This window comes from Streptomyces sp. MGP-BFMKR1 (assembly GCF_057766585.1).
In genome coordinates this window covers 1,289,068-1,519,753 of record NZ_CM173408.1, presented here as the reverse complement: position 1 = coordinate 1,519,753, position 230,686 = coordinate 1,289,068, and the positions used below count along the sequence as shown (strand labels likewise).

Genomic DNA, 230,686 nt, shown 5'->3' with positions numbered 1-230,686 from the left:
GGAACCTCGCTCGGTGACCCGATCGAGGCGCAGGCGCTGATCGCCACGTACGGCGAGAGCCGCCCGGAGGGGCAGCCCGTGTGGCTGGGCTCCCTCAAGTCGAACATCGGCCACACCCAGGCGGCGGCCGGTGTGGGTGCCGTCATCAAGATGGTGATGGCCATGCGCCACGGCATCCTGCCCAGGACGCTGCACGTGGAGGTGCCGACGCCGCACGTGGACTGGGCGTCGGGCGGTGTGGCGCTGCTCGCCGAGCAGCGCGCCTGGCCGGAGACCGGGCGGCCGTTCCGGGCCGGTATCTCCTCGTTCGGCATGAGCGGCACCAACGCGCACGCCATCATCGAACAGGCCCCGCCGCCGGAGCCGGCCCCCGCCACGGACGCCGACACGGACGCCGACGCCGACACGGACGCGGCTTCCCAGCCCGTGTCCTGGCTGGTGTCCGCCAGGGGCGAGGAGGCGCTGCGGGCGCAGGCCGCGCGGCTGCGCGAGCACGTGGTGCGCCACCCCGACGCGCGGCCGGTCGACGTCGGATGGTCGTCCGCCGTGACACGAGCCGCGCTCGAACACCGTGGCGTGGTGGTGGCGTCCGACCGTGAGGGGCTGCTGCGCGGCCTCGCGGCGCTCGCCGAGGAGACCGACGCGCCGGGCCTGGTGCGGGGCAGGTCCACGGCGCAGCGGGTGGCGTTCCTGTTCACCGGCCAGGGCGCCCAGCGACTGGGCATGGGCCGTGAACTCTACGAGACCTACCCGCTCTTCGCCGACGTGTTCGACGAGGCGTGCGACTACCTGGACGTGCGCCTCGGGGCCTCCGTGCTCGACGTGGTCTTCGGCCCCGATGACGACGCCGCCGCGACCGCTGACGAGCTCAACCAGACGATGTTCACCCAGGCCGGGCTGTTCGCCTTCGAGGTGGCCCTGTTCCGCCTGTTGGAGTCCTGGGGTGTGCGCCCCGACTTCCTGATGGGGCACTCGGTGGGCGAGATCGCCGCGGCCCACGTCGCCGGGGTGCTGTCCCTGGAGGACGCGTGCGCCCTGGTGGCGGCCCGCGGACGGCTGATGCAGGAACTGCCCGAGGGCGGCGCCATGGTGGCCGTCCAGGCATCGGAGCATGAGGTGGCCGAGAGCCTGAAGGGCCGCGAGGACCAGGTGTCGCTGGCGGCGCTCAACGGCCCCACCTCGGTGGTGCTCTCCGGCGACGAGGACGCGGTGCTCGACGTCGCCGGCCACTGGGAGGCCCAGGGCCGCAAGACCAAGCGGCTGCGGGTCAGCCACGCGTTCCACTCCCCCCGGATGGACGCCATGCTGGCGGAGTTCGGCCAGATCGCCGCCTGCCTGCCGTACGCGGCCCCGGCCATCCCGGTCATCTCCAACGTCACCGGCGATGTCGCGGGCGCCGAACTGGCCACCCCGGAGTACTGGGTGCGCCATGTGCGGGAAGCGGTCCGCTTCGACGACGGTATGCGTCGCCTCGCCGACCTGGGCGTGACGACGTGCGTGGAGCTGGGCCCCGACGCCGTGCTGACCGCGATGGGCCAGGACTGCCTGGACGCCGTCGACGCCGACGTGGCCTTCGTGCCCCTCGCCCGCTCCGGGCGGGCCGAGGCCCAGACGCTGGCGGAGGCGGTCGCCACCCTGTACGCCAACGGCGTCGGCGTGGACTGGGACGCGGTGTACTCCGGGCGCGGTGCGCGCCGCGTCGCCCTGCCCACCTACGCCTTCCAGCACAAGCGGTACTGGCTTGAGGCGGGCGGCGCCGTGACCGGCGACGCCCGGAGCGTCGGCCTCGGCAGGGTGGACCACCCGCTGCTCGGCGGCCTCACCGAACTGGCCGAGGGCGACCGTACGGTGCTGACCGGACGCCTGTCGTTGCAGACCCACCCGTGGCTCGCCGACCACGCCGTGGCCGGCGGAGTGCTCTTCCCCGGCACCGGATTCGTGGAGCTCGGCCTGCTCGCGGGCGTCGAGACCGGGGCGGGACGGCTCGGCGAACTCACCCTGGAGACCCCGCTCCTCCTGCCGGAGCAGGGCGGCGTCCGCGTCCAGCTCGTGGTCGGCCCCGCCGACGAGTCCGGCTCACGGCCGCTGGGCGTGTACTCGCGCTCCGACAGCGACGAGCCGGGGGAGGAGTGGGTGCGGCACGCCCAGGGCGTCCTGGAGACGGACAGCGGCGCCGCGGTCACCGACAGCCTGCTCCAGTGGCCCGTACCGGGCGCCGAGCAGGTGCCGATGGAGGGCTTCTACGAGGGCCTGGCCCAGGCCGGCTACGGGTACGGACCGGTCTTCCAGGGCCTGGAGGCGGTCTGGCGGCTGGACGGCGACGTCTACGCCGAGGTGGCGCTGCCGGACTCGGCCGCCCAGGAAGCCGGACGGTTCGGCCTGCACCCCGCCCTGCTCGACGCCGCTCTGCACGCCATGGAGATGGGCGACTTCGGCGGCGAGAGCGGACGCGTGACCCTGCCGTTCTCCTTCACCGGGGTGAGCCTGCACGCGGTGGGCGCCGGACGGGTGCGGGTGCGGCTGCGCCCGCGGGGCAAGGACACGGTCGAGCTGCTGGTGACCGACGCCACGGGCGCGCTCGTCGCCTTCGTGGAGTCGCTGGTGGTGCGGGAGGTGGCGGCGGAGCGGTTCGCGTCCGGGCCGCGCTCCACCGGCGGCGACGGAACGCTCTTCCGGGCCAACTGGGACGTGCTCGCCGCCGCCCGTGGCGGCGACCGGACCGAGGCCGGTGTGTCCACGGCCGTGGTCGGCGCCGACCGGGCGCGGGTGGCCGAACTGCTCGCCGCCTCCGGTGTCGAGCACGCCGAGTACACCGGAGTGGACGCGCTCGTCACCGCCCTCGACGAGGGTACCGAGATGCCCGACGTGGTCTGGGCCTGGTGCGGCGCGGACCCGGACGCCGACGATCTCGCCGACGCCGCCCGGAAGGCCACCCACCGGGCGCTGGCCCTGGTGCAGTCCTGGCTCGCCGATGACCGGTTCGACGGTTCCCGACTGGTCGTGGTGACCCGGGACGCTGTCGCCGCCGGACCCGGCGACGGCGTCGCCGGACTGTCCAACGCCGCCGTGTGGGGACTGGTGCGCTCGGCGGCCACCGAGAACCCGGGCCGGTTCCTGCTGGTGGACCTCGACCGCCACGCCGAGTCGGTCACCGCGACCGCCGGTGTGGTGACCACGGCGCTGGCGGCGGGCGAGCACGAGGTGGCGGTCCGCACCGGCCAGGGGCTGGTCCCCCGGCTCGCCAGGAACGCCTCCGGGCGGGTGCTCGAAGCCCCCGCCGGCACCTCGGCGTGGAAGCTCGGCACCACGGGCGGCGGCACCCTGGACAACCTCGCGCTGCTGCCCGACCCCGCGGCCGAGGCGCCGCTGGCCCCCGGATACGTCCGGATCGCGGTGCGCGCCGCCGGTCTGAACTTCCGTGACGCGCTGATCGCCATCGGCATGTACCCCGAGGACGACGCCACCATGGGCGGCGAGGGCGCCGGTGTGGTCCTGGAGGTCGGCCCGGGCGTGACCGACCTGGCCCCCGGAGACCGGGTCATGGGCATGATCAACGCCTCGTTCGGGCCCGTCGCGATCGCCGACCGGCGGCAGCTCGTCCGCATGCCGCGCGGCTGGACGTTCGCGCAGGGCGCCTCCGTGCCGGTGGTCTTCCTGACCGCCTACATCGGCCTGGTGGAACTCGGCAAGCTGCGGGCGGGCGAGACCATCCTGGTGCACACCGCCACCGGCGGTGTGGGCATGGCGGCCGTGCAGCTCGCACGCCACCTCGGCGCCGAGGTGTACGCCACGGCCAGCCCCGGCAAGTGGGACACCCTGCGGGCGATGGGGTTCGACGAGAAGCACATCTCCTCCTCCCGTGACCTGGACTTCGAGCCGCGCTTCATGGAGGCGACCGGCGGCCGGGGCATGGACATGGTGCTGGACTCGCTCGCCCGCGAGTTCGTCGACGCCTCCCTGCGGCTGATGCCCAGGGGCGGGCGGTTCCTGGAGATGGGCAAGATCGACGTGCGCGACCCCGAGGTCGTCGCCCAGGACCACCCCGGGGTGGAGTACACGGCGTACGACCTGGTCGCGGCCGACTACGACTGGGTCCAGCGGATGCTGGTCGAGTTGGTCGAGCTCTTCGACAGCGGTGCGCTGCACCCCATCCCGGTGACGGCGTGGGACGTGCGGAGGGCCCCGGACGCGGTGCGGTACATCAGCCAGGCCCGGCACATCGGCAAGAACGTGTTCACCATGCCCCGAACCCTCGACCCCGAGGGCACGGCACTGGTGACCGGCGGCACCGGCGGCCTGGGCCGCGAGGTGGCACGCCATCTGGTGGCCGAGCGCGGGGTGCGCAACCTGGTGCTGGTCTCCCGGCGCGGGCCGGACGCGGAGGGCGCCGCCGACCTCGCGGCCGAACTGACCGAGGCGGGCGCGTCGGTGACACTGGCGGCCTGTGACGTGGCCGACCGCGCCTCGCTGGAGCGGGTGCTGTCCGACATACCCGCCGACCACCCGCTGACCGCGGTCGTGCACGCGGCGGGCGTACTCGACGACGGTGTCATCGACACCCTGTCGCCGAAGCGGATCGACGCGGTCTTCGAGCCGAAGGTCGACGCGGCGTGGAACCTGCACGAGCTGACCCGGGAGACGGACCTGGCGGAGTTCGTGATGTTCTCCTCCGTCGCCGGTGTGTTCGGCAGCCCGGGACAGGGCAACTACGCCGCCGCCAACTCGTTCCTGGACGCGCTCGCCGCACACCGGCGCGGCCTCGGCCTCCCGGCGGTCTCACTGGCCTGGGGCCCGTGGGAGCAGGCCGGCGGCATGACCGGCACCCTCAGCCAGGCGGACATGGTGCGCATGGCGCGCGAGGGCATGGCGCCCCTGTCCATGGCGGGCGGTCTGCGGCTGCTGGACGCCGGCGCCAGGAGCGAGGACGCCCTGCTCGTGCCGATGCGACTGGAGACCTCCGCGCTCAGCGGCGGCCAGGCCGACATCCCCACGCTGCTGCGCGGTGTGGTCCGGGCGCGGAGCAAGGCGGCGGCCGGCGGGAAGGCGACCGCCCCCGAATCGGCCAAGGTACGGCTGGCCGGCCTGAGCGGAGCCGAACTGGAGCGGGCGCTGCTCGACCTGGTGCGCGGCAGCGCGGCGATGGTGCTGGGGCACAGCGGCGCCCAGTCCATCGAGCCCGACCGCTCCTTCCAGAACCTCGGCTTCGACTCGCTGGCCGGCGTGGAGTTCCGTAACCGGCTGAACTCGGCCACCGGGCTCCGCCTCCCCTCCACGCTGATCTTCGACAACCCCACGCCCGCGGCGCTCGCCGAGTACCTGCGCGGCCGGGTGGCGACGGACGGCCCGGCCGAGCCGGACGTCGACCCGGAAGAGGCCAGGATCCGTGCCCTTCTGACGTCGATCCCGCTGGAGCGGCTGCGCCGCGCGGGCCTGCTCGACACGCTCACCGAGCTGGCGAGCGGCAAGGACCAGGTCGAGAAGGACACCGAGGAGAAGGAGACGAACTCCATCGACGCGATGGACGACGACGACCTGATCGACATGATGCTCGGCGACCTCGACACCTGACGACCCGCGAGTCCCCCCGGAGACCTCCGGGGGGACTCGCGGTACCGGCCCACGGCTCGCGGAGGTCGCCGTCGTGGGGCCCACCCCAGGACTTTCAAGAAGAAAGGCTCAGTGAAACCCGATGACCGCAAAGGTCTTTGCGACGGAAGCGGTGCATTCGCTTCCCGAGTTCGAGCAGAGGGCCCTGACCATCGCCGAAGCGCTCCGCGAGCGCGGGGTCGGTGACGGCACCCGGGTCATGCTCAAGGCCGGCAACTCCGCCGGCTTCGTCGGGGTCCTCCTCGCTCTGATGCACACCGGCGCGTCGATCGTCATGGTCGACCACCAGGAACGACCGGACGCCACCCAGCGCATCTGCGACCTGGCCGGGGTCAAGGTCTGCGTGGTCGACGACGACACGCCGATGCCCGCGAACAGCCCGGCCCGGGTCACCGTCTACGAACTGCTCGCGGCGTCCATGGAGTACACCCCCGCCGAGCCGCGGCTGTCCCTCGACGCCTGGTGCGAGCTGCCCGACGGCCTGATCATGTGGTCTTCCGGCTCCACCGGGGAGCCCAAGGGCGTCGTCAAGACCGGGGCGAAGTTCCTGAAGAACCTGGAGCGCAACGCCCAGCAGGTGGGCCACCGCCCCGATGACGTCCTGCTGCCGCTGCTGCCCTTCTCCCACCAGTACGGGCTGTCCATGGTGCTCATCGCCTGGCTGGTCAAGTGCTCGCTGGTCATCGCGCCCTACCGGCGGCTGGACCGGGCGATGATCATGGCGGGCACCTGCGGGGCCACGGTGGTCGACGCCACCCCGGCCAGCTACCGCAGCATGCTCAACATGATCGGCCGCAAGCCCGCCCTGGCGGACGAGCTGTCCGGTGTCCGGATGTTCTGCAGCGGGGCGGCCCCGCTGGACCCGGGCCTGGTCGCCGACTACGTCAGCCGGTTCGGACTGCCCCTGCTGGACAGCTACGGCAGCACCGAGGCCGGGAACGTGGCCTTCGCGACCGATGACAACGCGGTCGCCTGCGGGCGGGCCGTCGAGGGCCTGAAGCTGCGGATCGTCGACGACGAGGGCGCCGTCCTGGCCTCCGGCGAGGTCGGGGAGATCCAGGTCCACTCGCCCGACCTGATGGAGGGCTACCTGGCGGAGGACGGCACGGTCACCCCCGTCGACCCCGCCAGGACCGACTGGTACCCCACCGGCGACTTCGGCTATCTGGACGGCGGGGACAACCTCTTCGTCCTCGGCCGGAAGTCCGCGGCGCACCGCAACGGCCACACGCTCTACCCCGACATCATCGAGCACAAGCTGGCCGCGGCCGGCTGCCTGGTCAAGGTCGTCCCGATCCCCGACGAACAGCGCGGCTGCCAGCTCTTCTTCTTCGTGGAGGACGAGCAGCAGCGCGAGCCGCGGCACTGGCGGGAGCCGATCACCTCCGTGCTGCCCGACGTCGAGCACCCCAACCGCATACACGTCCTGGAGCGATTCCCCCTGAACCGCAACGGCAAGCCCGACAAACGACAGCTCGAGCAGCTCGCTCTCGACCTGGCGCCGCGAGCGAAGGCATGACCGAGCAGCGGGCCACCGAGCCGCAGGCCACAGAGGCGCAGACCATAAAGCCGCAGGCCACCGAGCCGCAGGCCACCGAGCCGCAGGCTACCGAGGCGCGGACATCCGATCCGGAGACCAGCCGTACGGCGATGGTCTTCCCCGGGATGGGGCCCTTCCGCTTCACCGACGTGGGCGAGTTCCTGCTGACCAACCCCCACGCCCGGCGCCGGCTCGCCATCGCCGACGAGGTGGTGGGGTACTCCGTGTTCGACCGGTACCGCCAGTCGGACGCCGACGAGGAGGAGCAGTACAGCGCGCACACCCAGATCGCCTTCCTCACGGTCTGTCTCGCCCTCGCCGACTGGGCGGAGGAGACGCTGGGAGAGCGGCCCGAGCTGTGCGCCGGGCCGAGCTTCGGCCAGCGGGCCGCGGTGACCTACGCGGGGTCCCTGCCGTTCGAGGAGACCGTGCGACTCACCGCCGAGCTGGCGCGCTGCGAGGAGGAGTACTTCCGGCAGGAGCACCGTGACGCGGTCACGCACTGCGTGATCCACACCCCCGAGGAGCGGCTCCGGGAGGCGCTGGCCGAACTGGACGCCGAGGGGGAGTGGCACGACGTCTCCGGCTACATCGACCAGGGCTTCTACCTCGTGTCCCTGCGCGAGCCCGTGCTCGACCGGTTCAAGAAGCGCATCGGCGAGCTGGGCGGATACAACATGTACACCATGTGGCCGCCCGTGCACGCCCCGGCGTTCGGCGCGCTGCGCCGCAAGGCGGAGGAGGAGGTCCTGGCCACCTTCGAGGTGGCCGACCCCAAGCTGCCGATCGTCGCCGACCAGAACGGCGAGCTGCTGACCGGCGCGGACGGTGTACGCACCATGCTGCTCGACACCTTCGACCACCCGATCCGCTGGCCGGACATGGTGGAGACGATGCGGGAGCAAGGCATCACCAGGGTCTGCGTCGCGGGCCCGGACAACCTCTTCGGCCGGGTGAACCGCACCGTGGACAACTTCGAGGTCGTGGCCATCGACGCCCGCAAGGCGATGCGCCCGCGGGTCCGGCAGCGGAGCGCCCGCCGGGTGAGGCGGTGATCGTGGGCGCTGCTCCCAGGCAGCGCCCACCATGCCGCTGAGCGTCGCGGACGTCGCCGCTGGACGTCGTCCCGCGGGGTACCCGCCTCCCACCTGGTGCCACTCACGTGTGCGCGTCCAGGACGGGCAGGCGGGCCATGGCGCTGGCCCCGACTGGTCGGTGCCGGACGGCCGTGACCAGCAATTCCCTAGAGTCCTCCGTCCTCGCTGGTCTGTGCCCCGCGTGCCGTGCTGGGCTATGGATCGCACACCCACCACAGGGAGAAGCCATGTGTGATGCGCGAGGTTCGGGTCTGCTACCACGGGGAAGGGCCGGTCGGCCCGACGCGGGCCCCGGCGTGGCGAGGGGATAGGCCCGACATGCTCCTCACCACCCCCTACGAGAACGGCCCGACGAGCCCTCCCATCACCATGCTCGCCCCCGACTTCCCCTTCGCCTACGACGACTGGCTGAGCCACCCGGCGGGCCTGGGCAGCGTCCCGGCCGACGCTGTGGGAACCGAGGTCGCGATCGTCGGCGGCGGGATGGCCGGGCTGGTCGCCGCGTACGAACTGATGCGGATGGGACTGCGTCCGGTCCTCCACGAGGCGGAACGCCTGGGCGGCCGGATGCGCTCCGTCGGCTTCGACGGGTTCCCGGACGAGGTGGCCGAGTTGGGGGCCATGCGGTTCCCGCTCTCGGCCACCGCGCTGTTCCACTACGTCCGCACGCTGGGCCTGCGCACCACGCCGTTCCCCAACCCGCTCAGCCCCTGCACCCCCATGACGGTGCTCGACATCGGCGGCGCCAGCCACTGGGCCCGGACCGAGGCGGATCTGCCGCCCGTCTACCAGGAGGTCGCTGACGCCTGGGACAAGACGTTGCGCGAGCGGGCCGACATCTGGGTCATGCAGGAGGCGATACGCACCCGGGACACGGCCACGATCAAGGCGATGTGGAACCGCCTCGTGCCGCTGCTGGACGACCAGTCCTTCTACGGCTTCCTCAGCTCCACGCCCGCCTTCGCCTCCTTCCGGCTCCGTGAGCTCTTCGGGCAGGTCGGCTTCGGCACCGGCGGCTGGGACACCGACTTCCCCAACTCGATGCTGGAGATCCTCCGCGTCATCTACACCGAGGCCGACGTCGACCAGCAGATCATCGAGGGCGGCTGCGAACAGGTACCGCTGGGCCTGTGGCGGCACGCTCCCGAGGGCCTCGCGCACTGGCCGGCCGGTACGTCGCTCGCAGCGCTCCACGAAGACCGGCCCCGGCCCGCCGTCACCGCGCTGCGCCGCGCGGGGGACCGTATCGAGGTCACCGACGCCGACGGCCGGACGCGCGCCTACCGGGCGGTGGTCTTCACCGGGCAGCACCGGCTGCTGAACAGCCGGGTCGCCTGCGACGACGCGCTGCTGCCCGGGCCGGTCCGGTCGGCGATCGAGCGCACCCACTACATGAGTTCCTCCAAACTGTTCGCGCTCACCGACCGGCCGTTCTGGCTGGACGTCGACGCCGCTACCGGGCGGGACGTGATGGGCATGACGCTCACCGACAGGCTGCCGCGTTCGGTGTACCTCTTCGGCCGGGGCCCCGACCGACCCGGAGTGATGTGTCTCTCCTACACCTGGAACGACGACTCGCAGCGGGTCGCCGCGCTGTCCGCCGAGGAGCGGCTGGAGGTCGTCCTGCGCTCGCTCGGCGAGATCTATCCGGGCGTGGACATCCGGTCGCACATCATCGCGCCGCCGGTGGCCGTCAGTTGGGAGAACGAACCCTGGTTCACCGGAGCCTTCAAGGCCAACCTGCCGGGCCACTACCGCTACCAGCGCCGCCTGTTCACCCACTTCATGCAGGGTGAGCTGCCCGAGCACCAGCGGGGCTTCTTCCTGGCCGGCGACGACGTCTCCTGGACCGGCGGTTTCGCGGAGGGAGCGGTCACCACGGCGTTGAACGCCGTATGGGGTGTCGTACGTCATCTCGGCGGCGGCTGCCATCCGGCCAACCCCGGACCGGGGGACGCGTTCGACGAACTCGCGCCCCTGGAACTGGACGAGCTCTGACCCGGGGCACCACGGAGAACACGAGGAAGCGGTCCCGTGCGCACCGGCACACGGGACCGCTTCCGTGTCGTGAAGGGCGGGCACCGGGCCCGTCAGGCCCGGGTGACCACCGCGACCCGGTCCACGGTCGGTGGCTCCCAGCCGTACGCCACCGACCGCTGACCTCCGCGCACCCGGCGGGCCTACGGCCGTACCGCCGCCGCGTCCGACGGCTGCCCGGCCCGGCCGTCACGGGCGGGCCCGGCCGGTTCGGCGGCGCCGAACAGGGCCTCGTGCAGGGGCGACTGGCGGAACGCCGATCCGCCGTAGAGCGACTCGGCCGTGACCGGGACGCGCCGTCCGTCGGCGTGCTGTACCGTTCCGGCGAACCGGTACTCCGGGTGGACCCCGTCGGCACTCAGCTCGCACGAGACCTCCAGCTCGATCACATCGCCCGGGGCGAGGGAGATCCGCTCGCCGGCCAGCAGCGGTACGTACACCGGCAGCCAGTTGGTCGGGGTCGCCAGCGTGTCGAGGTGCTCGCCACCGCGCCGGCCCTGCAGGTCCAGCCAGAGCAGCAGCCCGTCGACCCCGCCCGGCCGGGTCGCGGTCAGCCGCAGCTCGCCGCTCTGCCGGAAGTCGCCGTCGTTGAACCGCAGATCCTCGACGTCCCCGGTGGTCGAGCGGATCGCGTCGTACCCGATCCCGCCGACGCACATCCGCAGGTCGAAGAAGCTGTCGGCCGCGCGGAAGACCGACTGCACGTACGGCACCACGCTCTCCGACACGCCGGGGCCGTCGGGCATCAGGTCGGCGAGGCAGACCGTCGCGGCCAGCGTACGGACCCGGTGCGGCACCACCTGGGCGCCCGGTGACAGCAGCCGCTCCCGGGCATCCTCGATCACCCGGGCCATGCCCTCGGAGCCGCCGATGCAGCCCACCACCTCGGCGACGCACAGATCCGCCCGCTCCGCGAGCGTCACCTCGGTCGATAACCCCGGCACGACGCTGATCCGGCCCGGCGCCCGGTCCCGGGCCAGTTTCTCCGCGCGGCGGGCGCTGTCCTCCAGGCTCTCGATGGCGACGACGCGGTCGGCACCGGCGTCCGCGGCACACAGCGACCAGAACAGATCGGGCCCGCAACCGATCTCCAGCACCGTGGCGCCAGGCGCCTGCCGGGCGATGGCCTCCCGGAACACCGCGTTCCGGGGTTCGTCGGCGAGCATGGCCTGATAGACGAACGCGTCGTATATCGGGTATTCGCCGATTGACGGAAACAGGTGGGGTCGAGCCGGGTCCAGCTCAGGCCCGGTGACTCTCACCCGCGCCTCGCGATCACCGACCACCAGAGTTGCCCATTCGCTGCCCATTCGAAGCCTTTCCTCGGCCGTATTCCGCCCGGTCGCGTCGCGGGTGGAGGTCATATCCATGATGGGCTTCCGGAAATGACCGGCCAAGGGCGCGGAATGGCTCCTGAGTAAAGCCCTAGACTTCGCGGTTTCGCTGGCGGGCGCGTACGTCGGCGGTATCCGGTCGCTCGCCGAGGCGGGCCAGCCGCTCCACATGTGCGCAGCGCGTCGGAATGCCCCCATTTCAGAACCGAATAAAGGGCGATAATCGGCCAGCCAGGCAACCATTCCACGCCAGAGGTGCCCCTGTCCCAGACAACCCCGGGACTCACGAGTGTCGACGTAACCCTCCCGCTCCACGGGCGGGAACGGTCATCCGCCAGCGTGTCAGCGCTACGCGTACCCGCTCGGGATAACGGCCAGGAGGCCGCGGGTAATCAGTGACGCGTTGCCATATCAGTCGTACGCGCGGGCGGAGTGGCGTCCATGAAAGTCAGCGGGAATACCTCGCCGGAATCCGCGTAACGGTGGAACCGGCCGGCCCAGGACGGCTCCTGAAGGGCGCGGACCTGGGCACGGGGCAGTGCCATGTGTACGTCGCGGGCGCCGTCCTCGGCGGCCGGGGTCGGCGCGATGTGCACGGTCCAGGGAACCACCATGGAGGTGAAGTCGTACCAGAAGGGGGCGCCCTGCCCGAAGTCGATGCCGTAGAAGGGCAGCTTCGACCAGTTGTTGATCGCGATCGTGCTGTCGAACGAGTCCAGGGCCATCGTGGTCATGACGCGCTTGATGCGCCCCGCGTCGCGTTCGGCGCAGAGAAACGCCACTTCCTCGCGGATTCTCCGCTCCGTGTTCTCGGCGTGGGACGCGCGGACCGCCGCGGCGACCTCGCCGAGGGGGCGGGAGCGCAGTTCGGCCGCGGTCATCCCGGGCCGGGTGTTGGTGACGGCGTTGCCCCAGTAGTCGTCCGGTACGGCTCCACCGGCGAACGAACGGAAGTCGGCGATGAGGCCGAGCCTCTCCTCGCTCGCGTCGGGGCGGTCGCGCAGCGCGCCGAGGACTTTCCAGAGGTGGGCGGTCAGCGCGTCGTTGGTCGACACCCACTGCTCCGTGCCCGCGAGGTCGGCCATCGCGGTGGCCTTGATGGTGGCCAGTTCGTCCGCTGTGAAGCGGGTGGTCACCGTCGTCACGCTGCCGAGGCTGCCGCGCAGGATGCGGCCCATGAAGGCGGCCTTCCGGCCTCGCTCCATGACCGTGAGATGGGCACCGCCCGTACGGGTGTCACCCGTGGCCGACGCGCCGAGCGCGTCGATGACTCCACGGTCGTGGCTGGGCCTGGAGTACCCGAGGCCCCGGTGCTCGCGCGCCCAGCACTCCAGGAAGCTCATGAAGCTGGACCCGTCGGCCACCGCGTGGTTCATCGTGAGGCCCAGAATGCTGCCCCCGCCTCTCATATGGGTGAGCTTCACCGTGAAAAGCGGCGTATCGCGGTCAACCACCCAGAACGGCATGGCGTGACTGAGATGGCGCTCCAGCCCCTTTTTCGCCGTATGGCGGGGCCCGTAGTCCGGCATGGGCACGGACGCGTGTGCCTCGACGAAGCGCACACCGGCGTCGTCGCAGAGCACGCTGAGACCGCCGTCGGAATCCCTCTTCATGCGGCCGGCAAGGATCGGGAAGTCGCGCAACGTCCTGCCGAGGGAGGCGCGGAGCGCCTCGCCGTCGAGTGTCTCCCGGTAGAAGAAGACACGGGGCGTATAGATCGTGCCGATGAGCATGTCGTAAATGCTCAGCCGTATGCGGTCACCGCTCGCCTCTCCAGCACGTACGGTGAACGTTCGCTTGGCGCGGCTCTCGGTGGCGGATGCCGTCATATTCACACGCTCTTTCGTCCGGACCGAACACGCTGTCGCGTCGACGCGTTGACCCTAACGCCCGATCGTGAGCGGTCTCCTGGAATGGAACCGGGTTTAGGGAACCCCCCACTTCTGTCGAATTCGAACCTCCCCGGGGGACGTGGGCGTGTTACGGGGCGTCCGGCGGCCCACGCGGCGCAGCCGCGTGCCGATGCTGCGGGGGCGTGGGCCCCGCGCGGGCGAGGTGGGCGGTCAGGGCGAGGGGAGGAGCCGGAGGCTTGGTGGGTGCACATCGCGGCGGAGGAGCGAGTGTGAGCCACGCGGACTGCCAGCCGAGCCAGAAGAGGACAGATCTTGTGCACCGTGTGGTGTTAGAGCTGCTGTTGGGCGGGATCTCGGAAGGTTTCACGGTGACGCACGCCGAACCTCGTACGGGGCACCACACTCGGTGCTGCGACCCGAACCACCCCGAGGGCTGTGACCACCGTGAATCGAGGTGCCGGACTGTCTGGTGGTGCGGGGCGAGCCCGGCGTAGGAGGCGAGGTGGGCGGCGCCGGAGTGAGGCGGGGACGGCCGGGAAGTTTCTGATGGATCTCCGTGGGAAGGAGCGGCCTCCGGCGCGTGCTCTGGGTCCCGCCCCGGCCGGAGGTTGGGGGAGTGCCCGGCGTGGTCCCGCGTACTGGACATACTTGGGTCTGTGCCCGGCGTGGCGAGTGGGGGTGTCCCCTGCTCGAAGAGTCGGGGGAGCGTGCCGGGCGTCGCGACGCCGCGGAGACCCGTCAGCAGCCCTGCCAGGTCCACCCCGGCGATGTGACATCTCGTGACAGATGAGAGGGTCAGGCAGGTGAGTGAGACACCGAAGAGCACCTTGCAATACCGGTTTGACGGGCCAGAAGACGCCCCGGTCCTGATTCTGGGTGCCTCACTGGGTACCACGTGGCACATGTGGGACCGCCAGGTCCCCGAGCTGAGCCGCCGCTGGCGAGTGCTGCGGTACGACCTGCCGGGGCACGGCGGGGCCCCCGCTCACCCGGCTTCGGCCATCAGCGACCTCGCGGACCGGCTCATCGCCACGCTCGACCAGTTGGGCATCGACCAGTTCAGCTACGCGGGCTGTGCCATCGGCGGAGCCATCGGGGCCGACCTGGCGCTCAGACATCCGCACCGCGTCGCCTCGCTCGCGCTGGTCTCCTCGTCGCCGAGGTTCGGCACCGCCGACGCCTGGCGCCAACGCGGCGTCGTCATCCGTACCAACGGGCTCGACCCCATCGCCCGTACGGCGCCCGAGCGCTGGTTCACCGCCGGGTTCGCCACCGCGCAGCCCGCCATCGTCGAGTGGTCCGTGCAGATGGTGCGCACCACCGATCCGGGCTGCTACATCGCCGCCTGCGAGGCGCTCGCCGCGTTCGACATCCGCTCCCAGCTCGGCCACATCGGCGTGCCCACCCTGGTCCTCGTCGGCGCCGACGACCAGGTGGCGCCGCCCGCCGACGCCCGGGTGCTGGTCGCGGGCATCCCCGACGCGCGGCTCGCCCTGGTGCCCGGGACCGCCCACCTGGCCCCCGTCGAGCAGCCGTCCGCCGTCACCGACCTGCTCGTACGGCACTTCGCCAGCTCCAGCCACTCCACCCACACCACGGGCATGACCGCTATCGCCGCGGCGGCGCCCAAGCCGGTGCTCGCGCCCCCGCCCGCGCCCGTCTCCGCCCCCGTGGCGCCGATCGCCGAGATAGCCCCCGCCGGGCAGCCCGCCCAGGTACCCACGGGGGAGCCGGATCACCGGGCACGGGGCACGAAGGTGCGCCGCGAGGTGCTCGGCGACGCCTACGTGGACGCGGCCGAGGCCGTCGCGGACGAGTTCAGCGCGGACTTCCAGGACTTCGTCACCCGCTACGCCTGGGGCGAGGTGTGGGCCCGCCCCGCGCTCGACCGGCACGCCCGCAGCGTCGTCACCCTCACCGCGCTCACCGCGGGCGGCCACCTCGACGACCTCGCCCTGCACACCCGGGCCGCGCTGCGCAACGGCCTGACGCCCGCCGAGATCAGGGAAGTGCTGATGCACACCGCGGTCTACTGCGGGGTGCCCGCGGCGAACGCCGCGTTCGCCGTGGCGCAGCGGGTCATCCAGGAGGAGACCCGACCCGAGGGATAGCGGGAGTAGCGGGGTGGTGGGGTAGCGGCCGGCGGCCGGGCCGGCGCCGTTCCGCCCGCCGGCGGGCCGATGGCATCGGCTGGCGCGGGCGGCGCGGCCGGAGCGCGGGGCGCCGTGCCGTGGACGCGCCGGGCGCGCGCGTAACCTGGCGCGCGAACCACGACGCGCGGCGCTCGGCGACGACACCAGGGCGGCGCGCGGGACGCGGACAGCGGCGGCACGGCGCGACACGCGCGAAGCAGCGCGAGGAGGAGCGGTAGGTCATGCGGCTCACCAAGCAGGGGCACTCCTGCGTCCGGCTGGAGAAGGACGGCCGGACGCTGGTCATCGACCCCGGGGCGTTCAGCGAGCGGGACGCGGCGCTCGGCGCCGAGGCGATCCTGGTCACCCACGAACACCCGGACCACTTCGACGAGGAGCGGCTGCGGGCCGCGCTCGACGCGGACCCCGCCGCCGAGGTGTGGACCCTGCGCAGCGTCGCGGAGCAGCTCTCGACCGCCTTCCCGGGCCGGGTGCACACCGTCGGCGAGGGCGACACCTTCCGCGCGGCCGGCTTCGACGTCGAGGTGCACGGCCAACTGCACGCCGTGATCCACCCGGACATCCCGCGCATCACCAACGTCGGGTACGTCCTGGACGGCGCGGTCTTCCACCCCGGCGACGCGCTGACGGTGCCGGACCGCCCGGTGGAGACCCTGCTGCTGCCCGTGCACGCGCCGTGGAACAAGGTCGGCGAGATCATCGACTACGTGCGCGCCGTGCGCCCGACCCGCGCCATCGACGTGCACGACGCACTCCTCACCGACCTGGCCCGCCCCGTCTACGACCGGATGCTGGGCCCGGACGGGCCGGGCGTCGCCGCCGCCGACCACGGCCGGCTCGCACCGGGGCAGAGCCTGGAGCTGTGAGCCGGGCCCGCGCGGCGCGCACGGCGCGCGGTCACCGGCACCGGACCCCGGCCGCGACCGGCTCGCGGCCGGTTGTCAGACCCGGGCGGTAGGTTTACGTACATGCGCATCGCGACCTGGAACGTCAACTCGATCACCGCCCGCCTCCCGCGGCTGCTGGCCTGGCTGGAGAGCACCGGCACGGATGTGCTGTGCATACAGGAGACCAAGTGCTCCGCCGAGCAGTTCCCCTACAACGAGCTGCGGGAGCTGGGGTACGAGGTGGCGGTCAACGCCACGGGCCGGTGGAACGGGGTGGCGCTGGCCTCCCGCGTCGGCATGAGCGACGTGGTCGTCGGCCTGCCCGGCGGCCCGGACTACGAGGGCGCGCAGGAGCCCCGCGCGGTCTCGGCGACCTGCGGTCCGGTGCGCCTCTGGTCGGTGTACGTGCCCAACGGGCGCGAGATCGACCACGACCACTACGCGTACAAGCTGCGCTGGTTCGAGGCGCTGGGCGCGGCGGTCGCCGAGGACACGGTGGGCCCGCGGCCGTTCGCCGTGCTCGGAGACTTCAACGTGGCCCCCACCGACGAGGACGTCTGGGACACCGCGCCCTTCGAGGGCGCCACGCACGTCACCCCGGCCGAGCGCGCAGCGCTGGCCGCGCTGCGCGAGGCGGGCCTGACCGACGTGGTGCCCCGCCCGCTGAAGTACGACCGCCCGTACACGTACTGGGACTACCGGCAGCTCAGCTTCCCGAAGAACAAGGGCATGCGCATCGACCTCGTCTACGGCAACGCGCCGTTCGCGAAGGCGGTCACCGACGCGTACGTGGACCGGGAGGAGCGCAAGGGCAAGGGCGCGTCCGACCACGCCCCCGTCGTGGTGGACCTGGACGTCTGAGCCTGGGCGGCGGCGTCGGAGACCGGGCGAAGCCGCGCGCCGGGGCGCTGACCGGGGCCCGTCAGGGGGTCAGCAGCCGCAGGTCGACGGAGTCGCCGAGGGCACGCAGGCCCGCGTCGCCCGGGTGCAGGTGGTCGCCGCTGTCGTAGGCGGGCAGCAGACGCTCCGGTTGGTCCGGGTCGCGCAGTACGGCGTCGAAGTCCACCACGGCGTCGAAGGTCCCGCGGTGCTCGCGGATGAAGGCGTTGACGGCGGCGCGCCGCGCGTCCACCTCGGACGTGCAGCCGGGGAACCCCGCGCAGGGGGCGATGGTCGCGGCGAGCACGCGCAGCCCCCGGCCGCGGGCCCGGTCCGCGATCGCGCGCAGCCCGGCGATCACCGCGTCGGCGGAGGTGCCCGAGCGCACGTCGTTGACGCCCTCGAAGACGATCACGGTGCGGACGCCGGTCTGCGCGAGCACGTCGCGCTCCAGGCGGTGCTGGGCGCTGACCCCGCCCACGTCGCCGCTCACGCCGTCGCCGGGATAGCGGTCGGTGACGACGCGGTTCGCCGCGATGCCCTGGTTCAGCACGCCGTAGCGGGGGCCGTGCGGGCGGCTCAGCAGGCGGCGGGCCAGCACGTCGGGCCAGCGCCGGTTGGCGCCCGGCGTTGATCGTTCCCCGTCGGTGATCGAGTCGCCGAGCGCCACCACCACACCCGGCCCGCCGGCGACGTCCACGCCGGTCAGGTAGGGCCAGGTGGTGAGCGTGCCGGTGAACGCGTGGCCGTCCCGGTCACCCGTGTGGTCGCCGCTGCCGGCGGGGCTGAGGTACGAGCGCTGGGCGGCGTGCGCGTGCACCGGCGCGGCGTCGACGGGGCCCGGCAGGTGCAGGCTCACCAGCAGGTCGGCGCCGCGCGGCACGGTCAGCCCCACCGGGTCGCTGACCGCCTGCGCGCCGGCCGGAATCCGCGTCCCGGGCCGGCCGTCGAACGTCAGCGGCACCGGGTCGGCCGCCGCCGCGGCGTCCGCGCCGCGCACCGCGACGCTGGCGTGCGCGATGTCCGCCGGGGCCGCGGCGAACGTGTTCGCCAGCCTGATCCTGGCCCGCGGCCCGCCGACGCTGGCGCGCACGACCAGGCGCAGCGTCTGGTCCCGCCACCCCTCGCCCGTCCCGCCGCCCCCGGCCACCGGCGGCAGGCCGGAGGTGCTCGCGGCCCAGGTGCCGCTCCAGCCGGTGGCCGGCGGGCGCACCGCCAGGGCGAACACGTGCAGGTCGGCGTCCGGCCCCGGATCGGCGGGCAGCGTGAGGGAGGCGACGGTCCCGCCGCGCGCGAGGGGCACGCTCACCGCGTACAACCGGGCCGTCTCGCGCCGTTGCCCGGACGGCGTGTTGTGGTGCGGCAGGGCGACGGCCTTGGTGGCGAGCGGGCCGCCGCGCCAGTCGGGCGCGGTGAGCGTGTACGTGCTCCGCGAGCCGTCCCGGTAGTGGACCGTTCCGGTGCCGCCGGCGCCGGGGCCGACGCGGCCTGGGCTGCTGCCGGTGACCAGGAAGGTGAGGGTGTCGCCGGTGCCGGAGAGCGCGACGTGCTGGCCGTTGGCCCGCACGTTGTCGGGGCGGCCCGGCGCCGAGCGCGGCCACTGCAACCGGGTCGCGTCCAGGGTCAGGGCGCGCCCGGGGGTCCAGCCGGCCGCCGCCAGGTCCCGGGCGGACAGGGAGTTCCCCGCGCCGTCCAGGTCGGCGGCGGCGGGGTCGGCGTCGTCGCTGGTGCCCACGGTGTCGAAGAGCCGCTCCAGGGGGACCGGGCGGCCCGCCCGGCCCGCGGCTCGGGCGCCCTCACCGACGGCGGGAGCGGCGGCGGGCCCCGCGCGGCGAGCCGGCGCGGCGGTGGGGCCCGCCGGGTGGGCCTGGCCGGCGCTCGGGAGGGCGGAGGGGGTGCCGGCGGGGGAGCGGGTGGGCTGCGAGGCGGCCGGCAGCGGGCCGGCCTCGCGGGTCGGGGCGGGCGCGGCGGTCAGGGCCAAGGCCAGCGCGATGCCGCCCGCGAGGGCCGCGGCCGGTGAGGGGCCGCGCCGGCGACCGCCGGCCGGGCCGCGCGCCGGTCCGGGCGGGAGCTGGCCACGACGGGGTCTAATGCCGAACACGCGCGTCCTCTCTCGTCATCGCCGGGCGGCCCGACGGCGGTGGAGCCGCCGGCGGTTGTGCCGACAGCCGCGCTGGCGGGCCGGCCGTACAGCCCCGCCCGCCCCGTGGGACCCGGGAACTCCGGGCGGCCCAGGGGCCGGCGCGTCCCGACGGCCAAGCACCATCCCATGCCGCGCGCCTGTGGTGCGCACCCCCCGGTCGGTGCGACGCTGAACGGTATGAACATCTCCTTCCTGGGCCCCTGGCGCAAGCGGCACGGCGCGACGGGCGAAGCACAGTCGCCGCCCACCGGGTCGGCGCGGGAAGGGCTGGCCGAACTGCTCGCGGAGTGTGAACTGCTGCGGGCCCGCGCCGAGTCGGAGAACGTCGAGCTGGACGACACCCCGGCCTCCCTCGAAGCCCTCGACCAGTTGCAGCCCCGCTGGCGGGACGACCCCGAGGAGTCGCCGTGGCTGGGCAACGACGCGGGCCTGTACCTGGGCACGGTGATCGTACGGACCGTGCCGGGCGCCCAGTGGCGACTGGACGCGGACGGCACCCCGCTGGTGGTGCTCGACAACGGCCGGGAGATCGACGTGGCGGCGGTCGGGCTGGCCTGGGCGGAGGACGGCGCCCCCGAGCTGTCGCAGCTCTACGCCGAGGTGGACGAGGGCTGAGACCCACGGCCGCGTCCGCCGCCCGAACGGACGGGGCGGGCTCGCGGACCAGAGGAGCGGCCGACCCTCCGGGCGGGGCCGCTCCCCGCCCGCGTCGTCGGTGACCGCCGCCCGCCGTAGCCGTCATATGGCATCAATTACCCACACCATGCGTGTCATCCGCCATGTCCCTTATGGGGATGTATAGGTTGCGTTGACTGCGACACGCCTGAAAGTGGGTAGGGCTGCATATGGCCGTCGATCCCCTGATCGAACTGCGCGACGTCAACAAGTACTACGGGAAGCTGCACGTACTGCGGGACATCGACCTCACCGTGGGCCGCGGGGAGGTCGTGGTCGTGATCGGCCCCTCCGGCTCCGGCAAGTCGACGCTGTGCCGGACGATCAACCGCCTGGAGAGCATCGAGTCCGGCACGATCACGCTGAGCGGTACGCCGCTACCGGCCGAGGGCAGGGCGCTCGCCCAGCTCCGCGCCGAGGTCGGCATGGTCTTCCAGTCGTTCAACCTCTTCGCGCACAAGACCGTGCTGGCCAACGTGTCGCTGGCGCAGATCAAGGTCAGGAAGCGGAAGAAGGAGCAGGCCGACCAACGCTCGCGCGAACTCCTTGAGCGGGTGGGCCTCGCGGCGCACGCCGACAAGTACCCGGCCCAGCTCTCCGGCGGCCAGCAGCAGCGCGTTGCCATCGCCAGAGCGCTGGCGATGGACCCCAAGGTGATGCTCTTCGACGAGCCGACCTCCGCCCTCGACCCGGAGATGATCAACGAGGTCCTCGAGGTGATGCGGCAGCTCGCCCGGGAGGGGATGACGATGGTGGTCGTCACCCACGAGATGGGCTTCGCGCGATCGGCCGCGAACCGGGTGGTGTTCATGGCCGACGGCGCGATCGTGGAGGACCGCCCGCCCGAGGAGTTCTTCGGCGCGCCCCGCAGCGAGCGCGCCAAGGACTTCCTCTCCAAGATCCTCAAGCACTGAGCGGGCGGGCACCGACATGCGCGAGCTTCCCCCGGACCAGTCGCCGCCGAACCAGCCCCCGCCCCCGCACGCGACTCCGCACGCGACCCCGCGCCCGGCCCGGCGCCGGCGCGCGCTCGCCGTCGCCGTGCTCGCGGCCCTGGCCCTGGCCGCGGCCGGCTGCGGCAAGGAGGGCAGCCCGCCGGCCAAGGGACCACGCCCCGAGGCGCTGCCGCACTACCGCGTCGTCCAGGGCTTCGACCTCCCGAAGTCCGCGACCTGGCGCAAGGCCAAGCGCCGCGGGCACCTGGTGGTCGGCGCCAAGGAGGACCAGCCGTACGTGGGCGAGAAGGACCCGGCGACCGGCCGCTACAGCGGGTTCGACATCGAGATCGCCAGGATGATGGCCGCCTCGCTCGGCTTCGACCCGCGGCGTATCAGCTTCCGTACCGTCGCCTCCGCCAACCGCGAGACGGCGTTGCAGAACGGCCAGATCGACTACTACGTCGGCACCTACACCATCAACGACCTGCGCAAGCGCCAGGTCGGCTTCGCCGGCCCGTACTACGAGGCCGGACAGTCGCTGCTGGTGCGCGACGAGGAGGACGACATCCACGGGCCGGACGACCTGGCGGGCAGGAAGGTGTGCTCGGCCGCCGGCTCGACGCCGCTCCAGCGCATCGAGGCCGACTACCCCAAGGCCGACCCGGTCTCCTACGACGCGTACTCGATCTGCGTCGACAACCTCCTCACCTACCAGGTGGACGCGGTGACCACCGACGACACGATCCTGATGGGCTACGCCGCCAAGGTGCCCGACGAACTCAAGCTGGCGGGGCGGCCGTTCTCCAAGGAGCCGTACGGCATCGGCGTACCCAGGAGCGACAACGCGCTGCGCCTCGCGCTCGACGACGCCATCGAGGCACACCAGAAGAACGGCGACTGGAAGAAGGCGTACGACGCGACGCTCGGCCTGTCCGGCGTGCCCGCCCCGAAGCCGCCCGCCGTCGACCGCTACGCGGCGGGTTGAGGAAGGCAGCGCCATGGACGTGTTGACCGAGAACTTCTCGCTGTACGGCAAGGGCCTGCTCGGCACGGTCGAGCTGACCGGATACGCCTCGCTGCTCGCCCTGGGCCTCGGCATCGTGATGGCCGCCTTCCGGGTCGCGCCGGTCGGCTCGCTGCGGGTCTTCGGCACCGTGTGGGTGACGGTGCTCCGCAACACCCCGCTCACCCTGCTGTTCTTCGCCGTGCTGCTCGGCCTGCCGCGCTTCGGCCTGGTGCTGCCGTTCACCACCTTCGCCGTGCTCGCGCTCGGCTGCTACACCTCGGCCTTCATCTGCGAGGCGGTGCGCTCGGGCATCAACACCGTGCCGGTCGGCCAGGGCGAGGCGGCGCGCAGCCTGGGCCTGACCTTCGACCAGACGCTGGGCTCGGTGGTGATGCCGCAGGCGTTCCGCTCGGTGATCCCGCCGATCGGCTCCACGTTGATCGCACTCGCCAAGAACTCGGCCATCGCCGGGTCGTTCAGCGTCACCGAACTGCTCGGCACCTACAAGACCCTGAACGAACTCGGCTACAGCATCGTCTGGTCCTTCGTCTGGATCGCCGTCGGCTACCTGATCGTGACCCTGACCATCAGCGCGGTCTTCAACGTGCTGGAAGCGCGCTGGGGAGTGCCGCGATGACCCACACCGCCCTCTACGACATCCCGGGCCCACGGACCCGCCGCCGGCACCGGCTCTACGGGGTGGTCTCCACCCTCGTGATCCTGGCGCTGCTGGCCTGGTTCGGCTACCTCCTCTACGACACCGGCCAGTTCGAGGCCCAGAAGTGGCGCCCGTTCCAGTACGAGGGCATCCAGGAACTGCTGCTGCGCGGGCTCGGCAACACGCTCAAGGCGTTCGCGTACGCCGCCGTCCTCGCGCTCGCGCTCGGCGCGCTGCTCGCCGCCGGGCGGCTGTCCGACCACCGCCCGGTGCGCTGGCTCGCCACGCTCCTGGTGGAGTTCTTCCGGGCCATGCCCGTCCTGGTGATGATCTTCTTCGTCTTCGTGGCGCTCAAGGTGCAGCCGCTGCCCGCGCTGGTCACCGGGCTGACGCTGTACAACGGCTCGGTGCTCGCCGAGGTCTTCCGCACCGGCGTGAACTCGGTGGACCGGGGCCAGCGCGAGGCCGCGTACTCGCTGGGCATGCGCAAGACGCACGTCATGAGCTACGTCCTGGTGCCGCAGGGTGTGCGGGCCATGCTGCCGGCGATCATCAGTCAGCTCGTGGTGGCGCTCAAGGACACCTCGCTCGGCTTCCTCATCACCTACGAGGAGTTCCTGCACGCGGGGAAGCTCATCGCCGGCAACCTCGACTACGACCTGCCGTTCATCCCGGTGGTGTTGATCATCTCGCCGATCTACATCGGCATGTGCATGCTGCTGTCCTGGTTCGCCAACTGGGTGGCCAAGCGGCAGCGCCGCAACCCGAAGGTGGGCGCGGCGGAGGTCGCCGAGGCGCAGCCGGGCACGCTGTTGCCGGGCGTGGGCGGCGGCCCGGCCCCCGGCGACCCTGGCGGCCCCGGTAGCGCTGGCGACGGCTCCCGACCTGGCGGCTCCCGGCCCGGGAGCCCGGGACCCGGCAGCCCCCGGCCCAGCGGCCCCGGGCCCGGAGGGGGCGGCCCGGGGGCCGGTCGGCCCTGAGCGCCGGGGGACAGGGGACACGGGGGGACGGGGGAGCGGGGGAGCCGGGGCAGCCGGCGGCGCCTACTCGGCGCTCTTGGCCGCGCGGTGCCCCTTCGCCTCGCCGGGCGCGACGGCCGCCTTCGTCACGTCGGCCACGAACTCCACCACGTCGGGCCCGTACGCCTGCGAGTTGACCACCCTGAGCAGCACGCAGAACGAGCCGTCCCGCCCGCGCCCGCGCGCGAGCCGGGCGCGGTCGCGCACCAGGTGCCGCACGGCGGCCCGGTGCGTCACCGGGCGCTGGCCCGCCGCGAGGAACACCGGCCGGTCGCCGCCGCCCGCCGTGAGCCGGGCGAGCAGCACGTACTCCACCGCCCCCGGCTCCATCCGGTAGGCCGTGCCGCCGATGACGAACGTCCCCCGGTCCACGCCGTTCTCGTCGCCCACCCGCACCGTGACCCCGGGGAGCAGGTTGGCCAGGTGGGCGGCCAGCCGGCGGTGGGCGATCGGGTCGCCCACGCAGAACTCGGTGCGCGCGCCGAACCCCTGGAGCCCGGTGTCGTGCGGCGCGATCTCCGCGTGCGCCCCGCAGTTCTCCAGCACGGACGACAGGCCGAGCAGCGCGAGCGCGTCGTGCCGGGGGATGCTCCACTGGCTGGCGGCCGTGGTGTCCCGGTGCGTGACGAGCACGCACTCCGACCCCTCGGGCAGTCCGTAGAAGGCGCGCTCGCGGCCGAGTCGACGCCGGCCGGCCGCCGCGTGCGCCAGCCATCCCAGCGTCAGGCCCACGACCAGGGCGGCGCCCGAGGCGATGAGATCGGACTCCGCGCCGCCGGGGCCGAGGGCCAGGCCGACGGACTGCCATGCCAGTGGGGTGTCAGTCATGGCCGCGCATGGTAGCCGCCGTTCGGGTACGTGTTCGAGCCCTGCGGTGGGCGCGGGCGGGACGGAGCGGGGTGGCTTGTGCCGGTGGGCGCCTCATGCCGGGCCGTGGCTGGCGGGCGGTTCGCGTCCGGTGGCGGGGCCGCGCTGACCGTACGTCAGGTGGCCGCCGGTAGGGCGGGGTTCCGTGGGTTCGTGGGTGCTCAAACGTCCCCGTACGGGTGGCGTACGCCGGCGCTCGTGGGGACACGCGTACCCCGCACGTACTGTCGTCCGCTCCCACGCGCGAGTAGGCTCCGGCCGCTGCCGCCCGCTTTCTGCTTGGAGGTCAGGATGGTCCGCCCTGCTGTGTCGCTTCGCTCGACCGCCACCGCGCCGGGACTTCCACCGCCCGCCGCCGGCCGGTCCCGGAGCGGCGGCACCCGCGCCCGCCGCTGGGCGGCGGTGGCCGCGACCGCGGCGCTGCTGACCACGCTCGGCTCCGTGCCGGCCATCGCCGAGGGCCCGGCGACGCCGGACCGGGTGGCGGACGGCGCGCGGCCCGCGAGCCCCGCCCACACCCCGCCGGGCACGCCCGAGAAGACGCCGGTGGCCGTCGGCTACGGCGGCGCGGTCTCCAGCGTCGACCAGGACGCCTCCGCCGCCGGCATCGAGGTGCTGCGGCGCGGCGGCAACGCCGTGGACGCCGCGGTCGCCACCGCGGCGGCGCTGGGCGTCACCGAGCCGTACTCGGCGGGCGTCGGCGGCGGCGGGTACTTCGTGTACTACGACGCCAAGCGCAAGCGGGTCTCCACCATCGACGGCCGCGAGACCGCGCCGCGCAGCGCCGGCAGCGACCTGTTCCTGGAGAACGGCAAGCCGATCCCGTTCGACCAGGCCGTCACCAGCGGGCTCGGCGTCGGCACCCCCGGCACCCCGGCCACCTGGGACTCCGCGCTCGACCGCTGGGGCACCAAGTCCCTCGGCCAGGTGCTGCGCCCCGCGCAGCGGCTGGCCCGCGACGGCTTCACGGTGGACGAGACGTTCCGCTCGCAGACCGCCGACAACCAGGAGCGCTTCGCCGACTTCCCGGCCAGCGCGAAGCTGTTCCTGCCCGGCGGCAAGCTGCCCGTGGTCGGCAGCACGCTGACCAACCCGGACCTGGCCCGCACCTACGACCTGCTGGCCCGGCAGGGCGTCGACGCCCTCTACCGTGGCGAGATCGGCCGCGACATCGTTCGTACGGTGCGCACGCCCCCGGTCGCGAAGGGCGCCGACCGCACGGTGCGGCCCGGCGACCTGACGCGCGCCGACCTGCGCGCGTACACCCCCCGCTCGCAGGCCCCGAGCCGCTCCCACTACAAGGGCCTGGACCTGTACGGCATGGCCCCGTCCTCCTCGGGCGGCACCACGGTCGGCGAGGCGCTGAACATCCTGGAGAGCGCCGAACTCGGCCGGGCGGGCAAGGGCACGCACGCCGACAAGGGCGCGGCCACCGGCGGCGACCACGGGACCGCGCGGAGCGGCGGCGATGCGCGGCTGAGCGAGAAGCGGTTCCTGCACCGCTACATCGAGGCCAGCCGGATCGCCTTCGCCGACCGGGGCCGCTGGGTGGGCGACCCGGCGTTCGAGGACGTGCCGACCCGGCAGTTGCTCGGGCAGCGGTTCGCCGACGCGCGGGCCTGCCTGATCAGCGACGACAAGGCGCTGACCAGCCCGCTTCCGGCCGGCGACCCGCGCCACCCGAAGCGCTGCGACGCGTCCGGCACCGCGAGCCCCACCCCGTACGAGGGCCGGGACACCACGCACCTGACGGTCGCCGACCAGTGGGGCAACGTCGTCGCCTACACCCTGACGATCGAGCAGACCGGCGGCAGCGGCATCACGGTGCCCGGGCGCGGCTTCCTGCTCAACAACGAGCTGACGGACTTCTCCTTCGCGCCCATCACACCGGGCGTGCACGACCCGAACCTGCCCGGGCCCGGCAAGCGGCCCCGCTCGTCGATGTCGCCGACGATCGTGTTCGAGGACGGGCGCCCGGTGGTCGCGCTCGGCTCGCCCGGCGGGGCCACCATCATCACCACGGTGTTGCAGACCCTGCTGAACCACTTCGACCGTGGCCTGCCGCTGGTGGACGCCATCGCCGCGCCGCGCGCCAGCCAGCGCAACTCCGCCACCACGGAGCTGGAACCCGGCCTGTGGAACAGCCCGCTGCGGGCCGAACTCGAAGCGCTCGGGCACCGGTTCACCAAGAACCGGGAGATCGGCGCCGCCACCGGCGTCCAACGCCTGCCCGACGGGCGCTGGTTGGCCGCGGCCGAGACGAACCGGCGCGGCGGCGGCTCGGCCCAGGTGGTCTTCCCGCACGGGACGGCGCCCGCCGGGCGCTGAGCCACCGGCGGCGGCGCCGGCCGACGACCCCCGGCCGGCGCCGCCCGCCCGTGACGCCTGTCCGGACCGGCCCCGCGCGCGTGCTCCGTACGCGCCGGGCGCCGGCCGGCCGCCCCGGCACCGCCCCGCGACCGCCGTACGACGTAGCCGCCCCGTACCGGGGCCGGAAGTCGCCCCGCGCCAGGGGCCACGGCGTGGCGGGCCGTACCGGACGGGGGAGTGGGGGGCACCCCGCCCGGCGCGACCCGGCGCGCGCTCGCTGTCCATGCCACCGTCGCCCCCGCGGCCCCGTGCCGCGGCCCGTGCCCCCACGGCGCGCCGGTGGCACGACGGAGGGGGAGGGATGAGGCGCCCCAACGACCCCGAACCGGCCGCCGCGGCCGATCCGGCGGGGCCCGCCGATCCAGCCGGGCCCGTCGATCCGGCGGGGCTGGCCGAAGTGGCCGCCCTGGCACGGTTCCTGCGCGCGCTGACCCGGGTGCTCGACGCGCACGCCGGCTGGTACGAGGTCTTCGCCGAGCGCGACCCGCAGGGGCTGGCCGACTGTCTCGACGGTCGGGAGATCCCGCCCTGGGATGTGGTCGAGGCGCTCCTGCACGACATGGCCGCACTGCGCGGCCCGGCCACCGCGCACAGCGCCACCGAACGGGCCCGGTGGCTGTACCGGGCCGCCACCGCCGCCTTCGACGCCAGGCCCGGCAGCCGGGCCGTCCTGCGCGAGCGGCTCGCCGCCATGGCGGCCGAGGGCGACCGCGCGCGCCGCCGCCAGCGCCAACTGGTCGCCGCCGCGCACGCCGCGCGCCGCCAGCGAGGTGACGAGGCGGCGGAGCGGTACGCCGCGGACATCGCCTGGGCCTGGGACGACTGGCACCGCGCGAGCGCGCGCTGCGCCGAACTCCGCGCCCGTCTCGCCCCCGCCCCGGACGCGGAAGAGGGTCCGGCCCCGAGCGCGGCGGACCCCGCCCAGAACCGGGGTCAGGCCCCCACCCCGGCCCCGATCCCCGCCCAGAGCCCGGCCCCGGCCTCGACTCCGGCCCCCGAGCCCGCGTTCGGCCCGCCCCCGACTCCGACCCCCGACCTGGCCGAGGCTCCCGCGACTGGCCCGGCCAGCGCGCCGCCACCGGACGCGGGACGCGCGCCCGGGGGCCCGAACGCCCCCGTGGGGGACGCCCCCGGCCTCGCGGACGACGCCCGCGCCACCGACCCCGCCGCCGATCCGTCCGCCGCCGGCCCGTCAGCCGCCCAGTCGTCCGCCGCCGATCCGGCCGTGATCGGCCCGCTCGCCGAGCGGCGCGTGGTGGCCGGGGTCGCGGCGCGCGTGGCGCGGCTTCGGAGGGCCGGCAGCAGCGGCGAGGCGCACGCCGTGCTGTGCGAGAGCGCCGGGTGGCCCGCGTCGCTAATTCCGTTGCTGGCCGGGGCGTTGGCGGCGGAGGGGCTCGACGCCGACGTGGCGACGCTGCTGTGGGAGGTCGCCTCCCTGCCGCCGCCCCGCCTGGCCGCCACCCTCGCCGCGCTCGACGCGGCCGGCCGCGAGCGGGACTGCCGGCTGCTGCTGCGTCAGGGCGCCGCGCGGCCCGTCGCCGAGGTGGCACAGGTGGCCGGCGCGCTCGGCGCGTCCGGGTGCCGGCCACTGGTGGTCGCGCTGCTCGCCGCGCTGGTCCGGACGCGCGGCGGCGCGGAGGCGGCCCGGGTGGTGGCCGACGGGCGCGCCGCGCTGCTGGCCCCGCTGATCGAGGCCGCCGGCACGGTCTCGGCGCGCCACCACCGCGACACGGTGCACGCCCTGCGCATGACGGGCGCGCACGGCCTCCCCGATATCACCTGACAGGCCCCGGAATGTGATCGACTTCGTCGCTCACCGCCGATGGTCTTGCCACCGTCCGTGACGGGCCTTACGGTCGCATCCTCACGTGATCTACGCGTGTGGAGCACTGGTCCCCCTCTGGCTGACGGCCCGACGAAGGAGCAGCTCATGGCCACTGTTGTGCGTGCCGCGCTGGTACAGGCGAGTTGGACGGGCGACACGGAGTCGATGATCGCGGGGCACGAGGAGCACGCCCGCCGGGCCGCCGAGCGGGGCGCCCGGGTGATCGGCTTCCAGGAGGTCTTCAACGCCCCGTACTTCTGCCAGGTGCAGGAGCCCGAGCACTACCGCTGGGCGGAGCCCGTACCGGACGGGCCGACCGTCACCCGAATGCGGGAACTCGCCCGCGAGACCGGCATGGTGATCGTCGCCCCCGTCTTCGAGAGCGAGCAACCCGGTGTGTACTACAACACCGCCGCCGTCATCGACGCCGACGGCAGCTTCCTCGGCAAGTACCGCAAGCACCACATCCCGCAGCTCAGGGGGTTCTGGGAGAAGTTCTACTTCCGGCCGGGCAACCTGGGCTGGCCCGTCTTCGACACCGCCGTCGGCAAGGTCGGCGTCACCATCTGCTACGACCGGCACTTCCCCGAGGGCTGGCGGGAACTCGGGCTCGGCGGCGCGCAACTCGTCTACAACCCCTCCGCCACCGCCCGCGGCCTCTCCGCGCACCTGTGGCGCCTGGAACAGCCCGCCGCGGCCGTCGCCAACGCGTACTTCGTCGCCGCCATCAACCGCGTCGGCATGGAGAGCTACGGCGACAACGACTTCTACGGCACCTCCTACTTCGCGGACCCGCGCGGCCAGTTGGTCGGCGCGCCCGCCAGCGACACGGCCGAGGAACTGCTCGTACGGGACCTGGACTTCGACCTCATCGACGAGGTGCGCCAGCAGTGGGCGTTCTACCGCGACCGCCGCCCGGACGCGTACACCGGGCTGGTGCGGCCGTGACCGCGCGCCCCGAGGACCCACCGCCCCGGCCGCCCGGCGCCCACGCGGACCTGCTGCGGCGGCACCGGTCCGTGCTGCCCGCGTGGCTCGCCCTCAACTACGACCAGCCGATCGAGCTGACGCACGGCCGGGGCCGGCACGTCTGGGACGCCGAGGGGCGGCGCTACCTGGACTTCTTCGGCGGCATCCTCACGACCATGACCGCGCACGCGCTGCCCGAGGTCACCCGGGCCGTCAGCGAGCAGGTCGGACGCATCGCGCACACCTCGACGCTCTACCTGAGCCGGCCCATGGTGGAGCTGGCCGAGCGGATCGCGCAGCTCTCCGGCATCCCCGACGCCCGGGTCTTCTTCACCACCTCGGGCACCGAGGCCAACGACACCGCCCTGCTGCTCGCCACCGCGGCCCGCGGCTCCCAGCAGGTGCTGGCGATGCGCAACAGCTACCACGGCCGGTCGTTCTCCACCGTCGGCGTCACCGGCAACCGCGACTGGTCGCCCACCGGCGCCTCCCCGCTGCACACGCTGTTCGTGCACGGCGGGGTGCGCTCCCGTGGCCCGTTCGCCCACCTCACCGACGAGCGGTTCGTCGAGGCGTGCGTGGCCGACCTCACGGACCTGCTCGGGCAGGCGCACGGCCGGGTCGCGGCGCTGATCGCCGAGCCGATCCAGGGCGTGGGCGGCTTCACCTCGCCGCCGGACGGGCTGTACGCGGCCTTCCGCGAGGTCCTCGACCGGCACGGCATCCTGTGGATCAGCGACGAGGTGCAGACCGGCTGGGGCCGCACCGGGGACCACTTCTGGGGCTGGCAGGCGCACGCCGGCAGCGGCCCGCCCGACCTGCTGACCTTCGCCAAGGGCATCGGCAACGGCATGTCCGTCGGCGGCGTGGTGGGCCGCGCCGAGATCATGAACTGCCTGGACGCGAACTCCATCTCCACCTTCGGCGGCAGCCCGGTCACCATGGCCGCGGCGCTCGCCAACCTCGGCTACCTCATCGACCACGACCTCCAGCGCAACGCCCGCCGGGTCGGTGGGCTGCTCATCGAACGGCTGCGGGCGGCCACGGCCGGGCTCGACCTGGTGCGCGAGGTGCGCGGGCGCGGCCTGATGATCGGCGTCGAACTGGTGCGGCCCGGCAGCCAGGAGCCGCACCCGCGGGCCGCGTCGGCGGTCCTCGAAGCGGCACGCGAGGGCGGGCTGCTGATCGGCAAGGGCGGCGGCCACCACGGCAGCGTGCTGCGCGTCGCCCCGCCGCTGACCCTCACCGTCGCCGAGGCCGACGAGGGCGCGGCCATCCTGGAGGCCGCGCTGCGGGCGACGGCCGCCAACCCGTCCGTCCGGGCCGACGCAGAAGGGAACCACGCCTCATGAGCGAAGCCAGCCGTACCGTCGTCCGCGGCGGGCTCGTCGTCACGGCGGCCGACGAGGTCCACGCCGACGTGCTGATCGAGGACGGCCGGGTGGTGGCCGTGGCCGCGCCGGAGACCGAGTTCGCGGCCGGGTGGAGCGCGGCGCGGCAGATCGACGCGCGCGGCAGGTACGTCATCCCGGGCGGCGTGGACGCCCACACCCACCTGGAGTTCCCGTTCGGCGGCACGTTCTCCAGCGACACCTTCGCCTCGGGCACCACCGCCGCCGCCTGGGGCGGCACCACCACCCTCGTCGACTTCGCCGTACAGTCCCGGGGCTACACGCTGCGCGACGGCCTGGACGCCTGGCACGCCAAGGCGCAGGGCAACTGCGCCATCGACTACGCCTTCCACATGATCGTCTCCGACGTCAACGAGCGCTCCCTGCGCGAGATGGACCTGCTCGTCGCCGAGGGCGTCACCTCGTTCAAGCTGTTCATGGCCTACCCCGGCGTGTTCTACAGCGACGACGGCCAGATACTGCGCGCCATGCAGCACGGCGCCCGCAACGGCGGGCTGGTCATGATGCACGCCGAGAACGGCCCGGCCATCGACGTCCTGGTCGAACAGGCCGTCGCCGAGGGCCGCACCGACCCGCGCCACCACGGCGAGGTCCGCAGGACCCTGCTGGAGGCGGAGGCCACGCACCGGGCCATCGCGCTGGCCCGGGTCGCCGACTGCCCGCTGTACGTGGTGCACGTCTCCGCCGCCGAAGCGCTCGCGGAACTGGCGCGGGCCAGGGACGCGGGGCTGCCAGTCTTCGGCGAGACCTGCCCGCAGTACCTGTTCCTGTCCGTCGACAACCTGGCTGAGCCGGACTTCGAGGGCGCCAAGTACGTGTGCAGCACGCCGCTGCGGCCCCGCGAGCACCAGGCCGCGCTCTGGCGTGGCCTGCGCACCGACGACCTCCAGGTGGTCTCGACCGACCACTGCCCGTTCTGCTTCGCGGGCCAGAAGGAGCTGGGCCGAGGCGACTTCTCGAAGATCCCCAACGGGCTGCCCGGCGTGGAGCACCGGATGGACCTGCTGCACCAGGGCGTGGTCGACGGCCACATCTCGCGGCGCCGCTGGATCGACATCGCCTGCGCGGCCCCGGCCCGGATGTTCGGCCTCTACCCGCGCAAGGGCACCATCGCCCCCGGCTCCGACGCCGACCTGGTCATCTACGACCCGCGGGCCAGCCAGGTGATCTCCGCGCGCACCCACCACATGAGCGTGGACTACTCGGCGTACGAGGGCCGCGAGGTCACCGGCCGGTGCGAGACGGTGCTCTCGCGCGGCGAGGTCGTCATCGACCGGCGCACCTTCACCGGCCGCGCGGGCCACGGCCGGTACGTGCCGCGCGGCACCTGCGCGTACCTGCGCTAGCCCGGCCGCCCCGGCCACCCCGGGCCCCGGTCGCCGGGCCACCCCCCACCCCGTCACGTCAGGAGGGCCACCGTGGACTTCGGCCTCGTCTTGCAGCTCGACCCGCCCGCCGCGCAGACCGTCGGCCTGATGCGGCGCGCCGAACGCAACGGCTTCCGCTACGGCTGGACGTTCGACTCCGCCGTGCTGTGGCAGGAGCCGTTCGTCATCCACAGCCGGGTGCTCGAACACACCGAGCGCCTCATCGTCGGCCCCATGGTCACCAACCCGGGCACCCGCGCCTGGGAGGTGACGGCCTCCACCTTCGCCACGCTCAACGAGATGTACGGCAACCGCACCGTGTGCGGCATCGGCCGCGGCGACTCGGCGCTGCGCGTCGCCGGCCGCCGCCCGTGCAGCCTGGCCACCCTCGGCACCTGCATCGACGCCCTGCGCGACCTCGCCGAGGGGCGGGAGGCGGTGGTGGACGGCGCCACGGTGCGGCTCCCGTGGGCGCGCGGGGGCCGGCTGCCGGTGTGGATGGCGGCGTACGGGCCCAAGGCGCTGGCGCTGGCCGGACAGAAGGCCGACGGGTTCATCCTGCAACTGGCCGACCCGTTGCTGACGGAGTGGATGGTCACGGCGGTGCGCGACGCGGCGGCCGACGCCGGCCGCGACCCGCGCGCGGTGAAGATCTGCGTCGCCGCGCCCGCCTACCTGTGCGACGACACGCCCGAGGCGCTGGCGCACGCCAGGCAGCAGTGCCGGTGGTTCGGCGGCATGGTCGGCAACCACGTCGCCGACCTCGTCAGCCGCTACGGCCAGGACTCCGACCTGGTCCCCGCCGAACTCACCGGCTACATCGAGCGGCGCGCGGGCTACGACTACGCGCACCACGGCCGCGCCGACAACCCCGACACCGAGTTCGTCCCCGACGAGATCGTCGACCGCTTCTGCCTCATCGGCCCGCCGCGCGCCCACATCGCCCGCCTGGCCGCCCTGCGCGACCTGGGCGTCGACCAGTTCGCCGTGTACGCGATGCACGACGCGCGCGAGCACGTCATCGACGGCTACGGCCAGGAGGTCATCCCGGGCTTCGAGGCCCTGTAGCCCGGCAGCGCGGGGCCGGCCGCCCCCACCACCGGGCCGACCCCGGCCCGCTGCTACCCGGCCGGCCCCGTCACCGACCGCCGTCATCCTCGCCCCGTCGCCCCGTCGCCCCGTCGCCCCGTCGCCCCGTCGCCCCGGCACCCGGGCCGTGTTTGGGCCGCGTTGGGCACGTTCCGCCCCGTACCGCCGGGTGGTCGGCCGCCGTTCGAGCGGTGCGCCGCAGCCGTCGTGCGGGAGGCGCTGACCTGGCCCGGGCGCGTGTCTAAGATGCCCGCATGGCTGTCACCGCGCGCTCTGTGCCGCGCCCCTGTCGTTGTTGTCGCTGACGCCTGCCTCGCCCCAGCGCGCCCCGCGCGCCCGCTCCCTCGCCCCTTCCGCGCTCCCGGGCGTCCGCGCCCGCCAGCGCTCTCCTCCCGAGGTGTTCCGCGATGACTTCCGCCCGACGTACCGTCCTCAAGCTGCTCGCCACCGTCCCCGTCGCCGCCCAGGCCGCCCGCGCCGCCGCGCCCGCCGCGGCGGCCGAGGCGCCCGGTGGCATCGTCAAACCGCTGCCGGCCGACGTGTTCACCCGCCACGGCACCAACGCCGAAACCCGCCCGTCGGCCCTGCGCGGCACCGGCTTCCACACGCCGAACGACCGCTTCTTCGTCCGCAACCACACCGCGACCCCCGCCCTCGACGCGGACACCTGGCGGCTGACCGTGTGGGGCAGCGGACTGCGCGGCGGGCCCGCCCGGTTCACCCTGGCCGACCTGCGCGCCCTGCCCGCCGTCAGCCGCGACGTGGCCATCGAGTGCGCCGGCAACGCGCGCGGCTACTTCACCTCCCAGCAGCACGACACCGTCACCGGCACGCCCTGGACGCTCGGCGCCGTCGGCGTGGCCCGCTGGCGCGGGGTGCGCCTGGCCGACGTGCTGCACCGGGCGGGAATCGGCGACCACGCCGTGGCCGTCATGCCGCGTGGGCTCGACGCGGAGTACGTCACGGCCGGCGTGAACCTGGGCCGGGTGCGCCGCCCGCTGCCGGTCGCCAAGGCGCTGGCCGACGTGCTCCTCGCGTACGAGATGAACGGCGCGCCGCTGCCGCCCGACCACGGCTACCCCCTCCGCGTGGTGGTGCCGTCCTGGGTCGGCGTCGCCTCCATCAAGTGGCTCGGCGACATCGAGGTCAGCGCCGAGGACCTGCACTCGCCCTGGGACACCGACTACTACCGGCTGTTCGGGCCCGGCCACCCGCCGCAGGGCAGCGCGCCGCTGACCCGACAGCCCGTCAGATCCACCTTCGAGCTGGACCACGGCGCCACCCTCGTCGCCCGCCACACCCACCGGCTGACCGGCCGCTCCTGGTCCGGGCACGCGCCCGTGGTCGAGGTACGGGTGAGCACCGACGGCGGGGCGCACTGGCGCCGGGCCCAGCTCCAGGACCCGCCGCGCCGGCACGGCTGGGTCCGCTGGTCCGTGCCCTGGCACCCGCACGCCACCGGCCCGACCACGCTGCTGGCCCGGGCCACCGACGCGGCGGGCAACACCCAACCCGACCACACCCCGCCCAACACGCAGGGCTACCTCTTCGACGCGGTGGTCCGCCTCCCGGTCACGGTCGTCTGAGCCGGCCACCCACCCGTCGCTCCGAGGCCGGGGGCGGGCGTACTGCCGCGACCGTGCGCGCGCTGCGTACGCTCGCGCCAGCGCACCCGCCCCCGGCCCGAGGAGTCCGCTCTCGTGTTCACCACCCGGCCCACCCTGCACGGCACCTTCGGCATGGCCTCGTCCACGCACTGGCTCGCCTCCCAGTCGGCGATGGCGGTCCTGGAGGACGGCGGAAATGCCTACGACGCGGCCGTGGCCGCCGCGTTCGTGCTGCACGTGGTCGAGCCGCACCTGAACGGCCCGGCCGGCGAGGTCCCGATCATCATCGCCCCGGCCGGCGGCGCGGTGCGCGTGCTGTGCGGGCAGGGCCCCGCGCCGGCCGGCGCCAGCGCCGCCGCCTACCGCGACCTCGGCCTGAAGCTGGTCCCCGGCACCGGACCGCTGGCCGCCGCCGTCCCCGGCGCCTTCGACGCGTGGCTGCTCCTCCTGCGCGACCACGGCACCAAGCCACTCGCGTCCGTGCTCCGGTACGCCATCGGCTACGCGGAGGCGGGCCACCCGCCCGTGGAGCGGCTGACGGAGACCGTGGAGCGGGTGCGGGCCCTGTTCGAGAGCGAGTGGACCACCTCGGCGGAGGTCTACCTGCCCGGCGGGAAGGCGCCCGCCCCCGGCACCCTGTTCACCAACCGGCCGCTGGCCGCCACCTGGCGGCGCCTGCTGGCCGAGGCGGACGCGGCCGGCGGCGACCGCGAGGCGCGCATCGACGCCGCGCGCCGGGTGTGGCGGACCGGCTTCATAGCCGAGGCACTGGTCGCCTCCGCTGCCCGCCCGGCGCTCGACACCTCGGGCGAGCGGCACGCGGGCCCGCTCAGCGGCGACGACCTGGCCGGCTTCGAGGCCACGTACGAGGAACCGGCCCGCTACGACTGGCAGGGCTGGACCGTGTGCAAGCCGGGCCCCTGGTCGCAGGGCCCGGTCCTGCTCCAACAACTCGCCCTGCTCCCGGACGGCCTGACCGCCGCCGACCACGGCACGGCCGAGTACGTGCACACCCTCGTCGAGGGCGGCAAGCTCGCCTTCGCCGACCGAGAGGCGTGGTACGGCGACGCGCGCGGGCCGGGCACCGTGCCGCTGGCCGCCCTCCTCGACGCGGACTACAACGCCGCGCGCCGCGCGCTGATCGGCCCGGACGCCTCGTACGAGCTGCGCCCGGGGCACCCAGGGGGCCGGGTGCCGCGCCTGGCCGCGCACACCCACGCCGTCGCCCGTGGCGAGCGGGCCGCGACCGGCCCGCTGACCAGCGCGGCGGCCGGCGTCGGCGAGCCGACCGTGACGGCCGACGGCGGTACCCGGGGCGACACCTGCCACCTGGACGTCGTGGACCGCTGGGGCAACATGGTCTCGGCGACGCCCAGCGGCGGCTGGCTCCAGTCCAGCCCCGTCGTCCCCGAACTCGGCTTCCCGCTCGGCACCCGGCTCCAGATGGCCTGGCTCGACCCGGACCTGCCGAACACGCTCACCCCGGGCCGCCGCCCGCGCACCACGCTCTCGCCCTCCCTCGCGCTGCGCGAAGGCGAGCCCGTCCTCGCCTTCGGCACCCCCGGCGGCGACCAGCAGGACCAGTGGCAGACGCACTTCTTCCTCGCGGTGGCGCTGCGCCCGCCCGTGCGCGGCGGGCTCGACCTGCAGGGCGCCATCGACGCACCGGGCTGGCACCAGGAGGGGTTCCCCGAGTCGTTCTACCCGCGCGGCATGCGCCCCGGCGGCGTCACCGTCGAGGAGCGGTTCGACCCGGAGCTGATCACCGAGCTGCGCCGCAGGGGCCACGACGTGACCGTCGGCGGGCCCTGGTCGGAAGGCAGGCTGAGCGCGGTCGCCCGGGACCCGGAGACCGGCGTGCTGTCGGCGGCGGCCAATCCGCGCGGGGCCCAGGGGTACGCGGTCGGCCGCTGAGCCCGGCCGCCGTGTCGGTTTTCCCGGAGTTCACCCTGCGGCCAGCCACGCGATGTCAATCCTGCTGGTGGGGCGTGGTTCGATGGACACATGATCGAAGCAATGGACCCGGGGGAATGGGCACGCCTTGAGGCGGCGGTGGACGAGGCCGTCCGCAAGGCGGCGGCCACGGAGATCATGCCGCGGTTCCGGCAACTGGCCCAGCACGAGATCGTGCAGAAGAACGGCCCACACGACCTCGTCACGGTCGCCGACCGGCTCGCCGAGGAACAGCTCACCGTCGCGCTGACCGCGCTGCTGCCCGGCTCCGTGGTCGTCGGCGAGGAGGCCGTGCACGCCGACGCCGGCGTCCTGGCCGCCCTTGAGGGCGAGGTGCCGGTGTGGATCGTGGACCCGGTGGACGGCACCCGCCAGTTCGTCCACGGCGACCCCGGCTTCGCCACCCTGGTCGCGCTGGCGCACCGCGGCGAACTCCTCGCCTCCTGGACGTACGCGCCCGCCCTCGACCTGATGGCCGTGGCCCGCAGGGGCGGCGGCGCCGAGCTGGGCGGCCGGCCGCTGCGCTGCGGCCCGCGCCCGGCCGGCAAGGTCATCGACGTGGCCATCTCGCACTACGACTTCACCACCGACGTGGAGAAGGCGGCCCTGTCCGGGCTCATGACCGAGGGCGTCGCCCCGCGGCCCTGCGGCTCGGCCGGCCTGGAGTACCTGGACGTGGCCCGCGGCCTGCTGGACGCCGTGGCCTTCTCCTGGGAGAACCCCTGGGACCACGCCGCCGGGCTGCTCCTGGTGGCCGAGGCGGGCGGCGCCTCCGGCACCGTGGCCGGCGAGCCCTTCCGCCTCGCGGGCGGCAACGCGCTGCCCTTCACCGCGGCGCGGGACGCGGAGACCGCGGCGCATATCCTGAGCCTGCTGACCGCGGTCGGCTAGGTCAGCGCACGAATCGCGCACGCCGTAGCCACCACCGCGGGCGACCTCACAGGCGAGGAGGCCGATGTGCCGTCGATGCTCGACGCGGTGGTGGTGGGGGCCGGGCCGAACGGCCTGACCGCCGCCGTTGAGCTGGCCCGTCGTGGCCACGCGGTGGAGGTGTTCGAGGCCCGCGAGGCGCCGGGCGGCGGGGCCCGCACCGAGGAGCTGACCCTGCCCGGCTTCCGGCACGACCCGTGCTCGGCCGCGCACCCCCTCGGCGCCGGCTCGCCCGCCTTCAACGCCATGCCGCTGGAGCGGCACGGCCTGACCTGGCTGCACCCCGAGCTGCCGATGGCCCACCCCTTCCCGGACGGCACCGCCGCGATCCTGGCCCGCTCCGTGGGGGAGACCGCGATGTCGCTGGGCGCCCGGGACGCGGGCGCCTACCGCCGGCTGGTCGCGCCCTTCGTCGGCCGCTGGGAGGCGCTGGCCGCCGACTTCCTGCGCACCCCGTGGCTCGGGCGGCCACGGGACCCGGCCACCTGGGTGCGCTTCGGCTCGCTCGCCCTCCAGCCCGCCGCGCTGCTCGCCCGCCGCTTCCACCAGGACAAGGCCCGCGGCCTGCTCGCCGGGCTCGCCGGGCACGCGGTGGCCCCGCTGCGCGGCGTCGGCACCGGCGGCCTGGCCCTGATGTTCGCGATCGCCGCGCACGCGGTCGGCTGGCCCGTCGCCCGTGGCGGCTCGCAGGCCATCACGGACGCCCTCGTCTCGTACCTGCGCGAACTCGGCGGTGACGTGCACACCCACTACGAGGTCAAGCGCCTGGACGACCTGCCGCCCGCCCGCGCGTACATCTTCGACACCTCGCCCACCGCGCTCGCCCGCATCGCGGGGCTCGGCGACGCCTACCGCGGCTTCCGCTACGGGCCCGCCGCCTTCAAGATCGACTACGCCCTGGACGGTCCGGTGCCCTGGACGGCCGCCGAGGCGCGCCGCGCGGGCACCGTGCACATCGGTCCCACCCTCGGCGAGATCGACGGCGCGCTGCACGCCGCCGTCGCGGGCCGCGACCCCAGCGTGCCCTTCCTCATCACCACCCAGCCCAGCCTCATCGACCCCACCCGCGCGCCCGCCGGCAAGCACACCTTCTGGGCGTACGGGCACGTGCCGAGCGGCTGGCGCGGGGACGCCACCGAGGTCATCGAGCGGCAGTTGGAGCGCTTCGCGCCGGGCTTCCGGGACCGGGTGCTCGCGCGCGCCGTCGCCGGCCCGCCCGAACTGGCCGCCCGCAACGCCAACTACGTCGGCGGCGACATCGCCTGCGGCGCCTTCACGGGCCTCCAGACCGTGCTGCGCCCCAAGCTGGCCCGCGTCCCCTACGCCACCGCGCACCCGGCGATCTTCCTGTGCTCCTCGGCCACCCCGCCCGGCCCCGGCGTGCACGGCATGTCGGGGCACCACGCGGCGCGCGCGGTGTGGAGCGGGCTGCGCCGCTGGTAGGGGGCCCGCGCACGGGCCGCGCCCGCTGTTGTTAGGGTGACCTAACTTCCAGGGAGAGGGCGGGACATGACCACGCAGTCGCCGGAGTCACCGGAGTTCGACCACCTGTTGCACGGCGTCCCCGACGTGCCGTCAGCGGTCGCCGCGTACACGGCCGCCGGCCTTCCCGCCCACGTCAACCCGCCCTACCTGGGCTTCCAGAACGGCGCGTGGCGCCTGGACGTGCGCTACGTCGAGATCCTCACCGTCGTGGACCACGCGGAGTTCGCCGACTCCCCGTACGGCAGGGCGATGGCGCCGATGATGCCGTTCGTGACGGACCAGATCGCGGCCGGCGGCGGTGGGCTCAACTTCGCGGTCAACGTCACCGACGCCACGGCGACCACCGAACGGCTGCGCCGCGCGGGCCACGAGGTCGAGTTGGTGACCTTCGCCAAGGAGGGCTCGCCCGTCTCCTTCCGCGAGGCGTTCCTCGCGGACGCCCCGCGCTGGGCGCCGTTCTTCATCAGCTACGAGCCCGACCGGCAGGTCATCCTCGACACCTACCGGGGCGGGGGAGGCCGGCGCGGCGCGCACGACCTGGCCGGTTTCGTGATCGAGACGCCCGAACCGGCCGTGGCCGCCGGCTGGTTGAGCCGCCTCCTGTGCCTGCCGACCACCGCCGACGGCACCGTCGTACCGCTGCCCGGCGGCCACGTGCACTTCACCGCCGGACCGGCCGACCGGATCACCACCCTGCTGCTGTCCGACGGCACCCCACCCACCACCCGCGTCGCCGGCCTCGACGTGCGCCCGGCCTGACCGGCGCCCCCTGCGCGCCCCGACCTCGCCCCGCCGCCGGCGGTGCTGACGGGCCCGCCCCGGGGCGGGGTGGGCGTCCTTGGACGAGGCGGGGCGGGACGGGGGGCGAAACGACGGGCCGATGGATCAAGATCAGCCAGATGGGCGCGGCTCCAGGGCCATGTCGGATTTCCGCGAGCCCCCAGCCGTGCGCACCCGCGATGCTGAGCGCATGCACTCTGACTTCGACCGGTGCGTGAGAGCCGTCCAGTCCAAGGACGCCCGCTTCGACGGCTGGTTCTTCACCGCCGTCCTCACCACCCGCATCTACTGCCGCCCGAGCTGCCCGGTGGTGCCGCCCAAGGTCGAGAACATGACGTTCTACCCGAGCGCCGCCGCCGCCCAGCAGGCCGGGTTCCGCGCCTGCAAGCGCTGCCGCCCGGACGCCAGCCCCGGCTCCCCGCAGTGGAACGAGCGCGCCGACCTCGTCGCCCGGGCCATGCGGCTGATCGCGGACGGCGTGGTGGACCGCGAGGGCGTCCCCGGCCTCGCCGCCCGGCTCGGCTACAGCACCCGACAGATCGAGCGCCAGCTCCTGGCCGAACTCGGCGCCGGCCCGCTCGCGCTGGCCCGCGCGCAGCGCGCGCAGACCGCCCGGCTGCTGATCGAGACCAGCGAGCTGCCGATGGCCGAGGTCGCCTTCGCCGCCGGCTTCGCCAGCATCCGCACGTTCAACGAGACCGTACGGGAGGTCTTCGCCCTCTCCCCGACGGAACTGCGCGGGCGCACCCGCCGCGGCGACCGGCCCACCGCGCCCGGCGTGCTCAGCCTCCGGCTGCCCTTCCGCGCCCCGCTGTGCCCGGACAACCTGTTCGGCCACCTCGCCGCCACCGCCGTGCCCGGCGTGGAGGAGTGGCGCGACGGCGCGTACCGGCGCACGCTGCGCCTGCCGTACGGGCACGGCATCGTCAGCCTCCGGCCGGCGCCCGACCACATCGGCTGCCAGCTCTCGCTGACCGACCAGCGCGACCTGGCGGGCGCCATCAGCCGCTGCCGCCGCATGCTCGACCTGGACGCCGACCCCGTCGCCACCGACGACCTGCTGCGCACGGACGCGGAGCTGGCACCGCTGGTGGAGAAGGCGCCCGGGCGCCGGGTGCCGCGCACGGTGGACGCCGACGAGTTCGCCGTACGGGCCGTGCTCGGCCAGCAGGTCTCCACGGCAGCCGCCCGCACCCACGCGGGCCGGCTGGTCACCGCGCACGGCGAGCCGGTGGACGACCCGGCCGGCGGCCTCACCCACCTGTTCCCCAGCACCGAGGCGCTGGCCGGCCACGACCCGCAGGCCCTGGCCATGCCGCGCACCCGGCGGGCCACCCTCGGCACCCTGATCGACGCGCTCGCCTCCGGGGACATCACGCTCGGCGTCGGCAGCGACTGGGACCGGGCCCGCGCCCAGTTGGCGGACCTGCCCGGCATCGGCCCGTGGACCGTGGAGGTGATCGCGATGCGCGCCCTCGGCGACCCGGACGCCTTCCTCCCCACCGACCTCGGCATCCGCCGCGCCGCCGAGGGCCTCGGCCTGCCGAGCACCCCCGGGGCGCTGATCCGGCACAGCGCCCGGTGGCGGCCCTGGCGCGCGTACGCCGTGCAGTACCTGTGGGCCACCGAGGACCACCCGATCAACCTGCTGCCCGCCTGACGCGCCCCGCCCGCCCCCGCGCGCGGCCGACGCCCGTGGCGTGCGCCGGTCGCGCCGCCCCCGATACCCTCACTCAGCCCGAGCCCAAGGAGAGCTACCTGCCGTGCCCGTACGCGTCCACACCCTCATCGACAGCCCCTGTGGTCCGCTCACCCTGGTGGCCACCGACGGGGTGCTCTCCGGTCTGTACATGACCGACCACCGGCACCGGCCGCCGCTGGAGACCTTCGGCGAACGGGACGAGGTGCCCTTCGCCGCGGCCATCGACCAACTCGCCGAGTACTTCGACGGCCACCGCACCGACTTCTCCGAGCTGCCGATCCACCTGTCCGGCACGCCGTTCCAGCGCCGGGTCTGGGAGGAGCTGCGCTCCATCCCGCACGGCGTGACCATCTCGTACGGGCAACTCGCCGACGCCATCGGGCAGCCGAGCGCCGCCCGCGCGGTGGGCCTGGCCAACGGCAAGAACCCCATCAGCATCATCGTCCCCTGCCACCGGGTCATCGGCTCCACCGGCAGCCTCACCGGCTACGGCGGCGGGCTCCAGCGCAAGCGCCAACTGCTGGACTTCGAGCGGGGCCGCGTCCAGTGCCTGGACGGCGCGTTCGTGGCCGACGCCACGGAGCAGGCGGCCCAGGAACAGCTCTTCTGAGAGCCCGGCACCACGGCGGGGGCCCGGCTCAGCCGAGCAGCGCGCGGGCCTCGGCGAGCACGTCCACCTGGGCCCGCCAGTCACCGTCGGCGAACCCGACGACGACGTGCCGCGCCCCCGCTCCCCAGTAGGCGTGCAACCGCTCCGCCGCCTCGCGCGCCCCGCCCACGACCGGCGCCGCCGCCAGCGCGTCCACGGCCACCCCGCGCGCCGCCGCCACGCGGGCCGCCAGGGGGCGCCGCGCCCGGGCAGTTCGGGCCCGCCGCCGAGCGCCCCGACGACGCCGACGGCCACCGTGGGGGCGGGCCGGCCGCGCCACACGGCCCGCTCGGCGAGCCGCACCACGCCGGCGGCCACCTCGTCGGGGGAGACCAGCGAGGGGAACCAGCCGTCGGCGGAGCGGACCACGCGCCGGATGGCGGCCGGCGAGGTGCCACCCACCCACACCTGCGGCCCGGGCACGGCGTGACCCAGCTCCCACGCCACCTGGCCCCGGTTCCACGCCGCCTCGCCCACCTCGCCCGTCCCGTCCGGCAGGTGCACCCGCTCGCCGGCGAGCAGCCGAGGCAGCAGCGCCAACGCGGTGTCCAGCCACAAGCCGCGCTCGCCCCCGCGCGCGGGCTCCTCGTACCCGTCGACGCCGAGCACGAGCCGGTCGCCCGCCACGTGCGCCAGGCTGGCGATCTGTCGCGCGGCCCAGGCCAGCGGGCGGTCGGCGGACGCGAGGGCGCCGGAGCAGATCCGCAGCCGCTCGGTCGCCGCGGCCACCGCCGCCAGCGCGACCGCCGCCTCCACCGCCGGCCCGTCCCCGGCGAGCCGGCCGCCGTACGCCACGAGGTCGAGCCCCACGTCCTCGGCGTGCCGAGCGGCGTCGGCGAAGTCGATCTTCTGCTCGCGCTGCGCGGCGAGGGACGGCAGCACCACGCCGACCCGCGGGCGTGCCAGGGGGTTCGTCATGGCCTAACGGTGCAACTTCAAGGCCACTTGAGGTCAATGGCGTGGGGGCGGCCTCGACGAGGGCGCACCGGTCACCGACGCGCCACCGGCCACCGGGCACCGCCTGGCGGCCCGCGCCGTCCCGCCCCCAGCGGGACGCCCCCCATCGGCCGCCCCGACCGGGTCGCGCTAGCCGTGCCGCGTCATCGCCCAGGTCAGCGGCCCGCCGCCGGGCAGTTCGACCTCCGCGCTGACGGCGAAGCCCAGCCGCTGGTAGAAGGCCACGTTCCGGGCCTCGGAGGTCTCCAGGTAGGCCGGCAGCCCCGCGCGCTCGGCCGCCTCGATGCCGGGCGCGAGTACCGCGCGGCCGAGCCCGCGGCCCTGGTGCGCGGGATCGACGCCCACCGAACCCAGGAACCACGCCGGTCCCTGCGGGCGGTGCGGCTCCAACGCCGCCTCGGCCTGCTCGAACGCCTGTGCCCGGTCGCCCGCCAGCTCCGCGAAGCGCGGCGCCAGCTCGGTGAGGACGGCGCCGGCGGCGACGGTCTCCGGCGTGGTCCACACGGCCACCGCCGCCCCCTCGTCGCCGACCCAGACCCGGCCGTGCGCGAGGCCGATCCGGTCGACGAACAACTCCTGGAACTCCGCGATGCGGCGCAGATGGTCGTCGGCGGCCACCGTGTGCCGGGTGAAGGGGTAGTCGGCGAAGGCCCGGGTCAGCGTCGCGGTCGCGCGCGGCACGTCGGCCCGGGTGGCGAGGCGTACGGCGGTCGCGGGGGAGGTCATGGCGGGCGCCCTGCGCTTTCCGCTCCGAGGGAGCACACGCGTCCGCCGGAGCACTCGAAGATCGTTTGACGTATCGGGCGCACTGTACGTCCCCCGCCCGGGCCGGGGCCCGCGAATTACGGGCGCGGGCGCCCTGGGCCGCGGCCCGGCACTCCCGCCCGCGTCCGGCCGGCGCCGGTGCCGCGTCGGCCGGGCGCGGGCGGGTGGCTACGCCTCAGCCGGAGCCTCCAGAGCCCCCCGAGCCACCGGAGCCTCCCGAGCCACCGGAGCCGCTGGAGGAGTCCGAGTCCTCGCGGTCAGCGGCGCGCTCGGCGGCCCGGCGCAGCCGGTGGTGCCGGGTGGGGGTCTGCTCGGTCAGCGCCTCGCCGATCATCGCGCGCATCGCGTCCCGCAGCCCGTGCATGGCGTGGTGCCGCTTCGGCCCGGCCCCCGGGTCCGTCCGCAGCTCGCGCAGCAGCGACCAGCACAGCGCCAGCATCACCAGCACGAACGGCAGCGCCACCAGGATCGTGGCCGTCTTCAACGCGTCCAGGCCGCCGGCGACCAGCAGCACCGCGGCCACCGCCGCCATCAGGATGCCCCAGGCGACGACCAGCCAGGTGCGTGGGTGCAGCGACCCACGGCTGGTCAGCGAGCCCATGACCAGCGAGGCGGAGTCGGCGCTGGTGATGAAGTACGTCATGACCAGGGCCATGGCCAGCCAGGCGGTCGCGGTACCCAGCGGCAGCGCGTCCAACATGCCGAACAGCGAGGCCTCCGCCCCGTCCTTGACCTTCTCGGTGAGGTCGGCGGTGCCGCTGGAGTCCAGCCGGATGGCGCTCCCGCCCATCACACAGAACCAGATCATCGTCGCGCCACTGGGCACCAGCAGCACCCCGATCAGGAACTCCCGGATGGTGCGGCCGTGCGAGATGCGGGCGATGAAGGTGCCCACGAACGGCGCCCAGGACAGCCACCAGGCCCAGTAGAAGATCGTCCAGGTGCCGAGCCAGCTCCGGTCGGTGAAGGCGCCGGTGTGCGAGGCCATCGGCAGCAGGTCGTTGAGGTAGCCACCGATGCTCGCCGGCACGCTGTCCAGTACGTACACCGTCGGGCCGACGAGGAAGACGAACACCATCAGCAGCGCCGCGAGCACGATGTTGAGCGTGCTCAGCCACTTGACGCCCTTGTGCAGGCCGGAGAAGGCGGAGAGCACGAAGGCCGCCGACAGGGCACAGATGATCACGAGCTGCACCGTCTTGGTGTTGTCCACGCCGGCGGTGAGGTCGAGCCCCTCGGCGACCTGCAGGGCGCCGAGGCCCAGGCTGGTCGCGGTGCCGAAGACGGTCGCGAAGACGGCGAGCAGGTCGATCATCCGGCCCGGCCAGCCGTCGGCCCGCCGCTCGCCGATGAGCGGCACGAACACGGAGCTGAGCCGGTTGCCGCGGCCCTTGCGGAAGACGACGTAGGCGAGGGCGAGCCCGGCCATGCCGTAGATCGCCCAGGGCATGAAGGTCCAGTGGAAGAACGAGTACTCCATCGCCGTGCGGGCCGCCTCGCCCGTGCCCGGCTTCACGCCGCTGGACGGCGGCGGGTCGGTGTAGTGCAGCAGGGGCTCGCCGACGCCGTAGAACATCAGGCCGATGCCCATCCCGGCGCTGAACATCATGGCGATCCAGGCCAGGTTGCCGAACTCCGGCTCGTCCTCGTCCCGGCCCAGCTTGATCCGGCCGTACCGACTCACCGCGATGTACAGGCACAGCACCAGGAACACGTCGGCGGCCACCACGAAGAGCCAGCCGAAGTTGGTGAGCACCCAGTTCAGGGCGGAGTCCGAGGTGTCGGCGAAGTTGTCCTTGGCGAGCGCGGCCCAGCCGACGGCGGCCAGCACGGCCACCACCCCGATGGTGACGACCGCCCGGTCGGGCGGCGGGTCGTGCACGTCGGCCGGGGCCTCGTCCGGGTCGGGCGGCAGATCGGTGGACTGGGTAGGCGGGGTACTCATGGCGCACCACTATGGTGCGATAAAGCAGGAGATGCGGCCGTGGCGCGCCGTTTGGCCACGACTACGACCGTGGGCAGCGTCGAGCCCCGCGGATAGGGTCACCGCGGCGCCACTGCCCGTGCGCGAGCACGGCCGGAACCAGGGGGACACACGGTGACGTACGCCGCGACGACCGACACCCGACCGACACCGCACGGCCTCCGACCCCCGGTGCCACCACCGACGGTCCCAGCGGTGCCCACTCCACCACACTCCCCGCCCACGGCGCCCGGCCCGCTACGCGATGGGGTGCGACCGGCGCCGCCCGGCCCCGCCGCACCGGCCCGGAGCCCCCACGCCCGCACCACCGGCCAGCCGGACGCGGGCCAGTCGGGCACGGGCCAGCCGGACACGGGCCAGTCGGACACGGACCAGCCGGACACGGCCGGCGAGCCGGCCCGGCCCGCCGACGGCGACCGGCCCGCCGCCGAGCGCGAGGCCGCGCCCCGCGCGCGACGCGTAAGCGGAGGCGACGAGACAGGTGACGGCGGGGGCGGCAACGGCGACGACGGGGGCGGCGGAGGCGGGCGCGGCGCGGCGCGGGTGCTGATCGCCGCGGACAAGTTCAAGGGTTCGCTGACGGCGGTGCGGGTCGCCGAGCACCTCACGGCCGGGCTGCGCGCGGCGGCGCCTGGCGTGCGCGTCGCGGCGGTGCCGGTCGCCGACGGCGGCGACGGCACGGTGGACGCCGCCGTCGCGGCCGGCTTCGAGCGCCGCACGGCCCGGGTCACCGGGCCGCTGGGCACCCCGGTGGACGCCTCGTACGCGCTGCGCGGCACGAGCGCCGTCGTGGAGATGGCCGAGGCGTCCGGGCTGCGGCACCTGCCCGCGGGCACCTTCGCGCCGCTGACCGCCACCACGTACGGCACGGGGGAGCTGCTGCGCGCCGCGCTGGACGCGGGCGCCCGCGACATCGTCCTCGGCGTCGGCGGCAGCGCCACCACCGACGGTGGCGCCGGCATGCTCACGGCGCTCGGGGCGCGGCTGCGCGACGCGCGGGGCCGCCCGGTCGGCCCCGGCGGCGGGGCGCTGCGCGACCTCGCCGCGGCCGACCTGTCGGGGCTCGACGCCCGCCTGGCGGCAACGGCCGTCACCCTCGCCAGCGACGTCGACAACCCGCTCACCGGCCCGCAGGGCGCCGCCGCGGTCTACGGGCCGCAGAAGGGCGCCAGCGCCGCGGACGTGGCGGCCCTGGAGGCGGCCCTGACGCGCTACGCGCGGGTACTGGAGGACGCGGTGGGCCCGCGCGCCGCCGCGCACGTCCACGCGCCGGGGGCCGGCGCGGCGGGCGGCGTCGGCTACGGGGCGCTGGTCGGGCTCGGCGCGGACTTCCGGCCCGGCATCGAGGTGCTGCTCGACGTGCTTGGCTTCGCCGCGGAGCTGGCCAGCGCCGACCTGGTGATCACCGGCGAGGGCTCGCTCGACGCGCAGACCCTGCGCGGCAAGGCCCCGGCCGGGGTGGCCGCGGCGGCCCGGGAGCGCGGCGTGCCGGTGGTCGCGGTGTGCGGGCGGCTCGCGCTGGACGCCGACGCCCTGCGGGAGGCGGGTCTGAGCCGGGCGTACGCCCTGACCGCGCTCGAACCCGACCCGGCGCGCTGCATGGCCGAGGCCGGCCCGCTCCTGGAGCGCCTCGCCGCCCGCGTCGCGGCTGACTTCCTGACCTGACCCGCCGGCGCCCGCCCGTCCCGGGCCCGGGCACGACGAAGGGCCCGAGCGAGATGCTCGGGCCCTTCGCCACGGAGGACGTGAAGGGGGCGTGGCCGCTACGGCAACTGCGTCGCCCGCGCCTCGCGCCGGTTGTCCCGGAACGTGTTGACCCGGCGGGCCGTCGCGAACAGCGGGATCACCGCGCCCAGCACCACCTGGAGCGCGCAGCCGGTCTGGAGCAGCAGCTCGCCACCGGGGGCCTCGAAGGCCCAGGCGGCCAGCAGGCCCATGCTCAGCACGATCCACCCCAGCATCGCCAGCGCGAGCAACCCGCGCGGCTTGGGGTACTCCACGCGGCTCACCATCAGCCAGGCGACGCCCACGATGGCCAGCAGGGTCGGGAAGAACGGCAGCTCGAGCAGGACCACGGAGATCACGGTCAGCGCCCCGAAGGGGCTTGGCATGCCCTGGAAGACGCCGTCGCGCAGGGTCACACAGGAGAATCTGGCGAGCCTGAGCACGACGGCGAGCAGGACCACGATGGCGGCCACCGCCGATACCCGCTGATAGGCGTCGTCGGCGACCATGCCCCACACCACGACGAAGTACGCCGGGGCGAGGCCGAAGCTGATCAGGTCGGAGAGGTTGTCCAGCTCCGCGCCCATCGCCGAGCTGCGCAGCTTGCGCGCCACGAGCCCGTCGAAGAGGTCGAAGACCGAGGCGAGCAGCATCAGCATCACCGCGGTGGCGGCGCTGTGCCGGGCCATCCCGCCGTCCTCGTTGCCCGTCAGGTGCGGGATGAGGACGCCGGTGGTGGTGAAGTACACGGCCATGAAGCCGCAGGTGGCGTTGCCGAGCGTGAGGGTGTCCGCTATCGACAGCCGCGTTGACAGCGGCATGTCGTCCGTGTCGTCACCGCACTCGTCGGCTTCGGGAACCCAGGCGGACTGGGTCTCCGGATCAACTACGGTCAAGACGAGTCACCCCCGCAGTGGTGGTCTCGCCAACCTCGACCGCGGTCTCGACACCTTCCGGGAGGTAGATGTCGACCCGCGAGCCGAAGCGGATCAGGCCGATCCGCTCGCCCTGCTCGACCTTGGTGCCCTGCGGCACGTACGGCACGATGCGGCGGGCGACGGCGCCGGCGATCTGGACCATCTCGATGTCCCCGAGTTCGGTGTCGAAGTGCCAGACAACGCGCTCGTTGTTCTCGCTCTCCTTGTTGAACGCCGGGACGAACCCGCCGGGGATGTGCTCGACCGAGGTCACCGTGCCCGCCAGCGGGGCGCGGTTCACGTGGACGTTCAGCGGGCTCATGAAGATCGCGACTCGGGTCCGTCCGTCCTTCCACGGCATGATGCTCTGCACCACGCCGTCGGCGGGAGAGATGACCCGGCCCTGCGCGATCTCGCGCTCTGGGTCACGGAAGAACCACAGCATGCCCGCCGCGAGCGCGGTGGCGGGCACGGCGGCGGCAGCCCAGCGTCCCGAGCGACGGGAGCGAGCCAGGCTCACCGCCGCCGTGGCGACGGTCGGAAGGAGCCACGGCGACGCTCCGCGCGCGAGGCGTACGCGTGCGCGAGGTGCGGTGGAAGAGCTGTGGGGCATGGATGACCTTCGTAGCGGAGGGTGCCGCTTAGCGAAAAAGGGGACGGCGGCTTTTCGGGGATGGTATCGGTTGCGAGCGGCAACTGGGCAAGCGCCAGGGCTAGTCGGTGGCTGAAGACCAGTGACGGGCTGTGATGTAGTTCTCGAAAAAACCACCCCGAACCGGACAATTACCCCTGGAAGTGGTACTCCTCCAAGAGGCGTCGCCCGATGATCATTTTCTGGATCTCGGCGGTGCCCTCGCCGATGAGGAGCATGGGCGCCTCCCGGTAGAGGCGCTCGATCTCGTATTCCTTGGAGAAGCCGTAGCCGCCGTGGATGCGGAAGGCGTCCTCCACGACCTCTTTGCAGTACTCGGAGGCCAGGTACTTGGCCATGCCCGCTTCGAGGTCGTTCCGCTGTCCGGAGTCCTTTTTCCGGGCCGCATTGACCATCATCGCATGGGCGGCCTCGACCTTGGTCCCCATTTCCGCCAGTTTGAACTGGATGGCCTGGTGCTGGGCGATCGGCTTGCCGAACGTGTGCCGCTGCTGGGCATAGGAAACGCCCAGCTCAAAGGCGCGCTGCGCGACCCCGCAGCCGCGCGCCGCGACGTTCACGCGGCCAACCTCGACGCCGTCCATCATCTGGTAGAAGCCGCGTCCCGTGGCCCCGCCGAGCACGCGATCGGCCGGGACGCGCAGCCCGTCCATGATCAGCTCGGTGGTGTCGACGCCCTTGTAACCCATCTTGTCGATCTTGCCGGGGATGGTCAGGCCCGGGCGCACCTCGCCGAAGCCCGGCTCCTTCTCGACCAGGAACGTGGTCATCGAGCGGTGCGGCTTGGCGGCGGCCTCCTCCGGGGAGAGCCCCTCGTCGGTCCGGCACAGCACCGCGACCAACGAGGAGGTGCCGCCGTTGGTGAGCCACATCTTCTGTCCGGTGAGCAGGAAGTCGTCGCCGTCGCGCACACCCTTGGATGTGATGGATGACACATCCGAACCGAGCGCGGGTTCCGACATCGAGAACGCGCCACGGATCTCGCCCGCGGCCATCTTCGGCAGAAAGTAGTCCCTCTGCTCCTGGGTGCCGTGCTGCTTGAGCATGTACGCCACGATGAAGTGCGTGTTGATGATCCCCGAGACGCTCATCCAGCCGCGGGCGATCTCCTCCACGCACAGCGCGTAGGTCAACAGCGACTCGCCGAGCCCCCCGTACTCCTCGGGAATCATCAGCCCGAAGACGCCGAGCTCCTTCAACCCCTCGACGATCTGGCTCGGATACTCGTCACGGTGCTCCAACTCGGTGGCGACCGGCAGGATCTCCTTGTCGACGAAGTCCCGCACGGTGGTGAGTATGTCGCGCTGGATCTCGTTGAGGCCCTCGGTCTGGGCGAGACGGCTCATGTCACTGCTCCTGGTCGGCGGGGGTCGGCGCGGGCGCGGCGGGCCGGGTGGGCTCGCGGAGTTCGGGGCGGCCGGGCTGTTCGCCGCCGCGCTCCTTCACGTACGTCGCGTTCGGCACCATCACCTTGCGCCGGAAGACGCAGACGAGCGTGCCGTCCTGCTTGTAGCCCCTGGTCTCCACGTGCACGATGCCGCGGTCGGTCTTGGACCGGGACGGCGTCTTGTCCAGCACCGTCGTCTCGCCGTAGACCGTGTCGCCGTGGAAGGTCGGCGCCACGTGCCGCAGCGACTCGATCTCCAGGTTGGCGATCGCCTTGCCCGAGACGTCGGGGACGGACATGCCGAGGAGCAGCGAGTAGACGTAGTTGCCGACGACGACGTTCCTGCCGAAGTCGGTCGTCCGCTCCGCGTAGTTCGCGTCCAGGTGCAGCGGGTGGTGGTTCATGGTGAGCAGACAGAAGAGGTGGTCGTCGTACTCGGTGACCGTCTTGCCGGGCCAGTGCTTGTACACGTCGCCGACCGTGAACTCCTCGTAGGTGCGGCCGAACTGCATGGTGCTCATCCCTCCGGGGTGGCGCCCCCGGGCCGGCGCGGGCCCGGGGGCGGGGCGTGGTGTGCCGCGGCGCGGACCGGCCCCGCGCGGGGCCGTGCGTCAGGCGGGGCCGGACGTCAGGCGGCGGGCGGCTCGAACTTGCTGGTGCGGGTCATCCCCGCGGCCCGGCCCTTGCCCGCGATCACCAGCGCCATCTTGCGGCTGGCCTCGTCGATCATCTCGTCGCCGAGCATCGCCGACCCCTTCTTGCCCCCCGCCTCCGAGGTGCACCACTCGTACGCGTCGAGGATCAGCTCGGCGTGGTCGTAGTCCTCCTGCGAGGGCGAGAACACCTTGTTGGCGGCCTCGACCTGACCCGGGTGCAGCACCCACTTGCCGTCGAACCCGAGCGCGGCGGCGCGCCCGGCCACCTCGCGGTACCCGTCCACGTTCCTGATCTGGAGGTACGGGCCGTCGATGGCCTGCAGGTCGTTCGCGCGGGCGGCCATCAGGATGCGCATCAGGATGTAGTGGTACGCGTCGGCCGGGTAGCCCGGCGGCTGCTCGCCGACCACCAAGGACTTCATGTTGATGGAGGCCATGAAGTCGGCCGGGCCGAAGATGATGGTCTCGAGGCGCGGCGAGGCGGCGGCGATCTCGTCCACGTTGACCAGGCCCCTGGCGTTCTCGATCTGCGCCTCGATGCCGATCCGGCCCACCTCGAAGCCCATCGTCTTCTCGATCTGGGTGAGCAGCAGGTCCAGGGCGATCACCTGCTGGGCGTCCTGCACCTTGGGCAGCATGACGCAGTCCAGGTTGGGGCCCGCGCCCTCGACGACGGTGATGACGTCCCGGTAGGTCCAGTGCGTGGTCCAGTCGTTGACCCGCACCACCCTCGTCTTGCCGGTCCAGTCGCCGTTGTTCAGCGCGTCCACGATGGTGTGCCGCGCGCCCTCCTTGGCCAGCGGCGCGCACGCGTCCTCCAGGTCCAGGAACACCTGGTCGGCGGCGAGTCCCTGGGCCTTCTCCAGGAACCGCGGGTTGCTGCCGGGGACGGCGAGGCAGGAGCGGCGCGGGCGCAGCCGGTCCACGGACGGCGCGGCGGCGGACGGGTGGGCACTCATGCGGTGGCCTCCAGGGGGTCGAGCTGGTTCGCTGTACGGATCTCATCGACGATACGGCCGATGATCTCGGTGATTCCGAAGTCCTTCGGGGTGAAGACGGCCGCGACGCCGGCGGCGCGCAGCGCGGTGGCGTCCGCGGACGGGATGATCCCGCCGACGATCACCGGAATGGGGGCCTCGGCCGGGCCGTCGGCCCCGGCGGCGCTCGCCGCGCCGGCCTCGCGCAGCCTGGCGAGCACGTCCGGGACCAGTTCGGCGTGCGAGCCGGAGAGGATCGACAGGCCGACGCAGTGCACGTCCTCGGCGACGGCCGCCGCCACGATCTGCTCGGGCGTGAGCCGGATGCCCTGGTAGATCACCTCGAACCCGGCGTCCCTGGCCCGCACCGCGATCTGCTCCGCGCCGTTGCTGTGCCCGTCGAGCCCGGGCTTGCCGACGAGCAGCCGCAGCTTGCCCACGCCGAGGTCGGCCGCCGTCTTGGCGACCTTGTCGCGTACGGCGCCGAGCGCGCTGCCCGGCTCGGCCGCCACCGCCAGCGGGGCGCTGCTGACCCCGGTCGGGGCGCGGTACTCGCCGAACACGTCCCGCAGCGCCCACGCCCACTCGCCGGTGGTCACCCCCGCCCGGACGCACTCCAGCGTCGCCGGCATCAGGTTGACGGTGCCGGCCGCCGCCGCCTTGAGCGCGGACAGCGCCTCCTGGGCGCGCGGCTCGTCGCGCTCGTCGCGCCAGCGGTGCAGCGCGGCGACCACCCTGGCCTCGTTGGCCGGGTCCACCGTCATGATCGCGGTGTCCAGGTCGGCGGTGAGCGGGTTCGGCTCGGTGCTCTCGTAGCAGTTGACGCCGACGATCCGCTCCTCGCCCGCCTCGATCCGGGCCCGCCGCTCCGCGTGCGAGGCCACGAGCTGCGACTTGAGGTAGCCGGACTCGACGGCGGCCATCGCGCCACCCATCTCCTGGATGCGGTCGATCTCGGCCAGCGAGGCGGCGGTCAGCTCCGCCACCTTGGCCTCGATGACGTGCGACCCGTCGAAGATGTCCGGGTACTCCAACAGGTCGCTCTCGTGCGCGAGCACCTGCTGGATGCGCAGCGACCACTGCTGGTCCCAGGGCCTGGGCAGGCCGAGCGCCTCGTTCCAGGCCGGGAGCTGCACCGCGCGGGCGCGGGCGTCCTTGGAGAGGGTGACGGCCAGCATCTCCAGGACGATCCGCTGGACGTTGTTCTCCGGCTGCGCCTCGGTCAGGCCCAGCGAGTTGACCTGTACGCCGTACCGGAAGCGGCGCTGCTTGGGGTCGTCCACGCCGTACCGCTCGCGCGTGATCTGGTCCCAGATGCGGCCGAAGGCGCGCATCTTGCACATCTCCTCGACGAAGCGCACGCCCGCGTTCACGAAGAACGAGATGCGCGCCACCACGTCGCCGAACCGCTCCGCCGGCACCTGCCCGGAGTCGCGTACGGCGTCGAGCACGGCGATGGCCGTACTCATGGCGTACGCGATCTCCTGTACGGGCGTGGCCCCGGCCTCCTGGAGGTGGTAGCTACAGATGTTGATCGGGTTCCACTTGGGGATGTGGTTCACCGAGTAGGTGATCAGGTCGGTGGTCAGGCGCAGGCTCGGGCCCGGCGGGAAGACGTGCGTGCCACGGGAGAGGTACTCCTTGACGATGTCGTTCTGCGTGGTGCCGGAGAGCCTGTCGATGGCCTCCGGGCCGAGCCCCTGCTCCTCGGCCACCACCTGGTACATGGCCAGCAGCCACATCGCGGTGGCGTTGATGGTCATGGAGGTGTTCATCTGCTCCAGCGGGATGTCCTGGAACAGCCGCCGCATGTCCCCCAGATGGGAGACGGGCACCCCGACCCGGCCGACCTCGCCGCGGGCCAGGACGTGGTCGGGGTCGTAACCGGTCTGCGTCGGCAGGTCGAACGCGACCGACAGGCCGGTCTGGCCCTTGGCGAGATTGCGCCGGTACAGGGCGTTGGACGCCTCGGCGGTGGAGTGTCCGGCGTACGTCCGCATCAGCCACGGACGGTCCTTGTGACGCTCAGTCATGTGAGTGGTACCTCAGTGTCCGCTCGCTCCGCTCGCTCCGCTCGCGCGGCACGGCTGTGGGTGGTCGACCGCTCGGCTCAACCCGGCTGTGCCCGGTTCCCGGGTTCCGGCTGGGCTGGTTCGTCCGCTCCGCGCACGCGTCGCGGCTGTGCTTGTCTGTCCGCTCCGCTACGCGTCACGGCTGTGCTGGTCTGTCCGCTCCGCTACGCGTCGCGGCTGTGCCTGTCTGTCCGCTCCGCTACGCGTCGCGGCTGTGCCTGTCTGTCCGCTCCGCTACGCGTCGCGGCTGTGCTTGTCTGTCCGCTCCGCTACGCGTCGCGGAAGCGGTTGATCGCGTCGATGTGCTGGGCGCGCAGTTCCTCGTTGCGGACGCCGAGGCCCTCCTCGGGGGCGAGGGCGAGGACGCCGACCTTGCCCTGGTGGAGATTGCGGTGCACGTCGTAGGCGGCCTGGCCGGTCTCGTCCAGGCGGTAGGTCTTGGACAGCGTGGGGTGGATCTTGCCCTTGGCGATCAGCCGGTTCGCCTCCCACGCCTCGCGGTAGTTGGCGAAGTGCGAGCCGACGATCTTCTTCAGCGACATCCACAGGTACCGGTTGTCGTACTCGTGCGTGTAGCCGGACGTCGAGGCGCAGGTGACGATGGTGCCGCCCTTGCGGGTGACGTAGACGGAGGCGCCGAACGTCTCGCGCCCCGGGTGCTCGAAGACGATGTCCACGTCCTCGCCGTCGGTCAGCTCGCGGATGCGCTTGCCGAACCGCTTCCACTCGCGCGGGTCCTGGGCGTGCTCGTCCTTCCAGAACCGGTAGCCCTCCGCGTTCCGGTCGATGATCGCTTCGGCGCCCATCGCACGGCAGATGTCGGCCTTCTGGTCGTTGGAGACCACGCAGATCGGGTTGGCGCCACCGGCGAGCGCGAACTGCGTGGCGTACGAGCCGAGGCCGCCGCTGGCGCCCCAGATCAGCACGTTGTCGCCCTGCTTCATGCCGGCCCCGTTGCGGGAGACCAACTGCCGGTAGGCGGTGGAGTTCACCAGGCCCGGCGATGCGGCCTCCTCCCAACTGAGGTGGCCCGGCTTCGGCATGAGCTGGTTGGACTTGACCAGGGCGATCTCGGCCAGGCCGCCGAAGTTGGTCTCGAAGCCCCAGATCCGCTGCTCGGGGTCGAGCATCGTGTCATTGTGGCCGTCGGCCGACTCCAGCTCGACCGACAGGCAGTGCGCGACCACCTCGTCGCCCGGCTGCCACGCGTTGACGCCGGGGCCGGTGCGCAGCACGACGCCCGCCAGGTCGGAGCCGATCACGTGGTACGGCAGGTCGTGTCGCTTGGCCAGCGGCGAGAGCTTGCCGTAGCGCTCCAGGAAGCTGAAGGTCGAGACGGGCTCGAAGATCGAGGTCCAGACGGAGTTGTAGTTCACCGAGCTGGCCATCACCGCGACCAGCGCCTCACCCGGGCCGAGTTCGGGCACCGGCACCTCGTCCACGTGCAGGGACTTGCGCGGGTCCTTCTCCCGGGTGGCGAGGCCGTCGAACATCTCGGCCTCGTCCTTGTGCACGGTCACCGCGCGGTACGAGGGGGGCAGCGGCAGGGCCGCGAAGTCCGCGGACGTGCTGTCCGGAGCGAGGATCGCGTCCAGGATTTCGTTCATCGTGGGCCTCCGGCGAAGCGTTTGGGGACGCTTGAGGGAACGCTGGGGTTCAGTGGGGATGCGTGCCGTCGGTTCGGCGGTGCTGACGCGTGGCGGTGCGGGCGTCGCTTCGCTCCGGCCCCGCTTGTGGCGGGGGCCGCGCGGCGATGCGGCGCGAGAGTGCCTGTGACGCAGGCGTCCGGGCGCGCAACGAAGGTGCGGGGACAGCCGACGCGCGACGAATGTCTACGCGCCGGCCGCCCGGACACTCACAACGTATGGCACCGCGTGCCACTCGACAAGACACTGGGTGCCAACAATTTCTCTCACTTGTCATCCACGGTGCACGCATGAGCAACAACGGCCGTCCCGGGTGGGGCGGCCGTCGCGCTGTGCCAGTGGGCGTGCTCGCTGCGTGTCCGTGGCGGAGTCCGTGAGGGGGTCCGCGCTGTGCGGGTGTGTTCAGTCCTGCTGGATGGCCTTCTCGATGGCGTGCAGCACATCGGCCAGCGGCGCGTCCGTGCGCGTCACGGCCACCAGCACCTGACCGTCCGTCGAGGCCAGCGCGGTGGGCCGCTCGGTGCTGGGCCGGTAGGCGCCGAAGCCGGTGCCGAACGTCTTGCGCACGATCGCGAACGCGTGGTCGAGCTGCGCCTCCACGTCGCCCTTGCCCTCGGCGCGCAGCCAGCGCCTGAGCACGTGGTTGTGGGCGGTGACCACCGCGGACGCGGCCACCTCGGCCAGCAACGGATCGTCGTTGCCGTCGCGGTGCGCCGTCTCGTCGAAGTGGCCGAGCAGATAACGGGTGAACAGCCGCTCGTAGCGGGCGACCGAGGCGATCTCCGCCTCCCGCAGCGTCGGCACCTCGCGGGTCAGCCGGTAGCGGGCCACGGACACCTCGGGGTCGGCCGCGTACATCCGCATGACCTCCTTGATGCCCCGGCAGACCGTGTCGAGCGGGTGCTCGTGCGCGGGGGCGGCCTCCAACACGGCCTCGGCGCGCACCAGGGTGTCGTCGTGGTCCGGGAAGATGGCCTCTTCCTTGGAGCGGAAGTGCCGGAAGAAGGTCCTGCGGGCGACGCCCGCCCGGGCGGCGATCTCGTCGACCGTCGTCGCCTCGTAACCCTTGGCCGCGAAGAGGTCCATGGCGGCAGCCGCGAGCTTGCGACGCATGGTGAGTCGCTGGGCGGCGGCGCGCCGGCTGCTGGCGCTCTCGGCGCCCTCGGACGTCTTGCCTGCGGTGGACTGCTGGTGACGGGCGGACTTTACGGGCTGGGCCATGGGGGGAACGTACTGCATTTTTTCCGGGGGCAGGACTGCGCCCCGGGCTCTGGGGCCGCCGCGGGGCGGGTCGCCGGTCGGTTCCAGCAGCCCGCCCCACCCCCGTGCCGGCCCCGGCGGGGGCCGCCGCTCCCGCTCCGGCCGCGGCGGCGGGTGCCGCCCCGGCCCGGCGGGCGGGGCGGCGTCCCCCGTGCTCCCGGTGTTCTCGGTGCCCTCGGCGCCCCCTGGTTCAGGCCCTCGCATGCTCGCGGAAGCCGCGGCCCGTCTTCCGGCCGAGGCAGCCCGCCGCCACCAGGTGTTCGAGCAGCGGGGCGGGCGCGAGGCCGGGGTCGCGGAACTCGCGGTGCAGCACCTTCTCGATGGCCAGCGACACGTCGAGCCCGACGACGTCGAGGAGTTCGAAGGGGCCCATCGGGTAGCCGCCGCCCCACTTCATCGCGGCGTCGATGTCGTCCGGCGTCGCGTAGTGCTCCTGCACCATCTTCACGGCGTTGTTCAGGTACGGGAACAGCAGCGCGTTCACGATGAAGCCGGCCCGGTCCCCGCAGTCCACCGGGTGTTTGCGGATCGCGGCGCACACCGCGCGCACGCTGGCGTGGGTCGCGTCGGAGGTCAGCACGGTGCGCACCACCTCCACCAACTTCATGGCCGGCGCCGGGTTGAAGAAGTGCATCCCGATCACGTCGCCCGGCCGGGAGGTCGCGCGGGCGCAGGAGATGACCGGCAGCGACGAGGTCGTGGTGGCCAGCACCGCGCCCGGCTTGCAGACCTTGTCCAGCGCCTGGAAGAGCCGCTGCTTGACCGCCAGGTCCTCGGCCACCGCCTCCACGGCCAGGTCCACGTCGGCGAACGCGTCCAGCGAGTCGGCCGCGGTGATCCGGGCCAACGCCGCCTCCCGCGCCTCCTCGCTCAACCGCCCCTTGGCCACCGACCGGGCCAGCGACCCGGATATCCGCGCCACCGCCCGCTCTGCCTTGGCCAGGCTCCGGGCGGCGAGCACCACCCGGTACCCGGAGGTGGCGAACACCTCGGCGATGCCGCTGGCCATGGTGCCCGAACCGGCCACGCCCACCGCGTTGACCGGACGCCCGGCGCCCGGCTCGGCGGCGGTGTCCGGGGGGCGAGGTGTCTGGGCGTCCGCCGCCACCACGTCGCTGCCCGGCTCCTGGTACGTGTAGAAGCCGCGGCCCGCCTTGCGCCCGGTCAGCCCGGCCTCGCTGAGCTGGCCCAGGATGGGCGCGGGCGCGTGCAGGCGGTCGCGCGAGGCCGCGTACATCGCCTCGAGGACGGTGCGCGCGGTGTCCACGCCGATCAGGTCGAGCAGCGCCAGCGGGCCCATCGGCAGCCCGCAGCCCAGCCGCATCGCCGCGTCGATGTCCTCGCGGGTCGCGTACTTCGACTCGTACATCGCCGCGGCCTGGTTGAGGTAGCCGAACAGCAGCCCGTCGGCGACGAAACCGGGCCGGTCGCCGACCGAGACGGGCTCCTTGCCGAGTTCGCGGGCCAGTGCGATGACCGAGGCGACGGCCGCCGGCGACGTGAGCACCGAGGAGACCACCTCGACCAGCTTCATGGCCGGCGCGGGGTTGAAGAAGTGCAGGCCGAGGACGCGTTCGGGGCGGGCCGAGTCGGCCGCGAGCCGGGTCACCGACAGCGCGTTGGTGCCGGTCGCCAGGATCGTGTCGGGGCGCACGACGGCGTCCAGCGCGGTGAACACCTCGTGCTTGGTGGCGTAGTCCTCGGGCACGACCTCGATCACCAGGTCCGCGTCGGCCGCGGCGGACAGGTCGGCGAAGACCCGGAACCGGGCGAGCACCTCCCGCCGCTCTTGTTCGGTGATCCGCCCGCGCCGCACGGCCCGCTCGGTGGACGCCGCGAGCGCGGCCACGGCCTGCCGCGCCGCAGCGTCCGCGACGTCGATGCCGATGACCTCGTGGCCCGCGCGGGCCAACACCTCGGCGATGCCGGTGCCCATGGTGCCCAGGCCGACGACGGCGACGGTGCGCAACGGCATGGGATCAGGAGTGGACAAATGGTCCATCACAGACTCCAGGGGGTGTTCCCCGCCTTGTCCCGCGGGGAGAAGTGACGACTGAGGAGTTGGGCGGCCCCTGGTGGGCAACTCTGCCCGTAGGGACTCACCCGGGGGGTGCGCGGCGAAGGCCCTGTCCCGGGGCCGCGCCGAACACCCAAAGCGCCGAACCGACTTCACTCTTCGGCGGCTGCGTCACCAGGCCGCCAGAGCAGGGGTACTGCTCGTGCCGGGGAGCTTAACTCGCCAGTAACCAAGAACACCAGGACCCGTTCTCGCCAGATCCGGGTGGCGCACGTCACAGTGGGCTAGGAGACGGTCACGGACGCGTGACGCGGGGGTGGGTCGGGGTGGCGGAGACGCGCGGCGCCCCGAGGCGGTGGCGCGGTGGTCGTGCCCGTGGCCGTGATCGCGGCCGGTGCCGGCGCGCCGGCGGGCGCGGCGGCTTGGCGCCGGCGTGGTCGGGAGATGGCGGAGGCGGAGACGGCGTGGGCGGTGTGGGGGCGCGGGGCGTCCCGGGCGGTACACGCGTCCGGCGGGTGCGCGAGCGGGCATAAAGCGGGTGACGGGTACGTGCGGGCGAGACGCGGAACGCGGATGCGGATGCGGATACGGAAGACGACGCCGGCCGGGGCGAGGTGGCCGCGGTGGGCACGGACAAGGTCAAGAGCAAGGGCAAGGGGAGGCGGGAGATGGAAGAAGAACTCCGCGAACTGGCGGCCCGAGCGCGGGCGGCACTGACGACAGCGGCCGATCACGCGGCGTACGAGCATCTCCTCGCTCTCGTACGCCAGAACACGCCCGCCGCGCGCGAGGAACTGGCCCGGGTGCTGGTGGCCAACGGCCAGCCGCTGTGCGCCCGGGAGACCGCGGCCTTCGCGCTGGGCTGCGCGGGCGACCGGCGGGCCTTCGAGCCGCTGGTGATGCTCCTCAACTACCGCGACCCGGCGCACTGCGCGACCGCGGCCCGCGCGCTGGCCCGACTCGGCGACCCACGCACCGCCCGCGCGGCGGCGGTGCTGGCCACCAATCCGCTGCGGACGGCCTACGCGCTGCACCCCATCCGGCTCCTGGTGGAACTGCGCGCCCCCGAGTCGGTGCCCGCGCTGGTCACCACGTTGCGGCGGCTGCTGGCCGAGCGCGACCACTACTGGCCGATCGCCCGCGCCTGCGTGGTCGGGCTCGGCGCGCTGGGGGACCGGCGCGCGGCCCCCATCCTGGCGGCGGCGCGCGAGCACGAGCGGTTACGCCCGGAGGCGGAGGCGGCCCTGGCCCAACTGGCCGGCAAGGCGCCGGGAGCGGCCGGCGGGCCGGGACGCGGCGACGGGCGGCGCGACGGGGCGCGCGGCGCCCGCGGCGACGGCCTCAGAGGCGACGGCCCCCGCGGCGGCATCCCGGGACGCCGGGACCCCCGCTCCGCCGCCCGCCCGCCAGGTCAACGCCCGAGGCCGAAGCCCTGAGCCTCGGCGGGCGGACCGCTCGTTCACGGGTGTGGGTGTGGGTGTGGGTGCGGGTGCGAGGTGTGGGCGCGGGTGCGGCGGGTGGGCCGCTCGCCACGGGGTGGGCGTGGGAGTGGGCGGGTGCCTGGGGCGTGTGAGCGGTGGAGGGAACGCTGGCGGGATGGTGCCGCCGGTCGGGGCCGGGGTCGGGGCCCGGGGCGCGGTGTGGTGCGGGCTACGCGACGGAGTGGGTGGCGGTGGGCAGGTCGCGGGCGTAGCGCACCTCGGGCACCTGGGCCCCGGCCACCTCGTAGGACTCCTCGCCGCCGTCGGGGACGAACCCGGCCCGGGCGTAGAAGCGCTCCGCCCGCTGGTTGCCCCGTACGACCCACAGCCGCACCCGGGGGAACTCGCGCTCCGTCAGCCGTCGCAGCGCCTCGGTCAGCAGCGCGTGCCCGATGCCCGCGCCCAGCCGCTCCGGCTTGACGTAGATCGCGTACAACTCGGCGTCCCCGCTCGGCAGGTCCTCGTCCCGGTACGGACCGCAGCAGGCCCACCCCACCACCTCGGTCCCGCCGTCCGCCCCGCCGCCCGGCGCGGGTTCCTCCGCGACCAGGTTGATCACGTCCCCGAGCCCCCGCGCGAAGAACTCCCGCCGCCGCTCGGCGTCTTCGCGCACGCTCATGGCGTCCAGATACGACTGCGGCATGAGCCCCGCGTAGGCGGTTTGCCACCCGCGCACCCGCACGGCGGCCACGGCGTCGATGTCGTCCTCGGTCATCTCACGCACCAGAACATCCATGGTGAGGAGCGTAGTTGGCCCGGGCGGGGGTGATCGACCTGGTTTCCGTCCGGTACGGGGCGCTCTGGCGGGGCGTGCTGCGCGGGCTCAGCGCATCGGCGCGGGCTCCGTGCGCTCCGCGTGTCGCGCGACCGCGTCCTTGCGCCGCATGGCCAGGACCAGGGTGATCACCGTGCCCGCCACCGCCCAGGCGGCCAGCACCAGCAGGGGGCCCGTGATCGCGTTGCCCTGGAAGTAGGCGATCGAGCGGGCCGTCCAGGTGCCCGCGCCCGGGGGGAGGGCGGGGCCGATGGCCTGCCAGAAGTCGGGGAGCAGGGGGTAGGGGTAGGCGCCGCCCGCACTGGGGTTGCCCAGGACGACGATGATCAGGATGGCGAGGCCGATGCCGACGATGCCCGCCAGGCCCTGGCAGGCGAGGGTGGTCGCGCCGACGGCGAAGACCACCAGGGTGCCGAGCCCCCACAGGCCGAGCACGCTGCCGGGCAGTGCGCCGAGCGCCGGGCCCACGATGATGGTGCCGCCCAGGCCGGCCGCGATCGAGTAGAGGGCGAGGGCGCCGAGCCTGATGGCGGCCCGGCTGCCGTTCGCGGGGCGGGCGCCCGCGCTGATGGCGAGCACCGCGGCGCACAGGTAACCGCCCACGCACCAGCCGATGACCAGGTAGAACGAGGACAGGCCACGGCTGTCGTCGGCGGCGGCGGGCACGATGTCCTCGGTGCGTACCGAGCGCTGGTCGGCCTTCTCGGCCCGGGTGACCACCTGCTCGACGGCCTGGGCGAGGGAGGAGCCGGCGCCGCCGGCCACCAGCAGTCGGTCGGTGCTGCCGCGCGGGTCGACGACCAGCGCGGCGTCGACGTCCCGGTGCTTGATCTTGCGCACCGCCTCCGCCTCGCTGCTCACCGCGCGCGGGTCGAGCGGGTCGCCCGGCAGCTTGCCGAGCTTGCTCACCACCTGGTCGCTGGCCTGTTTCGGCGCCACGACGGCAATCGACACATGGTCAGGTTTCGGCCGGTGGAAGGAGCCGACGTACGAGAGGATGAAGGCCAGTTGGAGCAGCAGTACGCCCACGACGAGTAAGGCGGCGCGCGTGGTCACCGCGGCCTTGAGTTCCTCGACGAAGGTGCGGTCAGTGTTCTCGCGCGTCGCCGTCATGGACCGCTCCTCACCCGCTTCACCTGGTCATTCGTCCTCCCCATGGTGACGAGGGCGGCGCCGGCGCGCAGCCTGTGGCGCGCCGATCAGGTGAGGGACCGAGGCGGGGGCGAGGGGGCTGGGCGCGAGGGTGGGGGCGGGAACGGTGTTCGTACGGGTGTTCGATGAGGGGGGTATGGTGGAAGGGAAAGGTGGCGAGAAATAGTCGGTGAGGTGAGTGGTCTCTCGGAGCGAGGCGGCCGGCCGTCCGGCGGCGGCGCGGGCGTGAGGCGCGGGGCGAGCGGGGGAGCCCGGGCGGAGGGGCGGGCCGAGGCCGGCGCCGGCGCGCGGGTCGGGGCGTGGGGCCGGCCGTCGGGGCCGGGGTGAGTGGCCGGGCCGGTGGCGGCGCGGTGGTGGTGAGTGGGGCGCGGCGGTGGGTCGTGGTCAGGTTGGCGAGTGAGGAGGTGCGTGCGGATGCCAGGGTTCACGCATCTGCACGTCGCATCCGGGTTCTCGATGCGGTATGGCGCCTCGCACCCGGAGCGGTTGGCCGAGCGGGCCGCCGAGCGCGGCATGGACGCGGTGGCGCTGACCGATCGGGACAGCCTCGCCGGGGCGGTCCGGTTCGCCAGGGCGGCGTCGGCCGCCGGGGTGCGCCCCCTCTTCGGCGTCGACCTGGCCGTGCGGCCCGCGGCCCCGCGGCCGGGGCGCACCGTCAGGCGGCGAGCCCCGGTACGGGGCGGCGCGTTCGTCGACGAGTCGGCGCCCCGGGTGGTCTTCCTGGCCAGGGACGGGGCGGCCGGGTGGGCCGCGCTGTGCGGCCTGGTCTCCGCCGCGCACGCCGGGGGCGACGCGCGCCCGCTGCTGCACTGGGAGGACCTGGCGGCCGTGGCCGCCGGCATGCCCGCCGCGCTCGCGCCGCTGACCGTGCTGCTCGGCCCCGAGTCCGACGTCGGCCGCGCGCTGTCCGCCGGCCGCCCCGACCGCGCCGCGCGACTCCTGGGCCCCTGGCGCGAACTGTTCGGCGACGCGCTGCGCCTTGAGGCCGTCTGGCACGGCGGGCCCGGCGCGGGGCCGGTGCCCGCGCCCGGCTCGGCCGCCGAGCGCGCCGCGTCCACCGCCTCGGTCGTGGCCGCCGCGCAGTGGGGCCGCGCCGGCTCCAAGCCCTCCGTCGGCGCCGCCGGGCCGGCCACGCTCTCCGCCGCCGGCTCGCCCTCCGGTTCCGGGCCCGGCACGCTGCGGCTCGCCGCCCGTACCGTCGGCTTCGCCGCCGAGCAGGGCGTACGGCCCGTGCTGAGCAACGCCGTGCGGTACGCCGACCCGGGGCAGGGGCCGGTGGCGGACGTGTTGGACGCCGCCCGCAGGCTGGTGCCCGTCCCGCGCGCGCCCGGGGAGCGGGACAGCGGTGAGCGCTGGCTCAAGGGCGCGCACGACATGGCGCGGGTCGCGGAGCGGATCGTGACGGCGGCCGGGTTCCGGCGGGACGCCGCGTACCGGCTGCTCGACCAGACCCAGGCCACGGCCGCCGCCTGCCAGGTGGACCCGGAGGACGACCTGGGGCTCGGCAGCGTCCACTTCCCCGAGCCGCGGCTGGTCGGCGCCGTCGGGCGCACCGCGGAGCGGACGCTGCGCTCGCGCTGCGCCGCCGCCATGGTGCTGCGCGGTTACGACCGCGACCGGACGCGCTGGGAGCGGCTTGAGGCCGAGTTGGACACCATCGAACGGCTCGGCTTCGCCTCGTACTTCCTGACCGTCGCGCAGGTGGTGGACGACGCCCGGGGGCTGGGTGTGCGGGTCGCGGCGCGGGGTTCGGGCGCCGGCTCGTTCGTGGTCCACCTGCTGGGCATCGCGCAGGCCGACCCGGTCGCGCACGGGCTCCTGATGGAGCGCTTCCTGTCCGTGCGACGGGGCGCGCTGCCCGACATCGACATCGACGTGGAGTCGGCCCGCCGGCTCGACGTCTACCGCGCGATCTTCGACCGCTTCGGCGCCGACCGGGTCGCGACGGTCGCCATGCCCGAGACCTACCGGGTGCGCCACGCCGTACGGGACGTGGGCGCGGCGCTCGGCATGGACCCGGGGGAGGTGGACCAGCTCGCCAAGTCCTTCCCGCACATCCGGGCCAAGGACGCCCGCGCGGCCCTGGCCGAACTGCCGGAGTTGCGCGGCGTGGCCGCCCGGATGGGCGACCGGGACCGGCTGTGGGACCTGGTCGAGGCGTTGGACGGGCTGCCGCGCGGGATCGCCATGCACCCGTGCGGGGTGCTGCTCTCGGACGCCACGCTGCGCGCCCGTACCCCCGTGGTGACCAGCGCGGGCACCGGTGTGGGCAGCGGCGGGATGCGGGGGGCGATGGGCGCGTCCCCCGACGAGGGCGACGCCGGCGGCCCCGGAGGGCCGGGCGGGCCCGGGGGTGCGGGCGGAGGGCCGCAGGGCGCGGGCTTCGCCATGTCCCAGTTCGACAAGGACGACGTGGAGGAGCTGGGGCTGCTCAAGCTCGACGTGCTCGGGGTGCGGTTGCAGTCGGCGATGGCACACGCGGCCCGGGAAGTCGTCAAGATCACCGGACGGCCGCTGGACCTGGACGACCCGGCGCAGGTACCGCCGGCCGATCCGGCCACCTACGAGCTGATCAGGTCGACCGAGACGCTGGGCTGCTTCCAGATCGAGTCGCCCGGCCAGCGTGACCTGATCGGACGGCTCCAGCCCGCCACGTTCCACGACCTCGTAGTCGACATATCGCTCTTTCGGCCCGGCCCCGTCGCCGCCGACATGGTGCGCCCCTTCATCGAGGCGCGGCACGGCCGCATCCCGCCCCGCTATCCCCATCCGGACCTGGCGGAGGCGCTGCGCGAGACGTACGGCGTGGTCGTCTTCCACGAGCAGGTGATCGAGATCCTTCGGATCATGACCGGTTGCGACCGCGGGCTGGCCGACGAGGCGCGCCGCGCGCTCTCGGACACCGAGCGGCGCGGCCGGGTGCGCGCGTGGTTCGCGCAGGAGGCCGCGGCGCGCGGCTACGCGGCGCAGGTGGTGGCGCGCACCTGGGAGATCGTGGAGGCGTTCGGCTCGTACGGCTTCTGCAAGGCGCACGCCGTGGCCTTCGCCGTGCCCACGTACCAGTCGGCCTGGCTCAAGGCGCACCACCCGGCGGCCTTCTACGCCGGGCTGCTCACCCACGACCCCGGGATGTACCCCAAGCGGCTGCTGCTCGCGGACGCGCGGCGGCGCGGGGTGCCGATCCTGCCGTTGGACGTGAACCGGTCGGCGGCTGCCCATCGTATCGAACTGGTGTCCGATGGCGGGGGTGGTCGGGGCGGCCGGGACGGTCGGGACGGTCGGGGTGGCACGTGGGGCGTACGGCTCGCGCTCGGTGAGGTGCACGGCATGAGCGAGGCCGAGGCGGCGCGCATCGTGGCGGGCCAGCCCTACACCTCGGTGCGGGACCTGTGGTGGCGCGCCCGACCGGGGCGGCCGGTCGCGGAACGGCTCGCCGAGGTCGGGGCGTTGGACGCGTTCGGCGTCAACCGCCGTGACCTGCTGCTGCACATCGCCGAACTGCACCGGCAGCAACGCGGCCCCCGCGGCGGCGCCCGCACGGGGCGGCAACAGCTCTCCCTGGACGCAGCCGCAGCCGCCGCCGCGACCACGGGAGCCGGGGGCGAGAGGGGCGCGGGCGCCGGCGCCGTGGCGTCGTTCGAGCCCGCCGGGCTGCCCGACCTCGACCCGGCGGAGCGGCTCGGCGCCGAGCTGGGCGTCCTCAACATGGACGTCTCCCGGAACCTCATGGACGACCACCGCGACTTCCTGGAGGAGTTGGGCGTGACGCTCGCGCGGCAACTGGCCTCGGCACGGCACGGCGAGACCGTACTGGTCGCCGGGGCCAAGGCCGCGACCCAGACGCCACCGATCCGCTCCGGGCGCCGCGTCATCTTCACCACCCTCGACGACGGCACGGGGCTGGTCGACTGCGCCTTCTTCGACGATCCGCCGGCGGAGGAGCGCCGCGCCGGCGCCACCCGGGAACGGGGCACCCAGGACACCTGGAGCGGCCGGGGCGAGCGGCCCGGACGCGGCGACCACGGGGCCGCCTCGGGCCACGCGGCGTGCGCGTACACCGTCTTCCACTCCTGGCTGCTGCTGATCAGGGGAGTGGTGCAGCGGCGCGGCCCGCGCAGCCTCAGCGTCGTCGGCGCCGCCGCCTGGGACCTGGCCGAACTGGCCGAGCTGCGCCGCACCGGCGGGCTCGAAGCGGTCGCCGGCCGCCTCGCCGAAGGGGGCGGGCCGGCCCGGGGCGCCGAGGGGGACGGGGCGCGGGGCGCCGACGCGTCCGGTGCGGAGCCCGGCCCGGCGGCGGACGGCTCGCCCGACGCGCCGTCCGGGGACGCCGGGCGCCGCATCCAGTTGCCCAACGGCTACACCATGCACCCCTGGGCCGACCTCCAGCCCGCCGGCGAACGCGCCGCCACGGGGCGCAAGTTGTGGCACTCCAGCCCGGGGAGCGCGGGATGACGCACGAGGGACGAGAAACAGCCGGAGCGGGAGTCGACGCCGCCGCGGCGACCGGCGCGCGGGAGCACCCGCGACCCGTGGAGCCCCCGGCGCCCGGGCCGGTGCTGTGCGTACGGTTCCACGCGCCCGACGGCGGCCCCGTCGGAGAGGACGTCTACGCGGGGCTGCTCGCGCTGCTCGCCGAGCTGACGCCCGTCGTGCAGGCGCTGCCGCCCGACGGGGCGCTGGCGGACGTACGGGGCGCGCTGCGGTACTTCGGCCGGGACGCCGCCGAGTTGGCGGGCATCGTACGGGTGCGGGCGCTGGCCCGGCACGGCGTGGACTGCACCGTCGGCGTGGCCGCGAACCCGCTGCTCGCCCGGATGGCCGCGGCGCAGCCGCCGGCCGGCCGGCGCGCCGACGGGCGCCCGGACCCCGGGTGCGCCGGCGCGGGGTGGGCCGGCCCCGGGTGCGCCGCGCGGGGCGGGGCGGGCGGTGGCCGACGGGGCGGCGCGCGCGGCGGACGGCAGGCGGGGGCCTTGGGCGGCGCGTGCTGCGGGCGCCGGGGCGCGGTGCACACGGTGCCGGACGACCCCCGGGCCGTGGCCGCCTTCCTCGCCCGCAAGCCCGCCACCGCCCTGGACGGGGTCGGCCCGGTGACGGCCCGCACCCTGGACGCGTACGGTCTCGGCGAGGTCGGCCAGATCGCGGCGGCCCCGCCGGGCACCCTGCAACGCATCCTGGGCGCCACGGCGGGGCGGGCGGTCTACGAGCGGGCCCACGGCATCGACCGGGCCCCGGTCACGCCCAACTCCCTGGCCCGCTCCATCGGGGCCGAACACCGCTTTGCCGGCGACGAGTTGGACCCCGTGCGGCGCCGCCGCGCGCTGCTCGCCCTCGCCGACGAACTCGGCTCGCGGCTGCGCGCGGACGGGCAGGTGGCCCGCGCGCTCACGCTCACGGTCCGCTACGCCGACCGCTCCGTCACCACCCGTGGCAGGACCCTGCCCGAGCCAACCGCGCACACCCCGGCGCTGACCTCGCTCGCGTACGCGCTGCACGAGTCGCTGGCGCTGGAGCGGGCCCGGGTGCGGGCGGTGGCGCTGCGCGCCGAGGACCTGACCGCCGCCGAGCGCGCCAGCCGGCAGCTCACGTTCGACCCGGGCGACGACAAGGCCCGGCGGATCGAGGCCGTGACGGACCGGGCCCGCGCCAGGTTCGGGGCCCGCGCGGCCCGGCCGGCGGGGACGGCGGCGGTCGGCTGACCGCCGCCGTCGGGGCGCCCCGCCCGGCGCCGGCGTGCGCGTCCCGGCCGGTCAGCGGTCCGGCCGGTCAGCGGTCGTGCGGCGCGCCGTCGCCCGGGCCCGTCAGCCAGGTGCGGATGCCGGCGAGCGCGGTCGGGCCGTAGTCCTCGTCCACGCCCCGGGCGAGGTCGGCGATCGATATGTCGCGCAGGGCCGCCCGCCAGGCCGCGTCGGCGGTGGCCATGGCGCGGGTGATGGCACACGGCCGGGCGCAGCTCTCCGGGGGCGTCGCCAGCGGGCCGCGCTGGCGGATCTCCGTGCACACGAACGCGGGCCGCGAGCCGTCCACCGCCTCCACCACGTCGAGGACGGAGATCCGCTCGGGGGCCCGGGTGAGCGCGTACCCGCCCGCCTTGCCCTGGACGGAGTTGACCAGGCCCGCGCGGGAGAGCGCCTGCAACTGCTTGGCCAGGTAGCTGCCCGAGACGTCGTGCAGCTCCGCCAGCCGCACCGCGGGCACCGGCTCCGTCGCGGTCGTGAGCACCACACAGCAGTGCAGCGCCCACTCGACCCCGCCCGACAGCTTCACGCCGCACACCTCCTCGGTGCTGGATGGCCCGTTCCCTTGACTCGGACAAAGAATATCCGACTATTATCTCGGACAAGAAGTGTCCGAGTTGGAGGCGCGGCCTCCGACCAACACCGGCGTGCCCTCGGGCACTTGCGTGAAAGGCGAGAGCCATGAAGCTCACCGTCATCGGCGGTACCGGACTGATCGGCTCGCAGGTGGTCCGCAAGCTGGCCGCGGCGGGACACGAGGCCGTGCCCGCCGCGCCGTCCACCGGGGTCGACCTGCTCACCGGCGAGGGGCTCGACCAGGCCCTGACGGGCGCCGAGACCGTGGTCAACGTGGCGAACTCGCCCACGTTCGACGCGGCGTCGCTGGACTTCTTCCGCACCGCCACGGGCAACCTGCTCGCGGCCGGCGAGCGGGCCGGCGTCCGGCACCAGGTGATCCTGTCCATCGTCGGCGTGGACCAGGTGCCCCAACTCGACTACTACCGGGCCAAGACCCTCCAGGAGGAGCTGCTGCGGCAGGGCCCGACGCCCTACTCCATCGTGCGCGCCACCCAGTTCTTCGAGTTCGTCGACGCGGTCCTGTCCTGGACCTCGGACGAGAGCGCTGTCCGCCTGCCCGCCACCCGCGTCCAGCCGATGGCCGCGGCGGACGTCGTGGACGCGGTCGTCGACGTCGCCACCGGCGAGCCGCTGAACGGCGTGCGGGACGTCGCGGGCCCCGAGGTCTTCCCGCTGGACGAACTCGGCAGGATCACCCTGGCGGCCCGGCACGACGGCCGGCCCGTGCGCACCGACGACACCGCCGGCATGTTCGCCGCCGTCACCGGCGACGTGCTCACCGCCGGGCCCGGCGCCCACCTGGCCCGCACGCACTACCGGGACTGGCTGCGCGACACGCGCTGACCAGCCGGGCCAATCGCCCCGGGCCGGGCCGCCTCCGCAGCGGCCCGGCCCCGGGCGCCCCCGCGGGTCACCCCACCGGCTGCCCCAGCAGCTCAAGGAGCGTGTCCACCGACGGCGCGCCCAGCGGCGCGGCCTGCCCGCCGACCACGAACGTCGGCGAGCCCCGCAGGCCGCGCTCCCGCGCCAGGTCGCGGTCGGCCAGCACGCTTCCCGCGTACGCGTCGCTGTCCAGGACCGCCCACATCTCCGCGTGGTCGAGCCCCACCTCGCGGCCCAGCGACACCAGCGCGGCGTGGTCGGCCACGTCCACGTTCTCGGTCAGACAGCCGCGCAGCAACCGCTCGATCATGGCGTCGGCCTGCCCGCGCTCGGCGGCCAGGTGCAGCAGCCGGTGCGCGTCGAAGGAGTTCGCCGGCACCGTACTGGCGGGACGCAGCTCCAGCCCCTCCTGCTGCCCCAGATACGTGATCATCTCGAACTGCCGGAGCGCCGCCCGCCGGCTCTCGTACACGCCGTACTCCACGAGCAGGTCCGCGATGGGCCCGCTCGTGGTCCGCGGGCTGCCGGGATCGAGCTCCAGGCTCCGCCACACGATCTCCACCTCGGCCCGTCCGTCGAACCGGGCCAGTGCCCGCTCCAGTCGCCGCTTGCCGATGTAACCCCAGGGGCAGAGCACGTCCACCCAGACTTCCACCCTCACCGGAAACCCCCTCCGCTCGGCCGACGGCGCCGTTCCACGGGTGCGATCAGCACCATCAGAAAAACGATGCAACTTCAACCGAACCTGAAGTCAAGTTCGCCTTCCGGACTTTCTCCGAACGAGCCCAGGCCCGCACACCCGTCGGACAGGCCGGGGCGGGGCCCGGGCCAGGGCGCTGACCTGGGGCGCGGCAAGCGGCAGCGCGGCGGAACCCGGACGTGGCATGGTGTGCTCATGACCGGAACGCACTCCCGTCCGACCGCGCGCGAACTGATCGAGACCGTCGTCGCCCCCGGGAGCTGGCGCTGCTGGGACGAGCCGGTCACGGTGTCCACCGCCGACCCGGAGTACCGCGCCGACCTGGCGCGCGCCCGCGAGCGCACGGGGCTCGACGAGTCCGTCATCACCGGGAGCGGCCTGCTCGACGGGGCGCGGGTGGCCGTCGTCGCCTGCGAGTTCGGCTTCCTGGCCGGGTCGATCGGGGTCGCGGCGGGGGAGCGGCTGGTACGGGCCGTGCGGCGGGCCACCGCGGAGCGGCTGCCGCTGCTGGCCGCGCCCGCGTCCGGTGGGACCCGGATGCAGGAGGGCACCGTCGCCTTCGTGCAGATGGTGAAGGTCACGGCGGCCATCGCGGCCCACAAGGCGGCCGGCCTGCCCTACCTCGTCCACCTGCGCCACCCCACCACCGGCGGCGTCTTCGCGTCCTGGGGCTCGCTCGGCCACGTCACCACCGCCGAACCGGGCGCGCTCATCGGCTTCCTGGGGCCCCGGGTGCACGAGGCGCTCTACGGCGAGCGGTTCCCCGAGGGCGTACAGGTCGCCGAGCACCTGTACGCCCACGGCCTGGTGGACGCGGTGCTGCCGACGGCCGAACTGCCCGACGCCGCGGCGCGCGCCCTGCGCGTCCTGCACGGCGCCGGCCGGGCCACCGCTCCGACTGCCGGCCGGGCCGGCGACGCCGTGGAAGGGCCGGCCGCCGGACCCGCCGCCGAGGCCCCGGTCGACGCGCCGGCCGACGCGCCGGGGCGCGACGGGACGCCCGGCGACGGTGCGGTGCCCGAGGCCGCCGAGTCGATCCGGCGCTCGCGCCGTCCGGAACGCCCCGGCGTGCGGGCGTTGTTGCGGGTCGCTGCCGATGACGTCACGCCGTTGAGCGGCACCGGCGCCGGGGAGCACGATCCGGGCATGCTCCTCGCGCTGGCCCGGGTGGGCGGCACGCCGTGCGTCGTCCTCGGCCACGACCGGGGCCACCCCGACCCCGACAACGACCCCGACGCCGCCCGCCCCGAGGCCGGCGTCGGGCAGCCGCTCGGCCCGGCCGGGCTGCGTACGGCGCGGCGCGGCATGCGCGTCGCCGCCGAGTTGGGCCTGCCGCTGCTGACCGTCGTGGACACGGCGGGGGCCGCGCTGAGCCAGGCCGCGGAGGAGGGCGGCCTGGCGGGGGAGATCGCCCGGTGCCTGGCCGACCTGGTGACGCTCCCCGCGCCGACGCTGTGCCTGCTGCTCGGCCAGGGCGCCGGCGGCGGCGCGTTGGCCCTGCTGCCCGCCGACCGGGTGCTGGCGGCCCGGCACGCGTGGCTGTCGCCGCTGCCGCCGGAGGGCGCGTCGGCCATCCTGTACCGGACCACGGAGCGGGCCGACGAGGTGGCCGCCCGCCAGGGCGTGCGCTCGGCCGACCTGCTCGCGGCGGGCATCGTGGACCGGATCGTGGAGGAGGCCCCGCGAGCGCGGGAGCGGGAGCGGGAAGAGGCCCAGCAGCGGCCGTCGGACGGCGCCGGCCCGGCGGTGGCGCGGGGGCCCGGCCCGGAGGCGGACGCGGCCGACGCGCCGCACGCGTTCCTGGCCCGCCTCGGCGCGATCCTCGGCGCCGAACTCGCCACCCTCCGCGCCCAGGACCCCGCGGCGCGCCTCGCCGCCCGCCGCGCGGCGGGCCGCGGCTAGCGCACCCGCCCCCCGCGCCGAGACCCGGCCACCGGGCAGCTCCAGCATGTGCCCGGGCCAACCCCACGCCCGGCGGCCCTCGTCGCCCCCTCCGTAGCCCGCGTCCCCGAACTCTCCTGGCCCGCTTGCCGCCTCCCACCGCGCCCGCGGCCCCTCCCGCGCCGCGTGGCCGAACGTCGTCGCCGTGCGTGACCCGTCAGGGGGAACGCTCCCACGGGCGGGGGTGCCACTCGATCGGGGCGACTACCGTCAGTGGTGCCGGCCCGGCCGGGCGCCCCGGCGGGAGCCGGCGCCCCCGGCGGGGACGGGCGCCCGTGCGTGGTGCGGGGCGTGGGGGCGCGGCGAAGGGGGAGCTGGCGATGAGGGGGTCGCGGTGGGGCGAGGGGCGACCGGCGGCGCGGGCGTCGCGCGGGGCGTGCGACGACCGGTGCGCACGCCGCCGGCGGAGGGTGGCCGATGGGGCACCTGACGGCGGAAGGTGCCGAATTGACAGGCTTAGGTAAACCTAACCTACTGTCTGGTCGAGCGAAATGATCTCCTCGCTGTCCCGCCCGAAGGGTTCGCCCCTGCGCTGAAAGGCTCCCCCCGCCCGTGCGGCTCCACCTCCTTGCCGTCAACCCCACCGACTCCGTCACGGAGGGCTTCCTCCCCGCCGCCGCCCGGCTCGGCTGCGCCGTCACCGTCCTCACCGACCAGCCGGCCGCCCACGAGCGCGCCTACGGCCGGTACGCCGCCACGGGCGGCACGCTGCCCGAGCTGACGTACCTCGCCTGCGACGTCACGGACTTCCGCGCGGTCATCGCCGCCATCGCGGCCACCGGCCGGCCCGACGCGGTGTTCAGCAACAGCGACCACCTCCAGGCGCAGACCGCGCTGGCCGCCGACTTCTTCGGGCTGCCGGGCAAGGACTGGCGCGCGGCGCTGCGTACCAAGAACAAGGCCCAACTACGGCGCGCGCTCGCCGAGGCCGGGCAGGACGTCGTCTTCTCCGCCGAACTCCACCCGGAGCCGCCCCCGGCCGACCCCGAACGCCTGGCGCGCGCGGTGCGGCGGGCCGACCCGCCCTACCCCTGCGTGGTCAAGCCGCGCGAGGGCGTCGCGAGCGAGGACGTCGCCCTCGTGGCGGACGAGGCCGAACTCCTGGCCCGCTGTCGCGAGATAGCGGCCCGGCGGCCCGGCGCCGCCCTGGTGGTCGAGGAGTTCCTGGCCGGGCCGCTGCACACGCTGGAGACCCTGGGCGACGGCACCTCCCTGCACCCCGTCGCCGCCTTCGCCACCGAACTGTCCCCGCCGCCGCACTTCGTCGAGGAGCGGCTGCGCCTGCTGCCGGGCCCCGCCCCGCACGCCGACCAGGTGCTGGCCCAACTGCGCGCGCTGGGAGTCGGGTTCGGCGCCTGCCACACCGAGTACGTGGTGCAGGGCGACCGTGCCAGGATCATCGAGGTCAACTACCGGGCCATCGGCGACCGCTGCGACCTGGCCCTGGCCGACGTCCTCGGCATCCCGCTCTTCGCGCACGTCCTGCGCACCCACGCCGGCCAGCCCCTGCCCCCGTCGCTGGTCCCCGACCACGCCGGCCGGATGCGGATGGAGTACGTGATCGCCGACCGCGCCGGCACGCTGACCGCCGCGCCGGGCCCGAGCGAGACCGTCCACGACGGCGTACGCCTCGACTACCGCCCGCTGCGCGAGATCGGCACCCACCGGCCGCTGCACCACACCAACCGCGACTTCCTCGGCGTACTGTGCGCCACCGGCACCGGCCAGCGGGCCGTCGACGAGGCCGTGGCGCGCTTCCTGGCCGCCCACACCTGGGAGATCCGGCCGTGAACCGCGCCGCGCCGCGCGGACCGGGCAGCCCCGGCAGACCGAGCGAGCCGGCGAGCGTGGCGTCCCCGGCGGAGCCGGACGGGGCGCGGAGCCGCCTCCCCGGCCCGGACGGGGCCGGGGAGGCGGCCGGCGGGCCGCACGACGCGCTCGCGGGCGACCTGTTGCTGCGGGTGCTCAGCACGCTGCTCCGGGAGGACGCCTACGGGCTGCGCACCGGCGCCAGCCCGGAGCGCCGCGCCGACGGCGACTGGCTGCGCCTCGCCCTGCCGGACGGCCCGGTGTCGCTGCCCGTCGAGGCCGACGGCTTCCAGTGCGAGGTGCGTGCCAGGCGCCCCGTCCTGGAGGCCGAGCACGGCACGCTGGCCGGGCTGGGACCCGTACTCGGCCGGCTGCGGGCCGCGGTCGAGCCCGTGGACCGGCCCGGGTTCGACGCCTTCGTCGCCGAGTGCGAGCAGGAGGCGGCCACCCTTCGCCTGCACGCCGCGGCCCGCCCCGACGTGCTGCGCCAGTTGGCCGCGCGGTACGGGCCACGGCCGGCCCGGCACTGGCGGGGCCTGGCCGGCTCCCTCGCGTACGACACGCTCGCCGCCCACCGCGACCACCCGGTCTACCCCACCGCGCGCGCCAGGCCCGGCCTGGAGGTGGCCGGGCTGCGCGCGCACGCGCCGGAGTTCCACCCCGCGTTCGCGCTGCGCTGGGTGGTCGTGGCGCGCGCGGCGGTGCGCGCGGGCAGCGGCCCGCTGCCCGCCTGGTGGCCCGCGCCCAGCGCGCTCGGCCACCCCGGAGCCGACGGCGACCACATGGCCCTGCCGGTCCACCCGCTCACCGTGGGCCCGCCGCTCACCGCCGCGCTCCGCGAGGCCGGCCTCGCCGGTCGGGCGCGTCTCGCGCCCCGGGCGTGGCTGACGGTGCGGCCGACGCTGTCCATGCGGACCGTCGCCGTCGTCGACGACCCCACCGTCCACCTCAAGCTGCCGCTGACCACGGCGACCCTCGGGCGCCGCAACCGGCGCACCATCAAGCCCGGCACGCTCACCGACGGGGCCGCGGGCCAGCGGCTGACGGCGACGCTGCTCGCCCGCGAGCCCCGGTTCGCGGACACCGTCCTGCTCGCCGACGAACACACCTACCTGCACGCCGGGCACGAGCTGCTCGCCGCCCTGGTACGCCGCTACCCGGCCGGGCTCGACCGGGCGCAGGTGGTGCCGCTGGCGGCGCTGGCCGCCCGTGGCCCGGACGGCTCGCTCGTCGCCGACGCGCTCGCCGACCGCTTCTACGGGGGCGACCTGCTGGCCTTCGTCGACGCGTACTTCCGGCTGCTCCTCGACTGGCACGTCACGTGCTTCGGCTACGGTGTGGGGCTCGAAGCCCACCAGCAGAACACCTCGCTGGTGCTGGACGAGGCGGCGGGGCGCACCCGGCTGCGGCTGCTCGTCAAGGACCACGACGGGCCCCGGGTGCACCGGGCCCGGCTCGCGGCCCGCCTCGCCACCACCGCCCCCACCCCTTCCGCCACCGACGCCCCCACCACCGGCGCCCCGAGCGGAGCCGTCGCCTCGCAGTCGCTCGGCTTCGACGACCCGCGCATCCTGGTCGACGGAGACGGGCCCGTCGCCGACGTGTTCACCACCATCGCGGTGCACCTGTGCGCCGGGGCCCTCGCCTTCGAGCTGGCCCGCGCCGGCCGCGCCCCGCTGGGCACCCTCATCGACCTGCTGGTCGACCGCCTCACGGAGGCGATCGACCAACTGGGCCCGGCCGCCGCCCCCGCGCCCGCCACCGGCCCGGCCGCGCTCGCGGCGCCCGATGCCGTGCTCCGCGCCCGGGTGCTCAACGCCGACCGGCTGCCGGTCAAGGCGATGGTGACCGCGGGCACGCTGCTCGCCAAGGAGCGTTCGGGGGCCGCCGACGTGAACAAGCACTACGTCAGCGGCCCCAACTACCTGCTGCGTCCCTCACGCTGGAGCCGCTGAATGTCATCCACCCTGCCCCGCCTCGCCGCCCCGGCCCTCGTCTCGGCCGACGAGGTGGTGGCCCACACCCTGCTCAACTGCCTGCTGCGCGAGATGTCGGGCCCGGAGCGCCACACCGCGGTCAGCGAGGGGCACTTACAGCTCCGCATGCCGCGCAGCGGCGTCCTGCTGCGCGTCCGACTGCGCCGCACCTCGCTGATCGGCGCGCACCGCTTCACCGGTCCCGTGGCCGAGCGCCGCGGCGACGCCTGGGCCGAACTGTCCTGGCGCGGCCTCGCCGCCCGCGTGGACCGGGAGCTGCGGCTGCGCACCGGGGTGGCCAACGACGAGTTCATCGAGCAGGTCGGCCTCAGCCACGCCGGCATCACCGCCGCGCTGCGACACACGACCGCCGACCCGGACCGCGCCGCGCTCCCCACCCCACCCACCGGCGCCGACCACCCGAGCACTCCACCCGCCCCGGCCACCGGCACGCCGGGCCGCGTCCCCGCCCAGGACCCACCCGCCTCGGCCGGGCGGCCCACTCCCGGCACGCCGTCCGGGGGCCCGCCCGAGCCCGTACGGCACGAGAGCCCGCCGCGCCCGCCGGCCGGGCCGGGGCGGGCCGCCGGGCCGCTCCCGTACGGGCGGGGCGCGCGCCGCGACCGGAACCTGACCTACCTCGCGTCCGAGCAGTCGCTGCTGTTCGGCCACCGGTTCCACCCCACGCCCAAGGCCCGCTCCGGCAGCGCCGACGGCTGGCGCCGGTACGCGCCCGAGACCGGCGCCCGCTTCCCGCTGCACCACCTCGCCGTGCGCGCCGACCGGGTGCGGCAGGAGGCGGTGTCCGAGGACGCGTTGGCCGCCCTCGACCGACAGCGCCCGGTCCCCGACGGCTACCTGCCCCTGCCGGCGCACCCCTGGCAGTACGCCATGCTGCGCGACCACCCCGCGCTGCGGGCCGCCATCGCCCGCGGCGACGTCCGGGACCTGGGCCCCGGCGGACCGTGGTTCACGCCGACCGCGTCGGTGCGCACCCTCTACGACGGGCGGGTGTTCCTGAAGTTCAGCCTCAACGTGCGGATCACCAACTGCCTGCGGAAGAACGCCGAGTACGAGCTGGCGGGCGCGGTGGCCCTCACCGAGCTGCTGGAGCCGGTCGCCCGCGACCTCAGCGCCCGCTTCCCCGGCTGCGAGCTGCTGCGCGAGCCCGCCTACCGCACGCTCGCGCTGCGCACCGGCGACCCCGGCGCCGACCGCGAACTGGCCGAGGGGTTCGGCGTCATCGTCCGCGAGGGCCTGACCGACCGGCTGGCGCCCGGCGTGACCGGGCTGCTGGCCGCCGCCATCGCCGACGAGTACCCCACCGGAGGCGCCCAGATCGGCCACCTGCTGGCCGCGCACCCCGCGGGCGCCGGGCCGGAGACGGCGCTCGCCTGGTGGGAGGCGTACCTGCGGCTCCTCGTGCCGCCCGTACTCGCGGCGTACTTCGACCACGGGGTGGTACTCGAACCGCACCTACAGAACGTGGTCGTCGGCGTGGACGGTGACAACTGGCCGCGCCAGGTGCTCTTCCGCGACCTGGAGGGCACCAAGCTGCTGGCCGCGCGGCACGCGGGCACCCTAGCGGCGCTGCCGGCCGACGTCGCCGGGCCCATGACCTACGACGCCCCCCGCGGCTGGGACCGGGTGGTCTACTGCCTGCTGGTCAACCACGTCGCGGAGTTGCTCGCCGCGCTCGCCGACCTCCACCCCACACTCGAACCCGCGCTGTGGCGGGCCGTGCGCCAGGTCCTCCTGGAGCGCTCCGCCGCGCACGGTGAGCCGGCGCCCCTGCGCGCCCTGGCCGACGGGGCCCCGCTGCCCGCCAAGGCCAACCTGCTGACGCGGTGGGGCCGCAAGGCCGACCGGGAGGCCGGGTACGTTCGCATCGGTTCACCGCTCGGCTCCGCGCTGTTGTCCGAGGCCGCCCGCGAGGCCGCCGCCACCCTCCCCTGGAGTCCCGCATGACCTACCCGTACCGTCCCCGCTCGACCAGCCCCGACCCCGACCCCAACCCCAGTCCCGACCCCGGTTGCCGCCCCGACGCGCCCACCGCACCGCTCCTCAACCCGGCCGCCGCCGCCCACGAACTGGTCAGCCCGCGCGCGCTGACCCACGTACGCGGCCTGCCGCCGGACGACCTGCCCGCCTACGTGTACGACCTGGACGGACTCGAGGCACACGTCGCGGCCGTCCGCAGCGCGCTGCCGCCCGCCGTGGAGCTGTACTACGCGGCCAAGGCCAACCCCGCCGCCGAGATCCTGCGCGCCATCGCCACCCACGTCACCGGCTACGAGGTGGCCTCCGGCGGGGAGCTGGCCCACGTCGGGTCCGCCGTGCCCGGCGCGCCGCTGGCCTTCGGCGGCCCGGGCAAGACCGAGGCGGAGCTGCGCCGCGCCCTCGACCTCGGGGTGCAGCGCTTCCACGTGGAGAGCGAGCACGAACTGCGGCTGCTGATCGGCCTGGTGGCGGCCCGCCCCGACGCGGACGCGCGCCCGGTCGGCGTCCTGCTGCGGGTCAACCTGCCGGCCGAGCCGGGCGCCGGTCCTCCCGTGGGGGGCCACGGCGGCCCGCGCGAGGCCGACAGCGAACACGTCCCGACCCAGCGGGTGGCCCCCGAGTCCGGCCCGGGCGCCAGCGCCCGGCCGGCGCTGGCCATGGGCGGCCTGCCCAGCCCCTTCGGCCTCGACCCGGACCAGCTCAGGCGGCTGCTGCCGGCCTTCGCCGAGGAGGGTGCGGCCACCCGGGCGGGCCTGCGGCTGCGCGGCATCCACGCCCACCTGGCCAGCGGGCTCGACGCGCGGGCCCAGCTCGCCGTGGCCGACCGGATCGTGCGCTTCGCCCGCACCCTGGCCACCGAGGCCGGCCCCTGGTTCGCCGCGCAGCTCACCGAGGTCAACGTCGGCGGCGGCATGGCCGTCGACTACGGGCGCCCGGGCGAACGCTTCGACTGGGCCGCCTACGGCACCGGGCTCGGCGAACTGGCGGCCCGTTACCCGGAGTTCACCCTGCGCATCGAGCCTGGCCGGGCGCTGGCCGCGTACTGCGGCTGGTACGTGACCGAGGTGCTCGACGTCAAGCACAGCCAGGGGGAGGCGTTCGCGGTGCTCCGCGGCGGCACGCACCACCTGCGCACCCCCGCGACCAAGGGCCACGACCAGCCGTTCGCCGTGCTGCCCGTGGACGAGTGGCCCCGCCCCTGGCCGCGGCCGGCCGCGACGGGCGAGCCGGTCACCCTCACCGGCCAGTTGTGCACCCCCAAGGACGTGCTGGCCACGCGGGTCCCGACGGAGCGACTGCGCGCCGCCGACCGCGTCGTGTTCGCGCTCGCCGGCGCGTACGCGTGGAACATCTCCCACCACGACTTCCTGATGCACCCCCGGCCCGTCTTCCACTACCTGGGCAGCGCCCCGTACTGACCGGCGGCCCGGCCCGCGGCCCGGCCGGGAAAACGGGTGGTCCGCGCGCCCGGCGATGGGGCAGGGTCGAGCGCCGGCCGCCGCACGGCCCGGCCGGGCGCCAGCCTGCCCCGCCGGGGCGCGGGGCGGACATCGGCGTACCCGGGCGCGAGCGCCGGCGCACGGTTCGTACGCGAGAGAGGACGCACATGGCACACACCCTGCTTCCGGGTGGCACGGTGACGGTCAGGCTGGTCAAGGGGGAGCGAACCAAGGTCAGTTACCCGGCCGAGGTGCTGGGCGACGACGGCGAGCACGTCGTCGTGCGTGCGCTGTGGGCCGGCGCGGGCGTTCGGGACTTCGGCTTCGTCCGCTTCGAGCCCGGCGACGTGTTCACCGAGCACTACTGGCGCGACCGCTGGTTCGCCGTCAAGGAGGTCCGCGCCGCGAGTGGCGAGCTCAAGGGCTGGTACTGCGACGTCACGCGGCCGACCCGGGTCGAGGGCGACACGCTCGTGGTCGACGACCTCGACCTGGACCTGTGGCGCTCGGCCGACGGCGGCACGGTGCTCCGCCTGGACGAGGACGAGTTCGCCGAGAGCGGCCTGACCGAACGCGACCCGCACGCGGCGGGCCAAGCCCGGGCCGCCCTGGACGCGTTGGAGGAGCTGGCCCGCGCGGGCGGCTTCGACGCGCTGCTGGCCGCCTAGCGGCCCGCCACGCCCCGGCCGGTCCCGGGGGGCCCTGGCCGGCCGCGGCGGCGTCCAGCGGGCCGTGGCGGCCGGCACGCGGCCCGTGCCACGGCGGCGGGGGAGCCGCCTGGGCCACGGCGGCGGGGGGAGCGGCGCGGCCCGCGTCGCTCCCCCCGCGTGGCTGGGCGGACGCTCAGGCCACCCACCGGTAGCGCCGCTCGGGCCGCCCCGTCCCCCCGTAGCGCAACGTGACGTCGGCCCGCCCCGTCTCCGCGAAGTACTCCAGGTAGCGGCGCGCGCTCACCCGGGACAGCGTCCCGGCCGCCGCGCACTCCGAGGCGGACAGCCCCTGCGGATGCTCGCGCAACACCCGCTCCACCAACTCCGCCGTGTGCTGCGCGAGCCCCTTCGGCAACTCCCGCGAACCCGGCGGCCGGGTGCCGAAGATCTGGTCCACGTCCTCCTGGCTCGCCTCGTCCAGACCCGCCAACCGGCTGCGCAGCGCGCCGATGTGCCGCAACTGCTCCTGCAGGGCGCTCTGGTGGAACGGCTTGATCAGGTAGTAGAGCGCCCCGGAGCGCAGGGCGGTGCGGATGGTGTGCGCGTCCCGCGCCGCCGTGATGAACAACGCGTCCACCTGGTGCCGCGGGTCGCGCGCCCGCAACTCGCGCAGCACGCTGAGCCCGTCCATGTCCGGCAGGTAGACGTCGAGCAGGACGAGGTCGGGCCGCAGTAACTCCGCGGCGCGCAACGCCTCCGCGCCACTGTGGGCCACTCCGGCCACGGTGAACCCCTCCGTGGCCGCGACGCAGCGGCTGTGCAGTCTGGCGACCATGAAATCGTCGTCCACGACCAGGACTCTGGTCATCGACGCCCCCCTTGCTCGTGCGACCCGCCCTGGAGCGGGCGGTGGCTGTGCTCTTCCCCCGCGGCCGACGTGAACTCAACGACCACAACGTCTTTTAATACCGGAAGCGAGACAATGAGGTAACCCACGGGCAGCATGTGGGCCACGTCACGGCCTCCCCGACCGTGCGAGGCGGTCGGTGTTCCCCCCGGCACCGACCGCCTCGTCCCTTCTTCCGGAACCGCTCCACCCTCCCCGTTCTCCCCGCCCGTGCGGCGCTCACCGCGACCGCACCACAGACCACAACCCCCGGCCGAGCCCCGCTCCCCCCTCACGGGGCACGGCAGTTCCGCCCTGGCGCGTTTCGAACCCCCCCCTCCGCGCGCCAGGGCGGATTTTTCATGCGCGGGTGTCCTCAGGGCTCCGGCCGTCGGGCCTTCGGGCCTTCGGGTCTTGGAGGCTCCGGTCCTTCGGGTCTTCGAGTACGGACTCCGGTGTGCGCGGGGCCCGGTGCACGGGGCGCGGGGGCCGGCCTGAGCGCCGAAGTCGGGGCACGCGGGCGCCCGGTCCCGGTGGCCGCCCGGCCGGCCTGGTGGCGCCGATACGCCGAGTTGACCTCACCGCGTACCGATCGGTACAGTCGCCTGCGTACCGATCGGTACGCGTGGTGGGCGCGCTCAACGGGCGCGCCGTCGCCACGCGTCCGCGCGGGGCGCGACAGCGGGCCCGCGCAGCGAGGAAGGGGCGCACGGATGGTCGACGGCAGCGGTACCCGCTCTCCGGCGGGCGAGCGGGTCTGGCGCGCCGCCTGCGAGCTGTTCTCCCGCGAGGGCATCCGCTCGGTCGGCGTGGCCGAGATCGCGGCGACCTCCGGCGTCGGCAAACCGAGCCTGTACCGCAACTTCGGGTCCAAGGACGACCTCGCCGTCGCCTACCTGCGGGCCCAGGCGGTCGCCGGGCTGGCGTCGTTCGAGGCGGCGGAGCGGGCCTGTCCCGACGACGACCTGGCGCAGCTTCGGCACGTCATCGCCCGGGTCGCGGGGGAGATGGGCACGCCCGGCTACCGCGGCTGCGTCGTCGCCAACGCCGCGATCGAGTTCCCCGACCGGGACCACCCGGTACGGCAGGCCGTCGACGAGCTCAAGGCGGAGTACCTGCGCCGGCTGACCGCGCTGGTCGCGCGACTGCCGGTGGGCGACCCGGACGGCCTGGCGTACACGCTCCAAACCCTGATGGAGGGGGCCAGCGCCACCGCCCAGTTCCACTCGGTCGAGCGCTCCCGGGCGACACTGGTCGAGGCCGCGGACCGCGTCATCGCCTCCCACCTGCGGGAGTAGCCGCGGCTCCGCTGTCGCGAGGCCGAACCCCTCACCCTGACCGACCCCGCCCGTCGCCTTGAGCCGCCGGGCGCCTTGAGCCGCCGGGCGCCGCCCCGCGCTGCCACACGCCCGGCGCCCGCTCATCCGCGCCCTCCGTATCCGCGCACCCGGTGTCCAGCGCGCCCACTGCACGGCGTTATATGCGCGTTTATCACCCCACCCACCCAGTCACTCAGCCACCCAGCCGCTCACTCACCGAGTCCGTCACTCACCGAGTCAGTCACTCACCCACTCACCAGGAGTGCCCTCATGACCATGACCGACCTCAGGCCGGAGTACGCCGAGCACCTCATCCGCTCCCGCCGCGCCGTGCGCGCCTACCGGCCCGACCCCGTACCCGACGCGACGTTGCGGAGCGTCTTCGCGCTGGCCGGCGCGGCGCCCTCCAGTTCCAACACCCAGCCCTGGCAGGTCGAGGTCGTCAGCGGGGCGGCGCGGGAGCGGCTCAGCCGCGACCTGCTGGCCGCCGCCGACGCGGGCCGGCTCTCCCTCGACTTCGCGTACGACGACGCCATGTACACCGGCGTCCACCAGGAGCGGCGCAGCCAGGCCGGCGCCGTGATGTACCAGGCCATGGGCGTCGCCCGGGACGATCTGGCCGGGCGGGCGGCGGTGAACCGGGAGAGCCTGCGGTTCTACGGAGCCCCGCACGTCGCCCTGCTCTTCATGCCGCCGGGTGCCGAGGAACGCATGGCCAACGACGTCGGCATGTACGCCCAGACGCTGCTGCTGGCCATGACCGCGTACGGCGTGGCCAGTTGCCCGCAGGGGCTGCTCGGCTTCTACGCGGACACCATCCGCGCCTCGCTGGACATCGACGAGGGCAGGCTGATGTACGGCATCTCCTTCGGTTACGCCGACACCTCGTCCCCGTGGAGCAACATCCCGGTGCCGCGCGCGGAGTTGAGCGAGACCACCCGCTTCCACCACTAGCCCGGCACCGCCACTGCCCCCGCCCCCGGGAGGGCGCACGGGGCGCGTACAGGCGACGGCGCGCGATGCGTCAGGATGAGTTCCATGGCTGGCTCACCGCCGCAACCCCTGACCCTGCCCGAAGAGTTCGTCCTCCTCTCGCACCTGGAATCCGGTCGCGTGCACGATGTGAAGCAGACGGCGACCGCCTGCGCGGCTGCCGAACTCGGCGAACTCGCGCTGCGCCGCAACCTGCTGGTTCGTATCAGGAAGACCCGGAAGCTCGGCATCGAGTTCTACCGAGGCCCGGGCGAGATGGAACTGCTCGACCCCGGGCCCACCGGCCTCGACTGGGCCGACGCCCTCCTGGCCGAGCTCGTACAGGCCACCGCCACCGCGCCCCAGCCCGTCACCGCGCGCCGTTGGCTCCGGCGCCGCGGCAGCGCGGCGCTGTCCCTGCACCGCGCCGCGCTCGCCGAACGCGGCCTGCTGCACCACAGACCCGCCGCGTCGTTCAGGAAGGAGCGGTACCACCCCGAACGCGGCGCACGCGACGCGCTGATCGACGCGGTCCGTGCCGCGTACGACGGAAGCGGCCCCCTCGACCCCCACCTGCTGTTCCTGTGCCAGTTGGTGGGCAGTGCCCAACTCAAGCGGGACTTCGGCCTCACGCGCTGGAGACACCAACAAGTAGACAGCTCCCGCGTCCCGGAGCCGCGACTCCCCGAGGACCTGCGGGACACGTTCAACGCGCTGCGCATGTACGTTCCCCGCCGGGAGGAGTGACGTCACCGTGGCGCACTTGCCCCGTTACGCGATCACCGACCGCACGCTACGGTCGCCTGCGAGGCGACCCCGAGGTGCTGCCTGAGGAGGCTGCGGATGGCCCGAGTGAACCTGCGTGCCGCGTTCATGAGCGGCATGGAGTCCACCGTTGCCGCACAGCAGGTGTTCACCAACAGAACCAACGAGGTCACCGCCTTCGGCCGGTCGGTGGAAGCCCTCCACCGGCGGCTGGACGAGGCGCCGATCTCACCGGTCGTCGACCGCGCCCAGGGGCGTCGCAACGTGCTGACCTTCTACGGGGTCGGGGGCATCGGCAAGACGACGCTCTCCCACGAACTGGAACGACGCTTCCTCGCCGACGCCCAGGCCGAGGGACACGACGACGCCGTGTCCGTACGCGTCGACGTCGCCGAGGAGGGCGCGACCGACATCGAGACACTGCTGCTGCGGCTGCGGGCGGGGCTCGGTCAACTGGGGGACCGCTGGCCCGCCTTCGACCTGGCGCTGGCCTCGTACTGGGCCCGTGCCCACCCCGGCGAGGCGTTACAGGAGTTCCTGGACGCCTCACCGGCGGTGCGCCGCGCCTCGCGCAACGTCGGGCTCAGCGAGCAGATGGCGGCGAGCATCAGTCAGGTCGTCCCCTCCGAGGTCGGCGGCCTGGCGGGGCTCGCCCACCGCGCGGCGCTCGGCACCTACCGGGCCATCCGGGACCGGGTGCGGGAGGGGCGGTTGCTGGCCGACTGCGAGCTGTTCGCGGAGTTGGTCGAAGCGGACGCCGACTACGAGACCCTGTCGTTCTTCCCCTACCTCCTGGCCTGGGATCTGGAGCGACAGCCGAGGCGGGGCCGTCGACCACGGGTGTGCGTCTTCCTCGACACGTTCGAGGTCCTGGGCGGCCGGCCCGACCGCACGGCGGAGCGGTTCGTGCAGCGTTGCGTCTACCTGATGCCCAACGTGCTCTACGTGCTCACCGGCCGGAACCGGATCGACTGGGCCGATGGGCACACGAGCGGCGAACTGGACTTCACCGGCCCCGAGCGCTGGCCGCAGTTGCACTTCAACAACGACTCGGCCGAGCCGCGCCAGCACCTGGTGGGCTACCTCTCCGACTCCGACGCCGACAGCTACCTCCGGGAGGCGCTGACCCGGGGCGGCGAGCCCGCGATGCCGGCCGCGGTGCGCGAACGCATCATCTCCGGCGGCGGGGGACTGCCGCTCTACCTGGACCTGTCCGTGTCGCACTTCGTCGAGTTGCTGGCGCGCGGTGGGCAGCCGTCGGTCCAGGACTTCGGCGGCTCCTTCACGGCCGTCGCCGCCCGCTCGATCAGGGACCTGTCGCCTGAGGAGCGCCACCTGGTGCGTACGGCCGCGCTCATCGACCGCGTGGACGCCGACCTGTTGCGGGCCGGGCAACCCGCGCTCCCCGACGGCTCCGTGGCGCGCTTTCTGCGCCGTCCGTTCCTGACCCACGACGACGCCCACGAACTGCCCTACTCCCTGCACCTGGCCCTGCGCTCCGCCATCAAGGAGGCGGACCGCGGGCTCGCCGACGGGTGGTCACACCGCGACCGGCAGGAGGTGGCCGCCCGCCTGTTGCGTCGGCTCGGCGAGCGCGTGGGGCCGACCGCCAGCCGGGCCGCGACGGCACAGGCGCTGGAGTCCGGGCTGAGGCTGGCGGCCGACTACGGCATCTTCGACGACTGGATGGCGCTCGCCACCCAGCGCCTGGTGGTGGCCGGCCAGTGGATGGAGGTGGGGGCCGGCCTGTCCGACGCCGCCACCGGGGTGCCCGAGTTCACGGCCGTCCGCGCGGCCATCCGCGGCGTCCAACTGCGGCGCACCGGGCGAGCCCAGGCGGCCGTCGACGCGCTGACCGACGCCGCCGCCGCGCTGCCCCCGACCAGCGTGACCGCGCAGCTCGTACGCCTCCACCTCGCGCACGCCCTGCGCAACCACGGCGACTACACCGGCGCGGCGGCGATCTACCGGGACCTGTTGGGCGGCGAGTTCGACGGCGCGGCCAGCTACTGGCTCTGTGACTACGACTACCTGGGCGGGCGGTTCGCCACCGCGCTGGCCACACTGCGGGAGCGGCGCAGCCGGGACGCGGCGGACGAGGGGGAGCGCCTGCGGCTGATCGGGCACGTCTGGCGGGTGAACGCCCGCTTCGCGGAGGCCACGGCGGCCTATCGGGAGGCGATCGAGCTGGCTCGCGGTCACGGCCTGGCGGCTGCCGAGGCCAAGGCGCTGGCCAACCTGGCCCAGACGGCCTGCTGGTCGGGGGAGACGGTCACCGTCGCCGAGGCGGCGGCCCACGCCCGGGCGCTCCTCGACCTCGTGCCCAACCCCGTCGAGCTCGTCAAGATCCGCTCGGCCGAGGCGGTGGTCGCGGCGGTGACCGGGGACCAGGACGCGGCCCGGCAGGCGGTCGAGGACACGCGGCGCCTGGCGGACTCGATCGGCTACCGGGGCGGCCACAACCTCGCGGACGTGGCCGAGATCCTGCTGCGCGTCCGCGCCGGCGACCAGGAGGGCGCCCACCGGCTCCGCTCCGACCTCGACGCGCGCACCCGTACCTCGGGCGGCAACACCTACTGGGTCCCCGTCGTCTCCTCCTGGCTCGCCGGCGCCGAAGCAGTGGCCCACCACCACCCTGACATCGAGTGGGTGGACGGACCCGCCGCGGCCCTCGGACGGTGGGCCGGAGTGGTCGGCTCCCGATGACGACCTTCCGACACGCAGGGCCCCCAACCGATCAGCCGCACCGCGGCGGACCACTCCACGACAGGAGCACCTCCACGTCATGAGCGACACGAGCGACGTCGTACGCGTCGGCCTGGTCGGAGTCGGGATCATCGCGCGGACGCACCGCGACGTCCTCGAAGGCCAGCCCCGCGCCACGTTGGAATTCACCGTCGACCCGCACGTCAGGGAGCCGATCGACTTCCGGGAGACCAAGCCCCCGCACTACGCGACCCTCGCCGAGGCGCTCGCGGCGCACCGGCCCGACCTGATCGTGTTGGCCACGCCCACCAGCACGCACGCCGACCTGGTCACCGAGGCGCTCACCCGGTCCTCGGCCCGGGTACTGGTCGAGAAGCCACTGGTGCACGACCTGGCCTCGCTGGCCCGCCTACGCGCCCTGGCCGAAACTCACGACGTCGCCGCCCGCGTGTTCACCGCCCACCACTTCGCCTTCTCGCCCGAGGTGCGCTGGGCCGCCGACCTGCTCGCCGCGCACCCGGAGTGGGGCCCGATCACGAGCATCACCTCGGCGTTCTACGACCCCTACGTCCTCCGTGGCGAGCAGGCATTCGCCTCGTACGGGTCAAGTTGGACGGACTCGGGGGTGAACCAGCTCAGCATGCTCGCCCGCTTCGTCCACCTCACGGCGCTGACCTCCGCGCGGCAACTGGACGACGGAGCGAGTGCCTGGTGCACCGCCGCGTTCCGCTCGCGCGGCGCGACGGGCAGCGCCCGGCTGCGTACGAGCTGGCGCACCGGCTCCAGCAGCAAGGAGACGGCGTTGACGTTCGGCCACGGCGACGTGGAGCTGTGGATCGACCACACCGCCATGACCGGGTTCGCCGCGCGCGGCGACACGCTCCTCGCCAGCTACGGCAACGACGGTCAGACGCCCCGGAAGATCGCCCACTACCGGCCGCTCTACGCCAGTCTGCTCTCCGCCGACCCCGACCCGGTCCTCGGCTTCGAGACCGCCGTCACGGTCACCGAACTCCATCACGCGACGCCCGCGCCCGACGCCAACCCGAACCCGGGATCGGGGTCGGGATCGGGGCCGGAACCGACCTAGGCCGGGCCGTGGTGGGCTCGTCGGGCTCAGCCCCCGGCGTTCGTGTCACGCCGCCACACCCGCACCGTGTTGTCTCGCCGACTGGCCGGCTGCCCGTCCGGGCCGGTGAGTTGGCGGTCGTACGTCGTCGCCACCCGCACCTCCCACTCCCGCGGCGACAGCGCGAGGTCGGCCAGGACGTCGTCGGGGGTGGGGAAGACGACGTGCGGGTCGGGGGCGGTCTCCCAGGACGGCCAGCCCGCGTGGCCGACGACCAGCAGGGTGCCGCCCGGCGCCACGGCCGCGGCGGCGGTGCGCAGGATCTGGCCGCGGGGCAGCTCGACCGGTGAGTGCAGGAAGTGCGCGGAGACCAGGTCGAAGGTGCCGGTGGGGAAGGAGCGGGCCAGGTCGTGCCGGTGCCACGCGACGCGGTCGTCGACGCCGGCAGCCCTCGCGTGCCGCGCGCCGCGCAGCAGCGCGGTGGGGGAGACGTCGACGGCGGTGACCCGCCACCCGCGCTGGGCCAGCCAGATCGCGTCGGCCCCCTCGCCGCAGCCGAGGTCGAGGGCGCGGCCGGGCGGCAGATCGGTCGCCTCCGTGCGCAGGGCGACGTTGGGTTCGCCGCTGAACAGCCGTTCGCCCGCCCGGTAGCGGGCCTCCCAGAACTCCTCGGCCGCGCCCTCGTCGGACGGGGTGGGCCCGGTGCCACCGGATGATCCGGCGGCCTTCCCGGTGGTCTTCTCGGTCATGGCGTACTGCCCTTCGTCGCAGGGTGGGGCACGGGGCAGGCGCGGGCGTGCGCCGGCCGGGCGGCGCGCCGCGCGGGCCCGGTGCCGCGGTGGTGGGGCCACCCTGCGTCGGACCGCGACAGGTTGACAAAAAGCTTTGCCAAGGCAGCAAATGGAACCATGGGTGACGAGAGTCTGGAGCACGTACTGACCGCCGTGGGGCCGAGGCTGCGCGCGCTGCGCACCGGCCGTGGCCTGACGCTGGCCCAGTTGGGCAAGGAGACCGGAATCTCGCTCAGCACGCTCTCCCGGCTGGAGTCGGGGCAGCGCGAGCCCACGCTCAAGCTGCTGCTCCCGCTGGCCAAGGCGCACGGCGTGCCGCTGGACGAGCTGGTCGGCGCGCCCGCCACCGGCGACCCGCGCATCCACCCGCGCCCCTTCACCCGCCACGGGCAGACCTGGATTCCGCTCACCCGCTTCCTGGGCGGGCTGCACGCGTACAAGCAGATCCTGCCGGTGCGCCCGCCCGACCAGCGCGGCCGGCCCGAGCAGGGCAGCCACGAGGGGTACGAGTGGCTGTACGTCCTCTCCGGCAAGCTGCTGCTCGCGCTCGGCGACCACGACCTGATCATGGGCGCCGGCGAGGCGGCGGAGTTCGACACGCGCACCCCGCACGGCGTCGCCAACGCGGGGGACCACCCGGTGGAGTGGCTGGCGTTGTACGGCGCGCAGGGCGAGCGGATGCACGTACGGGCCCGGCCCGCCAGTTCCTAGGGCGAGCGGCCCGCGACCCCCGGGCGCGCCCGCCGCCGGGGGGCGGGCGACCGGGCGGGGCCGGAACCGGTGGTCAGACCAGCGACCGAAAGACCCGGCGTTCCCCCTGGGCCGGCTCGTAGCCGAAGCGGCGGTTGATGGCCAGCATGGGCTGGTTGTCGGCGTCGTTGCTGGTGAAGGCGGCGGTGAAGCCGGCGGCCCGGGCGCGGTGCAGCGAGGCGGTCTTGACCAGCGTGGCCAGGCCCCGGCCCCGGTAGCCGCGGCGGGTGCCGGTCATGCCCGACTGGTAGCGGTCGCGGCGGTCGGTGTGGGCGACCGTGTACGCCGCTATCGCGCCGTCGACCAGGGCCGCCATGGACAGGTCGCGGTCCAGCGCCGGGTGGTCCCAGTACAGGGCGCGCCACCGGGCCAGGTCCGGGGCGGCCCCGGCGAGGTCACCCGGCTCGTCGGCGGTGGCCTCCACGTCCGCCTCGTGGAACTCGGCGACGCGGTCCGCCAGCTCCGCGACCGTGCGCAGTTCCACGCCGGCCGGCAGGGCCTCGGTGTCCGGCAGGGGCGGCAGTTCGGCCGTGGTGAGGTCGAGCCGCTGGAAGACGGAACCGCGGCTGAGCCGGTAGCCCCGGCGCTCGGCGAACTCCAGGCAGTGCGGCTCGTCCAGTGCCCACACGTAGAGCGACGTCGCGCCCTCGGCCGTCAGGTAGCGCTCGGCTTCGGCCAGCATCGCCGTGCCCACGCCGCGCCCCCGCGCGTCCGGGTGCACCGAGGGGTTGCTGAACGAGCGGCCGGGCTCGTCGGCGTCGGGGGCCAGGCCGGTGTGCGCGGTGGCGACGATCCGGCCATCCCACTCGCCGACCAGCAGCCGGTACCGCTGCGCGGCGGGGGCGTGCGCCACCTGCCACGCCACGGTTTCGGGCGTGTTCACCATGAAGGGGATGGCGGCACGGCGCACTTCGGCCACTGCCACGGCGTCTTCGGGCCGAAAGTCTCGAACGATCACAGTCATGGGGCAGCACGGTACGGGTCCGCGCGGCCCGTCGCCCCCGCATTTTTCCGGGGCCTCGCGGCGGGCGCCGCTTGGTGCCGGTGCGGCGTCCGGGACCGCGGTGGTCCACCTATCTGTGCGTACGGTGACGCCGCGACATCTGTGCGTACGGTGACGCCGCGACATCTGTGCGTACGGTGACGCCGCGACCTCCGCCGCCCGCCGCGCTCGACCACCGGCGGCTCGCCGTCATCGCCCCCCTGGCGGCGCCCAACCCATGACCGTCGCCGCGGACGGCGCGACCCGCCTGGTCCGCACGTACAGCCGAGGCCGTGGCCGACCCCACCGGGGGCCGACCGCGGGCCGGCACCGAACTCGCGCGTGGCCTCGACGCGTGACTGCGGCGTGACGACGTCGCGCTGGAACCGTGACCCCGGCACGGTGGCCCGTGCGCGGGCCGCCAACGGGCCCTGGCGACAATGGGGCGTTGGCCCCCATCCCGTCAGGAGCACACCTCGTGACCTTGTTCATCATCGTCGAGCCCGCCAGCAGCACCGCGCCCTTCGAGCAGGTGCGGGCCCAAGTGGCCGAGCAGGCCAGGAGCGGCGCGCTGCCCGTCGGCTACAAGCTGCCGACGGTCCGCGGCCTCGCGTACGAACTCGGCCTCGCGGCGAACACGGTGGCCAAGGCGTACCGCGCCCTGGAAGCGGACGGCGTGATCGAGACCCGGGGCCGGCACGGCTCGTTCATCGCCGCCGCCGGGGAGGCCGCCGAACGCGAACTGGCCAGCGCCGCCGAGGCGTACGCCCGCCGCGCCCGCCACCTGGGCCTGGACCAGAAGACGGCGCGGGTGGCGGTGACCGACGCGCTGCGCGCCGCCTACTGCGACGACTGAGCGCCACCCGCCGGCCCCGTCCCACCGGACCAGGCCCTCGCCCCTACCAGCCCCTCACAGGTACAGGCCCGCGTCGGAACCGGGCGCGGGGGCCGGCACGGAGGCCGGGGCGGTGCCGCGGCGCAGGGCGAACAACTCGGCCAGCGTCGAACCGTCCCGGCCCACGCCCTCGTCGGTGCCCAGCCAGTTCACCGCCTCCGGGCGGGTCAGCGCCCCCACCTCGATCCGGGCCAGGCAGCGCCCCGGGCGCACCACGGCCGGGTGCAGCCGCTCCAGGTCCTCGTTGGTCGTGACGCCCACCAGCACGTTGCGGCCCTGGCCAAGCAGGCCGTCGGTCAGGTTCAGCAGCCGGGACAGCGCCTGCCCCGCGGTGTGCCGGGCCTCGCCGCGGATCAACTCGTCGCAGTCCTCGAGCAGCAGCAGCCGCCAGCGCCCGCCGGCCGTGCCGTCGTCCTCGCCGATGGCGATGTCCATCAGATAGCCGACGTCGTTGAACAGCCGCTCCGGGTCGAGCACGCAGTCCACCTGACACCAGTCCCGCCAGGCCCGCGCCAGGGTGCGCAGCGCGGAGGTCTTGCCGGTGCCCGGCGGACCGTGCAGCAACAGCAGCCGCCCGGCGATGTCGTCCGGCGTGACCTTCATCAACTGGTCCATGGCCGTGGCCACCGGGGCCGTGTAGTTGGCGCGGATCTCCGGCCAGGTGCCCGCCGAGATCTGCCGCGTGGTGCGGTACGGGCCGCGCCGCGGCGAGACGTACCAGAACCCCATCGTGACGTTCTCCGGCTGCGGCTCCGGCTCGTCCTCGGCGTCCTCGACCGACTGTCGCAGCACCTTCTCGGCCAACTCCTCGGCCACCGCCGTCACGGTCACGTCGGCGCCCCGGTTCCACCGCGAGACCAGCATCGTCCAGCCGTCGCCCTCCGCGAGGGTGGCGCTGCGGTCGTCGTCGCGGGCCGAGCGCAGCACCCGGGCGCCCGGTGGCAGCAGGGTCAGCCCGGACTTGACCCGGTCCACGGAGTGGCTGCGCGCGAAGGGCTGCTCGCCGGTCGCGAACCGGCCCAGGAACAGGGCGTCCACCACGTCCGACGGCGAGTCGCTGTCGTCGACGTTCAACCGGATCGGCAGCGCCAGCTCGGTCGGCGTCATGCCCGACTCGCGCGGGCCGGCCCCCTTCGCGGGCCCACCGGCCGAGCCGGACGGCGCGGCCCCGCCCGCGGCGAGCCGATCGGCCTTCTTCGTCTGCTTCGGTGGCCTGGGCGCACCGTGGGGAGTGTTCGGGCTGGTGGGGCTGGTCGGCAGGGTCTGCCTCCGGGAATCGTGCTGGTGGTCGGCGCACATGCGGCCATGATCCGTCACCCGCGCCCCGCGCGCACGCAATTACGCAACTCCCGCGCCCCGCCCGCCCGCGACCGGCCAGGCCAGGCCGGGCCGAGCACGACGCCGCCGCCCCCGGCTCAGCGGCCGGCGGCGCACGGGTCGTTCCGTACGCGGGTGCGACCGGCTCAGCCGTGGGCCCTGGCCGCGCGGCCTGCCACCACGTGGCGTCGGAGGCGCCGCGCGCAGGCCACCAGGAAGAGGAGGAGGCTCAGCAGGCCGACGACGACCACCCCGCCGCGCGCGGACCACGTCTGGAGCGCGAGCATGACGTGGGCCACCACGAGGTCGAGCGCCACCGCGCCGGCCACGGCCAGCACCGGGCGGCTGAGCGGGTCCACGCCGCGCAGCGCCGCCGCGATGGCGGACGCGGGCGCGACGACGAGGAAGAAGAGCGTGAAGGGCGCGCGCAGCGACGACGCGATGTCCGCGAAGGCGAGCACCACGCCCACGCCACCGATGCCGAGCATCGCCCCGGCGACCAACGGGAGGGACGCCGGCGCCGGCCGCTCCTCCCGCTCGTGCTCGTACTCACGCACGTGCTCGTACTCGGGCACGTTCTCCCGCGCGCCGTCGTGAGTGGCGCACTCCTCCGCGTTCCGCGATGCCCGCCGCGTCGCCCGCCCCGCCGCGTGCCGGGGTTCGGCCGCTGGCGCGTACTCCGCGGAGCCGTGCGCGACGTGCTCCGTCCCGCTGTGCGTGGTGTCTCGTGCCGTCAGTCTCTGCATTGGCGACTTAGCCCCCCGAAGCGCCGGATGCCGGGCCTTAATGTCGCGCAGTGTACGGATGCCCGTCAAGGCGGGTTAAGCGCCCCGAACACACCGTGAACACACGTCCGTTGACCGGTCCCGGCCAGGCCACCCCGCGCCCGCGCACGCGCCCCCGGGCACCCGCCCGTCACCCGAGCGGGCCACCGGCGTCGCGTGCGCCTGGGCCGGCGCGTGCCGGGAACGGGAGGGTCGCGCCGGCGTGCGCGGGGTGGTCCGGGGTCCGGCCGGTGTGGTTACGACACGACCCGCAGCAACTTGTTCGGGGTTCCCGGACCGGGGTTGATCACCACGCCGTTGGTCGCCCCGTCCAGCACCGCCTTGGCGACCTGCGCGGGGCTCGCGGTCGGGTGCAGGGCGCCGTAGAGGGCGGCGGCGCCCGCGACGTGCGGGGTGGCCATCGAGGAGCCGGACAGCGTGCTGGTGGCGTCGTCGCCGGTGTGCCAGGCGCCGGTGATGCCCACGCCCGGCGCGAACAGGTCGACCGCCGAGCCGTGGTTGGAGGACCTGGCGGCGGTGTCCGTCTTGTCGACGGAGCCCACGGTGAGCGCCTCCGTGACGCGGGCCGGGGAGAAGTTCTGCGCGGGCGAGGCGGAGTTGCCGGCCGCCACGGCGTAGCTGACGCCGCTCTTGATCGAGTTGCGTACGGCGGTGTCCAGGGCGGTGTTGGGGCTGCCGCCCAGCGACAGGTTGGCCACCGAGGGGCCGCTGTGGTGCCGGGTCACCCAGTCGATGCCCGCGATCACGCCCGAGATCGAGCCGGAGCCCTGGTCGTTGAGCACCCGGACCGCCACCACCCTGGCCTTCTTGGCCACCCCGTGCGCGGTGCCCGCGACGGTGGAGGCGACGTGGGTGCCGTGCCCGTTGCCGTCCTGGGCGACGTCGTCCCCCTCGACCGCGTCGTAGCCGTTGACCGCCCGGCCGCCGAAGTCGCGGTGGCTGATCCGGACGCCGGTGTCCACGACGTACACGGTGGCCCCGCCGCCCGCGCTGTCCGGATACGTGTACTTCTGGTCCAGCGGGAGCGCGGGCTGGTCGATCCGGTCCAGGCCCCAGGAGGGCGGATTGTGCTGAGTGGCCGTCGCCCGAACGACGGAATCCTGTACGACGGTCGCCACCGCGAGATCGGCCGCCAACCGTCGCGCGGCTGCCGCCGGTAGCCGTACGGCGTACCCGTTCAGGGCCGCCGTGTAGACGTGGCGCACCGTGCCGCCGTAGCGGGCGACCAGCGCCGCGCCGTCGGCGGCCCTGGCGGCGACGCCGGGGCGCAGCGTGACGACGTAACTGCCGGGCAGCGCGTCGGGGCTGTCGGTGCCTTGCACGGTGCCGACGTCGGTGCCCGGCGCGTCTACCTGGGGCGCGGCGTGGGCGGGCAGGGCGACGGCGAGGGTGGCGACGGCGGCCAGGGTCGCGGTGCGGGCCGCTGCCAGGGGTCTGCGAGGTCTGCGGGGCGTGCGGGATTGTGCCATCGCGAGGGTCCTCCTCATCGGTGGCGCGTCGGTGGGGCACGCGCGTTGTGGGAGCGCGCTCACGGGGCGTGCGCGCGTGCCGGGCGGGACTCCACGTCCGGCCAGAGTGAATATCTCCCTCCCCTTCGGTGCCGAACAAGACCTCTGACGACATGACATATTCATGCCATGCGGCCGTAATTCGGCGGCGGAACGGGGTAGAAACCATGCGCAGCACACGTCCCCCCTGCGCGAATCAGGTGGGCCCCCACGGCGTACCGGCTCCCTGGCCGTCCCGCGGGCGCCTGTCTACGCGCGTCCATGGCAGCAACTCTGCCCAAGGAGGCCCCCCATGAGACTCACCCGGCTCGTGTCCGCCGCGTCCGCCGCGGTCCTGACCGCGACCCTCGCCCTCACCGGCGGCCAGCTGGCGCAGGCGGCCGACGCCTCCGTCGGCGCCCAGGCGGCCGGCGGCGACTACGTGGCCCTCGGCGACTCCTACTCCTCCGGTGTCGGCGCCGGCGACTACGACAGCGGCAGTGGCGACTGCAAGCGCAGCAACCGCGCCTACCCCAAGCTGTGGGCCGCCAAGAACGCGCCCGCCAGCTTCCACTTCACCGCCTGTTCCGGGGCCGTCACCGGTGACGTCCTGAACAAGCAGCTCGGCCCGATCAACTCCGGCACCGACCTGGTCAGCATCACCATCGGCGGCAACGACGCCGGCTTCGTCGACGTCATGACCACCTGCGTGCTCCAGTCCGAGAGCACCTGCGTGAACCGGGTCAACACCGCCCGCGCGTACGTCGAGAAGACGCTGCCCGGCAAGCTCGACGCGGTGTACTCGGCGATCAAGAACAAGGCCCCCAGGGCCCGCGTCGTCGTGCTCGGCTACCCGCGCTTCTACAAGCTCAACGGCACCTGCGTCGTCGGCCTCACGGAGAAGGAGCGCTCCACCATCAACGGCGCGGCCGACCTGCTCAACTCGATCACCGCCAAGCGCGCGGCCGACCACGGCTTCGGCTACGGCGACGTCGCGTCCCGCTTCACCGGCCACGAGATCTGCTCGGGCGACGCGTGGCTGCACAGCGTGACCTTCCCGATCGGCGACTCCTACCACCCGAAGGCCGCCGGTCAGTCGGGTGGCTACCTGCCCGCCTTCAGCTCGGCCATCTGACCCACGGCCCGGCCGACCTCGGCCAGGCACACCCTCTCCCCGCCGGCCCGTACCCGGCGGGGAGAGGGCGTCCGACGGGCGGGCGTACGGCGGACCGGTGTGCGGGCGCATCGGTGTCCCAGAGCGCGCCGATCGGCCGTACGAACGCGCCACGCTGGGAAAACGTCTGTCAACCTCCTTGACGCCACCGTGAATCCGAGGTGTGGGATGCATGGGTGACGGCAGGGGGAGGTAGGGTTACTCTGCCCGGGGCGGGTGCCTACGACGGGTGGGGAGTGTCATGGAGCAGATAGCAATGCGAAGCAGGCCACGAGTGCCTGCGATCAACTGTGGGAGCGGCGCGTCCAGTGCGCGTCTCGACCGCCACCTCGCGGTGCTCGGCGGCCCAGCGGTGCCGCAGCGCGAGGCGGAGGGCGCCACGGTGCTGATGCAGGAGTTGACCGCGCGCGACCACGCACGCACGAAGAAGAGCCGGGGTGCCCGGGTGTCGCTGTTCGCGCCGCTGCGGCGACTGCGGCGTTCGCTGTTCGGCAGCAGAGGCTGACCGACCGGACGCTGTGCCGCGTTCGACGCACGAGACTCCTTCACCCCCGCTCGTTCCCGATCGAATCGGTCCGGCCTGGGTACGCGACCAGGCCGGACAGGCGCCCCGCAGCCGCCACGGCGTGAGCGGGCCCCGGCCAGCCCCAGCCGTCGCCCCGCCCGGTGGCTCCGCTCAGGCCACCCGCGCCGCCTCCTTCGTCCGCGCCCGTCGCGCCGGTCGGCCGCCGATCCGTCGGCCCCACGCTGCGCCGGTCGCTGCCGCGCTGTGAGCGCCCTCTGCCAGGTGGCCCCGGTACCTGCCAGGCGGCCTTGTGTTCCCGCTGGCCGGCCTCCGGCGTCCCGGGTGCCGGCGCCGCCGGCGCGACGCGGCCTCACAGCAGCGCGAACTGACCCTCCGGTCCCTCCTCGTGGTGGTCCAGGACCGACGCGGGCCGTCGGGCGGTGTCCGGAACCGGCAGCACGCCCGCGTCGGCCAGCTCGCCCGCCGCGATCAGCGGCCCGTCCGCCAGCTCCTTACGCAGTTGCCCGGCCGGTTCGCGCAGTTCGGCCAGCAAGGTGAGGACCGTGATCAACTCCAGCAGGTCAGACGTCCACTCCTGGGGCCAGTCACGCGGTCCGATGGCGTCCAGGGTGCCGGCCGGGCCGGGCGTGGCGCGCCGCTCGAACCAGCTCTCCAACACCCGCACCCCGCCGCTGTGGTACTCCCACGCGGCATAGGCCACCGGCGAGATCCGGCCGTTCCCCAGGCAGAGCGCGCCCTCCTCGGGGTCGTAGCCCAGCGCGTCCGGGGCGAGCGGGCCCGCGAGCGCGGCCCGCACGTACGGACGCTGACCGCCCGGCAGCCGAGGCCGACCCGCACTCGCGGCGGCTGCTCCCGCGACCCCGGGCGCCGGGCCGCCGCGGGCGCCGCGGGTGTGGAGCCACACCCGGCGTCGGCCGAGCGCGACGCCCGCCTCCCAGAGGTCGGGGGAGGCGGTCAGCGGCACGGTCGTCGCGCCCTCGGGCCCGCGCTGCGCGACGGCGGCGATCCAGGCGAACAGATCCTCGGCCGCGACCTCGCGCCCGAGCCGGCGGGCCAGGTGGGCGAGGAGCCCCGGGGCGACGTTGGGCTCGCGGGCACCGGGGCGGCGGTAGAGCGGGCGGATGCGGCCGGGCCGGCCCGCGGGGGAGTGCCCGTCGGGGAGAAGCGCGGCGAAGGAGAGTTCGGCCTCCGCCGGGGGCGGGCCAGCCGGCGGCGTGCCGGGCCCGGCCGACTGCGGGCTGCCGGCCGGCGCCGTGGGACGCGGCGCGGGGCCCGGTGCGCCGGGTCCGGGTGCGCCGGCCGTCGCCCGGGTGCCGCGCTGGCCGGTGCGGGGCGGTGCCTCGCGGGCCGGTTCGAGCAGGTGGATCTGGTGCTCGTCGGCCACCCGCCACAGCTCGGGCCTGGCCGCGTCGATCAGCCGGTGATCGGGAATCAGCCACTGCTGGTCGTAGGGCCCGTGCGCGATGCGCACCGGCCGCGGGCAGCGGCCCCGCTCGCGGGCGAACCTGGTGGTGGCGCCCGGCTGGCCGGGGAGTTGGGCGACGGCGGTGTGCGGCGTACGGGCCCGGGTGGGGTGGAACAGGGCCGTGCGGTCGGCCTCGTCGTCGGTGCGCAGCAGCCGGTCCCAGCGGGCGGCGAGCGAGGCGGCGTCGGGGGCCAGCACCCAGGACCGCCCGAGTCGCAGCGGCGCCACCGACCACGGCATCACGTCCGCCAGCTCCGGCGCCCCGCCCCCACCGGCGTCCGTTACCGCCACGGCAGCCCTCCCCGACGTCTGTGCCTCCAGCATGGTAGCCATGCCCGGCGCGGGCCCGGGCCGGCGCCGGCGCGCGGCCGGGCCGCCGCGCCGGCCGCTGCGCGCTCGCGCGCGGAGGGCACCGCGCGGGGGCCGGGCGTGGTGTGGGCGTGGAGTGGACGGGGGTCAGTGGGCGTCCAGGGTGACCGTGAAGGAGAAACGGTCACCCCGGTAGCGGATGCGGGCCACGTCCACGATCTCGCCGTCCTCGTCGTAGGTCAGGCCCGTGTAGTGCAGGATCGGGCTCAGCAGCGGCACGTTCAGGAGCCCCGCCGTCTCCGGGTCGGCGAGGCGGGCCTCGACCGTGTCCGTGATGCGGCTGATGCGCACCCCGACCGCGTCCCGCAACACCTTGGTCATCGGCCAGCGGGTCAGGTCGTCGAGGTCGATCTTCTCGGCGATGTCGGGCCGGATCAGGTTGTGGGCCCAGTTGGTGGGCTCGCCGCTCTCCTCCTCGCAGCGCAGCCTCCGGTAGCCCACCGCCTCGGTGCGGCCCGGGAAGTGCTCGGCGAGGTCGGCCGGGATCGGCTCGGTGCCGTGGCCCAGCAGCGTGGTGCGCTCACCTGACTGCTGGGCCACTATCGCGTCCACCGAGCCGAGCAGCCGCACCGGGGCGCCGCGCTGGGCGCTCGGCTCGATGAACGTGCCGCGCCGCCGGTGCCGGCTGATCAGCCCCTCCGCCTCCAACTCCTTGAGCGCCTGCCGCATGGTGAGGACGCTGACCCCGTAGTGCTCGGCCAACCGGTCCTCGGTGGGCAGCCGCAGCGGCTCCTCCGGGCGGCGGCCCAGTATGGAGGCCCGCAACGACTGCGACACCTGGTACCAGAGCGGCAGCTTGCGGTTCAGGGCGAGCGAGTCGGGAGCGAAGGTGGTCACGTTGGCTCCGTACTACGACGACCGGAAATGGCGCTCCAGACCCTGCCACACATCGTCATATCCGCTCTGCAGGTGGTCGGCTTCGATCGCCTGCGGAGTGGTGATGACCGGCCAGCGGGTCTCGAACATGAAGGCGAGGCCGTTGTCGATCTTCTGCGGCAGGAGTTCGGCCGCGCTCGCCCGGTCGAAGGTCGTCCGGTCGGGTCCGTGCGCCGACATCATGTTGTGCAGCGAGCCACCGCCGGGCACGAAGCCGCCCTTGCCCGCCTTCTTCGCGTCGTAGGCGCCCTCGATCAGGCCCATGTACTCGCTCATCACGTTGCGGTGGAAGTACGGCGGCCGGAAGGTGTCCTCGCCCACCAGCCAGCGCGGCGCGAAGACCACGAAGTCCACGCCCGCCAGGCCGGGCGTGTCCGACGGCGAGGTGAGCACCGTGAAGATGGACGGGTCGGGGTGGTCGTAGCTGATCGAGCCGATGACGTTGAAGCGGTGCAGGTCGTAGACGTACGGCACGTGGTTGCCGTGCCAGGCGACGACGTCGAGCGGGGAGTGGTCGTACGTCGCGGCCCACAGGTTGCCGCAGAACTTGTTGACCACCTCGGTCGGCGCCTCGCGCTCCTCGTACGCGGCTACCGGAGCGCGGAAGTCGCGCGGGTTGGCCAGGCCGTTGGCGCCGATCGGGCCGAGGTCGGGCAGGACGAAGGGTTGGCCGTAGTTCTCGCAGACGTAGCCGCGCGCGCTCGCGTCGAGGAGTTCGACGCGGAACCGCACGCCGCGCGGGATGAGCGCCACCTCGCCCGGCTCGGCGCGCAGCAGCCCGAACTCGGTGCGCAGCAGCAGCCCGCCGCTCTCGGGCACGATCAGCAACTCGCCGTCGGAGTCGCTGAAGACCCGGTCGGTCATCGAGGCGTTGGCGGCGTAGAGGTGGATGGCCATGCCGACGCGCTGGGCGGCGTCGCCGTTGCCGCCGAGCGTCCACAGGCCGGCGAGGAAGTCGGTGCCGGCGGCCGGCTCCGGCATCGGGTCCCAGCGCAGCCGGTTGGGGTCGGGCACCTGCTCGGGGCCGGCGAACGGGGCGCCGCGCAGCGCGCCGTTGTCGATCCGGGTGAACGGCGGGTGCGCCGCCGAGGGGCTGATGCGGTAGAGCCAGGAGCGACGGTTGTTGCGCCGGGGCTCGGTGAAGGCGCTGCCGCTGAGCTGCTCCGCGTACAGGCCGAGCGGGGCGCGCTGGGGCGAGTTGCGGCCGTGCGGCAGCGCCCCGGGCACCGCCTCGCTGCTGTGTTCGTTACCGAATCCGGAGCTGTACGTCAGCCCCTCGGCGACCTTCCTCGCTTGCTCGTTGTCCGTGCCGCTCATCGCGTGCTCCCACCATCGAGATCCACCATCGAAGAATTCCTATGCTTGACCATAGGAATGGCGGGGTGCGGCGTCAATGCGCCGGCCCCGCCCGGCACGTCGGTCCCGCGTGCGACTCGATGCCTACCCGCTCCCGCGCCTCCTCGACCAGTGCCCCGCCGGCGCCCCCCGAAAGCCGCGCCCCGCGCCGTGCGCGGGTGAACGGCGGGGGCGGTGGTGCTCGGCGGGACCGGCGCGCCGCCTGGGCCGAGGTGACTCCGTCGCACGCGGCTGACCTGGTGTTTTGCGCGTATTGCTCGCACGTCAAGACCTTGTTAACGCAAAGTTGCCGCGCCTAACGTCGCCTCACCGCCCCTCCGGCGGCGCTGCCCGCCCCTCGGCGGCGTTCGAAGGCGAACGTGAGGTACCCATGCTGACCATCCTCGGATTCGTCATGATCGCTACCTTCCTGGTGCTGATCATGATGAAGAAGATGTCCCCGCTGGCGGCGCTGGTGCTCGTTCCGGCGCTGTTCTGCGTCCTGGTAGGGAAGGGCGCGCACCTGGGCGAGTACGTGCTCGACGGAATAGGCGACCTGGCGCCCACGGCGGCCATGCTCATGTTCGCCATCATCTACTTCGGCGTCATGATCGACGTCGGGCTCTTCGACCCGATCGTCCGGCTCATCCTGCGGTTCTGCAAGGCCGATCCGGTGCGGATCGTGGTCGGCACCGCCGTGCTGGCCGCCGTGGTCTCGCTCGACGGCGACGGCTCCACCACCTTCATGATCACCGTGTCGGCGATGCTGCCGCTCTACCGGCGGCTGAAGATGAGCGTGCTGGTGATGACCTGCGTCGCGGCCACCGCCAACGGCGTGATGAACACCGTGCCCTGGGGCGGCCCCACCGCCCGCGCCGCCACCGCCCTCGAACTGGACGCGGGCGAGATCTTCGTACCGATGATCCCGGCGCTCGCGGTCGGCCTGCTCTTCGTCTTCTTCCTCGCGTACGTGCTCGGCCGGCGCGAGCGCAAGCGGCTCGGCCTGCTCACCCTCGACGAGGGCGACGCACTGGCGCGGGGCGTGGCGGCCCCGGGCGCGCGGGCGGCCGAGCCGGTGCTCGCCGCCGTCGGCGGCGCCGACGCCCCGGCCGTCGCGGTGGCCGGCGCGGGCGGCCCGGGGCGCGTACCGCTGACGAAGGACCGGCTCCCGGCCGGCGGCGGAACCGGGCCGGGCCCGGCCGACCAGCCCGGCACGGGCGAGGCGGACCCCCGACCCGTCGGCGCGGCCACCGCGACCCCCACGGCGACCCCCACGGCGGGCGACGCCGACGCCGCTGCCGCCGACGATCCGCAGACCCTGGACCCGAACCGGCCGACGCTGCGCCCGAAGCTGTACTGGTTCAACGCCGCCCTCACCGCGACCCTGCTCACCCTGCTGATCCTGCAGACCCTGCCGATACCGGTGCTCTTCCTGCTCGGCGCGGCGGTCGCGCTCACCGTCAACTTCCCGCACATGCCCGACCAGAAGGCGCGCATCGCCGCGCACTCGGAGAACGTGCTCAACGTCTCCGGCATGGTCTTCGCCGCGGCCGTGTTCACCGGCGTCCTCACCGGCACCGGCATGGTCGAGCACATGGCCCGCTGGCTGGTCGACGGCGTCCCCGACGGGCTCGGGCCGCACATGGCCGTGGTCACCGGCGTGCTGAGCATCCCGCTCACGTACTTCATGTCCAACGACGGCTTCTACTTCGGCATCGTGCCCATCCTGGCCGAGGCCGGCGCCGCGCACGGGGTCTCGCCCACGGAGATCGCCCGCGCCTCCCTCGTCGGCCAGGCCCTGCACATGTCGAGCCCCCTGGTGCCGGCCGTGTACGTGCTGGTCGGCATGGCCAAGGTGGAGTTCGGCGACCACACCCGCTTCACCGTGAAATGGGCGGCGCTCACCGCCCTGGTGGTGCTCGGGGCCAGCCTGGCGTTCGGCATCATCTAGGGCATGACGGGGACGACGGGGACGACGCCCGGTAGGGGCTGGCTGCTGCGCTTGGTCATCGCCTTCGCGTTCGCGCAGGGGGCGGTGAGCATGGCCAGGCCGGCCGTCTCCTACCGGGCCCTCGCGCTGGGCGCGGACGCCCGCGCGGTGGGGATCATCGCCGGCGTGTACGCGCTGCTCCCGCTGTTCGCCGCCGTCCCGCTGGGCCGCCGCACCGACCACGGCCGCGCCGCCCCGCTGCTGCCCGTCGGCGTCGTGCTCATCGCGGGGGGCTGCGCGCTGAGCGGGCAGGCCGGTTCGCTGTCGGCGATGGCGCTGTGGAGCGGCGTCATGGGCCTGGGACACCTGGCGTTCGTGATCGGGGCGCAGTCCATCGTGGCCCGCCGCAGCGCCGCCGCCGACCAGGACCGCAACTTCGGCCACTTCACCATCGGCGCCTCGCTCGGCCAACTGGTGGGGCCGATCCTCGCCGGGCTGCTGGTCTCGGCGCGGGGCGACCAGTTGGCCCGCACCAGCGCCACGGCGCTGCTCGTCTCGGCGGCGGTGGCGATGTGCGCGTTCGCCGGCCTGTGGCGCGTCGAGAGCGCCGGCGGGAGCGCCGGGGGAGGCCCGGGCGAGCACGCCGGCGCGCGGGGCGCGCGGGGCGCGCGAGGCGCTCGGACGGCGGCGCGCGGGGCGGGCCAACGGCCGGCCGGGCGGCCCGTGTCCGTCTGGGGCATCATGCGCTCGCGCGGCGTGGCCTCCGGCATCTTCATCAGCCTCGCCGTGCTCTCCACGACCGACGTCCTCACCGCCTACCTGCCCGTGCTCGGCGAGCACCGTGGCATCGCCCCGGCCACCGTCGGGCTGCTGCTCAGCCTGCGGGCCGCGGCCACCATCGCCTGCCGACTGGTGATGACGCCGATGATCCGCCTGGTCGGGCGCACCGCGCTGATGGCCGGGAGTTGCCTGCTGGCCGCGGTGTTGTGCGCGAGCGTCGCGCTGCCGCTGCCGGTGTGGGGCCTGGCGACAGCGCTGGCCCTGCTGGGCTTCGCGCTCGGCGTGGGGCAGCCGCTGTCGATGACCACGGTGGTGCAGGCCGCGCCCGACGGCGCGCGCAGCACCGCACTCGCGCTGCGGCTGACCGGCAACCGGTTCGGCCAGGCAGCCGCGCCGGCCGCCGCCGGCGCGCTGGCCGGCCTCGCGGGCACGGCGGCACCGTTCGTGCTGCTCGGCCTGTTGCTCCTCGGCTCGGCGGCGGTCGCCGGGCGCGGTCTGCGCCACGGGGGCGACGGCGCCTCGCGCACGGCGGCCCGGGGCGCCCCGCGTGACGCCCCGTCGGACCACCCGCCGACGCCGGACCATGCCCCCGGGCCAGAGCCACGCGGCGGCGAGGCCACCACCCGCCCGCGGCCCTAACCGCCGCGCCCCGCGGAGCGACCGGCGCGCGCGATCGGGGGCGAACCGGACCGGCGGGCCCACCGCGCTCGCTCCCCGCACCGCCTCGCCCGCTCCCCGCACCGCCGCGCCCGTTCACCTCCCGTACGGCCCACGCGGGACTCGGTGCGTCACCATGCGCGGGCAGGGGCGGCGGCTCGTACGGGAGCGGGGGCGGCCTGAGTCGTACGGGCGCGAGAGCGGCGGACGTACGGGGTGGCCTGAGGCGTACGGACGCGGGGATGGCGGGCGTACGGGGCGGCCACGGCCGTGGCTGGTGTGGCGTACGGGCCGGCCGGGGCCGGTGGCCGGCGGTGGTTGGGCCGGGTGGGGGATAGGGGCGGGCGTTCGGGGGTTGGCCGTTTCCTGGCGGCGTGGACGTGACACGTAATCAGGCAAACGACTGATTCGTATGAAACGTATGACCGGTAGGACGAAACGTCCCGGCGTGAAGGAGACCCACATGGCCGCCCCGGTACCGCTCCGTCGCTCCGGCGCTCGCGCCGCCGCGCTCGTCGTGGCCGCGCTGGCCACCGGCGCCGTCGCCGCGCTGGAGGCGCCCGCCGTCGCGGCGCCCGGCGCGGACGTCCGTATCCACGACGTGGACACGCCCGTGGAGGACCCACGGGACGAGCGCACGGTCTGCGCCTTCTACCTCGTCGCCGTCGACGTGCCCGGCGCGCGGGAGCTGGCCTGGCGCATCGCCCCGCGCCCGAACTCCCGCGAGCTGCCCGGCATCGACGGCACCATCCTCATCGACGCCGGCCGGGGCCACACCGGCCCGTACACCCTCCCCAGCGGCAGCTACGAACTCACCTGGACCGGTGCGGGGGAGGGGCGGAAGGCGACCCGGCGCAAGGCGTTCACGGTCGCGTGTCCGCCGGGCGACCAGGGGCAGCCCCCGACCAACGACCCGCCGCCCGCCGCCGACGACGAGGCGCGGGGCGACGTCCCAGGCGACCGGCAGGAACCGACCGAGGGGCGAGAGCACCCCGCGGCGGCCGACGAGGACTGGCTCACCGACGCGATGCGGAGCGCGGGCGCGTCGGAGTGGAACCGGGGGGACCGGGAGGACCGGGGGAACCGAAGGAACCCGGGAGAGGGGCGCCGTGCCGTGCCGGCCGGCGAGCGGTCCGTCTCGTACCGCGCCGCCGACCGGCCCGACGCCGAAGCGTCGCCCGCTGCCCGAGGCCCGCGCGCCGAGCGGGCGCCCGTGGACCCGGGCGACGTGCCGGCGGCGGACGGGCGGCAGCCGCGTGGCGCCGTGGCCGCGGGTGGCGGCGCCGAGGCGGACGAGGGGACGGCGCCGCCCGGGGCGGGTACGGCCCTGGTCGCCGGCGCGGTCGGGTTGGTCGGACTGGTGGGGGGCCGCCGCGCCCGGCGTCGCTCGCAACGCCCCGCCTAGGACGCCGTGAGGCCAGGCAGTGGCGCGCCGCCGAGCCCCGCGCCCGCGCGCCCGCGCCCCGGCGGCGCCGGCCGCTGCCGCCCGGGGGCGCCGCGCCGGCGCATGAGCCGTGCCCGCCGGCGCCGCCTGGCGGTGACCCTGAGTACGGCCGTGTGTCTGCTGGGCGGCGGCGTGTTCTGGGCGCTGGGCCCCGCGTCGTCGCCGGGGGACCGGTCGCGCCCGCCCGAACCGTCCGCCTGGGCGGCGGGCGCGGCGGCCATGCGGCTCGTCGCCGAGGGCGACGTGACCGCTCCCCGGGCTGGTGGGTCGCGGGCCGCCGCCGGCACCGGTGCGGATGGACGCGCGGACGGCGCCCGGCGCGTGGGTGGTACGGGGCGGCCGGGCGCGGCCGGCGCGGCGCGCGACACCGATGGGCGCGCGGCGGCACCCGGCGCGCCCGGCGCGCGGCCTCCCGCCGGCAGGCGCCCGGGTGGCACGGCCAGCAGGCCGGCGCGGGCGACCCGGCCGCTCGTGCCGCGCGCCCCCATCGGCCGGGCCCGACCCAGCACCGTGGCCATCCCCGCGCTGCGCCTCGACGCGCCGGTCGTCGGCCTCGGCCTGGACCGGCACGGCCGCCTCACGACGCCGGCGGTCAGCGCCCCGCGCGTGGCGGGCTGGTACGAGCGGGGCCCGAGCCCCGGCGAGCGCGGCACCGCGATCATCGTCGGCCACCGCGACACCCGCCGCGGCCCGGCCGTCTTCCTCGAACTGCCCACGCTGCGCCGGGGCGACCTCGTCGAGGTGGCCCGCCACGACGGCAGGACGGCCGTGTTCACGGTGGACGCGGTGCGCACCTACCCGCGGGCCGACTTTCCCGACCGCACGGTCTACGGCGACGCGGGCCGCCCCGAACTGCGGCTGCTGACCTGCGGCGGCCCCTTCGAGCCCGGCCGCGGCTACCGCTCCAACGTCGTCGTCTTCGCCCACCTGTACGACGTGCGGGACGCGGCGCGGGCGCGCTGACCGGCGGACGCGGCAGGGCGCCGCCGGACGCGGCGCACCCCCGCCCGTGCGCCCTCGCCCGCGCGCCCCCAGCGGCGCGCCTCCGGCCGCGCCACTCGCGCGCGGCGTGGCCGTAAACCGCCGCCGCGCGCGGTCGAGCGGCTTGGCGGGGTGGTGTGACGCGCCGGCCGTCGGGCACCGTGGAGCCGAGGGGTAGCGGGTCCCGCCGGCCCACCGCGCGCGGCATGCGGGCATCGACGCCGTGCGCCGGAACGCGGCCAAGGTGGCGCATGCGCAAGCCAGTTGTCGCCGAGGGGAAGTAGGTCAAGCGTGGTGCGTGGTGTGGTCGGGGTGGCGCGGGTGACCCGGGTGGGAACGGCTCGCGTGATCGAGGGCACGCGGCGGCCCCTGGCGTCTGAAAACTACCGTCGCTAGTTTGGTGGGGTACGACGGGCCTAAGCGGTGCGCTGGAGGGCGAACGACGTGAAGTCGCATGACGAGATGTACATCGACGGCGCCTGGCGGCCCGCGGCCGGCACGGACTCGATCGAGGTGGTGAACCCGGCGGACGAGCAGGTCATCGCCACCGTGCCGGCCGGCACGGCGCTGGACGTGGACACCGCCGTACGGGCCGCGCGCGCCGCCCTGCCGGGCTGGGCCGCCGTCCCGCCGGCCGAGCGCGGCACCTACCTGGCGGCCCTGCGCGACGGGCTCGCCGCCCGCCGCGACGAGATCGCCGAGACCGTGGTGGCCGAACTCGGCTCTCCCGTCGGCTTCGCGCAGGCCGTCCACGCCGGCCTGCCGATCGCCGTCGCCGACAGCTACGCCGAGTTGGCGAAGACGTACGCGTTCGAGGAGCGGATCGGCAACTCCACGGTGTTCCACGAGCCGGTGGGCGTCGTGGGCGCGATCACGCCGTGGAACTACCCGCTGCACCAGATCGTCGCCAAGGTCGCCCCCGCGCTCGCCGCCGGCTGCACCGTCGTCGTCAAGCCCGCCGAGAACACCCCGCTGGTGGCCCAGCTCTTCGCCGAGGTGGTGGCCGGGGTGGAGCTGCCCGCCGGCGTGTTCAACCTGGTCACCGGCCTTGGCCCGGTCGCCGGCCAGGCGCTGGCCGAGCACCCGGGCGTGGACCTGGTCTCCTTCACCGGCTCCACCGCCGTCGGCCGGCGCATCGGCGCGAGCGCCGGGGCGGCCGTCAAGCGGGCCGCCCTCGAACTCGGCGGGAAGTCGGCCAACATCGTCCTGCCCGGCGCCGACCTGACCCGGGCGGTGAAGGTCGGCGTGGCCAACGTGATGGCCAACGCGGGCCAGACCTGTAGCGCGTGGACCCGGCTGCTGGTCCACGCCGACCAGTACGAGGAGGCCGTCGAGCTGGCCGCCGCTGCCGCCGCCAAGTACGCGCCGGGCGACCCGCGCGACGGCGAGACCCGGCTCGGGCCCGTGGTCAGCGCCGCGCAGCGGGACCGGGTCCGCGGCTACATCGACCGCGGCATCGCCGAGGGCGCCCGCCTGGTGGCCGGCGGCCCCACGGCCCCGGAGGGCCTGGAACGCGGGTACTACCTGCGCCCCACCGTGTTCGCCGACGTCACGCCGGAGATGACCATCGCCCAGGAGGAGATCTTCGGCCCGGTCCTCTCGATCCTGCGGTACACCGACGTCGACGAGGCCGTGCGGATCGCCAACGACTCGGCGTACGGGCTGGCCGGCGCCGTGTGGGCGGCCGACGAGGCCGAGGCGGTGGCCGTCGCGCGCCGCCTGGAGACCGGCCAGGTGGACATCAACGGAGGCCGCTTCAACCCGCTCGCCCCCTTCGGCGGCTACAAGAACTCCGGCGTCGGGCGCGAACTCGGCGTGCACGGCCTGACCGAGTACCTCCAGACCAAGTCACTCCAGCTCTGACGCCCCGCCTTCCCGCACGCCCCGGCGCCGCGCCCCGACGGCGGCGGCGGGCCCGGCCGGGCTGGGCGGTGGCGTGGCGCGCCGGCCGCCGCCCGCCGAGCGCCGCCACCCGAGCGCGGGGCGCCCCGTACGCCCCGCCACCCGAGCGCGGGGCGCCCCGTACGCCCCGCCGGCCCCCGCTCGCCCGCCCCGCGCCCCGACAGACCCGCCCCACCCGGCGCCCGGCGACCCGGCGCCGCCCCGTCTCGTACGCCCGCTCCGCCCGCCCCGTCCGTCCGCCCGTGCGCGCCGCGTACGCCCGACCGCCCACCCGTACCCCGGGCCGGCCGCCTGCCCGCCGTGAGCGCGCCCGCACCGTAGCGCACCGGACATAACCGAACCGGACCGTCCGGTACGGCCGGGCGCACGCTGTGCTGGGCCGCTCCGTCGCCGTACGATCCGCACCGTCGTGTTGCTCGAACCGGCGTGCGCACCCGCGCACGCCGGAGCACCCCGTCCGTCCGCCCACCCCGTCGGCGCCGGGTCCATCGGCCCGCTGGCGACGGGGGCGGGCCAACGCCCCACCCCCACACCGTGCCTGTGCCCCTAGGAGAAACCGTGGTTCGCGCCGCTGTACTCACCGCAGTCAACGCTCCGCTGGAGATCACCGAGATCGACCTCCCGAAGCCGGGCCCCGGACAGGTCCGGGTCAAGCTCACCGCCGCCGGCGTGTGCCACTCCGACCTGTCGCTGTCCAACGGCACGCTGCGGCAGCAGGCGCCGGCCGTGCTCGGGCACGAGGGGGCCGGGGTCGTCAGCGCCGTGGGCGAGGGCGTCACAACGGTGGACACCGGCGACCGCGTCGTCCTGAACTGGGCACCCTCGTGCGGGAACTGTCACTTCTGCGCGCTGGACGAGCCGTGGCTGTGCGCCCACGCGGGCGCCGCGGCCGACACCCCGTACGCCACCCTCGCGGCCGACTCCACCGCCCTCTACCCGGGCCTTGGCACCGCGGCGTTCGCCGAGGAGACCGTGGTGCCCGCGCACGCGGTGCTGCCGCTGCCGGACGGCGTGCCGCTGGTGGACGCGGCGCTGCTCGGCTGCGCGGTGCTCACCGGGTACGGGGCCGTCTTCCACGCGGCCAAGGTCGTCGAGGGCGAGTCGGTCGTGGTCTTCGGCGTCGGCGGGGTGGGCCTCGCGGTGCTCCAGTGCGCGCGGATCGCCGGCGCGGGACCGCTGATCGCCGTCGACATCTCGCCCGAGAAGGAGGAACTCGCCAGAGCCGCCGGCGCGACGGACTTCCTGATAGCGGGCGACGACACGGGCAAGCGGGTGCGCGCCCTCACCGAGGGGTACGGCGCCGACGTGGCCATCGAGTGCGTGGGCCGCGCGGACACCATCCGCGCCGCCTGGACCAGCACCCGGCGCGGCGGCCGGACCACCGTCGTGGGCATCGGTGGCAAGGACCAGCAGGTGACGTTCTCCGCGCTGGAACTCTTCTACTTCGGCCGCACCCTCTCCGGCTGCGTCTACGGCAACAGCGACCCGGTCCGCGACCTGCCGGCCATCGCGGAGCACGTGCGCGCGGGACGGCTCGACCTGTCGGCCCTGGTCACCGACCGGATCGGGCTCGAAGGCATCCCGGCGGCCTTCGACGCCATGCTCGCGGGCCGCGGCGGCCGGGCGCTCATCGTCTTCTGACGCGCCGTCGGCAACGGGAGCGCCCCGTACGGCGGTTGTCGGCACGGCGGCGGTCGCCCCCGCGCCCCGCATGCTGGTGCTGTCCCCCTTCCCGAGGCGGGGGACAGCACCAGTGAGCGGCCCCGGGCGCGCGTCCTAGCGTGCTGTCATGCATGCGATGACAAGGCCGGCGGTGGCGGGCATAGCGCTCGCCACCTGTCTGGCCACCGTGCCCACGGCCGTCTTACCGGCCGCAGCCCACGGCGGCCCGCCCGCCGCGACGAGCGAACTCGCCCGCTTCTACGACCAGCGCCCGCAGTGGAGGAGTTGCGTGCTCGGGCCCGACGACGAGGACGGGCGGCAACTGGAGAAGGCCGGCGCCCAGTGCGCCGACATCACGGTCCCGCTGGACTACGCGCGCCCCACCGGTCGCACCATCACCGTCGCCCTCTCCCGGATCAGGGCCACCGACACCGCCCACCGCGTCGGCCCGATCGTCTTCAACGACGGCGGCCCCGGCGGCCCCTCGCTCACCAGCCCGCTGGCGGCGCGGACCGCGATGCGCGACAACGCCGCCCGCTACGACCTGATCGGCCTCGACCCCCGGTTCGTCGGCCGCAGCACCCCGCTGGACTGCGGCTGGCCCGTCGGCAGCGCGCTGGTCTCGGCCGGCATGACCCGGGCCACCTTCGACCGGCAGGTCGCCCACCAGAAGGACCTGGCCAGCCGCTGTTCCACCCGACACGGTGCCGTCCTGCCGCACGTCACCACCCGCAACACGGCCCGCGACATGGACGTCGTACGCGGCGTGCTGGGCGAGCGGAAGATCTCCTACCTGGGCTACTCGTACGGCACCTACCTGGGCACCGCCTACACCCAGATGTTCCCGGGCCGCTCCGACCGGGTGGTGCTCGACGGGGCCATCGACCCGCGCGAGTACCGGCCCCGCCTGCTCAAGGGCCGGGAGGAGATCGGGGACCGGGCGCTGCGCGCCTGGGCCGCGTGGACCGCTCGGCACCACGCGACCTACGGCCTCGGCACCAGTGGGCCTCGGGTGCTGCGCACCGTCGAGCGCACCGCGCGGGCCGCGGCGGTGCGCCCGCTGGTGGTCGGCTCGGGCCCGGACGCGTACCGGGTGGACGACGCGACGGTGCCGATGGTCGCCTTCGCCGGCGCCGCCGACGACCGCGACCCGGCCCGGCACGCGCTCGCCGGTCAGCTCTCGGTGCTCGCCCGCGCGGCGCGCGGCGAGCGCGTCGAGCCGACGCCCGAGTTGGCGGAGATGCTGGACTTCGCCCTGACAGGCAAGCTGTCGCGGTACGGCAGCGCGCAGGTCGCCATCCTGTGCGGCGACGGGACGGCGCCGCGCGACCCCGAGGTGTACTGGCGCGACGTCCAGCGCAGCCGGGACCGTTACCCGCTGATGGGTCCGATGGCCAACAACGTCAACCCCTGCGCGTTCTGGCCGGACATGCCGCGCGAGGCCCCGGTCCGGGTGGAGCGCGACACCCCGGCGCTCATCGTGGCCGCCACCGGCGACCCCCGCACCTCCTACCAGGGCAGCAAGGCCCTGCGCGGCATGCTGCCCAGCTCCCGGCTGCTGACCCTGGAGGGCGCCAACCACCACGGGGTGTTCGGCGAGTACGGCAACGCCTGCGTGGACGACCAGGTCAACGCCTACCTGCGGACGGGCAGGCTGCCCGGGTCGGACGTGACCTGCCGGAAGTAGCGCGCGCCGACGGGCGGTAGCGCCCGCGCGCCGGGCGGGTCGGGGCGGAGAGCCCCGACCCGCCCGCTCTGCCCGTGTCGGGTCCCGGTCCCGTGCCCGGCTCAGGTCAGCCGCTGGAACTGAAGCTCGAGCCCGTCCAGCAGGGCCGTCAGGCCCGTCTCGAACGCGCCCTCGTCCACCTGCTGTTGCCGCTCGGCCAGCAGGTGCGCCTGGCCCAGGTGCGGATAGGCCGCCGGGTCGTACGCCCGTGGGTCGTCCACGAAGCCGCGGGCGAAGGAGCCGAGCGCGGACCCGGTGACGAAGTAGCGCATCAGCGCCCCCACCCGCGTCGCGTGGGCGGGCGGCCACCCCGCCCGCACCATCGCGCCGAACACCGCGTCGGCCATCCGCAGTCCCGTCGGCCGCCGCCCGGGCCCCTGGGCCAGCAGCGGCACGATGTGCGGGTGGGCGGTGAGCGCCGCCCGGTACGAGCGGGCCCAGGCGAGCAGCGCCGGGCGCCAGTGGTCCGGGCCGTCGCGCCCCGCGTCGAACATCGACAGGTCGACCTCGGCGACCACGGTGTCCGCGACCGCGTCCAGGATCTCGTCCTTGGTCGGGAAGTGGTTGTACAACGACGGTCCGCTGACCCCGAGTTCGGCGGCGAGCCGGCGGGTCGAGACGGCCTGCAAGCCCTCGGCGTCCACGAGGGCGAGGGCGGCCGTGACGATTCTCTCGCGGCTCAGCAGGGGCTTGCGGGGGCGGGCCATGCGCCACATAGTAGAGCCGCCACACAAAAACTAGCGCTGCTAGCTACGCGCACTCCCTGGGGCGGCGACATGGACCTGGAGCTCACGGACGAGCAGGGCGCGGTGCGCCAACTGGCCAAGGACTTCATCGACCGGGAGGTCGCGCCGCACGCCGCCGCGTGGGACCGCGCCGAGCAGGTCGACCGGGCCATCGTGCCCAAGCTGGGCGCGCTCGGCTTCCTCGGCCTCACCATCCCGGCCCGCTACGGCGGCTCCGACGGCGACCACCTCTCGTACGCGCTGGTCACCGAGGAACTCGGGCGCGGCGACTCGGCGGTGCGCGGCATCCTGTCGGTCTCGCTCGGCCTGTGCGCCAAGTCCATCGCCGCCTGGGGGAGCGAGGCGCAGAAACGGGAGTGGCTGCCGCGGCTGTGCGCGGGCGAGGCCGTGGGCTGCTTCGGGCTCACCGAGCCCGGCACCGGATCGGACGCCGCCTCGCTGACCACCCGCGCGGTGCGCGACGGCGCGTCGTACGTGATCGACGGCACCAAGACGTTCATCACCAACGGCACCTGGGCCGACGTGGTGTTGCTCTTCGCCCGCACCGGGCCCGAGCCCGGCCACCGGGGCATCAGCGCCTTCCTGGTGCCCACCGACACGCCGGGGCTCGGCCGCAGCGAGATCCACGGCAAGCTCGGGCTGCGCGGCCAGGCCACCGCTGAGCTGACCTTCGACGGGGTGCGGGTGCCCGCGTCGGCGCTGGTCGGCGAGGAGGGCCAGGGCTTCAGGGTCGCCATGTCGGCGCTGGCCAAGGGCCGGATGTCGGTCGCGGCCGGCTGTGTGGGCATCGCCCAGGCGTGCCTGGACGCTGCGGTGGCCTACGCGGGCGAGCGCGAGCAGTTCGGCGGTAAGACCATCGCCCACCACCAACTCGTACAGGAACTGCTCGCCGACATCGCCGTCGACGTGGCCGCCGCCCGCCTGCTGACCTGGCAGGTGGCCGACCACATCGAGCGCGGACTGCCGTTCGCGACCCAGTCGTCGGTGGCCAAGCTCTACGCCAGCGAGGCGGCCGTACGGTGCGCCAACAACGCGCTCCAGGTCTTCGGCGGCTACGGCTACGTGGACGCGTACCCGGTGGGCAAGCTGCTGCGGGACGCGCGTGTGATGACCCTGTACGAGGGCACCAGCCAGATCCAGAAGCTCCTGATCGGCCGCGAGCTGACCGGCGTCGCCGCGTTCTGACCGGTTACGTGGGCGTGTTCGGAGCAGCGGCGACCGTACCGGACCGCGACCCGCGACCCGAACGTCGTCGGATCCGGGCCAAGCCGCTGTCGGACCGCTGCCGGATAGCCGTCGCGGCGGTGGCGCCGTGACCCGGCGGCGCGGAACGTGAGCCTAAGCGACCGCTCACCCGCGCGGTAGGGTGAGCCTCCCGTCGCGGAGGGTCCGTGGCGGGCTGGCAGAGCGGGGCCTTGCATGAGCGCGCAGGCGCAGCAGTCCGAGGAAGAGTGGGCCGACATCGCCCCGGACGCCGCCCGGCGGCTGGTCATCGCCGCGGTGCAGGCGTTCGCCGAGCGCGGCTACCACGCCACGACCACCCGCGACATCGCCAGCCGCGCGGGCATGAGCCCGGCCGCGCTCTACATCCACTACAAGACCAAGGAAGAACTGCTCTACCAGATCAGCCTGGTCGGCCACCGGCTCGCGCTCGACATCCTGGAGCGCCCGGCGCTCGCCGACGGCAGCCCGGCCGAGCGGCTGGCCGACGCCGTCCGCTCCTTCGTCCGCTGGCACGCCGAGCACCACACCACGGCGCGCGTGGTGCAATACGAACTGGACGCGCTGAGCCCCGAGCACCGGGCCGAGATCGTGGGCATGCGCCGGGCCACCGACGCGGCGGTGCGCGGCATCATCGAGGACGGCGTGCGCTCCGGCGACTTCGACGTCACCGACGTGCCGGGCACGACCCTGGCCGTCCTGTCCCTCTGCATCGACGTGGCCCGCTGGTTCAGCACGGAGGGCCGCCGCGGTCCGGACGAGGTGGGCGACTCGTACGCGGCCCTGGCCCTGCGCATGGTGGGCGCGTAGCCCACGGGGCGCGGCGGGCAGGTAGCCCAGCCCAGGGGCGACGGGCACGTAACCCGGGGTGCGGCGGAGGCCGCCGTGGCGGCTAGTGGGAGAAGCGGGCGACCGACTCCGCGACGCACACCGGGCGTTCGCCGCCGCCCTCGCGCTCGATCGTGATGACCGTGGTGAGTTGGACGCCGTCCCTGACCTCGGCGACCTCCGTGATCTTCGCCGTCGCGCGCAGTCGCGAGCCGACCGGCACCGGGGCCGGGAAGCGCACCTTGTTCACGCCGTAGTTCACGCCCATCCGGACGCCCTCGACGCGCCAGAGTCGCGGCATGAACGCGGGCACCAGCGACAGCGTCAGGTAGCCGTGCGCGATGGTCGTGCCGAACGGGCCGGTCGCGGCCCGCTCCGGGTCCACGTGAATCCACTGGTGGTCCCCGGTCGCCTCGGCGAACAGGTCGATCCGCCGCTGGTCGACCTCCAGCCAGTCGCTCGGCCCGAACTCGGTGCCGACCGCGGAGCGCAGTTCGTCGAGTGAGGTGAAGATCCGGGGTGGTGCCATGGCGATGCCTCCCGTGGTGCCGTGCCGTGCTGGCGGCGCACGTACCGACACGGGGAGCGCCCGCGCCCGTACTCCGTGGACTAAGCGGTTGCTCAGCATGCTGCGCCCGGGGCGGGACTGTCAACGTGCCCCGGGACGCGCGGGCGTGCGCCACCGGGCGGGAGCCGGCCGGTGCGGGCGCGGCCCGGCAACCGCCCCGGCCCGCCCGGCACACGCCGAGCGGCGCACCGCCAGGCCCCACCCCGAGCGGCGCGCCGCTCGCCACGCGGCGCTCAGCGCGCGCCCGCCATCGCGGGGGCCCTGGGCGCGGCGACCGGGCGCGGCACCACGATGCCGCAGCTCGCGCAGACCGGCCCGGGCTCCCAGGCGCGGCCGGCGAGCCCCTGCCAGATCATGCGGTCCTGCCCGCACACGGGGCAGCCGCTGGCCGCCTCGTCCGGCGCCTCCATGGCCGCGATGACCTGCCGCAGCACCTGCGGCAGCGGCGCGGCGGGGTGCGTCTCGGGGTCGGCGCACCGAACGACCTCGCAGCCGCCCCAGGTGAGTCGGTGCCAGTCGTCGAGGGCGCCCGGTTGGCGTACTCCGTCGTGCTTCTCGCGCCTGCGCCGGGCGGCGAACTCGGCCTCGTAGGCGAGCCACACCTCCCGCGCCTCCTCAAGCTCCGTCAGCGCCGCCACCAGGCGCGCCGGATCGGGATCGCGGTCTCCCGGCCGCATCCCGGTGCGGACGCACAGGTGGTGCCAGGTGGCGCGGTGCCCGTACGGGGCGAAGCGCTCCAGGCATTTACGGAGCGAGGTGCGCCGCAGCGCGACGCTGTTCCGTGGATCGCGAACCTCTCGTGCCAGTGCTCTGAAACCGGCCAAAGCATCCCACCTCCGACATGCGGACCAGACCCGATGCTCAATGGACGTGGCCCGCCGCGATTTGGCTCCATCTTTCTGCTCGGTCTTCCAGCGCGTTCCGCCCGTGGACCCGCCCCGCGCCCGCAGGGGGCCGCGGCGCGAGCGCCGTGGCGCGGCGTCGTCCGCGGCGGGGCGGACGGCACCGCCGCGCCCGTGTGACGCCCGGTCGCCGTGAGCCGTGTCGCTCGCCCGTACGGCTGAGCCCGGGGGCTGATACCCGTACGCGACCGCTATGGCGACCTCGTCGGCGGCTACCCGCGCGCATCCCGGGCAAACCGCACCGGTCCGGCGCGCCACTGGGAACCGGGCGCCGGGGCGAGGCCGCGCGCCCGAGTTGAGGGCGCGACGGGCACCGGCCACGCACGGCGGCGCGGGCGCCACCGCAAGGGTGACGCCCGCGCCGCCGGGTCCCGGCTCCACTCCGCCTGCGCCCCTCACGCTGGTCGACGAGACGGGGCCCGAACTCCGGGTACTCTCCGGCGCGTTCGCCCGGCGCGGGGAGCGGGCGGCGCTGGCCCCGGACCACCCGCTCAACGTGCTGTGGCGCTGCCTCGCCGCCGAGCACGAGCGGCGCGTGAGCGCGGCGCGCTGACCCGCCACGGGCGCGGCTCCCGGCCGGCCTCCGGCCCGGCCAGCCGCCCCGCCGACCGGCGTCCCCCGCACCCTTTCGTACGCCATACCGACCGGTTAGTCTGCGCTGAGCGCGCGGCGTACGCGGCGTACGCGGCGGTCGGCCGGCTGGCGGACAGCGGGCTGTCGGGGCCCGCGCGTACGTCGCCGGCGGCTGGGACCAGGGGAGAGGCACATCGTGGAGACCATGCGGGGCGCGGGAGTGGTCGTGACCGGGGCGGGCGGCGGCATCGGGGCCGCGCTCGCCAGGGGCTTCGCCGCGCGCGGCGCCCGGGTCGTGGTCAACGACATCGACGCCGACAAGGCGCGGGCCGTGGCCGCCGAGATCGACGGCACCGCCGTACCGGGCGACGCGTCGAAGGCGCTGCCCGCCGCGCGGGACGCGCTCGGCGGCGCCGTCGACGTCTTCTGCGCCAACGCCGGCGTCGCCCCGGTCGGCGGCCCCGAGGCGGAGGAGGCGCTGTGGGCGGCGGCCTGGGACGTCAACGTGATGGCCCATGTCCGCGCGGCCCGCGAGCTGGTCCCCGGTTGGCTGGAGCGCGGGCACGGCCGGTTCGTGTCCACCGTCTCCGCCGCCGGCCTGCTCACCATGGTCGGCTCCGCCCCGTACAGCGTCTCCAAGCACGCCGCGTACGCCTTCGCCGAATGGCTCTCCGCCACCTACCGGCACCGGGGCATCCGGGTGCACGCGATCTGCCCGCAGGGCGTCCGCACGGACATGCTGGCCGGCACCGGGCCCACCGGCGAACTGGTGCTCGCGCCCACCGCCATCGAGCCGGAGGCGGTCGCCGACGCCCTCTTCCAGGGCATCGCCGAGGAACGCTTCCTGATCCTGCCGCACCCCGAGGTGGCCGACTACTACGCCGCCCGCGCCACCGCGCCCGACCGCTGGCTGGAGAGCATCAACCACCTCCAGCGGAAGGTCGAACAGCTCCCCGGCGCGGCCGGGCGGTGACCCCCGGCGGGCCCCGCCGCCGGGCACCCGCCGCCAGCGACGCACCCGGGAGCCCGCTACCGAGCCCCGCGCCCGCCAGGCGCGGCCGACCGACCGACCAGGAGTGGCCGATGACCTCCTACCAGGACCAGCCCTGGCTGTCCCAGCTCAACGCGGCCCAGCGCCGCCCGGTCAGCCCGCGGCCCAGCGTGCTGCACGCCTTCCGGGACTCCGCCCGCGCCACGCCCGAACGCACCGCGCTGGCCTACTTCGACGGGCGACTCAGCTACCGGGAGGTGGACCGGCTCTCGGACGCGCTCGCCGCGCACCTGGCCGCCCGCGGCTTCCGGCCGGGCGAGCGGCTGGCCATCGTGTTGCAGAACTCGCCGCACTTCGTGCTGGCCCTGCTCGCCACCTGGAAGGCCGGCGGCATCGCCGTGCCGGTCAACCCGATGTACAAGGCGGCCGAGTGCGCGCACATCCTGGCCGACGCCGAGGTGAGCGCGCTGGTCTGCGCGGACCTGGCGTGGGAGGCGTACCTGCGCGAGACGGCCGCCGGCTCGCCCGTACGCGTCGTGCTGACGGCCCGCGAGTCGCAGTTCCAACGCCGCGACGACGCGCGGGTACTGCCCGCCGACCGGCCTGCCCCGCCCGCGGACGCCACCGACCTGCTGGCCGCGGCCAGCGGCCCGCCCACCGCGCCCACCCCGCCCGCCGCGCCCGAGCCGGCCCCCGGCGACCCGGCGTTGATCTGCTACACCTCCGGCACCAGCGGCGCGCCCAAGGGCGCCACCAACACCCACGGCAACCTGGTCTACAACGCGGAGCGGCAGCGCGTCGGGCACGAGCTGCCGGCCGGCTCCACCTCCTTCGCGCTGGCTCCCTTGTTCCACATCACCGGCCTGGTCTGCGAGCTGTCCGCCTGCCTCGCCGCCGGCGGCACGCTCGCGCTCGCCTACCGGTTCCACCCGGGCGTGGTCCTGGACGCGTTCGCCGAGCACCGCCCCGCCTACACCGTCGGGCCCGCCACCGCGTTCATGGCCCTGCTGGCCCGCCCGGAGGCCACCCGCGAGCACTTCGCCTCCTTCGCGGTCATCTCCTCGGGCGGCGCGCCGCTGCCGCCCGCCCTGGTGACCGCCTTCGAGGAGCGCCTCGGCCCCTACCTGCACAACGGTTACGGCCTCACCGAGTGCAGCGCCCCCTGCGCCAGCGTCCCGCCCGGCCGGCGGGCCCCCGTCGACCCGGCCTCGGGCACCCTGGCCGTCGGCGTCCCGGGGCCCGACACGGTGGTGCGCGTCCTGGACGAGACCGGCGCCGAAGTGCCGTTCGGCGAGCTGGGGGAGATCGCCGTGCGCGGCCCGATGGTCGTGCCCGGCTACTGGCGCCGACCCAGGGAGAGCGAGGCCGCGCTGCCCGGCGGCGAACTGCGCACCGGCGACGTCGGGTTCATGGACCGGCAGGGCTGGCTGTACGTCGTGGACCGCAAGAAGGACATGATCAACGCCTCCGGGTTCAAGGTCTGGCCGCGCGAGGTGGAGGACGTCCTGTACACCCACCCCGCCGTGCGGGAGGCGGCCGTGGTCGGCGTGCCCGACGCCTACCGCGGCGAGTCGGTCAAGGCGTACGTGAGCCTGCGCGCCGGGCACGACACGGCGCCCGGCGACCTCGTGGCCTACTGCGCGCACCGGCTGGCCGCGTACAAATACCCCCGCGTAGTGGAGATACTGCCGGAGCTGCCGAAGACGACGAGTGGGAAGATCCTCCGGCGGGAGCTGCGCGCCGCGGGGTGAGCCGCCGGGCGCGGCTCGGGCAGCGCACGACAGGCGGGCGGGCCGCGGTGGTACGGAACGAGGGGCAGGTGGCGGCGATGACCAGGGCGACGGACGGCGACGCGAGAGCGGTGCCGGTGCCGCGACGGCTGCTGGAGGCCGCCACCAGGCTCTTCGCCGAACGGGGCTACGACCGCACCTCGGTGCAGGAGATCGTGGAGGCCGCGGGCGTCACCAAGGGCGCGCTCTACCACTACTTCGGCTCCAAGGACGACCTGCTGCACGAGGTGTACGGGCGGGTGCTGCGCCTGCAACAGGAGCGGCTCGACGCGCTCGCGGACGCGGACGCGCCCGTGCAGCGGCGCCTGCGGGACGCCGCCGCCGACGTCGTGGTCACCACCATCGAGAACCTCGACGACACGAAGATCTTCTTCCGGTCCATGCACCAGCTCAGCCCCGAGAAGCACAAGCAGGTGCGGGCCGAGCGGCGCCGCTACCACGAGCGGTTCCGGGCGCTGATCGAGGAGGGCCAGCGCTCCGGCGTCTTCAGCGACGCCACCCCCGCCGACCTGGTGGTGGACTACCACTTCGGCTCCGTGCACCACCTGGGCACCTGGTACCGGCCCGACGGCCCGCTCACCCCGCAGCAGGTCGCCGACCACCTGGCCGACCTGCTGCTGCGCGCCCTGCGCCCCTAAGCCAGTCCCACCCCGCGAGCCCGCGCCCCAGGAGCCGGTGCCGGCGGCCCCCCCCCCGGCGGCCCGGGCGTGCGCGGGCCGCCCGGGGAGGGGCGGCTCAGTCCCCGGTCGCGTACCGCTTCAACTCGCGGCGGGCCAGCGAGCGCTGGTGCACCTCGTCGGGGCCGTCGGCCAGTCGCAGGGTGCGCGCGGCGGCCCACAGCTCGGCCAGCGGGAAGTCCTGGCCCACGCCGCCGCCACCGTGCAACTGCACCGCCTGGTCGATGATGTCGGCCACCGTACGCGGCGTGGCGATCTTGATGGCCTGGATCTCGGTGTGCGCGCCCCGGTTGCCGACCGTGTCCATCAGCCAGGCGGTCTTGAGCACCAGCAGCCGCAACTGCTCCACGCTCACCCGCGCGTCGGCGATCCACGCCTGCACCTGGCCCTGCGCGGCCAGCGGCTTGCCGAACGCCGTACGGGACAGGGCGCGGCGGCACATCAGCTCGATGGCGCGCTCGGCCATGCCGATCAGCCGCATGCAGTGGTGGATGCGGCCGGGGCCCAACCGGGCCTGGGCGATGGCGAAGCCGCCGCCCTCCTCACCGATCAGGTGGTCCGCCGGCACCCGCACCCGGTCGAAGACGACCTCGGCGTGGCCGCCGTGGTAGTGGTCGGCGTACCCGTAGACCCGCATGGCCCGGCGGATCTCGACGCCCGGCGTGTCGCGCGGCACCAGCACCATCGACTGCTGGCGCCGGGGGTCGGCCCCGTCCGGGTCGGTCTTGCCCATCACGATGAACACCTGGCAGTCCGGGTGCAGCGCGCCGGAGATGTACCACTTGCGGCCGGTGATGACGTACGTGTCGCCGTCGCGCTCGATCCGGGTCTCGATGTTGGTGGCGTCCGACGAGGCCACGTCCGGTTCGGTCATCGCGAACGCGGACCGGATCTCGCCGGCGAGCAGCGGCCTGAGCCAGCGCTCCCGCTGCTCAGGACTGCCGAACTCGGCGAGCAGCTCCATGTTCCCGGTGTCGGGCGCGGCGCAGTTCAGCGCGGTGGGGGCCAGTTGCGGGCTGCGGCCGGTGATCTCCGCGAGCGGCGCGTACTGCGCGTTGGTCAGCCCCGCCCCGTGCTCCGTGCCGGGCAGGAACAGGTTCCACAGCCCGCGCTCGCGCGCCTCCCGCCGCAACTCGGCCACCACCGGCGGCGGCACCCACGGGTCGGCCTGCGCGGCGCGCTGCTCGCGCGCGGTGGCCTCGGCCGGGTAGACGTGCTCGTCCATGAAGGCCAGCAGCGCGCCGCGCAGCTCCTCGGTGCGGGCGTCGTAGGCGAAGTCCATGGCGCTCTCAGCCCTCCTCAAGGGTGGTCAGGCCGCGGTCGACGAGCAGCGGGACCAGCGCGCCGACCCGGTCGAACCCGGCGCCCACGGTCTGCCCGAGCGTGTAGCGGTAGTGGATGCCCTCCGCGATCACGGCGAGCTTGAAGAACGCGAACGCGACGTACCACGCGACGCGGCCCACGTCGCGGCCCGAGCGCGCCGCGTACCGCTCGATCAGCTCGGCGCCCGACGGGTGCCCGGGGGCGCCGCGCACGGTGCTGAGCGGGGAGTTCGGCACCTCGGGCAGCTCCGTGTACATCGCGAGCAGGCCCAGATCCGTCAGCGGGTCGCCGAGCGTGGACATCTCCCAGTCCAGGACGGCGGCGATGGCGCGGTCCGCGCCGACCAGCACGTTGTCCAGGCGGTAGTCGCCGTGCAGCACGGTCGGCGCCGGCGAGGCGGGCAGCGCCCGGGTCAGTCCGCTCAGCAACTCCTCGACGCCGGCCAGCTCCCGACTGGTGGAGTGCGCCAACTGCTTGCTCCAGCGCCGGAGCTGGCGCTCCAGGTAGCCGTCGGGCCGGCCGAAGTCGGCCAGCCCCACCGCGGCCGGGTCCACCGCGTGCAGCTCCACCAGCGTGTCCACCAGGTCGAACAGCAGCTCCCGGGTGGCCTGCGGGCCCAGCTCGGCGAGCTGTTCGGCGCTGCGGTACGGGACGCCGTCGACGTGCTCCATGACGTAGAACGGTGAGCCGGTCACCGACTCGTCCGCGCACAGCGCCAGCGGCTCGGGCACCGGCACGCGCGTCGGGTGCAGGGCGCTGATGACCCGGTACTCGCGCCCCATGTCGTGCGCGGTGGCCAGCACGTGGCCCAGTGGCGGGCGGCGCAGGACCCACCGGGTGGCCCCGTCGGTGACGGCGTAGGTGAGGTTGGACCGGCCGCCCTCGATGAGACGGGCCCGCAGCGGCCCGTCCACCAGGCCGGGCCGCGCGCGCTCCACGAAGGCCCGCACCCGCGCCAGGTCGAGTCCCGGGGGAGCGGCGGCCCCGGGGTCGTCGGCGGCCGGGGGCCCCGGGGGTGGGCTGCCTGCGCTCATCGGGTCTTCCTCCGGTGGGTCGGGGGCGGGGCCCGCGAAGATCGGCGGACACCGGGATCAGCGGACCCCGCTCATGATGCCGACCAGTCGGTATGGAGTCCAGCGATTCCCGTGATCGGCCCGGCTCAGGCGTGGCAGGCCACCGGGCGACCGCCGTTGAGCACCGCCATGTCGGCGAAGGCCGCCGCCACGTCCAGCGGGGCGCCCGGCGGCAGCCCCTCCAGCTCCGCGTAGGCCCGGTGCAGGTTGGCCACCAGCCGCTCGCTCTCGCGCAACGCGGCGAACTCGCCGAGGTCGGCCGCGCGCGCCACCTCCAGCGGCGTACGGCCCTCCTTGTGCCCACGCTCGGCCAGCTCGGCCACGTACCGCAGGTAGCGCTCCACCGTGTCGTACACCTCGGGCCCGGTGATCGGCCCGTGCCCCGGCACGACCGTCTCCGCGCCCAGCGCCCGCAACCGCTCCACGGCGGCGAGCGAGCCGGCCAGCGAGCCCATCAGCACGAACGGGGTGCCGCCGTGGAAGACCAGGTCACCGGTGTAGACGACGCGCTGCTCCGGCAGCCACACGATGGTGTCGCCCCTGGTGTGCGCGACGCCCGGGTGGTGCAACCGCACCTCGATCTCGCCGACGTACAGGGTCAGCGAGTCGGTGTAGGTGAGCGTGGGCGGGGCGATCTCGATGGTGCCGAAGTCCACCTCGGGCCAGATCGCGTGCAACTGGCGCCCGTTGGCCAGCGTCTCGGCGCGGCACGCGGCGTGTCCCACGGTGGTGGCCTCGGGCAGGAAGACCCAGTTGCCGTAGGTGTGGTCGCCGTGGTGGTGGGTGTTCACCAGCACCCGCGGCAACGGCGCCCCGCTGGCGAGCACCGTCTCGCGCAGCGCCCGCGCCCGCCGCTCCGTCGCCGCCGTGTCCACCATCACCGTGCTGCGCCCGTCGCTGACGTACCCCGCGTTGTTCAGGCACCAGCCGCCGTCCGGCTGGACGTACGCGTGGACGCCCGCGGCCAGTTGGACGGAGTAGGGCTCGGTGGCCGCCGCCCAGCTGGCGGCGCTGCTGTGGGACATCGTGTCCTCCCGGAATCCTGCGAGTTGGCCGGCTCAGCGTCGCAGCCGAGTACCCCGTCCGAAAGGGCACCTCCGCACTCCCGGCCCGCGCCGCGCGAGTGCGCCGGCGCACGCCCGGGCTACCGCAACATGCCGACGCCCAGCACGCTCAGCAGCGCGGCGCACCCGGCCGCGGCCACGGCCGCCCGTGGGGACAGCGCGGGCGGCCGTGGCGCGGCCAGGGCCCGGATGCGGCGCTGCCCCACGGCCAGCAGCGCCAGCCACACCAGCCCGGCCAGCGCCACCGCCAGCACCGCCAGCGGCCGTGGCCCCTCGACCACCGCCTGCCGGCCGGCCAACACGCCCACCACGGCGCCCGTGAGCGTCGTCCGCCGCCACGCCATCCGGGTCCGCTCCGGCTGGAGGCCCGGATCGCGCGCCGGCCGGTCCACTAGCCGACCCCGCCCAGCGCCACGACCAGCACCATCACCACCGACATCAGGCCCACCGCCAGCGCGAGGACGGTCGGGAAGCGCGAGATGGGCAGGTCGTCGCCGCGGCGCATGGCCCGCTCGCAGCGCAGCCAGTGGTTGACCGCGCGCAGCGCGCACAGCGCGCCGCCCACCAGCAGCGCGATCGCCAGCACGGTGCGCAGCGGCCGGTCCTGGTCCGGCAGGAACTGGTCCACCGCGAAGCCCCCGCCGATCAGCGCGAGCGCCGTGCGCAGCCAGGCCAGGAACGTGCGCTCGTTGGCGAGCGAGAACCGGTAGTCGGGCGTCCGGCCCTCGGCCCGCACCTGGGCCGGCGCCCACCACAGCCCGACCTCCGCGCGCGCGGCCCGCCAGCGCCCGCGCCGGCCGGCCGGCGCGTCCTCCCGGTCGCGGCCGGGCCCGCCGGGTGCCTGGCCGGCGGGCGAAGGGGCATCGCGGGAGGTCATGACGGCAGAGCATGAACGTTCATGCCGCCGAGCCTAGCCCCGCCCACTCCGCTCGGCGCCCCGAGGCCACCCGCGCGCACGGCCCGGACCCCGACGCCTCGCCGCCCGATCACCCCCGCGTCACCGGCCCGCCCCCGGCGCGCCCACCGGCGCGTCCCCGGCGCGCCCCAGTCCCCGTCCCGGCGCCACCAGGCCCCGCCCCTGCTCGACCTCGTTCGGCGTCAGGCCCGGGCCCCGTACGCCGTCGGGCCCCCGGCCCCGTCAGCCCGCGTCCGCCGGTCGGGCGGCCCGCCAGGCCAACAGCCGCTCGTACGCCTCCGCGCCGTCCGGCACCCACTCCCACTCGCCCAGCCTGGCCGCCAACTCCTCCTCGGTGAGGAAGGCGTGCCAGGCGACCTCCTCCACCTGCGGGTCGACCGGCAGATCGCAGCGCACCTCGTACACGTGGCACCACCAGGACTTGCCCGGGCGCTCGAAGCAGAAGGCGAACAGCGGCGTCGGCGCGGGCAGCCCGCTGACGCCCAACTCCTCCTCGGCCTCGCGCAGCGCGGCCTCCTCGTACGACTCGCCCGCCCCCACCACGCCGCCCACGAACATGTCGTACAGCCCCGGGAAGACGAGCTTGCGCTCGGTGCGCCGGTGTACGAAGACACGGCCGGCGGCGTCCCTGGCCAGGATGAACACGCAGCGGTGCCGCAGCCCGCGGGCGTAGACCTCGCCGCGTGGCGCCTGGCCCACCACCTGGTCACGCTCGTCCACGACGTCCAGTACCTCATCCGCCGACCGGGGCGTCTCATCAGCCATGCGGCCATCCAACCAGCACCGCCACCACGCGAAGACCCCGTCCGGACGGTTGACGCCATACCAGCGGGTAACGAGGATCGGGCGGGCGACGGGCGCCCGGCCCGGCGCAGGCCACCGGGCCAGGTGCCGCAGGGGCGGGCCCCGACGAGGACGGAAACCATGGCGTACGACGCTGATGTCATCGTGGTCGGAGCGGGACTCGCGGGGCTCGCCGCCACCGCCGAACTGGTCGACGCGGGGCGCACGGTCATCCTGCTCGACCAGGAGCCCGAAGCCTCGCTCGGCGGGCAGGCGCACTGGTCCTTCGGCGGCCTCTTCCTGGTCGACTCGCCCGAGCAGCGTCGGCTGCGCATCCGCGACAGCCACGCGCTGGCCTGGCAGGACTGGCAGGGCACGGCCGGCTTCGACCGCCCCGAGGACCGCTGGCCGCGCCGCTGGGCCAAGGCGTACGTGGACTTCGCGTCCGGTGAGAAGCGGGCCTGGCTGCGCGCGCTGGGCGTGCGGTTCTTCCCCGTCGTCGGCTGGGCCGAGCGCGGCGGCTACGACGCCACCGGACACGGCAACTCGGTACCCCGCTTCCACATCACCTGGGGCACCGGGCCCGGCCTGGTCGCGCCCTTCGAGCGGCGGGTGCGCGCCGGCGTGGAACGCGGCCTGGTCCGCCTCCGGTTCCGGCACCGGGTCACCGGACTCACCAGCACCGGCGGCGACCTGGACACCGTCAGCGGCGAGGTGCTGGCGCCCTCCGGCGCCGCGCGCGGCACGCCCAGCGGTCGCGAGGTCACCGGCGCCTTCGAACTGCGGGCCCAAGCGGTCATCGTCACCTCGGGCGGCATCGGCGGCAACCACGAACTGGTGCGCCGCAACTGGCCCCGCCGCCTCGGCATGCCGCCGGCACACCTGATCTCCGGGGTGCCCGAGTACGTGGACGGGGCCATGCTGGGCGTCGCCGAGCGGGCCGGCGCCCGCCTGATCAACCGCGACCGGATGTGGCACTACACCGAGGGCGTCGCCAACTGGGACCCGATCTGGCCCCGGCACGGCATCCGCATCCTGTCCGGGCCGTCCCCGCTGTGGGTGGACGCGCTCGGCAAGCGGCTGCCGGTGCCGCTCTTCCCGGGCTTCGACACCCTGGGCACGCTCGAACACATCATGCGCACCGGCTACGACTACACCTGGTTTCTGCTCACCCAGAAGATCATCGCGAAGGAGTTCACGCTCTCCGGCTCCGAGCAGAACCCCGACCTGACGGGCAAGAGCGTCCGCGGCGTGCTCGGCCGGGCCGGTGGCGGCGTGCCGGGCCCCGTGCGGGCCTTCATGGACCGTGGCGAGGACTTCGTCGTCGAGCACAACCTGACCGACCTGGTGCGCCGGATGAACGAGCTGACCGAGGCCGACCCGCGGCGCAGGTCCGGCCACATCGACGAGGGCGAACTGCGCCGCGAACTCGCCTCCCGCGACCGCGAGCTGACCAACAGGTTCACCAAGGACCTCCAGGTCACCGCCCTGCACGGGGCCCGCGGCTATCTCGGCGACCGCCTCATCCGCACCGCCGCGCCGCACCCCATGCTCGACCCCAAGGCCGGCCCGCTGATCGCCGTGCGGCTCAACATCCTCACCCGCAAGACCCTGGGCGGCCTGGAGACCGACCTCTCCGCACGGGTGCTCACCGACGACGGCTCACCCCTGCCCGGCCTGTACGCGGCGGGGGAGGCCGCCGGGTTCGGCGGCGGCGGGGTCCACGGCTACCGCGCGCTGGAGGGCACCTTCCTCGGCGGCTGCCTCTTCTCCGGCCGCGCGGCGGGCCGCGCGGCGGCAGCGGCGGTCGACTAGGCCCGCCCCTGGCGCGGCGCGCCCCCTACCCGACCCCTAGTTGTCCGTAACACGCCCCCGTTCGCCGTGACACGCCGCCCACCTCCCGTACCGCCCGCCGCGCCGGCCGACCCCCGGCACCCGCCCACCGCGTACGGTGCGCCGTCCGTAGGGCGAGCCCCGCCACGTGTCGGAGGGCACGCCGCCGAAACGGGCCCCACCTCGTGCGACCGCGCGGCAGGCCGGCCGCAACGCCCCTCGTCGGGCCGCGAGTTGACTGCGCGCTGACACCGCCGGTGCACCGTCGGTGAACAGCGGCGTCGCGACGGGAACCCGGGGCCGGCGCGGGGCGTTCGGCATAAGGGTTCGGGAAGGTTTGGCCCAGCGCCCAGGACACGAGGACGTCACGGAATCCGAGGGGCGTCTTCCGGCCTTGACGCAGAGCAGTGACTACCGGTTTGCTGTCCGTGATCATTCGCCGTCGGCGGCGCTGGCACCCGGGGCCACCGATGGGCCGGGCACCCCCGCGCGAGCTGACGCCGCGGCGGGGCTGGAGGTGACAGCGTTGTGGAGGAACTTCACGGATGACGCCTCCTCGACGCCCCTTCACCCGCCCGTGGCGCAGGGACCGACTGGCCTTCGACCCCGCGCTGGACGACGCCCCACTGGCCGCCGCCCGTAACGCGCTCGCCCAGGGGCGCTGGGGCGCCGCGCGGTCGCTGCTCGCCGAGACCGGCGACGACTGGGACCGCAGGGGACATCGGCTCGTCGTCCTCGCCGAGGTCAGCGCCTGCGCCTCCTGGGCCAGCGACTGGCAGCGCGCCGAGCCCGACAGCGCCTGCGCCGCGGCCCTGCTGGCCTGCGCGACCGCGCTGCGCGCCGTGCGCGGCAAGGCGCGTTACGCGACGGCGCGCGAACAGGCCCTGGCCGCCGCCCGGATGGCCCCGGCCGACCCCTCGCCCTGGCTGGCACAGCTCATCGCGGCCCGCACGCTGGGCAGCGGGGACGACTGCGCGCGCGCCTTCGACCAGGTGCGCGCCCGGCACCGGGACCACCACCACGCCCACCACCTGATGGCCACCTACCTCGCCGAGCGCGGCACCGGCGGCGGCGACCCGCTGCACGAGGTGTACGACTTCGCCGACTGGGCCGCCGAACAGGCGCCGGCCGACTCCCCGCTGGCCGTGCTCCCCGTGGTGGCGCACACCGAGCGGTACCGCGTCCTGGCCGCCGCCGGCCACCTGCCCCGCGACCCGCGCGAGTCCGAGCACTGGTCCACGCGCAAGGCCCGGCAGGTGATGAAGGCCGCCTTCGACTGGTGGCTGGAGTGGGAGGGCGAGGGCCACCCGAGGCAGCAGATCGACCTCAACTACCTGGCGCACGCCAAGTTCCACGAGGGCCGCCTGGCCGAGGCCGCCGCCCTCTTCCACCGCATCGGCCCGCACGCCACCCGCGCCCCCTGGTCGTACGCCGACCGCGACCCCAAGCAGGAGTTCCGCGCCGCGCGCACCGCGGCGCTCGGCTCGCCCTGACGCACTCCCCGCACCTCCCCGCACTCCCGTGGAAAGGACCGCTCCGCCATGAAGACGGGTAGCCCACGCGGGCGAGCGGCCACCGCGGCCGAGGGGCGGGGGCGCGCCCTGCGCGCGGGCCGCATCGGCACCACCGGGCTCCTGCTGTCCGTGGCGGCGGCCAGCGCGCCGATGATGGTCGTCGCCGGCGTCATGCCGACCACCTACGCGGTGCTGGGCATCGTCGGACAGCCGCTGCTCTTCGTGCTCCTGGGCGTCGTGCTGATGTTGTTCAGCTTCGGCTACGCGGAGATGGGCCGGCACGTGCAGAACGCGGGCGCCTTCTACGCCTACATCGCCCGCGGGCTCGGCGGCACCGTCGGCGCCGCCGCGGCCGTGCTCGCCCTGGTCGCGTACAGCACGTTGCAGGTCGGCATCTACGGCCTCTTCGGGTTCGAGGTCGCCGGGCTCGTCGACGAACACCTCGGCCTGCGTGTCGGCTGGTGGGTCCCGGCCCTGGCCGGCGTGGCGCTCGTCGGGACCCTCGGCTGGTTGAAGATCGACCTCAACGTGCGGGTGCTCGGCGTCCTGCTCGTGGTCGAGGTGGTGTTGGTGGCGACGTTCGTCGTGGTCGGCCTCGGCGACCCCGGCGTCGACGGCCTCTCCTCGGCCGCCTTCGACCCCGACACCCTCACCGGCGCCGGGCTCGGCACCGCGCTGTGCTTCTGCGTCGCCTCCTTCACCGGCTTCGAACAGGCCCCGGTGTACGCGGAGGAGACCACGCGGCCCCAGGCCGTCGTCGCCCGGGCGATGTTCCTCGCCGTGGGCTTCGCCGCCCTCCTCTTCGCCCTCAGCTCCTGGGCGCTCGGCGTCGCCGCCGGCCCCTCGCGCGTGGTGGCGCTCGCCGACGCGCAGGGTCCGCACATGCTCTTCGCGCTGACCGAGGATCGTTTGGGTGGCACGTTCACCAACATCATGCACGGCTCCTACGTGACCGGTATGTTTGCCGCGATGCTCAGCTTCCACAACGTCGTGGCCCGCTATGCCTTTGCCATGGGCCGCGAGGGATTGTTGCCTTCCGTATTCGGCCGCACCGGCAAGTTCAGTGGTGCACCCACCTATGGGTCCGCACTTCAAACCTTCTTTTCCGTGGCAGTTGTTGCCAGCTTCACGCTCAGTGACGAAACGGGCTTCGGTGACCCGACCGTACCGGTGCTGCGCCTGTTCACCTGGTGCGGCAACGTCGGCGCGCTCGGCGTCATGGTCCTGATGGCGACCGCGAGCGTGGCCGTCGTCGCCTTCTTCGTACGCCGTGGCGCCGCCCGCCCCCAACTGGCCCGTATTGCCAGCTCAGGGCTTGCCGCCGGAGCGCTGATAGTGATCACCTGCTACGCCGTCAAGGACTTCGACGTGCTCCTCGAAGCCGAGCCGGACTCCGCCCCGCGCTGGGTGCTGCCCGGTGTCGTGGGCGCCACCATAGTGATCGGAATTGGTTACGGATGGTTGCTGCGGATAGCGCGGCCCGCCGTGCACGCCGAAATAGGCAGGGGCAATCACGCGTTCCAATTGGAGAAGGTCGCGACCGCTCCAGGGAAGGCGAATAAGCCCTCCGCCGCCGCGTGAAAACGCCTTAGTCGCTCGACGCGCCACCACCACCGTCCCGCGCACCCGATAACCCATTCCCGGCTGGGCCGTGCGACTTTTCCGCATGCCCGTTTCACGAAACCGCCAACGCGCCGGTGCACCGGCCCGTGGCTCTCACCTGCCGTGCTCCCACGGCACCCCCATGCCGTCATCCGGCGGCACGGACACCCGCGACGTACGCGCGACCCGCGCGCGTGACGAACACGAAGGAGCCCGCATGACCTGCTGCGAATCCTCGGTCTCGGACGCGAAGGCACTGGCGCATCCGCTCGATCCGCTGACCGCGGAGGAGATCGCCACCGCCCGGCGCGTCCTCGCCGAGGCGGGCAAGATCACCGACGACACCCGGTTCCCCCTCGTCCTGCCGCACGAGCCCGACCGGCACACCGTCGCCTCACACCGCCCTGGCGACCCGGTCGTACGCCGGGTACGGGCCACCCTGCTCGACCGGGCCAGCGGCGCCGCCGCCGAGGCCATCGTCGACGTGACCGCCGAGGCGCTGCTCTCCTACCGGTCCCTGGACGCCACGAAGGAGGGGCAACCGCCCATCCTGTTCGGCGAGTTCGACCTCTGCGACGAGATCGTCAAGAACGACCCGGGCTGGCAGCGCGCGATGGCCGACCGCGGCATCACCGACACCAGCCTGGCCGTCGTCGCCCCGCTGGCCGCCGGCGACCTGGTCATCGACGGCGAGCCCGGGCGCCGGCTGCTGCGCTCGCCCACCTACCTGCGCTGCTCCAACTCCGACAACGCGTGGGCGCACCCGGTGGCCGGACTCGTCGCCGACGTGGACGTCATCGAGCGGCGCGTCGTGCGCCTGATCGACACCGGCGCCGTGCCCGTGCCCACCGAATGCGCCCGGTACGAGCCGGAGTTCACCGGCCCGCCGCGCACCGACGTGCGACCGCTGCGCATCACCCAGCCCGACGGCCCCTCCTTCCACCTCACCGGGCACCGGATCGACTGGCTCGGCTGGAACATGCGCATCGACTTCAACGGCCGCGAGGGCCTGGTGCTGCACCAGATCTCCTACCGGGACGGCGACCGCGAACGCCCGGTGCTGCGCCGCGCCTCGCTCGCCGAGATGGCCGTCGCGTACGGCGAGGCCGACGAGGCCCGCAACTGGGTGGCCTTCCTGGACGGGGGCGAGTACACCCTGGGACGCAACGCCAACGCGCTCCAACTCGGCTGCGACTGCCTCGGCGAGATCCACTACCTGGACGCCGTCGTCGCCGACGACTTCGGCAACCCCGAGACGTTGACCAACGCCATCTGCATCCACGAGGAGGACATCGGCCTGCTCTGGAAGCACACCGACATCTTCAACGACATGGCCGCCCACAGCCGCCGCGCGCGACGACTGGTCATCTCCTACATCGCGACCGTCGGCAACTACGACTACGCCTTCTACTGGTACTTCCACCAGGACGGCTCCCTCGCCTTCGAGGTGAAGTCCACCGGCATCGTCCAGACCACCGCCGTGGAACCCGGCACCGGCTCGCCGCACGGCACGGAGATCGCGCCGGGCCTGGTCGCCCCCTACCACCAACACCTGTTCTGCGTGCGGCTCGACGTCGCGGTGGACGGCGACCGCAACTCCGTGCACGAGGTGGACGCGGTCCCGGTGCCGCCCGGCCCGGCCAACCCGAACGGCAACGCGTTCACCATCCGCACCACGCCCCTGACCGACAGCGCCGACGGCGCCCGGCTCGCCGACCCGACGACCTCCCGGCACTGGCGGATCTCCAACCCGTCCGTACGCAACCGCGTGGGCCAGCCCGTGGCGTACGCGCTGATCCCGCAGCCGAGTCCGGTCCTCCTCGCCCAGCCCGACGCGGCGGTCACCCGCCGCGTCGCGTACGCCACCAAGCACCTGTGGGTGACCCGGCACGCCGAGGACCGGCGCTACCCGGCGGGCGACTACCCCAACCAGCACCCGGGCGAGGCGGGTGTGCCGCGCTGGACGCAGGCCGGCGAGTCGCTGGAGGACACCGAGCTGACCGTGTGGCACACCTTCGGGCCCACCCACCTGCCCCGGTCGGAGGAGTGGCCGGTCATGCCCGTCGACCACTGCGGCTTCACCTTCCGCCCCACCGGCTTCTTCGACCGCAACCCGGCCCTGAACCTGCCGGCCGAGCAGAAGATGTAGGCACACCCTCGCTGTACTTGGGAGCGCTCCCATGAGTAACAAGTGTCGCAATAGCTAACAAAGCGCACGGTGCGCACCGCGCGTGACGACGCACGCGCGACGTATCACGACGCACCGCACGCCGTCGCGGCTCCCGGGCCGCGACGGCGTGTGCGTTCCGGCCGCGTGGTCAGGCGTGGGCGGGTGGTCGGGCGTGGGTGGGCGGTCAGGCGTGGGCGGGCGGGAGGCACACGCCGGCTCGGTGGCGCGCGGCCCGCGGCGGTGGGCGCGCGGCCGGGCCGTCAGTCCTCCAGGGCCTCGCGGACCCGGCGCGAGACCGTGAAGGCGTAGAGGTCGAGCACGCCGGGCGGTTCGGCGATGCCCGGGCCGCCCGCGCGCAGCCAACTGGCGATGTCGGCCAGTGCGTCGTCGTCGTTGACCAGGCCGAGCCACACCGGCCGCCCACCCGCCGCCCGGCCCTGTGGCGAGGGCTGCACGACCATCACATTGGCCTGGTCGCACACGTCGAGGCAGTCCGAAGCGCGTACCGCCGCCGAGGTTCCCACCGCCTCGCGCAGCCGGGCGATCTGCCCGGCGTGGTCGACGCCGGGCACCTTGCGCGCGTCGCCGCAGCAGCAGCCACGACAGACGGTCACCTTGCAGGCAGCGGCGGCGGCCCGGGGGGCCCGGGAAGCGGCGCGGCGAGCCTCGGGGGCCCGCCGGTCGGCGTTGGAAATCATCCGACCGATGGTACGCGGCGCCGCTGGCCAGCAGGGTGAGACGCCTGCCACGTCCGGCCACGTCCGGCCGCCTCCCCGCACGGTCGGCCGCGCCCCATCGGCCACGCACGGCCGGGGCGCGGGCGGCCGGAGCCGAGGGGCCGGAGGCGTCGCGCGGTACGGGCGTGCTCCCGCGCCGGGACGCGGCCCCGGGGCGGCCCGCTCGCCCGGTGGGTGGGTCCTGCCGCGTCCGATCAGCCCATTGGCGGGTGCCCGGGGTGCCGACCGCCGCGAAGCCGGGAAAGGTTGATGTTCCGTCATGTCCAGCGGGCCGGCCGTGGAGGGGTGTGCGGCCAGCCCGTGTGCGAACAAGGGAGTCCCAGGTGAGACAGGTAGTCCGGCTTCGGCCGTCGGCATGGCGCGGCGTATCGGTGACCGGCGGGATCGCGGCGCTGGCCCTCGCGCTCGGCGGCTGCCTCCCGCACGACGTGGCCGCCCCGGCGCCGCCCCCCGCGGCCGAGCCGCACCCCGCCGCCGTCGCCGCCCCGCGACCCACCGACCCGCGCCCGACCACCCCCGCCCCGACGCTCGCCGACGACCATGCCGACGCCCGCCCGACCGCCCCAGCCGATCGAACCGATCGGGCCGGGCCAACGCATCGCGCGGAGCGCGCCGAGGACCCGGACCCGGGCTGGGTCCCGAACCCGCACTGGGACCCGGATCCGGACCGGGACCCGGATCCGGACGGCCTCTCGGGCGAGTTGTGGCACGACCCGAGCAGCGCCGCGGCCCGCCAGGTACGGGCCTGGCGCGCCGAGGGCCGGTTGGCCGAGGCGAGGCTGCTCCGGGCCCTCGCGGACCAGCCGACCGCGGAGTGGATCGGCGACCAGCCGCGACAGAAGGCCCACCGCGTCACCGAGTCCGCCCGGGCGAGCGGGCGGACGCCGGTACTCGTCGGCTACCACATTCCGTACCGGGACTGCGGCAACCACTCGGCGGGTGGCGCGCCCGACGGCGCCGCCTACCGGCGGTGGGCGCACGACCTGGCGGCCGGCATCGGCGACCGCGAGGCGCTGGTGATCCTGGAGCCGGACGCGGTGGCCCAGGTGGTCGACGGCTGCGTACCGGCCGAGCTGCGCGGTGAGCGGCTCGACCTGCTCCGGCACGCGGTGGTCACGCTCTCCGGGCTGCCGGGGACGCGGGTCTACCTCGACGCGGGCAACGCGGGCTGGGTACCCGACCCGGCCCGCCTGGTGCCCTCGCTCCAGCGGGCCGGCATCGCGTACGCGGACGGCTTCGCGCTGAACGTGTCCAACTTCCACACCACGCGGGCCAGCGTGGACTACGGCCAACGGCTCTCCCGCCACCTCGACGACGCCCACTTCGTCATCGACACCTCCCGCAACGGCCGCGGCCCCGCGGAAGACGACGGCCTGGGCGACACCTGGTGCAACCCACCCGGCCGAGCCATCGGCCAACCCCCGACCACCCGAACCGGCCACCCCCGCGTGGACGCCTACCTCTGGATCAAGCGCCCCGGCGAGTCCGACGGCACCTGCCGCGGCGGCCCACCGGCGGGGCAGTGGTGGCCCTCCTACGCGCTGGAGCTGGTGCGGAACGCGGGCGGGTAGCGGGTCGGATGGGGGCGCACGCCATGCGGGTCCGGTGCCGGGCGCACCGGACCCGCGTGGCGCGACCGGTGTCCGCGGCCTCCGGCGGCCACCCGGTGCGAAGGCAGGCGGGCCGCCCTCAGCCAACCAAGGCGGCGCCCCGGCCAAGGAGGCCGGGGCGCCGGGTGACGTGCGTGGGGTGGGGGTCAGGGCAGGTGGACCCACTTGGCGACGGAGGGGACGCCTTCGGCGTTGGTGACGAAGAGCATGTACCAGCCGGGTGGGGTCAGGGTGCGGTCGTCGGGGATCGAGAGGGTGACCGCGTCCTTGTGGTGCTTGACGCCGAGTTGGATGGAGCGCTGCTCGACGTCCGTGGTGTGGGTGACGGCGCTGGGGCGCATCAGCTTGGCGTGGGTGACGCGCTCCGGGTGTCGGGTCTGGAAGGTGGCCCGGCCGCCGCGCCGGAGTTCCTTGGGGCCGGCGCCGAGCGCGGGGCGGTCCTTGGCGTACAGGTACGGCGGGCTGTAGATCTCCACCCGGCGTTCGAAGGTGCCCGGCTGGGTGTTGGCCCGGTCGGCGTAGAGCGGGTCGGAGCCGAAGGTGGCGACCCGGCCGTCGGGGAGCAGCAGCGCCGACGAGTGGTAGTTGCGCCCCACGGTCGGGTCGGCGGCCTTCTCGAAGGAGTTGGTGCGCGGCGAGTAGATCTGGGCCTTGTGGACGTCGCTGTCGCCCTTGCCCCGGTAGTCGCTGGAGCCGCCGGTGGTGAACACCGTGTCGTCCGGCAGGATCACGCTCGACAGGTAGCGGGTGCCCTGCGGCAGGTCGGGGCCCTTCACGTAGCGCTGCGGGCTCCGGTTCAGGTCGACGACGGCCGTACGGGGCGTGGACTTGCTCGACTCGCCGACGCCGCCTCCGCCCAGGATCATCACCTTCTGGTCCTGGGCCGGCGGCAGCAGCACCGAGGTGGAGGTCTCGGTCTGGTCGGTGTCGGTGAGCCCGGGCACCCGCTGGAAGGTGTTGTGGCGCAGGTCCCACAGGCCCGGCACGCGGCCCTTCTTCGCCGGCCCGTAGCCCGCGTTGGAACCGGAGTAGAAGAGCTTGCCGCCCTTGGTGAGGAAGAGCGCCGGGTAGGTCGGGAAGTAGCGGCGCGGGGCCTTGGACCACTTCTTGGTCTTCGGGTCGTAGATCTCGTTGATGCCGTTGATGATCTGGCCGACGTCGTCCAGGCCGGAGACGGCCAGTACCCGTCCGTCTCCGAGCGTGACCAGCGTCGGGTACCAGCGGCTCTCGTCCATCGGGTCGACCGGGATGTAGCGCTCGGACTCCGGGTCGAACTCGTAGGCCGCGTTGATGCCCTGGTAGTCCTGCTTGTCGAGGGTCATGGCCTGTGCGAGGCCGTAGACGTCCCGCGCCGCCTGGCCGGTGAGGCCCTGGATGGCGTACTGCGCCGGCTTGCTCCGGAGGCCGGACTTGCCCTTCCTGACCGATTCGACGAAGACCCGGGTCTCGCTGGCGGTGACGGTGACCTCGCCGCCCTTGCGCTTGCCGTTCTTGTCCTTCTTGGGCACCTTCTTGGCGGCGTCCACGCGGAAGTCGCGGGTGGCCCGGTAGCGCTTGCCGTCCGGGGCGCGGAAGACGGTGCCCTTGGCGAAGCGGCGGGCCCGGTCCGGGTCCTCGTTCTTCACCAGCATCGGGCCGGCGGCCCGCTCGACCTCGCCGTCCAGGACCTCGTAGCGCGCCGTGCCGCCGGCCACCAGCATGTTGCCGCCGGGCAGTTGCGAGTGCCCGCCGCAGAACAGGTCCTCGGGCGTGGGGATCAGCTTGAAGGTGTCCTTGGCCGGGTCCCACAGCAGGGTGTCGAACGTCCCGGCGTCGAACCGCTTCTGGTCGTTGCCCGAACCGGCGATCAGGAGCACCTTGCCGGAGCGCAGCAGGGCCGCGTGGATGGCCCGCACCCGGTACTTCTCCGGCACCGAGAGCAGGTCCCAGTGCCCGTACTGGGCCTTGTAGCCGGGTTGGTTGATCTTGTACGCGTGGTAGGTCCGCTCCGCGTAGCTCACGGCGGCGGGGGCGTTGAGGCCGGCCAGTACGACCATGGCCGTGACGCCCATGGCGGTGGTCCGGGCCCGTGGGGTGATCATGTAGCGCACAGCGAGTCCTTGTCTGCCGTCGTGACGTCTGCCGTCGCGGCGTCTTGCGCCGTTGCCGTGGTGGTGGTCTGTGGTGCCTCCGTGGTGGGTGCCGGGGCGGAGGTGGGTGACGGGGGCGTGGGGCTGTCGGCGCGGGCCGCCGGGAGGGTGGCGGTGGCCGGCCGCGCGGCGTGCCGTTCGCGCAGCAGCCCGCCGTACCACAGCGCCGGCGTGGCCAGGCACAGCAGCACCGCGAGGAACGCCCAGATGCACATGGCCATGTGGGTGTGGCCCAGGAAGGGCGCCGCCAGGAGCGAGCCGCCGAAGACGACGGCCCACAGCAGGTGGATGCGGAAGGTGGCCAGCCGGTCGGGGCTGGACGAGTCACCCTTGGGCGTCACCACGAACCGGCTCTTGCGCCGCAGCACCGCGTCGCACAGCGACTTCGCGTAGATCGGCGCGGAGATCGCCGACAGCGCCATGCCGGCAGTGCCGGAGGAGCCGCTCGGCTCGTGCGGGCTGACGTTGTGCTTGCGGTTCCAGATGTACAGGCCGATCTGGAGGGCCGCCGCGTCGCTGTAGAGCATCAGCCAGATCTCGGAGGAGATCTGGATGCCCGACGCGCCGAGCCCCAGGAACAGGGTGCAGGAAAGGGCGGAGAGCATCCAGTTGAGCGCGGACATGGGATAGAAGGTGACCAGCAGCGAGTAGTTGAGCAGCTTGCCCGGGGGCAGCGTGGGAATGCCGCGCCAGTACTGCTTGAGCACCGTTTCGTACGTGCCCCGGCTCCACCGCAGTTGCTGGGTGAAGAAATCGGTCCACGCGGTGGGGCCCTCGCCGACGGCCAACACGTCGGGCGTGTACACCGAACGCCATTTGTTGCCCGTCTCCGGGTTGCGCGTGCGGTGCAGCTCGAATCCGGTCGCCATGTCCTCGGTGATGGAGTCGTACAGCCCGCCGATGCTCTTGAGCGCGCTGATGCGCACGGCGTTGTTGGTGCCGACGAACATCGCCCCGTCATAGGCGTTCCCGGCGCGCTGGATGAGCGCGTGGAAGAGGAACTGCTGGCTTTCCGCCGCCTTGGTGACGGCCGCGTCGTAATTCCCGTAGACCTGCGGGCCGACGACGAACGCGACGTCCGGGTCGCGGAAGTAGCCGAGCATGCGCTCCAGGAAGTTCGGCAGCGGCACGTGGTCGGTGTCCACACAGGCCATGAATTCGTAGGCGTCGCCGTGCGCGTCCAGCCAGGAGTTGTAGTTCCCGTGCTTGGTCTTGGCCCGGAAGGCGCCCGTGGGCTGGTTCCAGCGGGCCACGCCCTTGCGCGAGAAGTGCCGTACGCCGAGTTTCGCGCACAGTTCCTTGATCTCCGCGTCGTCACCCTCGTCGAGCAGCCACACGTCCACGAGGCCGGGGTGCCGCAGCCGGGTCGCCGCCTCAAGGGTGGCCCGCACCATCGCCACCGGTTCCTTGCCGGGGACGAAGCTGGTCAGGAACGCCACCCTGGTGCCGGGCGCGGCGTGCACCGGGATCGGGTCCCGGGCCACGAGGGTGGCATGGGCGTTGGAGACCACCGTGAACAGCCGGAACACCTCGATCAGCCCGATGGCCACGAGCATCACGGTGTCGGCCGCCGTCTCCCAGCCGGAGACGTAGTCGCGGTGCACCCAGTGCTCCGGCCGCAGCAGCCAGACCAGCAGGATCGCCGAGACGGTGGGCGCCGCCGCCAGCAACAGCGCGGCCCGCACCCGGTGCGGCTCCTGGGCCAGCAGGCTGCGGTAGCGCACCCGGTACGGGGCGTCCGCCGGCGGCTCCGTCAGCGGGCCCGCCAACTGGCTGTAGCGGTCGTAGTCGTAGCGTGGCGCGGGGGTCCGCTCGGTGGGTCGCGCGGGGGCCGCGCCCTCCGCGTCGCCTCCCTTGGCCGCCTCGTCTGACTCGTTCGCCTCGTCTGCCTTGCCCGTCTCGTCCGCCTCGCGCGTCCGGCTCGCCTCGCTCGCGTCTGGGGCGTTGCTCGGTTCGCTGGGCTTCTCGGGGTCGCTGGAGGTGGCGGCGTCACTTGAGTCGCTGGCCTCGCTGAGGTTGTCCGAGTGGCCACAGCCGTCGGCGTCGTCGGCGTCGCCCGCGCTGCCTGTGGGTCGCGCGTCGTCCGTATCGCTTGTGCCGCGTGCGTCGTCGGCGTCGTCGGGGTTTCGCGCGTCGACAGTCGAGCCCGCGTCCGCCGTGTCGTTCGCGGTGTCGGCGGTACTGGCGGTATCGGCGGTATCGGCGTTCGGGGCGCCGTCCGTTTCGGGTGTGGCGTCCGGGTCGGATACGTGGCCCGGGTCGGTTGCGTCGTCCGGGTGGGAATTCTCCGCGCACGGGTGGGTTTCCGCGTCGGTGGTTTCCGCGCGGGCGGGTTCCGTGTCGGGGGAGTCCGTTCCCGTGGATTTCGTATCGGCCGCGTTCGCGTCGGTGGCTTCCGGGCGGCCGGTTTCCGGGTCGCTGGTTTCCGGTTCGCTCGTGTCCGCGGTGGCCGAGTCGGCTCGGTGGATGGTCGCGTCGTTCGGCTGGCCGTCGGTCGGGGTGGCTTCCTCGCGCGGGGCCGCGGGGGTGGGAGCACCGTCCTGCGCCGCCGCGGGTGCCGGCGGTCGGTGCCCGGGTTCGCCGCTGCCACCAGCGGCGTTGGAGCCGGCTGGTGGGCCGGTGTCGGCCGGTGGGCTGGCTCCGGTGGGTTCGCTGGCACCGCTGGAGTCGAGGGGTTCGCCGGCGGTGGCGGGCCGGGCGGCCCGGGCTGCCGCCTTGCCGCCTTTCGCGCGCGAGGCGGTGGCGTTCGCCTTTTTGTTGGCGCGGGCGGATTCGCCGGCCTCTCGCTTACGGCCCCCGCGCACCTTCTTCTTGGGTCGGGGCACAGCATCGTTTTTCTTGGCATTTTTCGCTGACGCACTGACACGGCTGTACGCAGCCAACGCGGCCTCCCGCAGAAACGAGCCACGAGCTACCTCGCGGCAGCGATAGCCCATTTGGTCTACTCGTCGTCTCATTCGACAGAAAAGGACCGTAACAACGACGTGGCCGGGATCGGCTTATATCGGATGATCGGCGCGCCGCGCTCTCGGGCGCTAAATGAGTGAGGAACAGAAAGTCACACTGTCGGCCTATCTGCGCGCGTCTCGCGTGAATTGGTTTTGGCTTTCTGCCATGGTGTGGCCCCCTCAGCTCCGTGCATTCCGGAGCCACGCCACCGCTGAGAACCGCTGTTGGGGAGCCGTGCGTGCCGCAAGACAATCACCCGCCACGAGACGACCGTTCGTCGCGCGGGGGCCAGATGCCGAGTAGGGGCTCCGCGCCGGGTCGGCGCGCGGCCCCCGGCGCGGACCGGGTGCCCGGGCACGGCGCCGGCGCTCCGCTGACGGTGCTGCACGTCTCCCAGCCGGTGACCGGCGGGGTGGCCCAGGTGGTCACCGACCTCGTCCGGGGTCAGCGCGCCGACGGGCTGCGCCCGGTGCTCGCCTGTCCGCCGGGCGGCACGCTGGCCGCCGCGGCGGAGGCGGCCGGGGCCGAGGTGCTGTGCTGGCCGGCGCGCCGGGCCCCCGGGCCCGGACTGGCCGCCGAGACCGCGCGCCTGGCCCGACTCGTCCGCGAGGTACGCCCCGACCTGGTGCACACGCACAGCGCCAAGGCCGGCCTGGCGGGGCGGCTCGCGGTGCGCGGCCGGGTGCCGACCCTGCACCAGCCGCACGCCTGGTCCTTCGACGCGGCCGACGGCGCGCTGCGCGCCGCCGCCGTGGGCTGGGAGCGGTACGCCGCGCGGTGGGCCGCCCGGGTGGTGTGCGTGAGCGAGGACGAGCGGCGCCGCGGCCAGGCCGCGGGGATCGCGGCCCGCTGGGAAGTGGTGCCCAACGGCGTGGACACCGACCGCTTTCCGCCGGCCGACGCCGCCGCGCGGCGCGCGGCCCGCGCCGCCCTGCCGGCCCTGCGCGAGGTGCCGGCGGACGCGCCCCTCGTGGTGTGCGTGGGGCGGCTGTGCCGGCAGAAGGGGCAGGACGTGCTGGTGGCTGCCTGGCCCCGGATCGCGGCCCGGGTGCCCGGCGCGCACCTGGTCCTGGTCGGCGACGGCCCGGCCGCCGCCGCCCTGCGCGGCGCGGCGTCGCCCGACGTCCGCTTCGCCGGCGCCACGCGCGACCCCGCGCGCTGGTACGCCGCGGCCGACCTGGTCGTCCTCCCGTCCCGCTGGGAGGGGATGGCCCTGGCGCCGCTGGAGGCGATGGCCTGCGGCCGGCCGGTCGTGCTCACCGACGTGACCGGCGCCCGCGAGAGCCTGCCACCCGGCCACGCCCCGCACTGCCTGGCCCCGCCCGCCAACCCGGGCGCGCTCGCCCGCACCGTCGCCGCCCTGTTGGCCGACCCGGCCCGGCGCGAGCTGCTCGGCGCGCGGGCGCGGCGGCACGCGCGCGAGTGCCACGACGTACGCCGCGCGGTGGCGCACGTGGCGCGGGTGTACGCGGCGGTGCTCGGCCAGCGGCCCGAGCCGGCGGCGCGACGCGGCGACCCACCCGGCGGCGCGGTACGTGACGGGTTGGTCGCTGGCGAGGTGCGGCCCAGCGCGGTCGCGGCCGGCGCGGACCCGGTGCGTACCGTCGCGGCACGCGCGGCGGAGCGTACGGTCGCCGGTCGGACGGCGGCGGGCGGGGCGGGCGTGGTGCCCGGGGGCGCCGGTGGGCCGGGTGTGGGTGGGTCATGACGACGGAGAACGTGGAGCTGTCCGACTCGGCTGGCGCGCTGGACCAGTTGACGGCCGACCGCCAGCCGACGGTGGCCGTGTGCGCGCCGCGGAGCGGCGCGGGTAAGCCGGCCACCCGCCGACGGCGCGGCCTGGCCTGGCGGCACCTGGCGCCGCTGGCCCTGCTCGCCGCCGACGGCGCGGCCACCGTCGCCGCCCTGCTCCTCGCGGACGCGGACCAGGCCGCGCGGGCGGCGGCGCCCGCGCTCGGCGTGCTCGTCGCCCTCAACGCGCACGCCGGCCTCTACCGGCCGGGGCTGTCCACCGCGGCCCTGGACGAACTGCCGTCCCTGCTCTGGCACACCGTCCTCACCTGGTGCGTGGTGACCACCGGGCTCGTCGCCCTCGACCAGCCGGACGCCGCCCGGTGGGGGCCCCTGCTCGCGCTGCTGGCCGTTCACGCGCCGCTGCTGTGCGCGGCGCGGGCCGTGGCCCACCTCGGGCTGCGCCGGCACCGGCGCCGCGCGCCGTGCCCCGCGCTCGTGGTCGGCTCGGGCCCGGTCGGCGAACGCGTGCTGGCCACCCTCGTCGCCGCCCCCGGGTACGGGCTGCGCCCGGTCGGCCTCGTGGCGGCGGGGCCCGCCCCCGCCCCCGGCGGTCCGCTGGCGGCGGGTGCCGCCACCGCCGCGCCCCTCGCCGCGGGCTCGCCGTCCGCGGCCGGCATCGCCACCGGCACCCTGGCCGCGGGCGCCCTGCCGGGGCCGGGCGCCGGGGCGCTCACCGAGCCCGAGCCGCCCACCGCCCCGGGCCCCGGGGCGGCCCGCGCCGCCGGCCCGGCGCCCGAGCCCGTGGTCGGCTCAACGATCGGGATCGCGACGGGCCCGGCGCCGGGGACCGCGCCAGGGAGCGCGACAGACGCCGTGCCGGCGCCCGCGGTGCCGGTGCTGGCCGGGCACGAGGACATCAGCCGGGCCATCGCCCAGCACGGCGTACGCGCCGCCGTCCTCACCCGGACGCCATGGGAGGACCCGCAGGTCGCGGCGTTGCTCGGGCTGTTGCGGGCGCGGCGGTGCACCGTGTGGCTGGTCACCGCCCAGCCCGATCCGGCGCTGGCACCCGCCCGCTCGACGGTCCCCGACCACCTGTGGGGCTTCGCCTGCCGCCGCCTGGCGCCGCCGCCCCGGCACCGGATCGCCGCCCTCGGCAAGCGGGCGCTGGACGTGTGCGCCGCGGCACTGGGACTGGTCGCGGTCGCCCCGCTGCTCGCGGCGTGCGCGCTGGCCGTGCGCTGCTCCGACGGACCCGGGGTGCTCTTCCGGCAGGAGCGCGTCGGGCGCGACGGCCGCCCGTTCGTGGTGCTCAAGTTCCGCACGCTGCGCAGCGACGCGTTCGAGTCGGCCACCCGCTGGAGCGTCGCCGACGACCAGCGGATGAGCGCCGTGGGACGCTGGCTGCGCCGCACCTCGCTCGACGAGCTGCCGCAACTGTGGAACGTACTGCGCGGCGACATGAGCCTGGTCGGCCCCCGCCCCGAACGCCCCTACTTCGTCCGCGAGTTCAGCCAGCGCTACCCCGCCTACCGGGCCCGGCACCGGATGCCCGTGGGCATCACCGGCCTCGCCCAGGTGCACGGGTTGCGCGGGGACACCTCCATCGAGGACCGGGTGCGCTTCGACAACCACTACATCGAGACCTGGTCGCTGTGGCAGGACGTACGCATCCTGCTGCGCACCGCGGGCTCCCTCTTCCGCTGCGGGGGGAGCTGACGATGGGCCAGGGCGCCGGCCCTGCGGTCGATCCCGACTCCGCGCCCCGGAGCGCGGCGCACGGGGCGCGGCACCCCGCGCGCCCCCACCTGCCACCGGTCCCCGCCCACCAGACGCCCGCTCAGGCGCCCGGCCACGCGACGACCGCCCACCAGGCGCTGGCTCACGAGACACCCGTCCACCGAGCGCCCGCCCATCGGGCGCGTGCCGTCCTGCGCGCCGTGCCCTGGCCGGTGCTGCCCGCCGTCGCCACCGTCCTGTTGCTCTGCCTGCCCGACCAGCGCGGCGACGTCGGCGGCGGCCCGCACGTCACCCCCGCCGACCTGGCGTCGGTGGGGCTCGTCGGCTACTGCGCCCTGCGCGTACTGCGGGACCGCGCGCGCCCGCTGACCCGTACCGCCGCCGTGGTGCTCGGCGCGCCCGCGCTCGCCGTGGCCGTCGCGACCGTGGCGGCCGACGACCCGTCATCGGCGCTGACCGGCTTCGCGCGCTGCACGCAGATCTTCGTGCTGGTGCCGATCGCGGTGGTGCTGCTGCTCCGCTCCCGCCGCGACTTCCGCTGGGTGGCCGGGGCGGTGGTGGTGCTGGCGGTGGTGCAGGGCGTCGTGGGCGTACGGCAGTACGTCACCGGAACCGGCGCCTCGTACGCCGGACGCGACGTGCGGGCGGTGGGCACCTTCGGGCCGCTGGACGTGATGGCGATGGCGACCACCGTGGGGTACGGGGCGGTGATCGCCCTGAGCGTCGGCCTCGCCCTGCCGCCGACCCGCACCGGCGCGCGCTGGCCCCGCCGCGCGGCGCTGTGCTGCGCCGCCGCGCTGCTGGTGCCGCTGGCGCTGTCGTTCAGCCGGGGCGCGTGGATCGCCACCGCGTGCGCCGGCACGGTGGTGCTGTTCCTGCACGGGGCGCGCCGCGCGCTGCGCGTCATGGCGGCGCTGGCCGCGGCGGCGGTGCTGGCGGTGTGCGGGCTGGGCGCGGGTTCGGGGCTGATGGCCGAGCGGCTGGACAGCATCACCCGGGTCTCCGCCGCGCCCGACCGCTCGGTCACCGACCGGTACAGCCTGTGGGCCGCCGCCACCGACATCTGGCGCGACCACCCGGTGACCGGCGTCGGCCCCAAGGGCTTCGCCGCCCACCGCGACGGGCACGCCTCGATCGGCCTGTCGGCGGCCAGCGACACGGCGGGCGCCGGCCACGCCTTCCAACGCGAACCGCTGCTCTCGCCGCACAACATGTACCTGCTCGTCCTCAGCGAACAGGGCCTCATCGGCGCCGTCGCCCTGCTCGGCTGCTGGTCGGCCCTGCTGCTGTGCGGCCTGACCCGGCTGTCCACCCTTCGCCGAGCGGGGCACACGCCTCTCCCCGGGCACGCCGCTATGCCTCCGCCGACCGTTGCCCCGGGGTCCGCCGCTTCGGGGTGCGCCGCCCCGGGGTGCGCCGGCGCGCGGCGCGGTGCGACCGGCTGCGGTGCGGCGGCCGTCGGCCTGCTGGTCTGGCAGGCCGTGGACTTCCTGTACGCCGACATCGGCGGCCCCACGACCGTGTTGACCTCGGTGGTACTGGGGCTCGCCGCGTGGTGGGCGCTGTCGCCGGCCGCGCTGCGCGACGCGCCGCCGACGCCCGGCGAACGGGCTTCTACGACGCCCGCGTCCGGCCCGCCCCGGGCCGGGCTCCGTCCTCCCTACGGCCGCACCGCTTTCCACACCGCCAACGCGGCGCACCCGTGCGGGCCCCCGTCGGGTCCGCCCTCGCCGCGCCAGGCGAGCACGCCGCGCGGCTGCCCGAACGCCCACGCCGAGGAGGTGCGCCGATGAGCGACCCGCACCACACGCCGGGCCGGGCCAACCCAGCGCCAGCCCCGCAACGGCCCCCGCACCCGCCGGTCCCCCCGTCCGACCCGACCACCTCACCCCCATCTGCCCCGACCAGCCGGCCGGTTGACCCGCCCGCACGAGATGGCACGCCCGGTACGGCTGACCCGACCGCGCGGGGCACTTCCCCCGACGCTGCCAGCCCGAGCACCCCCACCGGCCCGGCCGGAGCGGCGGGGGCCGCTCCGGCCGGCAAGCCCGCTCCGTCGGCCGGGTTCGCTTCATCTGGCGGGTCCGCTCCATCTGGTGGGCCTGCTCCGTTGGCCGGGCCCGTTCCGGCCGGTGGGCCTGCTCCGTTGGCCGGACCCGCTCCATCTGGCGGGCCTGCTCCGTCGGCTGGGCCCGTTCCGTCCGGTGGGCCTGCTCCGTTGGCCGGACCCGCTCCATCTGGCGGGCCTGCTCCGTCGGCTGGGCCCGTTCCGTCCGGTGGGCCTGCTCCGTCGGCTGGGCCCGCTGCGGCCGGCGGATCCACTCCGTCCGGTGGGCCTGCCCCGTTCGTCGGGCCTACTTTGTCCGGTGGGCCCGCTCCGTCGGTCGGACCCGCTCCATCCGGTGGGCCCGCTCCGTCGGCTGGGCCTGCCCTGTCCGGTGCGCCTGCTCCGTCGGCCGGACCCGCTCCATCTGGCGGGCCAGCTCCGTCGGCCAGACCCGCTCCGTCCGGTGGGCCCGCTCCATCTGGTGAGCCTGCTCCGTCGGCCGGGCCTGCCCCGTCCGGTGCGCCCGTTCCATCCGGCGGGTCCGCTCCGTCGGCCGGGCCCGTTCCATCCGGTGGGCCCGCTCCGTCGGTCGGACCCGCTCCATTCGGTGGGCCCGCTCCATCCAGTGCGCCCGCTCCGTCGGCCGGGTCCGCTCCATCCGGTGGGCCTGCTCCGTCGGTCGGACCCGCTCCATCCGGTGGGCCTGCTCCGTCGGCCGGGCCTGCTCCGTCGGCTGGGCCCGCCCCATTCGTCGGGCCCCCTCCGTCGGTCGGACCTGGCGCGCGGCGGCCCGTTGCCCGGCTGACGTGGCTGGGCCCGCACGGAGCGTCACTCGACCCGGTCGACCCGGGCGGCGACGGCCTGTCGCCCCTGCTCGCCTCCGCCCCCTCCCCGGCGGCCTTCCAGGTGACGTCGCCCTACCCGGTCGTGCCCAGCGCCTCCACTCGGCCGGACACCTCGCGCACCCCCGTGGAACCGGACGCCGCGCCGAGCGCCCGTACCCGGCCCGCGCCACCCACCACCCCGTGCCCGCCCCCGGTAACCGACCCGGCACCCCCTCCGGGGCCCGGCCCGCGCCCGTCGTCCGTCACCCCCGGTAAGCCGCTGCCCCCACCGACGCCTCCTCGCGGCCCCGCCACCCCGTCCGCCGCACGGGCCGCCGCCGCGACACCCGAACCGTCCACCTCGGCCATCTCCTCCATCTCGTCCATCTCGTCCACCTCACTGACCTCACCGACCTTGTCGGCCTCGCGCGCTTCCTCGGCCTCGGCCTCCCCGGTCGCGCCCGCCCCCGCCCCCGCACGGTCGAGCGTCCCCGCGGGCCCGGCCCGGTCGCCCCTCCCACCGGTATCCCGAGCCCCGCACGACCCGGCCGTAGCGCCCGCGGCGGCACCCGCGCGGGAGCAGGCGCCGCGTGGAGCCGAGCGGTTCGTGGCGCGGGCGGCGGCGGTGACGGCGATGCTCACCGCGTGCGGCGCGCTGTTCGGGCTCGTCCGCGACCAGACGATCGCCCGCCTCTTCGGCGCCACCGGCGCCACGGACGCCTTCCTCGTCGCCTGGACGGTGCCCGAGGTCGCCGCGACGCTGCTCATCGAGGACGCCATGGCCCTGGTCCTCATCCCCGCGTTCAGCCTCGCGCTGTCCCGGCGTCAGGCCGCGCCCGCCCCCGCCGTGGAGCCCGATCGGCCACAGGGCGCGGTTGACCCGGTGCGCGCGCTGGTCGCCGCCACGGCCCCGCGCCTGTGCGCCGCGCTGGCCGGCGCCGCCCTGCTGCTCGCGCTGGCCGCGCCGTGGATCGTGGACCTCCTCGCGCCCGGGCTCACGCACCCCGCGCTCGCGGTGGACTGCACCCGCCTCACGGCCCTGACCGTCCTCACCTTCGGCGTCGCGGGCTACCTCAGCGCCGCGCTGCGCGCGCACCGCAGCTTCGTGCCGCCCGCGGCGATCTACGTCGCGTACAACCTGGCCATCATCGGCACCGTGCTGGCCGTCGGCGACCGGTGGGGAGTGCGCGCCGCGGCGCTCGGCGTCGCGGCCGGCAGCGTGCTGATGATCCTCGTCCAACTGCCGGCCTTCTCCCGCACGGTGGCCGTCTGGCCCCGCGTCCGCAACCCCCGCCCCCGCCCCCGTCTCCGCCCCTCCCTTCCCCGCCGCCGCGTGCCGCGGCTGCGCGGCGCGGCCGTGCCCCTCGGGCTCGCCGTGCTGGCGCCCGTCGCGCTGTTCACCCTCACCCGGCAGGCGCAGGTCCTGGTGGAGCGCTTCGTCGCCTCCTCGCTGCCGCCCGGTGCCATCTCGCACCTCAACTACGCGCAAAAGATCGCCCAGGTCCCGATGGTGCTGTCGTTGATGATCTGCACCGTGACCTTCCCGCTCGTGGCCCGCGCGATGGCCGACGGCGAGCGGGAGCGCGCCAGGCGCCGCGTGGAGCGCGACCTGTACCTGGCCGGGCTCGTCGTGCTCGTCGGCGCCGCCTACGTCGTCGGCTACGCCCCCACGCTGGTGGAACTCCTCTTCCAACGCGGCGCGTTCGACGCCGACGACACCTCCGTCACCGCCTCCGTTATGCGCGTGTACGCCATCGGCCTGCTCGGCCACAGCCTCACCGGCGCCCTGGTCAGGCCGTTCTTCTCGGTCGCGCGGCCCACCTGGTACCCGGCGCTGGCGATGCTCGGCGGGCTGCTGCTCACGACGGCGGTCGGCGTGGCCACGGCGCGGCACTGGGGCGTGTACGGCATCGCCCTCGCCAACGCCCTGGGGATCACCACGACCGCCGCGCTGTTGCTGCGTGGCCTGAGCCGGCGCATGATCCCGCTCGACGTGCGCCGGATGGGCGCGGGCCTCGGCCGGCTGGTGGCCGCTGCCGCCGTCGCGAGCGCCGTGGGGGCCGTCGCCGCCCACCTGGCGACCGCGTCGCTGGCCGCCGCCGCGTACGGGCTGTGCCTCGTGCCCACGGTATTCGCCGCGGCGGCGCTCGCGCTGCGCGCGCCCGAGGTGGCCGACCTGCTCGTTTCGGCCGGGGGCACGGCGCGCCGGGCCGCCGCCCGCGCGGCCCGCCGCCTCCCGGGCCGCGCCGGCCGGACGCCCGCCCACTCCGACACCCCGCCCGCCGCCCCGCCCGACAGCCACCCCGGCGTCGGCCCCGACGGCGACCACCTGGACGGCCACCGCGACGACCCGCACCGCCAGGCCGCCCCCCGCGCCGCTGGTGCCGACTCCGGCCGCGACCACCGTCCCCCCGACCGACCCGGTCGCGCGCCGCGCACCCGCCCCGTAGGAGACGACGCAGCACCCCGCCCGCCCCGTCGAACGGATCCCCATGACCACTGACCCGCACCGCGCGCCGGGCGCGCGCCGTCCGCGCCGTGCCCACGCCATCCCGTGGCTGCTCATGTACCACTCGGTGGACCACTCCACCGACGACCCGTACCGGATCACCGTCACGCCCGGCCAACTGCGCCGCCAGCTCAGTTGGTTGTGCTCCCGTGGCCTGCGCGGCGTGGGCGTGGCCGAGTTGTTGCGCGCGTACGCCGCCGGTCGTGGCGCCGGCCTGGTGGGCCTGACCTTCGACGACGGCTACGCCGACTTCGTCGAACACGCCCTGCCCGCGCTGCGCGAACACGGCTGTACCGCCACCGTGTTCGCCCTGCCCGGGCGCGTCGGCGAGGACAACGCCTGGGACCCGCTCGGCCCCCGTAAGCCCCTGCTGACCGAGGCCGGGCTGCGCGCGGTGGCCGACGCCGGCATGGAGATCGGCTCGCACGGCCTGCTGCACCTCCGGCTCGCCGGCGCGGGCACGGCCACGCTGCGCCGCGAGACGGCGCACAGCCGCGCGGAACTCCAGCGCGTCACGGGCCAGCGCGTGGCCGGCTTCTGCTACCCGTACGGGGCGGTCGACCAGCGCGCCATCGACGCGGTGCGCACGGCCGGGTACGAGTACGCGTGCGCCATCGACGCCGGCCCACTGACCGGCCCGTACGCCCTGCCCCGCAGCCACGTCGGGCAGGCCGACAACGCCTGGCGGCTGGCGGCCAAGCGGCTGCTGCTCCCGTTGCGCCGCCGGCACCCCTTCCCCGTGGCGGCAGGTCCCCTCCCCGCGGGGCGGCGCGGCGGCGCCGACACGCTCCCCGGGGCGGCGGTGCGATGAGGACGCTGCACGTCATCACCGGTCTCGGCGCCGGCGGTGCCGAGCAACAGTTGCGGCTGCTGCTGCGCCACCTGCCCGTGCACAGCGACGTGATCGCCCTCACCCACGCGGACGCGGTGGCGCGCGGGCTGCGCGCCGACGGCGTGCGCGTCCTGGACCTCGGCATGCGCGGCAACCGCGACCTGGCCGCACTGCCTCGGCTGACCCGCGCCATCCGCGCGGGCCGCTACGACCTCGTCCACACCCACCTCTACCGCGCCTGCGTCTACGGCCGGATCGCCGCCCGGCTCGCGGGCGTACGGACCGTGCTGGCCACCGAACACTCCCTCGGCCACACCCACATCGAGGGCCGCCCGCTGACCGCCGGCACCCGCGCCCTCTACCTGGCCACCGAGCGCCTGGGCAGCGCCACCGTCGCGGTCTCCGGCACCATCGCGGACCGGCTCCGGGACTGGGGCGTACCCAGCGAGCGGGTACACATCGTCCCCAACGGCATCGACGCGGCACGTTTTCGCCACGACCCCGCCGCCCGGGCCGCGGCGCGCGCCCGGCTCGGCATCCCGCACGACGCCTACGTGGCCGGGGGAGTGGGGCGCCTGGTGCCGGGCAAGCGGTTCGACACGGCGGTACGCGCGGTCGCCGCGCTGCCGGGCGTCCACCTGCTGCTCGTCGGCGACGGCCCGGAACGCGCCGCCCTGGCCCGCCTGGCCCGCGTGACGGGCGCGGCCGACCGGGTCCACCTGGTCGGCGAACGCGACGGCACCGTCGCCCCGTCCGCCCCCGCGCACGGGGCCCCGCACGGGGACGCCCACGGGGCCACGGCGGGTGACCCGGAGGGCGGCCGGGCGGCGGAGATCCCGGCGCTGCTGGCCGCGATGGACGTGTGCGTCTCACCCTCCACGGAGGAGGCGTTCGGCCTCGCGGTCCTTGAGGCGCTGGCCGCCGGGTTGCCCGTCATCCACGTCACCTGCCCGGCCATCGACGAACTCCCGCTCGCCGACGCGCCCGGCGCCCAGCGCGTCGGCCCCAGTACCCCCGAACTCACCGCGGCCCTACGGGCGCACGCCGCCAGGGGAGCGCACCGCCTGCCCGTCCCACCCGCCGTGCGCCGCTACGCCATCGAGCGCACCGCCGACCAACTCCTGTCCCTCTACGCCCGCCTGCACGCCGGCGCGACCGCCCCCCACGCGCCGCCCGCCGCCCCGGCCCACCCTCCGTACCCGACTCCGGCCCCGGCGCGCGGCCCGCGGCAGCAACCGCGGCCCGCACGCGACGCCACCCCGGACGGACCCCCACGCACGACGGACCACCACGACCTCAAGGACGCCACGAGGTGAGCAGCCCCATGCCCAAGACCCCCACCGCCCCGGCCAAGCGGACGGCGGCTCGCGTAGGCACCCCCGGCGGCCCGCCCCGCGACACCGCCACCGAGGACACGCCCCGCGCCCCAGTCGGCCCGACCGACCACCCGCCGGCAGACGACGCGACGGCCCCGCCCCCGGGTCCGGAGGCCGCGCCCACCCCGAGCGCCCCGCCCACGCGCGCCAACGCCTCCGCCCCGTCGCCCGCGAACCCGCTCGCCAAGGAGACCGCCAAGGAAGCCGCCAAGCCGACCGCCAGGCCACGGCCGAAGGCCGCCCCCGCCTTGGCCGCGAACAAGGCCACCCCCGCCGCCCCGCGCTCCAAGCGCAGCACCGGCGCGGCGGCCAAGGGGCGGCAGCCCGCCCACGCGCACGGCGGTTCCGAAACCCGAGGCGACACCGCCCCGCGCCCGGCAGCCCCCAGCACCGACGCCGCGCACACGCACGCTCCCGACGCCCCGGGTACCACCACTCCCGAAGACGCCCCGGACGCCAGCGGCCCCACCGGCGAGGCCCCGGCCGTCGCATCCCCGAAGGCGCCGGCCACCAACGAGGTCACGGACGGCCCGGCCCGGGCGCCGGACGCCGACCGCCAAGCGACGCGGCAGGTCCCGGGCGCGGCTGCCGCCGACGACGCGGCCCCGGCCGCGCCGTCCGCCGGGCCGCCGAGTGCCGATCGCCCACCCGGCGGTCGCCGGCCCGCCGTGGCGCGGTGGCGGGCGGTGCGGTCGCGGCTGCCGGGGTGGTGGCCGGTGGCGCTCGGCGCCGCGTTGGGCCTCGCCGGCGGGGGCACGTACGGAGCGCTCGCCACGCCCGAGTACACCGCCACCAGCTACGTCGTCGCCGTCGCCAAGGACGGCACGGACCCGGCGACCGCGCTGGGCTTCGCCCAGGCGTACGGCCGCATCACCACCGGCGGCGCCGTGTTGGGCGCGGCCCAGCGCACCACCGGGACCCCCGTGGACGACCTCCGGGCCAGCGTGCGCACCGCCACCTCGCCCGACGCCCCGATGATCGAGGTCACGGGGGCCGACGCCCGCGCCGGACGCGCCGCGGCCACCGCCAACGCCGTGGCCCGCGCCCTGGCCGAGCACGCCAACCGGTCCGCGCGCAGCACGGGGGTACGGCTCACCGTCTTCGCCCAGGCCGTGCCGCCCACCGCGCCCACCTCGCCCTCGCTCCCCATCTCCCTCGCCGTCGGCGGATGTGCCGGCGGCCTGCTCGGCGCCCTTGCCCTGCTCGTACGCCCACGCCCCGCCCCCGAGCCCCACCAGGCCAGCACCCCCGACCCGCTCCCCACACCGGGATCGGAGCCGCGATGACCACCCACCACCCGCTCCACCAGCCGCCACCCTCCGCCACCCAGCCACCCGCACCCCCGGCACCGGCCACGGCGGAAACCACCTCACCCGACGCGGCCACCGCACCCCTCACCTCCACAGCTCCCACCACACCCACGCCCCCCGTGTCGCCCGGGCGACTCGTCGTCACCGTCTGCCGCGACGCGGAGCGGTTCGGGGCGTTGGCCGACGCGTGGGACGGCCTGTACCGGCGGTGCGCCGCCGCCACCCCGTTCCAGAGCCACGCCTGGCTCCACTCCTGGTGGCTCTCGTACGGCCGACGCGGCCGGCTGCGCCTGGTGCTGGTCCACCGCGAGCCGCCGGAGCCGTCACAGTCATCGGAGCCGCCGGAGTCGTCCGAGCCGCTCGAGTCGGTCCGCGCGTCCGGCGCACCCGTCACCGCGTCGGCCGGTACGCCCGGTGGTACGTCCGCCGCGCCGGCCCGGGAACTCGTGGCCGCGGCGCCGCTGATGCTCCGCTACCGCCCGCTGCCCACGCTGCTCCCGCTCGGCCTCGACATCTCCGACTTCTGCGACGTCCTCCTCGACGACCGCTGCCCGCAGGCCGCCGACGCGCTCGCCGCCGGGCTGCGCCACCTGGCCCGCGCCGCGCTGGTCGAGCTTCGCGAGGTGCGCCCCGGGGCGGCTGCGGAGCGCGTGGTCGAGCGCTGGCGCGGCCCCGTGCGCCGGCGCGCCGACTCCGTGTGCCTGGAGCTGCCCGGCGTGCCCATGGACGACCTGCTGCGCAGGCTCTCCGGCGCGAGCGCGCGCAACGCGCGCCGCAAGCTGCGCCGGATCGACGAACTCGGCATCACCCACCGCGCCGTGGCCGAACACGAGGTGCCCGGCGCCGTGGCCACCATGCTCGCCCTGCACGGCCAGCAGTGGCGGGGCCGCGGCGTCACCCCCGAGCACCTGCGGCCCCGCTTCGCGGAACACCTGGCCCGCGCCACCCGCCAGTTGGTGCGCACCGGCGACGCCGCCCTGACCGAGTACCGGCTCGGCGACCTGGTGCTGGTCAGCGAGGTCACGCTGTTCTCCCGCCACCTGGCGGGCGGTTACCTCTACGGTGCGCATCCCGAGGCCCGCGCCAAGGTGGACATCGCCACCATGCTGCTGCGCCAGGACGCCGCCCGCGCCACCGCCACCGGCCGCCGCGTGCTGAGCCTGCTGCGCGGCGACGAGCCGTACAAGCGGCACTGGCGGCCGGAGACCGTCGTCAACCAGCGCCTGCTGCTGGCCCGCCGCCACCTCGCCCCGGCGCTGTGGCTGCGCGCCGGCCACCTCGCGGCGCGCGCCGCGCTCGCGGACCTCGCCCGCACTAGGCTGCCGATCCTGCTCGCCTGGCGGACGCGCCTGCGCGGCCGGCGCGCCGGCGGCCCGCCGCGCTGACCCGCGCCCGCCCCGACGGCTCGCCCTACCGCCCGCCCGAGTCCGGGTCCGGGGCCGGGGCTGGGTCGGCCGTGCCCGGGGCCGCCGCCGCGGCGGCCAGCTCCCTCCGGAACGCCTCGGTCGACCTCGGGCTCCGGCCGCACTCCCAGACCCCGTGCGGGCAGTAGTCCGTGATGGTCTGGTAGACGGGCGGATGCGCCGCCATCCACTCCAGCATCCCCCGCACGAACGCCGGGTTGTCACCGTTGCGGAAGAGCCCCCACTCCGGGTACGAGATCGGCTTCCCGTGCGCCGCGGCGAACTCGACCTGATGGCGCAGCCCGTACGGCTGGTTCACGTAGTCCGCGAAGTCCTCGCCCGGGGGCTGGTCGTAGGAGTCCATGCCGAGGATGTCCACCACGTCGTCGCCCGGATAGCAGGCGGTCCACCCGATGGCGTCCTCCCCGCGGCTGGGCGCGAAGTCGAAGCGCAGCCGCTGCCCCGGTACCGCCCGCATCGCGGTGACGACGCGCCGCCAGTACGCCCGCCACGCCGGTGGGTCGGGCGCGCACCGGCCGGTGTACGTCACGCCGTTCATCTCCCAGCCGAGCACGATGACCGTGTCGGGCGCCCCCAGCCGCACCAGGCGCCGCGCCAGCGTGCGGAAGTGCCGGTCGAACGCGCCGTCGGCGCCCCGCCGCAACAGCGCCCGCACCTCGTGGTCGGGCACGCCCGCCTCGTTGCGCTCCAGCATCGGCACGTTGAGTACGAGGAGGCGCGCGGGATCGGCCCGCCGCCACTCGGTCCAGGGGCGCAGGAACTCCGGCCGCCCCTCGATGTTGGACCACAGGTCGCCGGGGAGGTACGTGTGTCCGACGCGCAGTGTCGGCCCGCCCAGCCACTGCTGGAATTCAGTCATCCGCCGTAGCGCCTCGGGCCCGGAGCCGAGGAAGGCGCCCATGGGAGCCGCGGCGCCCGAGGCACCGGGGGGCGCCGTGGTGGCGGCCGGCTTCGAGGGGGTGGCGGGCGCCGGCGCGGGCGGCTCGCTCGCCGCCTGCCGGTGCGCGGCGGTGGCGGGGGAGGGGGGCGAACTCGCCGCGTCGCCCCCGCCGTTGCTCCCCGTGGCCAGGCCGGCGAGCAGTACGGCGGCGCCGACGGCGATGGCCCCGATGGCGCTCGCCGTCCTCCGACGTCGGATGACCATGACGCTCCCTCCGCGCCCCGCGACCCGGGGACGCCCAACCGCCCTGCGATGAGGCTCAGGTATTCCACGCCCACGCGGGCCCCGAAACCTCGCCCGCGCCCCACCACCACGCCGCGCCGGCCCCGCCGGCGCGCACCCGGGTCGCCCGCGCCTGGCACCCGCACGCGGGGCGCCCGCGCCCGGCCTCCGCTCACACCCCGCGCCCGCACGCCACCCGCCGGGCGCGGGCAGCCGTCGCCGTGCGCCGCTCGGCTACGGCCTCCGGGCCGCCGGCGCGCCCCAGGTCGGGAGCCAGACATGGGCGTCGGGCGCATGCGTTCGCCGGGAGTGGAGGTAGCCGCGCAACTCGCCGAGCCCGGGGTGCGGGTTGTCGGCGCGCCAGATCAGGGACAGCGGGTAGAGCGGCGCCGGGTCGCGTATCGGAATCCGCCGCAGGTCGTAGCTGTCCGGCCACAGGTACCGCGAGCCCTCGCCGACCAGGGTCGACAGGTCCGCCGAGTCGGCGATCTCCGCGAGCAGCGTCTCGTTCCCGAAGACCGGCCCCACCACGTCGATCGTGATACCGAAGGCGGCGGACAGCTCGTCGTAGTAGGCGGCCACCTCGCCACGGGCGTCGAGGCCCGGCATCCAGACGCGCCGCCCGACGAGTTGGCCGGGCGTCAGGGCCCGGGCGCCGGCCAGCGGGTGCCGCGGCCCGACGAGCAACTGGTGCGGCTCGTGGATCAGTTGGGCCGCCCTGATGCCCTCTGGCAGGTGCTGCCGGGGCGGGACCGCGTGGAACGTGGCGTCGACCGTTCCCGCTTCGACGGCGGCGATCGCGCCGTCCACGTCGGCGTCCAGGGTCACCACGTCCAGGGCGATCGCCGGCCGCGTGCGGTAGAAGTCCTGGACCAGCCCGGCGGTCACGATCCGCCGGTTGACCACGTCGACCCGCAGCGCCCGCCGGCCCGGCCGCACGGACGCGTCGGCTCGCTCCGCCACCCGGAGCAGTTCCCGGGCGTGCGGCAGGAACGCCTGGCCGTCGACGGTGAGCCGGGCCCCGCGCGCGGTGCGGGTGAACAGGCGCACGCCGAGCCCCTTCTCCAGCGTGGCGACGCGCTTGGATACGGCCTGCTGGGTCACCGACAGCTCGGCGGCGGCTTCCTGGAACTGGCCGGCCGCCGCGACGGCGACGAAGGTACGTACGGCTTCGAGGTCCACGCCGGCCCACCCTAATGAACAACGAACGGTTGTGAGTCGCCCCCAGGGCAGTTGTTTGACCTGCGGTGGAGCGTCTCGCTTAGCTCTCTCGCGGCAACGTCGGTTTGTTGGGTCGAGACCTCAAGGGGCGCGCGGACCATGGTGGGCGCGAGACGGCTGGGCCGACGCTTCGGCTGGCTGTGGGCGGCGTACGCGATGAGCGCCTACGGGTCGGGGCTGGGCTTCGGGGCCCTCCCGCTGATCGCCGTGCTGGTGTTGGAGGCCAGCCCCGCCGAGGTGTCCGCGCTGTCCGCGGTCGGGCCAGCGGTGGGCGCCCTGCTCGCGGTGCCGCTCGCACCGTGGGTGGAGTTCCGGCGCAAGCGCCCCGTCATGATCGCGATGGACCTGGTCCGGTGCGCGGCCTTGGCCACGATCCCGGTCGGCTACGCCGTCGGCTGGCTGAGCCTGGCCCAACTCCTGGTGGTCTCGGCCGTGGTCGCCGCCACCAGGATCGCCTTCAACGCGGCCAGCGGCGCCTACCTCAAGACCCTGCTCCGGCCGGCCGACCTGCTCGTGGCCAACGCCCGGTTCGAGTCCACGAACTGGAGCTCCATCGCGGTCGGGCCACCGCTGGGCGGGGCCGCGATCGGCCTGTTCGGCCCGGTCGCCACCGTGGTCGCCGACGCGGTCAGCTACCTCCTGTCCGCGCTGTGCGTCACCGCGACGGGCGGCCGGGAACAGCCGCCGCGCCCCGCCACCCCGGGCCCACCGCGCGCGGGCACCGTCCTGGACGGCTGGCACCACATCGCGGCCGAGCCCGTCCTGCGGGCGCTCTACCTCAACAACCTCCTCGTCGCCGGCCTCGTCATGGCCACCGAACCGCTGCTGGCCGTGCTCCTCCTGCGCGGCCTCGGGTTCGCCCCCTGGCAGTACGCCCTCGCCTTCGCCGCCCCCTGCCTCGGCGGCCTCGTCGGCTCCCGGCTGGCCCACCGGGTCGTGACCCGCCACGGCCAGCACGCCGTCTTCCGGACCGTCGGCACCCTGCGCGTCGTCTGGCTGATCGGCCTGGCCTTCGTCGGCCCCGGCGTCGCCGGCCTGGTCACCGTGATCGCCATCGAGCTGGCGATCATCGTCAACATGAGCCTGTACACCCCGGTCCTCGCCACCTACCGGCTCGCACACACCCCCGGGCACCTCGTCGCCCGCACCCTGTCGGCCTGGTCCATCGGCCAGCAGGCGGCCATCGCCCTGTGCACCGCCCTCGGCGGCCTGCTCGCGAGCCACACCGACCCGCGCACCGCCCTCACCGTCGCGGGCCTGCTCGCCCTGGCCACCCCCCTCCTGCTGCCCCGCGCCCCCCACCCGCCACGCCCCGAGCCGACACCGACCCGCACCGACGCCTGACCACCGGCCCCCGCACGCCGGCCCCCGCACACCGGCCTGCCCCGGCCCACCGGCCCCCGGCACACCCACGCCCCGCACACCCGTGCCCCGCGCCGGCGGCCCGGGCCCCGGGCCGCCCCCGTACGCCTACCGCTCGCGCAGCGCCAGGTGCCGCAGATAGGCGGCGCGGTCCAGCGGATCGCCGTCCGTACGCGCGCGGCGCGGCACCGCCCCGGACACCGCCCGGTCGCCCGACGGGCGCGACCACCAGACCCCCTCGCCACCCGTCAGCCCCGGCAGCCGCCGCTGGACCGCGTCCACCGCCCGCGCGGGCAACGCCCCGCGCACGCGCCACGCCCCGGCCCCGCCCGTGGTGTCGGGTCCCGACTCCACGACCTCGGCCCCCCGCGCCGCGAGCAGCGCCAACGCCGCCGGCAGGTCCGCCCGCGGAAGCTCCAACTCGAAGGCGTGGTACGGCTCGTAGACCCGGCAGCCCGCCTCGGCGACGGCCCGCATCAGCACCAGCGGCGTCAGCTTGCGGAAGTCGGCGGCCGTGCTCATCACGCTGTTGAAGCCGCACCGGTACAACGTGACCACGCAGTCGGTCACCGGCCACCCGTGCACCCCCTGCTCCAGGGTGTCCCGCACGGCCGACTCCACCGCGCGGTGGAAGGCCAGCGGCAGCGAGCCCAGCTCGACCCCGAGGCGGTAGCTCACGCCCGACCCCGGCTCCCCGGGCTCCACGCGCAGCCCCACGGACGCCCAGAACAGCGTCTCCTCGCGGTCGCCCATCCCCTCGTACGCCTCCGCCCGGCCGACCGGCCGCTCCAGGTAGCGCACCCGGCTCGGCTCGAACTCCGCCTCGACGCCGAAGTCGCGGCTGAGCGTCGCCGCGATGACCTCCTTCTGCACCTCCCCGTAGAGCAGTACCGCCGTGCCCCGACCCGGCACCGTGCGCGCGCCGATCAGCGGGTCCTGGTCGGCGAGCGCCGTCAGCGCGGCGTGCAGCCGAGGACCCTGCCCCGGCTCGCGCGGCACGGCCACCGCCTCCAGGGTCGGCGGCGGAAACCGGAAGGCGGCCACCGGCGGCGTGCCCGCGCCCGTCGCGGCGGGGTGCCCGAGCTGGTCGCCCACCCGCGCCTCGGCCAGCCCCCACACCCGCGCGATGTCACCGCCGTCCATGGCGCACGACCCGTCGCCCCGGCCCCGCCCGGCCACCCCGGGCCGCGTGGGCGCCGCCCTGACGACCTCCAACGCGGTGACGCGGCCCGGCCGTTCCACGGCCCCACCGCCCGGCCCGGCGCGGTGCAGGCTCACCCGCTGACCACGCCGCAGGGACCCGGCGCGCATCCGTACGTAACACACCTTCGCGCCGCCCGCGCCGCGCTCGATGGCGAAGACCGTGCCCCGCACCGCCTCCCCGGCCCGCGGCCCGGGCGCCGTCGGCAACAGCCCCACGATGCCCTCGACCAGCGCGGCCACGCCCTGCCCGGTCAGCGCCGAGCCGAAGTAGAGCGGGTGCGCCAGACCGGCGGCCGTCTGCGCGACCAGCGCCGCGCGCACCTCGTCGGGCGACGGCGGCTCCCCGCCGTCCACGAGCCGCGCCAACAGCCCCTCGTCGTGCTCGGCCAGCACCTCGGCCAGCTCCGCCGCGACGGCGGCCGACTCCAGCGCACGCGGCTCGGCACGGGCCCGCCGGCTCCCCGCGTCCCGCACCTCGCTCAACGCCACGACCCGCGGCGACAGCTTGCGACGGATGTCCGCGAGCAACTGGCCCTCGCGCGCGCCGGTACGGTCGATCTTGTTGACGAACACCAGGGTGGGCAGGCGGAGCGCGCGCAGCGTCCGCATCAGGACGCGGGTCTGCGGCTGCACCCCCTCCACCGCGGAGAGCACGAGCACCGCCCCGTCGAGCACCGCGAGCGCCCGCTCCACCTCGGCGATGAAGTCCGGGTGCCCCGGAGTGTCGATCACGTTCACCTGGTGGTCGCCCACCAGGAAGGGCGCGACGGCCGCCCGTACGGTGATGCCGCGCTGGCGCTCGATGGCGCCGGTGTCGGTCTGGGTGTCCCCGGCGTCCACGCTGCCGAGCCGATCGATGCTGCCGGCGTCGAACAGCAGCCGCTCGGTCAGACTGGTCTTGCCCGCGTCAACGTGGGCCAGGATGCCGATGTTCAGGGTGGTCATGGGTGGCGAAGTCCTCGGAAACACTCGTCAGATAGGGGACCTGGGAGATTCCGAGAACTCGCCGCATCTTCGCTCCTTGGAAGTGCCGCGCCCGCCGGACGGGGACGCCGGCGCATTCTGACACCGCCCCACCCCACCAGGCACCCGATTTACGCCCCGGCTCCACCCCCGGCAACGCGAAAGGGGCCCCGCGCACGGGGCCCCGCTCACTTCCCACTCCTGCTCCGCCTGGCCGCGCCGACCGCCGCTACCGGTTCGACCGGGCCTCCAGCAGCCCGTCCGGGCAGGCCGTCCCACGCGGGAACTTGTAGCGCCCGCCGATGTGGTACGTGCCGGGCGCCGGTGCGTGCAGCACCGTCCACTCGTCCTCCGGCTCACCCTCCGGCGTCTCCTGGACCTCCTTGGTCAGGCAGCCCTCGACGTTCACCGGAGGCGAGCCGTCCGCGCCGGCGCGCGGCGGCTCCACGTTCTTGCCCTCGCCGTCTATCAGGCCGAGCCAGGGCGAGTACGGGACGCGCAGCAGGACCGGGCCCGGCTTGGACACCTCGACGGTCAGCTCCTCGGCCGCCGCCCGCCGCACGGTGGCCGCGCCGTCGGCCAGCGGCGTGGGGTCCTTGACCCGGTACAGCTTCCAGTTCGCGTCGGACCACACCTCGTCCAGGTACGGCTGGCCGGCGGCCACGAGTTCGGCCTCTGCCTCGCCCGCCCCGTCGAGCCGGTCCTTGGTCGGCAGCACGACGAAGTGCACCGCCCACCGCCCGAGCCAGGCGCGGTAGCTGTCCGGGGTGAGCCGCCCCTCCTCGTAGAAGATCGGGTTGCGCCCCTTGTCCGCCTGCCGGTTCCAGCCGCGGGCCAGGTTGTAGTGCGGGGCGATGGTGGAGGACTCGACGTGGCTGCGGGCGGGGATCACCTCGACCCGACCGCGCTCCGCGCCCGCCCGGTCCAACTGGTCGAGCAGCGGCTCCAACTCGCGCGACCAGGACTGCGACGGCGTGGTCTTGATGACGTCGGCGGTCGACTGGGAAGCCTGCCCGATGGTGACCACCGCGATGGCCACCGTCAGCGCCGCCCACTTGCGGCTCAGCGCCCGCGACAGGCTCAGCCGCGGCATCGCGAACGGCGGCACCATCGCGAGCAGCACCACACCGCCGAAGATCATGCCGAACCGGGTGATGTTGGACCCGATCTGCGAGGGGATCGCCCAGACCAACACCACCGCGAGCCCGTACAGCAGCGCGGCCACCCGCACCGTGCGCCACTTCTTCGGCGCGAAGAAGTACGCCGCAGCGGCGCTGAGGAACGGCACGAACGTCGAGGAGAAGTTCATCGGCATCGTCCCCGAGAACGGGAACAACCAGGCCGACAGCGCCACCACCACCGACGGCGTCACGCCGAGCGCGTAGGCGGCCAGCCGCCGCTTGGTCAGCCACAGCGCGGCGGCCACGATGCCCACGTACAGCCCGGCCACCGGGCTGGCCATGGTCGCGAGCGCGGACAGCAGCGCCGCCGCCCCGCCCCGCGTCAGCCGGTGCGACCAGCGCGCGCCGCGCCACCGGCGCGGCCAGGCGAAGACCACCGCGACCGCGGCGAGACCGAACATCAGGCCAAGCCCGAACGTCACCCGCCCCGAGGCCGCGTTGAAGGTCAGCGCCACCGCCCCGTACAGCGCGGGCAGCATCGGCCGCCGCACGGCACGGCTGCGCACCAGCAGCAGCGCGATGAGCCCGGCGGAGAGCGTGCCGGCGATCACCATCGTGGTCCGCACGCCGATCCCCGCCATCAGGTAGGGCGAGATGACGCTGTACGAGACCGGGTGCATGCCGCCGAACCAGGCGAAGTTGTACGCGTACCCCGGGTGCTCCGTCGCGAACGTCGCCCACGCGTCCTGCGCGGCGAGGTCGCCACCGCTGTTGGCGATCAACAGCACCCACAGCAGGTGCAGCACCGCGGCCAGTGCCAGTGAGGCGCCCACCGGGTGCGACATGAGGCGCATCACACCGGCTCCCACCCGCGCGCCCAGCCCGTGGGTACGCGCGGCGGTGTCGCGCTGACTGATCGGCTGATTACCCGTCGTGGTCATATCGGCGGCGGCATCGCCGTCGCTGGCGTCGGCCCGGGCCGGGCCGTCGGTGGTCACTGCGGTTCTCTCCCCAGTCTTCCCCGAGGTCTTCCCTTGTCATCGACCCGGTCCCCCCGGGACCCGCCGCACCGATTCCGGCTTCAAGGCGGCCTTCGACGCTAGCACAGCGCCGCCCGGCGACAACTCGCCGGACGAGCGCCCCGGTTACCCCCGGCAGGCCCACCGGCCCACCGCCGGGCACCGCCCCGCACCGGCCCACCTGGCACGACGGCGACCCCGAAGGACGGTCCCGTCGCCAGGGGCCGACCCCGGGCGTAGGAGATCTCCGCACCGCCGTGGCCGGGGCTCCGGGCGACCAGGCCCGGCCGCCCGCTCCGCCCGGCCGCTGGTCACACGGCGGGGCACACTGGTGCCCGAAAAGCAGAAAAACCCCAGTTCAACTGGGGTTCTCGCGAGTGTCCGAGGGGGGACTTGAACCCCCACGCCCGATAAAGGGCACTAGCACCTCAAGCTAGCGCGTCTGCCATTCCGCCACCCGGACCAGGTGTCTGTCGGCTGGGCGGTGCCCGTTCCGACGTGGAAAACCATAGCAAACATCCAGGCGTGCTCGATCACACGGCCGGTCGCCCCCGGAGGGGTGTGACGAGGACGTGTCAGCGGCATTACCGCCTTGGGCTGGGCGGGCCGGCGCGGGAGTATGGACGGTGGACCACGCCACGGGTGGCTCCCGCCCGGGGGCGGGCAGCGCGCGGCGTCACGAACGACGAGGAGGCAGCGTGAGCGAGTCGAACCCGGCAGGGACCGGTTCCACCACCGTCACCGGTGAGAATGAGGTCGTCGACCTGTGCCGGGACCTGATCCGCATCGATACCAGCAACTACGGCGACCACTCCGGACCCGGTGAGCGCGCCGCCGCCGAGTACGTCGCGGAGAAGCTCGCCGAGGTCGGCCTGGAGCCACAGATCTTCGAGTCGCACCCGGGGCGGGCCTCCACCGTCGCGCGCATCGAGGGCGAGGACCCCTCGCGCCCCGCACTGCTGATCCACGGGCACACCGACGTCGTCCCGGCCAACGCCGCCGACTGGACGCACGACCCCTTCTCCGGGGAGATCGCCGACGGCTGCGTCTGGGGCCGCGGCGCCGTGGACATGAAGGACATGGACGCGATGACCCTCGCGGTCGTGCGCGACCGGCTGCGCACCGGGCGCAAGCCCCCGCGCGACATCGTTCTCGCCTTCCTCGCGGACGAGGAGGCGGGCGGCACGTACGGGGCGCGCTACCTGGTGGACAAGCACCCCGGCCTCTTCGAGGGCGTCAACGAGGCGATCAGCGAGGTCGGCGGCTTCTCGCTGACCGTCAACGAGAACCTGCGGCTCTACCTGGTGGAGACGGCCCAGAAGGGCATGCACTGGATGAAGCTCACCGTGGACGGCACGGCGGGCCACGGGTCGATGATCCACAAGGACAACGCGATCACCGAACTGAGCGAGGCGGTGGCCCGGCTGGGCCGGCACGAGTTCCCGGTACGGGTCACCAAGACCGTCCGCTCCTTCCTGGACGAGCTCTCCGATGCCCTGGGCGTACCGCTCGACCCCGAGGACATGGACGCCACGCTGGAGAAGCTCGGCAGCCTCGCGAAGATCATCGGGGCGACGCTGCGGAACACCGCCAACCCGACCATGCTCGGCTCCGGTTACAAGGTCAACGTGATCCCCGGGCAGGCCACCGCCCACGTGGACGGCCGCTTCCTGCCGGGGTTCGAGGAGGAGTTCCTCGCCGACCTCGACCGCATCCTGGGGCCGCGGGTCAAGCGCGAGGACGTGCACGCGGACAAGGCCCTGGAGACCACCTTCGACGGGGCACTGGTCGAGGCCATGCAGACGGCGCTGCGCGCCGAGGACCCCATCGCGCGGGCCGTGCCCTACTGCCTGTCGGCCGGCACGGACGCCAAGTCCTTCGACGACCTGGGCATCCGTGGCTTCGGCTTCGCGCCGCTCAAGCTCCCGCCGGAGCTGGACTTCGCCGGCATGTTCCACGGCGTGGACGAGCGGGTTCCGGTGGACGGGCTCAAGTTCGGCGTCCGGGTGCTCGACCGGTTCATCGACGCCTGCTGAGCGCGGGTCGCCGCCCACGGCGTGGGCGGCGACCGCTGACGGGACGGCACCGGTGGGTCCGGCATCGGTGCGTTCCGCAAGTGACGCTCGGGGCGTTAACTGAGAAGAGTGAACGCCCTGTTTGACGCGTTGCTCGATTACCTCCTCTTCGTTACAGGGTGTGCGGTCCGCGGCTGGGGCCGCATTGCCAACAAGGAGGAAGAATGATCAAGAAGGTCGTCGCCGCTGCGGCTGCCACTGGTGGCCTGCTGCTCGCTGGCGCGGGCGTTGCCGCCGCCGACTCGGGCGCCCAGGGTGCCGCTGTCGGCTCTCCCGGCGTGGTGTCGGGCAACAACGTCCAGGTGCCTGTCCACGTGCCGGTGAACGTGTGCGGTAACACGGTCTCCGTGATCGGGCTGCTGAACCCCGCCGTGGGCAACACCTGCATCAACAAGTGACGTGATGACTCACTCCCGTAGGGGGTGAGACCCGGGCGGCCCCGGAGTGCGCGCCATGCACTCCGGGGCCGCTGGGCATTGGCGCGGGCGCGGTCACGCACTCGCGTATTCCGGACGGCAAGAATCAGGGGAACCAAACCTATGCGACAGGTCGCGAAGAAGGGCCTGATCACCATGGCCGCAGCCGGCGGCGTGCTCGCCGTGGCAGGCGGCTACGCACACGCGGACTCGGCCGCACACGGCTCCAGTTCGAACTCACCGGGCGTCCTGTCGGGCAACAACGTGCAGGTACCTGTGCACGTCCCGATCAACGCGTGCGGCAACACCGTCGACGTCGTCGGTGCGCTCAACCCGGCCGTCGGCAACAGGTGCGCCAACGTGGACGGCCACGCCGCCAAGAGCAACGCGGGCCGGGCGGGCGACGCCGGCAAGGCCACCGGAGCCCGGCAGCCCAAGCCCGCGGGGAAGGGCGCCTCGGGTGAGCGCCGCGAGATCACCCGCTCCGGCGGGGGAGCCCAGGCGGTCGGCGGGGCGCACGGCTCGCCCGGCATCGGCTCGGGCAACAACGCCCAGGTGCCGGTGCACGTGCCGGCGAACGTGTGCGGCAACACCGTCAACGTCGTCGGACTGTTGAACCCGGCTGTCCGCAACAAGTGCGGCAACGTGACCGGCCCCGCCTCCCACGAGGAGGCGCACCAGCCGCCCACGCGCGAGCGCGAGCGTGAGCGCGAGGAGGTGACGTCGCCGAAGCCGCAGCCGAAGCCCGAGCCGCGGCCCGAGCCCGGGGACAAGCCGGGGCCCACGGAGAAGCCGCGCGCCGAGCAACCGCCGGCACCGCGGGTCGAGACGCCGTCGGGGACCGAGACGCACATGGAGCGTGGCGAGGAACTGCCCGCGTCCCGCTCCGAGCGCTCCGCCGGACCCGTCGAGCGGGTGGTCGCCGAGACCGCCGAGCAACTCGCCGAGACGGGCGCCGGGACCCTGGCCATCGCCCTGCCCGCCAGCGCCGGCCTGCTGCTCGCCGGCACGGTGCTCTACCGCAGGGCCCGCACCACCCGCACCGCCTAGCGGCCGAGGCGCCCGGCGTCCGGTGCTGGTCGACCGAGCACGCCGGCGCCCCGGGCGGGCGTCGCCCGCCGGCAGGCACGGCTCGTGAGCGGCGCGGGCCCCGTCCGTACGGGGCCCGCGCCGCTCTACCAGGTAGCGCGGAGTTGCCGGATGATCCGGCGGCGCAGCCGCACCCTGCGGCTGCCGTCGGGGTTGAGCCGTAGGCGGTCCAACTCCCAGTGTCCGTACTCGGCATGGTCGGTCAGCAAGCGGGTCGCGGCCTTGCGGGAAACCCCCCGAGGCACATACACATCGCAGAATTCGTATTCCGGCATCGCATCTATTGTGCGGGAACTGGCCTGGTACGGATAGCGTCTGCCCTATGTCTGATGCTGCGCAGCCATCCGCTGCCGAGGTACGCGCCGCCGCCGAAGCGGTCAAAGCCGCACTGGACCGGCACCTCGATGCCGTCGAGCGGCGGGTCGGCGGGGACGACCCGGCCGTCTACGCCGCGTTCAACGAACTGGCCGCGGCTGCCGAGACCTATGACGAACTCCTCTACGACGCGTACGACGAAGTCACGCCCTTCGAGATCCCCGGCGACGACTCCCTGCCGGCGTACGACGGGCCGGAGGAACCGAGCGCCCTCAGCGTGCTGATCCGCCGGGACTACGCGGTGGCGGAGCCGCAGCGGCTGCTCTCGCAGGCCCAGCGGATCGCCGACCTGGACCCGGACGGGGCGTCCGGCAACGGCCTGCCCGGCAAGGGCGCGGCGGCGGCCGTCGGCAGCAGCGTGCACGCCGCGCTCGGCGTTCTCTTCGGCGAGTACGAACCCGATGAAATCGCCTCCCGGCACAAGGAGTTCGGCCTTGAGGAGGGCGATTCCACGCTCTGGGTGGCCGCCGCGGACGAGCCCGCCGACCCGGGGGAGTGGCTGGCGGCGCCGTTCGACCACGCGGACCCGCAGCGGATCGTGTGCCGCTTCGACGTGAGCGCGGTCTTCGACGAGGAGCCCGACGACGCCGACGACGACCTGGAGCTCATCGACCCCGAGCCCTGACCCGCCCCGCACGAGCCGGCCCCGCACGAGCCGCCCCGCACGAGCCAGCCCAGCCGCACCGGGCCCCCGGCGAATCGGGGGCCCGGCCGGGCGGCCGGGACGGGCCTTCGCGGCGGCTCGCCGGGGCGGCCCCAGGCGCTGCGCGCCGCCCGGCGGTGCGTCGCGCGGGTCAGGCCGTCGCGTTCTGGGCCCGCAGCAGGGCTCGCAGGCGCGTCGTACGCTCGGCGGCCGGGACCTCGGCCACCGCGTGCGGCAGGGCCGGGCCGGCGCCGTGGACCACGGACAGGTGCCGCTCGCCACGGCTGAACGCCGTGTAGACCCAGGCCCGGGTGAGCAGCGGGCCCGCGTCCCCGGGGAGGACGACGACGGTCGCGGGCCAGCGCCAGCCGGCCGCCTGGTGGGCCGTGACCGCCCAGCCGGGCCGCAGGGTGTCGGCGACCCGGGCCCGCGGCACGAGGACGTCCTCGCCCCCGCAGTCGAGGCGCAGCCCGTCGGGCTCGGCCGCGGTCACCGTGCCCGTCACGGTGCGCCCCGGGGCCGCCGCGTACGCGACCCGGTCGCCCGGGTCGAAGCCGCCGAACCGGCCGGGGCCGGGGTTGAGGCGCTCCTTGAGGGCGGCGTTGAGCGCCCGGGTACCGACCGCGCCGCCGTGCCCGACGGTGATGACCTGGATGTCGGGCACCGGTACGCCGATCGCCCGTGGCACCGAGTCCGCGACCAACTGCACGGTGCGGTGCACGGCGTCGCCCGCGTCCCGCACGGGCACGATCACCACTTCCTTGCCCGGTGCCTCCACCTGCGAGAGCTCGCCGATGCCGATGCCGGAGACCAACTCGCCGATCGGGCCGGGGTCGGGCGTGCGGGAGACCACCTGCGGGCAGGCGCGGGCGGCCACCACGTCGGCGAAGACCCGGCCGGCGCCCGCCGACCACAGGACCCCCGGGTCGCCGCTGAGCACCAGCCGCACGCCGTCCGGCAGCGACTCGACCAGCGCCGCGGCGGCCTCCACGTCGAGCTGGGGGGCGTCGAGGACGGCGAGCAGGTCGAGCCGGAAGGCGCCGTCCGCGTCCCGCCCGGGCCCCTCGGCCCCGGCGAGCAGCCCGGCGACCGTGACCGCCAGCGCGGTGGGCAGGCCGCTGTCCGCCAGCGCCGCGCCGAGCCGCCGGCGGCCGTCGTCCGTGTGCGCGGCGGCGTAGGCGCGCAGGCCGCGCGCGTGCGCGGCGGCGACCAGGGCCACGGCCTCGGCCCGGGCGCTCTCACCCCCGCTGTGCGTCACGAGCCCGTGCCCCGCGGCGGCCCTGACCAACTCGACGGCCGACGGCGAGGGGGCGGCGTCGGCGAGCGCCTCCCAGTCGGGCGCCGGGCCGGCCGCCTCCGCCTCGGGCTCAGCGTCGCTCTCGCGAGCCGCGTCGCTCTCGGGGGCCGCGTCGGTCTCGGGCCGCGCGCCGGGCGTGGAGTCGGCGGCGGCGTCCGGTTCGAAGGTGTTGATCACTCGGGCCAGGCCGTCGGCCAGGCTCTCCTCGGCCAGTGCGTACCGGTCGAGGCCCAGCAGCACCCGGACCGGCTGTTCGGCCTCGTCGTCCTCGGTGGCCGGGGCCGCCCCCGGGGTCTCCAGGGCGTCCTGGAAGACCAGCACCACGCCCTCCGCCACGGCGTCGCGCAGGGCCTCGTCCGGGTCCGGCACGGCGTGCTGGGCGAGCGCGTCGCGCAGCGTGGCCGACTCGCGGGCCGTGTGGCCTTCGAGCGCCGCGCGCTCCAACAGCCAGGTGACCAGCGCCCGGGAGCGGCGCTCGTCACCCGGGCCGCAGTCCGGGCCGAGCAGGGCCCGCGCGAAGCCGTCCGCCTGCTCGGGGCGCACCCCGGGGACGGCGAGCAACTGCCACGGATCGTCCCGCAGGACGGGGCCGGCCCCCTCGCCCAGGGCCCGTACGACCTGTTCGGCGAGGTGCGGTGGCGCGCCGCCGGCGGCCAGCACCTGGCGCATCTCGTCCAGCTCCGCCGGCCCGCCCGCGGCGCCCGTCGACGGCACCCGCGCACCACCGGCCGGTGAGCCGACGCCGGACGGGCCGGCTCCGGATCCGGCAGCGGCCGGCGCCCCCGCCGTGGCGGTCGGGGCCGGCCCGGAAGCAGGCGCTCCGCCCGAGCCGGCGCCACCCGACGGGGCCGTCGGGACGCCGCCGGCCGGACCCGCGGGACCGGCGGCGTGCGGGGTGGCCGCCTGCGGGGCGCCCGACGTCGGCGCGGCGTGGCCGGGGGAGTCCGGCCGCGCGCCGCCGGGTCGGGCCGCCGCCGACCGGCCTCGCGCGCTGGTGAAGAACGAGGCGGCGTCGGCCTCGCCCCGCTCGACGGCGCGCACCGCGGCGGCCAGCGCCTCGGCCGCGGCCGACCGCTTCCCGCCGCCGGCGGACCCACCGGCGGCGGCCTCGCCCTCGCTCGGCGCCGCGACCCGCGCGCCGCCCGTGGCCTCGGCGGCGGGTCCCGCCTCCGGGCCCGCCTCGCTCACTTCGCCCGCCTCGCGCGGTCGCGCGTCGGCCTCGCTCGTCGGCTCCGCCTCATGTGGCGGCTCGTCGGCCTCGCCCGCCGGCTCCGCCTCGGATGGCGGCGCCGGTCGCTGGTCCGCCGTGGTGTCCGGGTCGGCCGTGGCCTCGTCCGCTTCGGGCTCGCCGGGCCGCTCGGCCTGGCCTCGCGGAGCCGTCGCGGGGGCCGGGTCCGCGGGGGCCTCGGGGTGGTCCGGCGAGGGGGCCGGAGCGGTGGCGTCCTCGCGCGGTGCGGGGTCTCCCGCGGTGGGGGAGGCGGCCTCGCCCGCGGGGCGGTCGGAACTCACAGCGTGCTCCAGTCGTGATCGGGATAGCGGTGCACGGGCGCTGAGACGTCGTCCAGCGCCTGGCAAATCTCGTCTGGAAGCGTAAGCGCCTCCACTGACAAAGCCGCCCTGAGCTGCTGCGCGGTGCGCGCGCCGACGATCGGGGCGGCCACTCCCGGGCGGTCCCGCACCCAGGCGAGGGCCACCTGGAGCGCGGTGGCGGCCAGCCCGTCGGCGGCGATCGAGACCGCGTCGACGATCCGGCTGGCCGCGTCGTCCAGGTACGGGGCGACGAACGGCGCCATGTGCTCCGACGCGCCCCGCGAGTCCGCCGGGGTCGCGTGCCGGTACTTGCCCGTCAGCACGCCCCGGCCCAGCGGCGAGGACGGCAGCAGCCCGATGCCGAGGTCCAGGGCGGCGGGCAGCACCTCGCGCTCGATGCCGCGCTGGAGCAGCGAGTACTCCATCTGCGTGCTGGCCAGCCGGGTCCGCGGGCCCGCCGACGCGAGTTGCCAGGTGGCCGCCTTGGCGAGCTGCCAGCCGCAGAAGTTGGACACCCCGGCGTAGCGCGCCCGGCCGCTGCTGACCGCGATGTCCAGGGCCTGCAGGGTCTCCTCAAGGGGGGTCGTCGCGTCGTACGCGTGGATTTGCCACAGGTCCACGTAGTCGGTCCCCAGGCGTTCGAGCGAGGCGTCGAGGGCCGCCAGCAGGTGGCCACGGGAGCCGTCGAAGCGGCGGTCCGGATCGGGCACGCTGCCCGCCTTGGTCGCGATGAGCAGGTCGCGGCGCGGCACCAGGCCGTCGAGCAACTGGCCCAGCAGGTACTCGGCGCTGCCGTCGGCGTACACGTCGGCGGTGTCCACGAGCGTGCCGCCCGCGTCCCAGAACGTCTTGAGCTGGTCCGCCGCGTCGTGCTCGTCGGTGTCCCGGCCCCAGGTGAGCGTGCCGAGCCCGATCCGGGATACGCGCAGGCCCGTACGGCCGAGGTGCCTCTGCTCCATGAGGGCTGACATTACTGGCCTGGCCACGGCCCGTGGTGGCCTGTGGATAAGCCAACACTGCCGCGGTGGACATATGCGCGCTAGAGTCCCCGCCGTAGGGACGTTACTGATGGGTAAGGGGAGTGGCATGCGGCTCGGTATCAACCTCGGCTACTGGGGTGCGGGAATGGACGCGGACAACCTCGCCGTCGCGCAGGAGGCGGATCGGCTCGGGTACTCCGTGTGCTGGGCGGCCGAGGCGTACGGGTCCGACGTGGCCACCGTGCTCTCCTGGGTCGCCGCGCAGACCGAGCGGATCGACGTCGGCTCGGCCATCTTCCAGATCCCGGCGCGCACCCCCGCGATGACCGCCATGACCGCCGCCACCCTGGACTCGCTCTCCGGCGGCCGGTTCCGGCTCGGCCTCGGCGTCTCGGGCCCGCAGGTCTCCGAGGGCTGGTACGGCGTGAGGTTCGACAAGCCGCTGGCCCGCACCCGCGAGTACGTGGAGATCATCCGCAAGGCGATGGAGCGTACGCCGCTGCGCCACGAGGGCCAGCACTGGACGCTGCCGCTGCCGGACGGCCCCGGCAAGGCCCTCAAGCTGACCGTGCACCCGGTGCGCGAGCGCATCCCGCTCTACATCGCCGCCATCGGCCCGAAGAACCTGGAGCAGACCGGCGAGATCGCCGACGGCGCGCTGCTGGTCTTCTTCGCCCCCGAGCACGCCGAGGAGACCACGCTGGGCGCGCTGCGGGCGGGCCGCGCCAAGGTGGGCAAGGACCTGACCGGGTTCGACCTGGTGCCCACCGTTCCGCTGGCCGTCGGCGATGACGTACGGGCGCTGGCCGACCAGTTCCGCCCGTACACCGCGCTGTACGTGGGCGGCATGGGCAGCGCCAAGCAGAACTTCTACAACAAGCTCGCCCAGCGCATGGGGTACGAGCAGGCCGCGGCCGAGATCCAGGAGAAGTACCTCGCCGGCGACAAGAACGGCGCCGCCGCCGCCGTGCCGCACGAGCTGATCGACGCCACCGCGCTGGTCGGACCCGTCGAGCGGATCGCCGACCGGATGCGGGCCTACGCCGAGGCCGGGGTGACCACGCTGTCGCTGGCGCCCGCGGGCTTCACGCTGGAGGAGCGGGTCGCCGGCCTGCGGGCGGGCGTCGAGGCGCTGGAGCGCGCCGGCCTGGCCTGAGCCCCGCGGCGGCGAGGGCCGGAAAACCGGAAAACCGGAGAAGAGGTCGCGGCCGTGGTGGGGGCTCGGGGGTCTTCCCCGCCACGGCCGTCACGGAGGACAACGCCCCACCCGGCGGCGCGGTTACGGGCCCCGAGGGGCCGTCCCGTCACCCGAGTGGCCCAGACGCCCACGGCACCTGTTGCCCCCCATGGCACGCGGCATTCGACTGGTTCTCCACGCATGTGTCGCGTGTCGCTCGACGGAGGTGGCGATCATGCTCTCGGCCCGCGGTGTCTTCCAGGAGATCCTCGACAACGACGACTCCTTCCGGCTCTTCTGCTCCATCGCGGCCAGCGGCGAGTCCCAGGGCGGCTGGGAGAACGCCCGCATCGCCGCGCTCGTGCCCGAGCGGGAGCGCGCGATGACGGCGAAGATCGCCCGGCACGGCGCGGACGAGGACAAGCACGGCCGCATCTTCCGGGCCCTGCTGCGCAAGCGCGGCCTGGAACCGGTGGCCGTGCCGCCCGAGACCGACTACACGATGCTCCTCGAACGCCAGGGCATCGGCCTCGCGCACGACAAGCTGCGCCGCGACGAACCGCTGACCGAGCGCGACATCGTCGCCTACCTCGCCCACAGCCGGGTCACCGAGCAGCGCGCCTCCGAGCAGATGCGGCTGCTGCGCAGGCACTTCGCCGACCACCCCGACGTCGGCCGCGCGGTCAGCATGATCTCCGACGACGAGGACAACCACCTCGCCTACTGCCACGAGGAGTTGCTCCGCCTGGCCGCGGCCGGCTACGGCCGCATGATCCAGGCCCTGCTGCGGAAGAGCGCCCGCGCGGAGATCCGGGTCCACCGCGGGGTGAGCCTCGCGGTGATGGGCCACATGGGACGCCTGCTGGGCTGGCCGAGGGCCAGGAGCGCGCTGCTGGCCGCGGGCGTGCACGGGATGTACGGGTACGAGGCGGCCGGCGGCTGGCGGCGCATGGTCTCCCTGCGGATGCCCGAGCGGCGCGACGCGCTGGGCGGGCCCGCGACGGCGCCCGAGTTCGCCTGACCCGGCGCGCGGACGCCCGCCCGGCCGGGCCGCCGGCCGTCCCGGCGGCGCCCGGCCTCACAACCAGCCGCGCCGCTTGAACAGCCGGTGCAGCACGACCATCGAGACCACCAGCAGCACGAGGACGGTGGGGTAACCCCACGTCTGCCGCAACTCCGGCATGTGGTCGAAGTTCATGCCGTAGACCCCGGCGACCATGGTGGGCACGGCGGCCATCGCGGCCCACGCGGAGATCTTGCGCATGTCGTCGTTCTGCCGCACGCCCATCTGCGCCAGGTGCGCCGCCAGGATGTCGGACAGCAACCGGTCGAGGTTGTCCACGTGGTCGTTGGTGCGCGTCAGGTGGTCGCTGACGTCGCGGAAGAACGGCTGCGAGTGGCGGTGCACGAAGGGGACGGTGGCGCCCGCGAGCCGCGCCATCGGCTCGGTGAGCGGAGCGGTGGCCCGCCGGAACTCCAGCACCTTGCGCTTGAAGGCGTAGATCCGGCCGGCCGAGTCGCCCCTGCCCGCGCCGTCGGGCGTGAAGACCTCGGCCTCCAGCGTGTCCAGGTCGGTGTGGAGCGCGTCGGCGACCTCCAGGTAGTGGTCGACGACCGCGTCCGAGACGGCGTACATCACCGCGGTCGGGCCGTGTTGCAGCACGTCCGGGGTCCGCTCGAGGCGGCTGCGCACGCTGCCCAGCGGGTTGGCCTCGCCGTGCCGCACGGTCACCACGAAGCAGTCGCCGATGAAGATCATCACCTCCCCGGTGATCACCGCCGTGGTCTCCTCGTCGTACTGGATCGGCTTGAGCACCAGGAACAGCGAGTCGTCGTACACCTCCAGCTTGGGTCGCTGGTGGGCGCGCAGCGCGTCCTCCACGGCCAGCGGGTGCAGCCCGAACTCGCTGGTGACCTGGTCGAACTCGGCCGCGGTCGGCTCGTACAGGCCGATCCACAAGAACGCGTTACCTCTCGCCCGCGCCTCCTGGATGGCGTCGGAGAAGTCGGCGGGCCCCGGTGTGCGGCGCCCGTCGCGGTAGATGGCACAGTCCACGATCACCCCGGGAATTCTTCCCGCCCTGCGTCAGATATGCATGGTGAGTGCTCACGAGGCAGGTCGTACGCTTTCAGGCATGCCCACGCTGATCCTGATCCGGCACGGCCGGTCCACCGCCAACACCTCGGGAGTCCTCGCCGGCTGGGCGCCCGGTGTGACGCTCGACGGGCGGGGCCTGGCCCAGGCCGCCGGCCTGCCCGCACGCCTGGCGGAACTGCCGCTGGCCACCGCCGTGTGCAGCCCACTGCCACGCTGCCAGGAGACGCTGGCGCCGCTGGTCGCCGCCCGCCCCGGCCTGCGCATGCACACCGACGAGCGGATCGGCGAGTGCCACTACGGCGACTGGACCGGCCGCAAGCTCGCGGAGCTGGCCGGCGAACCGATGATGGAGGTCGTGCAGCGGCACCCGTCGGCGGCCGAGTTTCCGGGGCCCGACGGCGAGACGATGCGGGGCATGCAGAACCGGGCCGTGGACGCGGTGCGCGACTGGAACGCCCGGGTCGCCGCCGAGCACGGCGAGGACGCCCTCTACGTCATGTGCTCGCACGGCGACATCATCAAGTCGCTCGTCGCCGACGCCCTCGGCATGCACCTCGACCTCTTCCAACGGATCTCCGTCGAGCCCTGCTCCGTGACCGCCATCCGCTACACCCGGCTGCGCCCCTTCCTGCTCCGGCTCGGCGACACCGGCGACCTCGCGGGGATCGCGCCGCGACCGGACGAGGAGCAGGGCGCGAGCGGGGACGCCGCGGTGGGGGGTGGCGCGGGGGCACCGTGATCTCCGCGCGCAGTAGGGTGGTTCCGCGCATGAGACCGTGGTCCTGGCACCCAGGACGGCGGACCCAGCGGCCCACCGCGGCCGGGCCGCACCGGCCGTCGCAGCACCACCGCAAGCCGAACCGTCGAACAAAACTGGAGCAGGACGTTGTCCCGTCAGGTGTTCCTCTATGACCCGCCGGACCGCTTCGTCGCCGGTACGGTCGGGCTGCCTGGCCGCCGTACCTTCTTCCTGCAGGCGACGGCGGCCGGTCGCACCACCAGCGTCGCGCTGGAAAAGGCCCAGGTCGAGGCGTTGGCCGAGCGGATCGACGAGCTGCTCGACGAGGTCGTGCGGCGCACCGGGGGCAATGCGCCGGTGCCGGCCGTCGCGCCCGCCGAGATGACCGACACGGCGCCGCTGGACGCCCCGGTCGAGGAGGAGTTCCGGGTCGGGACCATGGCGCTGGCCTGGGACGGCGAGGAACAGCGCATGGTGGTGGAGGCGCAGGCCCTCGTCGAGCTGGAGGCCGACACCGACGAGGACCTGGCCGAGGCCGAGGAACGGCTGCTGCAGGACGATGTGAACGGGCCGCCGATGCTTCGGGTGCGGCTCACCGGCACCATGGCCCGGGCGTTCGCCAAGCGCGCCCTGGAGGTCGTCAACGCCGGCCGCCCGCCGTGCCCGCTGTGCAGTCTGCCGCTCGACCCGGAGGGACACGTATGCCCGCGCCAGAACGGCTACCGCAGGGGGGCCTGACGCCCCGACCGGCGGCGTCCGCGGACCGCTCGGTGGCGGACGCGCCGTCGCCGCGCGAGGTGCTGGCCGCCGGCGAGCTGACGGTGCGCGGCCAGGTGACCGACGCGTCCAACGCCGTGCTGTGGTGCACGGTCACCCACCGCGGGCACAGCCTGGAGTGCGTCTACAAGCCGGTGGCGGGCGAGCAGCCGCTGTGGGACTTCCCCGACGGCAACCTCGCCCGACGCGAGGTCGCCGCGTACGAGGTCTCCGAGGCCACCGGGTGGGGCCTGATCCCGCCGACGGTGCTGCGCGAGGGCCCGTACGGCGAGGGCATGTGCCAGCTGTGGATCGAGACCGCGGACGGCGACAGCGACACCCCGGGCCCGCAACTGCTCGCGCTCGTCGAGGGCGGCGAGCCGGGGCCCGGCTGGAAGGCGGTCGGCCACGCGGACGTGGGGCAGGGGCGCACCGCGCTGCTCGTGCACGCCGACGACCCGCGGCTGCGGCGGCTCGCGGTGCTCGACGCGGTCATCAACAACGGCGACCGCAAGGGCGGGCACCTGCTGCCCACCGCGGACGGCGCGGTGTACGCCATCGACCACGGGGTCACCTTCCACGCGCAGGACAAGCTCCGCACCCTGCTGTGGGGCTGGGCGGGGGAGCCGCTGCCCGAGGAGGCCCGCCAGGTACTACGGCGACTTTCGGCCGACCTGGCCGAGTCTCGGCCGCTGGCCGCCCGCATGGCGGAGCTGATCACCACGGCCGAGTTGGACGCGCTGCGCGGCCGAATAGCCGATCTGCTGCGGAGCGGCAAACACCCCGAACCCAGCGGCCAGTGGCCCGCGATCCCCTGGCCCCCGGTCTGACGCAGCACGTCACGGGGCGGGTCGGCAAGACCGCCTATCGCGCCAAGACACCCGAACCGGTTCGTAGCCGGATGCCGCGTCCGGTTACGCTCATGTCATGTATGCCTGGCCCGCTTCTGAGGTTCCCGCCCTGCCCGGCAAGGGCCGCGACCTCCGGATTCACGACACCGCGACCGGAGCGTCGATAGCCATCGACCCCGGCCCCGTCGCCCGTATCTACGTCTGCGGCATCACGCCGTACGACGCCACCCACCTGGGACACGCGGCGACCTACAACGCGTTCGACCTCGTTCAGCGCGTGTGGCTCGACACCAAGCGGCAGGTGCACTACGTCCAGAACGTCACCGACATCGACGATCCCCTGTTGGAGCGCGCGGTGGCCAACGGCGACGACTGGACCGCGCTCGCCGAGCGGGAGACGGCCCTCTTCCGCGAGGACATGACCGCCCTGCGGATCCTGCCCCCGCGCCAGTACATCGGCGCGGTCGAGTCCATCCCGCGCATCGTCCCGCTGGTGGAGCGGCTGCGCGAGCTCGGCGCCGCCTACGAGGTGGAGGGCGACATCTACTTCTCCGTCGAGTCCGACCCCGCGTTCGGCGGCGTCTCGGGCCTCGACGCGCACGCCATGCGCCTGCTCTCCGCCGAGCGCGGCGGCGACCCGGACCGCCCCGGCAAGAAGAACCCGCTCGACCCGATGCTGTGGATGGCCGCCCGCCCCGGCGAGCCGAGCTGGGACGGGGCCTCGCTCGGCCCCGGCCGCCCCGGCTGGCACATCGAGTGCGTGGCCATCGCCCTCGAACACCTGGGCATGGGCTTCGACGTGCAGGGCGGCGGGTCCGACCTGGCGTTCCCGCACCACGAGATGGGCGCGTCGCACGCCCAGGTGCTGACCGGCGAGCACCCCTTCGCCAAGGCGTACGTGCACGCCGGCATGGTCGCCCTCAATGGCGCGAAGATGTCCAAGTCCAAGGGCAACCTGGTCTTCGTCTCACAGCTCCGGCGCGACGGCGTGGACCCGGCCGCGATCCGGCTGGCGCTGCTCGCGCACCACTACCGCGCCGACTGGGAGTGGACGGACGGCGTGCTGACCGAGGCGCGGGAGCGGCTGGACCGCTGGCGCGCCGCCGTCTCCCGCCCGGACGGCCCGCCGGCCGACGACCTGGTCGACGAGGTGCGCGCGGCCCTGGCCGACGACCTCGACGCGCCGACCGCCCTCGCGGCGGTGGACCGTTGGGCCGAGCGCCAGGCCACCACGGGCGGCACGGACGAGGGCGCGCCCGGCGTGGTCTCGCGCGCCGTGGACGCGCTCCTGGGCGTGGCGCTGTAGCGGCTGCCGCCACGGCGACGTGCGAGGAGGGTGGGTGGTGGGCCACGGCCCACCACCCACCCTCCTCGCGTCAGCCCCGCGCGCTCGCCCGAGCCGGGGCGCGGCCCGGACTCAGGCGTCGCCGTCGGCCTCGTCGCCCGCGTCCTTGTCGGGCCCGCCGGACCCGCCGGACCCGCCGGCCCCGTCGGTCTCGCGGCCCGCGTCCTGGTCGGGCCCCTGCTCGGGCTTGCCCTCCTCGGCCTCGCCCCGCCTGGCCCGCTCCGCCTCGCCCTCCGCGCGGCCCTCGGCCCGCTCGGCCTTCCCGGCTTCCTCACCCCGGGGCTTCGCCCTGCCCGCCGGTCGGCCGTCGCCGGTGGCGGCGGCCCCGTCCGGCTCGGCCTTCGCCGCGTCGGAGGACTCCTCCCGGGGTTCGTCCCGGGGTTCGTCCCGCGCGGTCGACCTGGTCGGGCGCGCCCGGCCGCTGCCGGGGTCGCGCAGATACGAGTCGCGGCTGTCGGCGACGCCGGAGTCGCTGGCGTGCCCGCCGGGCCCCGGCTGTCCGTCCCGGCGCCGCAGGTAGCGCTCGAACTCGCGCGCGATGGCTTCGCCGGACGCTTCCGGCAGCTCCGCCGTGTCCCGTGCCTCCTCCAGCGACTGCACGTACTCGGCCACCTCGCTGTCCTCGGCGGCGAGCTGGTCGACGCCCAGTTGCCAGGCTCGCGCGTCCTCCGGCAGCTCGCCGAGCGGAATGCGCAGCTCCAGCAGGTCCTCCAGCCGGTTGAGCAGGGCCAGCGTGGCCTTCGGGTTGGGCGGCTGCGAGACGTAGTGCGGCACGGCCGCCCACAGGCTCACGGCCGGGACGCCGGCATGCGTGCACGACTCCTGGAGGATGCCGACGATGCCGGTCGGCCCCTCGTAACGGGACTCCTCCAGGTCGAGGCTGCGGGCCAGATCCGGGTCCGAGGTCACGCCGCTGACCGGCACCGGCCGGGTGTGCGGGGTGTCGCCGAGCAGTGCCCCGAGGACCACGACCATCTCCACGCCCAACTCGTGCGCGAAACCCAGGATCTCGTTGCAGAACGAGCGCCAGCGCATGCTCGGCTCGATGCCCCGCACCAGCACGAGGTCGCGCGGCTTGTCGCCGCCGGTCCGCACCACCGAGAGCCGGGTGGTCGGCCAGGTGACCTTACGCACCCCGCCGTCCAGCCACACGGTCGGCCGGTTGACCTGGAAGTCGTAGTAGTCCTCGGCGTCGAGCGCCGCGAAGACCTCGCCCTTCCACTCCCGGTCCAGGTGCCCGACCGCGGTGGAGGCGGCGTCTCCGGCGTCGTTCCAGCCCTCGAAGGCACAGATCATGACCGGGTCGATCAGCTCGGGAACCCCCTCAAGCTCGATCACCCAGCGCCTCCTTCCGACCGGGGTGGTCGGGTGACCCCGCCGGTTCCAGTTCCGTTGCGTGCGGCCCCAAGCCTACGGCTTCTCCGGCCCTGACCCGCAGCCCCCGGGCGCCCATGGCATTCAGCTCGTGGCGTGGCGCCCGCGCTCCGCTCGGCGCGCGCCCCGCCCACCGCCGGGCACCGGCCCCGGCTTCCGCATCGCCCCCGGCGGGCCCGGGCCACCGAGCCGGCCGCGACGGGGAACTGCCGACGCGTCAGGGCCGGCCCGGCGGCGCGGCCGTGGGCCGGTCGGGCGCGCACCCGGAGGCCGGACGACAGGTGCCCCAGTCGCGTCGGTAGGCGGCCCAGTCGGCCTCGGTGGCCGCGAAGTCGACGTACAGCGCGACCCCGAACCGCTCGCGGTGCCGGTCCGCACGGGTCAGCCCCAGCTGGACGCCGCGCACGGCCGCGGCCACGGTCTCGGCGGCGGCGCGGTGGCCCGGGTCGTTGGTGTGGAAGAAGGGCAGCCCCATCAGCAGGTCGGTCCGCTCCGGTGTCACCTCCAGGGCCAGTTCCGTCTGGTGTGCGACATAGCCCCCGTACAGGCTCTCCAACGGCATCGCCGTGTCGTACGACATGACCGCGATCTGGTCGACGCGCCGGGCCACCTGCCCGAAGTACCGCTGGGACCACCACTTGGGGCGGCCGGTGAGGGCGCCGAGCACGGTGTGCGCGGCGGGCAGCGGGTCGATCTGGTGGGCGGCGACCGAGAGCACGCCGCCGCCCGCGCGCACCGCCGGCCGGGCCCGCTCCAACAGCCGCAGGAAGTCGGCGTTGCCCGAGTGCGTCGGCTCCAGGTCCAGGTGGACGCCGTCGAACCCGGCGGCCAGCACCTGCCGGGCGCTGGCCACCACGCGCGCGCGGGTGGCGGCCCGGTCCAGCCGCATGCCGTCCTCGCCGCCGTAGCTGAGCGCGTCGCCCAACCAGGCGTGCACCCGGACGCCCGGCAGCCGCCGGCGCGCCGCGTCGATGAGCCAACGGGCCCGCGGATAGGCGCTGGTGGGCAGCGTCCCGTCGTGTTCCAGCGGCCCGGCGTGTACGTACAGGTCGCGCAGGCCCGTGCCGTCGAGCCGCCGGCCGAGCGCGGCCAGGTCCGCGTCGTCGCGCCGCCCGTCCACCCAGGCGTGCCCGAGCCAGATCGCGTCCCGCCCCCGGGTCCGGGCGTCGGGCGCCGGGTCGCCCGAGTACGCCAGGCGCAGCGCGAGGCCCGCGGTCAGCGGGGGCAGGAGCAGCGTCAGGGCGAGCGCCACCGCCGTGCGCGCCAGCAGCCGCCGGCTGGGCCGCCAGCGCCGCAGCCGGTGCCAGGCGGTGCGGCAGGCCGTCGCCGCCGCTCGTCGCCGGCCCTCCGCCGGGCGGCGCCACGGCGCGGCCCACCGTTCCCGTAACCGTCCCCACCACGCGCCCCACGCGGTCGAACCTCGCAACGAGCCACCCCCCGTGCCGTCGCGTCATCGTACGACCGGGCGCGTGGCGCCGCGGGCAGCACGGAGGGGAGGGGCCCCGGGCGGAGCCCCTCCCCTCGCACGGCTCAGTACGAGCGCCGGGCGTCAGCGGCGCAGCAGCTCCTCGACCCGGGCCCGCACCTCGTCGGTGTCCAGGCCGCGGATGGTGAGCGTGGTGCGGCGGCGCAGCACGTCGTCCACGGTCTCGGCCCACTCGTGGTCGCGGGCGTAGACGGCCTGGGCCCAGATCTCCGGGCCGTCCGGGTGGATGCGCTCGCCGAGCGCCGGGTCCTCGGCGACCAGGCGGGCGATCTCGAAGGACAGCGAGCCGTAGTGGGTGGCGAGCTGACGGGCCGTGAGCGGGTCCATCCGCACGCCCGGCTCGCGGTCCACCAGGAGGCGGTGCGCGACGGCGTTCGGGTTGGCGATGCCGGGCAGCGGCACCCGGCGGGGCAACCGGGACAGCGGCTCCATGTCGTCGGCGAGCGCGCCGCCCGGCAGCTTGGCCAGCTTGTTGATGACGGTGCGGCCGATGTGCCGGTAGGTGGTCCACTTGCCGCCGGCCACCGAGAGCATGCCGCCGCGGCCCTCGGTGACGACCGTCTCGCGCTTGGCGGACTCGGTGTTCCCCGGCCCGCCGGGCAGCACCCGCAGGCCCGCGTACGCGTAGGTGATCAGGTCACGGGACAGGTGCTCGTCGCGGACCGAGAACGCCGCCTCCTCCAGGATCTGGTCGATGTCGGCGTCGGTGGCCCGCACCTGCCCCGGGTCGCCCTCGTACGCCTCGTCCGTGGTGCCCAGCAGGAGCTGGTCCTCCCACGGCAGGGCGAAGGTGATCCGGTACTTGTCGACCGGCGTGGACATGGCGGCCTTCCACGGGGCCTTGCGCTTGAGCACCACGTGGGCGCCCTTGGAGAGCCGGATGCTGGGCGCCGCGCCGGAGTCCTCCATCCGGCGCAGGTGGTCCACCCAGGGGCCGGTGGCGTTCAGGACTATGCGCGCGTCGACGCCGAACTCGGTGCCGTCCAAGCCGTCGCGCAGCTCGGCGCCGCTGACCCGGCCGTGCGTGAAGCGCAGGCCCGTGACCTCGGCGTGGTTGAGCACGACCGCGCCGGACTCGACCGCGGCGCGCACGGTCATGACCGCGACCCGCGAGTCGTTCATCTGATGGTCGCCGAAGACGGCGACGGCCTTGAGGTTCTCGGTGCGCAGCGCCGGGTTGTCGGCGGCGGCCCGAGCGGGCGAGATGACCCGGCCGACGCCGTCGCCGAACGCGGAAAGGGCCGAGTAGGCGAAGACGCCGGCGCCCAGCTTGGCGGCGCCGTGCGGGCCGCCCTTGTACACCGGCAGGTAGAAGGTGAGCGGGTTGACCAGGTGCGGGGCCACGTCCTTGGCCAGCACCCGCCGCTCGTGGTGGTTCTCCGCGACCAGCTTGACCGCCCCGGTCTGCAGGTAGCGCAGACCGCCGTGGACGAGCTTGGAGGAGGCGGACGAGGTGGCGCCGGCGAAGTCGCCGGCGTCCACCATCGCGACCCGCAGTCCGGATTGCGCGGCGTGCCAGGCCACCGAGGTGCCCAGGATGCCGCCGCCGATCACCAGGAGGTCGTACGTCGCGCTGGACAGTCGGTCCCGGGTTTCGGCGCGGTCCTGTCGGGGACCGGCAGCCGGGCGCGTCCCGGGCTCGGGGACGCTCTGCAGGGTGGTCATGATTACTCCTCGTCCTCGATCCAGCCCATGGTCCGCTCGACGGCCTTGAGCCAGTTCTTGTACTCGCGGTCGCGTACGTCCGCTTCCATCCGGGGGGTCCACTCGGCAGCCCGGCGCCAGTTGGCGCGCAGGGCGTCGGTGTCCGGCCAGAATCCGACGGCCAGACCGGCGGCGTAGGCCGCGCCGAGGGCGGTGGTCTCGGCGACCATGGGGCGCACGACGGGCGCGTCCAGGACGTCCGAGATGGTCTGCATGAGCAGGTTGTTGGAGGTCATTCCGCCGTCGACCTTGAGCGCGGTCAGTTCGACGCCGGAGTCCTTGGTCATCGCGTCCACGATCTCGCGCGTCTGCCAGGCGGTGGCCTCGAGGACGGCGCGCGCGATGTGCGCCTTGGTGACGTACCGGGTCAGCCCGGCGATCACGCCGCGGGCGTCGGCCCGCCAGTAGGGGGCGAACAGGCCGGAGAAGGCGGGCACGACGTAGGCGCCGCCGTTGTCCTCGACGGAGCTGGCGAGCGTCTCGATCTCGGCCGCGCTGTTGATCAGGCCCATCTGGTCGCGCATCCACTGCACGAGCGACCCGGTGACCGCGATCGAGCCCTCCAGGGCGTAGACCGGTGCCTGGTCGCCGATCCGGTAGCCGACGGTGGTCAGCAGGCCGTTGTACGAGTTGACCGGCGCGCTCCCGGTGTTCATCAGCAGGAACGTGCCGGTGCCGTACGTCGACTTGGCCTCGCCCTTGGCGAAGCAGGTCTGGCCGAAGAGGGCGGCCTGCTGGTCGCCGAGCGCGGAGGCCACCGGGACGCCGGCCAGGGCGCCGCCAGCCGCGGTGCCGTAGACCTCGGCCGACGAGCGGATCTCCGGCAGCACGGCGGCCGGGATCTCCATCGAGGCCAGGATGCGCTCGTCCCAGTCCAGCGTGGCGAGGTTCATCAGCATGGTGCGCGATGCGTTGGTGACGTCGGTGACGTGCACGCCGCCGTCGGGGCCGCCGGTGAGGTTCCAGATGACCCAGGAGTCCATGGTGCCGAAGAGGATCTCGCCGGCCTCGGCCCGGGCGCGCAGGCCGTCCACGTTGTCGAGCAGCCAGCGGATCTTGGGGCCGGCGAAGTACGAGGCGAGCGGCAGGCCGGTCTCACGGCGGAAGCGGTCGGGGCCGACGTTGCGGCCCAGCTCCCTGCACAGCGCGTCGGTGCGGGTGTCCTGCCAGACCAGCGCGTTGTGCACCGGCTCGCCGGTGTTCCTGTCCCACAGCAGCGTCGTCTCGCGCTGGTTGGTGATGCCGATGGCCTTCACGTCCGCGCCGGTGATGCCGGCCTTGGCGATCGCGCCGTCGGTGACCTCCTGGACGTTGGCCCAGATCTCGGCGCCGTCGTGCTCGACCCAACCCGGCTTCGGGAAGATCTGCTCGTGCTCCTTCTGGTCGACCGCGACGATGCGGCCGTCCCGGTCGAAGACGATGCAGCGGCTGGAGGTGGTGCCCTGGTCGATGGAGGCGATGAACGGTCCGTGGCCGTGCGAGGCGGCGCCTGGGGTGGAGGCGAAGTCCTGGGTGTCGGTCATGATGTGCGGCTCCTGCGTGATGACGTCGGTCGGGCTTTAGGCGAAGGCGAGTTCGTAGAGTCCGCCCGCGATGGCGCCGCCAGCAAGTGGGCCGACGACGGGAATCCAGGCGTAGCCCCAGTCCGAGCCGCCCTTGTTGGGCAGCGGCAGCAGGGCGTGCACGATGCGCGGGCCGAGGTCGCGCACCGGGTTGATGGCGTAGCCGGTGGGCCCGCCGAGCGAGAGGCCGAGGCCGACCACGACGAGGGCCGTCATCAGCGCCCCGGTACCGGAGACCGCCAGCCCCTCGGTCAGGCCCTGGGTGAGGATGGCGAGCACCAGGACGACGGTGGCGATGATCTCGGTGGCCAGGTTCTGCACCGCGTTGCGGATCTCCGGGCCGGTGGAGAAGATGCCGAGCACCGGGCCCGCCGCGGGGGCGGCCGACTGGTCCACCAGGCCCTCCTGGCCGCCCGTCTCGGCGATGACCTCGGGGTCGGTGAGGTGGGCCTGGAAGTGGCCGTAGTACGAGACCCACACCAGGAGCGCGCCGATCATCGCGCCCAGGAGCTGCGAGGCGAAGTAGAGCGGCACGTCACTCCACTGGGTGCCGCCCTCGCCACCCTTGATGGCCAGACCGACGGTCACCGCCGGGTTCAGGTGGGCGCCGCTGACGCCTCCCGCGATGTACGCACCGGTCAGCACGGCGAAACCCCACCCGAAGGTGATGGCGAGCCAGCCGGCGTTGAGCGCCTTGGACCGCTTGAGTGTGACAGCGGCCACCACGCCACCGCCGAGCAGGATGAGTACGGCCGTGCCGATGGTTTCGCCGATGAAGATGTCGGAGCTGGACACCCGCGACTCCTTTGTCGTTCGTCCAGGGGAGGGCGAACCCCGGGTCCCTTCCGGAGGTTCGCGCGCTCGGTGAGCGCGTTTTACCGGCCCGTGGCGCTGTCCACCATAGCGAATATTGTCGTTAGGTGTTCGACAATGCCGACCGGTGCACGGCAGTTTTCTCGACACCGTCAACACCGTCAAGGTGCTGTGACCGAAAACTCGTCAGTAACTGACCGGGAAGTACGGGGTGCTTACCCGCGGCGCCCACGCCCCACCCCACGACCGCCCGCCCCGCCGGTGAGAAAAGGGCAGGCGGACGTCACGGCGGAGGGGAGGACGAGGAGGTCACGAGGGTGCGGCGTGGGCCCGAGGCGTACGGAAAGCCGGGCCGGCGGCGTCAGAAGCGGCCCGCGCCCAGGTCGCGGGAGACCGCCCGGGCGCAGTCCCGCACGGCGGCGATCAGCTCCGGGCGCAGGCTGCCCTCCGGGCACACCCGCTCCACCGCGCCGGTGACGCCCACCGCGCCCACCGGCATCCGGCGACGGTCGTGGATCGGCGCCGCCACCGACGCCACGCCGTCCCAGGTCTCCTCGACGTCGGCGGCCCAGCCCCGGGCGCGGATCAGGTCGAGGACGCCCTCGAAGTCGGCGGCCCCGGTCACCGTGCGCGGGGTGAAGGCGGTGCGCTCGCCCTCGACCGCCTCGGTGTGGGCCACCGGGTCGTACGCGGAGAGCACCTTGCCGAGGGCCGTGCTGTGCAGCGGCTGCATCGCGCCCACCTCAAGGACCTGGCGGCTGTCGTCGGGCCGGAAGACGTGGTGCACGATGAGCACGCCCTGCTGGTGCAGCACCCCCAGGTAGACGCTCTCGCCGCTGGAGCGCGCGAGGTCGTCCGCCCACACCAGGGCGCGGGCGCGCAGCTCGTGCACGTCCAGGTAGCTGTTGCCGAGCCGGAGCAGCTCCGCGCCCAACTGGTAGCGTCCCGAAGCCGGGTCCTGCTCGACGAAGCCCTCCTGCTGGAGGGTGCGCAGGATGCCGTGCGCGGTGCCCTTGGCGAGGTCGAGCGAGGAGGCGATGTCGGACAGGCCGAGCCTGCGCTCGCCACCTGCCAACAGCCGGAGCATCGCCGCCGCGCGCTCCAGCGACTGGATGGTCCGCGCCATCGCGCAACCTCCTCGGAGACTCGGGGACTAGATGGTTCAACCATCTGTGGTTCGACAATGCTGAACACTATCGGCCCATGCCGACCTTGGGATACCAGATGGCCGGGCGCGCGGGCTCGTGTGACGGCCCGCGACGCCGCCTCGCGCCGTCCCGCACAGCGGGACGTCCGGCGCCACTTCGCCCCCGAGGGCTAGGCTGGCCGGGTGCGCCTTCCACCGGAAGACGCAAAGCCGACAGCCGTCGCACCTCAGGGAGAGCACACCCATGGCCTCGCACAAGCCATCGCCCAATGCCAGCTCCGACCGCGTCCACGCGCTGCGTGAGGCCCTCGCCACCCGGGTGGTGGTCGCGGACGGTGCGATGGGCACGATGCTTCAGGCGCAGGACCCCAGCCTCGACGACTTCGAACAGCTCGAAGGCTGCAACGAGATCCTCAACATCACCCGCCCCGACATCGTGCGCAACGTCCACCAGGAGTACTTCGCCGTCGGCGTGGACTGCGTGGAGACGAACACCTTCGGCGCCAACCTCTCGGCGCTGGGCGAGTACGACATCGCTGACCGGATCTACGAGCTCTCCGAGTCGGGCGCCCGCATCGCCCGCGAGGTCGCCGACGAGTTCGCGGCCGACGGCCGGCCCCGCTGGGTGCTCGGCTCGATGGGCCCCGGCACCAAGCTCCCCACCCTCGGCCACGCCCCGTACGAGGCGCTGCGCGACGCGTACCAGCTGAACGCCGCCGGGCTGATCGCGGGTGGCGCCGACGCCCTGCTGGTCGAGACGACCCAGGACCTGTTGCAGACCAAGGCGTCCGTCATCGGCGTCAAGCGCGCCCTCGCCGAGGCCGGCGTGGACCTGCCGCTGCTCGTCCAGGTCACCGTCGAGACCACCGGCACCATGCTGCTCGGCTCCGAGATCGGCGCCGCGCTGACCGCGCTTGAGCCGCTCGGCATCGACATGATCGGCCTCAACTGCGCCACCGGCCCCGCCGAGATGAGCGAGCACCTGCGCTACCTGGCCCGGCACGCCCGCACCCGGGTGTCCGCCATGCCCAACGCCGGCCTGCCGGTCCTCGGCAAGGACGGCGCGCACTACCCGCTCACGCCCCCGGAGCTGGCCGACGCGCACGAGGTCTTCGTCCGCGAGTACGGGCTCTCCCTGGTCGGCGGCTGCTGCGGCACCACGCCCGAGCACCTGCGGCAGGTCGTGGAGCGGGTGCGGGACATGACGCCCACCGAGCGCTCCCCGCGCCCCGAGCCCGGCGCCGCCTCGCTGTACCAGACCGTCCCCTTCCGCCAGGACACCTCGTACCTGGCGATCGGCGAGCGCACCAACGCCAACGGCTCCAAGAAGTTCCGCGAGGCCATGCTGGACGGGCGCTGGGACGACTGCGTGGAGATGGCCCGCGACCAGATCCGCGAGGGCGCCCACCTGCTCGACCTGTGCGTGGACTACGTCGGCCGGGACGGCGTCGCCGACATGCGCGAGCTGGCCGGCCGCTTCGCCACGGCCTCCACGCTGCCGATCGTCCTGGACTCCACCGAGGTGGACGTCATCCGCGCCGGCCTGGAGAAGCTGGGCGGGCGCGCGGTGATCAACTCGGTCAACTACGAGGACGGCGACGGCCCCGACTCCCGCTTCGCCCGCGTCACCGCCCTGGCCCAGGAGCACGGCGCGGCGCTGATGGCGCTGACCATCGACGAGGAGGGCCAGGCCCGCACCGTCGAGCACAAGGTCGCCGTCGCCGAGCGGCTCATCGAGGACCTCACCACCAACTGGGGCATCCACGAGTCCGACATCCTCATCGACTGCCTGACCTTCACCATCTGCACCGGGCAGGAGGAGTCCCGCAAGGACGGCGTCAACACCATCGAGGCCATCCGCGAGCTCAAGCGCCGCCACCCGGACGTGCAGACCACGCTCGGCCTGTCCAACATCTCCTTCGGCCTCAACCCGGCCGCCCGCATCGTGCTCAACTCGGTCTTCCTCGACGAGTGCGTCAAGGCCGGCCTGGACTCGGCCATCGTGCACGCCTCGAAGATCCTGCCCATCGCCCGGCTGGAGGAAGAGGAAGTCAAGACCGCGCTCGACCTCATCTACGACCGGCGCTCGGAGGGCTACGACCCGCTGCAGAAGTTCCTCGAACTCTTCGAGGGCGCCACCACCAAGTCGCTCAAGGCGGGCCGGGCCGAGGAACTGCTGGCCCTGCCGCTGGACGAGCGGCTCCAGCGGCGCATCATCGACGGCGAGAAGAACGGCCTGGAGGCGGACCTGGCGGAGGCCCTCACCTCCCGCCCGGCCCTGGAGATCGTCAACGACACGCTGCTGGCGGGCATGAAGGTAGTCGGCGAGCTGTTCGGCTCCGGCCAGATGCAGCTCCCCTTCGTCCTCCAGTCCGCCGAGGTCATGAAGGGCGCGGTGGCCTACCTGGAGCCGCACATGGAGAAGTCGGACGCGGAGGGCAAGGGCACCATCGTGCTGGCCACCGTGCGCGGCGACGTCCACGACATCGGCAAGAACCTGGTGGACATCATCCTGTCCAACAACGGCTACAACGTCGTCAACCTGGGCATCAAGCAGCCCGTCTCGGCGATCGTGGAGGCCGCGCAGGAACACCGGGCCGACGTGATCGGCATGTCCGGGCTGCTGGTGAAGTCCACGGTGATCATGAAGGAGAACCTGGAGGAGCTGAACCAGCGCAAGCTGGCCGCGGACTACCCGGTCATCCTCGGCGGCGCTGCGCTCACCCGCGCCTACGTCGAGCAGGACCTGCACGAGATCTACGAGGGCGAGGTCCGCTACGCCAGGGACGCCTTCGAGGGGCTGCGGCTGATGGACGCGCTGATCGCCGTCAAGCGCGGCGTGCCCGGCGCGGCCCTGCCCGAGCTGCGCCAGCGCCGGGTCGCCAAGCGCACCGTCGAGGTCAACGAGCCGGAGCCGGAGTCCGGCCCGGTCCGCTCGGACGTGGCCACCGACAACCCGGTGCCCACCCCGCCGTTCTGGGGCACCCGCGTCGTCAAGGGCATCCAGCTCGTCGACTACGCCTCCTGGCTGGACGAGGGCGCGCTGTTCAAGGGCCAGTGGGGCCTCAAGCAGGCGCGTACCGGCGACGGTCCGACGTACGAGGAGCTGGTGGAGACCGAGGGCCGGCCTCGGCTGCGCGGCTGGCTGGACAAGCTGCTCACCGAGAACCTGCTGGAGGCGGCCGTGGTCTACGGCTACTTCCCGTGCGTCTCCAAGGGCGACGACCTGGTGCTGCTGCACGAGGACGGCACCGAGCGCACCCGGTTCACCTTCCCGCGCCAGCGCCGGGGCCGCCGGCTGTGCCTGTCCGACTTCTTCCGGCCCGAGGAGTCGGGGGAGCGGGACGTGGTCGGCCTCCAGGTCGTCACGGTCGGCTCGAAGATCGGCGCCGCGACGGCCGAGCTGTTCGAGGCCAACTCCTACCGCGACTACCTGGAGCTGCACGGCCTGTCCGTCCAGCTCGCCGAGGCGCTGGCCGAGTACTGGCACGCCCGGGTCCGCGCCGAGCTGGGCTTCGCCGGCGAGGACCCGGACTCGGTCGAGGCGATGTTCGACCTCAAGTACCGTGGCGCCCGCTTCTCCCTCGGCTACGGGGCCTGCCCCGACCTGGAGGACCGGGCCAAGATCGCGGACCTGTTGGAGCCGGAGCGGATCGGCGTGAAGCTCTCCGAGGAGTTCCAGCTCCACCCGGAGCAGTCCACGGACGCGATCGTGATCCACCACCCGGAGGCGAAGTACTTCAACGCCCGTTGACCGCCGTCACCGCACCGCTCACCCCCGCCGCCCCGACCCGCGCCCCGCGCGCGTCGGGGCGGCGGGCGTATGGGCGTGGGGCGGGCGGTGCGCGTACGGGCGGGGGCGGGGGCGGCCGGGCGTACGCGCGGTGGGCGTGGGGCGGTGCGCGTACGGGCGAGCTGGGCCGGCCGCTGACCCCAGGGCCGGGCCCTGGACCGCCGCCGGCCACGCCGGCACGCCCCGGGCCCGGGCCTGCCGAGCGGGCCGGCACGGCGCGGGATATCCCAGGGCGCGGCTGGGGGCCCCGACGTACACTGGTCGGTCCGGTAGCAGCCGGTTGCCTTCCCTTGGGCGGAGGGTGACCGGCTCCTTTGCCCTCGTGGGGCGCCCTCGCCGCGTCGGGGGTGGCCCGCCCGGGCCTTTCGTTACGGAGGTGCATGGATGACCAGCAGCGTCCCCGCTGTCGACGCGCGGCCAGGCGAGGAGCGGGCTCCGGTCCTGGAGGGCGTCCTGCTCGACATGGACGGCACCCTGGTGGACACCGAGGGCCTGTGGTGGACGGCCGAGGCATCGATCTTCGCCGAGCTCGGGCATGTGCTGGACGAGGCGCACCGCGCGGTCGTGGTCGGCGGCCCCATGACCCGCAGCGCCTCCTACCTCATCGAGGTCACCGGCGCCGACATCGGGCTGGACGAGTTGATCACGCGGCTCAACACCCGCTTCGCGGAGCTGATCGGGGGCAGCGTGCCGCTGATGCCCGGCGCCCGGCGGCTGCTCACGGAGCTGACGGCACACGGCGTGCCGACCGCCCTGGTCTCCGCCTCGCACCGGCGCATCATCGACCAGGTCCTGCTGTCGCTGGGCTCCGAGAACTTCCGGCTCACCGTCGCCGGCGACGAGGTCGAGCGCACCAAGCCGCACCCGGACCCCTACCTGCTCGCGGCGGCCGGCCTCGGGGCCGACCCCGCGCGCTGTGTCGTCGTCGAGGACACCGTGACCGGCGTGAGCGCGGCGGAGGCCGCCGGCTGCCCGGTGCTCGCGGTGCCCTCGGTGGTCACCATCGAGCCGGCGCCGGGGCGCACCGTCGTGCCCTCCCTCGAAGGCGTGGACCTCGCTTTTCTCCGCGCATTGGTCAAGCCAATTGATCAGGAGAGGGCGGCCATTCCGTAAGCGGACGGTCGCGGTTCGTATTCCGATTGCCGACTGAGCGTCATATTCGCCTGGCACAGCGCAAAGTGATGCCGGCTCAGAAAAAGATGATCTTCTCGGGTCGCGCAATGCGGCTGGCTCAACTGGCCGCGCAGGCGCCGTACTTCACGCGGCGTCTGCGCACCGTAACGCGACGGGTCGCGGTGGTGCTTACGGAAACCGCCCCCCGCATATGCGCTGAGTACGCACCGCCCGTCGGTGAATCGCTGATCGAATTCCGCTTAGCGCGGCCTTCCGCCCGCCGCGCGGTAAATGGTTATCACGGCAGGGGCGGTTGCGTGATTTATCTCACTGAACGGCCCGTCGACAGGTGGACGTTCCCTGTGCTGGCCGGACGATTCGGCCGCTTTCGGTTGAGGTCTTGTGTCCCGTTTAGCGGTCTCTCGCACGAATCGTTCTGCGTTGCCCATATCCCCTGACGGGGCGGTGCGATAACGCCGAGATATCGCCCCGACTACGCCGCACTCCAGTAATGCTGGTGACGCCTACTAATGTCTTCCGGGAAACATCAGCACGACCCCGCGTAGCCCGCTGTCCAAACAACGGTGGGGCCCGGGTTTCGATGGTAGGGAGACCCCCGAGAATGAACCGTAAGACGATGGTGTTGCCCGCGTTGGTGGGCCTGTTGACGTCTGTTCTCGCGGGCTGCGGGAGTGCGGACGGGGCCGGCTCGGACGGTGACGCGATCGTCGTCGGAAGTACGGATCTGATCGAGGCCACGGACACGGCGCCGGCGCCGCTCGACCCCGCCCAGGTTTACGACGTCGGGTCGTGGGGCGTCATGCACAACGTCTTCCAGACCCTCATGCGCATGCCCAGGTCCGGCAGCACGCCGGTGCCCGACGCCGCCCGCAGCTGCGGCTTCCAGGACAAGCAGAGCGAGCAGTTCCGCTGCACGCTGCGCAAGGGGCTGACCTTCTCCAACGGGCACGAGCTCACCGCGCGGGACGTCGTCTTCTCCTTCGAGCGCACGCTGGCCATCGACTACGCGAACGGCCCCCAGTCGCTGATCAGCAACATCGACAAGGTCGAGGCCGCCGGCGAGTTGGAGGTGGTCTTCCACCTCAAGTCACCCGACGCCACCTTCCCGCACAAGCTCGCCACGCCGGCCACCGCGCTGGTCGACAGCGAGGACTACGCCAAGAACAAGCTCAGGTCCGGCTTCGAGATGAGCGGCTCGGGCCCGTACGAGGTGAGCGTCGAGACCAGCGAGAACCGGCTGACCAAGGCCGTCTTCACCAGGAACCCGAAGTACCAGGGCGCGGTGGAGGTGGGCAACAGCAAGGTCGAGATGCGGTTCTTCCCCGACGCCAAGGCGATGGAGAAGGCGCTCAACGCGGGCGACATCAGCGCGCTCAACCGCACCCTGAGCCCGGAGCAGATCGTGCGCCTGCGGGACAAGCTCAAGGGCGACGTCAAACTCACCGAGTCCTCGGGCCAGGAGATTCGTTACCTCGCCTTCAACACCGACGCCCCCGGGGTCCGCGACAAGGCCGTACGCAAGGCGATGGCCCAGCTCGTCGACCGGCAGGCGCTGGTGCGCGACGTCTACCAGCGCACCACCGTGCCGTTGTACTCCCTGGTGCCGACCGGCACGTCGGCCCACACCAACTCCTTCCACAACACCTACGGCGACCCCAGCGTCAGCAAGGCCCGCAAGATCCTGCGCGACGCCGACGTGAGCACCCCGGTGAAGCTGACCCTCAGCTACTCCTCGGACCACTACGGGCCGGCGTCCACCAAGGAGTTCCAGGCGCTCCGGCAGCAACTGAACGACAGCAAGCTCTTCGAGGTGAAGATCCAGGACGTGCCCTGGACGACGTTCCGCCCGGCCGCGGCCAAGGGCGAGTACGCCGCCTACGGCATGGGGTGGTACCCGGACTTCCCCGACCCGGACAACTACGTCGCACCGTTCTTCGGCCCCGACAACTTCCTGGGCTCTCCCTATCGAAACACCACGATCGAAGATGTCCTGATCCCGCGCACCCGGCAGCAGGAGCAGCGCACCGTAGCCGTCAGGGACTTCCAGCAGGCGCAGGACATCATCGCGGACGAGGTGCCCGTGTTGCCGCTGTGGCAGGGGAAGCAGTACGTCGCCACCCGTGACGGCATCACCGGAGCGGAGTGGGCGGTCGACGACGCGGGCAAGCTCCGGCTGTGGGAGCTGGGCCGCGGAGTCAAGGGCTGATCGGGCCGGTGTCAGCGACGCCACCGGTTCCGAGGAATCATCCGAGGCAACCGTGAGGTAGGCGCGCGTGAGGAAACGGAACCAGTGGCTGGCGGCCCCGCTCGTCGTGGGGCTCGCCGGCTCCCTGCTGGCGGGGTGCGGCTCGGACGGCGGGGCGACCGCGGGCACGGGCGAACGCGTGGTCATGGGCATGTCGGACCGGGTCTTGTCCACCGACCCGGCCGCCGGCTACGACCCCGGCTCCTGGCTGCTGTTCAACAACGTCTTCCAGTCATTGCTGAGCTTCCCCAAGGGGAGCAGCACGCCCCAGCCGGAGGCGGCCGAGTCCTGCGGCTTCCAGGACCGCGCCAGCAAGGTCTTCCGCTGCACCCTGCGCGCCGGCCTGACCTTCACCAACGGCAACGACCTCACCTCGAAGGACGTCAAGCACTCCTTCGAGCGCACGTTGGCCATCGCCCACCAGGACGGCCCCGCCGTCATGTTCTCCTCGATCGACCGGATCGACACGCCGGACGAGCGGACCGTCACCTTCCGCCTGAAGTCCCCGGACGCCACGTTCCCGCAGAAGATCGCCTCCGGCGCCGGCTCCATCGTGGACCACCGCGTCTACCCCAGGGACAGGCTGCGCACCGACTCGCGGGCCGTCGGCTCCGGCGTCTACCGGCTCGACTCCTTCGACAGCGAGGAGGCCCGGTTCTCGGTCAACGACGGCTACCGGGGCCCGGCCGAGCCGCGGAACTCCGGCATGACCATGAAGTTCTACAACGGTGACCAGCCCGCCCTGGCCGCGGCGGTGCGCGGCGGCGACATCGACCTCGCCTACCGCGGCCTGGAGTCCGCCGCCGTCGCCAAGATCGCCACCCAGGCCGGCGGCGCCAGGGGCCTCCAGGTCGTCGAGGGCACCAGCGCCGAGATCCAACACCTGGTCTTCAACCTGCGCGACCGTGTCGCGGGACGGCGCGGCGTGCGCCAGGCGGTGGCCTACCTCATCGACCGCAGCCTGCTGGCCCGCGACGTCTACCAGCGCACCGTGCAACCGCTGTACTCCACCGTCCCGGCCGGCATCACCGCCCACAAGACGCCGTACTTCGACCTGTACGGCGACCGCCCGCAGCGCGCCAAGGCCCGCGCGGCGCTGCGCGCCGACGGCATCACCGACAAGGTCAGACTCACCCTGTGGGGAACCCCGATCCGCTACGGCCCCGGCACCGACGCGGGCCTGCGCCTGATCGCCGAGCAGCTCAACGCCAGCGGCCTGTTCGAGGCCGAGGTGCGCAGCGTCGACTTCGGCACGTACGAGAAGGGCATCAGCCGCGGCGACTACGGCGTCTACGTCAAGGGCTGGGTCCCCGACTACCCGGACCCGGACAACTTCACAGCGCCGTTCTTCGGCCCCGACAACGTGCTCGCCAACCACTACGACGCCGGCAAGATCACCTCACAGTGGCTGCCGAGCACCGCGAGCCAGGTCAACCGCGCCGAGACCGTCGGCGACTTCGCGCGCATCCAGACCCAGGTCGCGAAGGACCTGCCGGTGATACCCCTGTGGCAGGGCAAGCAGTACGCCGTGGCCAGCGACGCCATCACCGGTCTCCAGTGGACCCTGGACGCGTCCACGGTCTTCCGCTTCTGGGAGATCGCCAAGACGGGCTGACCCCCACCGGCCCCGGCCCATCGGCCCCGGCCCACCGGCCGGGGCCCGACGGCGCCGCACCGTTGGCCGCCGTGCCGCCGGTGACCTACTGGGCGCCGGGGCGGACCAGGCCACTCTCGTACGCGTAGACCGCGGCCTGCACCCGGTCCCGCAGGCCCAGCTTGGTGAGCACGTGGCCCACGTGCGTCTTGACCGTCGTCTCGCTGACGAACAGGTCGGCGGCGATCTCCGCGTTCGACAGGCCGCGGGCCACCAGCTTGAGGACCTCGACCTCGCGGTCGGTGAGCGTGTGCAGCGTGTCGGGCACCGACTCCTCGCCCGAGGGCAGGTGGTCGGCGTACTTGTCCAGCAGGCGCCGGGTCACGCTCGGCGCCAACATCGCCTCGCCCGCGGCCACCACCCGGATCGCCTGCACCAGCTCGTTGGCGGGCGCGTCCTTGAGCAGGAAGCCGCTGGCCCCGGCGCGCAGCGCCTCCACCACGTACTCGTCGAGGTCGAACGTGGTCAGGACCAGCACCTTCGCCGGGCCGTCCCGCCCGGGGCCGGTGATCTGCCGGGTCGCCTCCACGCCGTCCATCCGCGGCATGCGGATGTCCATCAGCACCACGTCCGGCTGCAGGGCCCGCACCTGGTCGAGGGCCTGGAGCCCGTCCCCGGCCTCCCCGACGACGGCGAGGTCCTGCTCGGCCTCCAGGATCATGCGGAAGCCGGTACGCAGCAGCGGCTGGTCATCGACGAGCAGAACGCGGATCGCCACGGGGTCTCCTTCGCTAGACCTGCCCCATTCTGCCCTGACCGGGCGGGTCCGACTGCGCGGGGATGACCTTGAGGGGGTAGGGCGGGGGAGTGCCACCGAACTCCGGGCACAGCGCCTGGTGGTCGCACCAGCCGCAGAGCTTGGTCTGCCGCGGCTGCCAGTTCCCCGTCTCGGTCGCCTCCCGGATCGCGGCCCACAGCGCGAGCAGCTTGCGCTCGACCGCCTCCAGCTCGGCCGCGACCGGGTCGTAGGTCAGCACGTCGCCACTGCCCAGGTAGACGAGCTGGAGCCGCCTGGGCACCACGCCGCGCAACCGCCACAGCACCAGCGCGTAGAACGTCATCTGGAACAGCGCGTCGCCCCGGTACTGCGGCGCCGGCGCCCGGCCCGTCTTGTAGTCGACCACCCGCACCTCGCCCGTCGGCGCGATGTCCACCCGGTCGATGTAGCCCCGCAGCGTCAGGCCCGACTCCAGGGCCGTCTCCACGTACAACTCGCGCTCGGCGGGCTCCAGGCGCGTCGGGTCCTCCAGCGTGAACCACCGCTCGACCAACTGCTCCGCCTCGCGCAGCCAGCCCGCGAGCCGCTCCGGGTCCTGCCCGCCGTCCTCCGTCGCGAACAACTCGGCCAACTCCGGCTTGGCCGCCAGCAGCCGCTCCCACTCGCCGGGGACCATGGCCCGGGCCCGGGGCGCCGTGCGGTCCGTCGCCGGGGAGTCGAAGAGCCGCTCGAGGACGGCGTGCACCACCGTGCCCCGGGTCGCCGCCGCGCTGGGCTTCTCCGGGAGCTTGTCGATCACGCGGAAGCGGTACAGCAGCGGGCACCGCATGAAGTCGGCGGCCCGCGACGGCGACAGCGACGACGACAGCGGTGCCCGGGACGCCGCCCGCCCCGCCTTCTCCGTGGTTCCCATGCCGCAAGACTGTACGGCCCGGCACTGACAGTCGCGGCAACCGGCCGCGCGCCGCGGGCGGCATCGCCGGGGCGCGACGGGGCAGGAGCGCAGGCGACGGGCGGGAACCGTCCCGCCCGCGCCGACGTCCGCGAACGCCGGGGCCCGGGGCCACCCCTCCGGAGGGTAAAGGGGGAGCCGAGGCCGAGCGAAGCGCAGGCAGACGCATACCATCGACGGCAGAACGCCTCACGCCGCACGATCGTGAGACCGAGCGGGCGGCGCGAGGGACGTACATGACGAGAGGACACCGTGGACAACAGCGGGCAGCGGCGGTCCGGCGACGGGCCGGACCGCCCGACCGAGCCCGAGGACCGCAAACCTGAGCGGCCCAAGGAGGTCGGCGGCGGCTTCCTGATGGGCCGGCCCTTCGGCGTCCCGGTCTACGTCGCGCCGAGCTGGTTCCTGGTGGCCGCCCTGATCACCTGGGTCTTCGGCGGCCAGCTCGACCGCGTGCTGCCGGAGCTGGGCACCGCGCGCTACCTGGTCTCGCTCTTCTTCGCCATCGCCTTCTACGCCTCGGTACTCGTGCACGAGCTGGCGCACACGGTGGCCGCGCTCCGCTTCAAACTGCCGGTGCGCCGCATCCAGTTGCAGTTCTTCGGCGGCGTGTCGGAGATCGAGAAGGAGTCCGAGACGCCGGGCCGGGAGTTCGTCCTGGCCTTCGTCGGTCCGCTGCTCTCGCTCGTGCTCGCCGGCGTCTTCTACCTCGGCATGCAGGTCGTGGAGCCCGGCACCGTGCCCGGCGTGCTGCTCGCCGGCCTGATGATCTCCAACCTGATCGTCGCCGCCTTCAACCTGCTGCCCGGCCTGCCGCTGGACGGCGGGCGCATGCTGCGGGCCGTGGTCTGGAAGCTCAGCGGCAAGCCCATGACCGGCACCGTCGCCGCCGCCTGGACCGGGCGCGCGCTCGCCGTCGCGGTGCTCATCGGACTGCCGCTGGTCACCCACGCGGGAGGCTTCGGCGACTCCGACGGCTTCGGCAGCGTCGACTCGCTCACCGACGCGCTGCTGGCCGCCATCCTCGCCGCGATCATCTGGACCGGCGCCGGCAACAGCCTGCGGATGGCCCGGCTCCGCGAGCGCCTGCCCGACCTGCGGGCCCGGACGCTCACCCGGCGCGCCGTCCCCGTCGCCGCCGACACCCCGCTCTCCGAGGCGCTGCGGCGCGCCAACGACGCCGGCGCCCGCGCCCTGGTCGTCGTCGACAACCACGGCGACCCGACCGCCGTCGTCCGCGAGGCGGCCATCGTCGGCATCCCCGAGCACCGCCGCCCCTGGGTCGCGGTCAGCGGCCTCGCGCAGGACCTCAAGGAGGGCATGCGCGTCTCGGCCGAGCTGACCGGCGAGCAGCTCCTCGACACCCTGCGCGCGACTCCGGCCACCGAGTACCTGGTGGTCGAGGAGACCGGGGAGATCTACGGCGTGCTCTCCACGGTCGACGTGGAGCGCGCCTTCCTCGCCGCGATAGCCCGCCCCTCCTAACCGGCCCCGGGCCCCGGCGCCCGACCGCGACCCGGCCCGCCCGATCCCGCGTTCCGGCCCGCCCGAGCCGCGCGTCACAGGCCGGGGGGCGAGGGCCTGGCACCCGCGGCGGCCAGCGCGCGGAAGCGGCCGGTCCGCGGCGCGGTCGGTGGTCCGGCGACAGACCGGTAGGCTGGTCACATGTCCGAACCGACCGGTGCCGCCCGCCGTCGCGGGCCCTTCCAGGTCGGGGACCAGGTCCAGCTCACCGACCCCAAGGGACGCCACTACACCTTCACGCTCGAAGCCGGGAAGAGCTTCCACACCCACAAGGGTGCCTTCCCGCACGACGAGCTGATCGGTGCTCCCGAGGGCAGTGTTGTCCGTACCACCGGGAACGTCGCCTACCTCGCGCTGCGCCCCCTGCTCCCCGACTATGTCCTGTCCATGCCGCGCGGAGCCGCCGTGGTCTACCCCAAGGACGCGGGGCAGATCCTGGCGATGGCCGACATCTTCCCCGGCGCCCGGGTGGTGGAGGCCGGCGTCGGCTCCGGCTCGCTCAGCAGCTTCCTGCTGCGCGCCATCGGCGACCAGGGCATGCTGCACTCCTACGAGCGCCGCGCCGACTTCGCCGAGATCGCCACCCAGAACGTCGAGCGCTACTTCGGCGGCCCGCACCCCGCGTGGGAGCTGACCGTCGGTGACCTGCAGGACAACCTGTCGGACACCGACGTGGACCGGGTCATCCTCGACATGCTCGCCCCGTGGGAGTGCCTGGAGGCCGTCTCCAAGGCCCTGGTGCCCGGCGGCATCCTGTGCGCGTACGTGGCCACCACGACCCAGCTCGCCCGCACCGTCGAGGCGATCAGGGAGCACGGGACCTTCAACGAGCCCTCGGCCTGGGAGACCATGGTCCGCACCTGGCACGTGGAGGGCCTGGCCGTGCGCCCCGACCACCGCATGATCGGGCACACCGGCTTCCTGCTCACCGCGCGCCGCCTGGCCGACGGCGTCGAGCCGCCGCTGCGCCGCCGCCGCCCGGCCAAGGGCGCCTACGGCGAGGACTACACCGGCCCCGGCCGGGGTCAGTCCGGCGCCGCCGCGAGCGCGTCCGACGGCCCGGCCACCGAGTCCCCCGCCACGAGCGAGTAACCGCCACCGCACGGCACCCCGGTCTCGCTCCGGCACCACCCGCAACCCGTACGTCCCGCGCACCACGCGCCACCGTACGCAACGCGAACCACCCGGCGCCGCCGACGACTTCCCGCCAGGGGAACCGTCGGCGGCGCCGCGTCGTTAGGTGAAGTGCGCCAGCCACCACCCCGCTGTTCCCGCGGGGTGTGACGTGTGGCACCATGCTGGCCACCCCCGACGCCACGACGCTCACAGGAGTTATCCGCGTGCAGCCCTCGGCAGGCTCTGCGTCCGCCCCCTCGTCCAGCGCCGCGCCCGGTGCGAACCCCGACGCGGGCCACCCGCACACGCGCACCCGGTGGGTGCACTGGATCGCCACCGCGCTCGCCCTCACCGCCGTGGTCGGGGGTTCGGTAGCGCTCCAACCGTCGGACGCCACGGCAACGCCCGACCGCGCCGCGCCCCCGCCCGCCCGGACCGCGTCCGCCCCGGACGCCCGCGCCGCCGCCTACCCGGTGGACTGCGGACGGGCCGCGGTGGACGTCGTCCAGCACGCGTCGGGCGACCTCGACGGCGACGGTCGACCCGAGACGGTGGCCGTGGTGCGCTGTCACTCGGAGCTGGGTACCCCGCCCAGCGGCATCTATGTGATAGCGCCCGCCAGCAACTCCGCGGGCAAGCACGGCGCGAAGCCGCGCGTGGTGAGCACGTTCCTCAAGCCCACCGAGGGCATGAGCGTGCAACGCCTCACGCTCCGCGACGCCACCGTTTCGGCCACGCTGCTCGGCTACTCGTCGCAGCAGGTGCCGCGCTGCTGCCCGGACCTGGAGCGCAACGTCAACTGGCGTTGGCAGGAGGACAAGTTCGTCCTGAAGGCGATGCCGCTGCCGGGGAGCGTGTGAGGGCCGCGCACGACCGGCGCGGGCGGTTTTCGGCCGCGTACGGCACCTGCCAGGCCCAGACCGCACCGCCCGCCTGAGCCCGCGGCCACAGGTCGGGCCGGCTGCCGCGGCGTCGTGTCGTACGACGTACAGCGACAGCCCGGCCGCTGGCTGAGCCGGTAGACCACGGCCGGCCAGCCGGCCGGGCCGCGCGCCGCACGAGCCGGGAACCCGCAGCCCCCGGCCCCACCGCCCGCCACGACCACCCGCCCCGCCACAGCGCGCTCGGCGCCTTCGCCCGCGGTCTCGCGGCGCGCGGGGGACGGGCCGGCCGGGCGACGGCTCAGGCGGCGTCCGGCCCGTAGACCTCGACCTTGTCGGCGACCCGCCGCACGTGGATGCAGTCGCCAGGGCACTCCTTCGCGGAGTCCCTGACGTCCGCGAGCAGCGGCAGCGGCACCGGGGCCGTCGCGCCGGGCGCGGAGAGCAGCTCGGCCTCCTCGCCGGCCGCCACGGGCGGTTTGACGTAGGCCAGGCCGTCGATGTCGAGCTCGAAGACCTCGGGCGCGTACTGCGCACAGATGCCGTCGCCGGTACACAGGTCCTGGTCGATCCACACCTCGAGAGCCTCGGTCGCGGCGGCCGTCGTCTCGGTGTCGGAGACCTCGTTCTGCGCGGTCATTTCGCCTGCCGTTCCTGCGCGGGTGAACCAATTGAAGCCAGCACTGACGGGTGTTGACCAACCCGACGATACAACCGCCCGCTTTCCGATGTTGTTGGGTGGGTATTCCCCTGGCGTGAGGACGTGCGCAAGGGTGAAGATCGGACACACCCCGAACGGTTTGTGATCTAGGGGTTTCAACCTGCACCGGCCCAGGTAGGGTCTGGAAGCGTCCAGCTCCCCTTGGAGGAGGTGAGGACCGTGGCAGCCCACGACGACGACATCAACCGCGGCATCCGGCCGGGGCGGGGGTCTGAGGACCCTGCCGGCCAGGTTGCCTATCTAGAGCAGGAAATCGCCGTCCTGCGCCGCAAGCTCGCCGACTCTCCGCGGCACACGAGGATTCTCGAAGAGCGGATCGTCGAGCTGCAGACCAACCTCGCAGGCGTTTCCGCACAGAACGAACGGCTTGCCAATACCCTCCGTGAGGCACGCGACCAGATCGTGGCCCTCAAGGAGGAAGTCGACCGGCTGGCTCAGCCACCGGCGGGCTTCGGTGTGTATTTGCAGGCGAACGAGGACGGCACGGCGGACATCTTCACCGGTGGCCGAAAGCTCCGGGTCAATGTCAGCCCCAGTGTCGAGCTCGACGAGCTCAGGCGTGGCCAGGAGGTCATGCTCAACGAGGCGCTCAACGTGGTCGAGGCCATGGAGTTCGAGCGCGCCGGGGACATCGTCACCCTCAAGGAGATCCTCGAGGACGGCGAGCGCGCCCTGGTGATCGGGCACACCGACGAGGAGCGCGTGGTGCGGCTGGCCGAGCCGCTGCTCGACGCGGTCATCCGCCCCGGTGACGCCCTGCTGCTCGAGCCGCGCTCCGGCTACGTGTACGAGGTCATCCCGAAGAGCGAGGTCGAGGAGCTCGTCCTCGAAGAGGTTCCGGACATCGACTACACCAAGATCGGCGGCCTGGGCAACCAGATCGAGCTGATCAGGGACGCGGTCGAGCTTCCGTACCTGCACCCCGACCTCTTCAAGGAGCACGAACTCCGGCCGCCCAAGGGCGTCCTGCTGTACGGCCCGCCCGGCTGTGGCAAGACGCTGATCGCCAAGGCGGTGGCCAACTCCCTTGCCAAGAAGGTCGCCGAGGTGACCGGCAAGCCGGCGGGCAAGAGCTTCTTCCTGAACATCAAGGGTCCGGAGCTGCTCAACAAGTACGTCGGTGAGACCGAGCGACACATCCGGCTCGTCTTCCAGCGGGCCCGTGAGAAGGCGAGCGAGGGCACGCCCGTCATCGTCTTCTTCGACGAGATGGACTCCCTCTTCCGCACCCGTGGCTCGGGCGTGAGCTCGGACGTGGAGAACACCATCGTCCCGCAGCTCCTGTCGGAGATCGACGGTGTGGAGGGCCTGGAGAACGTCATCGTCATCGGCGCCTCCAACCGCGAGGACATGATCGACCCGGCGATCCTGCGCCCCGGCCGTCTCGACGTGAAGATCAAGATCGAGCGTCCGGACGCGGAGGCGGCCAAGGACATCTTCTCGAAGTACCTCACGCCCACGCTGCCGGTGCACGCCGACGACCTGGCCGAACACGGCGGATCGCGGCAGGCGGCGGTCAGCGGCATGATCCAGTCGGTCGTCGAGCAGATGTACGCCGAATCCGAGGAGAACCGCTTCCTCGAGGTCACCTACGCCAATGGTGACAAGGAAGTCCTGTACTTCAAGGACTTCAATTCGGGCGCGATGATCCAGAACATCGTCGACCGGGCCAAGAAAATGGCCATCAAGGCATTCCTCGACCACAACCAGAAGGGCCTCCGGGTCTCCCACCTGCTCGCCGCGTGCGTGGACGAGTTCAAGGAGAACGAGGACCTGCCGAACACCACGAATCCGGACGACTGGGCCCGGATCTCTGGAAAGAAGGGCGAGCGGATCGTCTTCATCCGTACGCTCGTCACCGGAAAGCAGGGGGCGGACACCGGCCGTTCCATCGACACGGTGGCGAACACCGGTCAGTACCTGTAGCACCGCACTCCGGCTGCGGATGTCCTACTCCCCGTTTCGGGCGGGGAACCCTGGGGGCGTCCGCAGCCGGACGTTTTTCTCCGGCCAGTGCGCGCGGACAACGACTGGAGCAATGACTGTAATGATCTCCCCACCACCGCTCAGCCGTTCTAGGCTCTGCGGTACCGCGGCGCCGCGAGGTGGGGGATCGGGGACCGCACACGCATCGGACGCGCAGCGGTACTTGAGCGCCGACCTCACCGGTGGGCGCCGCCGGGCAAGGAGGGCCGCATGACCGTACGGCGAGTAATGGGAATCGAGACGGAGTACGGGATCTCCGTCCCCGGCCACCCGAACGCCAATGCCATGCTCACCTCGTCCCAGATCGTCAACGCCTACGCGGCGGCGATGCACCGGGCGCGCCGCGCCCGCTGGGACTTCGAGGAGGAGAACCCGCTGCGGGACGCCCGCGGCTTCGACCTCGCCCGCGAGTCCGCGGACGCCAGCCAGCTCACGGACGAGGACATCGGGCTGGCCAACGTCATCCTCACCAACGGGGCGCGGCTGTACGTGGACCACGCGCACCCGGAGTACAGCTCGCCCGAGGTGACCAACCCCAGGGACGCCGTGCTGTGGGACAAGGCGGGCGAGCGGATCATGGCCGAGGCCGCCGAGCGCGCCGCACAGTTGCCCGGCGGGCAGCCGATCCTGCTGTACAAGAACAACACGGACAACAAGGGCGCCTCCTACGGCACCCACGAGAACTACCTGATGAAGCGGGCGACGCCGTTCTCGGACATCGTTCGCCACCTCACGCCCTTCTTCGTCTCCCGGCAGGTGATCACGGGTGCCGGCCGGGTCGGCATCGGGCAGGACGGCCACAACCACGGCTTCCAGCTCAGTCAGCGCGCGGACTACTTCGAGGTCGAGGTGGGCCTGGAGACGACGCTGAAGCGGCCCATCATCAACACCAGGGACGAGCCGCACGCGGACGCCGAGAAGTACCGCAGGCTGCACGTGATCATCGGCGACGCGAACCTGTCCGAGATCTCGACCTACCTCAAGCTGGGCACCACCTCGCTCGTGCTGGCCATGATCGAGGACGGCTTCATCGCCGTCGACCTCGCCGTCGACCAGCCGGTGCGCACCCTGCACCAGGTCTCCCACGACCCCACGCTGCGACGCCTGATCACGCTGCGTAGTGGTCGCACGCTGACCGCCGTACAGCTCCAGATGGAGTACTTCGAGCTGGCCCACAAGTACGTGGAGGATCGCTACGGCGCCGACGCGGACGAGCAGACCAAGGACGTCCTCACGCGCTGGGAGGACGTGCTCGGCCGCCTGGAGCGCGACCCGATGAGCCTGGCCGGCGAGCTGGACTGGGTCGCCAAGCGCGAGCTCCTGGAGGGCTACCGGCGCCGCGACGGCCTGGACTGGGACGCGGCCCGGCTGCACCTGGTGGACCTGCAGTACGCGGACGTACGCCCGGACAAGGGCCTGTACAACCGTCTCGCGGCGCGCGGCAAGATGTCCCGCATCCTGACGGAGGGCGAGGTCGAGCGGGCCGAGCGCAAGCCCCCGGAGGACACCAGGGCCTACTTCCGCGGGCGCTGCCTGGAACAGTACGCGGACGACGTCGCGGCGGCCTCCTGGGACTCGGTGATCTTCGACCTGCCCGGTCGCGACTCACTCCAGCGGGTGCCCACCCTGGAACCGCTGCGCGGCACCCGCAACCACGTCAAGGAGCTCCTTGACCGCTGCCGCACGGCCGAGGACCTGGTCCGCGTGCTGTCGAGCGGCTGATCGCGTCTGAGAGGCGAGGGATCAGGGAATCATCGAGGTGGTTCTCGAACGTTGTAGCAAGTACGGGCCCGATGTCGGGCCCGGCTTGTAGGGTCTGATCTTGTACGTCGAACCGAGCGGGGTGAGGGATATGGCGACCAAGGACACCGACGGTGGGCAGCAGCGAGCGACGCGTTCCAAGGAGGAGGTCGACGAGCAAGCCCAGGACGCACAGGCCGCTGAGGACCTGAAGGAACGGCAGGAGAAGCTCTCGGACGACGTGGACTCCGTGCTGGACGAGATCGACGACGTCCTGGAGGAGAACGCCGAGGACTTCGTCCGCTCGTTCGTGCAAAAGGGCGGCCAGTAGGTCCGACGCACGTGATCGACCCTCCCGCTGAGAGGGTTCGGGCCCGCGGCGCGGGCCGTGGTGGTGGCGGTCAGGCGGATGCTTCGACGATCTGCCCGACCGTTTCCACCGCGCATGTGGATCAACGTCATGGGACGGGTAGGGTCCCGGGCGTACGGAGCTTCAACCGCGATGCGGCCAAGGGGACGTTGACGACTGGCCCGGGCGTACCGCCGGGTCATCGCATATCTGGAAGGAAACTTGTGGAAGCCAACACTCGTATCACTGGGCGTCTACCTGCTGCCTTCCTGACGCCTGGCTCCTCGTCATTCATGGACTTCCTGGGCGACCACGCGCCGGAGCTGCTCCCGGGCAACCGGCCGCTGCCCGAGGTGCGCGGCGCCGTCGAGGCCCCGCACGGCACCACGATCGTGGCGGCGACGTTCGAGGGCGGCGTGGTGCTCGCCGGTGACCGCAGGGCCACCATGGGCAACGTCATCGCGCAGCGCGACATCGAGAAGGTCTTCCCGGCCGACGAGTACGCGGCGGTCGGCATCGCCGGCACGGCGGGCCTCGCGGTCGAGATGGTCAAGCTCTTCCAGTTGGAGCTGGAGCACTTCGAGAAGGTCGAGGGCGTTCAGCTCTCCCTCGAAGGCAAGGCGAACCGGCTGTCCACCATGATCCGCGGCAACCTCGGCATGGCCATGCAGGGCCTGGCCGTGGTGCCGCTGTTCACCGGCTGGGACGTCGATCGCGGCAAGGGCCGCATCTTCTCGTACGACATCACCGGCGGGCGCTCGGAGGAGTACGGCTTCGCGGCCACCGGCTCGGGCTCGGTCTTCGCCCGGGGCGCGCTGAAGAAGCTCTACCGCGAGGACCTGACCGAAAATCAGGCGGCGACTGCCGTGGTGCAGGCGCTCTACGACGCGGCGGACGACGACTCCGCCACCGGCGGGCCCGACCTGGCCCGGCGGATCTACCCGATCGTCACCGTCATCACCGACGCGGGCTTCCGGCGGCTGGCCGAGTCCGAGGTGTCCGAGATCGCGCGGGCCGTGCACGACGGGCGGCTCCAGCAGCCGGACGGCCCCCGGGCCGCCGTTCTCTGACGGACAGGGAAGATTCGCCCATGCACTCGCCACTGACAGAAAGGGACGGATAGCCGGTGTCGACGCCGTTCTATGTCTCACCCCAGCAGGCCATGGCCGACCGCGCCGAGTACGCCCGCAAGGGCATCGCGCGGGGTCGCAGCGTTGTCGTGCTCCAGTACACCGACGGCATCGTCTTCGTCGCCGAGAACCCGTCCCGTGCACTGCACAAGGTCAGCGAGATCTACGACCGGATCGCCTTCGCGGCGGTCGGCAAGTACAACGAGTTCGAGAACCTGCGCATCGGCGGCGTGCGCTACGCCGACCTGCGCGGCTTCACCTACCACCGCGAGGACGTGACCGCCCGCGGCCTGGCCAACGTCTACGCGCAGACGCTGGGCACGATCTTCTCCAGCAACGCCGAGAAGCCGTACGAGGTCGAGCTGATCGTCGCCGAGGTGGGGCCCGGCCCCGAGGACGACCAGATCTACCGGCTGCCGCATGACGGTTCGATCGTGGACGAGCACGGCTCGGTCGCGGTCGGCGGCAACTCCGATCAGATCGGCAACTACCTCGATCAGCGCCACCGCGACGGCATGACCCTGGGCGAGGCGTTGAGGCTCGCCGTGGAGTCGCTGTCCCGGGACAACAACGGCGGCGAGCGCAGCCTGACCGCCGAGCAGTTGGAGGTCGCGGTCCTCGACCGGACCCGCCCCCAGCAGCGCAAGTTCAAGCGCATCCTCGGCAGCCAGCTCTCCCGGCTGCTGGAGGAGGACGCGGCGGCGACCGGTTCCGGCGCCGACGGGGACGAGGCGTCCGACGACGCTCCCACGGACACCAGCGCGGACGCGTCCGAGGACGCGCCCGAGGCCAAGGAGGCACCGGCGAAGCCGGTCGGCAAGGCCAAGGGCGCGCCGAAGGTCGACCCGGACGCGTCAGCGGACGACGAGAAGAAGTAGCCCGCCGCGGGCGGGCGCACACCGCGTACCACCGCGCCCCGGCACGTGGACCAGTCCACGTGCCGGGGCGCGGTGCGTGACACGGGCACGCGGGCGGCGAACGGGTGCCGGCGCGGAGGCCGTGGCACCAGCGGCCGACGGGCCCGTCGGCTGAGCCGCCGAGCGGGCGCTCACGCCGGTGCGGCGGACTCCGATGGGGGAGCGGCGGTCGAGGCGCGGGGGACGAGTTCGACCGGGAGCCTGGCCACGTCGGGTACGCCGCCGTCCAGGACGGCCAGCAGGGCGCGCATGCCCGCGGCCCCCACCTCCTCGGCCGGCAGCCGCACCGTCGTCAGCTCCGGCTCGACCGCGGTCGCCAGCGACACGTCGTCGAAGCCGGTCACCGACACGTCCTGCGGGACGCGCAGCCCCAGTCGCCGCACCGCCTTGCACGCGCCGGCGGCCAGGACGTCGTCGTCGCAGACCAGCGCGGTGGGACGGGCGCCGGGGCCGGCCAGTGCCCGTTCGGCGGCCGACAGTCCGCCGGCGACGGAGAGCGGCGCGTACTCGGTGTGTACGGACGTGCCCGGCACCCCGCGCAGGGCCGTGGCCAGGGCCGCCGCGCGCACGTGGAAGGTCCAGGAGTCCACGGCGGCGGCCAGGTGCGCGACCCGGCGGTGCCCGAGGGCGAGCAGATGCTCCACCAGCCGCCCCATGCCCGCCTCGATGTCGACGTTCACGGTCGCGGCGGCCCGGTCCCGGTCTGGGTTGCTGTCGAGCATCACCAGCGGCAGCCCGTCCCCGCGCAGCGCGGCGAGCGCGTCGGCCGCCATGGAGGAGGCGATCACTCCGTCGAGGGTGGCCTGCGCCGAGCCGAACGGGTCCCGGGCCGGGCCGATGCCCTCGGGCGAGGGGTAGAGCACGACGCCGACGCCGTGCGCGGCGGCGACCTCGGCGGCGCCGGCGTAGACGCGGGCGAAGAACTCGTTGCTGAGCGCCGGCACCACCAGCAGGGCCGTCCTGGTGCGGCCGAGCCGCAGGTGGCGGGCGGCGAGGTTGGGCCGGTAGCCCAGTTCCCGCGCGGCCTGCCGTACGGCGTCCGCCGTCCGGGGCGAGACCCGGCCCCGCCACTTGTCCCCGAGCACCAGGGACACCGTGGCCTGTGAGACGCCCGCGACGCGGGCCACGTCCCGGCTGGTGGGGCGGCCAGAGACGGCCTGTGCGGCCGGCGGCCGGGCGCCCGTCGCACGCGCGCCGCCCCGCACCTCGCCGGCGCCGGCCGCCGGGCGCGCCACCGCGCGCGGGGCACCGGCGGGTTCCGCGACCGCCCCGGCGACCCCGGCCGCTTCGTAGGGATGGGCCACCCCGGTCGCGTGCGCCGGGCCGGCCGCCTGGGGCCGCTGCGGGGGTGTCGCCGCCCGTGCCGCGTCACCCGCGCCGGTCCGTCGTGCGAGGTGCCCGGGGGCGCGTTCGGGGCCGGGGCCCGCCGTGTCTGTCACCGCTGTTCCGTCTCTCCGCCGTGCCGTGCCTGCCGAGGCGAACCCGTCCGGGGCCGCCGCCGTCGCCGGGCCGCGCGGGGCGGCCGTCCCGGCCGCGCCGGCCCGACGGCGCAACCGAGTAGACCCGCTGACAGCGGCCATGGTACGTATGACGGCGCTTCGTTATACGTAACACTTGACGGCTCCGGGACGCCACACGGCGCGGGGCGGAGGGAGTGGCCATGGCCACCGGCTACGGCGAGCTGCTGCGGACCAGGCACGCGGCGCGACTGCTCACCGGCACGCTCATCGGCCGGTTGCCGAACGCCACGGCGGCGCTCGCCATCGTGCTCTTCACCCGTTCGGAGGGCGGCAGCTACGCGCTGGCCGGGGCGCTGTCGGCGGTCTACGGCATCGGCACCGCCGTCGGACAGCCGCTGCTCGGCCGGGCCGTGGACCTGTACGGGCAGCCCCGCGTCATGCTCCCGGCCGCCGTCGCCTCCGGCCTCGGCATGGTGCTCTTCGCCCTCGTCGGCCTCGACCCGCTGCCCGTCGCGTACGCGGCGATGGTGCTCGCCGGCGTCTGCACGCCGCCCCTGGAGGGCGGGCTCCGGGCGCTGTGGCCGCACGTGCTGCCGCGCCACGAGCAGGTGCACGCCGCCTACGCGCTGGACGCCGTGGCGCAGGAGGTGATGTTCTCGGTCGGCCCGCTGCTGGTCACGCTGCTGGTCGCGGCCTGGTCGGAGGCGGCGGCGCTGCTGGTCATCAACGTGGTGGGGGTGCTCGGCGCGCTCTGGGTCGTCGCGTCCGAGCCGTCCCGCGCCTGGCGCTCCGCGCCGCGCGAGGCGCACTGGCTCGGGGCCCTGCGGTCCCCCGGAATCCTGGTCCTGATCGGCTCGTTCCTCTTCGTCGGCCTGGCGCTCGGCTCGATCGCCGTGGCGGCGGTGGCGTACGCCGACGAGCACGGCGGCGGCATGGTCTCCAGCTACCTGCTCTCGGCGCTCGGCGTCGGCGCGCTGATCGGCGGCGTCTGCTACGGCGCGCGGACCTGGTCGGGGGAGCCGGAGCGGCGGCTGCGGCTGTTGGTCGCGGCGCTCGCGGTCGGGTACGTGCCGCTGGTGCTGGTGCCCGGCGTCGTGGCCATGACCGTGCTGGCCGGGGTCGCCGGCGTCTTCCTGGCACCCGCCCTCGCCTGCGCCTTCGTCGTCGTGGACCGGCACGCGCCGCGCGGCACCGTCACCGAGGCGTTCTCCTGGCTGGTGACCACCTTCGGCGTCGGCGCGGCCGTCGGCACGGCCGCCGCCGGGCCGGCCGTGGAACTGGGCGGCGTGGTCGCCGGATTCGCCGCGCCGGGCGCCGCGGGCATCGCCGCGCTGCTGGTGCTGGTCGGTTGCCGCCGCTTCCTCGCTGGTGACGCCGTACGGGCAAGTGCCCCAACGGGCGGTGACGCGGGGGCGGAAAATGATCGAAACGGTGCCGTCGAACCCGGTTTCAGAGCGGGTCATCAGGCGTAATGTTCAGTCATGGACCGCCGCATTTTCGGGCTGGAGAACGAGTACGGCGTCACGTGCACGTTCAGGGGACAGCGCCGACTGTCGCCTGACGAAGTGGCGCGCTACCTCTTCCGCCGAGTCGTTTCCTGGGGCCGCAGCAGCAACGTCTTCCTGCGTAACGGCGCCCGCCTCTACCTTGACGTGGGCTCGCACCCGGAATACGCAACTCCCGAGTGCGACAACGTGACCGAGTTGGTCACCCATGACAAGGCCGGCGAGCGCATCCTGGAAGGTCTGCTGGTCGACGCGGAACGCCGCCTGCACGAGGAGGGAATCGCGGGCGACGTCTATCTGTTCAAGAACAACACCGATTCAGCGGGAAACTCCTACGGTTGTCACGAGAACTATCTCGTGGCCCGGCACGGCGAGTTCTCCCGGCTCGCCGACATTCTCATTCCCTTCCTCGTCACCCGACAGTTGCTGTGCGGCGCCGGCAAGGTGCTGCAAACCCCGCGCGGGGCGGTGTACTGCGTCAGCCAGCGCGCCGAGCACATCTGGGAGGGCGTCAGCTCCGCCACCACCCGCTCGCGCCCGATCATCAACACCAGGGACGAGCCGCACGCCGACGCGGAGCGCTACCGCAGGCTGCATGTCATCGTCGGTGACTCCAACATGTCCGAGACGACCATGCTGCTCAAGGTCGGCGCGACCGACCTGGTGCTGCGCATGATCGAGGCGGGCACGGTCATGCGCGACCTGACCCTGGAGAACCCCATCCGGGCCATCCGCGAGGTCAGCCACGACATCACGGGCCAACGCAAGGTGCGGCTGGCCAGCGGGCGGGAGGCGTCCGCGCTCGAGGTCCAGCAGGAGTACTACGAGAAGGCCGTCGACTTCTGCGAGCGGCGCGGCATCAGGACCGGCACCGTCGAACGCGTACTGGAACTGTGGGGCCGCACGCTGGAGGCGGTGCGCACCGAGGATCTCGACCGCATCGCCACCGAGATCGACTGGGTGATGAAGTACAAGCTCATCGAGCGGTACCGGGCGAAGAACAACATCACCATGTCGCATCCGCGGGTCGCCCAGATAGACCTCGCCTACCACGACATCCACCGTCGCCGGGGCCTGTACTACCTCCTGGAGCGCAAGGGGCAGGCGGCCCGGGTCTGCAACGACGTGAAGATCTTCGAGGGCAAGTCGGTACCGCCGCAGACCACGCGGGCCAGGCTGCGTGGCGACTTCATCCGACGGGCTCAGGAACAGCGCCGCGACTTCACCGTCGACTGGGTGCACCTCAAGCTCAATGACCAGGCACAGCGCACCGTGCTGTGCAAGGACCCCTTCCGGTCGGTGGACGATCGAGTGGAGAAGCTCATCGCCGGAATGTGAGTCACCGCACCGTCAGCACGGCGCCTTCGGGCGTGTCACAGGGCCTCGCGCGTTCCTCGTGCGAGGCCCTGTGCACGTCGTAGAGTGGCGCGCATTGCCCACATCCAGTTTCGACTGAACGAGGAATTCCGTGCGCCGACGCTCCGTACTCCTCGCCGTACCCGCCGGCCTGCTCGCGCTCGCGGGCTGCGGTGACGACGAGAACAACAAGGACAAGGCCGACAAGGCCGACAAGGTCGATACGTCGAAGTCCCCCACGGCGGAGCCGACCGGGAAGATCGTGGCAGGGCCGCTGCCCGACATCACCAAGGGCAAGGAGTTCGGTCAGAAACCCACCATGGCCAAGGGGCCCGGCAAGCCCTCGCCCGACCTCGCCGTGAAGACCCTCGTGCCCGGCCGCGGCGCGGCCGTCGCGACGGGCGACTTCCTGGAGGTGAACTACCTCGGCCAGAAGTGGAAGGACGGCAAGGTCTTCGACAACTCGTACGACCGGGACAAGCCCGCTATCTTCCCGATCGGGGTCGGCAAGGTCATCCCCGGCTGGGACCAGGGCCTGGTGGGCAAGAAGGTGAACAGCCGGGTCCAGCTCGCGATTCCGCCGGCCCTCGGCTACGGCTCCGAGGGCAACCCCCAGGCGGGCATCAAGGGCGACGACACCCTGGTGTTCGTCGTCGACATCGTCGGCTCCTACAACACCAAGAGCTCGGCGCAGGGCAAGGAGGTCGAGCAGACCGACAAGGCCCTGCCCGTCGTGGGGGTCAAGACGGACGGCGAGCCGCCCACCATCGAGGTACCGAAGGGCAAGGCCCCCACCAAGGTCGTATCGAACTACATCCTCGAAGGCGACGGCCCCAAGCTCAAGAAGACGGACGCCGTCATGGTCCAGTACAAGGGCGTCCTGTGGGACGGCGGCAAGGAGTTCGACTCCAGCTACGCCAGCAAGCAGCTCGCCCAGTTCTCGCTCCAGCAGGTCGTCCCCGGCTGGACCGAGGGGCTCGAGGGCAAGAAGACGGGCAGCCGCGTGCTGATCGTGGTGCCGCCGGACAAGGGCTACGGCAAGGAGAAGAAGGACGGCATTCCGCCGAACTCCACGCTGGTCTTCGCCGTCGACATCCTCGCCATTCTGTAAGACTGTCCCGGTTGCCCACCCGTAAGCGAGGAGTTTTTTCGTGAGCATCGACAAGCCTGAGATCGACTTCCCGGGCGGCGAGCCGCCGGCCGACCTTGAGATCAAGGACATCTGGGAAGGCGACGGCGCTGTCGCACAGGCCGGGAACACGGTCAAGGTCCACTACGTCGGAGTGGCCTTCAGCACCGGTGAGGAGTTCGACGCGAGCTGGAACCGCGGCACCCCGCTCTCCTTCCAGCTCGGCGCCGGCCAGGTCATCCCCGGCTGGGACCAGGGTGTGCAGGGCATGAAGGTGGGTGGCCGGCGTCAGCTCACCATCCCGCCGCACCTGGCCTACGGCGACACCGGCGCCGGCGGCGGTCGCATCGCCCCCGGCGAGACGCTGATCTTCGTGTGCGACCTGGTCGCCGTCTGAGCCGACCCGGCGCACGGCGCGACCGCCCCCGCGCGGCCCGTTGAGCCCCGTCGTACGGTCGCCGCGCGCGGCCACCGAGGGCCCGTGGCCCGAGCACCCCGCTCGGGCCACGGGCCCTCGGCTTTTACCCGCGCGAGCGGGAGCGGTACGGTCACCGTCGTAGGAGAGCTGCACTTCGAGAAGAGGGCGTCGATGGCCATTGCCAAGGCCGAGCGGTTGATGAACCTGGCCTTGTGTCTGCTCGAAACCCGGCGCCCGCTCACCAAGCGGGAGTTGAGGTCGTCCATCGAGGCGTACCTGGAGGCCGACGCCACCGGTAGCGACGAGGCCGTCAACCGGATGTTCGAGCGGGACAAGGACGACCTCCGCGAGCTGGGGCTCGTCATCGAGACGGTCGACGGCATCGACGGCGAGCTGGGCTACCTGGCCCGCCGCGACAGCAACCGGCTGCCGCCCATCACTCTCGATCCGGAGGAGGCCGCCGCGCTCGGCCTGGCCGCCAAGGTCTGGCAGCAGGCCAGGCTCGCGGGCGCGGCCAGCGGCGCGCTGCAGAAGCTGCGGGCCGCGGGGATGCCGCTGGCCGACGAGCCGTACGCGAGCGAGCCGCACAGCGCCCTCGAACCGCGCATCCCGACCCACGAGGCGGCCTTCGAACCGCTGATGCTCGCCTGCCGCGACCGCCGCCCGGTGGTCTTCGACTACCGCAAGTCCAACGCCGCGCGCCCGGAGCGGCGCACCGTCGAGCCGTGGATTCTCGAGTGCTGGCGCGGCCACTGGTACCTGGCCGGCTGGGACCGGGACCGCGCGGCCGAGCGCGTCTTCCGGCTCTCGCGCATCACCGGCCGGGTCCGCTCGCGGGCCGGCGCCTTCACGGCCGAGGTGCCCGACCACGTGACGGTCCGGGAGACGGTGGAGACCTGGGCGGGCGAGACGGCCACCAGCACCGCCCGGATCAGGCTGCGCGCCGGCCACGGCTACCCGCTGCGGGCCAAGGCGATCAGCATCCGGCCGGTGGTCGAGGAGGGCGCGGCCGACGGCGAACCGGCCGGCTGGGACGAGCTGGAGATCCCGTACGGGCACGGGTTGGACGCCTGGCTGGTCGAGTTCGGGCCAGACGTCGTGGTCCTGGAACCGGCCGAGTTGCGGGCCGACGTGGTGGAGCGGCTGCGCGCCGTGGCCAACGGCTGAGAGGGACGGACCGACCATGGCTACCAACGCCATCGACCAGACCCGGCGCATGCTGTCGCTGGTGACGTACCTGCGCGAGCGCCCCGGCGCGCGCGTCAGCGACGTCGCCCGGGCCTTCGGCATCACCGAGGACGAGCTGATCGCCGACCTGGACGTGTTGCCGATGTGCGGCACCAGCTTCCGGGGCGGCGACCTGCTGGACATAGACACCGACGGCGACCGCATCTGGTGGCACAACCCCAACAGCGCCGACACCGAGCCGCTGCGGCTGGCCGCCGACGAGGCCACCGCGCTGCTGGTGGCCGCCCGCGCGGTGGCCACCCTGCCGGGGCTGCGCGAGGGCGACCGGCAGGCGCTGCTGCGCGCGACGGCGAAGCTGGAGGCGGCGGCCGGCGAGGCGGCCGGCGCCAGCTCCCGGCTCTCGGTCATCTTCGAGTCCGAGGGCGGCGTCTTCGCCGACGTGGACCGGGCCATCGCCGAGCGGCGGCGGCTGTGGCTGCGTTACTACTCGCCCGCCCGGGACGAGCTCACCGAGCGCGAGGTCGACCCGATCCGGCTCTTCGCCGTCGGCCACACCTACGTCGAGGCGTGGTGCCGACTCTCCGAGGCCCGACGCACCTTCCGGCTCGACCGGGTGGCCGAGATCAAGCTGTTGGACGAGGTCTCCGACCCGCCGCCGATAGAACTGCGCGACCTGTCCGAGGGGCTGGTGCAGCCGGCGGCCGAGGACCCGGAGGTGGTGGTCGAGGTGGGCCCCGGCGGGCGCTGGGTCGCCGAGTACTACCCGCACGACAGCGCCGAGGAACTGCCCGACGGCGGCCTGCGCATCACCCTGCGCACCCCCGACCCCGGCTCACTGCGCCGCCTCGGGCTGCGGCTGGGCAAGGACGGCCGGATCACGACCCCGCTGGAGCTGGCCCACAGCGCGCGCGACGCCGCGCGCGAGGCCCTGGCCGCCTACGGCGAGTGACGCCGCGGTCGCGTTACGGGGCGCACGCCGGCTCTTGCGGGGCGACGTTTGGGGCGTACGGGCGGAAGCGGAACGCGATGGATGCGCACCGGGGCCCGGCCGTGATCGGATGGGCGCCGCGCGGGCGAGTGTGACCGGGCGCGTGCGGGGGCTGGCGGTCGGTGAGCGGATCGCTGTCGACCGGAGGCGACCGCTGTCGGGCGGTGGGCCCGCGCGCGGCGGGCGCACGGCCGGTGTGCGCGCGGTGGAGTGGACGTACGGCGAGCGGAGGGCACAGATGACGGCGCGGGCGACGCGGCGAGCCACCCCAGTGATCTTCAAGGCCGGGTGCCCGCAGTGCCGGGGCAGCTTCGAGCTGGGGGCCGATGCCCTGCGGTTGGTGGTCGGCGGCACCACGCGCACCACCTTCTACTCCTTCACCTGCCCGGACTGCGGCACGGCGGTCCGCAAGCCGGCGGGCGAGCGGATCGTGGAGTTGCTGACCGGCGGCGGCGTCAGCACGCTGCGGCTGCACTCGGCGGTGTAGCGCCGCGACGGCGCGGCCGGGCCGACGCTTGGCGGGCTCCGGTCGGGGCGGGCGGCGCGGTGGCGGCGGTGCCGTGACCCGGGTCACCCGCGGGCGGCGCGGCGGCGGTTCGGTGGGGCCGGCGGGCGGTTGCCTGGTCGGGCGGGGCGAACGGTAGGTTGCCTTCCATGCTCTGGCCCATGCTTGCTATCGCCCTCGCGTTCTGCGGACTCGCCGTTCTCGCCGTCCTCGCGGCGCGGGTGTACCGGGAGGTGCGGCGGCTGGCGCGGCAGGTGGGGGAGAGCTCGGACCGGATCGCGCGGGCCTCGCAGGACCTGGAACGCGCCACCGGTCCGCTCGCCGCTCAGGTGGACGGACTGCGCCGGCGCTGAGCCCCATTCGACCCTCCTCCGCATCAGCGCAGTTCAGGCGCTCTGCTCTGGGGAACAAACGAGCGGTACGCTGAGGGGCGCGGCCCTGGTATCGAGGCCCGGGGACGCAATCGGGAGTACGCCCGGGGATTGCCACCCGTTTACCCCGCCGCGTTACGATCGCTGCCACAACGGCTGCCGGACTCCCGCGTCCGACCGGTCGGACAGCCACCCCAGCCGCCTCGGTGAGAAGGTAAATCTTATGTTCGGTGGAAAGATCGGTGCCCCCGAGATCATCCTCATTCTTGTCGTCGTCATTCTGCTCTTTGGCGCGAAGAAGCTTCCGGACATGGCGCGTTCGCTCGGCAAGTCCGCGCGCATCCTCAAGAGCGAGGCCAAGGCGATGAAGTCGGAGGGCAAGCAGCCCGCCCCGGCCGAGCCGGCGCACCCCGAAGACACCGCCGACCAGGCCGGTGGGCACCGCACCATCCAGGCGGCGCCGGGCGACGTGAGCAGCTCCCGCCCGGTGAACGAGCCGAGCGACCACACGACGAAGCGCTGAATCCAGGGCCGACTGAGGCGATGGCCGACGGCCGTCGTCTGCCGCACGAGATGAGGACGTGGGTTGCTCAAGCCTGCCCGCAAGAAGGAGAAGGACCCCGAGGGGCGGATGCCCCTCGCGGAGCACCTGCGTGAGTTGCGCAACAGGCTCCTCAAGGCGGTCCTGGCGATCTGTCTGGTGACGGCCGTCGCGTTGTTCTACTACAAGGACATCGTCGACTTCCTGATGAAGCCGGTCTTGGACTCGGTCGGTTGTGGCGGTCTTTCCGTCTCCGACCTGGAGGCCGCCAAGGACGGCGACCAGAAGTGCGCTTACTTCACCGTGAACGGCCTTCTGTCGCCGTTCACGATCATGCTCAAGGTCTCCTTCATGACCGGCCTGGTGCTCGCCACGCCGATCTGGCTGTACCAGCTCTGGGCGTTCCTCGCGCCCGGGCTGCACAAGCAGGAGAAGAAGTACTCGATGGCCTTCGTGGCCGCCGGCGTGCCGCTCTTCGTGGGCGGCGGCTTCTTCGCGTACGCGATCCTCCCGACGACCGCCGAGGTGCTGCTCGACTTCACCCCGGAGGGCGCCGACAACCTGTTGCCCCTGGACGACTTCATCGACCTGCTGACCCGCATGGTCGTCGTCTTCGGCCTCGCCTTCGAACTGCCGCTGGTCCTGGTGCTGCTCAACTTCGGTGGCGTGGTCACCGGGCGCCGGATGCTCGGCTGGTGGCGCGGCATGATCATGGGCATCACCGTGTTCGGCGCCCTGGCGACGCCGAGCACCGACCCGGTGGGCATGTTCGCCCTCGCCGGGCCCGTCACGCTGCTGTACTTCGTCGCGGTGGGCGTCTCGCTCATCAACGACCGGCGCAAGGCCAAGCAGCGGGCCAACGATCCCGACTTCGGCGTCGATGACGACGAGGCGTCGCAGGGCCACGTCCCCGAGGCGGTGGACGACGTGGAGACGGTCTCGGCCGGCGGCGCGACGGGCGATGAGCGCGGCGGCACGGACCCGGGCCGGCGCAGCGGCTACGACGACTTCACCTGAGCCGGTAGATTCCGTGCGTGACCAGCGACATCACTCTCTTCGTCAATCCAACGGCGGGCCGTGGCCGTGGCGCGCGGGCCGCGCAGCCGGCCGCGCGGGTGCTCCGCGACGCGGGGTTCCGCGTGCGGACGGTGCTGGGGGCCGACGCCGGTGACGCGCTGAGCCGGGCCCGCACGGCGGTCGCGGGCGGCACGGGGGCGCTGGTGGCGGTCGGCGGCGACGGCATGACCTCGCTGGCGCTCCAGGCGGTGGCCGGTACCGGCACCCCGCTCGGCGTGGTGGCGGTGGGCACCGGGAACGACTTCGCGCAGGCCACCGGGTTGCCGGTGCGCGACCCCGGCGCCGCGGCCCGACTGATCGCGGCCTCGCTCAAGTCCGACGGCGGGCGGCCGGTGGACGTCGGCCTCGCCGGCGAGACGTACTTCGGCACCGTCCTCGCCTCCGGCTTCGACTCCCGGGTCAACGACCGCGGCAACCGGATGCGCTGGCCCACCGGCCGCTTCCGGTACGACCTGGCGATGGTCGCGGAACTGGCCGGGCTGCGGACCTTCCCGTACCGGTTGCGCCTTGACGACGGGCCCGAGCGGGAGGTCGAGGCGACGCTGATCGCGGTCGGCAACGGGGCCTCGTACGGCGGTGGGATGCGGATATGCGGCGGTGCCCGGCTGGACGACGGGCTCTTCGACATCACGGTCGTCGGCCCGTGCACCCGCGGGACGCTGCTGCGGGTCTTCCCACGGGTCTACCGGGGCACGCATCTCAGCCACCCGGCGGTGACCACCTACCGCGCGGCGCGGGTCTCGCTGGCGGCGCCCGGGCTCACCGGCTACGCCGACGGGGAGCCGCTGGGGCCGCTGCCGCTGACGGCCGTGACCGTGCCGGGCGCCGTGCGGCTGCTGGGCGGCTGACCTCCGGGGCGGCCGGGTGGCAGCGGACCGCGGGGGAGGGCGGACTCCGGCCGGGGCCGGTGGCGTCCCAGGTGCTGGTAAAGATCGAGTGCGTTGTCAGAGGTGGCCGGTAGGCTCGTACGTACGATGACCGACGAGCTATCTCCCGCCGAGCGATACGCCCAGGCCCGCCTCCGGGCGGCCGACCAGGCCACGGCTCTCGCTCCGTTCCGCGAGATGTACGAATTTGGCCTCGATCCGTTCCAGATCGAGGCGTGCCAAGCACTCGAAGCCGGCAAGGGCGTCCTGGTCGCCGCCCCCACCGGCTCCGGTAAGACGATCGTGGGCGAGTTCGCCGTCCACCTGGCCCTCACCCGGGGCCGCAAGTGCTTCTACACCACGCCCATCAAAGCGCTGTCGAACCAGAAGTACAGCGACCTCGTGGAGCGCTACGGCGCCGAGAAGGTCGGCCTGCTGACCGGCGACAACAGCGTGAACTCCGAGGCACCGGTGGTCGTGATGACCACCGAGGTGCTGCGCAACATGCTCTACGCGGGCTCCCGCTCCCTCGACGGCCTCGGATACGTCGTCATGGACGAGGTGCACTACCTCTCCGACCGGTTCCGGGGCGCGGTCTGGGAAGAGGTCATCATCCACCTGCCGGAGTCGGTGACGCTGGTCTCGCTCTCCGCGACCGTCTCCAACGCCGAGGAGTTCGGTGACTGGCTGGACACGGTGCGCGGCGACACCGAGGTGATCGTCTCCGAGCACCGGCCGGTCCCGCTGTGGCAGCACGTGCTCGCCGGCCGGCGGATATACGACCTCTTCGAGGAGAAGGACAGCCCCGAGGGCCAGCCCGGCACCGGCCGGCGCGAGGTCAACCCCGACCTGGTGCGGCTGGCCCGGATGGAGAACAGCCGCCCCAGCTTCGGCGGGGACAAGCGGCGCGGTCGCTCCATGCGGGAGGCCGACCGGGAGCGCGAACGCCGCCAGCGCAGCCGGATCTGGACCCCGAGCAGACCCGAGGTGATCGACCGGCTGGACGCGGAGGGGCTGCTCCCCGCCATCACCTTCATCTTCAGCCGCGCGGGCTGCGAGGCGGCCGTGCAGCAGTGCCTGTTCGCGGGGCTGCGGCTGAACGACGACGCGGCGCGGGCCCGGGTGCGGACCATCGTCGAGGAGCGCACGGCGTCCATCCCCGACGAGGACCTGCACGTGCTGGGCTACTACGAGTGGCTCGAGGGCCTGGAGCGGGGGATCGCCGCCCACCACGCGGGGATGCTGCCGACCTTCAAGGAGGTCGTCGAGGAGCTCTTCGTCAAGGGCCTGGTCAAGGCGGTGTTCGCGACCGAGACGCTGGCGCTGGGCATCAACATGCCGGCGCGGTCGGTGGTCCTCGAGAAGCTGGTCAAGTGGAACGGCGAGCAGCACGCCGACATCACCCCCGGCGAGTACACGCAGCTCACCGGCCGCGCGGGGCGGCGTGGCATCGATATCGAGGGCCATGCGGTGGTGCTGTGGCAGCGCGCGATGGACCCGACGGCGCTCGCCGGCCTCGCGGGCACCCGCACCTACCCGCTGCGCTCCTCCTTCCGCCCCTCGTACAACATGGCCGTCAACCTGGTCTCGCAGTTCGGTCGGCACCGCTCGCGCGAACTCCTGGAGACCTCGTTCGCGCAGTTCCAGGCGGACAAGGCGGTCGTCGGCATCTCGCGGCAGGTGCAGCGCAACGAGGAGGGCCTGGAGGGCTACCGGGCGTCGATGACCTGCCACCTCGGCGACTTCGAGGAGTACTCCCGGCTGCGGCGCGAGCTGAGCGACCGGGAGACGGAGCTGGCCAAGCAGGGCGCGGCGCAGCGTCGTGCGGCGGCGGCCACGGCGCTGGAGAAGCTCAAGCCGGGCGACGTGATCCAGGTGCCGGCGGGGAAGTACGCCGGGCTCGCCCTGGTGCTCGACCCCGGGTTGCCCGCGGGGCGCGCGGGCGGGCACCGTGGCGGCTTCGAGTACCACGACGGGCCGCGTCCGCTGGTGCTCACCGCGGAGCGGCAGGTCAAGCGGCTGGCGGCGATGGACTTCCCGGTTCCGGTGGAGCCGCTGGAGCGGATGCGCATCCCCAAGTCGTTCAACGCGCGCAGCCCGCAGTCGCGTCGCGACCTGGCCTCCGCGCTGCGTACCAAGGCCGGCCACCACGAGCCGCACCACCGCCGCAAGGAGCGCTCGGCGGCGGCCGACGACACCGAGATCAGCAGGCTGCGCACGGAGATCCGGGCCCACCCCTGCCACGGCTGCGCGGAGCGCGAGGACCACGCCCGGTGGGCCGAGCGGTACCACCGGCTGCGGCGGGACACCCGGCAGCTTGAGCGGCGCATCGAGGGGCGTACGAACACCATCGCGCGCACCTTCGACCGGATCTGTGCCCTGCTGGCCGAACTGGGTTACCTCCAGGGCGACGAGGTCACCGAGGACGGGAAGCGGCTGGCGCGGCTCTACGGCGAGCTGGACCTGCTGGCCAGCGAGTGCCTGCGGGACGGGGTCTGGGAGGGCCTGAAGCCGGCGGAGCTGGCGGCGTGCGCGTCGGCGCTGGTCTACGAGGCGCGGGCGGCGGACGACGCGGTGGCGCCCAAGCTGCCCACCGGGGCGTCGAAGCAGGCGCTCACCGAGATGGTGCGGATCTGGGGCCGCCTCGACGCGCTGGAGGAGGACCACCGGATCAACCAGACGGAGGGCGTCGGCCAACGCGAGCCGGACCTCGGCTTCGCCTGGGCGGCCTACCGCTGGGCCTCCGGGCACGGTCTGGACGACGTGTTGCGCGAGGTGGAGATGCCGGCCGGCGACTTCGTGCGCTGGTGCAAGCAGCTCATCGACGTGCTGGGGCAGATCGCCGTGGCCGCCCCGCCGGAGGGCACCGTGGCGCGCAACGCCCGCAGGGCCGTGGACGGCCTGCGACGCGGGGTCGTGGCCTACTCGTCGGTGGGCTGAGCCGGCGGGCCCGGCGCCCGCCCCGCTGGGCGGCCCGGCCTGGCCGATGTGTCCGCCGCCCCACCACGTGCGCCCGGCGCGCCGCTCCCCGACGGGGACGCGGCGCGCCGGGCGCTTTCGTGGATCGGGGCCCGTACGCGGACCGTCCCGTACGCGGACCGTCCCGAACGGGAACCGGGGCGTACGGGGAGGCGGGCGGCGCGGGTCTAGGCGCCGGCCTGCCCGCGCTCCTGCTCCGCCTCGACCTGCTGGTTCCACTCCTGCTTGGCCGCCTGCCAGCCGTCCTCGTTGTGGCCGAGGCGCCAGTAGCCGGAGATCGACAGCCGCTCGCGCGGGACCTGGTGTTCGACGCGCAGCTGGCGGCGGAGTTCCTTCACGAAGCCGGCCTCGCCGTGCACGAAGGCGTGCAGGTCGCCGGGCGGGAAGGCGAGGTCGCGTACCGCCTGGGTCAGCTTGGCGCCGACGCGGGCGCCGTCGCGGTGGAGCCAGTGCACGGTGGCGCCCGGCACCTCGGCCAGCGGCTGGCGCTCGGCCTCGTCCGCCACCTCGATGAACACGTGCGCCGGCGCCGGGTTCTCGCTGGCCGCCAGCCGTTCCAGTGCGGCGGCGATGGCGGGCAGCGCGCTCTCGTCGCCGGCGATCAGGTGCCAGTCGGCGTCGGGGGAGGGGGCGTACGCGCCGCCGGGGCCGAGGAAGAAGATCTCCTCGCCGGCCTTAACGCTGGTGGCCCACGGTCCGGCCACGCCCTCGTCGCCGTGCACCACGAAGTCGACCGCCAGCTCGCGGCTGACCGGGTCCCAGGTGCGCACCGTGTAGGTGCGGGTCACCGGCCACTGGTGGCGCGGCATGTCGGCGCGGATCTGCTGGATGTCGAAGGGCTTGGGGTAGGTCACGCCCTCGATCGGGAACAGCAGCTTGACGTAGTGGTCGCTCCACTCGCCCGCGCTGAAGTTCGCCAGCCCCGCGCCGCCGAGCACCACGCGCACCATGTGGGGGGTGAGCCGCTCGGTGCGGATCACCTGTCCCCGGTGGAGCTGCGGCTGCTTGCGGGCCGGACGCTCTGTCACGATGCCTCCTGGGAAAGGGAAGTTAGGTTTACCTAACCTAACAGCTTACCTCGCGAGAATGGCGAGCACCCTGCTCAGCGACGTGCCCAGGCCCCAGCGCTCGGTCAACGCGTCCAGCGCGGCGGGGTGGCGCGGGGCCGTGGTCAGGGCCGGGTCGAAGGCGGGGAGCGGGACGTCGGTGGCGACGCGGACCACGCGCGGCGCGACGGCGAGGTAGTCCGCGGCCTCGGCCAGCCGCCGGCGCTGGGTGGGGGTGAGCTTGGACGTCGGATCGGCCGCGGCGGCCGTGATGCCGGCGAGGTCACCGTAGGCGGCCAGCAGCTTGGCCGCCGTCTTCTCGCCGATGCCGGACACGCCCGGCAGGCCGTCGCTGGGGTCGCCGCGCAGCAGGGCCAGGTCCGCGTAGCCGGAGCCGTCCACGCCGTACTTCCCGCGCAACCACGCCTCGTCCACGGCCTGGAGCGTGCCCACGCCCTTGAGCGGGTAGAGCACGCGGGCCCGCCGCTCGTCGCTGACGAGCTGGTACAGGTCGCGGTCGCCGGTGACGATGTCCACCGGCCCGCTCGCGCGCGTGGCGAGGGTGCCGATCACGTCGTCCGCCTCGTAGCCGGCCACGCCGACCCGGGCGATGCCGATGGCGTCCAGCACCTCCTCGATCACCGGCACCTGCGGCGCGAGGGTGTCGGGGACCTCCTCCTCGTAGTCGCCCGAGTGCGGCACGTGCTCGCCCTGCGGCGCGGCCGGCTCGTCGGCGACCCGGTGCGCCTTGTACGAGGGGATGAGGTCGACCCGCCACTGGGGCCGCCAGTCGGCGTCCATGCAGGCGACCAGGTCGTCCGGGCGGTGGTCGTCCACCAGGCGGGCGATGAAGTCGAGGAGCCCCCGCACGGCGTTGACCGGCGTGCCGTCCGGGGCGCGCACCGAGTCGGGCACGCCGAAGTAGGCGCGGAAGTACAGGGAGGCGGTGTCGAGGAGCATCAGGCGTCGGGTCACGGCCCGATCATGCCGTACCGATCAGACGGGCGGCGCTTGTGAGGTGGGACACAAAGGGTTTGCCGCGGGACCTTCCGGGGAGGCGCCGTCCCGGAGCGGACCCTGTAGCGCATTCAACTATTGCATTGGGCACGTGGTCAGGCGGGCCGAAACCGCCCGCTCCACGACCTGTCTCTCGCCCCCGGCGGGAAGCCCCCACCGGGGGCTGGGTCGTTTCTTGAGTTCGACCCGAGAGGTGTATGTGTCCAGGCTGCGAGCCGAGCACTTGTACAAGGTCTTCGGTAGACGACCGAAGGCGGCCGTGACCGCCCTGGAGGGCGGTGCCAGCCGTGACGAGCTGCGCTCCCAGGGGACGACGGCGGCCGTGATCGACGCGTCGTTCGCCGTCGAGGCGGGCCAGATATTCGTTGTCATGGGACTGTCCGGATCGGGCAAGTCGACCCTGCTGCGCATGTTGAACGGCCTCCTTGAGCCGACCGCGGGGCAGGTGCTCTACGACGGCACGGACCTGACCCGGTTGAGCGCGCGCGAACTGCGCGAGGTGCGCTCGCGGAAGATCAGCATGGTGTTCCAGCACTTCGCGCTCTTCCCGCACCGCAGCGTGCTGGAGAACGCGGCCTACGGGCTCGAGGTGCAGGGCATACCCCGCGCCGACCGCGAGGCGCGCGCCAAGGAGGCCCTGGAGCTGGCCGGCCTCGCCGGCTGGGAGAACTCCTGGCCCGACGAGCTCTCCGGCGGCATGCAGCAGCGCGTGGGCCTGGCCCGCGCGCTGGCCACCGACGCCGACCTGCTCCTGATGGACGAGTCGTTCAGCGCGCTCGACCCGCTGATCCGGCGCGACATGCAGGACCAGCTCCTGGAACTCCAGAAGCGGCTCAAGAAGACCATCGTCTTCATCACCCACGACCTCAACGAGGCCATGCGACTCGGCGACCAGATCGCCGTGATGCGCGACGGCCGGATCGTCCAGATCGGCAACGCGCAGGACATCCTGGTCACCCCGGCCAACGACTACGTGGCCTCCTTCACCCAGGACGTGGACCGCTCCCGGGTGCTCACCGCGGGCGCCATCATGGCCGAGCCCGCCAGCGCGCTCGCCGGCACGGACGGCGCCGCGCCGCGCACCGCGCGCGAGGTGCTGGCCGCGGCGCCGGCCACCGTCCTGGCCGACACCCCGATCATCGAGCTGTTCGCGCCCTGCTCGGCCAGCTCCGAGCCGGTCGCCGTGGTGGACGAGGCGGGCGAGCTGATCGGGCTCGTGCCGGCCGCCCGACTGCTGGCCGTACTCGGCGAGCCCACCCAGACCGCCGAGCCCACCGCCGCGCCACCGGGCCCACGCCTGAGCAAGGACGCCGCGGACCGGGGCGCTACGGACGAGAGTGACAAGAGCGACACGGGCAAGGGTGACGTGAACAAGGACACCGCGCAGGGCTCTACGGGCAACGGCACGGCCGAGGGCAAGGTGACCGCGGGTGCCTAGGCTCGACATCGGCAAGTGGATCGACTCGGGGATCACCTGGCTCCGGGAGAACCTCGACTGGCTCTTCGACTTCATCGCCAAGGTCGTCGACGGCATGTACGAGGGCGTGCACGACGTCCTGTCCGCGCCCGAGCCGCTGCTGTTCGCGGGCATCCTGGCGGTCATCGCCTGGTGGCTGCGCGGGCTGGTCGCGAGCGTGGTGGCCTTCGCGGGCTTCGCCCTCATCGACTCGATCCAGCAGTGGGACGAGGCGATGGAGACCCTGTCGCTGGTGCTGGTCGCCGGCTTCATCACCATCGTGATGGCGGTCCCGCTCGGCATCTGGGCCGCGCGCAGCCGCACGGTCAGCACGATGCTGCGGCCCGTCCTCGACTTCATGCAGACGATGCCCGCCTTCGTCTACCTGATCCCGGGCATCTTCTTCTTCGGCGTCGGCGTGGTTCCCGGAGCCATCGCCACCATCGTCTTCGCGATGCCGCCCAGCGTGCGGATGACCGAACTCGGCATCCGCCAGGTGGACGAGGAACTGGTCGAGGCGGCCGAGGCGTTCGGCACCAGCCCGCGCCGCACCCTGGTGCGCGTACAGCTCCCGCTGGCCCTGCCCACCATCATGGCCGGCGTCAACCAGGCCATCATGCTGGCCCTTTCCATGGTCGTCATCTCCGGCATGGTCGGCGGCGGCGGGCTCGGCTCCTCGGTCTTCGAGGCCATCAGCTCCGTCGACGTGGCCCTCGGCTTCGAGGGCGGCCTCGCGGTGGTCATCCTCGCGATGTACCTGGACCGCATGACCGGCGCGCTCGGCGAGCGGGTCTCGCCGCTGGGCCGCCGCGCCATCGCCAAGCGCAACGCCGCCGCCACCAGCGGCCTGGCGGTCCTCCAGTGGCGGCCGGCGACCTCGCTCGCCACGGTCGGCGTCGTGGTGCTCGCGCTCGTCGCGGGCGGCATGAACGTCTTCGGCGAGGACGAGAAGGGCCCCGAGGTCACCGCCGACGTCGGCAAGGGCCGCTCGCTGAACATCGGCTACATCAACTGGGACGAGGGCGTCGCCTCCACGTATCTGTGGAAGGAGGTCCTCGAACAGCGCGGCTTCAAGCCCAAGGTGCAGTCGTACGAGGTCGGCGCGCTCTACACCGGCATGGCCGCGGGCGACATCGACGTGCAGACCAACTCCTGGCTGCCGGTCACCCACGAGTCGTACTGGAAGAACTACCGCGACAAGCTGGACGACCTCGGCTCGTGGTACGGGCCGACGTCGCTTGAGGTCGCCGTCCCCTCGTACGTCAAGGGCGTCAAGACGCTGGAGGACCTCAAGGGCAAGGGGGGCACCTTCAAGGGCAAGATCATCGGCATCGAGCCCGGCGCGGGCGAGATGAAGCTGATGAAGGACAAGGTGCTGCCCGGCTACGGCCTGGACAAGGAGTACAAGCTCGTCAGCGGCTCCACCGCCGGCATGCTCTCCCAACTGGAGCGCTCCTACGCCAAGCAGGAGCCGGTCGCGGTCACCCTCTGGTCGCCGCACTGGGCGTACAGCAAGTACGACCTGACCAAGCTGAAGGACACCAAGGGCGCGTTCGGCTCCGGTGACCGCCTGCACATGCTGGCGCGCAAGGGCTTCGCGCAGAAGGAGCCGCAGGTCGCCGAGTGGATGAAGGGCTTCAAGCTCGACGAGAAGCAGCTCACCACGTTGGAGCAGGCGATCCAGGACGCCGGCAAGGGCAACCAGCAGCAGGGCGTGCGCGCCTGGCTGGAGAAGAACCCGGGCATGATCGACAAGATCGCCCCGGTCGCCGGCGCCGAGGCCAAGGGCAAGCAGGCGGGCGCCGCGCCGCGCATCGGCTACTTCCCGTGGGACGAGGACATCGCCACCACCTACCTGTGGAAGAACGTCCTGGAACGCCGCGGCTACAAGCCGTCGATCAAGCAGTACGACGTCGGCTCGATGTTCACGGGAATGGCGGCCGGTCAGATCGACGTCGAATTCGACGGCTGGCTGCCGGTGGCCCAGAAACAGTACTGGGACAAGTACAAGCACAACCTCGTCGATATCGGCGCGTGGTACGACAAGACCTCGCTCGAACTGGCGGTGCCCTCCTACGTCAAGGACGTGAAGTCCCTCGCGGACCTCAAGGGCAAGGGCGACAGGTTCAAGGGCAAGATCGTCGGAATCGAGCCGGGCACCGGCCAGATGAAGCTGCTCAAGGACAAGGTGCTGCCGGCGTACGGCCTGGACGAGGAGTACGAGGTCACCAGCGCCGGATCGCCCGCGATGCTGGCCGAACTGGAGCGCTCGTACAAGAAGCGCGAGCCGATCATCGCCGTGCTGTGGACCCCGCACTGGGCTTACAGCAAGTACGAGCTAACCAAACTCGCCGACCCGAAGAAGGCGTTCGGCGAGAACAACGAGATCCGCTCGCTCGGTCACAAGTCCTTCCCGAAGAAATACCCGGAGTTCTACGGGTGGTTGAAGGAATGGCACATGACCGAGAAGGAACTCGCCGGCCTTGAGGCGTCCATTCAGGACGCCGGCAAGGGCAAGATCGAGGAGGGCGTGCAGAAGTGGATGGACGCCCACCCCGGAATCGTCGACAAGATGGCGCCGGTGAAGTAACCGCCCACTGAACCCGCCCCGCGGCACGGCCGCTCACGAGGCGGCACGGGGCGCCGCGCACCGCGCGCGGTCGCCCCGTGCCGCAGCCGCGGGGCCTCCGCACGCCGCCGTGGCCCGGAACACTCCGGGCCACGGCGGCGCCGTACGGTGGGGCGCATGCCTGGACCCAGCCGACCCGCAGGCCCCGACCGATCCCCCCGTCCCGACCGCCCCGACCGCCCCGACCGTTCCGACCGCCCCGCCCGTCGCCCGGCCGTGCGGCGGGTGGTCTCCCTCGTGCCCTCGCTCACCGAGGCGGTGGCCGTCACCGCCCCCGGGCTGCTGGTCGGCGCCACCGACTGGTGCAGCCACCCGGCCGACCTCGCGGTGGAGCGCGTCGGCGGCACCAAGAACCCGGACACGGCGCGCATCGCGGCCCTCGCCCCCGACCTGGTCATCGCCAACGAGGAGGAGAACCGCGAACCGGACCTGGCCGCCCTGCGCGCCGCCGGCCTCGACGTCTGGGTCACCGAAGTACGCGGCCTTGAGCAGGCGTTCAGCGAACTGCACCGGGTGCTCGTGGACGGCTGCGGGCTCGCCAGGCCCGACTGGCTCGACGCGGCCGAGCGCGCCTGGCACCAGGTGGCCGCGGACGCCACCGGCCAGCGGCGCAGCGCCGTGGTGCCGGTGTGGCGCCGGCCGTGGATGGTGCTCGGCCGCGACACCTTCGCCGGCGACCTCCTGACGCGCCTCGGCGTCCACCAGTTGTACGCCGACCACGCCGAGCGCTACCCCCGCGTCCCGCTGGAGGAGTTGCGGGCCAGCGGCGCCGACCTGGTGGTGCTGCCCGACGAGCCGTACCGCTTCACCGTTGACGACGGACCCGAGGCGTTCCCCGGCCTGCCCGCCGCGCTGGTCAGCGGGCGACATCTCACCTGGTACGGGCCGTCGTTGGCGCAGGCTCCCACGGTGCTGGCCGAGGCGCTGCGGCGGGCCCGCTGAACCGCCGGCCGCTCAGCGGGGGTCCGCGTACGGGCGCGGCCGGGTACGCCGGCGCGGCCGGACACGCCGGCGCGACCGGTCGCGGGCCGAGCCGGCCCTAGAACCGGGCCCGGGCCGGGGACGCGGCCGGCGCCGCGGGCAGGGCGGCGGCCGGGGCCGGGCCCGGGGTCAGCGGCGGCGGCAGCAGGGCGCCGCTCACGACGCCGCGCGCGGTGCGCGCCAGCGCCACCCCCCAGGCCGCGACCAGCACCGCGTACAGCCCGACCGCCAGCCACCGCAGCGCCGCCAGCTCCGTGTGCCGGGCCAGCCCGGCGGCGCCGGTCACGCAGGTGCCGACCGGGAACGTGAACGCCCACCAGGTCATCGCGAACGGCATGCCGCGCCGCGCGGCCCGCACCACCAGCGCCCCGGCCAGCACCAGCCACCACAGCGCGAAGCCCATCACCGGCACGCCGTACAGCAACGCGAAGCCGGCCAGCGCGCTCGCGTGGTCGGCGCGCAGGGCGCCGGGCGCGGCGTCGGCGAGGTGGGTCACCGCGGTCGTGGACTGCCCCAGCGGCCCGAGCACCAGGAACAGCGTCGGGGTGAGGGCGAGCGCCGGCGGCCCGTACCGCAGCAGGCCGGCGACGATGGCCGGCAGCAGCACCAGCGTGCCCAGCAGGCTGAGCCCGAACTGCGCGTAGCAGACCAGCAGCAGCGCGGCCCGCCACTGGCCGGCGGGCAGGTGCGAGGCGAACGCCGGGCCGGTGGCGGCGGCCACCATCGGCGCGACCACCGGCAGCAGCCACACCGGCGAGGCGTCGCGCGGGCCGACGCGGTGCCGGGTGATCAGCAGGTACGGGATGCCCGCCGCGGCCAGCAGGCCGACCACCGTGCCCACCACCCACAGCGCGCCGGCCACCGCGACGGCGGCCCCCGTGCCGACGAGGTCCCGGCCGACCGCGAGGGTGCCCGCGCCGACCGCGAGCAGCGCCATCGCCAGACACCCGTAGAAGGGGGCGACGGCCGGGTCGAGCAGGTGCGCCCGGGCCTGGTCGGCGTGGCGGGCCCAGTGCCCGGCGCGCGCGACCAGCAACGCCACCAGGAGCAGCGCCGACAGCACCCACACGGCGCCGCACGCCGCGCGCAGGCCCGGCACGTCGATCGGCAGGGCGACGCCGGCCGTGGCCACGATGGCCGTGCCCATGACGGTGGCGTACCAGTTCGGCCCGAGCGGGCGCACGCTGATCCGGTCGGCGATGAGCGGGCGCGGGCCCGCGGGAGCGAGGGTGACCATGCCCCCACGGTGCCCCGCCCGCACCGCGCTGACCAGGGCCCCTGTGGCTATGAGGGCATAAGCTGAAGTTATGACACAGGGCGGTGGCGGGACCGGTGATCCAGGCACTGACGGGGGAGCGGACGCCCCGCGGACGCCGCTCGCCCACCGGGTGCCCGACCTCGGCGCCCTGGAACTGCTGCTCGCCGTCGCCCGGCTCGGCAGCCTGGGCCGCGCCGCGCGGGAGACCGGCATCAGCCAGCCAGCGGCGAGCGGCCGGATCAGGGCCATGGAGCGGCAACTCGGCGTCACCCTGGTGGAGCGCTCGCCGCGCGGCTCGCGGCTGACCGACGCCGGGACGCTGGTGACCGAGTGGGCGCGACGCGTCGTCGAGGCGGCCGAGGCGTTCGACGCGGGCGCGCACGCGCTGCGCGACCGCCGCGACTCGCGGCTGCGGGTCGCGGCGAGCATGACCATCGCCGAGTACCTGCTGCCCGGCTGGCTGATCGCGCTGCGCGCGAGCCGGCCCGGAACCGCGGTGTCGCTGTTCGCGGGCAACTCGGCCGTCGTCGCCCGCCGGCTCCAGGACGGCGAGGCCGACCTGGGCTTCGTGGAGGGTACGGGGGCGCCGGCCGGACTGGACGGGGCGGTCATCGGCCGGGACCGGCTCGTGGTCGTCACCGCCCCCGCCCACCCCTGGGCGCGCCGCCGCGGCCCGGTGCCGGCGGCCGAACTCGCGGCCACCCCACTCATCCTGCGCGAACGCGGCTCCGGCACCCGACAGGTGCTGGACGCGGCGCTACGCGCGCACGGCGGCCTCGCCGACCCGCTGCTCGAACTGGCCTCCACCACCGCCGTCAAGTCCGCCGCCGTCAGCGGCGCCGGCCCCGCCGTCCTGAGCGAACTCGCCGTGGGCGACGAACTGTCGGCGCACCGCCTGGTGGAGATCCCGGTCGACGGAGCACCCTTGCGCCGCGAACTGCGCGCCATCTGGCCGATCGGCGAACGCCCGGCGGGCCCGGCGCGGGAGTTGCTGAGCCTGACGCGGCGGGGCGGGTAGTGGGGCGGGTGGTAGTGGAGCTTGGTGAGGTGGCAGCGGCGCCCGACCTGGCGGACGGCCGCCGGGACGCGCGACGGACCGAGCGCGGCTCAAGACCGCCTTGCCCGGGGCGCGTTGATCCTCCTAGCGTCATGATCTCGGGGCGACGGCGGGGGGCCGTGACATGAACCCGGTCGCGAAACGGGAACCCACACGCGAAGACGTGATCGCCTGCTGGG

At 74.2% G+C, this 230,686-nt stretch carries 175 protein-coding genes, 1 tRNA gene and 2 pseudogenes (2 of these 178 running past the window's edge); 112 read left to right on the top strand and 66 right to left on the bottom strand.

Annotated features, from left to right (window positions below; translation table 11 throughout):
- The 5 genes from AC3CHW_RS05785 to AC3CHW_RS05765 all read left to right on the top strand — a co-directional run.
- Positions 1 to 5,568: the 3' portion of an SDR family NAD(P)-dependent oxidoreductase gene (locus AC3CHW_RS05785; protein ID WP_488469771.1), read on the top strand. 1,344 nt of this gene lie to the left of the window's left edge; the window shows 5,568 of its 6,912 coding nt (coding positions 1,345–6,912); the start codon falls outside the window, past its left edge; it ends in the stop codon at positions 5,566 to 5,568.
- Positions 5,569 to 5,689: 121 nt separating this feature from the next.
- Positions 5,690 to 7,126, top strand: coding sequence for a class I adenylate-forming enzyme family protein (locus AC3CHW_RS05780; RefSeq protein WP_488469770.1), 1,437 nt, complete (start codon positions 5,690 to 5,692; stop codon positions 7,124 to 7,126).
- A gap of 131 nt (positions 7,127 to 7,257) precedes the next feature.
- The gene (locus tag AC3CHW_RS05775) at positions 7,258 to 8,202 is read left to right on the top strand and encodes an ACP S-malonyltransferase (protein WP_488470976.1); all 945 of its coding nucleotides are present in this window, start codon (positions 7,258 to 7,260) and stop codon (positions 8,200 to 8,202) included.
- A gap of 360 nt (positions 8,203 to 8,562) precedes the next feature.
- The gene (locus AC3CHW_RS05770) at positions 8,563 to 10,242 is read left to right on the top strand and encodes a flavin monoamine oxidase family protein (RefSeq protein ID WP_488469769.1); all 1,680 of its coding nucleotides are present in this window, start codon (positions 8,563 to 8,565) and stop codon (positions 10,240 to 10,242) included.
- 36 nt (positions 10,243 to 10,278) lie between these two features.
- A complete protein-coding gene (locus AC3CHW_RS05765) occupies positions 10,279 to 10,404 on the top strand; it encodes a hypothetical protein (protein WP_488469768.1) in 126 nt (41 codons plus the stop codon).
- Positions 10,405 to 10,424: 20 nt separating this feature from the next.
- Here AC3CHW_RS05765 and AC3CHW_RS05760 read toward each other — a convergent pair whose 3' ends face one another.
- Positions 10,425 to 11,447 (bottom strand): SAM-dependent methyltransferase, encoded by a 1,023-nt coding sequence (locus AC3CHW_RS05760; protein WP_488469767.1) that lies wholly within the window; start codon positions 11,445 to 11,447, stop codon positions 10,425 to 10,427.
- A gap of 560 nt (positions 11,448 to 12,007) precedes the next feature.
- Positions 12,008 to 13,444, bottom strand: coding sequence for an acyltransferase (locus tag AC3CHW_RS05755; protein ID WP_488469766.1), 1,437 nt, complete (start codon positions 13,442 to 13,444; stop codon positions 12,008 to 12,010).
- Positions 13,445 to 14,271: 827 nt separating this feature from the next.
- On the opposite strand from AC3CHW_RS05755, the gene pcaDC reads away from it, so the two are divergent.
- The 3 genes from pcaDC (at position 14,272) to AC3CHW_RS05740 (ending at position 17,369) form a co-directional block, all read left to right on the top strand.
- Entirely contained in the window at positions 14,272 to 15,579 is a 1,308-nt protein-coding gene (gene pcaDC / locus AC3CHW_RS05750; RefSeq protein WP_459250827.1) for a bifunctional 3-oxoadipate enol-lactonase/4-carboxymuconolactone decarboxylase PcaDC, read from the top strand.
- Positions 15,580 to 15,842: 263 nt separating this feature from the next.
- Positions 15,843 to 16,487 carry an MBL fold metallo-hydrolase gene (locus AC3CHW_RS05745; RefSeq protein WP_488469765.1) on the top strand — a complete coding sequence of 215 codons (645 nt, stop codon included), beginning with the start codon at positions 15,843 to 15,845 and terminating at the stop codon, positions 16,485 to 16,487.
- A 102-nt stretch (positions 16,488 to 16,589) separates the two neighbouring features.
- A complete protein-coding gene (locus tag AC3CHW_RS05740; RefSeq protein ID WP_176164746.1) occupies positions 16,590 to 17,369 on the top strand; it encodes an exodeoxyribonuclease III in 780 nt (259 codons plus the stop codon).
- A gap of 61 nt (positions 17,370 to 17,430) precedes the next feature.
- On the opposite strand, the gene AC3CHW_RS05735 is transcribed toward AC3CHW_RS05740, so the two are convergent.
- Complete coding sequence (locus AC3CHW_RS05735) at positions 17,431 to 19,143, bottom strand: SGNH/GDSL hydrolase family protein (RefSeq protein ID WP_488470975.1); 1,713 nt, start codon at positions 19,141 to 19,143, stop codon at positions 17,431 to 17,433.
- A gap of 564 nt (positions 19,144 to 19,707) precedes the next feature.
- Here AC3CHW_RS05735 and AC3CHW_RS05730 point away from each other — a divergent pair.
- The 5 genes and pseudogenes from AC3CHW_RS05730 to AC3CHW_RS05710 form a co-directional block, all read left to right on the top strand.
- Positions 19,708 to 20,145, top strand: a complete 438-nt coding sequence (locus AC3CHW_RS05730) for a DUF6278 family protein (RefSeq protein WP_398608378.1) — start codon at positions 19,708 to 19,710, stop codon at positions 20,143 to 20,145.
- Positions 20,146 to 20,375: 230 nt separating this feature from the next.
- Positions 20,376 to 21,119, top strand: a complete 744-nt coding sequence (locus tag AC3CHW_RS05725) for an amino acid ABC transporter ATP-binding protein (protein WP_381161894.1) — start codon at positions 20,376 to 20,378, stop codon at positions 21,117 to 21,119.
- 16 nt (positions 21,120 to 21,135) lie between these two features.
- Positions 21,136 to 22,128, top strand: coding sequence for a glutamate ABC transporter substrate-binding protein (locus AC3CHW_RS05720; protein ID WP_488469764.1), 993 nt, complete (start codon positions 21,136 to 21,138; stop codon positions 22,126 to 22,128).
- 13 nt (positions 22,129 to 22,141) lie between these two features.
- Complete coding sequence (locus AC3CHW_RS05715; RefSeq protein WP_176164750.1) at positions 22,142 to 22,786, top strand: amino acid ABC transporter permease; 645 nt, start codon at positions 22,142 to 22,144, stop codon at positions 22,784 to 22,786.
- Positions 22,783 to 23,628: pseudogene (locus tag AC3CHW_RS05710) on the top strand (amino acid ABC transporter permease); the annotation flags it as partial. The gene AC3CHW_RS05715 and the pseudogene AC3CHW_RS05710, both read left to right, overlap by 4 nt.
- A gap of 222 nt (positions 23,629 to 23,850) precedes the next feature.
- Here AC3CHW_RS05710 and AC3CHW_RS05705 read toward each other — a convergent pair.
- Positions 23,851 to 24,654 (bottom strand): hypothetical protein, encoded by an 804-nt coding sequence (locus tag AC3CHW_RS05705; protein WP_488469763.1) that lies wholly within the window; start codon positions 24,652 to 24,654, stop codon positions 23,851 to 23,853.
- A 330-nt stretch (positions 24,655 to 24,984) separates the two neighbouring features.
- Between AC3CHW_RS05705 and AC3CHW_RS05700 the strand changes: the two genes are divergently transcribed.
- The 13 genes from AC3CHW_RS05700 to AC3CHW_RS05640 all read left to right on the top strand — a co-directional run bounded on the left by AC3CHW_RS05700 (position 24,985) and on the right by AC3CHW_RS05640 (position 42,792).
- On the top strand, positions 24,985 to 27,021 hold the full coding sequence (locus AC3CHW_RS05700; RefSeq protein ID WP_488469762.1) for a gamma-glutamyltransferase family protein: 2,037 nt from the start codon (positions 24,985 to 24,987) through the stop codon (positions 27,019 to 27,021).
- Positions 27,022 to 27,364: 343 nt separating this feature from the next.
- On the top strand, positions 27,365 to 28,846 hold the full coding sequence (locus AC3CHW_RS05695) for a hypothetical protein (RefSeq protein ID WP_488469761.1): 1,482 nt from the start codon (positions 27,365 to 27,367) through the stop codon (positions 28,844 to 28,846).
- 147 nt (positions 28,847 to 28,993) lie between these two features.
- Positions 28,994 to 29,836, top strand: coding sequence for a nitrilase-related carbon-nitrogen hydrolase (locus tag AC3CHW_RS05690; RefSeq protein ID WP_488469760.1), 843 nt, complete (start codon positions 28,994 to 28,996; stop codon positions 29,834 to 29,836).
- Positions 29,833 to 31,209, top strand: coding sequence for an aspartate aminotransferase family protein (locus AC3CHW_RS05685; RefSeq protein WP_488469759.1), 1,377 nt, complete (start codon positions 29,833 to 29,835; stop codon positions 31,207 to 31,209). The genes AC3CHW_RS05690 and AC3CHW_RS05685 overlap by 4 nt, the downstream gene beginning before the upstream one ends.
- Positions 31,206 to 32,615 (top strand): dihydropyrimidinase, encoded by a 1,410-nt coding sequence (gene hydA, locus AC3CHW_RS05680; RefSeq protein ID WP_398608385.1) that lies wholly within the window; start codon positions 31,206 to 31,208, stop codon positions 32,613 to 32,615. Before AC3CHW_RS05685 ends, hydA begins: the two co-directional genes overlap by 4 nt.
- A 72-nt stretch (positions 32,616 to 32,687) precedes the next feature.
- Positions 32,688 to 33,704 (top strand): TIGR03842 family LLM class F420-dependent oxidoreductase, encoded by a 1,017-nt coding sequence (locus AC3CHW_RS05675; protein WP_488469758.1) that lies wholly within the window; start codon positions 32,688 to 32,690, stop codon positions 33,702 to 33,704.
- A gap of 428 nt (positions 33,705 to 34,132) precedes the next feature.
- Positions 34,133 to 35,311 (top strand): sulfite oxidase, encoded by a 1,179-nt coding sequence (locus tag AC3CHW_RS05670; protein ID WP_488469757.1) that lies wholly within the window; start codon positions 34,133 to 34,135, stop codon positions 35,309 to 35,311.
- Positions 35,312 to 35,425: 114 nt separating this feature from the next.
- A complete protein-coding gene (locus tag AC3CHW_RS05665; protein WP_488469756.1) occupies positions 35,426 to 37,246 on the top strand; it encodes a gamma-glutamyltransferase family protein in 1,821 nt (606 codons plus the stop codon).
- Positions 37,247 to 37,336: 90 nt separating this feature from the next.
- Complete coding sequence (locus tag AC3CHW_RS05660) at positions 37,337 to 38,176, top strand: inositol monophosphatase family protein (RefSeq protein ID WP_398608389.1); 840 nt, start codon at positions 37,337 to 37,339, stop codon at positions 38,174 to 38,176.
- 75 nt (positions 38,177 to 38,251) lie between these two features.
- Positions 38,252 to 39,658, top strand: a complete 1,407-nt coding sequence (locus tag AC3CHW_RS05655) for a phytoene desaturase family protein (RefSeq protein WP_488470974.1) — start codon at positions 38,252 to 38,254, stop codon at positions 39,656 to 39,658.
- 66 nt (positions 39,659 to 39,724) lie between these two features.
- Complete coding sequence (locus AC3CHW_RS05650) at positions 39,725 to 40,459, top strand: VOC family protein (RefSeq protein ID WP_488469755.1); 735 nt, start codon at positions 39,725 to 39,727, stop codon at positions 40,457 to 40,459.
- Positions 40,460 to 40,670: 211 nt separating this feature from the next.
- On the top strand, positions 40,671 to 42,140 hold the full coding sequence (locus AC3CHW_RS05645; protein ID WP_187059630.1) for a DNA-3-methyladenine glycosylase 2: 1,470 nt from the start codon (positions 40,671 to 40,673) through the stop codon (positions 42,138 to 42,140).
- Positions 42,141 to 42,243: 103 nt separating this feature from the next.
- Positions 42,244 to 42,792 carry a methylated-DNA--[protein]-cysteine S-methyltransferase gene (locus AC3CHW_RS05640; RefSeq protein ID WP_398608391.1) on the top strand — a complete coding sequence of 183 codons (549 nt, stop codon included), beginning with the start codon at positions 42,244 to 42,246 and terminating at the stop codon, positions 42,790 to 42,792.
- 28 nt (positions 42,793 to 42,820) lie between these two features.
- On the opposite strand, the gene AC3CHW_RS05635 is transcribed toward AC3CHW_RS05640, so the two are convergent.
- From AC3CHW_RS05635 to AC3CHW_RS05620, 4 genes and pseudogenes are all read right to left on the bottom strand, one after another.
- A complete protein-coding gene (locus AC3CHW_RS05635; protein WP_488469754.1) occupies positions 42,821 to 43,012 on the bottom strand; it encodes a hypothetical protein in 192 nt (63 codons plus the stop codon).
- 71 nt (positions 43,013 to 43,083) lie between these two features.
- Positions 43,084 to 43,749 (bottom strand): annotated as a pseudogene (locus AC3CHW_RS05630) (LLM class flavin-dependent oxidoreductase); the annotation flags it as partial.
- A gap of 168 nt (positions 43,750 to 43,917) precedes the next feature.
- On the bottom strand, positions 43,918 to 44,514 hold the full coding sequence (locus tag AC3CHW_RS05625) for a GNAT family N-acetyltransferase (protein WP_176164767.1): 597 nt from the start codon (positions 44,512 to 44,514) through the stop codon (positions 43,918 to 43,920).
- Positions 44,515 to 44,728: 214 nt separating this feature from the next.
- Positions 44,729 to 46,498, bottom strand: a complete 1,770-nt coding sequence (locus AC3CHW_RS05620; protein ID WP_398608394.1) for a BCCT family transporter — start codon at positions 46,496 to 46,498, stop codon at positions 44,729 to 44,731.
- Positions 46,499 to 47,080: 582 nt separating this feature from the next.
- On the opposite strand from AC3CHW_RS05620, the gene AC3CHW_RS05615 reads away from it, so the two are divergent.
- Positions 47,081 to 48,202, top strand: a complete 1,122-nt coding sequence (locus AC3CHW_RS05615) for a glycerate kinase (protein ID WP_488470973.1) — start codon at positions 47,081 to 47,083, stop codon at positions 48,200 to 48,202.
- A gap of 98 nt (positions 48,203 to 48,300) precedes the next feature.
- On the opposite strand, the gene pssA is transcribed toward AC3CHW_RS05615, so the two are convergent.
- The 9 genes from pssA to AC3CHW_RS05570 form a co-directional block, all read right to left on the bottom strand.
- On the bottom strand, positions 48,301 to 49,158 hold the full coding sequence (pssA, locus tag AC3CHW_RS05610) for a CDP-diacylglycerol--serine O-phosphatidyltransferase (protein WP_176164769.1): 858 nt from the start codon (positions 49,156 to 49,158) through the stop codon (positions 48,301 to 48,303).
- Complete coding sequence (locus AC3CHW_RS05605; RefSeq protein ID WP_176164770.1) at positions 49,145 to 49,792, bottom strand: phosphatidylserine decarboxylase; 648 nt, start codon at positions 49,790 to 49,792, stop codon at positions 49,145 to 49,147. Before AC3CHW_RS05605 ends, pssA begins: the two co-directional genes overlap by 14 nt.
- Before the next feature lie 170 nt (positions 49,793 to 49,962).
- On the bottom strand, positions 49,963 to 51,177 hold the full coding sequence (locus AC3CHW_RS05600) for an acyl-CoA dehydrogenase family protein (RefSeq protein WP_359324653.1): 1,215 nt from the start codon (positions 51,175 to 51,177) through the stop codon (positions 49,963 to 49,965).
- Position 51,178: 1 nt separating this feature from the next.
- Positions 51,179 to 51,730 (bottom strand): MaoC family dehydratase, encoded by a 552-nt coding sequence (locus tag AC3CHW_RS05595; RefSeq protein ID WP_488470972.1) that lies wholly within the window; start codon positions 51,728 to 51,730, stop codon positions 51,179 to 51,181.
- 116 nt (positions 51,731 to 51,846) lie between these two features.
- Positions 51,847 to 52,833, bottom strand: coding sequence for an HpcH/HpaI aldolase/citrate lyase family protein (locus AC3CHW_RS05590; RefSeq protein ID WP_488469753.1), 987 nt, complete (start codon positions 52,831 to 52,833; stop codon positions 51,847 to 51,849).
- Complete coding sequence (locus AC3CHW_RS05585; protein WP_488469752.1) at positions 52,830 to 54,884, bottom strand: protein meaA; 2,055 nt, start codon at positions 54,882 to 54,884, stop codon at positions 52,830 to 52,832. The genes AC3CHW_RS05590 and AC3CHW_RS05585 overlap by 4 nt, the downstream gene beginning before the upstream one ends.
- A gap of 308 nt (positions 54,885 to 55,192) precedes the next feature.
- A complete protein-coding gene (gene ccrA / locus AC3CHW_RS05580; RefSeq protein WP_488469751.1) occupies positions 55,193 to 56,530 on the bottom strand; it encodes a crotonyl-CoA carboxylase/reductase in 1,338 nt (445 codons plus the stop codon).
- A gap of 441 nt (positions 56,531 to 56,971) precedes the next feature.
- The gene (locus AC3CHW_RS05575; protein WP_381161937.1) at positions 56,972 to 57,790 is read right to left on the bottom strand and encodes a TetR family transcriptional regulator; all 819 of its coding nucleotides are present in this window, start codon (positions 57,788 to 57,790) and stop codon (positions 56,972 to 56,974) included.
- Positions 57,791 to 58,019: 229 nt separating this feature from the next.
- Positions 58,020 to 59,831, bottom strand: coding sequence for a 3-hydroxyacyl-CoA dehydrogenase family protein (locus AC3CHW_RS05570; protein WP_488469750.1), 1,812 nt, complete (start codon positions 59,829 to 59,831; stop codon positions 58,020 to 58,022).
- 683 nt (positions 59,832 to 60,514) lie between these two features.
- On the opposite strand from AC3CHW_RS05570, the gene AC3CHW_RS05565 reads away from it, so the two are divergent.
- Positions 60,515 to 61,282: a HEAT repeat domain-containing protein gene (locus AC3CHW_RS05565; RefSeq protein WP_466294852.1), complete on the top strand. Its 768-nt coding sequence runs from the start codon at positions 60,515 to 60,517 to the stop codon at positions 61,280 to 61,282.
- Positions 61,283 to 61,496: 214 nt separating this feature from the next.
- Here AC3CHW_RS05565 and AC3CHW_RS05560 read toward each other — a convergent pair whose 3' ends face one another.
- On the bottom strand, positions 61,497 to 62,063 hold the full coding sequence (locus tag AC3CHW_RS05560) for a GNAT family N-acetyltransferase (protein ID WP_488469749.1): 567 nt from the start codon (positions 62,061 to 62,063) through the stop codon (positions 61,497 to 61,499).
- 87 nt (positions 62,064 to 62,150) lie between these two features.
- A complete protein-coding gene (locus AC3CHW_RS05555) occupies positions 62,151 to 63,215 on the bottom strand; it encodes a DUF3533 domain-containing protein (RefSeq protein ID WP_488469748.1) in 1,065 nt (354 codons plus the stop codon).
- Between the two features lie 453 nt (positions 63,216 to 63,668).
- Between AC3CHW_RS05555 and AC3CHW_RS05550 the strand changes: the two genes are divergently transcribed.
- Positions 63,669 to 67,706 carry a DNA polymerase III subunit alpha gene (locus tag AC3CHW_RS05550; protein WP_488469747.1) on the top strand — a complete coding sequence of 1,346 codons (4,038 nt, stop codon included), beginning with the start codon at positions 63,669 to 63,671 and terminating at the stop codon, positions 67,704 to 67,706.
- Positions 67,703 to 68,950, top strand: coding sequence for a DNA polymerase Y family protein (locus AC3CHW_RS05545; protein WP_488469746.1), 1,248 nt, complete (start codon positions 67,703 to 67,705; stop codon positions 68,948 to 68,950). Before AC3CHW_RS05550 ends, AC3CHW_RS05545 begins: the two co-directional genes overlap by 4 nt.
- A gap of 67 nt (positions 68,951 to 69,017) precedes the next feature.
- On the opposite strand, the gene AC3CHW_RS05540 is transcribed toward AC3CHW_RS05545, so the two are convergent.
- Complete coding sequence (locus AC3CHW_RS05540; protein ID WP_381161947.1) at positions 69,018 to 69,518, bottom strand: RrF2 family transcriptional regulator; 501 nt, start codon at positions 69,516 to 69,518, stop codon at positions 69,018 to 69,020.
- A 152-nt stretch (positions 69,519 to 69,670) separates the two neighbouring features.
- Here AC3CHW_RS05540 and AC3CHW_RS05535 point away from each other — a divergent pair, with 152 nt between their 5' ends.
- A complete protein-coding gene (locus tag AC3CHW_RS05535; RefSeq protein ID WP_488469745.1) occupies positions 69,671 to 70,411 on the top strand; it encodes an SDR family oxidoreductase in 741 nt (246 codons plus the stop codon).
- 67 nt (positions 70,412 to 70,478) lie between these two features.
- Here the strand turns inward: AC3CHW_RS05535 and AC3CHW_RS05530 are convergent, their stop codons facing one another.
- The gene (locus AC3CHW_RS05530; RefSeq protein WP_176164782.1) at positions 70,479 to 71,111 is read right to left on the bottom strand and encodes a DsbA family oxidoreductase; all 633 of its coding nucleotides are present in this window, start codon (positions 71,109 to 71,111) and stop codon (positions 70,479 to 70,481) included.
- A 234-nt stretch (positions 71,112 to 71,345) separates the two neighbouring features.
- On the opposite strand from AC3CHW_RS05530, the gene AC3CHW_RS05525 reads away from it, so the two are divergent.
- From AC3CHW_RS05525 to AC3CHW_RS05500, 6 genes are all read left to right on the top strand, one after another.
- On the top strand, positions 71,346 to 73,052 hold the full coding sequence (locus AC3CHW_RS05525; protein ID WP_488469744.1) for a carboxyl transferase domain-containing protein: 1,707 nt from the start codon (positions 71,346 to 71,348) through the stop codon (positions 73,050 to 73,052).
- 591 nt (positions 73,053 to 73,643) lie between these two features.
- Positions 73,644 to 74,882 (top strand): ATP-grasp domain-containing protein, encoded by a 1,239-nt coding sequence (locus AC3CHW_RS05520; RefSeq protein WP_488469743.1) that lies wholly within the window; start codon positions 73,644 to 73,646, stop codon positions 74,880 to 74,882.
- A 56-nt stretch (positions 74,883 to 74,938) separates the two neighbouring features.
- On the top strand, positions 74,939 to 76,855 hold the full coding sequence (locus AC3CHW_RS05515) for an IucA/IucC family protein (protein WP_488470971.1): 1,917 nt from the start codon (positions 74,939 to 74,941) through the stop codon (positions 76,853 to 76,855).
- A gap of 147 nt (positions 76,856 to 77,002) precedes the next feature.
- Positions 77,003 to 78,844: an IucA/IucC family protein gene (locus AC3CHW_RS05510; protein ID WP_488470970.1), complete on the top strand. Its 1,842-nt coding sequence runs from the start codon at positions 77,003 to 77,005 to the stop codon at positions 78,842 to 78,844.
- Complete coding sequence (locus AC3CHW_RS05505; RefSeq protein ID WP_488469742.1) at positions 78,841 to 80,295, top strand: type III PLP-dependent enzyme; 1,455 nt, start codon at positions 78,841 to 78,843, stop codon at positions 80,293 to 80,295. The genes AC3CHW_RS05510 and AC3CHW_RS05505 overlap by 4 nt, the downstream gene beginning before the upstream one ends.
- 188 nt (positions 80,296 to 80,483) lie before the next feature.
- The gene (locus AC3CHW_RS05500; protein ID WP_488469741.1) at positions 80,484 to 80,984 is read left to right on the top strand and encodes a ribonuclease FAU-1 family protein; all 501 of its coding nucleotides are present in this window, start codon (positions 80,484 to 80,486) and stop codon (positions 80,982 to 80,984) included.
- Between the two features lie 175 nt (positions 80,985 to 81,159).
- On the opposite strand, the gene AC3CHW_RS05495 is transcribed toward AC3CHW_RS05500, so the two are convergent.
- The gene (locus AC3CHW_RS05495; RefSeq protein ID WP_176164787.1) at positions 81,160 to 81,834 is read right to left on the bottom strand and encodes a response regulator; all 675 of its coding nucleotides are present in this window, start codon (positions 81,832 to 81,834) and stop codon (positions 81,160 to 81,162) included.
- Positions 81,835 to 82,565: 731 nt separating this feature from the next.
- Between AC3CHW_RS05495 and AC3CHW_RS05490 the strand changes: the two genes are divergently transcribed.
- The 5 genes from AC3CHW_RS05490 to AC3CHW_RS05470 all read left to right on the top strand — a co-directional run bounded on the left by AC3CHW_RS05490 (position 82,566) and on the right by AC3CHW_RS05470 (position 88,704).
- Positions 82,566 to 83,150, top strand: coding sequence for a TetR/AcrR family transcriptional regulator (locus AC3CHW_RS05490; RefSeq protein ID WP_488469740.1), 585 nt, complete (start codon positions 82,566 to 82,568; stop codon positions 83,148 to 83,150).
- Between the two features lie 291 nt (positions 83,151 to 83,441).
- Entirely contained in the window at positions 83,442 to 84,125 is a 684-nt protein-coding gene (locus tag AC3CHW_RS05485) for a nitroreductase (RefSeq protein ID WP_488469739.1), read from the top strand.
- Positions 84,126 to 84,209: 84 nt separating this feature from the next.
- A complete protein-coding gene (locus tag AC3CHW_RS05480; RefSeq protein ID WP_488469738.1) occupies positions 84,210 to 84,890 on the top strand; it encodes a GOLPH3/VPS74 family protein in 681 nt (226 codons plus the stop codon).
- A 96-nt stretch (positions 84,891 to 84,986) separates the two neighbouring features.
- Entirely contained in the window at positions 84,987 to 87,614 is a 2,628-nt protein-coding gene (locus tag AC3CHW_RS05475; protein WP_488469737.1) for a hypothetical protein, read from the top strand.
- 79 nt (positions 87,615 to 87,693) lie between these two features.
- Positions 87,694 to 88,704, top strand: coding sequence for a Gfo/Idh/MocA family protein (locus tag AC3CHW_RS05470; RefSeq protein WP_488469736.1), 1,011 nt, complete (start codon positions 87,694 to 87,696; stop codon positions 88,702 to 88,704).
- 26 nt (positions 88,705 to 88,730) lie between these two features.
- Here the strand turns inward: AC3CHW_RS05470 and AC3CHW_RS05465 are convergent, their stop codons facing one another.
- On the bottom strand, positions 88,731 to 89,432 hold the full coding sequence (locus tag AC3CHW_RS05465; RefSeq protein WP_488469735.1) for a class I SAM-dependent methyltransferase: 702 nt from the start codon (positions 89,430 to 89,432) through the stop codon (positions 88,731 to 88,733).
- 159 nt (positions 89,433 to 89,591) lie between these two features.
- Here AC3CHW_RS05465 and AC3CHW_RS05460 point away from each other — a divergent pair, with 159 nt between their 5' ends.
- Entirely contained in the window at positions 89,592 to 90,185 is a 594-nt protein-coding gene (locus tag AC3CHW_RS05460) for a helix-turn-helix domain-containing protein (protein ID WP_217189692.1), read from the top strand.
- Between the two features lie 73 nt (positions 90,186 to 90,258).
- Here the strand turns inward: AC3CHW_RS05460 and AC3CHW_RS05455 are convergent, their stop codons facing one another.
- Entirely contained in the window at positions 90,259 to 91,110 is an 852-nt protein-coding gene (locus AC3CHW_RS05455; RefSeq protein WP_488469734.1) for a GNAT family N-acetyltransferase, read from the bottom strand.
- 574 nt (positions 91,111 to 91,684) lie between these two features.
- Between AC3CHW_RS05455 and AC3CHW_RS05450 the strand changes: the two genes are divergently transcribed.
- Entirely contained in the window at positions 91,685 to 92,062 is a 378-nt protein-coding gene (locus tag AC3CHW_RS05450; protein WP_176164794.1) for a GntR family transcriptional regulator, read from the top strand.
- A gap of 54 nt (positions 92,063 to 92,116) precedes the next feature.
- Here the strand turns inward: AC3CHW_RS05450 and AC3CHW_RS05445 are convergent, their stop codons facing one another.
- The 3 genes from AC3CHW_RS05445 to AC3CHW_RS05435 all read right to left on the bottom strand — a co-directional run bounded on the left by AC3CHW_RS05445 (position 92,117) and on the right by AC3CHW_RS05435 (position 95,672).
- A complete protein-coding gene (locus AC3CHW_RS05445) occupies positions 92,117 to 93,208 on the bottom strand; it encodes a DUF5925 domain-containing protein (protein ID WP_176164795.1) in 1,092 nt (363 codons plus the stop codon).
- 356 nt (positions 93,209 to 93,564) lie between these two features.
- Positions 93,565 to 94,164, bottom strand: a complete 600-nt coding sequence (locus AC3CHW_RS05440; RefSeq protein WP_488469733.1) for a hypothetical protein — start codon at positions 94,162 to 94,164, stop codon at positions 93,565 to 93,567.
- 275 nt (positions 94,165 to 94,439) lie between these two features.
- Entirely contained in the window at positions 94,440 to 95,672 is a 1,233-nt protein-coding gene (locus tag AC3CHW_RS05435) for a S8 family peptidase (protein WP_488469732.1), read from the bottom strand.
- A 331-nt stretch (positions 95,673 to 96,003) separates the two neighbouring features.
- Between AC3CHW_RS05435 and AC3CHW_RS05430 the strand changes: the two genes are divergently transcribed.
- Positions 96,004 to 96,825: an SGNH/GDSL hydrolase family protein gene (locus AC3CHW_RS05430; RefSeq protein ID WP_488469731.1), complete on the top strand. Its 822-nt coding sequence runs from the start codon at positions 96,004 to 96,006 to the stop codon at positions 96,823 to 96,825.
- Positions 96,826 to 97,105: 280 nt separating this feature from the next.
- Positions 97,106 to 97,369 (top strand): hypothetical protein, encoded by a 264-nt coding sequence (locus tag AC3CHW_RS05425; protein WP_176164798.1) that lies wholly within the window; start codon positions 97,106 to 97,108, stop codon positions 97,367 to 97,369.
- A gap of 370 nt (positions 97,370 to 97,739) precedes the next feature.
- Here AC3CHW_RS05425 and AC3CHW_RS05420 read toward each other — a convergent pair whose 3' ends face one another.
- From AC3CHW_RS05420 to hmgA, 3 genes are all read right to left on the bottom strand, one after another.
- Positions 97,740 to 99,095, bottom strand: coding sequence for a type ISP restriction/modification enzyme (locus AC3CHW_RS05420; RefSeq protein ID WP_488470969.1), 1,356 nt, complete (start codon positions 99,093 to 99,095; stop codon positions 97,740 to 97,742).
- 216 nt (positions 99,096 to 99,311) lie between these two features.
- A complete protein-coding gene (locus tag AC3CHW_RS05415) occupies positions 99,312 to 100,061 on the bottom strand; it encodes a GntR family transcriptional regulator (protein WP_398608421.1) in 750 nt (249 codons plus the stop codon).
- 12 nt (positions 100,062 to 100,073) lie between these two features.
- Positions 100,074 to 101,417: a homogentisate 1,2-dioxygenase gene (gene hmgA, locus AC3CHW_RS05410; RefSeq protein ID WP_176164801.1), complete on the bottom strand. Its 1,344-nt coding sequence runs from the start codon at positions 101,415 to 101,417 to the stop codon at positions 100,074 to 100,076.
- Positions 101,418 to 101,826: 409 nt separating this feature from the next.
- On the opposite strand from hmgA, the gene AC3CHW_RS05405 reads away from it, so the two are divergent.
- From AC3CHW_RS05405 to AC3CHW_RS05375, 7 genes are all read left to right on the top strand, one after another.
- Positions 101,827 to 103,386, top strand: a complete 1,560-nt coding sequence (locus AC3CHW_RS05405; protein WP_488469730.1) for a CitMHS family transporter — start codon at positions 101,827 to 101,829, stop codon at positions 103,384 to 103,386.
- 3 nt (positions 103,387 to 103,389) lie between these two features.
- Complete coding sequence (locus AC3CHW_RS05400) at positions 103,390 to 104,784, top strand: MFS transporter (RefSeq protein ID WP_488469729.1); 1,395 nt, start codon at positions 103,390 to 103,392, stop codon at positions 104,782 to 104,784.
- A 481-nt stretch (positions 104,785 to 105,265) separates the two neighbouring features.
- Positions 105,266 to 106,207 carry a hypothetical protein gene (locus AC3CHW_RS05395; RefSeq protein WP_488469728.1) on the top strand — a complete coding sequence of 314 codons (942 nt, stop codon included), beginning with the start codon at positions 105,266 to 105,268 and terminating at the stop codon, positions 106,205 to 106,207.
- Positions 106,208 to 106,465: 258 nt separating this feature from the next.
- Positions 106,466 to 107,209, top strand: a complete 744-nt coding sequence (locus AC3CHW_RS05390; RefSeq protein WP_488470968.1) for a class F sortase — start codon at positions 106,466 to 106,468, stop codon at positions 107,207 to 107,209.
- A 462-nt stretch (positions 107,210 to 107,671) separates the two neighbouring features.
- Complete coding sequence (locus AC3CHW_RS05385) at positions 107,672 to 109,090, top strand: aldehyde dehydrogenase family protein (protein WP_488469727.1); 1,419 nt, start codon at positions 107,672 to 107,674, stop codon at positions 109,088 to 109,090.
- 597 nt (positions 109,091 to 109,687) lie between these two features.
- Positions 109,688 to 110,770 carry a Zn-dependent alcohol dehydrogenase gene (locus tag AC3CHW_RS05380; protein ID WP_488469726.1) on the top strand — a complete coding sequence of 361 codons (1,083 nt, stop codon included), beginning with the start codon at positions 109,688 to 109,690 and terminating at the stop codon, positions 110,768 to 110,770.
- A gap of 148 nt (positions 110,771 to 110,918) precedes the next feature.
- Positions 110,919 to 112,478 (top strand): alpha/beta hydrolase, encoded by a 1,560-nt coding sequence (locus AC3CHW_RS05375; protein ID WP_488469725.1) that lies wholly within the window; start codon positions 110,919 to 110,921, stop codon positions 112,476 to 112,478.
- Positions 112,479 to 112,579: 101 nt separating this feature from the next.
- Here AC3CHW_RS05375 and AC3CHW_RS05370 read toward each other — a convergent pair whose 3' ends face one another.
- Positions 112,580 to 113,224, bottom strand: coding sequence for a TetR/AcrR family transcriptional regulator (locus tag AC3CHW_RS05370; protein WP_488469724.1), 645 nt, complete (start codon positions 113,222 to 113,224; stop codon positions 112,580 to 112,582).
- 69 nt (positions 113,225 to 113,293) lie between these two features.
- On the opposite strand from AC3CHW_RS05370, the gene AC3CHW_RS05365 reads away from it, so the two are divergent.
- Together AC3CHW_RS05365 and AC3CHW_RS05360 are read left to right on the top strand one after the other, a co-directional pair.
- A complete protein-coding gene (locus AC3CHW_RS05365; RefSeq protein WP_488469723.1) occupies positions 113,294 to 114,448 on the top strand; it encodes an acyl-CoA dehydrogenase family protein in 1,155 nt (384 codons plus the stop codon).
- Positions 114,449 to 114,682: 234 nt separating this feature from the next.
- Positions 114,683 to 115,294, top strand: coding sequence for a TetR/AcrR family transcriptional regulator (locus AC3CHW_RS05360; protein ID WP_398608432.1), 612 nt, complete (start codon positions 114,683 to 114,685; stop codon positions 115,292 to 115,294).
- Between the two features lie 82 nt (positions 115,295 to 115,376).
- Here the strand turns inward: AC3CHW_RS05360 and AC3CHW_RS05355 are convergent, their stop codons facing one another.
- Entirely contained in the window at positions 115,377 to 115,841 is a 465-nt protein-coding gene (locus AC3CHW_RS05355; RefSeq protein WP_176164810.1) for a MaoC family dehydratase, read from the bottom strand.
- Between the two features lie 272 nt (positions 115,842 to 116,113).
- The gene (locus AC3CHW_RS05350; RefSeq protein ID WP_488469722.1) at positions 116,114 to 116,704 is read right to left on the bottom strand and encodes a hypothetical protein; all 591 of its coding nucleotides are present in this window, start codon (positions 116,702 to 116,704) and stop codon (positions 116,114 to 116,116) included.
- A 427-nt stretch (positions 116,705 to 117,131) separates the two neighbouring features.
- Between AC3CHW_RS05350 and AC3CHW_RS05345 the strand changes: the two genes are divergently transcribed.
- The 4 genes from AC3CHW_RS05345 to AC3CHW_RS05330 all read left to right on the top strand — a co-directional run bounded on the left by AC3CHW_RS05345 (position 117,132) and on the right by AC3CHW_RS05330 (position 120,774).
- Positions 117,132 to 117,335, top strand: a complete 204-nt coding sequence (locus AC3CHW_RS05345) for a hypothetical protein (protein WP_488469721.1) — start codon at positions 117,132 to 117,134, stop codon at positions 117,333 to 117,335.
- A 225-nt stretch (positions 117,336 to 117,560) separates the two neighbouring features.
- The gene (locus AC3CHW_RS05340) at positions 117,561 to 118,328 is read left to right on the top strand and encodes an SDR family oxidoreductase (protein WP_176166531.1); all 768 of its coding nucleotides are present in this window, start codon (positions 117,561 to 117,563) and stop codon (positions 118,326 to 118,328) included.
- A 110-nt stretch (positions 118,329 to 118,438) separates the two neighbouring features.
- Complete coding sequence (locus tag AC3CHW_RS05335) at positions 118,439 to 120,097, top strand: class I adenylate-forming enzyme family protein (RefSeq protein WP_488469720.1); 1,659 nt, start codon at positions 118,439 to 118,441, stop codon at positions 120,095 to 120,097.
- 77 nt (positions 120,098 to 120,174) lie between these two features.
- Positions 120,175 to 120,774 carry a TetR/AcrR family transcriptional regulator gene (locus tag AC3CHW_RS05330; protein ID WP_217196953.1) on the top strand — a complete coding sequence of 200 codons (600 nt, stop codon included), beginning with the start codon at positions 120,175 to 120,177 and terminating at the stop codon, positions 120,772 to 120,774.
- 97 nt (positions 120,775 to 120,871) lie between these two features.
- Here AC3CHW_RS05330 and AC3CHW_RS05325 read toward each other — a convergent pair whose 3' ends face one another.
- From AC3CHW_RS05325 to AC3CHW_RS05300, 6 genes are all read right to left on the bottom strand, one after another.
- Entirely contained in the window at positions 120,872 to 122,095 is a 1,224-nt protein-coding gene (locus AC3CHW_RS05325; RefSeq protein WP_488469719.1) for an acyl-CoA dehydrogenase family protein, read from the bottom strand.
- 7 nt (positions 122,096 to 122,102) lie between these two features.
- On the bottom strand, positions 122,103 to 123,170 hold the full coding sequence (locus tag AC3CHW_RS05320) for a phosphotransferase family protein (RefSeq protein ID WP_488469718.1): 1,068 nt from the start codon (positions 123,168 to 123,170) through the stop codon (positions 122,103 to 122,105).
- 125 nt (positions 123,171 to 123,295) lie between these two features.
- Positions 123,296 to 124,234: an MBL fold metallo-hydrolase gene (locus AC3CHW_RS05315; protein ID WP_488469717.1), complete on the bottom strand. Its 939-nt coding sequence runs from the start codon at positions 124,232 to 124,234 to the stop codon at positions 123,296 to 123,298.
- A 119-nt stretch (positions 124,235 to 124,353) separates the two neighbouring features.
- A complete protein-coding gene (locus tag AC3CHW_RS05310; RefSeq protein ID WP_398612374.1) occupies positions 124,354 to 124,665 on the bottom strand; it encodes a DUF202 domain-containing protein in 312 nt (103 codons plus the stop codon).
- A complete protein-coding gene (locus AC3CHW_RS05305; RefSeq protein ID WP_488469716.1) occupies positions 124,665 to 125,150 on the bottom strand; it encodes a YidH family protein in 486 nt (161 codons plus the stop codon). The genes AC3CHW_RS05310 and AC3CHW_RS05305 overlap by 1 nt, the downstream gene beginning before the upstream one ends.
- A 261-nt stretch (positions 125,151 to 125,411) precedes the next feature.
- Positions 125,412 to 125,954, bottom strand: a complete 543-nt coding sequence (locus AC3CHW_RS05300) for an NUDIX hydrolase (protein ID WP_217196949.1) — start codon at positions 125,952 to 125,954, stop codon at positions 125,412 to 125,414.
- A gap of 159 nt (positions 125,955 to 126,113) precedes the next feature.
- Here AC3CHW_RS05300 and AC3CHW_RS05295 point away from each other — a divergent pair, with 159 nt between their 5' ends.
- The 4 genes from AC3CHW_RS05295 (at position 126,114) to AC3CHW_RS05280 (ending at position 133,070) form a co-directional block, all read left to right on the top strand.
- Complete coding sequence (locus AC3CHW_RS05295) at positions 126,114 to 127,787, top strand: FAD-binding dehydrogenase (RefSeq protein ID WP_488469715.1); 1,674 nt, start codon at positions 126,114 to 126,116, stop codon at positions 127,785 to 127,787.
- Between the two features lie 563 nt (positions 127,788 to 128,350).
- Positions 128,351 to 129,298: a hypothetical protein gene (locus AC3CHW_RS05290; RefSeq protein ID WP_459249907.1), complete on the top strand. Its 948-nt coding sequence runs from the start codon at positions 128,351 to 128,353 to the stop codon at positions 129,296 to 129,298.
- Positions 129,299 to 129,346: 48 nt separating this feature from the next.
- The gene (locus AC3CHW_RS05285; protein WP_488469714.1) at positions 129,347 to 130,900 is read left to right on the top strand and encodes an APC family permease; all 1,554 of its coding nucleotides are present in this window, start codon (positions 129,347 to 129,349) and stop codon (positions 130,898 to 130,900) included.
- A 238-nt stretch (positions 130,901 to 131,138) separates the two neighbouring features.
- On the top strand, positions 131,139 to 133,070 hold the full coding sequence (locus AC3CHW_RS05280) for a primary-amine oxidase (RefSeq protein WP_488469713.1): 1,932 nt from the start codon (positions 131,139 to 131,141) through the stop codon (positions 133,068 to 133,070).
- 281 nt (positions 133,071 to 133,351) lie between these two features.
- On the opposite strand, the gene AC3CHW_RS05275 is transcribed toward AC3CHW_RS05280, so the two are convergent.
- Positions 133,352 to 133,789 (bottom strand): (2Fe-2S) ferredoxin domain-containing protein, encoded by a 438-nt coding sequence (locus AC3CHW_RS05275; RefSeq protein WP_359324513.1) that lies wholly within the window; start codon positions 133,787 to 133,789, stop codon positions 133,352 to 133,354.
- A gap of 362 nt (positions 133,790 to 134,151) precedes the next feature.
- Between AC3CHW_RS05275 and AC3CHW_RS05270 the strand changes: the two genes are divergently transcribed.
- Positions 134,152 to 135,399 carry a glycoside hydrolase family 6 protein gene (locus tag AC3CHW_RS05270; RefSeq protein WP_488469712.1) on the top strand — a complete coding sequence of 416 codons (1,248 nt, stop codon included), beginning with the start codon at positions 134,152 to 134,154 and terminating at the stop codon, positions 135,397 to 135,399.
- Positions 135,400 to 135,584: 185 nt separating this feature from the next.
- Here AC3CHW_RS05270 and glxA read toward each other — a convergent pair whose 3' ends face one another.
- Both glxA and AC3CHW_RS05260 read right to left on the bottom strand, forming a co-directional pair.
- The gene (gene glxA, locus AC3CHW_RS05265; protein WP_488469711.1) at positions 135,585 to 137,528 is read right to left on the bottom strand and encodes a radical copper oxidase GlxA; all 1,944 of its coding nucleotides are present in this window, start codon (positions 137,526 to 137,528) and stop codon (positions 135,585 to 135,587) included.
- Positions 137,516 to 140,392: a glycosyltransferase family 2 protein gene (locus AC3CHW_RS05260; protein ID WP_488469710.1), complete on the bottom strand. Its 2,877-nt coding sequence runs from the start codon at positions 140,390 to 140,392 to the stop codon at positions 137,516 to 137,518. Before AC3CHW_RS05260 ends, glxA begins: the two co-directional genes overlap by 13 nt.
- Before the next feature lie 416 nt (positions 140,393 to 140,808).
- On the opposite strand from AC3CHW_RS05260, the gene AC3CHW_RS05255 reads away from it, so the two are divergent.
- The 3 genes from AC3CHW_RS05255 (at position 140,809) to AC3CHW_RS05245 (ending at position 145,783) form a co-directional block, all read left to right on the top strand.
- Positions 140,809 to 142,224: a glycosyltransferase gene (locus AC3CHW_RS05255; RefSeq protein ID WP_488469709.1), complete on the top strand. Its 1,416-nt coding sequence runs from the start codon at positions 140,809 to 140,811 to the stop codon at positions 142,222 to 142,224.
- Positions 142,221 to 143,969 (top strand): exopolysaccharide biosynthesis polyprenyl glycosylphosphotransferase, encoded by a 1,749-nt coding sequence (locus tag AC3CHW_RS05250; RefSeq protein WP_488469708.1) that lies wholly within the window; start codon positions 142,221 to 142,223, stop codon positions 143,967 to 143,969. The genes AC3CHW_RS05255 and AC3CHW_RS05250 overlap by 4 nt, the downstream gene beginning before the upstream one ends.
- A 221-nt stretch (positions 143,970 to 144,190) precedes the next feature.
- Entirely contained in the window at positions 144,191 to 145,783 is a 1,593-nt protein-coding gene (locus AC3CHW_RS05245) for an O-antigen ligase family protein (RefSeq protein WP_488469707.1), read from the top strand.
- Between the two features lie 561 nt (positions 145,784 to 146,344).
- Here AC3CHW_RS05245 and AC3CHW_RS05240 read toward each other — a convergent pair.
- Positions 146,345 to 146,785 (bottom strand): hypothetical protein, encoded by a 441-nt coding sequence (locus AC3CHW_RS05240; RefSeq protein WP_488469706.1) that lies wholly within the window; start codon positions 146,783 to 146,785, stop codon positions 146,345 to 146,347.
- A 169-nt stretch (positions 146,786 to 146,954) separates the two neighbouring features.
- Positions 146,955 to 147,248, bottom strand: coding sequence for a hypothetical protein (locus tag AC3CHW_RS05235; protein WP_488469705.1), 294 nt, complete (start codon positions 147,246 to 147,248; stop codon positions 146,955 to 146,957).
- Positions 147,249 to 147,468: 220 nt separating this feature from the next.
- Here AC3CHW_RS05235 and murJ point away from each other — a divergent pair, with 220 nt between their 5' ends.
- The 5 genes from murJ to AC3CHW_RS05210 are packed head-to-tail and all read left to right on the top strand — an operon-like array spanning position 147,469 to position 154,273.
- Positions 147,469 to 149,364, top strand: a complete 1,896-nt coding sequence (murJ, locus tag AC3CHW_RS05230) for a murein biosynthesis integral membrane protein MurJ (protein ID WP_488469704.1) — start codon at positions 147,469 to 147,471, stop codon at positions 149,362 to 149,364.
- Positions 149,354 to 150,181, top strand: a complete 828-nt coding sequence (locus AC3CHW_RS05225; protein ID WP_488469703.1) for a polysaccharide deacetylase family protein — start codon at positions 149,354 to 149,356, stop codon at positions 150,179 to 150,181. Before murJ ends, AC3CHW_RS05225 begins: the two co-directional genes overlap by 11 nt.
- Positions 150,178 to 151,518 (top strand): glycosyltransferase, encoded by a 1,341-nt coding sequence (locus AC3CHW_RS05220; protein WP_488469702.1) that lies wholly within the window; start codon positions 150,178 to 150,180, stop codon positions 151,516 to 151,518. The genes AC3CHW_RS05225 and AC3CHW_RS05220 overlap by 4 nt, the downstream gene beginning before the upstream one ends.
- An 8-nt stretch (positions 151,519 to 151,526) precedes the next feature.
- Positions 151,527 to 152,864 (top strand): hypothetical protein, encoded by a 1,338-nt coding sequence (locus tag AC3CHW_RS05215; protein ID WP_488469701.1) that lies wholly within the window; start codon positions 151,527 to 151,529, stop codon positions 152,862 to 152,864.
- Complete coding sequence (locus AC3CHW_RS05210) at positions 152,861 to 154,273, top strand: GNAT family N-acetyltransferase (protein WP_488469700.1); 1,413 nt, start codon at positions 152,861 to 152,863, stop codon at positions 154,271 to 154,273. Before AC3CHW_RS05215 ends, AC3CHW_RS05210 begins: the two co-directional genes overlap by 4 nt.
- Positions 154,274 to 154,298: 25 nt before the next feature.
- Here the strand turns inward: AC3CHW_RS05210 and AC3CHW_RS05205 are convergent, their stop codons facing one another.
- Together AC3CHW_RS05205 and AC3CHW_RS05200 are read right to left on the bottom strand one after the other, a co-directional pair.
- Complete coding sequence (locus tag AC3CHW_RS05205; protein ID WP_488469699.1) at positions 154,299 to 155,456, bottom strand: glycoside hydrolase family 26 protein; 1,158 nt, start codon at positions 155,454 to 155,456, stop codon at positions 154,299 to 154,301.
- 252 nt (positions 155,457 to 155,708) lie between these two features.
- Positions 155,709 to 156,656 (bottom strand): LysR family transcriptional regulator, encoded by a 948-nt coding sequence (locus tag AC3CHW_RS05200; protein WP_488469698.1) that lies wholly within the window; start codon positions 156,654 to 156,656, stop codon positions 155,709 to 155,711.
- Between the two features lie 138 nt (positions 156,657 to 156,794).
- On the opposite strand from AC3CHW_RS05200, the gene AC3CHW_RS05195 reads away from it, so the two are divergent.
- Complete coding sequence (locus AC3CHW_RS05195) at positions 156,795 to 158,039, top strand: MFS transporter (protein WP_488469697.1); 1,245 nt, start codon at positions 156,795 to 156,797, stop codon at positions 158,037 to 158,039.
- Between the two features lie 126 nt (positions 158,040 to 158,165).
- Here AC3CHW_RS05195 and AC3CHW_RS05190 read toward each other — a convergent pair whose 3' ends face one another.
- The 3 genes from AC3CHW_RS05190 to AC3CHW_RS05180 all read right to left on the bottom strand — a co-directional run bounded on the left by AC3CHW_RS05190 (position 158,166) and on the right by AC3CHW_RS05180 (position 162,826).
- Positions 158,166 to 160,205 (bottom strand): GTP-binding protein, encoded by a 2,040-nt coding sequence (locus AC3CHW_RS05190; protein ID WP_488469696.1) that lies wholly within the window; start codon positions 160,203 to 160,205, stop codon positions 158,166 to 158,168.
- Positions 160,206 to 160,452: 247 nt separating this feature from the next.
- Entirely contained in the window at positions 160,453 to 162,342 is a 1,890-nt protein-coding gene (locus AC3CHW_RS05185) for an MFS transporter (RefSeq protein WP_488469695.1), read from the bottom strand.
- A gap of 399 nt (positions 162,343 to 162,741) precedes the next feature.
- Positions 162,742 to 162,826 (bottom strand) — tRNA-Leu (locus AC3CHW_RS05180).
- Positions 162,827 to 163,061: 235 nt separating this feature from the next.
- On the opposite strand from AC3CHW_RS05180, the gene AC3CHW_RS05175 reads away from it, so the two are divergent.
- The 3 genes from AC3CHW_RS05175 to AC3CHW_RS05165 all read left to right on the top strand — a co-directional run bounded on the left by AC3CHW_RS05175 (position 163,062) and on the right by AC3CHW_RS05165 (position 165,904).
- A complete protein-coding gene (locus tag AC3CHW_RS05175; RefSeq protein ID WP_176164835.1) occupies positions 163,062 to 164,399 on the top strand; it encodes a M20/M25/M40 family metallo-hydrolase in 1,338 nt (445 codons plus the stop codon).
- 203 nt (positions 164,400 to 164,602) lie between these two features.
- Complete coding sequence (gene chpH / locus AC3CHW_RS05170; RefSeq protein ID WP_398610936.1) at positions 164,603 to 164,836, top strand: chaplin ChpH; 234 nt, start codon at positions 164,603 to 164,605, stop codon at positions 164,834 to 164,836.
- A gap of 141 nt (positions 164,837 to 164,977) precedes the next feature.
- A complete protein-coding gene (locus AC3CHW_RS05165; RefSeq protein ID WP_398610937.1) occupies positions 164,978 to 165,904 on the top strand; it encodes a chaplin in 927 nt (308 codons plus the stop codon).
- A gap of 125 nt (positions 165,905 to 166,029) precedes the next feature.
- Here the strand turns inward: AC3CHW_RS05165 and AC3CHW_RS05160 are convergent, their stop codons facing one another.
- Complete coding sequence (locus tag AC3CHW_RS05160; protein WP_018537156.1) at positions 166,030 to 166,218, bottom strand: DUF5703 family protein; 189 nt, start codon at positions 166,216 to 166,218, stop codon at positions 166,030 to 166,032.
- Positions 166,219 to 166,265: 47 nt separating this feature from the next.
- Between AC3CHW_RS05160 and AC3CHW_RS05155 the strand changes: the two genes are divergently transcribed.
- Positions 166,266 to 166,943, top strand: a complete 678-nt coding sequence (locus tag AC3CHW_RS05155; protein ID WP_398610938.1) for a hypothetical protein — start codon at positions 166,266 to 166,268, stop codon at positions 166,941 to 166,943.
- 169 nt (positions 166,944 to 167,112) lie between these two features.
- Here AC3CHW_RS05155 and AC3CHW_RS05150 read toward each other — a convergent pair whose 3' ends face one another.
- Positions 167,113 to 169,767: a helix-hairpin-helix domain-containing protein gene (locus AC3CHW_RS05150; protein WP_488469694.1), complete on the bottom strand. Its 2,655-nt coding sequence runs from the start codon at positions 169,765 to 169,767 to the stop codon at positions 167,113 to 167,115.
- Complete coding sequence (locus AC3CHW_RS05145; protein ID WP_176164840.1) at positions 169,764 to 170,747, bottom strand: aldo/keto reductase; 984 nt, start codon at positions 170,745 to 170,747, stop codon at positions 169,764 to 169,766. Before AC3CHW_RS05145 ends, AC3CHW_RS05150 begins: the two co-directional genes overlap by 4 nt.
- A 127-nt stretch (positions 170,748 to 170,874) precedes the next feature.
- Here AC3CHW_RS05145 and AC3CHW_RS05140 point away from each other — a divergent pair, with 127 nt between their 5' ends.
- Together AC3CHW_RS05140 and AC3CHW_RS05135 are read left to right on the top strand one after the other, a co-directional pair.
- A complete protein-coding gene (locus AC3CHW_RS05140) occupies positions 170,875 to 171,924 on the top strand; it encodes an LLM class F420-dependent oxidoreductase (protein ID WP_176166539.1) in 1,050 nt (349 codons plus the stop codon).
- Positions 171,925 to 172,180: 256 nt separating this feature from the next.
- Positions 172,181 to 172,966 (top strand): ferritin-like domain-containing protein, encoded by a 786-nt coding sequence (locus AC3CHW_RS05135; RefSeq protein ID WP_398611013.1) that lies wholly within the window; start codon positions 172,181 to 172,183, stop codon positions 172,964 to 172,966.
- A gap of 57 nt (positions 172,967 to 173,023) precedes the next feature.
- Here AC3CHW_RS05135 and corA read toward each other — a convergent pair whose 3' ends face one another.
- Positions 173,024 to 174,016, bottom strand: coding sequence for a magnesium/cobalt transporter CorA (gene corA, locus AC3CHW_RS05130; RefSeq protein ID WP_488470967.1), 993 nt, complete (start codon positions 174,014 to 174,016; stop codon positions 173,024 to 173,026).
- A gap of 64 nt (positions 174,017 to 174,080) precedes the next feature.
- Here corA and AC3CHW_RS05125 point away from each other — a divergent pair, with 64 nt between their 5' ends.
- The 4 genes from AC3CHW_RS05125 to mshC all read left to right on the top strand — a co-directional run bounded on the left by AC3CHW_RS05125 (position 174,081) and on the right by mshC (position 177,695).
- Positions 174,081 to 174,782 carry a histidine phosphatase family protein gene (locus AC3CHW_RS05125; RefSeq protein WP_488469693.1) on the top strand — a complete coding sequence of 234 codons (702 nt, stop codon included), beginning with the start codon at positions 174,081 to 174,083 and terminating at the stop codon, positions 174,780 to 174,782.
- A gap of 147 nt (positions 174,783 to 174,929) precedes the next feature.
- Entirely contained in the window at positions 174,930 to 175,520 is a 591-nt protein-coding gene (locus tag AC3CHW_RS05120) for a DUF3090 domain-containing protein (RefSeq protein WP_176164842.1), read from the top strand.
- Complete coding sequence (locus tag AC3CHW_RS05115) at positions 175,484 to 176,368, top strand: SCO1664 family protein (protein WP_488469692.1); 885 nt, start codon at positions 175,484 to 175,486, stop codon at positions 176,366 to 176,368. Before AC3CHW_RS05120 ends, AC3CHW_RS05115 begins: the two co-directional genes overlap by 37 nt.
- A gap of 97 nt (positions 176,369 to 176,465) precedes the next feature.
- Positions 176,466 to 177,695, top strand: coding sequence for a cysteine--1-D-myo-inosityl 2-amino-2-deoxy-alpha-D-glucopyranoside ligase (gene mshC / locus AC3CHW_RS05110; protein ID WP_459247334.1), 1,230 nt, complete (start codon positions 176,466 to 176,468; stop codon positions 177,693 to 177,695).
- Between the two features lie 111 nt (positions 177,696 to 177,806).
- Here mshC and AC3CHW_RS05105 read toward each other — a convergent pair whose 3' ends face one another.
- From AC3CHW_RS05105 to AC3CHW_RS05080, 6 genes are all read right to left on the bottom strand, one after another.
- Positions 177,807 to 179,072 (bottom strand): PAC2 family protein, encoded by a 1,266-nt coding sequence (locus AC3CHW_RS05105; protein ID WP_488469691.1) that lies wholly within the window; start codon positions 179,070 to 179,072, stop codon positions 177,807 to 177,809.
- 253 nt (positions 179,073 to 179,325) lie between these two features.
- Positions 179,326 to 180,534 carry a glycoside hydrolase family 18 protein gene (locus AC3CHW_RS05100; protein WP_488469690.1) on the bottom strand — a complete coding sequence of 403 codons (1,209 nt, stop codon included), beginning with the start codon at positions 180,532 to 180,534 and terminating at the stop codon, positions 179,326 to 179,328.
- Between the two features lie 123 nt (positions 180,535 to 180,657).
- The gene (locus tag AC3CHW_RS05095) at positions 180,658 to 182,259 is read right to left on the bottom strand and encodes a glycerol-3-phosphate dehydrogenase/oxidase (protein WP_187063141.1); all 1,602 of its coding nucleotides are present in this window, start codon (positions 182,257 to 182,259) and stop codon (positions 180,658 to 180,660) included.
- Positions 182,260 to 182,261: 2 nt separating this feature from the next.
- Entirely contained in the window at positions 182,262 to 183,821 is a 1,560-nt protein-coding gene (gene glpK, locus AC3CHW_RS05090; protein ID WP_488469689.1) for a glycerol kinase GlpK, read from the bottom strand.
- A 36-nt stretch (positions 183,822 to 183,857) separates the two neighbouring features.
- Complete coding sequence (locus tag AC3CHW_RS05085; RefSeq protein ID WP_488469688.1) at positions 183,858 to 184,655, bottom strand: MIP/aquaporin family protein; 798 nt, start codon at positions 184,653 to 184,655, stop codon at positions 183,858 to 183,860.
- Between the two features lie 379 nt (positions 184,656 to 185,034).
- Positions 185,035 to 185,799 (bottom strand): IclR family transcriptional regulator, encoded by a 765-nt coding sequence (locus AC3CHW_RS05080; RefSeq protein WP_176164849.1) that lies wholly within the window; start codon positions 185,797 to 185,799, stop codon positions 185,035 to 185,037.
- Positions 185,800 to 186,064: 265 nt separating this feature from the next.
- Here AC3CHW_RS05080 and metH point away from each other — a divergent pair, with 265 nt between their 5' ends.
- The 4 genes from metH (at position 186,065) to AC3CHW_RS05060 (ending at position 194,607) form a co-directional block, all read left to right on the top strand.
- Positions 186,065 to 189,574, top strand: coding sequence for a methionine synthase (metH, locus tag AC3CHW_RS05075; RefSeq protein ID WP_488469687.1), 3,510 nt, complete (start codon positions 186,065 to 186,067; stop codon positions 189,572 to 189,574).
- A gap of 423 nt (positions 189,575 to 189,997) precedes the next feature.
- Positions 189,998 to 190,726, top strand: a complete 729-nt coding sequence (locus AC3CHW_RS05070) for an HAD family hydrolase (protein ID WP_488469686.1) — start codon at positions 189,998 to 190,000, stop codon at positions 190,724 to 190,726.
- A gap of 622 nt (positions 190,727 to 191,348) precedes the next feature.
- On the top strand, positions 191,349 to 192,953 hold the full coding sequence (locus tag AC3CHW_RS05065) for an ABC transporter substrate-binding protein (RefSeq protein ID WP_488469685.1): 1,605 nt from the start codon (positions 191,349 to 191,351) through the stop codon (positions 192,951 to 192,953).
- A 67-nt stretch (positions 192,954 to 193,020) separates the two neighbouring features.
- The gene (locus AC3CHW_RS05060; protein WP_488469684.1) at positions 193,021 to 194,607 is read left to right on the top strand and encodes an ABC transporter substrate-binding protein; all 1,587 of its coding nucleotides are present in this window, start codon (positions 193,021 to 193,023) and stop codon (positions 194,605 to 194,607) included.
- Between the two features lie 85 nt (positions 194,608 to 194,692).
- Here the strand turns inward: AC3CHW_RS05060 and AC3CHW_RS05055 are convergent, their stop codons facing one another.
- Together AC3CHW_RS05055 and AC3CHW_RS05050 are read right to left on the bottom strand one after the other, a co-directional pair.
- Positions 194,693 to 195,364: a response regulator gene (locus tag AC3CHW_RS05055; RefSeq protein ID WP_176164854.1), complete on the bottom strand. Its 672-nt coding sequence runs from the start codon at positions 195,362 to 195,364 to the stop codon at positions 194,693 to 194,695.
- A 13-nt stretch (positions 195,365 to 195,377) separates the two neighbouring features.
- Complete coding sequence (locus AC3CHW_RS05050) at positions 195,378 to 196,277, bottom strand: RecB family exonuclease (RefSeq protein WP_387594017.1); 900 nt, start codon at positions 196,275 to 196,277, stop codon at positions 195,378 to 195,380.
- Positions 196,278 to 196,568: 291 nt separating this feature from the next.
- On the opposite strand from AC3CHW_RS05050, the gene AC3CHW_RS05045 reads away from it, so the two are divergent.
- From AC3CHW_RS05045 to AC3CHW_RS05035, 3 genes are all read left to right on the top strand, one after another.
- Positions 196,569 to 197,801 carry a site-2 protease family protein gene (locus AC3CHW_RS05045; protein WP_277319223.1) on the top strand — a complete coding sequence of 411 codons (1,233 nt, stop codon included), beginning with the start codon at positions 196,569 to 196,571 and terminating at the stop codon, positions 197,799 to 197,801.
- 180 nt (positions 197,802 to 197,981) lie between these two features.
- Entirely contained in the window at positions 197,982 to 198,932 is a 951-nt protein-coding gene (locus tag AC3CHW_RS05040) for a tRNA (adenine-N1)-methyltransferase (RefSeq protein WP_398610949.1), read from the top strand.
- 248 nt (positions 198,933 to 199,180) lie between these two features.
- Entirely contained in the window at positions 199,181 to 199,816 is a 636-nt protein-coding gene (locus tag AC3CHW_RS05035; protein ID WP_488469683.1) for a hypothetical protein, read from the top strand.
- Positions 199,817 to 200,138: 322 nt separating this feature from the next.
- On the opposite strand, the gene AC3CHW_RS05030 is transcribed toward AC3CHW_RS05035, so the two are convergent.
- On the bottom strand, positions 200,139 to 200,477 hold the full coding sequence (locus AC3CHW_RS05030) for a ferredoxin (protein ID WP_488469682.1): 339 nt from the start codon (positions 200,475 to 200,477) through the stop codon (positions 200,139 to 200,141).
- A gap of 240 nt (positions 200,478 to 200,717) precedes the next feature.
- Here AC3CHW_RS05030 and arc point away from each other — a divergent pair, with 240 nt between their 5' ends.
- From arc to prcA, 5 genes are all read left to right on the top strand, one after another.
- Positions 200,718 to 202,484, top strand: a complete 1,767-nt coding sequence (gene arc / locus AC3CHW_RS05025; RefSeq protein ID WP_398610952.1) for a proteasome ATPase — start codon at positions 200,718 to 200,720, stop codon at positions 202,482 to 202,484.
- Positions 202,485 to 202,754: 270 nt separating this feature from the next.
- Positions 202,755 to 204,266 carry a depupylase/deamidase Dop gene (dop, locus tag AC3CHW_RS05020; RefSeq protein ID WP_398610953.1) on the top strand — a complete coding sequence of 504 codons (1,512 nt, stop codon included), beginning with the start codon at positions 202,755 to 202,757 and terminating at the stop codon, positions 204,264 to 204,266.
- Between the two features lie 130 nt (positions 204,267 to 204,396).
- On the top strand, positions 204,397 to 204,615 hold the full coding sequence (locus tag AC3CHW_RS05015; protein WP_176164861.1) for a ubiquitin-like protein Pup: 219 nt from the start codon (positions 204,397 to 204,399) through the stop codon (positions 204,613 to 204,615).
- Positions 204,616 to 204,857: 242 nt separating this feature from the next.
- Entirely contained in the window at positions 204,858 to 205,703 is an 846-nt protein-coding gene (gene prcB, locus AC3CHW_RS05010; protein WP_176164862.1) for a proteasome subunit beta, read from the top strand.
- 56 nt (positions 205,704 to 205,759) lie between these two features.
- The gene (gene prcA, locus AC3CHW_RS05005) at positions 205,760 to 206,641 is read left to right on the top strand and encodes a proteasome subunit alpha (RefSeq protein WP_488469681.1); all 882 of its coding nucleotides are present in this window, start codon (positions 205,760 to 205,762) and stop codon (positions 206,639 to 206,641) included.
- 170 nt (positions 206,642 to 206,811) lie between these two features.
- Here prcA and AC3CHW_RS05000 read toward each other — a convergent pair whose 3' ends face one another.
- Positions 206,812 to 207,807: a LacI family DNA-binding transcriptional regulator gene (locus tag AC3CHW_RS05000; protein WP_488470966.1), complete on the bottom strand. Its 996-nt coding sequence runs from the start codon at positions 207,805 to 207,807 to the stop codon at positions 206,812 to 206,814.
- A gap of 533 nt (positions 207,808 to 208,340) precedes the next feature.
- Here AC3CHW_RS05000 and AC3CHW_RS04995 point away from each other — a divergent pair.
- The 12 genes from AC3CHW_RS04995 (at position 208,341) to AC3CHW_RS04940 (ending at position 221,024) form a co-directional block, all read left to right on the top strand.
- Positions 208,341 to 209,612: an MFS transporter gene (locus tag AC3CHW_RS04995; protein ID WP_459247323.1), complete on the top strand. Its 1,272-nt coding sequence runs from the start codon at positions 208,341 to 208,343 to the stop codon at positions 209,610 to 209,612.
- A 9-nt stretch (positions 209,613 to 209,621) separates the two neighbouring features.
- Positions 209,622 to 210,983 carry a Pup--protein ligase gene (pafA, locus tag AC3CHW_RS04990; protein ID WP_187064369.1) on the top strand — a complete coding sequence of 454 codons (1,362 nt, stop codon included), beginning with the start codon at positions 209,622 to 209,624 and terminating at the stop codon, positions 210,981 to 210,983.
- A gap of 130 nt (positions 210,984 to 211,113) precedes the next feature.
- Positions 211,114 to 212,112, top strand: coding sequence for an FKBP-type peptidyl-prolyl cis-trans isomerase (locus AC3CHW_RS04985; protein ID WP_398610956.1), 999 nt, complete (start codon positions 211,114 to 211,116; stop codon positions 212,110 to 212,112).
- A gap of 40 nt (positions 212,113 to 212,152) precedes the next feature.
- The gene (locus tag AC3CHW_RS04980) at positions 212,153 to 212,527 is read left to right on the top strand and encodes an FKBP-type peptidyl-prolyl cis-trans isomerase (RefSeq protein ID WP_187064367.1); all 375 of its coding nucleotides are present in this window, start codon (positions 212,153 to 212,155) and stop codon (positions 212,525 to 212,527) included.
- Positions 212,528 to 212,719: 192 nt separating this feature from the next.
- The gene (locus AC3CHW_RS04975) at positions 212,720 to 213,715 is read left to right on the top strand and encodes a helix-turn-helix transcriptional regulator (RefSeq protein WP_488469680.1); all 996 of its coding nucleotides are present in this window, start codon (positions 212,720 to 212,722) and stop codon (positions 213,713 to 213,715) included.
- 16 nt (positions 213,716 to 213,731) lie between these two features.
- A complete protein-coding gene (locus tag AC3CHW_RS04970) occupies positions 213,732 to 214,685 on the top strand; it encodes a helix-turn-helix transcriptional regulator (RefSeq protein ID WP_187064366.1) in 954 nt (317 codons plus the stop codon).
- 277 nt (positions 214,686 to 214,962) lie between these two features.
- Entirely contained in the window at positions 214,963 to 215,211 is a 249-nt protein-coding gene (locus AC3CHW_RS04965) for a hypothetical protein (RefSeq protein ID WP_176166544.1), read from the top strand.
- A 167-nt stretch (positions 215,212 to 215,378) separates the two neighbouring features.
- Positions 215,379 to 215,582 (top strand): hypothetical protein, encoded by a 204-nt coding sequence (locus AC3CHW_RS04960; protein ID WP_176164872.1) that lies wholly within the window; start codon positions 215,379 to 215,381, stop codon positions 215,580 to 215,582.
- Positions 215,583 to 215,823: 241 nt separating this feature from the next.
- The gene (gene tatA, locus AC3CHW_RS04955; protein ID WP_176164873.1) at positions 215,824 to 216,123 is read left to right on the top strand and encodes a Sec-independent protein translocase subunit TatA; all 300 of its coding nucleotides are present in this window, start codon (positions 215,824 to 215,826) and stop codon (positions 216,121 to 216,123) included.
- Positions 216,124 to 216,186: 63 nt separating this feature from the next.
- The gene (gene tatC, locus AC3CHW_RS04950) at positions 216,187 to 217,158 is read left to right on the top strand and encodes a twin-arginine translocase subunit TatC (RefSeq protein WP_398610958.1); all 972 of its coding nucleotides are present in this window, start codon (positions 216,187 to 216,189) and stop codon (positions 217,156 to 217,158) included.
- Between the two features lie 17 nt (positions 217,159 to 217,175).
- A complete protein-coding gene (locus tag AC3CHW_RS04945) occupies positions 217,176 to 218,066 on the top strand; it encodes a diacylglycerol kinase (protein ID WP_488469679.1) in 891 nt (296 codons plus the stop codon).
- Between the two features lie 126 nt (positions 218,067 to 218,192).
- On the top strand, positions 218,193 to 221,024 hold the full coding sequence (locus AC3CHW_RS04940; protein WP_488469678.1) for a DEAD/DEAH box helicase: 2,832 nt from the start codon (positions 218,193 to 218,195) through the stop codon (positions 221,022 to 221,024).
- Positions 221,025 to 221,230: 206 nt separating this feature from the next.
- Here AC3CHW_RS04940 and AC3CHW_RS04935 read toward each other — a convergent pair whose 3' ends face one another.
- Positions 221,231 to 222,091 carry a siderophore-interacting protein gene (locus AC3CHW_RS04935; RefSeq protein ID WP_459247318.1) on the bottom strand — a complete coding sequence of 287 codons (861 nt, stop codon included), beginning with the start codon at positions 222,089 to 222,091 and terminating at the stop codon, positions 221,231 to 221,233.
- 45 nt (positions 222,092 to 222,136) lie between these two features.
- Entirely contained in the window at positions 222,137 to 223,069 is a 933-nt protein-coding gene (locus AC3CHW_RS04930) for a 5'-3' exonuclease (RefSeq protein WP_488470965.1), read from the bottom strand.
- Between the two features lie 256 nt (positions 223,070 to 223,325).
- Here AC3CHW_RS04930 and AC3CHW_RS04925 point away from each other — a divergent pair, with 256 nt between their 5' ends.
- From AC3CHW_RS04925 to AC3CHW_RS04915, 3 genes are all read left to right on the top strand, one after another.
- The gene (locus AC3CHW_RS04925) at positions 223,326 to 224,564 is read left to right on the top strand and encodes a quaternary amine ABC transporter ATP-binding protein (RefSeq protein WP_488469677.1); all 1,239 of its coding nucleotides are present in this window, start codon (positions 223,326 to 223,328) and stop codon (positions 224,562 to 224,564) included.
- Positions 224,557 to 227,172: an ABC transporter permease/substrate binding protein gene (locus AC3CHW_RS04920; RefSeq protein ID WP_398610963.1), complete on the top strand. Its 2,616-nt coding sequence runs from the start codon at positions 224,557 to 224,559 to the stop codon at positions 227,170 to 227,172. Before AC3CHW_RS04925 ends, AC3CHW_RS04920 begins: the two co-directional genes overlap by 8 nt.
- Positions 227,173 to 227,328: 156 nt before the next feature.
- On the top strand, positions 227,329 to 228,153 hold the full coding sequence (locus AC3CHW_RS04915) for a helical backbone metal receptor (protein ID WP_488469676.1): 825 nt from the start codon (positions 227,329 to 227,331) through the stop codon (positions 228,151 to 228,153).
- Between the two features lie 97 nt (positions 228,154 to 228,250).
- Here the strand turns inward: AC3CHW_RS04915 and AC3CHW_RS04910 are convergent, their stop codons facing one another.
- Positions 228,251 to 229,429 carry a TDT family transporter gene (locus tag AC3CHW_RS04910; protein WP_488469675.1) on the bottom strand — a complete coding sequence of 393 codons (1,179 nt, stop codon included), beginning with the start codon at positions 229,427 to 229,429 and terminating at the stop codon, positions 228,251 to 228,253.
- 70 nt (positions 229,430 to 229,499) lie between these two features.
- Here AC3CHW_RS04910 and AC3CHW_RS04905 point away from each other — a divergent pair, with 70 nt between their 5' ends.
- On the top strand, positions 229,500 to 230,468 hold the full coding sequence (locus AC3CHW_RS04905) for a LysR family transcriptional regulator (protein ID WP_488469674.1): 969 nt from the start codon (positions 229,500 to 229,502) through the stop codon (positions 230,466 to 230,468).
- Positions 230,469 to 230,631: 163 nt separating this feature from the next.
- Positions 230,632 to 230,686, top strand: the start of a protein-coding gene (locus tag AC3CHW_RS04900) for a hypothetical protein (RefSeq protein WP_488469673.1). Its footprint extends 329 nt past the window's final position; only the first 55 of its 384 coding nucleotides appear in the window; it begins with the start codon at positions 230,632 to 230,634; its stop codon lies off the right edge, out of view.

What these genes read in the sequence shown, in the direction of transcription:
- AC3CHW_RS05140 (WP_176166539.1), top strand. Translation starts at nt 170,875, where the DNA reads ATGCGGCTCGGTATCAACCTCGGCTACTGGGGTGCGGGAATGGACGCG.
- AC3CHW_RS05460 (WP_217189692.1), top strand. Translation starts at nt 89,592, where the DNA reads ATGGGTGACGAGAGTCTGGAGCACGTACTGACCGCCGTGGGGCCGAGG.
- AC3CHW_RS05360 (WP_398608432.1), top strand. Translation starts at nt 114,683, where the DNA reads ATGAGCGCGCAGGCGCAGCAGTCCGAGGAAGAGTGGGCCGACATCGCC.
- AC3CHW_RS05030 (WP_488469682.1), bottom strand. Translation starts at nt 200,477, where the DNA reads ATGACCGCGCAGAACGAGGTCTCCGACACCGAGACGACGGCCGCCGCG.
- AC3CHW_RS05555 (WP_488469748.1), bottom strand. Translation starts at nt 63,215, where the DNA reads ATGACGGCGACGCGCGAGAACACTGACCGCACCTTCGTCGAGGAACTC.
- AC3CHW_RS05210 (WP_488469700.1), top strand. Translation starts at nt 152,861, where the DNA reads ATGACCACCCACCACCCGCTCCACCAGCCGCCACCCTCCGCCACCCAG.
- AC3CHW_RS05145 (WP_176164840.1), bottom strand. Translation starts at nt 170,747, where the DNA reads ATGGAGCAGAGGCACCTCGGCCGTACGGGCCTGCGCGTATCCCGGATC.
- AC3CHW_RS05525 (WP_488469744.1), top strand. Translation starts at nt 71,346, where the DNA reads ATGACCGGAACGCACTCCCGTCCGACCGCGCGCGAACTGATCGAGACC.
- AC3CHW_RS05560 (WP_488469749.1), bottom strand. Translation starts at nt 62,063, where the DNA reads ATGGATGTTCTGGTGCGTGAGATGACCGAGGACGACATCGACGCCGTG.
- glpK (WP_488469689.1), bottom strand. Translation starts at nt 183,821, where the DNA reads ATGACCGACACCCAGGACTTCGCCTCCACCCCAGGCGCCGCCTCGCAC.
- AC3CHW_RS05080 (WP_176164849.1), bottom strand. Translation starts at nt 185,799, where the DNA reads ATGGCGCGGACCATCCAGTCGCTGGAGCGCGCGGCGGCGATGCTCCGG.
- AC3CHW_RS05070 (WP_488469686.1), top strand. Translation starts at nt 189,998, where the DNA reads ATGACCAGCAGCGTCCCCGCTGTCGACGCGCGGCCAGGCGAGGAGCGG.
- AC3CHW_RS04915 (WP_488469676.1), top strand. Translation starts at nt 227,329, where the DNA reads ATGCCTGGACCCAGCCGACCCGCAGGCCCCGACCGATCCCCCCGTCCC.
- AC3CHW_RS05455 (WP_488469734.1), bottom strand. Translation starts at nt 91,110, where the DNA reads ATGGTGAACACGCCCGAAACCGTGGCGTGGCAGGTGGCGCACGCCCCC.
- chpH (WP_398610936.1), top strand. Translation starts at nt 164,603, where the DNA reads ATGATCAAGAAGGTCGTCGCCGCTGCGGCTGCCACTGGTGGCCTGCTG.
- AC3CHW_RS05720 (WP_488469764.1), top strand. Translation starts at nt 21,136, where the DNA reads ATGCGCGAGCTTCCCCCGGACCAGTCGCCGCCGAACCAGCCCCCGCCC.
- AC3CHW_RS04960 (WP_176164872.1), top strand. Translation starts at nt 215,379, where the DNA reads ATGCTCTGGCCCATGCTTGCTATCGCCCTCGCGTTCTGCGGACTCGCC.
- hmgA (WP_176164801.1), bottom strand. Translation starts at nt 101,417, where the DNA reads ATGAGCGGCACGGACAACGAGCAAGCGAGGAAGGTCGCCGAGGGGCTG.
- AC3CHW_RS05435 (WP_488469732.1), bottom strand. Translation starts at nt 95,672, where the DNA reads ATGGCACAATCCCGCACGCCCCGCAGACCTCGCAGACCCCTGGCAGCG.
- AC3CHW_RS04930 (WP_488470965.1), bottom strand. Translation starts at nt 223,069, where the DNA reads ATGCTCCTCGACACCGCCTCCCTGTACTTCCGCGCCTACTTCGGCGTG.
- AC3CHW_RS05585 (WP_488469752.1), bottom strand. Translation starts at nt 54,884, where the DNA reads ATGACTGAGCGTCACAAGGACCGTCCGTGGCTGATGCGGACGTACGCC.
- tatA (WP_176164873.1), top strand. Translation starts at nt 215,824, where the DNA reads ATGTTCGGTGGAAAGATCGGTGCCCCCGAGATCATCCTCATTCTTGTC.
- AC3CHW_RS05395 (WP_488469728.1), top strand. Translation starts at nt 105,266, where the DNA reads ATGGCCGCCCCGGTACCGCTCCGTCGCTCCGGCGCTCGCGCCGCCGCG.
- AC3CHW_RS05250 (WP_488469708.1), top strand. Translation starts at nt 142,221, where the DNA reads ATGACGACGGAGAACGTGGAGCTGTCCGACTCGGCTGGCGCGCTGGAC.
- AC3CHW_RS05715 (WP_176164750.1), top strand. Translation starts at nt 22,142, where the DNA reads ATGGACGTGTTGACCGAGAACTTCTCGCTGTACGGCAAGGGCCTGCTC.
- AC3CHW_RS05770 (WP_488469769.1), top strand. Translation starts at nt 8,563, where the DNA reads ATGCTCCTCACCACCCCCTACGAGAACGGCCCGACGAGCCCTCCCATC.
- AC3CHW_RS05620 (WP_398608394.1), bottom strand. Translation starts at nt 46,498, where the DNA reads ATGAGTACCCCGCCTACCCAGTCCACCGATCTGCCGCCCGACCCGGAC.
- AC3CHW_RS05375 (WP_488469725.1), top strand. Translation starts at nt 110,919, where the DNA reads ATGCATGCGATGACAAGGCCGGCGGTGGCGGGCATAGCGCTCGCCACC.
- AC3CHW_RS05725 (WP_381161894.1), top strand. Translation starts at nt 20,376, where the DNA reads ATGGCCGTCGATCCCCTGATCGAACTGCGCGACGTCAACAAGTACTAC.
- AC3CHW_RS05335 (WP_488469720.1), top strand. Translation starts at nt 118,439, where the DNA reads ATGACCTCCTACCAGGACCAGCCCTGGCTGTCCCAGCTCAACGCGGCC.
- AC3CHW_RS05235 (WP_488469705.1), bottom strand. Translation starts at nt 147,248, where the DNA reads ATGGACGAGATGGAGGAGATGGCCGAGGTGGACGGTTCGGGTGTCGCG.
- AC3CHW_RS05440 (WP_488469733.1), bottom strand. Translation starts at nt 94,164, where the DNA reads ATGCAGAGACTGACGGCACGAGACACCACGCACAGCGGGACGGAGCAC.
- AC3CHW_RS05700 (WP_488469762.1), top strand. Translation starts at nt 24,985, where the DNA reads ATGGTCCGCCCTGCTGTGTCGCTTCGCTCGACCGCCACCGCGCCGGGA.
- AC3CHW_RS05365 (WP_488469723.1), top strand. Translation starts at nt 113,294, where the DNA reads ATGGACCTGGAGCTCACGGACGAGCAGGGCGCGGTGCGCCAACTGGCC.
- AC3CHW_RS05705 (WP_488469763.1), bottom strand. Translation starts at nt 24,654, where the DNA reads ATGACTGACACCCCACTGGCATGGCAGTCCGTCGGCCTGGCCCTCGGC.
- AC3CHW_RS05595 (WP_488470972.1), bottom strand. Translation starts at nt 51,730, where the DNA reads ATGCAGTTCGGCCGCACCTACGAGGAGTTCACGGTCGGCGACGTGTAC.
- AC3CHW_RS05465 (WP_488469735.1), bottom strand. Translation starts at nt 89,432, where the DNA reads ATGACCGAGAAGACCACCGGGAAGGCCGCCGGATCATCCGGTGGCACC.
- AC3CHW_RS05445 (WP_176164795.1), bottom strand. Translation starts at nt 93,208, where the DNA reads ATGACGCCGACCGAGCTGGCGCTGCCGATCCGGTTGAACGTCGACGAC.
- mshC (WP_459247334.1), top strand. Translation starts at nt 176,466, where the DNA reads ATGTATGCCTGGCCCGCTTCTGAGGTTCCCGCCCTGCCCGGCAAGGGC.
- AC3CHW_RS05755 (WP_488469766.1), bottom strand. Translation starts at nt 13,444, where the DNA reads ATGACGGCATCCGCCACCGAGAGCCGCGCCAAGCGAACGTTCACCGTA.
- AC3CHW_RS05220 (WP_488469702.1), top strand. Translation starts at nt 150,178, where the DNA reads ATGAGGACGCTGCACGTCATCACCGGTCTCGGCGCCGGCGGTGCCGAG.
- AC3CHW_RS04910 (WP_488469675.1), bottom strand. Translation starts at nt 229,429, where the DNA reads ATGGTCACCCTCGCTCCCGCGGGCCCGCGCCCGCTCATCGCCGACCGG.
- AC3CHW_RS05195 (WP_488469697.1), top strand. Translation starts at nt 156,795, where the DNA reads ATGGTGGGCGCGAGACGGCTGGGCCGACGCTTCGGCTGGCTGTGGGCG.
- AC3CHW_RS05135 (WP_398611013.1), top strand. Translation starts at nt 172,181, where the DNA reads ATGCTCTCGGCCCGCGGTGTCTTCCAGGAGATCCTCGACAACGACGAC.
- AC3CHW_RS05400 (WP_488469729.1), top strand. Translation starts at nt 103,390, where the DNA reads ATGACGGGGACGACGGGGACGACGCCCGGTAGGGGCTGGCTGCTGCGC.
- AC3CHW_RS05500 (WP_488469741.1), top strand. Translation starts at nt 80,484, where the DNA reads ATGGCACACACCCTGCTTCCGGGTGGCACGGTGACGGTCAGGCTGGTC.
- AC3CHW_RS05390 (WP_488470968.1), top strand. Translation starts at nt 106,466, where the DNA reads ATGCGGCTCGTCGCCGAGGGCGACGTGACCGCTCCCCGGGCTGGTGGG.
- AC3CHW_RS05115 (WP_488469692.1), top strand. Translation starts at nt 175,484, where the DNA reads ATGCCCGCGCCAGAACGGCTACCGCAGGGGGGCCTGACGCCCCGACCG.
- AC3CHW_RS05505 (WP_488469742.1), top strand. Translation starts at nt 78,841, where the DNA reads ATGACCTACCCGTACCGTCCCCGCTCGACCAGCCCCGACCCCGACCCC.
- AC3CHW_RS04975 (WP_488469680.1), top strand. Translation starts at nt 212,720, where the DNA reads ATGGCCATTGCCAAGGCCGAGCGGTTGATGAACCTGGCCTTGTGTCTG.
- AC3CHW_RS05165 (WP_398610937.1), top strand. Translation starts at nt 164,978, where the DNA reads ATGCGACAGGTCGCGAAGAAGGGCCTGATCACCATGGCCGCAGCCGGC.
- AC3CHW_RS05420 (WP_488470969.1), bottom strand. Translation starts at nt 99,095, where the DNA reads ATGCCGTGGTCGGTGGCGCCGCTGCGACTCGGGCGGTCCTGGGTGCTG.
- AC3CHW_RS05575 (WP_381161937.1), bottom strand. Translation starts at nt 57,790, where the DNA reads ATGGCCCAGCCCGTAAAGTCCGCCCGTCACCAGCAGTCCACCGCAGGC.
- AC3CHW_RS05255 (WP_488469709.1), top strand. Translation starts at nt 140,809, where the DNA reads ATGCCGAGTAGGGGCTCCGCGCCGGGTCGGCGCGCGGCCCCCGGCGCG.
- AC3CHW_RS05405 (WP_488469730.1), top strand. Translation starts at nt 101,827, where the DNA reads ATGCTGACCATCCTCGGATTCGTCATGATCGCTACCTTCCTGGTGCTG.
- AC3CHW_RS05775 (WP_488470976.1), top strand. Translation starts at nt 7,258, where the DNA reads ATGGTCTTCCCCGGGATGGGGCCCTTCCGCTTCACCGACGTGGGCGAG.
- AC3CHW_RS05535 (WP_488469745.1), top strand. Translation starts at nt 69,671, where the DNA reads ATGAAGCTCACCGTCATCGGCGGTACCGGACTGATCGGCTCGCAGGTG.
- ccrA (WP_488469751.1), bottom strand. Translation starts at nt 56,530, where the DNA reads ATGAACGAAATCCTGGACGCGATCCTCGCTCCGGACAGCACGTCCGCG.
- AC3CHW_RS05730 (WP_398608378.1), top strand. Translation starts at nt 19,708, where the DNA reads ATGAACATCTCCTTCCTGGGCCCCTGGCGCAAGCGGCACGGCGCGACG.
- AC3CHW_RS05645 (WP_187059630.1), top strand. Translation starts at nt 40,671, where the DNA reads ATGCACTCTGACTTCGACCGGTGCGTGAGAGCCGTCCAGTCCAAGGAC.
- AC3CHW_RS05655 (WP_488470974.1), top strand. Translation starts at nt 38,252, where the DNA reads ATGCTCGACGCGGTGGTGGTGGGGGCCGGGCCGAACGGCCTGACCGCC.
- AC3CHW_RS04995 (WP_459247323.1), top strand. Translation starts at nt 208,341, where the DNA reads ATGGCCACCGGCTACGGCGAGCTGCTGCGGACCAGGCACGCGGCGCGA.
- AC3CHW_RS05325 (WP_488469719.1), bottom strand. Translation starts at nt 122,095, where the DNA reads ATGGACTTCGCCTACGACGCCCGCACCGAGGAGCTGCGCGGCGCGCTG.
- AC3CHW_RS05485 (WP_488469739.1), top strand. Translation starts at nt 83,442, where the DNA reads ATGACCATGACCGACCTCAGGCCGGAGTACGCCGAGCACCTCATCCGC.
- AC3CHW_RS05430 (WP_488469731.1), top strand. Translation starts at nt 96,004, where the DNA reads ATGAGACTCACCCGGCTCGTGTCCGCCGCGTCCGCCGCGGTCCTGACC.
- AC3CHW_RS05695 (WP_488469761.1), top strand. Translation starts at nt 27,365, where the DNA reads ATGAGGCGCCCCAACGACCCCGAACCGGCCGCCGCGGCCGATCCGGCG.
- AC3CHW_RS05690 (WP_488469760.1), top strand. Translation starts at nt 28,994, where the DNA reads ATGGCCACTGTTGTGCGTGCCGCGCTGGTACAGGCGAGTTGGACGGGC.
- AC3CHW_RS05660 (WP_398608389.1), top strand. Translation starts at nt 37,337, where the DNA reads ATGATCGAAGCAATGGACCCGGGGGAATGGGCACGCCTTGAGGCGGCG.
- AC3CHW_RS05225 (WP_488469703.1), top strand. Translation starts at nt 149,354, where the DNA reads ATGACCACTGACCCGCACCGCGCGCCGGGCGCGCGCCGTCCGCGCCGT.
- AC3CHW_RS05315 (WP_488469717.1), bottom strand. Translation starts at nt 124,234, where the DNA reads ATGTCCCACAGCAGCGCCGCCAGCTGGGCGGCGGCCACCGAGCCCTAC.
- AC3CHW_RS05565 (WP_466294852.1), top strand. Translation starts at nt 60,515, where the DNA reads ATGGAAGAAGAACTCCGCGAACTGGCGGCCCGAGCGCGGGCGGCACTG.
- AC3CHW_RS05510 (WP_488470970.1), top strand. Translation starts at nt 77,003, where the DNA reads ATGCCGCGCAGCGGCGTCCTGCTGCGCGTCCGACTGCGCCGCACCTCG.
- AC3CHW_RS05125 (WP_488469693.1), top strand. Translation starts at nt 174,081, where the DNA reads ATGCCCACGCTGATCCTGATCCGGCACGGCCGGTCCACCGCCAACACC.
- AC3CHW_RS05155 (WP_398610938.1), top strand. Translation starts at nt 166,266, where the DNA reads ATGTCTGATGCTGCGCAGCCATCCGCTGCCGAGGTACGCGCCGCCGCC.
- AC3CHW_RS05605 (WP_176164770.1), bottom strand. Translation starts at nt 49,792, where the DNA reads ATGCCCCACAGCTCTTCCACCGCACCTCGCGCACGCGTACGCCTCGCG.
- AC3CHW_RS05570 (WP_488469750.1), bottom strand. Translation starts at nt 59,831, where the DNA reads ATGGACCATTTGTCCACTCCTGATCCCATGCCGTTGCGCACCGTCGCC.
- AC3CHW_RS04905 (WP_488469674.1), top strand. Translation starts at nt 229,500, where the DNA reads ATGACACAGGGCGGTGGCGGGACCGGTGATCCAGGCACTGACGGGGGA.
- AC3CHW_RS05040 (WP_398610949.1), top strand. Translation starts at nt 197,982, where the DNA reads ATGTCCGAACCGACCGGTGCCGCCCGCCGTCGCGGGCCCTTCCAGGTC.
- AC3CHW_RS05065 (WP_488469685.1), top strand. Translation starts at nt 191,349, where the DNA reads ATGAACCGTAAGACGATGGTGTTGCCCGCGTTGGTGGGCCTGTTGACG.
- AC3CHW_RS05490 (WP_488469740.1), top strand. Translation starts at nt 82,566, where the DNA reads ATGGTCGACGGCAGCGGTACCCGCTCTCCGGCGGGCGAGCGGGTCTGG.
- metH (WP_488469687.1), top strand. Translation starts at nt 186,065, where the DNA reads ATGGCCTCGCACAAGCCATCGCCCAATGCCAGCTCCGACCGCGTCCAC.
- pafA (WP_187064369.1), top strand. Translation starts at nt 209,622, where the DNA reads ATGGACCGCCGCATTTTCGGGCTGGAGAACGAGTACGGCGTCACGTGC.
- AC3CHW_RS05370 (WP_488469724.1), bottom strand. Translation starts at nt 113,224, where the DNA reads ATGGCCCGCCCCCGCAAGCCCCTGCTGAGCCGCGAGAGAATCGTCACG.
- AC3CHW_RS05290 (WP_459249907.1), top strand. Translation starts at nt 128,351, where the DNA reads ATGACGCCTCCTCGACGCCCCTTCACCCGCCCGTGGCGCAGGGACCGA.
- AC3CHW_RS05050 (WP_387594017.1), bottom strand. Translation starts at nt 196,277, where the DNA reads ATGGGAACCACGGAGAAGGCGGGGCGGGCGGCGTCCCGGGCACCGCTG.
- AC3CHW_RS05190 (WP_488469696.1), bottom strand. Translation starts at nt 160,205, where the DNA reads ATGACCACCCTGAACATCGGCATCCTGGCCCACGTTGACGCGGGCAAG.
- AC3CHW_RS05590 (WP_488469753.1), bottom strand. Translation starts at nt 52,833, where the DNA reads ATGAGTGCCCACCCGTCCGCCGCCGCGCCGTCCGTGGACCGGCTGCGC.
- AC3CHW_RS05425 (WP_176164798.1), top strand. Translation starts at nt 97,106, where the DNA reads ATGGAGCAGATAGCAATGCGAAGCAGGCCACGAGTGCCTGCGATCAAC.
- AC3CHW_RS05305 (WP_488469716.1), bottom strand. Translation starts at nt 125,150, where the DNA reads ATGACCTCCCGCGATGCCCCTTCGCCCGCCGGCCAGGCACCCGGCGGG.
- AC3CHW_RS05240 (WP_488469706.1), bottom strand. Translation starts at nt 146,785, where the DNA reads ATGGGGCGGGCCCAGCCGACGGAGCAGGCCCGGCCGACGGAGCAGGCC.
- AC3CHW_RS04940 (WP_488469678.1), top strand. Translation starts at nt 218,193, where the DNA reads ATGACCGACGAGCTATCTCCCGCCGAGCGATACGCCCAGGCCCGCCTC.
- AC3CHW_RS05625 (WP_176164767.1), bottom strand. Translation starts at nt 44,514, where the DNA reads ATGACCTCCCCCGCGACCGCCGTACGCCTCGCCACCCGGGCCGACGTG.
- AC3CHW_RS05495 (WP_176164787.1), bottom strand. Translation starts at nt 81,834, where the DNA reads ATGACCAGAGTCCTGGTCGTGGACGACGATTTCATGGTCGCCAGACTG.
- AC3CHW_RS05545 (WP_488469746.1), top strand. Translation starts at nt 67,703, where the DNA reads ATGACGCACGAGGGACGAGAAACAGCCGGAGCGGGAGTCGACGCCGCC.
- AC3CHW_RS05015 (WP_176164861.1), top strand. Translation starts at nt 204,397, where the DNA reads ATGGCGACCAAGGACACCGACGGTGGGCAGCAGCGAGCGACGCGTTCC.
- AC3CHW_RS05780 (WP_488469770.1), top strand. Translation starts at nt 5,690, where the DNA reads ATGACCGCAAAGGTCTTTGCGACGGAAGCGGTGCATTCGCTTCCCGAG.
- AC3CHW_RS05095 (WP_187063141.1), bottom strand. Translation starts at nt 182,259, where the DNA reads ATGACCACCCTGCAGAGCGTCCCCGAGCCCGGGACGCGCCCGGCTGCC.
- AC3CHW_RS05280 (WP_488469713.1), top strand. Translation starts at nt 131,139, where the DNA reads ATGACCTGCTGCGAATCCTCGGTCTCGGACGCGAAGGCACTGGCGCAT.
- AC3CHW_RS05475 (WP_488469737.1), top strand. Translation starts at nt 84,987, where the DNA reads ATGGCCCGAGTGAACCTGCGTGCCGCGTTCATGAGCGGCATGGAGTCC.
- AC3CHW_RS05275 (WP_359324513.1), bottom strand. Translation starts at nt 133,789, where the DNA reads ATGATTTCCAACGCCGACCGGCGGGCCCCCGAGGCTCGCCGCGCCGCT.
- AC3CHW_RS05320 (WP_488469718.1), bottom strand. Translation starts at nt 123,170, where the DNA reads ATGAGCGCAGGCAGCCCACCCCCGGGGCCCCCGGCCGCCGACGACCCC.
- AC3CHW_RS05760 (WP_488469767.1), bottom strand. Translation starts at nt 11,447, where the DNA reads ATGCTCGCCGACGAACCCCGGAACGCGGTGTTCCGGGAGGCCATCGCC.
- hydA (WP_398608385.1), top strand. Translation starts at nt 31,206, where the DNA reads ATGAGCGAAGCCAGCCGTACCGTCGTCCGCGGCGGGCTCGTCGTCACG.
- AC3CHW_RS05670 (WP_488469757.1), top strand. Translation starts at nt 34,133, where the DNA reads ATGACTTCCGCCCGACGTACCGTCCTCAAGCTGCTCGCCACCGTCCCC.
- AC3CHW_RS05160 (WP_018537156.1), bottom strand. Translation starts at nt 166,218, where the DNA reads ATGCCGGAATACGAATTCTGCGATGTGTATGTGCCTCGGGGGGTTTCC.
- dop (WP_398610953.1), top strand. Translation starts at nt 202,755, where the DNA reads ATGACCGTACGGCGAGTAATGGGAATCGAGACGGAGTACGGGATCTCC.
- AC3CHW_RS05285 (WP_488469714.1), top strand. Translation starts at nt 129,347, where the DNA reads ATGAAGACGGGTAGCCCACGCGGGCGAGCGGCCACCGCGGCCGAGGGG.
- AC3CHW_RS05295 (WP_488469715.1), top strand. Translation starts at nt 126,114, where the DNA reads ATGGCGTACGACGCTGATGTCATCGTGGTCGGAGCGGGACTCGCGGGG.
- AC3CHW_RS05470 (WP_488469736.1), top strand. Translation starts at nt 87,694, where the DNA reads ATGAGCGACACGAGCGACGTCGTACGCGTCGGCCTGGTCGGAGTCGGG.
- AC3CHW_RS05480 (WP_488469738.1), top strand. Translation starts at nt 84,210, where the DNA reads ATGGCTGGCTCACCGCCGCAACCCCTGACCCTGCCCGAAGAGTTCGTC.
- AC3CHW_RS05745 (WP_488469765.1), top strand. Translation starts at nt 15,843, where the DNA reads ATGCGGCTCACCAAGCAGGGGCACTCCTGCGTCCGGCTGGAGAAGGAC.
- AC3CHW_RS05740 (WP_176164746.1), top strand. Translation starts at nt 16,590, where the DNA reads ATGCGCATCGCGACCTGGAACGTCAACTCGATCACCGCCCGCCTCCCG.
- AC3CHW_RS04965 (WP_176166544.1), top strand. Translation starts at nt 214,963, where the DNA reads ATGACGGCGCGGGCGACGCGGCGAGCCACCCCAGTGATCTTCAAGGCC.
- AC3CHW_RS04970 (WP_187064366.1), top strand. Translation starts at nt 213,732, where the DNA reads ATGGCTACCAACGCCATCGACCAGACCCGGCGCATGCTGTCGCTGGTG.
- AC3CHW_RS05215 (WP_488469701.1), top strand. Translation starts at nt 151,527, where the DNA reads ATGCCCAAGACCCCCACCGCCCCGGCCAAGCGGACGGCGGCTCGCGTA.
- AC3CHW_RS05355 (WP_176164810.1), bottom strand. Translation starts at nt 115,841, where the DNA reads ATGGCACCACCCCGGATCTTCACCTCACTCGACGAACTGCGCTCCGCG.
- AC3CHW_RS05550 (WP_488469747.1), top strand. Translation starts at nt 63,669, where the DNA reads ATGCCAGGGTTCACGCATCTGCACGTCGCATCCGGGTTCTCGATGCGG.
- AC3CHW_RS05650 (WP_488469755.1), top strand. Translation starts at nt 39,725, where the DNA reads ATGACCACGCAGTCGCCGGAGTCACCGGAGTTCGACCACCTGTTGCAC.
- AC3CHW_RS05330 (WP_217196953.1), top strand. Translation starts at nt 120,175, where the DNA reads ATGACCAGGGCGACGGACGGCGACGCGAGAGCGGTGCCGGTGCCGCGA.
- AC3CHW_RS05600 (WP_359324653.1), bottom strand. Translation starts at nt 51,177, where the DNA reads ATGAGCCGTCTCGCCCAGACCGAGGGCCTCAACGAGATCCAGCGCGAC.
- AC3CHW_RS05300 (WP_217196949.1), bottom strand. Translation starts at nt 125,954, where the DNA reads ATGGCTGATGAGACGCCCCGGTCGGCGGATGAGGTACTGGACGTCGTG.
- AC3CHW_RS05340 (WP_176166531.1), top strand. Translation starts at nt 117,561, where the DNA reads ATGCGGGGCGCGGGAGTGGTCGTGACCGGGGCGGGCGGCGGCATCGGG.
- AC3CHW_RS05205 (WP_488469699.1), bottom strand. Translation starts at nt 155,456, where the DNA reads ATGGTCATCCGACGTCGGAGGACGGCGAGCGCCATCGGGGCCATCGCC.